This window comes from Paracidovorax konjaci (assembly GCF_900112675.1).
GTDB lineage: Bacteria > Pseudomonadota > Gammaproteobacteria > Burkholderiales > Burkholderiaceae_C > Paracidovorax > Paracidovorax konjaci.
This window is the reverse complement of record NZ_FOMQ01000001.1, coordinates 227,868-456,991: the sequence shown is the minus strand read 5'-3', so window position 1 is coordinate 456,991 and position 229,124 is coordinate 227,868. Positions and strand designations below refer to the sequence as shown.

Here is a 229,124-nt window from a genome sequence, read left to right as displayed (position 1 = left end):
CCGCACCCATTGCATGCTGCGTCACCTTGACTGGAAATGGCCCGCTCCCCTGCGACTCGGCGGTAGCGTTCTCGGGGCGCGCCCGGTCTCATGCAAGGGCCATGGCGTCCCACAACAGCTTGGTGCCCAGCAGGATGGTGAACACCAGGAAGACCGCCTTCATGCGCGGAGGCGGCAGGGTCTTCGCCGTCCATGCACCCATCACGCCACCCACGGCACAGCCCAGCATGAGCGGAATGCCCAGCTTGAAATCGATGACCCCGCTGCTCGCGAACGTGCTGACGGAAGCGCCCACCACCAGCAGGTTGATGCGCGTCATCACCGAGGCACTCTGCGCGAAATTGAGGCCGAAGAAGTGCATCAGCGCAAAGATCAGGAAGGTGCCGAAGCCCGCGCCGAAGAAGCCGGAATAGACGCACAGCGCGAACACCGTGGCCACGCCCGTCCACGAGATGCGTGGCCGGGCCTGCGCCGGCATGACCGGCGCGGCGGACAGGTCGGTGCGGTAGGTGATCCACAGCACCACGGCCATCAGCGCCACCACCATGATCTTCAGGAGCCGCTCGTCCATGCCGGTGACCATCAGCGATCCCGAGACGGAGCCCACCACGCACAGCGGCCACAGGATCCAGGGCACCTCGACATGCGATCGCTGTCCCTGGCGGTGGGCCAGCGCGCCCGTGACGAAGGAGCCGATGAGCGCGAACTTGACGGTCGCGATCGCCGTGGCTGCCGGCTGCCCCATGAGCAGCAGCAAAGGCACACCCAGCGTGACGCCGCCGCCCACCGTGACGGCGACGATGCCGACGATGCCCCCCAATCCCGCCAGCGCGGCGCTCCAGAGCATCACCATGCGAGCGACGGCTTGGCCGGTTGCGTCGGTGCGATGTCCACGCACAGGCTCTGCCCCATGAGGGCGGCCGTGGACAGGCGGGAGCGGCCCAGGTAGCGCTGCAGGACCGCCATGCGCACGGCCACCCCGTTGGCGGCCTGGCGGAAGTAGTGATTGAACGGGGTCTCGTCGACCTCCTCCGGCAGTTCTTCCCCGCGCGGCAGGCAGTGCAGCACCGCCATGTCGCGCCGGCCGCCGCGCAGCAGGTCGCGGGTCACGCGGCAGCGGCGCAGCTGCTGTTCATACGTCGATGGTTCGCGGTACTGCTCGCGCTGGACCCGCACCACGTACAGCACATCCACCTGCCCCAGCATGTCGGCCACGCAGGCGTGTTCCTGCACGTCGGCACCGGCCAGTTGGGAGAGCGCAGGCATCGGTGCCGCGGCGGCGTCGGCGTCGGCATCGCCCACGGCATCGACCACATGGAGGCGGACATCGCGGAATGCGCGCAATCCCGCGAACAGCGACTTGGCTGCACGCGAGTAGCGCACCCCGCCGGCGATGCCCACGCGCAGGCCGTCGAGGCCGCCGAAATGCTTGCGCATGGTGAACAGGTCGATGAGCGTCTGCGTGGGGTGGCTGCCCTGGCCCTCGCCCGCGTTGATCAGCGGCACGTCCACGGCGGCGGCCATGCGCTCCATCATGCCGTCCTCGGCGTGGCGGGCCACCACGAGGTCCGCGTAGTAGCCGGCCATCCGAAGGGTGTCGGTGACGCTCTCGCCGAGGCCCACGCGCGTGGTCTGGATGTCGCCCACGCTCAGCACGCGGGCTCCAAGGCGGTGCGCCGCCGCCTCGAAGCTCAGGCGGGTGCGGGTGCTGGGCTCGAAGAACACGGTGCACACCAGCGTGCCGGCCAGGCTGTAGGCGAACTCGCCGGGATACCGGCGGATGTCCTCGGCCATGCCGAGCAGGCTCTCGATGTCGGTGCGGGGCCAGCCGTCGATGGACAGCAGATTCTGGGTAGCCGTGCGGAAGGACGGGGCGCGTGGAAGCCCGTCAACGGGCGAGGATCGATGGCACTGCAACACTGGAAACAAACTTGTTGTGCGGACGGACTGACTTTCTACTTCAATCTTCCCGCCGGCTCTTCCATAAGAGAAGGTTTTATTTCTTATACGAACCATAAAAAATATCTTGGATACAACCATCGATCTAGAGCAGCTCCGCACCTTCTCGCTGGTGCTCGAGCTGGGGAGTTTTTCAGCGGCGGCCGAGCGATTGGGATTGACACAGCCGGCCGTCAGTGTGCAAGTCAAGAAGCTGGAACGCTCGCTGTCCGTGCGGCTGGTGGAACGGGTGGGCCGGCGCGTGAGCGCCACGCCTGCGGGGGCCGATCTGCTGGCACAGGTGCCGCACGTGGCGACGGCCGTGGCCAACGCGGTCAGCGCTGCGACCTTCCATGCGGCAGGCGTGTCGGGCACGGTGCGCCTCGGCACGGGGCTCACGCCCTGCCTCTACTTCCTGCCGGCGGTGTTGCGCGATCTGCGCAAGCGCTATCCCTCGCTGCAGATCGTGGTGAGCACCGGCAACACGGAAGACTACGTGCGGCAGATCGAAGGCAACATCGTCGATGTGGCCCTCGTCACGCTGCCGGTCACGTCCCGCGCGCTGGCCGCCACGCCGGTGCTGGAGGACGATTTCGTCGCCATCTGCCGCAAGGGCACCTGCGACTGGCCCGCGACGGTGACCGCCGAGATGCTGAGCGAGCAGCCGCTGGTGAAACTGGGCACCGGCACCACCACGCGCACGCTGGTGGACGACTGGCTGCGCCAGGGCGGCGGCCCGCTGGGCACTCCCGCGATGGAATTCGACAGCGTCGAGGCCATCAAGGCGATGGTGGCTGCGGGCCTGGGCTGCGCGGTGCTGCCCCGCATGGCCGTGACCGGGGCGGGCAAGCACAAGGATCTGGACATGCGGCCCCTGCGCCCGCGCCTCAAGCGCACGCTGGCCATCATCCTGCGCCAGGACAAGCCCGTGAACCGCGGGCTGAAGAAGGTGCTCGAAGCCATCGTCGACGGCGCCAAGGTCCTCAAGGCCAAGGACTGACCGGCGGGCCCGGCCCCGAAGCCAGGCCCGCGGACGGCGGATTCCGGACGGCGGCGCCTGCCCGCACGGGGCGCCGGGTATCCTGCGTCCGTGAACTACGCCCAGCTGCTCTTTCCCGATTTCTCGCTCATCCTCTTCGGCTACCTGGTGTGCCGATACACCCCGCTCAACCGGTCGATCTGGCAGCCGGTCGAGAGCCTCGTGTACTACCTGCTGTTCCCGGTGCTGCTGTTCCAGTCCATCGTGAAGAGCCCCATCCAGGTGGGCGAGGCTTCGGGGCTGATCGCGGCGGGCGTGCTCACGGGCCTGTGCGGCATCGCGCTGGCCTATCTGCTGCCCCGCATCCCGGGCCTGGCGGGGCGGCTCGACGAGCGTGACCATGCGGCCAGCGCGCAGGTGGCGTTCCGCTTCAATTCGTTCATCGGGCTGGCGCTGGCAGAGCGGCTGGCGGGTGCGCAGGGGCTGCTGCTGATCGCGGTGCTGATCGGCGTGTGCGTGCCGCTCTTCAACATCGCGGCCGTGTGGCCGATGGCGCGCGCGGGCAGCCACGGCTTCCTGAAAGAACTCGCGCGCAACCCGCTGATCATCGCCACGGCCTCGGGCCTGGTCGCCAACCTGCTGGGTTTCCGCATCCCCGCTTGGATGGAGCCTTCGGTGAACCGGGTCGGCGCCGCATCGATCGCGCTGGGGCTCATGTCGGCGGGCGCGGGCATGCAGCTGGGGCTGCTCACGCGCAGCAAGCTGCTGTCGGTCTCGGTGCTGGCGATCCGCCACCTGGTGCAGCCGCTGGTGGCCTTCCTGATGGCGCGCTGGTTCGGGCTCGACACCGTGCAGACCACGGTGCTGATGGCGTTCTCGGCGCTGCCCACGGCGTCTACCTGCTACGTGCTGGCCGCGCGCATGGGCTACAACGGCCCCTATGTCGCGGGTCTGGTGACGCTCTCCACCGTGCTCGGCGTGCTGAGCCTGCCCTTCGCGCTCGGCGTGCTGCGGCCCTGAGGCACGAACTCCGATTGCTATATTTTTAATAGCAAACTATTCAATGGATCCGGCGGCATGGAGCGGTTCCTGCATCAAGGCCCATGCCACGTGTTCGCGCACCAGCGCGCTGGGGTCTTCGGCACGCGCGGCCAGCGCGGCGCGCAGGGCGGGATCGCCCGTGGCGCGCAGCGCGTTGCCCAGGGCCACGGCCACGTTGCGCAGCCAGCGCTCGTGGCCGATCCGGCGGATCGGGCCGCCCTCGGTGCGGCGCAGGAAGGTGGCCTCGTCCCAGGCGAACCACTCGGCCAGCGGCCGGCCCGACAGCGCGGGCCGCTCGTCGAAATCGGGCACCGTGCTCGCCTGCGCGAACTTGTTCCAGGGGCAGGCGAGCTGGCAGTCGTCGCAGCCGTAGACCCGGTTGCCCATCAGCGGCCGCAGTGCCTCGGGGATGGCGCCCGCATGCTCGATGGTGAGGTAGGAGATGCAGCGCCGCGCATCCACGCGCTGCGGGGCGACGATGGCCTGCGTCGGGCAGACGTCGATGCAGGCCTGGCAGGAGCCGCAGTGCGCGGTGACGGGCCCGCTGGGCGCGAGCGGCAGATCGACGTAGATCTCGCCCAGGAAGAACATGGAGCCGGCTTCGCGGTTGAGCACCAGCGTGTGCTTGCCGCGCCAGCCCTGTCCGCTGCGGCGCGCCAGCTCGGCCTCCAGCACGGGCGCGGAGTCGGTGAACACGCGGTGGCCGAACGGCCCCACGGCGGCGGCGATGCGGTCCGCGAGCTTCTGCAGCCGCGCGCGCAGCACCTTGTGATAGTCCCGCCCCCGGGCATAGACGGAGACGATGCCTTCGCCGGGCCGGTCCAGCCGCGCGAACTCGACGGCCTGCCAGCCGCCGCGTTCCATTCCAAGGCCGGTGCCGGTGCCGCCCGACTCCAGCGAGCGGCCCAGGGTCGCCTGCGGCAGGTAGTCCATGCGCGCGGTGATCACGCTCACCGTGCCGGGCACCAGTTCGGCCGGGCGCGCACGCTTGAGCCCATGGGCCTGCATGTATTGCATGTCGCCATGGAACCCCTGGGCCAGCCACTGCATCAATCCCGGCTCCGCGGACGACAAATCCACGCCCGCGACGCCGATTTGGGAAAATCCCAGTTCGCGGGCCCAGCCTTGCATTTGAGGAACGAGTTGACTGCTGCACGACATCACCCCGGGATTGTAGAAAGCCCTCCCCCGCCCGACGGCCTGGCCCTGGTCTGGCGGACCGAGGACGACACCGCCGCCTTCGCCGGCCGGCTCGCCGGCCAGCCCGCGCTCGCGGACGCCTTCATCACCCTGCACGGCGACCTCGGCGCGGGCAAGACCACCTTCGTGCGGCACCTGCTGCGCGCGCTGGGCGTGCAGGGCCGCATCAAGAGCCCCACCTACGCCGTGGTCGAACCGCACGAGGCGGGGGGCCGGGCGGCATGGCACTTCGACTTCTACCGTTTCAGCGATCCGCGCGAGTGGGAGGACGCGGGGTTCCGCGACATCTTCGCGGGCCCGGGCCTGAAGATCGCGGAGTGGCCCGAAAAGGCGGCGGGGCTGATCCCCCCGGCCGATCTCGCCATACACATTGAAGCCTCGGGCGACGCCGGCGATGCGTACGATGGCGGAGACGTGGCGCGGCAGGTGCTCCTGCGCGCCGGCACGCCCCTCGGCCGCACCCTGGTGCAAGGACTCACGACAGCATGAGCGACGACGCCACTTCCACCACTCCCCCTCCCGAGGCGCCCCGCCCGGGCCTGCCCGGCCCGTCGCGGCGCGAACTGCTGCGCGCGGGCACCCTGGTGCTCCTGCTCGGCACGCAGCAGATCGCACGCGGCGCGGGCATCCTCGCCGTGCGCGTCTGGCCCGCGCAGGACTATTCACGGGTCACCATCGAGTCCGACCGGCAGCTCTCCGCCAAGCAGTTCTTCGTGGCCACGCCCCCGCGCCTGGCCGTGGACATCGAAGGCATCGACCTGAACCCCGAACTGCGCGAGCTGGTGGCCAAGGTCAAGCCCGACGACCCCAACATCGCGGGCATCCGCGTCGGCCAGAACGCGCCGGGCGTGGTGCGGCTGGTGGTGGACCTCAAACGCGCGGCCCTGCCCCAGGTCTTCACCCTGCCGCCCATCGCGGCCTACCAGCACCGGCTGGTGTTCGACCTCTACCCGGCCGATCCCGAAGATCCGCTGGAAACCCTGATCGCCGAGCGCCTGCGCGACGCCGCGCCGGGCGCCGCCGCCGTGGGCCTGCCGCCGCCCACGCCCGCCCCCCTGCCCAACATCGCCGCCGCGCGGCCGGGCTCGGCGGGCGACCCGCTGGGCGACCTGATCGCACAGCACAGCCAGCGCCCCGGCACGGCGGCGGCCCCCGCCCCTGCCGGCGGGCTGCCCACCCCCGTCCCGGGCACCACCGCGCCCGTGGCCACGCCCTCGGGCGCGCCGGCGGCCGCACCGCCCGCGGTGGCGGCGGCGCCGTCGCCTCCCCACTCGGGCGCGGCCGGAGCACCCGCCGCGCCGGCCATCGCGCGCGCCACCGACCGGCTGATCATCGTGGCGCTCGATCCCGGGCACGGCGGCGAAGACCCGGGGGCCACCGGGCCCGGCGGCACGCGCGAGAAGGACGTGGTGCTGAAGGTCGCCTTCCTGCTGCGCGACCGCATCAACGCCACCACCATCGGCGGCAACCCGATGCGGGCCTTCCTCACGCGGGACGCCGATTTCTTCGTGCCGCTGGGCGTGCGCGTGGAGAAGGCACGCCGCGTGCAGGCCGACCTGTTCGTGAGCATCCACGCCGATGCCTTCACCACGCCGGCCGCGCGGGGCGCCAGCGTGTTCGCGCTGAGCCAGAGCGGCGCGTCCAGCACCGCGGCGCGCTGGCTGGCCAACAAGGAAAACCAGTCCGACCTGGTGGGCGGGCTCAACGTGCGGTCGCAGGACCGCCACGTGCAAAGCGCGCTGCTCGACATGAGCACCACCGCGCAGATCAACGACAGCCTGAAGCTCGGCAGCGTGCTGCTCGGCGAGATCGGCAACATGGCGAAGCTCCACAAGCCGCGCGTGGAGCAGGCCGGCTTCGCGGTCCTGAAGGCCCCGGACATCCCCAGCGTGCTGGTGGAAACGGCCTTCATCAGCAACCCCGAGGAAGAGGCCAAGCTGCGCACCGCGGCCTACCAGCAGCAACTGGCCGACGCGCTCATGCGCGGCATCACGCGGTACTTCGCCAAGAACCCGCCGCTGGCGCGCAGCCGTTCGGTGTGAGGCACCGGCCGGAGCCGCGCGCGCTCCGGCCCCCGCCGCCCGCTGCGGGTCTTCTGGGTTGCCACGCGCGTGGCCTTGCGCCACAGTGGCTCCATCCCCACGAAACGCCCCGCCCACGGGGCAGCAGGAGGCCCCATGGCTTTGCAGCACGCCCGTTCCGCCGAAATCGTCAGCATCCGCCCCCTGGGGCCCGACCTCGCCCGCACGGCGACCTCGGCCATCATCAAGGCCGCGCAACTGGAAGTCATCCGCGCGGTGCTGCCCGCAGGCAAGGAATTGCGCCAGCACGACACGCCCGGCGAGGTCACCATCCAGTGCCTGGAGGGCGAAGTGGAGTTCCACGCCGCCTCGGGCGCCAGCCTGCTGCGCGCGGGCGACTTCATCCACCTGGAGGCGCGCGCGCCGCACTCGCTGCGGGCGCTGAGCGACGCCTCGCTGCTGCTCACGCTCTGCCTCGCGCCCGGATAGCCTCCTGCGCGGTGCCTGCGCAGGGCCCGGCCCGGCCGGGCGCGTGCAACGGGATGCGGCGCGCGCAGCGGGACAGTAACGTCCTACAACCGGCGGCTTGACCTGCTTACACGCGCCGGGCCCGCCCGGGGAGATAGTGCGGACATGGGCGACGGGGCCACCCCCAGCCTCCACCTCTACACAAGGAGCACACCATGAACTACCGCCACTTCCTCACCGCCGCCGCCTGTGTCGCCGCCCTGGGCCTGGCCGGCTGCTCTTCCAACCCCACGAATGCACAGCTCGGTACCGGCGTAGGCGCCGTGGCCGGTGGCGTGCTGGGTAGCGCTGTGGGCGGCACCGCCGCCACTGTGGGCGGGGCCGCTGCCGGTGCCCTCATCGGCCACGAACTGGGCGAAGACCGCGACCAACGCCGCCGTTGATCGCTCTTCCGGAAGGCACGCCTTCCCGGCATGAGAACCTTTTCCGGAAAGCCCGCACGGCTCTGCGCCGTGCGGGCTTTTTGTTTTCTTGCCCCTTCGGTTAATGGGCCTCACTCACCGTCAACCAAAATTTAATTTATACGGCAATGCAGGCTTGTGCATGCCCAGAGCGCGCTCGCGCAGCCTAGCAGCCGCTAGCATCCGCCTTCTCTTTTTTTTGTGGAAGCGCGCCCATGCCCTCATGCCCACGGGTCCTGCGAATCGGGAATCCGCCCCATCCTCCCAAAATGAACCGCCGCCGCGCGGCGCTGCGGCTGCTGGCCCTGCCCTCGGCCATGGCCTCGGGCCATGCGGTACCCGGCAACGATTTCAGCGCTTTCGCCGCTTCGCAGACCTTCCACCTCACCACGCCCGAAGGCTGCCATCTGCGCTACCAGGACCGCGGCAGGGGACCCGTCGTGCTGCTGGGCCACAGCTATCTCTGGGATTCGTCGATGTGGGAGCCGCAGATCCAGGCGCTGTCGCGCCACTACCGGGTGATCGCCCCCGACCTGTGGGGCCACGGCTCCTCGGGCGCCCTGCCCGCGGACACACGGGATCTGAAGGGCCTGGCCGCGCAGATGCTGACGTTGCTGGACGCGCTGGACATCGAGGAATGCGCGGTGGTGGGCCTGTCGGTCGGCGGCATGTGGGGTGCGGAGCTGGCCCTGCTGGCGCCCGAGCGGGTGCGCAGCCTCGTGATGATGGACACCTACCTCGGGGCCGAGCCGGACACCACGCGGCTGCGCTACTTCGGCATGCTCGACGCGATCGAGGCCGCAGGGCAGATCACGCCGGCTTTGGTGAATGCCATCGTCCCGATCTTCTTCCGGCCCGGCACGGACCCTGCCGCACCGCGCCCGGCGGCCTTCGCGCGCAGCCTGGCCGCGATGCCCGCCGATCGGCTGCGCGCCTCGGTGGTGCCGCTCGGGCGCATCATCTTCGGCCGCGCCGATGCGCTCGAATCGCTGGCGGGGCTCGATCCCGAGGCCACGCTGCTGATGTGCGGCGACGAAGACATCCCGCGCCCGCCGCGCGAGATGGATCACATGGCCGAGGTGATCGGCTGCGACGCGGTGCTGGTGCCCGGGGCGGGCCACATCTCCAACCTGGACAACCCGGAGTTCGTCAACCGCCAGCTGCTGCAGTGGCTGCGCCGCACGATGCGCTGACGGAAAGCGCCCGGCGGCGGGAATGCCGCGCCGGGGCCGCGTTCAGACCGTTCGGGCCGCCTGCTGGCGGCCGGCGCGCCATGCGCCGAACACGGCGATCAGGCCGGGCACGAGGATCAGCGCCCAGATGATCTTGTCCAGGTTGGCCTGCACCCACGGGAAGTTGCCGAAGAAATAGCCCGCCGTGCAGATGCCCAGCACCCACAGCAGCGCACCGCCCACGTTGTAGGCCGTGAACTTCGCGCGGTTCATCTCGGCCACGCCTGCCACGAACGGCGCGAAGGTGCGGATGAAGGGCATGAAGCGCGCGATCACGATGGTCACGCCGCCATAGCGCTCGTAGAACGCATGGGCCTGGTCGAACGCACGGCGGTTGAACCAGCGCGAATCGGGCCACTGGAAGACCTTGGGGCCGAAGTAGCGGCCGATGGTGTAGTTGCACTGGTCGCCCAGGATGGCGGCCACCAGCAGCACGGTGCAGGCGATGGGGAAGCTCATGAGCCCCGCGCCGCAAAGTGCCCCCACGATGAAGAGCAGCGAATCACCGGGCAGGAAGGGCATGACGACGACGCCGGTTTCCACGAAAACGATGATGAACAGCAGCGCGTACACCCACGGACCGTAGGCGGCCACGAAGGCCGCGAGGTGCTTGTCGACGTGCAGGATGAAATCGATGAGGAACTGGATGATTTCCAAGGCGGGACCTTCGGGAGGGATGCGGAAAGAAGCGGATGGGCGGCGTACCGGCGCCCCGGCCCCGGCGGGCGGCAGGGCACCCGCCGGCGCGGCGCATCACTCTAACCGCACTGCCTACAATGCCGCCCAATGACCACAGAGCCCGCCGCGCCACGCCGCCCCATCCGCGATCTGCCCGATGAACTGATCAGCCAGATCGCCGCGGGCGAAGTGGTGGAACGGCCCGCGTCGGCCGTGCGCGAACTGGTGGACAACGCGCTCGATGCGGGCGCCACGCAGGTCACCGTGCGGCTGCTGGCCGGCGGCGTGCGCCTCATCGCTGTGGAGGACGACGGCAGCGGCATTCCGCCCGAGGAACTGCCGGTCGCCCTGCGCCGGCACGCCACCAGCAAGATCACCAATCTGCACGACCTGGAATCGGTCGCGACCATGGGGTTCCGGGGCGAGGCGCTGGCCGCCATCGCGTCGGTGTCGGAGATGGCGCTGCTCTCGCGCACGGAAGACCGGCCCACGGCCTTCCTGCTCGATGCCCGCAGTGGCGAACTCCGCCCCGCCGCGCGCAGCCGCGGCACCACGGTGGAGGTGAAGGAGCTGTTCTTCTCCACGCCCGCGCGGCGCAAGTTCCTGAAGACGGATGCCACCGAACTCGCCCACTGCATCGAGGCGGTGCGCCGCCATGCGCTGGCCCGTCCGGACGTGGGCTTCGCGATCTGGCACGAAGGCAAGCTGGTCGAGCAGTGGCGCGCCACGCTGGCGCGCGAGCCCGGCCCGGCCCTGGACGCCCACGGCGGCGGCATCGGCGATGGGCAGGCGGCCGCAGACCCCGCAGCGCTGGAAGCGGCGCTCGCGCGGCGCCTCGCCGATGTGCTGGGCGAGGACTTCCTGCGCGATTCCGTGCCCGTGCAGCACCGCTCGGGAGCGGTCACCGTGTCCGGCCGCGCGGGCCTGCCGGACGCGGCCCGCTCGCGCGCCGACCAGCAGTTCTGCTACGTGAACGGCCGCTTCGTGCGTGACAAGGTGCTCACCCACGCGGCCCGCAGCGCCTACGAAGACGTGCTGCACGGCCAGAAGCAGCCCGTGTACGCGCTCTACGTGTCCATCGACCCGATGCGGGTGGACGTGAACGTGCACCCCACCAAGATCGAAGTGCGCTTTCGCGACAGCCGCGAAGTGCACCAGGCCGTGCGGCATGCGGTGGAAAACGCCCTGGCCGTGCCGCGGGCCCAGGCGCTGGCGGCGCAGCCGGCGGCGGCGACCGATGGCACGCCCATCGGCAACCCGGTGGCATCTTCGGAGCCAAAACCGCTCCATGCCGCCGGATTCATTAGACAGTCTGCTATACCTTTTGAAGCAAGGCCCGGGCACCGCGTGAGCGACCTCGAAGCCCTCTGGGGACGCCGCGATCCGGCACCCGGGGCCGCCCTGGCGACGGGAGCGGGCACAGCCGCCGCCTTCGATGCGCCCGGCGCGGCCCCGGCGCGCGATGGGTGGCCGCAGGCAGGCCTGGCCGGTGCAGCAGGGGTCGCCGGCGCACCGCAGTCCGCGGAGCCGGCCGATGGTGATCCCGCCCCGGCCGCCGGCGCGCAGGCCTTCCCGCCACCGGCCGCCGCGGTGTCCGGCAGCGCCCCCACCGCCTCGGAGGAGGCGTGGCCGCTGGGCCGGGCGGTGGCGCAGATCCAGGGGGTGTATATCCTGGCCGAGAACGCCCAGGGCCTGGTGATCGTGGACATGCATGCCGCGCACGAACGCATCGTGTACGAGCGCCTCAAGTCGCAGGTGGATGCCAGCGAGCGCATCGCCAGCCAGCCGCTGCTGATCCCGGCCACCTTCGCCGCGACGCCCGAAGAGGTGGCCACCGCGGAGGCCCATGCCGACACGCTCTCGGTGCTGGGCATGGAGGTCTCGCCTTTCTCGCCGCGCACGCTGGCGGTGCGCGCGGTGCCCACCACGCTCGCGCAGGGCGATGCGGTGGAACTGGCGCGCAGCGTGCTGGCCGAACTGGCGGCGCACGACGCCAGCACCGTGGTGCAGCGCGCCCGCAACGAGATCCTCGGCACCATGGCCTGCCACGGCGCGGTGCGTGCCCACCGGCGCCTCACGATCGACGAAATGAACGCGCTGCTGCGCCAGATGGAGGTCACCGAGCGCTCGGACCAGTGCAACCACGGCCGGCCGACGTGGCGGCAGCTGTCGATGCGCGAACTCGACGCCCTGTTCCTGCGGGGGCGCTGAGGCACCCGCCCCAGTCACAGCCCCACCCTCCGGGAGACTCCGCCATGTCCGCACGCCACCCTCCCCTTCGCCTGCGGGCAGCCTGCGCGGCCCACGGGATCGCAGCCCTGGCCACGCTGGCCGCCAGCGCCTCGCACGTGCATGCGGGCCGCCCGCTCACGGTGGACGATGCCGGCGTGAACGCCCCCGGCGAAGGCCATGTGGAGGTGTGGTGGGAGGGCGTGCACCAGGAGCGCGGCGCGGTCTTCGCTGCGCCGGCCTACGCCCCGCAGTCGCTGCCGGGGCTGGAGCTCGGCGCGCTGCTGGCCCGCGACCTGCATGGCCACACCACGCTGAGCGGCGTGCAGGCCAAATGGCAGTGGACCCCGCCGCCCGAGCGCGGCTGCCATGCCGCGTCCAGCGCCGGGCTGGTCCATGCCTACCGCGAGAACGGCAGTACCCTGGCGCTCACGGCGCTCGGCACCTGCGTGGCCTCCTGGGGCGCGGTGCATGCCAACCTCGGCGCGATGCACACGCCCGACCGGAACTGGCGCCCCACCTGGGGCGTGGCCCTGGAGTCGGCCTGGGGCGCCGTCACGGCGCACGTGGAGGCCTTCGGCGAGCGCGACGGCCCGCCCACCTACCAGACCGGCGCGCTCTGGGAATGGGCGCCGGGCTGGCAGCTCGACGGCCTCGTGGGCCGCCGCAAGGGCCGGACGCTGCTGAGCCTGGGCGTCAAGCGCAGCTTCTGACAGGGGCGAACGCCGCCGCGGGGCGGGCGGCGGCCGACGCCGGTCAGTTGTCGCGCGCGGCCTTGGCCTGGTCGGGGAAGTCCGAGAACACGCCGTCCACGCCCAGGCGGTAGAACAGGCGGTATTCGGCCTTCGGGTCGCCCTTGTAGTCCGAGGCCAGGCGCTTGGCTTCGCTGCGGAAGGTGTAGGGGTGCACGAACAGCCCCGCCGCATGGGCATCGGCCACCACGCGGGTGGGGGCCATCGTCACGCGGTCGCGTTCGTCGATCACGCCGTCGCCGTTGAGGTCGTCGGGCTTGCCGTCGTTGTTGTCGTCCTTCAGGCGCGTCGGGATCAGGTAGGGCTTCCAGGGGCCGATGCCGTCGGCATAGGTCTTGACCTCGCGCAGGCCCTCAGGCGTGAGCAGCGTGGCGAAGGTGCGCCGGTCGCCCGCCACCGCGAAGTCGTACGGCTTGTCGTAGGGCGCGGTGAGGTCGATGCTGCCGTCGGCCTTCACGTCGTTGCCGTCCACGAGCTGCACGAGCCGCACCTGCGTCCTGGTGCGCAGGTACTTGAGGTTGGACACCTCGAACGACTGCACCATCACGGGCGAGGCTGCGGTGGTGTAGCCGTACTGCGACAGCGTGGCGAGCAGCCGGTCTTCGAGCTGGAGGTTCAGGTTGGCGTGGTAGGTGGGGTGCTTGGTCTCGATGTAGACGCCCACGGTGCGGCCGGCGCGCGTGCCCTCGGTGCGGGCGAGGTCCAGCACCTCGGTCAGCGTGGGGATCTGGAAGCGGCCGTTGAAGGACTGGTCGCGGTCCGGCAGCGGCTGGATGGCGCGCAGCGTCTTGATCTCGGCCAGCGTGAAGTCGGAGGCGAACCAGCCCTCTTCCTGCACGCCGTCCACCGTCTTGCGGGTCTTGCGGCCGGCGAATTCGGGGCGCTGGGCCACGTCGGTGGTGGTGGTGATGTTGGGCTCGTGCCGGGCGATGAGCACGCCGTCCTTGGTGGCGACGAGGTCCGGCTCGATGAAGTCCGCGCCCAGCTCGATGCCGCGCCGGTAGCCCTCCAGCGTGTGGTCGGGCAGGTAACCGGCCGCGCCGCGGTGGCCGATCACCAGGGCCTTGCCGCCGTTCAGCGTGGGCTGCGCACCGTCGTCGTTGCCGCCGCAGGCCGACAGGGCGGCTCCGGCCGCCAGGGCGGCCAGCGCCACGCGGGCGGCGGCTGCGGGGCGGCGGCGTGCGGATGCGGTGGCGCCGGCCGGGCGGCGCGCGGATGTCGGGGTCGTCATATGTCTCTTCTCCTCGGGATGGTCCATGGCAAAGGCGCCACTCTGGCGGCGCCGCATGACAGCCCGGTGACGGCAGGCGCGGCGAAGGCGCGCACCCGATCGGTGCCCCAGCCCCCGCCGCGCGCCCCATCCCGGGCCGCCACCGATGATGGCACGCACGGCCGGCGGCGGGCGGGGCCCGCCCCCAGGGCGGCCCGGGCGCCGGAGGGCCCGAAGAGCGGGTCTTCCCGGGGGCATTTCGGGGGTTTGGCCCGTCAACCCGGTGCGCCATGGTGCGTTTTTTGCTGCATGGACCCCGGGGCCCGCACGCCGCACGGCCCCGGGGCGCTATCCAAACCATAGCAGCCCCCGGCCCTCCGGCCGCGTCCCGGCCCGCCGGGGCCTGCCGAACTTTCTCCACCCGAGCCGACTCTGTCCTTCCGATGAAACGCTGGCCCCTCTTTTCCTCCCTTGCGCTCGCCCTCGCAGTGACGGCGGGCTGTGCCACCCTCGATGCGAAGCAGCGCGAATGGATCTTCCAGCCCAGCGACCGGGCCTGGGGCGGCGCGCAGTCCACCGACGACATGGAAGACGTCTGGATCGCCTTCGATTCACGCGCCTCCGGGAAGGCGGAAAAGCTGCACGGCCTGTGGCTGCCCTCCGAGCGCGCCGACGCGCCGGTGCTGCTCTACCTGCACGGCGCGCGCTGGAACGTCTCCGGATCGGCCGGGCGCATGCGGCGCATGAAGGAGATGGGGTTTTCGGTGCTGGCCGTGGACTACCGCGGGTTCGGGCGCAGCAGCCCCGCGCTGCCCTCCGAGAGCACCGCGCTGGAAGACGCGCGGGCCGCCTGGGACTGGCTCGCGGCGCGCGCGCCCGCCAGCCCGCGCTACATCTTCGGCCACTCGCTGGGCGGGGCCATCGCCATCGATCTGGCCGCCATGGTGCCCGACGAGCGCGGCACCATCGTGGAGGGCACTTTCACCAACATCCCCGAAGTGGTGGCCACCTTCAAATGGGGCTGGCTGCCGATCTCCGGCCTCATCACGCAGCGCTTCGAGTCCGTGCGCAAGGTGGCCCACATCGGCTCCCCGCTGCTCGTGGTGCACGGCAGCGAGGACAGCCTGATCCCGCCGTCGCTCGGCCGCCGCCTCTACGACGCCGCGCAGGGCCCCAAGCGCTTCGTACTCGTGGAAGGCGGCACCCACCACAGCACCAACAGCGTGGGCGAATCCCAGTACCGCGAGGCGCTGGCCGACCTGTTCCGCATCCCCGTCGCGCCGGTGCCGGTCAAGGCCCCGGCACCCGGCGCCCCGGCGGGCACCGCGCCCTCCGCCTGACACGCACGCCGGGCCGCCTTCCGGCGCCGGCGCCGCCCCACCTGCCTCTCAGCCGCGGGCGCGCGCCACGGCGTCCGAGCGCGCCTGCGCCTCCAGGATCTCGGGCAGATGTCCGCCGATCCAGTCCGCCAGCGCCTGCACGTGCAGCCCCACTTCGCGCCCCATCGGCGTGAGGCTGTATTCGACGTGCGGCGGCACGACCGGGTAGGCCTTGCGCGCCACGAAACCGTCCCGCTCCAGCCACTGCAGCGTCTGCGCGAGCATGCGCTCGCTCACGCCGGCCACCTTGCGGCGCAGCTCGCTGAAGCGCAGCGTGCCGTCGTGCAGCGCCACCAGCACCAGCACGCCCCAGCGGCTGGTGACGTGCTGAAGGATCTCCCGCGACGGGCAGGTGGGGGCGAGGACATCGCCGCGCCGCATGAGCGCGGCGAGGGAGGTGGGTTCGGCGCCGGCGGTTGGGGTTTCGGCACCGTCGGCCACGGCGCGGGCGGCATCGGTCCGGGAATCGGGAGGGGAAGCGTGGCGCATTCACTAACCTTTTTGTAGGTACTTACGAAAAGTTTGCTTGGTGGTTATTGTCGCGGTCCCGACCACTCTCCACAAGGAATTCCCATGATCGTCGTCACCGGCGCCTCCGGCCAGCTCGGCCGCCTTGCCATCGAAGCCCTGCTGCGCAGCGTGCCCGCCAGCGGCATCGTCGCCGCCGTGCGCAACCCCGCCAAGGTGGCCGACCTGGCCGCGCGCGGCGTGGTGGTGCGGCAGGCCGACTACGCCGACGCCGCGGCGTGGGACGCCGCGCTGCAGGGCGCGCGCAAGGTGCTGCTGGTGTCCAGCAGCGAAGTCGGCCAGCGCACCGCCCAGCACCGCACCGTCATCGACGCGGCCCAGCGCGCGGGCGTGGAACTGCTGGCCTACACCAGCGTGCTGCATGCGGACACCTCGGCGCTGGCGCTGGCCCGCGAGCACGTCGAGACCGAGGCGCTGCTCAAGGCCTCCGGCGTGCCCCACGTGCTGCTGCGCAACGGCTGGTACACCGAGAACTACCTGGCGGGCGTGGGCCCGGCCCTGCAGCACGGAGCGCTGTTCGGCGCCGCGGGCGAAGGCCGCATCGCCTCGGCCGCGCGCGCGGACTATGCCACAGCGGCCGCCGCCGTGCTTACGCAGGACGGCCATGCCGGCCGCGTGTACGAACTGGCGGGAGACAGCGCCTACACGCTGGCCGAGCTGGCCGCCGAGATCTCGCGCGTGGCGGGCAAGGCCGTCCCCTACCGCGACCTGCCCGAGGCCGACTACGCCAAAACCCTCGAAGGCGCGGGCCTGCCCCCGCCCCTCGCGGCCATCGTGGCGCAGTCCGACGTGGCCGCCGCGCAGGGCGCGCTGTTCGACGAGGGCCGGCAGCTGAGCCAGCTCATCGGCCGCCCGACCACGCCCTGGGCCTCCCAGGTGGCCGAGGCCGTGCGCGCAGCTTCTTGAGCCCTGACCCCCTGAGAGGGGGTAGATGCCAAGAGAGAAACGACAAGCGAGTACCTCGCAGGGCCAGCGCGGGCGCGGCGAATGCCCTGCGCTGCGGCAGGATCATCACTGCCAGATGCTGCGCTCCATGCCATGGAGCCGCCGCGCCTCACGCTGGATGCCGTTGCCAAAGAGGGGGGAAAGACGCACAGGCATGCCCGTGTCCGGGGGCACCGTGCGCAAGGCCGATCGACGCCCACGCGGAGCTTGCAGCCGAAGCAGCTCTTGCCGTACTTGGCCGTGTGCGTGGCATCCACCCCCTGGAACCATGCCGCGGCCCCGGATAGAGGGCCGGGCCGTTGTGTGTTCACGGGATGAGCCAGTGGGTTGTCAGAAGCGAGAAGCGCCCCATCAACGGCTTCGCAGAAAACGACGGACCTTCGCATCACTGGACATGGGCAGAGTCCTTCCTGTCGATCATGTGCGCTCTTTTACTACCTGAAATCGACAAGATCATGAAACCTGTTGCCCATATCAAAGTACCCAATCGCGCCGTGCCGCCGAAAAATCAAGACTCCCAGCCGGAGCTGCAGAACGCGCAAGCTGGGGGCCGTTCGAAAGCGGCTCAGACGCTCTCGACAAACGTACATGCCATCAGTATTCCAACCAACCGAAGCGGAGCCTCTGGCAAAAGTTCACAGGTTCTTTCGCCCCGGAACGCGAAGATCCAAAAACTATCACCTGCCAGCCAGGCCAATAAAGAGCGCGTCGGAGAAACCGTTCAGAAGATCAGAACCATTCACGCCAGGATGAAACCTCGACTCGATGCGCACAAGGAGCATGTGAGGAATGACCCCCATCGTACGCAGGCCTACATTCCCAATGGGCTGGAACCTTGCGACGAGGTCAATGAATGCCTGAATTCGCTTGTGATGACCTGCAACGAAGATTATTCTGCCGAAGAGGCCCGGGCAGTACAGAGAGAATTGAAAGACATATCCTCTGATCTGCGGGAAATCTCCAATCTCTCCGAAGGGGAAATGGAGAGAGTGGCCCTGGACTACATCTTCGCCGTTTACAAAGACCAAGGCATTCCTGCGCTGGATGTCAGTGCGAACAACAAAGAAGACAAAACGGCACACCTGAAAAGAATTGTGTTCGACATTCCGAACAGCAACAAGATCGACGGCATGCAGGAAAGCCATCAGTTCGCTTTCCCATACCTCGACAATTATGACAAGATGGCAGAGAATGAATTGCGCCTGCTGACAAAAGACAGCTCCATTCCGGATCTGAAAAACAAGACTATTTCATTCGTCGGCGCCGGCTTCCCGCTGTCCGCCATCATGTACCATATTCATTCGGGGGCCCAAATCCACCTGGTGGATATCGACAAGGGCGCTTGCGAAAGAGCCAAGGCTTTCCTGGACATCTGCGCCGAAGCCAACATCATCCACCGGGATGATTTCTCTGTCACCCAAGGTGACGCCAGCAAGATCAAATACACCCGGAAATCAACCTCCGATATTGCAGCGCAAGCTTCCAAAGAAATGGCAGATGCCTCGGAATTGCAGAGCGATGTCCTGGTCTTTGCCGCAGCATTGCCCAGCGAAATCAAGGCAGCCGCCCTGAAAAATGTTTCTTCCCTAGGGCTGGACGTCATCAATCGATGCACCTCCGAGGCAAACAACCTGCTTTATCCGTCCACCAAATTGTCCTCTTTGCAGAAAAATTATGGCCTGGAGAATGGCGACCGTGTTTTCACGCCAGAAAAGGTCATGTACCCGGAATACGCATACAGGAACAAAACCTTCAAAAATGCGGCGGGCATTCCAGTGAACAAGAATGGAGTGCCGGCCATTGAAACCGACAAGATCAACCAGAATACGGCCCAGAAAATCAACGTCGCCGTCAATACCGAATCCAGGGATACGGTCATGCATTGAACCATCCACGCCAATCACGCGCGCGTTGTCCGGCGGGTTCAGGTAACAGAATCGCCCTGAGAACGTGTTCACGATCTCCTGAGCAGCAGAGCGAGGAAGGCCAGATGGACGAACTGCAGGCTGGTATTGAGCAGCCGCTCGCAGTTCTTCCACAGCCGCCTGTTCTTCTCCAGCCAGGCAAAGCTGCGTTCGACGATCCAGCGCTTGGGCATCACTTTGAACGTGTGCAGTTCGCTTCGCTTGGCAATCTGCACTGTCACATGCCCGCCCAGGATTTCCTGCACACCTTGCGCGAAGGGCTGGCCAACATAGCCGCTATCGTCGAGCAGGCTTTGCACCCGGCTCAGGTTGGGTGTGCAGCGCGTGAGCGCCAGCAGCGCCCCCTTGCGATCCGTCACCTCGGCCGTCGTCACCGCCACCGCGTGCGGCAGCCCCTGCGTATCCACCGCGATTTGGCGCTTGATGCCCGAGACCTTCTTGCCTGCGTCATAGCCCTTCAAGGCCGCCGGGTCAGTGTTCTTCACACTCTGCGCGTCGATGATCAAGAACGCGCTTGAGGCGTTGCGCCCCAGTCTCCCACGGGCCGCGCCAACCTGATTTTTTTAAAGCCTGCTCAAGCAGGCTGACGCCCTGCTCATCGGGCAAGCTCCACTTGGCGAAGTACGAATGTACGGTACGCCAGTTGGGCAGGTCGCTGGGCAGTGCCCTCCATTGGCAGCCCGTGCGCAGCAGATACAGCACTGCGCACCACACCTCGTACAAGTCAACGGTGCGCGGCTTGGTCTTCTTGCGCGCACTCTCCAGCATCGGCTTGATGATCTCGAATTGCTCGCGGCTCGTATCGCTTGGATATTTCTTGGTTCGCACCACGTCATTGTCAGCGGTCAGACAAAGATCGTGAACAGGCTCTGAGAGGTCGATTCTGTTCACCCCCCGCTTACGCCCCTGATCGGACGGAACGGGCCGCGCTGGTACGCTCAGGGCATGCCCACTTCCCCGTCCCTGCCGGTGGCGGATGCTGCCCCGCCGCCCGTGGCGCCCGGCCTCGCCGTGCTCGTGCTCGTGCTCGTGCTGGCGCTGGCGCTGGCGCTGCTGCTGCTGCTCAGCATCCAGCCCGTCACCACCGATCTCTACCTGCCCGCGCTGCCGGCGCTCACCCAGGATCTGCGGGCCCCGGTGGCCTCCGCACAGCTCACGCTGAGCGCGCTGCTGCCGGCCTTCGGCGGATCGCAGCTCGTCTGGGGGCCCCTGTCGGACCGCATCGGACGGCGGCCGGTGCTGCTCGCGGGCCTGGGCATCTACGTGGCCGCATCGCTGGGCAGCGTGGCCGCGCCGTCGATGGACCTGCTGATTCTCTGGCGCGTGGCGCAGGGCACGGCCATGGGCGCGGTGGTGATGGCGGGGCGGGCCATCGTGCGCGACCTGTATGCGCCGCCGGCCGGCGCGCGCGCCATGTCGCGGGCGCTGACCGGGCTGGGCCTCATCGCCTGCCTGTGCGCGCCGCTGGGAGGCTGGCTCACCGAATGGCTGGGCTGGCGGGCCGCACTCTCGGTGCTGGCCGCCTACGGGGCGGCCACGCTGGCGCTGGTGGCACTGCGCCTGCCGGAAACCCTCGCGCGGCGCAACCCGTTCGCGCTGCGGCCCGCCACGCTGTGGCGCACCTGGCGCACCGTGCTCGGCCACCCCACGTTCTGGGCCTTCTCGCTGCTCACCACGGCCTCGTACGGCGGGCTGTTCACCTTCCTCGCGTCGTCGCCGTTCATTTTCATCGAGGTGCTGGGCGCCTCGCGCACGCAGTACGGGCTGGCGCTGCTGTCCACGGCGTTCGCCTACCTGCTCGGCACCCTGCTGTGCCGCCGCCTGCTGGAGCGCCTGGGCCTGCGCCGCACGGTCGCGGCCGGCGCCGCGCTCACAGGCACGGGCGGCGTGCTGCTGGCGGCGCTGGCCCTGGCCGGCTGGCGCAGCCCGTGGGCGCTGCTGCTGCCCTTCCACGCCTACATGCTGGGCCACGGCATCCACCAGCCCTGCGGACAGACGGGCGCAGTGGGCCCGTTCCCGCAGGCGGCGGGCGTGGCCTCGGCGATGAACGGTTTCATGATGATGCTGGCGGCCTTCGCCATCGGCCGCTGGGTGGGCTGGCGGCTGGACGGCAGCGTCTGGCCGCTGGTGCAGGGCGTGGCCTTCTGGGCCGGCGCGCTGGCCCTCGTGGCCTGGACGCTGGTGCAGCGCTTCGGCGAGGAGCGCCAGCCATGAGCCCCTGCACCACCTATATCGCCCTGGCCGGCCCCACGGCCTCGGGCAAGACGGCCGGCGCGCTGGCGCTGGCGCGCGCGCTGGCGCCCCGGCAGCCGGTGGAGATCGTCAGCGTGGATTCGGCCCTGGTGTACCGGGGCATGGACATCGGCACGGCCAAGCCCTCGGCGCAGGAGCTGGCCGCGGCGCCGCACCACCTGATCGACATCCGCGATCCGCTGCAGGCCTACAGCGCGGCGGAGTTCGTGGCCGATGCGCAGCGGCTGCTGCGGGAGATCCGCGCGCGCGGCGCGCTGCCGCTGCTGGTGGGCGGCACCATGCTGTACTTCAAGGCGCTGTGGGACGGCATCGACGACATGCCCCCCGCCGACGCGGCCGTGCGCGCCCGCCTCGAAGCGCAAGCCGCCGCCGAGGGCTGGCCCGCGCTGCACGCCGAACTGGCGCGCGTGGACCCGGCCACGGCGGCACGCCTGGCGCCCGGCGACAGCCAGCGCATCCAGCGCGCGCTGGAGGTGTGGCAGGTGTCGGGCCAGTCGCTGTCGAGCTTTCACACTATCAAAAAGAGAGCAGACAATGCAGCAGGTCCGCCGGGGTGCCTGCTTTTTTCCCTGGAACCGGCCGACCGGGCCTGGCTGCACGGGCGCATCGCGCAGCGTTTCGACGCCATGCTGGACGGCGGCTTCGTCGAGGAGGTGCGGCGCCTGCGCGCGCGCGGCGACCTGCACCCGGACCTGCCCGCCATGCGCTGCGTGGGCTACCGGCAGGCCTGGGAGGCGCTGGACGAGGAAGCCGCCACCGGCACCCTGCCCCTCGCGGCCCTGCGGGAGCGCGGCATCGCCGCCACGCGCCAGCTCGCCAAGCGGCAGATCACCTGGCTGCGCGGCATGCCCTGGCGCCACGCGATCGCCTGCGATGCGCCCGACGCCCCGCTGCAATGGGTGGAGGCCGCGCTGGCGGCGCTCCGCGCCGGGCCATGACGGCGCCCGCGGCCCCCGCCGCGCCCCTGCTGCAGGCGCAGGGGCTCACCAAGCGCTACGGCCCCGACGCGCCGGTGTTCCAGGGCGTCGACCTCGCGGTGCAGGCCGGCGAGTTCGTCGCCATCGTGGGCGAATCGGGCGTGGGCAAATCCACCCTGCTCAATTGCCTCGCGGGGCTGGACTCCTGGCAGGCCGGCCGCGTGCTGCACGAGGGCACCGACCTCGGCACGCTCGGCGAGGCCGCGCGCGCCCGCTGGCGGCGCGCGCACGTGGGCTTCGTGTTCCAGGCCTTCCACGTGCTGCCGCACCTGGACGTGGCGCAGAACGTGGCCCTGCCGCTGATGCTGCTGGGCCGGCACGAACCCGGCCGCGTGGAGCACATGCTGCGCGCCGCGGGCCTGGAGGGCCTGGGCGCGCGCCTGCCGCAGCAGCTGAGCGGTGGCCAGCTCCAGCGCGTGGCCATCGCGCGGGCGCTGGTGCACCGCCCGGGCCTGCTGCTGGCCGACGAGCCCACCGGCAACCTGGACCCGGCCACGGCCGGGCGCGTGATGGACCTGCTGGTGGCGCAGACCCGCGAGCACGGCGCGGCCCTGGTGCTGGTCACGCATTCGCCCACGGCGGCGGCACGCGCCGACCGCGTGCTGCGCCTCACCGCCCGGGGCATCGCCGCCGCCGGGGCACCGGCGGACTGAGCCCTCTCCATGATCGCCCTGCTGCGCGCCTTCTCCTGGCAGGAACTGCGCCACCACCCCTGGCGCGCGGTGGCGGCCGTGGTGTCGGTGATGCTGGGCGTGGCGCTCGCGTTCGCGGTGCACGTGATCCACGCGTCGGCGCTGTCCGAATTCACCCAGGCCGTGCGTGCCGTCAGCGGCCAGCCCGACCTGCAGTTGCGCGCCGTGCAGGGCGACCTCCCAGAGGCGCTCTATGGCCGCGTGGCCCTGCACCCGCAGGTGGCCCGCGCGGCGCCGGTGCTGGAGATCGCGGCGCAGGCGCTGCCGGAGGGTGCCGTGGCGGCGCCGGTGGCGCTGCGCGTGGTGGGCGCCGACACGCTGCGGCTCGCGGCCATGGCCCCCGAGCTGGTGCCGCGCGCCTTCCCGGACGCCGGCCGGCTCGCCTTGTTCTCGCCCGCCACGGTGTTCCTCAACGCCGCGGCGATGCAGGCCCTGGGCCTGGCCGATGGCCGCAGCGGCGCGGTGCGCCTGCAGAGCGGGCTGGCCGTGCGCAGCGCCGTGGTGGCCGGCACGGTGGCGGCCGCGGGCGGCCCGCTGGCCGTGATGGACATCGGCGCCGCGCAGGATTTCTTCGGCCGCATCGGCCGGCTGGGCCGCATCGACGTGCAACTGCGCCCCGGCCACGGCGCCGAGGATTTCCGCGCCGCCCTGCCGGAGCTGCTGCAGGGCCTGGGGCTGGGCGCCGCCGACGCCGCGCGGATCGCCGTCGTGCGCCCGCAGGACACGGCGCAGCGCACCGGCGACCTCTCGCGCGCCTACCGCGTGAACCTCACCGTGCTGGCGCTGGTGGCGCTCTTCACCGGCGCCTACCTGGTCTTCTCGGTGCTGGCGCTGAGCGTGGCGCAGCGTGCGCCGCAGTTCGCGCTGCTGGCGGTGCTGGGCGCCACGCCGCGCGCGCGCCGGGCGCTGGTGCTGGCCGAATCGGCGGCGCTGGGCGTGGCGGGCAGCGCGGCGGGCATCGCCCTGGGCACGCTGCTCGCGGCCCTGGCGCTGCGCTGGATGGGCGGCGACCTGGGCGGCGGCTATTTCGACGGCGTGCAGCCTTCGCTGCAGTGGAGCACGGGCGCCGCGCTGCTCTACGGCGGGCTCGGCACCGCGGCCGCGCTGGCCGGCGGCTGGTGGCCGGCGCGCGATGCCGAACGGCTCCCGCCGGCCCAGACCCTCAAGGGCCTGGGCGCCGCACAGGGCTCGCAGCCCCGCCTGCGCCTGCCGGCGCTGGCCGTGGCCGCGGGCGTGGCGCTCGCCTTCGCGCCGCCGGTGGCGGGCATTCCGCTGGGGGCGTATGCCTCGGTCGGCCTGCTGCTCGTGGGCGGCATCGGGCTGCTGCCGGTGCTGGTCCATGGCCTGCTGGGCGCGCTGGTGCCGGCGGCGGCCCGCAGGCCGCTGGCGCTGCTGGCGCTGGAGCGCGCGCGCCGCATGCGCGGCATGGCGGCGGTGGCCGTGGGGGGCGTGGTCGCCAGCCTGGGCCTGGCGGTGGCGCTCACGGTGATGGTGGCGAGCTTCCGCGGCTCGGTCATGCAGTGGCTGGACGCGGCCCTGCCCGCGCCGCTCTACGTGCGCGCGGCAGGCGCTGCGGCGGGGGACGACGGCGCGGCCTTTCCGCCGGGCTGGGATGCGGCGGTGGCGCGCCTGCCCGGCGTGGAGCGCGCCGAGGCGCTGCGCGTGAGCAGCTTGCTGCTGGATCCGGCCCGCCCTCCCGTGGCCCTGCTGGCCCGCCCGCTCGCGCGGGGCCCGGCGCAATCGCTGCCGCTGCGCGAAGGCCCGCTGCCGGTGCCCGCCGGCCGCATCGGTGTCTACGTGAGCGAGGCGGTGGTCGATCTGTACGGCGTGCGGCCTGGCGCCGACTGGCCCGCGCTTTCAGCATCTTTGGGCCTCCATGCCGCCGGATCCATTGAATCTTCTGCTACTTTTTTCATAGCAGGCGTGTGGCGCGACTACGTGCGCCAGTTCGGCGCCGTCGCGATGGACCGCGCGGATTTCATCCGCCTCACCGGCGATGCGCGCATCAACGACCTGGCCGTCTGGCCCGCACCCGGGGCGGACGAAGCCGCGCTGCGCGCCGCCATCGCGGCGGCGGTTCCCCCCCAGGGGCAGGGAGCGCAGGGGACATCCGCCGCGGGCCCCGCGCTGGAGTTCAGCACCTCGGCCGCGATCCGGGAGCGCTCTCTGGCGCTCTTCGACCGCAGCTTCGCCGTGACCTACTGGCTGCAGGCGGTGGCCATCGGCATCGGCCTGTTCGGCGTGGCGGCGAGCTTCTCGGCCCAGGTGCTGGCGCGGCGCAAGGAATTCGGCCTGCTCGCCCACCTGGGGCTCACGCGGGCCCAGGTGCTGGCGGTGGTGGCCGGGGAAGGCGCTGCCTGGACCGCCGTGGGCGCGGTGGCCGGCACGGGGCTGGGGCTGGCCGTCTCGGCCGTGCTGGTGCATGTGGTGAACCCGCAGAGCTTCCACTGGAGCATGGACCTGCGTATTCCGGGCCTGCGGCTCGGTCTGCTGGGGGTGGCCGTCGTGGTCACCGGCACCCTCGCGGCGTGGCTTTCCGGCCACTCGTCCGCAAAAAGAGGGGCTGTTCTTACGGTGAAAGACGATTGGTAAGTGGAAAACCGTAACAAAAAATCATAGTTTTGATTTATGTTCTAGCAAAATAGAACAATTGCAAATGAACTTGTCGGACTTGCATGAGGGGGTCCGTCCTGCAGACAGGTTTTTTCCCTGAACGCCTGTCGCTGCAATCCATTCAACACATCGCCGGACCGGGCCCTTCCAGAGGCCGTGGACGGAAGAGGAGGTTTCCCATGGTTCGACATTCCCTGCGCTGGCTGGCCGGCGCAACGCTGGCCCTGACTCTCTGCGCGCCGGCGGCCGCGCAATGGGTCGTGCCTCCGGGCGGCTCGCTCGACGTTCCTCCCGGCGGCGCCGTGGACATCGCCTGCACGGCACTCGACATGCAGGGCACCTTGAACCTCACCGGGGGCACGCTGTCGGTGGACTCCACCGCCACCTTCGGTTCCGGCTCCAACGTGACCGGCTCGGGCGGCACGATCTCCGTGGGCGGCGATGTCGTCGCCGCAGGCACGCTGAACACGGGCAACAACACGCTGGTGCTGCGCGACGGCTGCGATCCCGGCAATACCTCCCAGCTGAGCGGCACCATCGTCGTGCAGAACCTCGTGCTGCAAAGCACCACCGGGCGCACCTTCGTGCTGCCGCAAGGCGCGAACATCACCGTGCTGGGCACGCTCACCTTGCAGGGCACGGCCGGCCAGCCGGTGCAACTGGTGTCCGCCAGCGGCACCGCCGTGATCAACCTCGGCCCCGCGGCCACCGTCGTGCGCAACTTCGCCTCGGTTCCGCCCACGGTGCAGATCGGCGCGGCAGCACCTGCGCTGACCTCGATCCCCACGCTGAGCGAGTACGGCCTCATGCTGCTGTCGCTGCTGATGGCCGGAACGATGTTCTGGAAGCGGCGCGAACTGGCGGCCCACACCCGCCGCCGCGGCTGATCCAACCCGGGCCGCACCCAGCGGCCTGCAACATTCATCACACCGACCAGAAAAGAGAGAGGGTTTGCCATGTCCAAGATCCGTCTGAGCCGCCACTGGGCCATCCCCGCGCTGAGTTCCGTTCTCGCCCTGCACGCCGCCGGCGTGCTGGCCGCGGACATCACCGTCACGCCGCCGGCGGGCGGGGGTTTCGTCATCAAGGGATCCGGAGGCCAGGAGCGCATGCGTGTGCAAGGCACCGGCGAGGTCTACATTCCGGGCCTGCCCTCCACGGCCAACAGCAACAACCTGGCCTGCTATGACAGCGCCACCGGCCAGCTGACGAAGTGCGCTCCGGGCCTGGGCAACGGTGCCACCGGCGCGACGGAAGCGACCGGCGCCACGGGTGCGACCGGGCCGACCGGCGTCACCGGCGCGACGGGCGCCATCGGGGTGACGGGCGCCACGGGTGCCACAGGCGCCACGGGCGCGACCGGTCCCACGGGGGCCAGCGGAACCGGCGCCACGGGCGCGACGGGTGTGACCGGCCTGACCGGCGTCACGGGTGCGACCGGCGCCACGGGCCCGACGGGGCCGACCGGCGCCACGGGCACGACCGGAGCGACGGGCGCCACCGGCCCGACCGGCTCCACCGGAGTGACGGGCGCCACCGGCCCCACGGGCACCCAGGGTGTGCAGGGCATCCAGGGCGTGACCGGCGCGACGGGCGCCACCGGAGTGACCGGCGCGACGGGCCCGACCGGAGCCACCGGCCCGACCGGCTCCACGGGCGCCACCGGTGCGACGGGCAGCGTGGGATCGCTGACGGTCAATACCTCCGCCACGACGAACTGCAACGGCGGCAGCGGCGAAGAAAACCTGACGGCGACCTGCAGCTCCGGCAGCCTGGTCTCCGGCGGGTGCTTCTCGAACAGCTTCCTGAACTTCGTGGCGTCGTCGCACCGCGCGTCCGCGACCCAATGGTCGTGCAAATACAACTGCAACACGACAGACAGCGTCAGGGCAGAAGCCTACTGCCAGTGACAGCCTGCAGCGCCGGGGCGTACCCTGCCCTGGCGCGATGATGATCCGGCACCTGCACTCCTGACCGCCGTGAGCCGCCCCCGCATCTGCCTCAACATGATCGTGAAGAACGAGGCACCGGTCATCGCCCGGTGCCTCGCTTCCGTGCGGTCCCTCATCGACCACTGGGTGATCGTGGACACGGGCTCCACGGACGGCACGCAGCAGGTGGTCCGCGACTTCCTGCAGGACGTGCCGGGCAGCCTGCACGAGCGGCCCTGGAAGAATTTCGCGCACAACCGCAACGAGGCGCTGGAACTGGCCCGCCCGCAGGCGGATTACCTGCTTTTCATCGATGCCGACGAGCAGCTGCGCGTGCCGCAGGGCTTCGCCTGGCCCGAACTCGCAGCGGACGGGTATCTGTTCTCCTGCCGCATGAACGACTGCGAGTACCAGCGCAACAGCATGGTGGCCACGCGCGTCGCCTGGCGCTGGGCAGGCGTGCTGCATGAATACCTCACCGCCCCCGCGCACGGGCCCTGGGCATCGCTGCCCCAGGTGCTCATCGACGTATCGCACGACGGTGCACGCGCGCGCGACCCGCTGACCTACCAGCGCGACATCGCGCTGCTCGAACAGGCCCTGCGGGACGAACCCGGCAACACGCGCTACGCGTTCTACCTGGCACAGAGCCTGCGCGACGCCGGCCGCCTGGAAGAGTCGCGCGAAGCCTATCGGCGCCGCGCGGCGATGGGCGGCTGGGACGAGGAATGCTGGTACGCCGTGTTCCAGGTCGCCGCCCTCACCGAGCGCCTGGGCAGCTCCGCACCGGAAGTGCGCGAAGCCTACCTGGCGGCCTATACGCAGCGCCCCTCGCGCGCGGAGCCGCTCTGCGAACTCGCGCGCTACCACCGGCTGCGGTCGGAGTTCGCCCTGGCACACCTCTACGCCCAACAGGCGGTGCGCATTCCGCGGCCCGCCGACATCCTGTTCGTGGATGCCGCCGTGTATGCATGGCGCGCGCTCGACGAGCTGACGGTGAGCGCCTTCTACGCCAACGCGCTGGACCAGGGCCGCGAGGCGCTGCGCACGCTGCTGAAGGAGCGCCACTACCCGGCCTCCGAGGCCGCGCGCATCGAGACCAACGGGCCGTTCTTCGGCCTGTAGCCATCGCACTGCCGGGCCACGCCCGTGCCAGCTCCCCCTGGCCCTGAACTCCGGGCCCCCGCTGCGGGCCTTCGACCGGCCTGCAACCGCACCGGCGCTGCGATACTCGCCGGATGACCGCATCTCCTTCCCACGGCCTGGGCGCGACCGGCGGCGGCTGGCTGCACAACGCCATCGCCCGCATCGAAGCCGACTACCAGCGCAGCGCCGATACGCACCTGATCCCCCTCAACCTGCCCGCCTATGCGGCGCACGGCATCGACCTCTACCTCAAGGACGAATCCACCCACCCGACCGGCAGCCTCAAGCACCGCCTGGCCCGGTCGCTGTTCCTCTATGCGCTGTGCAACGGGTGGGTGCAGGAAGGCGCCACCATCGTCGAGGCGTCCAGCGGCTCCACGGCCGTGAGCGAAGCGTATTTCGCGCGGCTGCTGGGCCTGCCGTTCGTGGCCGTGATGCCGCGCAGCACCTCGGCGGAGAAGGTGGCACTGATCGAGTTCCACGGCGGGCGCTGCCATTTCGTGGACAGCGCGGCCCTGGTCTACGACGCGGCACGCACCATCGCCGCGGAGACGGGCGGCCACTACATGGACCAGTTCACCTACGCGGAGCGCGCGACCGACTGGCGCGGCAACAACAACATCGCCGAGAGCATGTACCTGCAGATGCAGCGCGAGCGCCATCCGGTGCCGCGCTGGATCGTGGTGGGCGCCGGGACGGGGGGCACCAGCGCCACCGTCGGCCGCTATATCCGCTACCAGCAGCACGCCACGCAGATCTGCGTGGCCGACCCGGCGGGCTCGGTGTTCAGCGCCTACCACCGCACGGGCAACGCGGCCCTCACGGCGCCGGGCTCGCGCATCGAAGGCATCGGCCGCCCCCGCGTGGAGCCGAGCTTCATCCGCACGCTGGTGGACCGCATGGAGGAAGTGGCCGACACCGAATCCGTGGCGGCGATGCAGGTGCTGTCGCAGTTGCTCGGGCGGCGCGTGGGCCCGTCCACGGGCACCAACTTCGTGGCGATGCTGCGCCTGGCGAGCGCCATGCGGCAGCGCGGAGAACAGGGCTCCCTGCTGTCGCTGCTGTGCGATTCCGGCGAACGCTACCTGCCCACGTACTTCGACGACGCCTGGGTGGCCGGCACCATCGGCGACTGCGGCGCGGCCCGGGCCGGCATCCATGCCAGCATGAACGGCTGACCGGCCGTGCCGCACGGGCCCGCTCCATGCCATCGCCGCCGCCCCTGCCGACCCATGCCACGCGGCGCGCATGGCTGGCCGCCGCGCTCGGAAGCGCGGCCGCGGCCTCCGGCGGGGCATGGCCGCAGCCTGCCAGCGCATTGCCCGCGCGGGCCCTGCGCTTTCCGCGCGACCACGGCAGCCACCCGGAGCAGCGCACCGAGTGGTGGTACATCACCGGCCATGCGCATGCGAACGGGCAGGACTGGGGGTTCCAGGTCACCTTCTTCCGCTCGCGCGTGGACGAGACCCGCACGCTGCGCTCGGCGTTCGCGGTCCGGCAGCTGCTGTTCGCGCATGCGGCCGTGACCGACGTACGGGGCCGCGCGCTGCTGCACGACCAGCGCATCGCCCGCGCGGGCTTCGGCATCGCGCAGGCGGAAGAAGCCGACACGGCCGTCCACATCAGTGACTGGTCGCTGGTGCGGGAAGCCACGGCGCATGCGGGCGGCGGCCGCTACACAGCCCGCATTCCGGCCGGTCCGTTCAGCCTCGACCTGCAGTTCGATACCACCCAGCCTCCCATCCTGCAGGGCCGGCAAGGCCTGTCGCGCAAGGGCCCGCAGCCGGAGCAGGCGAGCTACTACTACAGCCAGCCCCAGCTGGAGGTGCGCGGCACCATCACCCTGCCGGGCCGCCGCATCGCCATCGCGCCGCCCGGCGCCACCGGCGGCCCCGCGGCGCGCGCCTGGCTCGACCACGAATGGAGCGAGGCCCTGATGCACCCCGAGGCCGTGGGCTGGGACTGGATCGGCATGAACCTCGATGGCGGCGGCGCCCTCACCGCCTTCCGGCTGCGCCGCCAGGACGGCAGCACGCTCTGGGCCAGCGGTTCGTTCCGCGCGGGCGCGAACGCCGCGCTGCAGGTCTTCGAGCAGGCCGAAGCCATGGCCTTCACGCCCCTGCGCCACTGGACCAGCCCGCGCACCGGCACGCGCTACCCCGTCGCCTGGCGCATCGACACACCCGCCGGCCGATTCGAGGTCGATGCCCTGGTCGACGACCAGGAACTGGACAGCCGCGGCTCCACCGGCGCGATCTACTGGGAAGGCCTCAGCACGCTGCGCGACGCCTCCGGAGGCGAAGTGGGACGCGGCTATCTGGAACTCACCGGCTACGCGGGCGCGCTGCGCCTGTGATGCGGCCTGTGAAAAACCCGGACCTCTTGGGCCATCAGATGCAAGCCCTGTTCACGGCCTTTGAATAATCAGAGCCGCACCAATCAGATGGCCGCGGAGCAGGCCACGCCAGCAGACGCCGTGGAACCGGCTTTGCCGGGCCACCGGCGTCGTCCCCCTTGGGGGAAGGCGCAGAAGGCGACTCAGGGGGTTTTCCTAATTCTCGCCAGGATCTCGCCCATGATCCCGCGGCGGAAGGCCAGCACGCACACCACGAAGATCAGGCCGGTGACGATGGTCACCGACTCGCCCAGCGTGCGGAACCAGTCCACGCCCGTGAGCGAGGCCAGCAGGTTGCCGAATTCGCCGATCTTGTTCTCCAGCAGTACGACGACCGCCGATCCCACGAGCGGCCCCGAGAGCGTGCCCAGCCCGCCCACGAGGGTCATCAGGATCACCTGCCCCGACGCCGTCCAGTGCACGTCCGACAGCGTGGCGAAGCCGAGCACCAGCGTCTTGAGCGAGCCTGCCAGCCCGGCGATGGCCGCCGAGATGACGAAGGCCAGCAGCTTGAAGCGCTGCGTGTCGTAGCCCAGCGAAATGGCGCGCGGCTCGTTTTCCTTGATGCCCTTGAGCACCTGGCCGAAGGGCGAATGGATGGTGCGCACGATGACCAGGAAGGCCACCACCACCACGGCGAGCGCCACGTAATACATCGCCAGATCGCTGGAGAGGTCGAGCACGCCGAACAGCTTGCCGCGCGGCACGCCCTGCAGGCCGTCCTCGCCGCCCGTGAAGGGCGCCTGCAGGCAGGCGAAGAACAGCATCTGCGCGAGCGCCAGCGTGATCATCGAGAAGTAGATGCCCTGCCGCCGGATGGCGAGCCAGCCGAACAGCAGGCCCAGCAGCGCGCCGCCGGCCGTGCCCAGCAGCAGGCCGACTTCGGGCGTGAGCCCCCAGACCTTGATCGCATGGCCCGTGACATACGCCGCGCCGCCGAGGAAGGCCGCATGCCCGAAGGACAGCAGCCCGGTATAGCCCAGGAGCAGGTTGAACGCCGAGGCGAACAGGGCGAAGCACAGCAGCTTCATCACGAAGACGGGATAGGCGCCGAGGAACGGCGCGGCCAGCAGGCCCAGCAGCAGCAGGCCATAGCCGAAGGTGGCGAGGGTTTTGTGGTTCATGTGCGCAGCCGCTTCCTGTCGTTGTTATTTTTCCTTGCCGAACAGGCCGGCAGGGCGGATCAGCAGCACGATCACCATGATGACGAACACCACGGTGGAGGAAGCCTCGGGGTAGAACACCTTCGTGAAACCTTCGACGACCCCCAGGCCCAGGCCCGTGAGGATGGAGCCCATGATGGAGCCCATGCCGCCGATCACCACCACCGCGAAGACCACGATGATGAGGTTCTGGCCCATGAGCGGCGTCACCTGGTAGACCGGCGCCGCCAGCACGCCCGCGAAGGCCGCGAGCGCCGCGCCGAACGCATAGGTGAGCGTGATCATCACCGGCACGTTGATGCCGAAGGCCTCCACCAGACGGGGGTTCTCGGTGCCGGCGCGCAGGTAGGCGCCCAGCTTGGTCTTCTCGATGACGAACCAGGTGCTCAGGCACACGACGATGGAAGCCACCACCACCCAGGCCCGGTAGTTGGGCATGATCATGAAGCCCAGGCTGGTCGCGCCCTCCAGCAGCTCGGGCGTGTCGTAGCCCAGTCCGGAGACGCCGTAGATCGAGCGGAACACGCCCTCGATCAGCAGCGTGAGCCCCAGCGTGAGCAGCAGCCCGTAGAGGTGGTCGAGCTTGTAGATCCAGCGCAGCAGCAGCCGCTCGATGAGCACGCCGAACGCGCCCACCACGAGCGGCGCCGCGACGAGCATCACCCAGTAGTTGATGCCGAAGTAGGACCCGGCCATCCACGTGAGCAGCGCCCCCAGCATGAACAGCGCGCCGTGCGCGAAGTTGATGACGTTGAGCAGGCCGAAGATCACCGCCAGCCCCAGGCTGAGGATGGCGTAGAACGAGCCGTTGACCAGCCCCAGCAGGAGCTGGCTCAGCAGGGCCGGCAGGGAGACACCGAAGATTTCCATGGGATGGTGGCGTGGATGGCGGGGTTTGGAGAAGGCTCAGGCGGCCCGGATCACTTCCAGAGCGCGCACTTGCTCTCGGCCTTGGTCGCGAACACCTGGTCGCCGGGCAGCTTCTTCACGAGCTTGTAGTAGTCCCAGGTGCCCTTGGATTCGGCGGGCGTCTTGACCTGCATGAGGTACATGTCGTGGACGTAGCGGCCGTCGGGGCGCAGCGTGCCGCTGTTGAAGAAGTCGTCCATCTTCATGCCGCGCCAGGTCTCCATCACCTTGTCGGCCTCGATGCTCTTGGCGGCTTCCACGGCCTTGAGGTAGTTCATGGTGGCGGAGTAGTCGGCCGCCTGGATCTCGGTGGGGCGCCGCTTGGTCTTTTCCATGAAGCGGTCGGCGAACTTGCGCGTCTCGTCGTTCAGGTCCCAGTACCAGCTGGTGGTGAACTGCAGGCCTTCGGTGGTCTTGAGGCCCAGGCTGTGGATGTCGCTGAAGAAGATGAGCAGGCCGGCGAGCTTCATGTTCTTGCCGATGCCGAATTCCTTGGCGGCCTTGATCGAGTTGATCGTGTCGCCGCCCGCGTTCGCGAGGCCCAGCACCTGCGCCTTGGAGTTCTGCGCCTGCAGCAGGAACGAGGAGAAGTCCGAGGCGTTGAGCGGATGGCGCACCGCGCCCACCACCGTGCCGCCCTTGGCCTTGACCACGGCGCTCGTGTCGGCTTCCAGCGCGTGGCCGAAGGCATAGTCGGCCGTCAGGAAGAACCAGCTCTTGCCGCCGCCGTCCACCACGGCCGCGCCCGTGCCCTTGGCGAGCGCCACGGTGTCGTAGGCGTAGTGCACCGTGTAGGGGCTGCACTGCTCGTTGGTGAGCGCCGAGGTGGCCGCGCCGTTGTTGATGAACACGCGCTTCTTTTCCTGTGCCACCTTGGCCATGGCGAGCGCCGTGCCGGAGTTGGTGCCGCCGAAGACCATGGTCAGGCCCTGCGTGTCGATCCATTCGCGCGCCTTGGAGGCCGCGATGTCGGCCTTGTTCTGGTGGTCGGCCGTGAGCAGCTCGATCGGGCGGCCCAGCACCTTGCCGCCGAAGTCGTCGATCGCCATCTGGATCGCCACCACGCCGTTCTTGCCTTCCACGTCGGCATAGAGGCTCGACATGTCGGTGATGAAGCCGATCTTCACGGGGGCGTCCTGCTGCGCGTGCACGGCCGAGGCCGCGCAGAGTCCTGCAGCGCCGAGGGCGAGCGCGAGTTTCGTGATTCCTGGTGCCATGGTGCTTGTCTCCTGGTGTTGTCGTTCGTCCATCGCGGGGGAAGGAAAGCGGGAGGGGCCGGTTCAGCCCCCGCCCACTTCCGGAGCGCTCACTTCCAGAGCGCGCACTTGCTTTCGGCCTTGGTGGTCCAGACCTGGTCGGCGGGCAGCTTGGCGACCACCTTGTAGTAGTCCCAGGGCTCCTTCGACTCGGCGGGCGCCTTGACCTGCACGAGGTACATGTCGTGCGCGAACCGGCCGTCCGGGCGGATGCTGCCCTTGGCGTAGAAATCGTCGATGGGCGTGGACTTGAGCTTCTCCATCACCTTGTCGGCATCCGTGCTCTTGGCGGCCTCCACGGCCTTGAGGTAAGTCATGGTGGCCGAGTAGTCGGCCGCCTGGATGTCGGTGGGCATGCGCTTGGTCTTGGCGAAGAACTTGCGGCCGAAGGCGCGCGTCTTGTCGTCGAGGTTCCAGTCCCAGCTCGTGGTGAGCAGCAGGCCTTCGGTGTTCTTCAGGCCCAGGCTGTGGATGTCGGTGAGGAACACCAGCAGGCCGGCCATCTTCATGCTCTTGTTGATGCCGAATTCCCGCGCGGCCTTGATCGCGTTGATGGTGTCGCCACCCGCATTGGCCAGGCCCAGGATCTGCGCCTTGGAGTTCTGCGCCTGCAGCAGGAACGAGGAGAAGTCGGAGGCGTTGAGCGGGTGCTTCACGCTGCCCACCACCTTGCCGCCCTTTTCTTTCACGACCTTGGCGGTGTCGGCCTCCAGCGCGGCCCCGAACGCGTAGTCGGCCGTGAGGAAGAACCAGTCCTTGCCGCCCTGCTGCACCACGGCGCCGCCCGTGCCCTTGGCCAGCGCCACGGTGTCGTAGGCGTAGTGCACGGTGTAGGGGCTGCACTGCTCATTGGTCAGTGCCGAGGTGCCGGCACCGTTCACCACGAAGACGCGCTTCTTCTCTTGCGCCACCTTGGCCATGGCGAGGCCCGTGCCCGAGTTGGTGCCGCCGAACAGCATCGTCAGGCCCTGCGTATCGATCCACTCGCGCGCCTTCGAGGCGGCGATGTCCGCCTTGTTCTGGTGGTCGGCCGTCACCAGTTCGATCGGCATGCCGAGCACCTTGCCGCCGAAGTCGTCGATCGCCATCTGGATCGCCACCGCGCCGTTCTTGCCTTCCACGTCGGCATAGAGGCTCGACATGTCGGTGATGAAGCCGATCTTCACCTTGCCGTCCTGCGCCTGCACCGCCGCCGAGGCGCAGAGCCCCGCCAGGCCGAGCGCCACCGCGAGGGTCTTGAGGGGGGCCGTCCGTTGTTGTTTCTTCATGTCGTCGTCTCCTTGGCTGGGATGTCGGGGGGAACACAGGGCCGCGGCATGCGGGCCGCAGCGGGCGGGCGCCCGCTGCGGCGGCTCACACGCCCAGCAATTCGTTCAGCACGGGCATGCGGGCTTCCAGCTCCGCGGCACCGAACTGCAGCGCGATGCGGCCGTGCTCCATCACGTAGAAGCGGTCGGCCAGCGGCGCGGCGAAGCGGAAGTTCTGCTCCACCATGACCACGGTGTAGCCCTTCTGGCGCAGCGTGGTGATCATGCGCGCGAGGGCCTGCACGATGACGGGCGCGAGCCCTTCCGAGATCTCGTCGAGCAGGAGCAGCTGCGCGCCCGTTCGCAGGATGCGGGCCACGGCCAGCATCTGCTGCTCGCCGCCCGACAGGCGCGTGCCCTGGCTGTGGCGGCGCTCGGCGAGGTTGGGGAACATCGCGTAGATCTCTTCCACCGGCATGCCGGCGCGGCCGGTCTTGAGCACGGGCGGCAGCAGCAGGTTCTCTTCGCACGACAGGCTGGAGAAGATGCCGCGCTCTTCCGGGCAGTAGCCCAGGCCCAGGTGGGCGATGCGGTGCGTGGGCATCTGGATGGTTTCCTGCCCGTTGATCTTCACCGAGCCCTTGCGGGCGCCGGTCAGACCCATCACGGCGCGCAGCGTGGACGTGCGGCCCGCGCCGTTGCGGCCCAGCAGCGTAACCACCTCGCCGGGCTGCACGACCATGTCCACGCCGTGCAGGACGTGCGATTCGCCGTACCAGGCCTCCAGGCCGCGGATTTCGAGTGCGGGGGCGGATGCCATGTCAGTGCCCCCCCTGCAGTTGGCCGTCGGTAGTGCCCATGTAGGCTTCCATGACCTGCGGGTTGCGCGAGACCTCCTCGTAGGGCCCCTCGGCCAGCACGGCGCCGCGCTGCAGCACCGTGATGCGGTCGGCGATGGTGGAGATGACCTTCATGTTGTGTTCGACCATGAGGATGGTGCGGCCGGCAGATACTTTCTTGATGAGCTGGGTGACGCGGTCCACGTCCTCATGGCCCATGCCCTGCGTGGGCTCGTCCAGCAGCATCAGTTCGGGGTCCATGGCCAGCGTGGTGGCGATCTCCAGCGCGCGCTTGCGGCCGTAGGGCAGGTTCACCGTGACCTCGTCGGCCAGGTCGCCCAGGCCCACCTCGGCCAGCAGTTCGCGCGCCCGGCCATCGAGCTGGCGCAAGGTGCTCTCGCTGCGCCAGAAGTGGAACGAAGTGCCCAGCCGGCGCTGCAGCCCGAGCCGCACGTTCTCCAGCAGCGTGAGGTGCGGGAACACGGCCGAGATCTGGAACGAACGGATCACGCCGCGCCGTGCGATCTGCGCAGGCGCTTCGCGGGTGATGTCCGCGCCGTTGAAGGTGATCGTGCCCGAGGTGGGCACGAGGAATTTCGTGAGCAGGTTGAAGCAGGTGGTCTTGCCTGCGCCGTTGGGGCCGATCAGCGCGTGGATGGAGCCACGGCGCACGGCCAGGTTCACATCGCTCACCGCGGTGAAGCCCTTGAATTCCTTGGTGAGGTGGCGGGTCTCGAGAATGACGTCGTCGCTCATGGGGCAGGCAGCCGCTCCGTGATGGGCCGCGGCGCACCGCCCCGGGAAGGGGCGGCAGGCGCCTGGGGCCTGGGGTTGCGACGCATCGTATGCCGCCCCCCCTGCGCCCAGTAACTGGGACAAATGCCTATGTATAAACGCCTAAGGAGACACCCCCGAGGGGCCTCCCGCGGTCCCGCGCCACCGCGCAGCGCCGCGTTGCCGGCGCCGCGGTGCGCCCGGAACCAAATTGGAGCCGGAACACCTCCATGCCGCCGTATCCATTGGGTTTTTTGCTATTAAAACAATAGCATATTGCCTGGCAATTCCCCCTGCCATGGCGCGCAGGCCGGGCCGCTCCTACACTGGCCCGAACCATGCCCGATTCCACCCCCTCTCCCCGCCCGCCGTCCCTCCCCCCGGGAAATCCCTCCCGCCCGCCACCACGCGCCCTGGCCGGGCTGCTGCCGTTCCTGCGGCCCTACGCGGGGCGCATCGCCATCGCGCTGGTCTTTCTCGTGCTGGCGGCGGCCGCCACGCTCGCGTTTCCGATGGCGCTGCGCGGCCTCATCGACGGCGGCCTGGTTCCCGGAGACCGCGGCGCCCAGGCGCTGGCGCTGCGGGAGCACTTCGGGCTGCTGTTCGCCGTGGCGGTGGCGCTGGGCGTCTTCTCGGCGGCGCGGTTCTACCTCGTCAGCTGGCTGGGCGAACGCGTGACGGCCGACCTGCGCAACGCCGTGTATGCGCACGTGCTGCGCCAGAGCCCCGAATTCTTCGAGACCACGCAGACCGGTGAGGTGCTCTCGCGCCTGACCACCGACACCACCCTCGTGCAGACCGTGGTCGGCTCGTCCCTCTCGATGGGGCTGCGCAATGCGGTGATGGGCATCGGTGCTCTGGGCATGCTGGTCTGGAGCCACCCGCGCCTGATGGCCGTGGTGCTGCTGGGCATCGTGCTCGTGGTGGCGCCCACGGCCTGGATCGGCCGGCGCGTGCGCCGCCTCTCGCGCGACAGCCAAGACCGCGTGGCCGACGCGAGCGCGCTCGCAGGCGAGGTGCTGAACGCCGTGCCCGTGGTCCAGAGCCACACGGCCGAGACGCGCGAGAGCCGCCGCTTCGAGTCCGCCACGGCCCACGCCTTCGATGCGGCGGTGCGGCGCAGCCGGGCGCGCGCGGCGCTGGTGGCCTTCGTGATCGTCGCCAATGCCGCGCTGCTGCTCTGGGGCCTGTACCGCGGCACGCAGGCCGTGCTGGCCGGGGACATGTCGGCCGGCCAACTGGGCGAGACCGTCATCTACGTCATGCTGCTGGCCGGGGCCGTCGCCGTGCTGGGCGAGGTGTACGGCGACCTGCTGCGCGCCGCGGGCGCCACCGAGCGGCTCATGGAGCTGCTGGCGGCGCATTCGCCGATCCAGTCACCTGCGGTACCGGCGGTGCTGCCGCCCGACGCCGAGGGGCTGGGGGTGGATTTCGAGCAGGTGCATTTCCATTACCCGTCCCGCCCCACGCAACCCGCGCTGCGCGACTTCGACCTGCACATCGCCGCGGGCGAAACGGTGGCGCTGGTCGGCGCGAGCGGCGCTGGAAAGACCACCGTCTTCCAACTGCTGCAGCGCTTCTACGACGTGGATGGCAGCGGCGGGCGCCATGCGGACGGGCCCACGCCGCACGCAGGCAGCATCCGGCTGGGCGGCGTGGACCTGCGAGATCTGGCGCTGGAGGATTTCCGTGCCCGCATCGCTGTCGTGCCGCAGGACGCGGTGATCTTCTCCGCCTCGGCGCGCGAGAACATCCGCTATGGCCGCCCGGACGCGAGCGACGCGCAGGTGGAGGCGGCAGCGCGATCGGCCTTCGCCCACGATTTCATCGCCGCGCTGCCGGAGGGCTATGGCACCTTCCTCGGGGAGCGCGGGGTGCGGCTGTCGGGGGGCCAGCGGCAGCGCATCGCCATCGCCCGCGCGCTGCTGAAGGACGCTCCGCTGCTGCTGCTCGACGAAGCCACCAGCGCGCTGGATGCGGAAAGCGAACGCATGGTGCAGGCCGCGCTCGACGCCGCACTGCAGTCGCACGGCCGGCGCCGCACCACCCTGGTCATCGCGCACCGGCTGGCCACGGTCCAGAACGCGGACCGCATCGTCGTGCTGGAACACGGCCGCGTGGTGGAACAGGGCCGGCATGCCGACCTGCTGCTGCAGAACGGCCCTTACGCGCGGCTGGCAGCCCTGCAGTTCACGGCCTGAAAGCGGGCGTACGCGCTCCCCGGGAGGGCGCTGCCGGTGCTACTGCAGCGTTTCCTTGGCGGCGACCGGCAGGGGCAGCGGCAGGACGGCGATGCCCTCGTCCAGCAGCTGAGCGGTCTCCTTCGGGCTGGCCTGCCCGCGGATGGGGCGCTCCTCGGCCTCGCCGTGGTGGATGCGCCGCGCCTCCTGCGCGAAGCCGCGGCCCACGTCCTCGGTATGGGCCATCACGTGGCGGGCCATCTGCAGCCAGGCCGCCTGCAGCGCCCTCGAAGACGGGGCCATTCCGGACCCGGCGGGCGCGGGACTTGCCGATGCCGATGCCGATGCCGATGCCGACCCGCCACTGGAAGATGGCGCCGCTTCCGAAGCTGCTGTGGCGGGCGGCGGCGCGGAGCCGGCGCGCAGATTGAGGCGGGGAGCGCTCAGGGCCTTGCGCACCGTGCGGCTGCCGCACAGGGGGCATTCGACGAGCCCACGCGCGAGCTGGTCCTGGAAATCGGACTCGGAACCGAACCATCCCTCGAAGGTATGGTCGTGCGCGCAGTGCAGGTCCAGCACTTTCATGGGGAGTGGCCTTGTTGCCCGGGCGCCGTCTGCCGTGCGAAGTCGCGTGGCGTGCCGCGGATCAGCCGCGGCGGCGCAGCAGATAGCGGTACACGAAGCCGGGGAACGCCAGGGTGGCGAACAGCGCGGCCGTGACGGCGTAGAACTCCCAGCCCTGGGGCGCCACCTGCCCTGCCCGCTTCTCCAGCAGGAGCGCCAGGCCGCCCACCAGGAAGTAGCACAGCACCAGCTCACCCAGCCGCGCCGCCAGCGGCTTGGCGCCGGCCGCGCGGGGGCCCAGCACCAGCCAGCGCTGGTTGCAGAACGGCAAATTGGCGGCCACCAGGGCCGCCACGATCACCAACCAGATGGATGCGGAAGAAGACACGGGGAATTCGCAATCCGGCGAAACCGATGGACCGCCGCGCCGCCCGCCGGGCCCTGCGCTGCGGCACGGCATGGCGGCGCAGGCACGGCGCGGCGCATCAGGTGGCGAGGGCGCGCACCACGGCGTCCGCGCAGAGCGCCATCAGGCCGCCCGGCACCAGGCCCAGGACCAGCACGAGCGCGCCGTTGAGCGTGAGCACCATCCGCACGTCGAGCGGAGCGGACACGCTGGTGGCCGTCAACGGTGCATCGAAATACATGACCTTCACGACGCGCAGGTAGTAGAAGGCGCCGATCAGCGACATCACCACCGCGAACACCGCCAGGCCGATGTAGAGCGCCTGGCCCGAGGCGACGAGTGCCTGCAGCACGGCCAGCTTGGCGTAGAAGCCCACCATCGGGGGAATGCCGGCCAGCGAGAACAGGCACACCGCCATCACGCCGGCGTAGAGCGGGCTGCGCTGGTTCAGGCCGGCGAGGTCGGAGATCTCCTCGCTCTCGAAGCCTTCGCGCGCCAGCAGCAGGATGATCCCGAAGCTGGCCAGCGTGGTGAGCACGTAGGTCAGGATGTAGAACATCGCCGAGCTGTAGGCGTTCTCGACCGCGTTGGCGTCCACGTTGCCGTTGACCACGCCCGACAGCAGGCCCAGCAGCACGAAGCCCATCTGCGCGATGGTCGAATAGGCCAGCATGCGCTTGAGGTTGGTCTGCGCGATGGCGGCCAGGTTGCCCACCAGCAGCGAGCCGATCGCCAGCACGGCCAGCATCTGCTGCCAGTCGATGGCGAGCGGCAGCAGGCCATCGACCAGCAGGCGGATCATGATCGCGAAGGCGGCCAGCTTGGGTGCGCTGCCGATGATGATGGTCACGGCCGTGGGGGCGCCCTGGTAGACGTCGGGGATCCACATGTGGAACGGCACGGCGCCGATCTTGAACGCGAGGCCGGCGACCACGAAGACGAGGCCGAACACCAGCACCTGGTGGCGGATCTGGCCGGAATTCACGGCCTTGAACACCTGGCCGATGTCGAGCGAGCCGGTGGCGCCGTACAGCATGGACAGGCCATAGAGCAGGAAGCCGCTGGCCATCGCGCCGAGCACGAAATACTTCATCGCGGCTTCGGTGGCGATCGTGTGGTCCCGGCGCAGCGCCACGAGCGCGTAGCTGGAGAGCGTGAGCAGTTCCAGGCCCAGGTAGATCACGAGGAAGTTGTTGCCCGAGATCATGACGAACACGCCCAGCAGCATGAACATCGAGAGCGTGAACAGTTCGCCGCCGCGCAGCATGCCGCGGTCCGCGGCATAGGGGCGGCCGTAGACCAGCGTCACCATCACGGCGATCGTGGCGAAGCACTTGAGCCAGTTGCCCATCGCATCGCTGACCACCATGTTGCCGAAGCCGTAGAACGTGTTGCCGCTGCTCGCGTACATGGCCTGCAACGCCGCCACGACGGCCAGCGTGAGCATGGTCAGCACGTAGGTTCCGGTGCGCCGGGGACTCGTCACGCCCAGGTCCACCAGGGCGATCACGCAGGCCATCACCAGGAGAACGATCTCCGGGTACACCGCCAGCCAGCTGATGTTGTCAATCATCTCGGTCTCTCGTTGTCAGTCGGTTCAGTGGAGCTTGGTCTGCGCCACGTGCTTGAGCAGCTCGGCCACCGACACATCCATCACATCGGTGAAGGGGCGCGGATACAGGCCCATGTAGAGCACCGACGCGGCCAGCACGGCCATCACCAGGAATTCGCGGCTGTCGATGTCCGACAGTCCGCGCACGTTGTCGTTGCCCACCGGGCCGAGGTACACGCGCTTGAACATCCACAGCGTGTAGGCGGCACCGAAGATCAGCGCCGTGGCGGCGGCGAGGCCGACCCAGAAGTTGGCCTTCACGGCGCCGAGGATCACCATCCACTCGCCCACGAACCCGGCGGTGCCCGGCAGGCCGCAGTTGGCCATGGCGAACAGCAGTGCGAAGGCGGCGAACTTGGGCATCGTGTTGACCACGCCGCCATAGGCCGCGATCTCGCGGGAGTGCACGCGGTCGTACAGCACGCCGATCGAGAGGAACATCGCGCCCGACACGAAGCCGTGGGCGATCATCTGCACGAGGCCGCCCGACACGCCCAGGTCGTTGAAGATGAAGAAGCCCAGCGTGACGAAGCCCATGTGCGCCACGGACGAATACGCCACCAGCTTCTTCATGTCCTTCTGCACCATGGCCACGAGGCCCACGTAGATCACGGCCACCAGCGACAGCGCGATCATGAGCCACGCCCACTCGCGCGCCGCATCGGGAGCGATGGGCATCGAGAAGCGCAGGAAACCGTAGGCGCCGAGCTTCAGCATGATGGCCGCCAGCACGGCGGAGCCGCCGGTGGGCGCCTCCACGTGCACGTCGGGCAGCCAGGTGTGCACCGGCCACATCGGCACCTTGACCGCGAAGGCCGCGAAGAACGCGAAGAACAGCAGGGTCTGGGCGCGCGCCGACAGGGGCAGCTGGTGCCAGGAGGCGATATCGAAGCTGCCGCCGGACTGGTTGTACAGGTAGATGAGCGCGATCAGCATCAGCAGCGAGCCGAGCAGCGTGTACAGGAAGAACTTGAACGCCGCGTAGATCTTGTTCGGGCCGCCCCAGATGCCGATGATGAGGTACATCGGGATCAGCGTGGCTTCGAAGAACACGTAGAACAGCAGGCCGTCCCGCGCGCTGAACACGCCGATCATCAGGCCCGACAGGATCAGGAACGCGCCCATGTACTGGTTCACGCGCTCGGTGATCGACTCCCACGACGCGATCACCACGATTACCGTGATGAAGGCCGTGAGCGGCACGAACCAGAACGAGATGCCGTCCACGCCCAAGTGGTAGTGCACGTTGAAGCGCTCGATCCAGAGCAGCTTCTCGACGAACTGCGCGGCGGCGGTGCCGTTGTCGAAGCCGCTGTAGAGCGGCACCGTCACGGCGAACCCGATCAGCGCGCCGACCAGCGCGATCCAGCGGACGGCACGCGCATGTTCATCGCGGCCGAAGGCCAGCAGCAGGGCGCCGAATGCGATCGGCGTCCAGATGGCAAGACTCAACAAACCCATTTTTATTGTTCCCCTACTTGTTGAGCCACACGAAGTACGTCATGAGCGCGAACACTCCGAGGATCATGACGAGTGCGTAGTGGTAGATGTAGCCCGACTGCATCCAGCGCACGATGCCCGCGATCCAGCCGACCAGCTTCCACGAGCCATTGACCAGCGTACCGTCGATCACCGCCTGGTCGCCGCCCTTCCAGAGGCCGGTACCCAGCGCGCGGGCGCCACGCGCCACGATGTTCTCGTTGATCCAGTCGAGGTAGTACTTGTTCTCGAGCAGGCGGTAGATGGGACCGCAGCCGCGCTTGATGGCCGCCGGCAGCGCCGGATTCACCATGTACATGTAATAGGACACCGCCACGCCGGCCAGGGCCAGCCAGAAGGGTGCGGTCTGCAGGCCATGGACGGCCATCGCCAGCGGGCCGTGGAAGATCTCGGCCAGTTCCGCCATCGCGGGGTGCTTGGCCGCGTCCACGAAGATCACGTCCTTGAAGAAGTCGCCGAACAGCATCGGCTGGATCGCCAGGAAGCCGATCACCACCGAAGGGATCGCCAGCAGGACCAGCGGCACGGTGACGACCCACGGAGACTCGTGCGGCTTGGCGTCGTGGCCGTGGCCATGGTGGTCGTCGTGCGCGTGGTGGTCGTCGTGGTGCGTATCCGGATTCTGGTCGTAGCGCTCCTTGCCGTGGAAGACGAGGAAGTACATCCGGAACGAATAGAACGCCGTGATGAACACGCCGGCCAGCACAGCGAAGTGTGCGAAGCCCGCGGCAGGCAGCGTGCTGGCGTGCACGGCCTCGATGATGCTGTCCTTGGAATAGAAGCCCGAGAACAGCGGCGTGCCGATCAGTGCCAGCGAGCCCAGCAGCGAGGTGATCCAGGTGATAGGCATGTACTTGCGCACGCCGCCCATCCAGCGGATGTCCTGGTTGTGGTGCATGCCCATGATGACCGAGCCCGCGCCCAGGAACAGCAGGGCCTTGAAGAACGCGTGGGTCATCAGGTGGAACACCGCCACCGAGTAGGCCGACGCACCCAGAGCCACCGTCATGTAGCCGAGCTGCGAGAGCGTGGAATAGGCCACCACGCGCTTGATGTCGTTCTGGATGATGCCCAGGAAACCCATGAACAGCGCCGTGATCGCACCGATGACCAAGATGAAGTTCAGCGCGGTGTCGGACAGTTCGAACAGCGGGGACATGCGCGACACCATGAAGATGCCGGCCGTCACCATGGTGGCGGCGTGGATCAGCGCCGAAATGGGCGTGGGGCCTTCCATGGAGTCCGGCAGCCAGACGTGCAGCGGGAACTGCGCGCTCTTGCCCATGGCACCGATGAACAGGCAGATGCAGATCACGGTGATGAGCATCCAGTCGGTGCCCGGGAAGGCCAGCGCACCCAGCTCATTCGCCTTGCCGAAGATCTCGCTGTAGTTCAGCGAGCCCGTGTAGGCAGCGATCAGGCCGATGCCGAGAATGAAGCCGAAGTCACCGACCCGGTTCACGAGGAACGCCTTCATGTTCGCGAAGATCGCCGTGGGCTTGTTGAACCAGAAGCCGATCAGCAGGTACGACACGAGGCCCACCGCCTCCCAGCCGAAGAACAGCTGGAGCAGGTTGTTGCTCATGACCAGCATGAGCATCGAGAACGTGAAGAGCGAGATGTAGGAGAAGAAGCGGTTGTAGCCCTCGTCCTCCTCCATGTAGCCGATGGTGTAGAGGTGGACCATGAGCGACACGAACGTCACCACGCACATCATCATGGCGGTGAGCGTGTCCACGAGGAAACCCACCTCCATCTTGAGGCCGCCCACCACCATCCAGGTGTAGAGCGTCTCGTTGAAGCGGGCGCCTTCGAGCGCCACGCTCTTGAAGGTCAGGGCCGAGAGCACGAACGCGACGAAAACGCCGAGGATCGTGAGCGTGTGGCTCGCACGGCGTCCGATCCGGTTGCCACCGAAGGCCGTGCCGAAGATGCCGGCGAGCGCAGAGCCCACCAGCGGCGCCAGCGGCACGGCGAGGAGCGTCGAAGCTGAAAGGGTTTGACTCATTCTTGAGAACCTTGCAAGTACCGGCGATCAACCCTTGAGGGCGTTGAGATCTTCCGCGTCGATGCTGGACTTGTTGCGGAACAGCAGCACCAGGATCGCGAGGCCGATGGCGGATTCGGCCGCAGCCACCGTCAGGATGAAGAACACGAACACCTGTCCGTGCATGTCGCCCAGGTAATGGGAGAACGCGACGAAATTCATGTTCACGGCCAGGAGCATCAGTTCGATGGCCATGAGCAGGACGATCAGGTTCTTGCGGTTCAGGAAGATGCCGATCACCGCCAGGGCGAAAAGCATCGCGCCGAGCGAAAGGAAATGGCCCAGGGTCAACGTCATGGCTTCTTCTCCTCGGCGGCTGCGGGCGCCACCTCTTCCGCGGGCTTCTGCGTCGCGGCGACCTTCACCAGCTGCACGCGGTCGGCCGCACGCACGCGGACCTGCTCCGACACGGTGGTGACCTTGGTGTCCTTGCGCTGGCGCAGCGTCAGAGCGATGGCGGCGATCATGGCCACCAGCAGGATCACGGCGGCGATCTCGACCGGGTACAGGTACTCGGTGTAGAGCAGCTTGCCGAGGGCCTTGGTATTGGAGTACTGCACGGCGTTGCCTGCCGCATCCACCATGGCGGCCACGGCCTTGGGTTCGTCCATGCCGCGGAAGCCGCCCATCAGCACGGCGGCCATTTCCAGCGCGATCAGCGCGCCGATGAACGCCGCGAGCGGGAAATGCCGCCAGAACCCCTGCCTCACCGTATCGATGTGGATGTCCAGCATCATCACGACAAAGAGGAACAGCACCATCACGGCGCCGAGGTACACGAGCACCAGGGCGATCGCGAGGAACTCCGCCTTCAAAAGCAGCCAGATGGCGGCAGCCTGGGAGAACGCGAGGATCAGGTGGAGCACCGCATGCACGGGGTTGCGTGCGGTGATGACCCGGAAGGCCGCATAGAGCAGCACGACCGAGAACAGATAGAAGAAACCAGTCTTGGCGTCCATGAATCGGTTCTTGTAAAAATGTTCAGGAGCCGCGATCAGCGGTACTTGGCGTCGGCCGCCTTCGCGGCAGCGATCTCGGTCTCGTAGCGGTCGCCGACCGCCAGCAGCATGTCCTTCGTGAAGTACAGGTCGCCGCGCTTCTCGCCGTGGTACTCGAGGATCTGGGTTTCGACGATGGAATCGACCGGGCAGCTCTCTTCGCAGAAACCGCAGAAGATGCACTTGGTCAGATCGATGTCGTACCGCGTGGTGCGGCGCGAGCCGTCGGCCCGCACATCGGATTCGATCGTGATCGCCAGCGCCGGGCACACCGCTTCGCAGAGCTTGCAGGCGATGCAGCGCTCTTCGCCGTTCTCATAGCGGCGCAACGCGTGCAGGCCCCGGAAGCGCGGCGACAGCGGCGTCTTCTCTTCGGGGAACTGCACCGTCACCTTGCGGCGGAATGCATAGCGACCGGTCAGGGCCATGCCCTTGACCAATTCCACGAGCATGAAGCTCTTGAAAAAGTCCTTGAGGGAAAAAGATGTCGTAGCAGCAGCAACAGCAGCCATGGTGTCGTGTCCCGCTTTATTTCCAGATGTTCCAGGGCGACAGCAACCAGGCGCCCACGATCAGCAGCCACACCAGCGTGACCGGAATGAAGATCTTCCAGCCCAGGCGCATGATCTGGTCGTACCGGAAGCGCGGGAAGGTCGCGCGGATCCAGATGAACATGGACACCACGAGGAAGGTCTTGAGGCCCAGCCAGATCCAGCCCGGAATGAAGTCCAGCGCCGCCACCGGCGAGAGCCAGCCACCCAGGAACATGGTCACGCCCAGGATGGACACGAGCCACATGCTGGCGTATTCGGCCAGGAAGAAGATCGCGAAGCCCATGCCCGAGTATTCGACCATGTGGCCGGCCACGATTTCGGCTTCGCCTTCCACCACGTCGAACGGATGGCGGTTGGTTTCGGCCACGCCCGAGATCAGGTAGACGACGAAGATGGGCAGCAACGGCAGCCAGTTCCACGACAGGAAGGACAGGCCCGCATTCGCCATCGTGCCCTGCCCCTGGCTCAGGACGATCTGCGTGAGGTTCATGCTGCCCGAGACCATGATGACCACGAGGAAGCAAAAGCCCATCGCGATCTCATAGCTGACCATCTGGGCCGATGCGCGGAGCGCACCCAGGAAGGCGTACTTGGAGTTGGATGCCCAGCCCGCGATGATCACGCCGTACACCTCGATGGAGGTGATCGCCATGATCAGCAGCAGACCGGCGTTGACGTTGGCCAGCGCCACGTCGGGACCGAAGGGAATCGCCACCCACGCCGCCAGCGCGGGCATGATGGCCATCACCGGACCCAGGATGAAGAGGCCCTTGCTGGCCGCCGTGGGCTGGATGATTTCCTTGGTGAGCAGCTTCAGGCCGTCGGCCAGCGGCTGCAGCAGGCCGAACGGGCCCACGCGGTTGGGACCGTGGCGCACCTGCATGAAGCCCAGCAGCTTGCGCTCCCAGAGCGTGAGGTAGGCCACCGCGCCCATGAGCGGCGCCACGATGGCAACGATCTTGAGCAGGTTCCAGATCACGGGCCAGACGGCACCCGTCCACCAGGTTTGCGCGACGAGGTTCAACCCGCCGTTGTAGAGCGCGTCGATCATGCTGCGGCTCCTTCCGCGACCATCGAAGCCGATGCGGCCTGGCGCGCGTCGGCAGTCAGTTGCAGGGAAGGCGCGCGGCGCACGAGGCCGTCGAGCTGGTAGATGGAGGCCACTACGGGTTCCGCAGCCGCACCCGCGGGCACGCTGGGAGCAGCGCCTGTGGCGTTGCCCAGGCGTTCGGCAGGCAGGTGCGACGGCAGCGCGCTGCCGGCGGCAATCCCCATGGCATGGGACAGCACTTCCTGGGACGTCTCGAACGCGATGCCCGGTACGCCCAGCAGATTGCCCAGCACGCGCAGGACTTTCCACGCGGGACGCGCATCGCCCAGCGGCTTGACCACCGCGTGGAAGCCCTGAAGGCGGCCTTCGGCATTGACGAAGCTGCCGGAGGTTTCAGTGAACGGAGCGATGGGCAGCAGCACGTCGCTGAATTCCAGATTGGTCTTGAAGGGGCTGAGCGTGACGACCATGCCGGCCTGGGCCAACGCGGCAGCTGCCTGCGGTCCGGCCGCGGAGTCCAGCACGGGCTCGGTGTTGAGCAGCAGCACCGCCTTCAATCCACCGGCCAACATGCGCCCCGCATCGAGACCGCCCTGCTGCGGCTGCGCGCCGACGAACTGGGCGCCGACGGTATTGGCCGCCTCGGTAAGGTAGCCCACCACGGCGCCCGTCTGGGCACCGATCCACTGTGCCAGCGCCAGCAGCGAGGAGGCATGCGGATGGTGCGCGGCGGCATTGCCCAGCAGCACGGCCCGGCCTTCGCCGGACGCGAGCGAACGGGCCACGGCCACCGCGGCATCGGTCGCCTTGCCGGAAGCCACCGGGGCTCCCACGCCGCGCTCCTGTGCTACCGCAGCGGCGATGTCGGCCAGGGCGGCAGCCCAGTCGGACGCCGGAGCCACGATCGACTGCGCCATGGGCATGGCCCAGTCATGGGCCACGGCGTTGATGGCGGTCACGGCACAGCCCTTGCGGGCCGCCTGACGGATGCGCTGGGCAAACAGCGGATGGTCCTTGCGCAGGTCGGAGCCCACGACCAGCACGGACTGCAGCGACGACAGGGCCGCGATGGGCATGCCCAGCCAGCGGATGCCTTGCGGTGCAGCGAACTCGGCATTGCGCAGGCGGTAGTCGATGTTGTCGCTGCCCAGGCCGCGCACGAGCGCGGTGGCGAGGTGCAGCTCCTCCAGGGTGCTGTGCGGGCTGACCAGGGCACCGATGCTCTGTGCACCGTGCTCCGAGCGAATGCCCTGCAGGCCGTTGGCCACGTATTCGAGGGCCGTCTGCCAGTCCACTTCCTTCCACTCGCCGCCCTGCTTGAGCATGGGCTTCGTGAGGCGGTCCGGACCGTTCAAGGCTTCGTAGGAGAACCGGTCGCGGTCGGCGATCCAGCATTCATTGACGTCTTCGTTCTCGAACGGAACGACGCGCATGACCCGGTGGTTCTTGACCTGCACGATGAGGTTGGCACCCGTCGAATCGTGCGGGCTCACCGACTTGCGGCGCGACAGTTCCCAGGTGCGGGCGCTGTAGCGGAAAGGCTTGCTCGTGAGCGCACCCACCGGGCAGATGTCGATCATGTTGCCCGACAGCTCGGAATCCACCGTATCGCCCAGCACCGTGGTGATCTCGGAGTGCTCGCCGCGATGGATCATTCCCAGCTCCATCACGCCCGCGACCTCCTGGCCGAAACGAACGCAACGCGTGCAGTGGATGCAGCGCGTCATCTCTTCCATGGAGATGAGCGGACCGACATCCTTGTGGAACACCACGCGCTTTTCCTCTTCGTAGCGCGACGAGGAGCCGCCGTAGCCCACCGCCAGATCCTGCAGCTGGCACTCGCCACCCTGGTCGCAGATCGGGCAATCCAGCGGGTGGTTGATGAGCAGGAATTCCATGACCGACTGCTGGGCCTTGATCGCCTTGTCGCTCTTGGTGCGCACGATCATGCCCTGCGTCACGGGCGTGGCGCAGGCCGGCATGGGCTTGGGAGCCTTCTCCACGTCCACCAGGCACATGCGGCAGTTGGCAGCGATGGAGAGCTTCTTGTGATAGCAGAAATGGGGAATGTAGGTGCCCGCCTTCTCGGCTGCATGCATCACCATGCAGCCTTCGGCGACTTCCACCTTCTTCCCGTCGAGTTCGATTTCAACCATATGCGTTTCTCTCGATCAGGCGGAGGCCGGAGTCTGTGGGCTTGTCTTGTTGCGGATCAGCGCTTCGAATTCAGGACGGAAGTGCTTGATCATCGCGCGCACCGGCATGGCCGCCGCGTCGCCCAGGGCGCAGATGGTGCGTCCCTGGATGTTGTCCGCCACCGAATTGAGCAGGTCCAGATCGCCCTCGCGGCCCTGGCCGTGCTGGATGCGGTCGATCACGCGCCACATCCAGCCCGTGCCTTCGCGGCAGGGCGTGCACTGGCCGCAGGATTCGTGCGAATAGAAATAGGACAGCCGCAGAAGGCTTTCCACCATGCTGCGGGAATCGTCCATGACGATCACCGCGCCGGAGCCCAGCATCGATCCGGCCTTCGCGATGGAGTCGTAATCCATCGTGCATTCCATGATGACGGAGGCCGGCAGCACCGGGGCGGAAGAGCCGCCGGGAATCACGGCCTTGAGCTGGCGGCCCTTGCGCACGCCACCGGCCAGTTCGAGCAACTTGGCGAAGGGCGTGCCCATGGGCACTTCGTAGTTGCCGGGCTTTTCCACGTCGCCGGACACCGAGAAGATCTTGGTGCCGCCGTTGTTGGGCTTGCCGCAGGCCAGATAGGCTGCGCCTCCGTTGCGGATGATCCAGGGCACCGCCGCGAAGGTCTCGGTGTTGTTGATCGTCGTCGGCTTGCCATACAGGCCAAAGCTCGCCGGGAACGGCGGCTTGAAGCGGGGCTGGCCCTTCTTGCCTTCCAGCGATTCCAGCAATGCCGTTTCTTCGCCGCAGATGTAGGCACCGAAGCCATGGGCCGCATGGAGCTGGAAGCTGAAGCTGCTGCCCAGGATGCCGTTGCCGAGATAGCCGGCAGCGCGCGCTTCTTCCAGCGCGGCTTCGAATCGGTCGTAGGTCTGGAAGATCTCGCCGTGGATGTAGTTGTAGCCGACCGAGATGCCCATCGCGAAGGCCGCGATGATCATGCCTTCGATGACGATGTGCGGGTTGAACTGCAGGATGTCGCGGTCCTTGCAGGTGCCCGGCTCGCCCTCGTCGGAATTGCAGACGAGGTACTTCTGCCCGGGGAACGAGCGGGGCATGAAGCTCCACTTCAGGCCGGTGGGGAAGCCAGCGCCGCCCCGTCCACGCAGTCCGGACTCCTTGACCGTGGCGATGACCTGGTCCTGCGTCAGCGGCTCGCCGCCGTCGGCGCCAAGGATCTTGCGCAGGGCCTGGTAACCGCCGCGCGCCTCGTAGTCCTTGATGCTCCAGTTCGTGCCGTCGAGGCCGGCATAGATCTGCGGCTCGATGTGGCGGTCGTGGAAACAGGTCTGGACACCCGTGGCCTGGAACTGCGAAAGAATCTGCGCTGCGGTGGTCATGCCTGTCCCTCCACGCGCGGAGCGGCAGCGCCCTCGGCCTGGCGCAACCCGTCCACGAGCTGGTCGAGCTTTTCGTTGTCCATGAAGCTGCACATGGTGCGGTCGTTGACCAGCATCACCGGCGAATCGGCACAGGCGCCCAGGCACTCGCACTGCTGCAGGGTGAACAGGCCGTCGGGCGTGGTTTCACCCATGGAAATGCCAAGCTTTTTCTCGAGGTGGTGCAGGGCCTTCTGACCATCGCGCAGCTGGCACGGCAGGTTGGTGCACACGTTCAGCTTGTACTTGCCCAGCGGCTGCTGGTTGTACATGTTGTAGAAGGTCGTGACTTCATGCACGGCGATCTGCGGCATGCCAAGGACCTCGGCAATCACGGCTTCGCTCTGCGTGCTGACCCAGCCCTGCTCCTGCTGGACGATGGCCAGGCAGGCCATCACCGCAGACTGCTTCTGCTCCGGCGGGTACTTGGCCACTTCGCGTGCAAAGCGAGCCAGGGTCGCTTCGGTCACCGGCGCAACGCCGGTGGTTTGGTTCGCTTCGGTACTCATCGGTCAATCTCTCCGAACACGATGTCCATCGTGCCAATGATGGCCACGGCATCGGCGATCATGTGCCCGCGCGCCATTTCGTCGAGGGTCGCCAGATGGGCGAATCCCGGTGCGCGGATCTTGAGGCGGTACGGCTTGTTGGCGCCGTCGCTCACGAGGTAGATGCCGAACTCGCCCTTGGGGTGTTCCACGGCCGCATAGGCCTCTCCCGCAGGAACGCGGAAGCCTTCGGTGAAGAGCTTGAAATGGTGGATCAGCTCCTCCATGTTCGACTTCATGGACTCGCGGGACGGTGGTGCCACCTTGTGGTTGTCGGTGATCACCGGACCGGGGTTGGCCTTGAGCCAGTCCACGCACTGTTTGATGATGCGATTGGACTGGCGCATTTCCTGCACGCGCACCAGGTAGCGGTCGTAGCAGTCGCCGGTCTTGCCGACCGGGATGTCGAACTCCATGCGGTCATAGACATCGTAGGGCTGCGTCTTGCGCAGGTCCCACGCGATGCCGGATCCGCGCAGCATGGGCCCTGTCATGCCCAGATTCAGGGCGCGCTCGGACGTGACCACGCCAATGTCGACGGTCCGCTGCTTCCAGATGCGGTTCTCGGTGAGCAGCGTCTCGTACTCGTCCACGCACTTGGGGAAGCGCTGCGTGAAATCGTCGATGAAGTCCAGCAGCGAACCTTGCCGGTTCTGGTTCAAGACCTCGATCGCCTTGCCGTTGCGGACCTTGCTCGCCTTGTACTGGGGCATCGCATCGGGCAGGTCGCGGTACACGCCACCGGGGCGGAAGTACGCGGCGTGCATGCGCGCGCCAGAGACGGCCTCGTACATGTCGAAGAGGTCTTCGCGCTCCCGGAACGTGTAGATGAGGATGGTGGAGCTGCCGCAATCGTTTCCGTGCGAACCCAGCCACATGAGGTGGTTCAGCAAACGGGTGATTTCGGAGAACATCACGCGGATGTACTGCGCACGCAGCGGCACGTCCAGGCCGAGCAGCTTCTCGATGGCCAGGCAGTACGCGTGCTCGTTGCACATCATCGACACATAGTCCAGCCGGTCCATGTAGGGCAGCGACTGGATGAAGGTCTTGTGCTCCGCGAGCTTCTCGGTAGCGCGGTGCAGCAGCCCAATGTGGGGATCGGCGCGCTGCACGACTTCACCGTCGAGCTCCAGCACCAGCCGCAGCACCCCGTGCGCGGCCGGATGCTGCGGACCAAAGTTCAGGGAATAGTTCTTGATTTCAGCCATCGTGGGTCACCAGAAAGCGCAGGGCGCGCTTCAGTGCAGGCCTCCGTACTTGTCTTCGCGGATGATGCGGGGCGTGATCTCGCGCGGCTCGATAGAGACCGGCTCGTACACCACGCGGCGCTGTTCGGCGTCGTACCGCATCTCGACATGGCCGGAGAGCGGGAAATCCTTGCGGAACGGATAACCGATGAAACCGTAATCCGTGAGAATGCGGCGCAGATCGGGATGCCCATCGAAAACGATGCCATACAGATCGAAGGCCTCGCGCTCGTACCAACTGGCCGAGTTCCAGATGTCGGACACCGAAGGCACGACCGGAAAGTCGTCGTCAGGGCAGAACACGCGCACGCGCACGCGCTGGTTGAGGCTCACCGACAGCAGATGGGACACCACGGCGTAGCGCGGACCCTCCGTGCCCACGTCGCCATAGGTGGAGTAATCGAGACCGCAAAGATCGACCAGTTGCTCGAACTGGCAACCCGGCGCATCGCGGAGCAACTGCATCGCGGCAAGGTAATCGCCCACGGCAACGGAAACCGTCAATTCGTCGAGCGCGAGCGTGATGCTGCGCGCCTTGTCGCCGAGCACAGCGGCAACCGCATCCCGCAACGCCTCGGGTCGAATGGCAATGGCTGTCATGCTGAACCCTTCAGACGCGGGCGATGGTGTTGGTACGGCGGATCTTCTGCTGGAGCTGGATGATCCCGTAGATGAGTGCCTCGGCAGTGGGCGGGCAGCCCGGCACATACACATCCACCGGAACGATCCGATCGCAGCCGCGCACGACGGAATAGCTGTAGTGGTAGTAACCGCCGCCATTGGCACAGGAACCCATGGAAATGACCCACCGCGGCTCCGACATCTGGTCGTACACCTTGCGCAGGGCCGGTGCCATCTTGTTGCACAGCGTGCCGGCAACGATCATCAGATCGGACTGCCGCGGGCTCGCGCGGAAGACTTCGGCGCCGAAACGCCCGATGTCATAGCGTGCGGCGGCGGCATGCATCATCTCGACCGCACAGCAGGCCAGACCGAAGGTCATGGGCCACAGCGATCCGGTCTTGGCCCAATTCACCACGGAGTCATAGCTCGTGGTGATGAACCCTTCCTTCATCACGCCTTCAATCATCGTGTCGTTCCTTATGAGGCCAGGTCATTCCCAATCCAGGGCACCCTTTTTCCACTCGTAGGCGAAGCCCACGACCAGGATGGCCAGGAAGACGATGACGGCAACGAAACCGGTCACCCCCACTTCGTGCAGCGAGACCGCCCACGGAAACAGGAATGCGATTTCCAGATCGAAAAGAATGAAAAGGATGGCGACGAGGTAATAGCGCACATCGAACTTCATGCGCGCGTCCTCGAACGCCTCGAACCCGCATTCGTAGGGGGAATTCTTTGCCGCGTCCGGGCGATTGGGACCCAGGACGTAGCCCAGGACCAGCGGCACCACCCCCACTCCGATGCCGACCAGGATGAACAGAAGAACGGGGAGGTATTGATCGAGGTTCATCTGGAGGAGTACTCACCGCTGGGGCCGCACCCGTGCTCCTGGATCGAGGAGCGCCCGGGCGGGCTTGCTTGTGTGTTGGTGCCGTCGGCGAGACTCGAACTCGCACAGCTTTCGCCACTACCCCCTCAAGATAGCGTGTCTACCAATTTCACCACGACGGCTGATGTCTACATCTGGATGGCATGAGGAACCCGAAGGGTTATTTGGCTTTCCAGACAATCCCGGATTCTACTCCGTAAAAACCCGACTCCTTGAAATCGGTTGGTTTTCGTAAAAATTATTTCGTCGGGATCTGTGCGGCGCCCGATGCAGGCACGGCAGGCGCCGGTGCCGGCACAGCCGAGGCAGAGGCCGGCGCGACCGGTTGCACCGCAGGTGCCGCAGCAGGGGTTTCCAGCACGCTTCCCACACCTGCAGGGCGTGCATTGCCGAAATAGGCCAGCGCCAGCGTGGCCACGAAGAAGATCGCGGCCAGGACCGCAGTGGTGCGCGACAGGAAGTTGGCACTGCCACTGGCACCGAACAGGCTGCCCGAACTGCCGCTGCCGAAGGCGGCTCCCATGTCGGCCCCCTTGCCATGCTGGATCAGGATGAGACCGATCATCACCAGCGCGGCCAGCATCTGCACAGCCAGGATCACATTCACAAGCACATTCATTCTTCGTTACTCCGGTTGAATTGCGCGGCGGCCCTGTCAGGCCGCTGCAGCGATGATCTTCAAAAAGTCCTGGGCCTTGAGCGAGGCACCGCCCACCAGCCCGCCATCGATGTCGGGTTGCGACAGCAAGGCCGCAGCATTGCCGGCGTTCATGCTGCCGCCATACAGCAGGCGGATCCGATCGGCATGTTCGGTCGCGGCGAGCAACTGCGCGCGCAGGACGGCATGCACCTGCTGCGCCTGCTCGGGGGTGGCCGTATGGCCGGTACCGATGGCCCATACGGGCTCGTAGGCGACGACGATCTCGCTGATGCAATGGCCATTCACATGGATCACCGCCGCCAGCTGGCGCTTCACTACGGCCTCGGTCTGGCCGGCCTCGCGCTCCGCCAGCGTTTCGCCGACACAGACCACGGGGGTCAGGCCGGCCGACAGCGCGCGCTGCGCCTTGGCGGCGACAGCCGCATCGGTCTCGCCATGGTATTGACGGCGCTCGGAGTGCCCCACCAGGGCATACCGCACACCGAATTCCTGCAGCATCGCTGCGGAAATCTCCCCTGTGTAAGCCCCCGCTTCATGCTGGGAGACGTCCTGCGCGCCCAGTGCGATGGCCGATCCTTCCAGCAGGGCCTGGACCTGCGCCAGATACAGCGCCGGAACGGCCACGGCCACTTCGCAGGACAGGCCCTCGCCCATGCCGCTGCGCAGCGCCTCCACGAGCGACGCGTTGGCGGCCAGGCCGCCATTCATCTTCCAATTACCCGCGATGAGTTTCTTTTTCATGCTGTCCACGTCAAAACGATCTTCCCGGCGTGCTGGCTCGATTCCATCAGCGCATGGGCGCGGGCAGCCTCCGCCGCCGGAAAGGTGCTGTGCACCACCGGCCGCACCGTGCGCGCCGCCAACAGCGGCCAGACCTGCTCGCGCAGGGCCAGGGCAATAGCGCCCTTGAACTCGACCGAACGCGGACGCAGCGTCGAGCCCGTCACCGTGAGCCGGCGGCGCAGCACCAGACCTGCATTGAAGGACGACTGGATGCCGCCCTGCACCGCGATGATCACGAGCCTGCCATCTTCCGCCAGGCACTCTACTTCGCGCGCCACATAGTCGCCCGCCACCATGTCGAGCACCACATCGACCCCCTTGCCCGCCGTGATGCGTTGCACCTCCGCGGCGAAATCGTGGGTCTTGTAGTTGATGGCGTGGTGCGCGCCCAGATCGAGACAGGTCCGGCACTTGTCCTCGGACCCGGCGGTCACGATCACCGTGGCTCCGAAAGCACGGCCGAGCTGGATGGCCGTGACACCGATGCCGCTGCTGCCGCCCTGCACCAGCAGGGTCTCTCCCGCTTTGAGGCGCCCGCGGTCGAAGACATTGCTCCACACCGTGAAAAACGTCTCGGGAAGCGAGGCCGCCTCCACATCGGTCCATCCCTCCGGCACGGGAAGGCACTGCGCCACCGGAGCAACGCACCACTGCGCATAGCCGCCTCCGGCCACCAGGGCACACACGCGATCGCCGCGCTGCAACCCAGCCGCCGCCAGCGCCTGCGCATCACCGTCCTCGATGACGCCGGCAACCTCCAGCCCGGGCAGGTCCGACGTGCCCGCCGGGGCGGCGTAGTGCCCCTTGCGCTGCAGCACATCGGGCCGATTGATGCCGCTGGCCGCCACGCGGATCAGCAACTCTCCCGCGCCATGCCGGGGCATGGGGCGTTCGGCAAGGCGCAGCACTTCGGGACCGCCGAAGCCGGCGATTTCCACGGCACGCATGGTGGTCGCCATACAGGACTCCATGGGGATAAGAGATTTCAAAATGCCAGCCCGCGCATGCCGGGCCGGCTGCCATCACAGGGGCGACGGAGAGCCGTCAGGCATCCATCTGGCCCGGCTGGTCGCCGGAGGCCACGGATTGCTGCTGCTGTTGCTGCGAGTCGGAGCCGCTGTAGTCGCGGCGTTCACGGCGCTCGCCGCGCTCCGAACGCTCGCCGCGCTCGGCAGGCGCAGGACGTCCGCTGTCGCCTGCGGGGCGGTCCAGCAAAGCCTTCAAGGACAGCTTGACGCGGCCCTTTTCGTCCGTCTCGAGCACCTTGACCTTCACGATCTGGCCTTCGCTCAGGTAATCGGTCACGCGCTCGACACGCTCGTGGGCGATCTGGCTGATGTGCAGCAGGCCGTCCTTGCCGGGCAGCAGGTTGATCAGCGCGCCGAAGTCCAGGATCTTGACCACGGGGCCTTCGTACACCTTGCCGATTTCGACCTCGGCCGTGATCTGCTCGATGCGGCGCTTGGCCTCGTCGGCCTTCGCACTGTCGGTGGAGGCGATGGTGATCGTGCCGTCTTCGTCGATGTTGATCTGCGTGCCGGTTTCTTCCGTCAGCGCGCGGATCACCGCGCCGCCCTTGCCGATCACGTCGCGGATCTTCTCGGGGTTGATCTTCATCGTGTAGAGCTTGGGCGCGAAGCTGGAGACCTCGGTCTTGGCCTCGCCCATCGCTTCCTGCATCTTGCCGAGGATGTGCAGGCGCGCTTCTTTGGCCTGGGCCAGGGCGACCTGCATGATTTCCTTGGTGATGCCCTGGATCTTGATGTCCATCTGCAGCGCCGTGATGCCGGCCGTGGTGCCGGCCACCTTGAAGTCCATGTCGCCCAGGTGGTCCTCATCGCCCAGGATGTCGGTCAGCACGGCGAAGCGGTTGTCTTCCTTGATCAGGCCCATGGCGATGCCGGCCACGTGGGCCTTCATCGGCACGCCGGCGTCCATCATCGACAGGCAGCCGCCGCAGACGGACGCCATCGAGGACGAGCCGTTGGATTCGGTGATCTCGGACACCACGCGGATCGTGTAGGGGAACTCTTCCTTGGTCGGCAGCACGGCGACCAGCGCGCGCTTGGCCAGGCGGCCGTGGCCCACTTCACGGCGCTTGGTGGAGCCCATGCGGCCCACTTCGCCGGTGGCGAAGGGAGGCATGTTGTAGTGGAACATGAAGCGGTCTTCGAACTCGCCGGCCAGCGCGTCGATGCGCTGCGCGTCGCGCTCGGTGCCCAGCGTGGAGACCACCAGCGCCTGGGTCTCGCCACGCGTGAACAGCGCGGAGCCGTGCGTGCGGGGCAGCACGGAGTTGCGGATCTCGATGGGGCGGACGGTGCGCGTGTCACGGCCGTCGATGCGGGGCTCGCCAGCCAGGATCTGGCTGCGCACGATCTTGGCTTCGATGTCGAACAGCAGGCCTTCGACCTTCACGGCATCGAATTCGACGCCTTCGGCCTTCAGCGATGCGAGCACGGAAGCGGTGGCTTCGCGCAGGGCGTGCGTGCGGGCCTGCTTGCTGCGGATCTGGTAGGCGGCGCGCAGCTTCTCTTCGGCCAGTTGCGAGACCTTGGCGATGAAGGGTTCGTCCTTGGCCGGCGCTTGCCAGTCCCACACGGGCTTGCCCGCGTCGCGCACCAGTTCATGGATGGCGTTGATGGCGATCTTGCCCTGCTCGTGGCCGAACACCACGGCGCCCAGCATCACGTCTTCGGGCAGTTGCTGCGCTTCGGATTCGACCATCAGCACGGCGGCTTCGGTGCCGGCGACGACCAGGTCCATCTGCGAATTCTTGCGCAGGGTCTGGCCCGGGTTCAGCACATATTCACCGTTGATGTAGCCCACGCGCGCGGCGCCGATGGGGCCGTTGAACGGGATGCCGGAGATCGACAGTGCGGCGCTCACGGCGATCATGGCGGCGATGTCGGCATCCACTTCGGGGTTCAGCGACACGGTGTGGATGACCACATGGACGTCGTTGTAGAAACCTTCCGGGAACAGCGGACGGATCGGGCGGTCGATCAGGCGGCTGGTCAGCGTTTCGAGTTCGCTGGGCTTGGCTTCGCGCTTGAAGAAGCTGCCGGGGATCTTGCCTGCGGCATACGTCTTCTCGATGTAGTCGACGGTCAGCGGGAAGAAATCCTGGCCGGCCTTGGCGACCTTGGAGCCCACGACGGTGGCCAGCACCACCGTGTCGTCGATGTTGACCAGTACGGCGCCGGACGCCTGGCGGGCGATTTCGCCGGTTTCCATGACGACGGTCTTGTCGCCCCATTGGAAGGACTTGGTCACTTTGTTGAAGATGGTCATGTTGACTCCGTTGCTTCGGTGGATGGGGCTGGCCACGCAGGCCAGCGGGGGGCGGAGGCAAGTCAGAACACGATGCCATTCCAGTGGCCCTGCGCCCTGTGCGATGCCCAGGGCCATTGGAATGACACAGCTTCGATCTGCTATGCGTCTCCGAAGTAGAAACGCCTGAGCTAGCCGTTTGCTAACCCAGGCGTTTCAGCATGCGAATGCGATTACTTGCGCAGGCCGAGCTTGGCGATCAGGGCCGTGTAGCGGTCGGCGTCCTTGGCCTTCAGGTAGTCCAGCAGCTTGCGGCGGCGGCTCACCATGCGCAGCAGGCCGCGGCGACCGTGGTGGTCCTTGGCGTGCTGCTTGAAGTGGGGGGTCAGTTCGTTGATGCGGGCGGTGAGCAGGGCCACCTGGACTTCCGGGCTGCCGGTGTCGTTGGCGGCGCGGGCGTTGTCTTTGATGACTTCGGCCTTGATGGAGGATGCGATCATTGGTTTTTCCTTGAGTGTCGGGGCCGGCAGGACCGGCGCGTTGCGCGGAAGGCAGCCCCTGGTTTTACTTGCGCCGCAGGCTGGAACGGCCGGCGGCGTGCGTCTTGCACCGTGCAAAACCCGAGGATTATAACCCGCCGGCCCTTTCGAGCCATTTCCGCAGCCGCCGCGCGCCTTCCGCGAGCCGCTCGGGGTCCTTCGAGGCGAAGCACCAGCGCAGCCAGCCCTGTCCCTGCGGCCCGAAAGCGTCGCCCGGCGCGAGCCCCAGGCCGGCCTCGGCCACCAGCCGCTTGGCGGTGGCCAGCGCATCCCCATGCCCATCCAGCCGGAAAAAGGCATACATGCCGCCCTTCGCGGGATGGGCCAGCACCCCCGGTAAGGCCTGCAGCAGCGGCAGCAGCGTGTCGCGGCAGGTGCGCAGATGGCGGGTGACGTGCGGGGTAATCTCGCCTTCGTGCTGCAGCGCCGCGATGCCGGCGCGCTGCGTGAACACGCTGATGCAGGAGGTGTTGAACTCGATCAGCTTGCCCATGTGGGACGTCAGCGAGGGCGGCAGCACGAGCCAGCCCAGCCGCCAGCCGGTCATCAGGAAGCTCTTGGAGAAGCTCTGCACCACCACGAGGCGGTCTTCAGGCTCCGCCAGGTCGAGAAAGCTCGGCGCGCAGCCGAGGGGCGTGGGTTCGTAGTAGAGCCGCTCGTACACCTCGTCGGCCAGGATCCAGGTGCCCGTGGCGCGGCAGTGGTCGAGGATCTCCCGCTGCTCCTCGGCCGACAGAGTCCAGCCGGTGGGGTTGTTGGGGGCATTCACCACCAGCAGGCGCGTGGCGGGGGTCACGGCGGTCTTGAGCGCGCCCATGTCGAGCGTCTAGGCCCCATCGTCACCCGGGGCCAGCGGCACGGTGCGCAGGCGCGCGCTCAGGATCTGCGGCTGCGCGGTGAGGTTGGGCCATACCGGCGCGACCGCCACCACTTCGTCCCCGGGGTCCACCAGTGCCTGCACGGCCAGCATCAGGGCATTCACCCCTCCGGAGGTGACGGCGATGCGCCCGGCATCGACCGCTCCCCCGTGCAGCCGCGCCGTGTAGGCCGCGATTTCCTCGCGCAGCGCCGGCAGGCCGAGGTTGTGCGAGTAGAACGTTTCACCCGCACGCAGGGAGGCGATGGCCGCCTCGCTCACCACCTGCGGGGTGGTCTCGTCGCTTTCGCCGAACCAGAAAGGCAGGACATCGGCACGGCCCATGCCGGCATTGGCGACTTCACGGATCTTGGACTCTTCGAGGGTGGCGAGGGTGTGGCGCATGGCGGTGGAAGGTTGCGGGCAATCGGTGAGGGCAAAGGGATGGACGGATGCAGTCGCGGATTCTCGGGCGCGGGCGGGTACATTGCGCAGCGGGAGGACACCTGCATGCAAAGAACGAACCACGCCCGTACCGCCGCGGCCATCCTGGCCGTCGCCCTGCTGGGGGCCGCAGCGGCGGCCACGGCGGCCACGCCAGCCAATACGGCCCCGGCCGACGAGAAGAGCGCCAAGGCCCCGCCGAAACCCAAACGGGCTTCGACCAAGGTCCGCAACGGCCCGCCCAACCACTCGGGCGAAACCACGGCCGAGCGCGACCGCCGACTGTACCGGGAATGCCAGGGCCTTCCCAATGCCGGCGCCTGCCTGGGCTATACCCGGCGCTGACGACTTCCCGCCCTCCGCTCGGAGCCGCCAGCACCCGCTTCGGGTGGGCGGGTGCCTTTCGGCTTCGCCACCGGCGCGTTGTCCGACAACTCGGCCGCAGGCGCTGCGATATATCTCAGGCACCCCGCATTCCTCGCACCGCTAACCCATGCCCGACGGCCTCGCTCCCCTCTTCCGTTCCCCTGCCGCTGTCGGACGCTGGTGCGCCGCACTGGCCATCGTGCTCTCGACGGTCGCGTGTTCGGGGCTTCCGCAGAATGTGGAGCGGCCGGAGTCGCATGCCCTGCCCGCATCGGCGGACACCACGCTCTCCCGCATGGCGCAGGAGCAGCGGCAGGCCGCCAGCGGCCGCCACGCCTCGGGCTTCGTTCTGCTGAGCGGGCCGCAGGACGCCTACGGCAGCCGGCTGGCGCTGGTGGAAGCCGCCCAGAAGACGCTGGACCTGCAGTACTACGCCATCCACGCGGATGCGAGCACCGAGCGGTTGCTGCGCGGCGTGGTGGGCGCGGCGCAGCGGGGTGTGCGGGTGCGCGTGCTGCTGGACGATTTCCACAGCACCGGGCGCAACGCGCTGGTCATGGGCCTCGCGTTCCAGCCGAACATCGAGATGCGCATGTTCAACCCCGTGGCGGGCCCGCGGGGCTCGATGGTGGGGCGGCTCTGGGGATCGCTCACCGATTTCTCGCGCGTGCAGCAGCGGATGCACAACAAGCTGTTCATCGCGGACAACGCGATGGGCGTGACGGGCGGGCGCAATCTCGGCGATGCCTATTTCGGCCAGGCCGATTCCGGCAATTTCGTGGACCTCGATGTCCTGGCGGCCGGCCCGATCGTGGCGGAAATGTCGCGCAGCTTCGATGCCTACTGGAACAACCCGCGTGCCTACCCGGTGCAGTCGCTCATCACGCGCGAGGAACTCTCACGCCTGCGGGACCAGACACGGGGCCGCTACGACGCGCAGCGCGCCGAAGGCGACCGCGACGCGCCGCCGGCATCCGCCGCGCGCGGCGAACGCCCGGCAGCGGGCACGGGCGGCAGCGGCGGCCCCAGGCCCCCGGACGGCGAGCCCCGCCCCGGCCCCGACCAGCCCACGGCCGAGCAGCGCGCGCGGGTCTGGAACGAGCGGCCGATGGACCTGCGCGCCGCACGCTTCGTGTGGGCGCCGGCCGTCATGCTGGTGGACCGGCCCGCCAAGATCCCGGCCGAGGGCGAGCCGTCCAGCCCCCGCACTTCCACGCCCGGCGCCGGGCTGCAGGTGCACGGGCCGCAGGGCCCGGTGGCCCCGGCACAGGCCCCGGCGGCCGACGGTGCCGGCACAGCCTCGCTGCAGGCATCCGCCGCGCACGCGGCCGAGGGCGAGACCGTCGTGGACGGCGTGCTGCAACTGCTCGGCCAGGCACGCCAGAACCTGCTCATCATCTCGCCCTACTTCGTGCCCGGCGACGACATGAAGCGCGCTTTCGCCGATGCGCGCGCGCGCGGCGTGCGGGTGCGGGTGCTGACCAATTCGCTGGCCTCCAACGATGCGCCGGTGGCGCACGTGGGCTACGCCCGCCACCGCGAGGAACTGCTGGCGATGGGGATCGAACTGTATGAAATGCGCAGCGAGCAGGCGGGCGTGAAATCCGCCTTCGGCAGCTCGGGCGCAGGCGCCACGGGGCCTTCGCGCGCGATGCTGCACTCCAAGGTGGTCGTGGTGGACGGGCGGCTGATCGCCATCGGCTCGATGAACCTGGACCTGCGCTCGCAATTGCAGAACACCGAGATCGCCTTGCTGATCCAGAGCCGCACGCTGTCCCGCACCGCCTCGGAGCAGATCGAGGCCGCCATGCGCGACGTGTCCTGGCGCGTGGAGCGGGCGCAGGACGGCACGCTCGTGTGGCGCGCGCCCGAAGGCAGCGGGCTCGAGGACGCCACCACCGAGCCCGATGCAGGCCTGGGCCTGCGCATGCTGCTCAAGCTGCTGGGCCCGCTGGCGCCGGACCACCTGCTGTAGCCACCGCGGCGGCCGGCGCGCCGGCCTGCTGCGCGGCGATCCAGGCGGTGATGGCGCGCTGGTCGGTCATCGTGCGCACGTGCTGGTACGCGGCCTCGGCCTCCGCAAACCGCCGGCGCAGCAGATTCAGCCATTGCTTGAGCCGCCCGGCGCGCTGGCGCGGCTCCAGGTCGTCGCACACGGTGCGCCAGAAGACGGCCAGTTGCGGCAACAGCGCCTCCCAGGCCAGGGCCGGCGCTTGCGGCCGGCCCGCATCGGCCGCACGGATCGCCAGCGCGAGCCCGGGGTCGGCCACGATGCCGCGGCCCAGCATGAGCGCATCGCCGCCCGACTGCGCGCGGCAGCGCTGGGCATCGGCCACCGTCCAGATCTCTCCGTTGGCGACGATGGGGATGCGCACGGCCGAACGCAGCGGCGCGATCAGCTCCCAGTAGGCCGGCGGGCGGTAGCCATCGGCTTTGGTGCGGGCGTGCACGACCAGCTCGCAGGCGCCGCCGGCCTCCGCCGCCTGCGCGCATTCGCGGGCCAGGGAGGTGTCGGCATACCCCAGCCGCATCTTGGCGGACACGGGCACCCGGGGCGGCACGGCGCGGCGCACGGCAGCGACCACCTGGGCGATGCGCTCGGGCTCGCGCAGCAAGGCCGCGCCGCCGCCGTGGCGGTTCACCACCTTGGCCGGGCAGCCGAAATTCAGGTCGATGCCCTCGGGGCCCAGGGCCGCCAGCCGCGCCGCGTTCTCGGCCATGCTCACGGGGTCGGAGCCCAGCAGCTGCGCGCGCACCGGCACGCCCGCCAGGGTGCGACCGCCGTTGCGCAGCTCGGGGATGTACCGCAGGAAGACTTTGTCGAGCAGCAGCGTGTCGGTGATGCGGATGAACTCGGACACGCAGCGGTCCACGCCGCCCACGCGCGTGAGCACATCGCGCAGGACGAAATCCAGCAACCCCTCCATCGGGGCGAGCAACAGCAGCGGCGCAGGGGTCAAGGGGGATGGCGGAATCATCGGCAGAGCGGGCTGGGGCACGGGGACACTCCGGCAGACATCAGGCACAAAAACACCTTCATGCCGCCGTATTCATTGAATAGTTTGCTATTAAATATATAGCAATTGATAGCCTTGCAAGGGGGTTGCGGGCGGAGACCGCACCGCCCCGTCATCGGGGCGTCATCGGAGGGCGCTGCAATCGGGGCTTCGATTGTCGCCAAACGCCTGCATTTTTCTGTCGTCCCATGCTGCTCTTGAAAACCGACAAGGCCCGCCTGGAACTCTCACCGGGCGTGCGCACCCTCAGCCTGCGCGAACGCTCGCTGCTGCTGCTGGCCGACGGCCGGCCCGCCGCCGAACTGGAGGCGCTCTACCACGGCGCCGGCAAAGACATCGTGTCCAAGCTGCTGGCCGAGGGATACCTGGCCCATGCCGGCGCCACCGCCCCCGCACCGGAAGCGCCGAAGGCCCACGCAGCCGCCGCGGCGACGCACGCTCACCCGGCCAGCGGGGCGGCGGCGCTGCCTCCCGCGCCATCGCATGCGCTGCGGTCGCTCGCCGGCACCCGCATGTACCTCTTCGACATCTGCGAGCGCATGTTCGCGCGGCGCAATCCCGCGCTGGCCCACAACTTCCTGGAAGCCCTGCGCGGCGCGCGCGACCGCGACAGCATGCTGGACGTGAGCGAGGCGCTGCTGGAAGAGATCGAGCTGCTGGCCGGCCCCGAGCGCGCCGCGACCGTGCGGGAGCGCATGGAACAGTTGCTGCCGACACCGGCGTGAACCCCTCCTGCCCGGCCGCCGCGGCAGACCGCCGTGCAGACCGCCGCTCAGCCGGCGGCCGCGAGCCGCCAGAGCGACGTCGTCTCGGCCGCGCGGGCGGCGTGCAGCGGGTCGGTCGCATCGGCCGCCTTCGCGTGGCGCGGGCGGGTGTCCTGGCGGCCCAGCACGCGCAGGCCGGCGCCTTCGATCCATTCGAGCAACTGGGCACGCGAGCGCAACCCCAGGTGCTCGGCCAGATCGGACAGGATCAGCCAGCCTTCGCCGCCGGCCTCCAGGTGCGCGGCCAATCCCGCGAGGAAGCCGCGCAGCATGCGGCTGTCCTCGTCGTAGACGGCCCGCTCGATGGGCGATGCCGCCCGCGCCGGCACCCAGGGCGGGTTGCACAGCACGAGGGGCGCGCGCCCTTCGGGGAACAGATCGGCCTGCACCACCTCCACGCGGGGCTGCGCGCCCAGGCGCTGCAGGTTTTCGCGCGCGCAGGCCAGGGCCCGCGGGTCCTGGTCGGTGGCGACCACGCGCCGCACGCCGCGCCGCGCCAGCACGGCCGCGAGCACGCCCGTGCCCGTGCCGATGTCGAACGCCAGGGCCTGCGCGCCCGCAGGCAGCGGCGCCTGCGCGACGAGGTCCACGTATTCGCCGCGCACCGGCGAGAAGACGCCGTAGTGCGGATGGATGCGGTTGCCCGGCGGCGCGCCGAGCGCCGGCACCTCCACGCCCTTCTTGCGCCACTCGTGCGCGCCCACGATGCCTAGCAGTTCGCGCAGCGACACGGCGCTGGCCGTGCCGTCCGGCACGCCCCAGGCCTCGGCCAGCGCTGCGCGCCAGTCGGGCGCACGGCGCAGCGCGATGGTGTGGTCGCCCTCCACGGGGATGAGCAGCGCGCCGAGCACGCGGGCCCGCTGGGCCTGGGCCTGGCGGTGCAGGTGGAAGGCCTGGGCGGGCTCGGGCGCCGGCTGCGCGGCCGCGGCCTTCCCCTTGCCGCGGGCGCCACCGCGCGGGCGGCCCCGGCCATCGGCTCGGCGCATCAGCGCCTGCAGCAGGTGGCGCGCGTTCTGGAAGTCTCCGCGCCACAGCAGCGCGGTGCCTTCGCAGGCCAAGCGGTAGGCCGCATCGGCGGCCAGCGTGTCATCGGCCGTCACCACGCGGCGCGGCACGGCAGCACCGGCTTCGGAACGCCAGTGCGCGCTGCGGGTCTCGCCGTCGTGGCTCCAGTGGATCATGTGCCGGGGTGCGGGAAGGGTGGCGTGGGAAGGAACGAAGGAAAAAGAAAAAGCCAGGGGATGCGCGGCGTTCAGTTGATCGGGCGCTGCAGCCGCACTTCCTCGATCTTCACGCCGCCGATCACGGCGGTCTTGGCGGTGGACATCTCGCGCTTGAAGCCCGCGAGTTCATGGAAGCGCAGCGCGCGCTCGTTGCGCATCGGCACCCAGGCCGTGACATTGGTGCAGCCTTCCTGCTGCAGGCCTTCGCGCGCGGCGTCCCAGAGGGCCACGCCGACGCCCTGGTCCCAGTGGGTGGGGGCCGCGTAGATGGCCCAGATTTCGCCGGTGGTGGGGCGCGACTTGGCATCGCGCGAACGGTCGAAGCCGACGAAACCGACGATCTTGTCGCCTTCCAGGGCGACTTGCACCTGGGGCTCGCAGTACTCGATGGCTTCGCGCCAGTAGGCCTGGCGCTTGTCGACCGAAGACATGGCTTTCAATTGGTCATCGGGGACCAGGCCGCGGTAGGCCTCCATTGCGGATTGCGTGTGGATCTGGGCAATGGCTTTGGCATCGCGGAGCGTGGCGGGACGAACCTGAATACTGGCCTGGATACTGGACATTGGAAACGAACGAACTGAAAAAATTGGGGGAAGGGAGCGGAACGCAAAACCCGCGATTGTCGCGCAATTGCTTTTTGACCTCCAGACCGCGTGCCGGGAACCCCGCGCGCGCAGGGTGCTTGACAGGCCTTTGACAGAGGCAAACGGTGCATCAACCCGCAGCGGCACAGGGCATGGCGAAACGTCGCAAGGCGGTGCTTTCCCGGGGGCCGGAGCGGATCAGAGCCAGCGCCGCAGCAGGCCCATGACGCGGTCGAAACGCGCGCCGTAGGGCGGATGCAGCAGGTGGCCGAGCGACCAGCGCGATTGCACGAACACCGGCTTCTGGTGGCAGAACCGCAGGAACCCGTGCTCCCCGTGGTACGCCCCCCAGCCGCTGTCGCCCACGCCGCCGAACGGCAGGTTGTCGTGCGCGACGTGCAGCAGCGTGTCGTTGACGGTGACGCCGCCGCTCACGGTGCGGCGCAGCACATCGTCGCGCGCGGCCTCGCTGCGGCCGAACCAGTAGAGCGCGAGCGGGCGCGGGCCGGAGTTGATGTGGTCGATGGCGTCCTGCAGGCGCTCGTAGCCGAGCACCGGCAGCACCGGGCCGAAGATCTCCTCCTGCATGAGCTGCATGTGCATGGTGGCGTTGAACACCAGCACCGGCGGCATCTGCCGCGCCACGCCGTCGCCGATGCCCTGCGGAGGCGGTGGCGGCGAGCCCGGCACGGGGTCGAGCACGTGCACGTCGGCGCCCTGCGTCTGGGCCTGCTGCAGCATGGTGCGCAGCCGCGCGAGGTGGCGCGAATGGATGATCGAGGCGTAGTCGGGGTTGCCCTCGAAGTACGGGAACAGCTTCGCCACGGCCGCGCGGTAGGCCTCGGCGAACGCGACCTCGCTGCCGCGCGGCAGCAGCACGTAGTCGGGCGCCACGCAGGTCTGCCCGGCATTGAAGAGCTTGCCGTGCGCGATGCGCAGCGCGGCCTCCTGCAGGTCGCAGTCCGCATCGATGATGCAGGGCGACTTACCGCCCAGCTCCAGCGTGGTGGGCGTGAGGTTGGCCGCGGCCGCCTGCGCCACCTTGCGGCCCACCGCGGTGGAGCCCGTGAAGACGAGGTGATCGAAGGGCAGCGACGCCACGAGCGCCGCCGTGGCGGCATCGCCGGTCACCACGCAGAACTCGTCGGGCGAGAAGAACTGCGACACCAGCGCCGCAAGCTGGGCCGCGGTGTGCGGGGTCAGTTCGCTGGGCTTGAGCATCACGCGGTTGCCGGCGGCCAGCGCGCAGATGGCGGGCCCGAGGGCGAGCTGCACGGGGTAGTTCCAGGGTGCGATCACGCCCACCACGCCCAGCGGCTGGCGCTGCACCCAGGCATGCGCGGGCTGCAGGTGCAGCGGCGTCATCGCGCGGCGCGGCTTCGCCCAGCGCGCGAGGTGCCGCAGCGTGTGCGCCACCTGGGTGCGCAGCAGGAGCAGGTCGGCCACCTCGGTGAGGCGCGGGGAGCGGATGCCGAAATCGGCCTGCACGGCGGCCGCGAGGGCGGGGCCATGCTCGTCGAGCAGCTTGCGCATGCGCAGCAGGCGTTCCCGCCGGACCAGCAGGGGCGTCTCGGGTTGTTCCCGGCTGGCCTGCCGCTGGATTTCGAAATGGCGGCGGATGTCGTCTGGCGTCATGCGGCAATCATAGGGAGGGGTCTCGAAACGCCATGTAAACCGGTGTCTCCAAAGGCCCGGGGCCGGGCACGGCCTGCGGGGGGCGATGCGGGCCGGCGACCGGCCTGCCGCGCGGTGCCTTCCGCCCGGGAAAGCCGGTCTGCCAGAGGCCGCGAAGCGCCGCCGTGCGGGCCCGACCGGGCAGCCGCGCAGGGGCGACACCGGGGCGGCGCGGATGCGGATCGGTAGCGGATGTTGCACGCGGGAGCCCCGAGGCCCCCACGTTTCACACCTTGCCGGGCAGATCGCGCGGCTGCACGTCCACGACTTCGCCGCGTGCGCCGGGCAGCTCGGCCGAGCGCCGGATGCCGTGCTCGGCTGGCTGGCCCCGCGATGCCGCGGCCGACCAGCGCGCCGTGCTACGGTACACCGTGCTCCAGCCGTTGCGCGGGTCCATGCGCATCGCCCAGGGAGTGACGGGCTGGCCCGTGAGCCGCGCCCAGACCGAACGCACGCCCCAGACCGTGGCCAGCAGGGCCACCGCCACCAGCAGGCACAGGAAAAACACCGCGCCCACGGCCACCACGGCGAGGCGCACGATCCACCGGATCACACCGGCCAGGAAATCATTCAAAGCACATCCTTTGCGTCAGTGGCAGGGGCGCCGCATGCGCGGCGCCCCTGCCGGGATTGCCAAAGTTACCCCACCGGGGCCGCCTCGCCAAAGTGGAAGACCCCAGGGTCCTGTACGGGATCCACGTTGACCGGGATCACGCTCTTGGGCGGAAAGCGGCCTTCCAGCAGCAGTTTCGAGAGCGGGTTCTCGATGCGCTGCTGGATCGCGCGCTTGAGCGGCCGCGCGCCGAAGACGGGATCGAACCCCACTTTCGCCAGCTCGGAAAGCGCCGTGGGCGAGACCTGCAGGTGCAGGTCCATCTTCGCCAGCCGCGCTTCCAGCAGTTGCAACTGGATACGTGCGATCGCCTCGATGTTCTGCGCGTCGAGCGCGTGGAACACCACCGTCTCGTCGATGCGGTTCAGGAATTCGGGTCGGAAATGGTTCTTGAGTTCCCCCCAGACCGCTTCCTTGATGTCGTCCGCGTCCTGGCCGACCATCGCCTGGATGAGGTGCGAGCCGATGTTGCTGGTCATCACGATCACCGTGTTCTTGAAGTCCACGGTACGCCCCTGGCCATCGGTGAGCCGGCCATCATCGAGCACCTGCAGCAGCACGTTGAACACGTCCGGGTGCGCCTTCTCGACCTCGTCGAGCAGCAGCACGCTGTAGGGCTTGCGGCGCACGGCCTCGGTCAGGTAGCCGCCCTCCTCGTAGCCCACGTAGCCGGGCGGCGCGCCGATCAGGCGGGCCACGGAGTGCTTCTCCATGAACTCGCTCATGTCGATGCGCACGAGGTGGTCCTCGCTGTCGAACAGGAAGCCCGCCAGCGCCTTGCACAGCTCGGTCTTGCCCACGCCCGTGGGGCCGAGGAACAGGAACGAGCCCATGGGCCGGTTCGGATCGGACAGGCCCGAGCGCGAGCGGCGGATGGCGTTGGCCACGGCCGCGATGGCCTCTTCCTGGCCCACCACGCGTTCGTGCAGCTTGCCTTCCATCTGCAGGAGCTTGTCCTTCTCGCCCTGCATCATCTTGGCGACGGGAATGCCCGTGGCGCGGCTCACCACTTCGGCGATTTCCTCCGCGCCCACCTGCGTGCGCAGCAGGCGGTTGGGCGTGGCGGCGCCGTCGGTGCCCTCTTCCTTGGCCTGCGCTTCCTTCAACTGGCGCTCCAGCTCGGGCAGGCGGCCGTACTGCAGCTCGGCCACCTTGTTGAAGTCGCCCTTGCGCTTCAGGTCCTCGATCTGCAGCTTCACTTTCTCGACCTGCTCGCGCACCTGCTGGCTGCCCTGGGCCTGCGCCTTCTCGGCGGTCCAGATGTCTTCCAGGTCGGCGATTTCCTTGCGCAGTCGCTCGATCTCCTCTTCGAGCAGCGACAGCCGCTTCTGCGAGGCCTCGTCCTTTTCCTTCCTGACCGCCTCGCGCTCGATCTGCAGCTGGATCAGCCGGCGGTCGAGCTTGTCGATGGCCTCGGGCTTGGAGTCGATCTCGATCTTGATCTTGGCCGCAGCCTCGTCGATGAGGTCGATCGCCTTGTCGGGCAGGAAGCGGTCGGTGATGTAGCGGTTGGACAGCTCGGCCGCGGCCACGATCGCCGGGTCGGTGATCTCCACGCCGTGGTGCAGCTCGTAGCGCTCCTGCAGGCCGCGCAGGATGGCGATGGTGGCCTCCACGCTGGGCTCGCCCACGAGGATCTTCTGGAAGCGCCGCTCCAGCGCCGCGTCCTTCTCGATGTACTTGCGGTACTCGTCGAGCGTGGTGGCGCCCACGCAGTGCAGCTCGCCGCGCGCGAGCGCCGGCTTGAGCATGTTGCCCGCATCCATCGCGCCCTCGGCCTTGCCCGCGCCCACCATGGTGTGCAGCTCGTCGATGAAGACGATGGTCTGGCCCTCGTCCTTGGCCAGCTCATTCAGCACGGCCTTGAGGCGCTCTTCGAACTCGCCGCGGTATTTGGCGCCCGCGAGCAGCGCGGCCATGTCGAGCGACAGCACGCGCTTGCCCTTCAGGCTCTCGGGCACCTCGCCGGCCACGATGCGCTGGGCCAGGCCTTCCACGATGGCGGTCTTGCCCACGCCGGGCTCGCCGATCAGCACCGGGTTGTTCTTGCTGCGGCGCTGCAGCACCTGGATCGCGCGGCGGATCTCGTCGTCGCGGCCGATCACCGGGTCGAGCTTGCCGGCGCGGGCGCGCTCGGTGAGGTCGAGCGTGTACTTCTTGAGCGCCTCGCGCTGGCCCTCGGCCTCCGGGCTGTCGACCGAGGCGCCGCCGCGCACCGCATCGATGGCGGCTTCGAGGCTCTTGCGCGTGAAGCCGTGCTCGCGCGCCAGCTGGGCGGTATCGCCCTTGCCGTCGACGAGCGCGAGCAGGAACAGCTCGCCCGCGATGAACTGGTCGCCGCGCTTGATCGCTTCCTTCTCGGTCGCCTGCAGCAGCCGGCCCAGCTCGGGGCCGACCTGCACCTGGTCCTGGCCCTGCACCTGGGGCAGGCGCTTGATGGCGTTCTCGGCCGCGGTCTGCAGGCCGGACACGTTGGCGCCGGCGCGCTGCAGCAGCGCGCGCGGGCCGCCTTCCTGGCGCAGCATGGCCGCGAGCAGGTGCACGGGCTCGATGTAGGCGTTGTCGTTGCCCAGCGCGAGCGATTGCGCATCGCCGAGGGCTTCCTGGAACTTGGTGGTGAGTTTGTCGAGACGCATGGTCTGTGGTCCTCCGAATTGACGCGTAGTTGAGGCGCGACGGCGGAGATTTCAAGCCACCCGCGCCACGGATGCGCAGGGCCACAGCACCGATGCCGACGCGAGCCGCACCGGCATTTGCTCCTAAAAATATAGCAAACTATCGAATGGATCCGGCGGCATGGAGGCGAAATGCCCGAGATCCGCGCCGGCACGATCGGAGACGTGCCCCGCGGCGCCCTCCTCCACCTCCCGCGGTTGCCGCCTCCCGGCGCCGGGGCCGATCTCAGAACTTCCGGAAGGAGAAGTTCTTGTGGACTTCCGTTTCCACGCGGTCCACCGGCTTCCTGCGCAAGGTGTTGATCTGGATGTGCGGCCAGCGGGTGGTCTTGCCGTCGGAGCCGAACATGAACTCGAAGAAGATGATCTGGCGGTACTGGAGCTGCTGGATTTCCTGCCCGTCCTCGACCACCGTTTCGATCCACAGGCTGAAGTTGACTTCCGCGACATTCACGAAATGCTTCACGAAGGGGGTGTTCAGAATGCCGCCCTGCGGGCCTCCGTCGTGCCGGGTGGACAGCTCGATCAGCGTGTAGCCCGTGACGTTCTGGCCTTGGAGGGCGTCGCGCAGGCGCAGGTCGGGCCGCACCGAATAGGGGTAGTGTTCGTCGGCCAGGATCCGCTGGGTATAGGTGAGGTTGCTGTCGGGTTCGGTCACGGGAAGCGACTTGTCGTGCACCCAGGCCGGCGCCGGCGCGTCGAGGTCGATCGGGTTGCCGGGAGTGGCGCCCGCCGACCCCATGCTGGGCGAGATCGCGAGGAACGGGGGCTGCCATGCGGCGGTGCCGCGGGGAAACGCGGGCGCCCCCTGGCCGACCACGAAATCGCCGGTCAGCAGGATGGCGCTGCCGTGGGGGATGGTGCCGCTGCGCGCGATGGAGTACGGCGGCACGAAATTGGGGCCGCTCGCACCGATGCCGATCCCTGGAAATCCGTTGTCTTCCAGCACCGACTGCTCGTCGGCCGGATGGTTGTACATCTGGTTGGACCAGAGGTACATCCCGTCTTCCCGGTGGATGCCTGCTCCGTCGCTCACGCGCTGGATGCTCTGGTTGTAGACCACCGCTCCGACGAATTGCTCGTTGGTCCCGCCGCGGTTGCGGACACCGCCATCCACCAGACTGAAGGTCAACTCTTCCGTGTAGTCCTCGCACAGGAAATGGAAGATGCCGAAGATCGTTTCCGAATTGGTGCCGGGGGACGGCATGCACGTGGTGTGCAACCCCCAGCCGGTGCGGTTGTTGTCCGGGTTGTGGTTGACCCAGGTGCCTTCGAGCTGCTTCAACACACCGTAATCGGCAGGTTGTGCCAGCACCGCCTCGGTGTAGGGAGGATAGGGTGGCTGGGGTGTCGTGGGGATCGTCATTTTTGAATCTCCTTGGGAAGGGAATTGCACGGGTTGCACAGGAACCGGGATAGGGGCGTCGCTGGTGGCCGGGAGACGGAGGTCCTTGCCCTGGGACGCACTCAGGCGGCGGGGACCAGGACGCCGCTGCGCCGCAGCCAGGCCAGCACCGCGCCGGCCGCGTCCGGGCGCATCGCCAGCGCCAGCGCGGCATGCAGCTCGGCCACGGTCTGGTCGCGGCGCAGCAAGGGCCAGAGCGGGGCCAGAGGCTGATCGGCCACGAAGGCCACGGCCCGTGGCAAGCGGGGGTGGCTGAGGGCCGGGGCGTTACGGACGAGGTCGTCCACGACGCAAAGCTGCGGTGCCAGCCGGCAGGCCTCGTCCAGCCGCACGCGGGCGGCGGCCGGCCAGCGGTCCGGGCCCGCAGGCAGCGGTTCGGGGGACGCGGCCTCGGCCAGGGCGGCGAAGAAGTCGTCCGCGGGCCCAGCGGATGCCGGGGCCACCGACGGCGCCATCGACGGCGCCCGTGGCCGGGGTGGCGTCGATCTGGCGCGCCAGAAGTCGTCGCCGCCGGCGCTCCAGGCCCGTGCGTAGTGGCCCGCGCACCAGCCGACATGGCGGGCGCAGGTCTGGTTCAGTTGCTGGGAAAAGTACTGCCGGGCGAGGCTTCGCCCGGCGTCGTCGGCCGCGCTCGACCAGGTGTGCCACGACACCACGGCCTGCAGGGAAAACCGCATGGCTTTCTCGACACCGGATCCCGAGAGGGGGTCGAGCGCGAACGCCGCGTCGCCGATCTTGACCCGCCCCTCCCTCCAGGCGGCCGTGTCCAGGTAGGGCGCGGCGGAACAGATGCGCAAGGGCTGCGCGGGTGCCAGCCCGGCCAGGGCCTGCAGGCCGTGGGTCGAGGACAGGGCATGGCGCCACAGGGCCTGCGGCTGGCCGCCGACGGCGTGGGGATCGGCAAACACCATGGCGCGCAACCGGCCGCTCGGCAACGGGGCGGCCCACAGCCAGGCATTCGGCAGGGCTTCCACGCGGGTGGCGGCCAGGCCGGCGGGATCGACCTGTGCGGCATCGAACTCGGCCCACAACGCGGCCAGGGGGGGCGCGCAGGCCCACCGGGTGGCCGACGCGCCGTGGCGCCCGCTGGCCTCGAACAGCCACCGGGCGGCCACGCGGCTCACGGTGCCCGTGGCGGGTTCCACGATCTGCACGCGCCACGCTCCGGCCCCGCCTTCGATGGCCGGCACGTGCGCGGGCTGCCACACCCTCGCACCGCGCGCTGCGGCCAGTGCCAGCAACCGTGCGTCGAAGTCCGCCCGCTCCACCAGCGCCGTGCCGGCCTGCGGCATCGGCAGCAGGGTGTCCTGCTCCCAGCGCAGCCAACCGGGCCGGCCCTCGATGTGGGGCAGCCCGGCCAGGGCTTCATCGGCCTGCAGCAGGCCCAGGATGTTGCGGATGCCCGGGGTGAGCGCTTCCCCGATCTGGGCGCGCGGAAAGGCCGCGCGCTCCACCACCCCCACCCGGTACCCCAGCTGGAGCAGCCGCAAGGCGGCGCAGTTGCCCGCCGGGCCCGCACCGATGACCAGGCAGTCCAGCTCAGTCATGCGGCCCCGCATACCACTGGGGCGCGGCTTGCGACAGGCGCCGGTGGGCGCCCAGGGTGTAGTGCAGCCAGCCGCGGATGTAGTCGCACGCCCCGCGTCCGCGCGCGATCACCTCGTGGTGGCAGCCGCCGCCGCACAGGTAGCGGGCCCAGCAGTCGCCGCAGGGCGACTGTCGGTGCACGTGGCGCTCGGACAGCCACCGGACCTGGCGCTCGCGGGCCACGCCGTTCGCAAGGTCGCCCATGGCGCCTGCCTCGTCGCCCACGAACCGGTGGCAGGCACTCAACTGCCCCTCGGCCGACACGCCGAAGTAGCCGGCCCCTGCGCCGCAGGGATACGGTCGGTGGCTGCCGCGCTGCAACTCCTTGAGCGCGTTCACCATGTTCATGAAGGGGTAGCGGCGGCCTTCGATGACGGCCTGCTCGAACGCCATGCCGCAGGCGACCATGGCTTCCAGCATTTCGGCCAAGTCCTCCTCGCCCATCTCGGCGCGGCCGTTGGCCGCCCGCAGCAGCGGCGAGAAGCCGACGCTGTGGAAACCCATCGCGATGAACCGGTCCAGGATGCGCGGCAGGTCGAGGTTGAAGGGCGTCACCGTGACGCGGCAGGACACCTGCATGCGGCGTTGCTGCAGCAGCAGCGGTTGCAGGCGCAGGGCGATCTGCTCGAACGACCCCTTGCCGCCCTTGAACGCGCGCAGCCGGTCGTGCTGCTCGGGCGCACCGTCCAGGCTGACGGTGACCGCGAAGCCGTGGGCCTCGAAGAAATCGGCATCCGCCTCGGTGAGCAGGGTGCCGTTGGTGGTCACCGAGAAGCGGCAGTCCACGCCGCGCTCCGCCGCGCGTTCGGCGGCGTAGCGCGTGGTGCTCTGCAATACCGCGCGGTTGGCCAGGGGCTCGCCGCCCATGAAGGCCAGATTCACCTTGCCGCCCGGCGCCGCCTGGCCGAGCAGCCAGTCCACCGACTGCCGGGCCACGTGCTCCTCCATGTTCCGGGCCTTGCCGCCGAACTCGCCCTGCCCGGCATAGCAATAGGTGCAGCCCAGATTGCATTTCTGCGCCACGGCGAGCGACAGCGCGTGCGCCGGCGGTGCGGCCAGCGGCACGTCGTCGATGTAGGGCTCGGCCTGCAAGCCGTGGGCACTCAGCAACCGCGCCAGGCCGTCCGGATCGGAGGACTCGAACGCGGCTCGGAAGTCGTCGGCCAGGGGCGGCGGCACCTGGTAGAGGCGGCTTCCGTTGACCACCAGCAACTGGGCGCCCCACCCGCCTTCGATCCAGTGGGCATCGCGCAGCCGGGGCCGGGACGACAGGGCCGCCGTGCGCGCAGCGTCCGCCGCCCGCACGGCGTGGGGCTCACGATTCATCGGCGTCCTTGCCCTGGATGATGAAGCGCAGGTGCTGCTGCCAGGCGATGAACAGGTCGTCGTAGGACCACAGGCGCGAATCGGTGCGGTTGTCGGGGATGTAGGTGCCCGTGCGCTTTTTGGTGAACCACATGTCGCCATGGCTCAGCCCGTCGGTGCCGGCTTCGACGTTGACGTAGTCCGGCCGGCTGGCCGCCCAGTAGTAGCAGGCGCACTCGCGGTAGTCGTTCTGCCACGGAGCGCACAGGCCCTGGGTGAGTTCGCCCGGCTGCAGCACGCCGGGTGCGATTTCGGCCGTGCCCGGCTTGAAGAACTGGCGCAGGCGCAGGGAGCGGGTGATGGTCTTGATCGGCTCCCCGCTGTAGAGGTCCTGGGTGTCCGCAAACACTTCGGTGTTGTCCAGGGGCGGGGTACTGGTCGAGTAGGCCGAGAACACGCACTCGATGAGCTGCCCCTGGCAGGCCATGATGCGTGCGAAGGAGTTGGACCACTCCATGAACGACACGCCGTTCGGGTTAGCCGCGGTCTTCAGCGGCTGCGACGGGGACTGCTGGGCGGTCGAGTCCGAACTGGGATAGATCGGCCCGCGGGTCGGCACGCCGGTCGGCAGGACTTCGCCGGTCACGGGGTCCTTGACGGTGAGCAGGCGCCGCCCCGCCAGGTCGGCGCAGTCGTCGGACTCGATGCCCACCACGAGGTTGTTGTTCTCCACCAGGACGATGCCTTCGAAGGCACGCCGCCAGAGGTTCCGGAAGTCGAACTCCAGCCCGGGGAAGCAGTTGGAAATCGCGCTGCGCGGCAGCACCGAAGCCGGGTTGCCGGCCCCGCGGTAGTGCAGTTGCGCGGTCAGGTTGTCGGCAGCGATGGTGACTGTGGGTGGTGTGCTCATGATTTCCCCTGGCTGGCCCCGTCCGGCCCGTTCAAGACGCGCTGCGCGGCCTTGGTGACCATGTCGATGTGGCGCCGTGTCAGGGTCAGGCTGCGTCCGTCGGCGCCCCGCATCAGGGCGGGCATCTTGCGCAGCGTGGCCGAACTCAGGTCGCCGATTTCCTCGGGCTGGCGCATGGCCTGCGCGAACCACGGCAGGCCGCGTGCCGCCAGGCCGGCGAACACCCGCTCGTGCAGGGCGCGCAGGGCGAGGTTGTCGACCAGCGAGGACGCCGCGATGGGTTCGTAGAACCGCTCGAAGTCGCTGCTGTTCTGGCGCACCATGGTGGAGGCCACGTTCAGGCGGCCATTGACCGGATTGCCGTTCATCACGGCGGTGTTCATCAGGCGCACGGTTTCGAGGGCGCGGAAGACCAGCTCGGCAGCGTCGTCGAGCGAGATCGAATCCTCGTCCGCCGTGGCGCCGAACAGGATCTGCTCGACCTCGTCCGACACCACGCGCACCGGCAGGGTGTCGGGCGCGTAGGCGGGCGGCCCGGCGCCGATCACCGCCTGGGCGCTCAGCACCTGGTCGCCGCAGCGCAGTTTCACGGTGACGGTGCCGTCGCACTCGTCGTCGAGATAGCCCCAGCTCACGTGGTAGCTGTTGCCCTGCGCGTCGGTGGGCGTGTCCCAGCCCGCGTAGATGCTGCCGGGGTTGGTTTCCCCGGCGACTCCGGTGTCGAAGTAACCCCGCCAGTCGCCGCGCGCCGCGTCGTACAGGACCTGTTCGGCCGTCGTGATGACCGGGTCGGTCTCGAACTGGTCGGGCCCGGTCTGGCGCGTCAGGGCCGAGCCGTAGACATGCCCGCCCGCGGGCGTGAAGCGCAGGCGGATCTGCGGGAATGCAGCCGTGGGCCGGATGAACTGGATCTGCCCCAGCGGCAGCACCCTGCCGGGCAGAAAATAGTCGCAGCGGCCTTCCAGGGCGTGCGCTGCGTGGTCGTCCAGATCGTTGACAGCGGCTTCGATCTTGTCGTGGGCATTGCCGGTGCGGCGGAACACCTTGATGTTGCCCACGGCCACGTCCCAGCGGAGGTCCGCGACCGAGAGCCCTTCGGCGGCGAGCAGATCGAGCGTGAGGGGCACCAGTTCGTCCGGCGCACCGGCCAGCCGGGCGAACACTTCGAGAAACGGGGCCACGGGGCGCACGAGGCGGTCCGCATCGCGGAAGCGGATCTTCTCGGGCGTGTACACCTCGGCGATTTCTCCGCTGCCCGGATCGACCCTGAACGACGGACAGGGGACGATGCGGCGATAGTCGAGCGGCCGGTCGGGGTCGCGCACGAGGTCGAAGGCTTCCAGCGGTTCGGCCGCTGCGCCCAGTCGGCCGATGGCCACGGGCGGGAGGATTCGCAGTTCCAGAATGGGCATGGAAGTCTCCTAGATCAGCGCGGGATCGACCGATCCGGCCAGGATCGTCCTGGCGAGCTGGCCCAGCTTCTCGTCGGCCTCGCGCAGCGCGTACAGGTAGGTCCTGCGCGACTCGGCGCAGATCGCCAGCAGGTGGTCCATCAGGACGCGGGAGGCCTCCAGCCGGTCCAGGTGGCCGCGCCAGCGATCCCGCTCGGAGATCGGGATGTTCAGGGTGTAGGGCGTCTGGAAAGGCGGGCCGGCGAAGCCGTCCCCGGGGTTGTCCGACACCGGCGAACCCATCAGCACCTCGGCCAGGGCACGCAGGTTGTACATCTCGCCGAAGGCCGCATTGATGACGGTGCCGCGCGGGGTCATGCGGCCCGCCGAACGCAGCCCGCCGTGCAGGGCGAAGCTGTGGCTCAGGAAGTCGAGCAACATGCGGTAGCGCACGTTCTGCAGATGCGCCCAGAGCCTGGACTCCGGATGGGTGATCGGCGTGGTGGGAGTGCCGCCTTGCTCCGGAAGCGCGGCGGTATCCAGCGCCACGTAGGGGTTGACCGCGACCGCCCGCGCCGGGGCCCAGCCGGCGCGGTGGGTGCAGCGCTTCAGGCGCTCTTCCCGGTACGCCTGGCGCCAGATCGCGGCACCCATGTCGGCAGGCCGGGCCGCGTCCCATTGCTCGGGCGTGATGGTGCGGCCTTCGAGCGCGGCGACCATCTCCACATAGATCGACAGGAAGCGCACGAAGTGCGAGGGTTGATCGCCCGAGGTCGCCTCGCCCTGGGTCGCGACCTGTTGGAGCGCCGAGACCGCGTCGTCCCGCGAGGCCAGCGGCACCACCAGCACGTCGGGGGTTTGGGGGATGCCGCTGCGCGTGAGGTTGCCGCGCTGGCCGCCGTGGTAGCCACGCCCCCACTCCGCCCAATCGGCCTGGAAGGGCCAGGTGTCGGGATCGAAGGTTTCGTCGGGAATGGTCTGCGGGTTCTGGATCAGCGGGATCAGCACGCCGAACAGTTCGGCCACCTTGTGCGGGTTGTCGGCCTGCGCATCCACCCGGGCCCGGATCTCATCGCCCAGCGCGCCGCCGCTCCAGTGCTCGGGCGACTCGGTGAACACGTACTTGGCGAGCGAGTCGAGCGTGAGGGGCTCGAGCATGAAGGGGAAGGGATAGAACGGTGTATCCCAGGGGTAGTCGTCCCGCTCCAGATGCAGCGGCGCGCCGATGAGACGCAGCACGTTCTGCACCGACATCAGATGGCCCATTTCCTCCTTGGCGATGCCGAGGATGACCTCCTGCCATTCGCGCACCAGTTCGCGGTATTCGGGGGGCACCTGCGGCCCGCCCATGGAATAGGCGCCATACAGGTACTGCACCATCAGGCAGTGCTCGATTTCGGCATCGACGCTGAGCAGGTAGGCCGCGTAGTCCCGGGGGGAGAACTCGGGCGGGATCGAAATCACCTTGGAGGCGACGGCGTTGCCAGCGACCTCGTCGGTGGCGACATCGGTGGTGGCAAAGGCGGCGGCAGCGGGGACGACGGCGGCGGGCAGGCCCGCATCGCGCAGCCTTCCCTCGCCCAGGTAACGCAAGAGACTTGTTGACGGCGCATGGCTTCTCCTGGCGGTGGGGAGTGGCTCTCAGGCGGGACAGATGAAGGGGTACTCGCGGTCGTCGATCAGCGGCCGGATGCCGAAGAAGTCGTTCAGCACGCTCTCTGCCACGCAATAGGCGCCTTCGACCCAGGCCTGATCGTTGGAATAGGCCTCGCCCACGATGAAGATGTCGGCGTCCTGCCCGGCGATCAGCTGCGAGGGCTTGCGGATCTTGCGTTGCACGTCGGCGATGTCGTAGTGCGGCGCCCATTCGTGGTAGCCGGCATGGAAGGGCGGCAGCGACCAGTCCATGTACGTGGCTTCGAGGGGCTCCGGTACGCTGGAGTAATCGGCACTGGGGCCGAAGTGCACCGTTGCCAGGAGCTTGCGCAGCATCTTGACCATGGCGGGCGGCACTTGGCGCGGGCCCTCCAGCGGCTGCGTGTCCCGGGATGCCGGAACCTTGCGGTCGGTGTTCGGCTGCAGTTCCAGCTGCCGCCAGAAGCCCGCGTTGTCCTCGTCGTCGTAGCTGGCCAGGATGCCGTAGACGGGCTTGCCTTTGCCGTTGGTGGCGTTATTGCCGAAGTACACCACCATGCGGATGGGCGAATCGGTGACGCTGGGCCCGATGGTGTTGTTGGCGGCGACGGCCTGCAGGTCCTGCATCTGCCGGATCGTCAAGGCGGTGCCGGTCTTCGCCTCGATGGCGGCCACCAGATCGCCGATGGCCGCATAGGGCGTGAACGCCAGGGTCTCCAGCACCTTGAGGGCCGGGGCCGGGAACTTGCGCTTCGCCAGCTCCGCGATCTCGGCCTGCGTGACGCAGTAGCCCTCGATCCTGGCGGGATAGGCAGGCGGGTTGGAGGAAAGGTCCGAGTACCAGTCGGAGTCGAAGAACATGCCCACCTTGTAGGAGGGCTGCATGATGGTGGCCTCCCGGTACAGGGTGACCTGCTCGTGGTTCAGCACGTCCAGCCCGGGCTGCTCCTGGTAGCGGGTCGCCTGGGCCACCTCGTCGATGGGCCCGCGCCCCATGGCCAGCCATGCCGCATCGGCTTGGCCCCGCGCGCTGGGCTTGTCCGGGTTGGCACGCGTGGCCAGCGTGAAGGCGGCCTTTCCATCCTTCCAGAGGATGGAGTGCAGGCGCGTGTCGGGCCGGTAGTTGAAAACCACCCCCTTGGCCTTGGCGAGCTTCACGATCCGGTCGAACAGAGCATTGAACATGCCCGAGAAGCCCGTCGTGAGCGTCCGGTACTGCGTCCCCGGGGTGAATTCGTTGTTGATGTTCATCGACACGCCGGCGTGGGTGTTGATGACGTTCGAGCTGTAGCCGTTGCCGTCGGACGCGTAGTCGAAGCCCTCGGAGCCCAGTTGGTCGTACAGCAGGTTCCAGTAGCCGATGTCGCGCAGGCGGTCGCCCTGCTGGAAGACGGAGCCATCGGACTGCCGGCGCTCGATGACGCCCGTGGTGTAGAAGTGGCACCAGTCCTTGCGCGACCAGTGGCTGCCCAGCGTCTGGGGCACCAGGTTCTGCAGCACCGCGAACCCGTTGTCCGGGCTCACGCCGGCCGCGTAGTTGGCCGCGGCGTACGGCGCCGGGTTGTTGCTGGTGATGTCGTTCAGGTAGAAGTTGCGGGTGCGCAGGCTGTAGAGCTGGTTGACCGTCACGTTGAAGGGCACGCTGAACGGGTCCAGCCCCAGTTCGTGGATCACGGTGGTGACCAGCCGGTGGCCGGGCGTGGTGCCGCCGTTGGGATCGGGAAACGCCTTCGTGGGCGTGGATTCCCAGTGGGAGTAGCGCATGCCGCCCAGTTCCACGAAGGAGTTCTCGGGGTTGTTTTGATAGTGCCAGGTGCAGATGCGCGCCCCCGCGGCGCGCGTGCCGGGGTGCGCCGCGTTGAAGTCGTATCGGCCCCAGTCGTACAGTTCGAGCACGTCGCCGCGCTTGAGCTGGCGGCTGGCCGACTTGGCGTTCTTCTGCTGGCCTTCGAGCAGGCGCCAGGCGGTGTACAGGCCGGCGGCACCGGCGCCGAAGATGGAGTAGGTCTTCTTGGTCATCGTGCGGATCTCGTGGGGGGGTGAAGGAGGTGCCCGGCCGGCGTCACTCGCTGCCCAGGCGCTTCATTTGTCCGGCCAGGTCGGTCGCGGGGATGACGACCTCCACCAGCACCGGGCGGTCCTTGACCTTCCAGATCTGCGGCAGCGCCGCCTTCAGGTCGGACACGGTCTCCAGGCGGAATCCTTCGGCGCCGTAGGCCTGGGCCAATGCCAGGTAGTTCCAGTGGGGCAGGATGTCGAAGGTGTCGAATTGGCCCGTCTGGAAGGCATCCATGTCCACGTACACCTGCTCGATGGCATAGACCTGGTTGCTCATCACGAAGATGACGCCGTTGAGCTTGTACTTGGCGAGGGTGCTGATGGCCTGACAGACCATCATCACGCCGCCGTCGCCCGCCACCGCCCATGCGCGTTTGCGGCTGCCCAGTTGGGCGCCGCTGGCGGCGCCGGTCTCGAAGCCCACGCACTGCCAGGCGGCCGAGGCCATGAAGCTGCCCTGGCGCATGCCGTAGGCGTTCGTGGCCACGTACATGGAGCTGCTGACGCCGAGCGGCATGACGATCTCGTCCAGGTGGCCGGCTTCGGCCAGGAAGTGCATCGAATGCTGGAAGAAGCGGTTGAAGGTGATGACCTCGGGCTGCGCGTCGAACTTGGGGTCCGAGTTGCTCTTCCACGGCTCGGGATAGGCCGGCTGCGGCGGTGCGACGGCCTTGGCGGGATAGGCCTTGCTGCCCTTGAACTTCGCGAGCAGCGCCTGCATGAACTCCTTCATCACCACGTCCGGGTACTTGAAGTAGCCTGCGCGCGCGCCCTGCGCCGTGGCCAGGACCATGTTGGCGTATTGCTTCTGGATGAAGATCAGGTAGTCGTCGGTGATGAAGGTGCCCAGGCACAGCACGCAGTCGGCATCCAGGACCGCCTCGATCACGCTGGGGATGGCCGCTTCGTCCGAATAGGTGCCCAGGAACTTGGGACCGCCTTCGTCCAGCACCGTCTTGCCCAGGGAAGTGGTGGTGTAGAGGAAGCCGCTGGCGTCGATGATCTGCTGCAGCAGGCCGCAGAGGCCGAAGCGCAGCACTTCCTCACCCGCCAGGATGACGGGCTTGCGGGCCGCGGCGATCATGGCCCACGCCTGCTCGACTGCGTTCTGCAGCGCGTCGGGCGGGCCCTTGAGTTCACGCGCCTTCAGCGGCGTCCGGGGCGGGCGCGGGCAGGGCTGGCCCCACACCTCCTTGTAGCAGGCGATGTAGACCGGCCGGCTGTGGGTCAGCGCCTCGACGATCAGGTGGTCGATGGCCTCGGCCGCGCCGACATTCGTGCTCAAGGTGCGGGCGGCCACCGTCACGTTCTCGAACACGTTCTGGTCGGCGTGCAGATCCCCCGTGGAGTGGTGGTACGTGACGCCGTACATGTCGGTGATGTTGCGGGCGTCTGCGCCGGGCGAGGCGCTGATGACGATCACCGGGCTGCGCTCCACGTAAGCCCCGGCGATGGCGTTCAGCGCGCTGAAGGTGCTGACGCCGTACTGGAGCGATACGGCCCCCAGCCCGCGTGTGCGGCCATAGGCGTCGGCGGCATAGGCCGCGTCCAGCTCGTTGGCGGCGCCGATGGTGGCGATGCCGGGGAAACGCTCGAGCGCCTGCGTGAAATGCTTGACGTAGTCGCCGGGGATCTGGAAGACCTCGGTCACGTCCAACTGTTTCAGCCGCGCGAGCAAATAGTCCGCTACCGTAAAAACGACAGCCTGCATGCTGCTCCCTCCCTGACCCTCTGAGTACACGTTTTGTGGCTTTTCGCCTTGTGACTCAACGGTACCGGGGAACCTCCGATTCCGCTCCGCGGGATTTCCCCTAGCTGGAGCCGAAACCTCTCATCGCAGCGATCCTGGACGCGCTCTCAAGCATTGCGGGAGTCGATGCCCCAGCGCGCCAGCGCCGTGTCGTCGCTCACGCGGGCATCCACCCAGCGCGCGCCCTGCGGCGTGGCTTCCTTCTTCCAGAACGGCGCCTGGGTCTTGAGCCAGTCCATGAGGAACTCGCAGGCCTGGAAACTCTGGCCGCGGTGCGCCGAGGTGACGGCCACCAGCACGATCTGGTCCTGCGGTGCCAGCAGGCCCACGCGGTGCACCACGCGCGCCGCGAAGATGTCGAAGCGCCGCAGCGCCTCGGCCACCATCGCCTCGATCGACTTCTCGGTCATGCCGGGGTAGTGCTCCAGCTCCATCGACGCGACGGCATCGCCATCGCTGCGGTCGCGCACGGTGCCCACGAAACAGCACACGGCGCCCACGCGCGCGTCCTGCGCGCGCAGGGCGGCCAGCTCGGTGGACACGTCGAAATCCTGCGCCTGGATGGAGACACGGGCGATGGAAGAAGAAGCGAGCGGATCGGCCATGGTGTCGTGCAAGGCAAGGGGGGATCGGGCGCCGGTCAGGGCGCGCGGTGCAGGCGGGGCGCGGCGAGCAGCGCGCGCTCTTCCTCGATGAAGGCATCGAGCTGGCGGCGGGCGGGCGTCGTGGCCGGCACGGCCGCCAGCAGCGCCTGCAGCCGGGCCACATCGCCGGCCGTGGGCGCCACCTTGATCTGGGCCATGGCGGCCTGTGCCTGCCCGCCCTGGATGAGGGCGAACACCTTTGCGGCCCATGCGTTCTTGTCCTGGCGTGCCATGCGGAAGGTCCTCGTGCGCCGTGCTGCGGCGCGGTGTGCGGTAGTGGGGGGATGGGCCTGGATTGTCCACGGGAACGGAGGGGGCCCGCGCCTCGGCGCGGCACCGCGCCGCCGGCTCCGGTGGCGCCCTTGGTCCGTGGACCGGTTTGCTACAGTGGCCGGCCGCGCCCCGCTGCCCCGTGCGCCCTTCTCTCCCGCTCTTCCTTTTCTCTCTCCCACGCCATGGCCACGCAGACCATCACCACCGATCTTTACGTGCTGTTTCCCTCGCCGCGCAACCAGCACCGGACCGTCTTCCCGCACCAGGTGTTCGTGGCCCATCCGTACGCGCTGATCCATTTGCCCGATTACCAACTGAAGGGCCCGGCCACGCTGTTCGCCGCGTGCCGCAGCGCGGACAACAAGATGGGCCAGCTGGTCACCTGCGAGCTGGCCGCCGACGCCGAGCGCTTCGAGCGGCTCTTCACCCCCGATTGACGGCGCACTGCCGCTGCGCCCACCGCCCTGCCGCCCACCTACGGGCCTCCGCACGCCAACGCCTCCCCACGATGAACGACGACAACCAGATCCACGTGCCGCCCTCCTTCATCGCGGTCCACAGCGATGCGCGCTCCCGCCTCACGCGGCCCGCCGCCGATGTGCGCGAGCGCTACGAACTGTGCGAAGACCTCGCCAACCACCTCGTCGAGCAGGCGCAGACGCTCTACCACGTGCAGGCGCCCTCGGAGTCCGACATCCTGCTGCGCATCCATGCCGGCCTGTGCGCACCGGGCTCGGGCGTGGAGCCGCCCGAGGCGCGCTGGACCGTGCTGCGCCTGGCCGAGCTGCTGAACTGGCGCAGCCCCGAGCTGCCCGCCGCGCCCGGGCCGCACGACGCGCCCGCCGCGGGCTGAGCCACCCTGCCCCGCCCCGTCCCCCGGCCGGGCGTGGCGCTGCAACGGCGCGCAACGCCATGCAACGGTGCCGATATTGATGCCTTGTTTACGCCAGCGTCGATACACTGGCCCGCAGGTTTTCAACCCCTGGCCGTTGGGGTGCACAGGCGGCGTCGCTCCGATAGCAGCCCTCCTGCGTTGCGCATGCCCCGGCCAGCATCCACGCAAGGCCGCTTTCCCATGCCCCTCCTCGACCCCGCATCGCCTCCCCTGACCACCCCGCCGCAGGCACGCGCCCACGGCGATTTCTCGGGGCTGTGGGTGCCGCTCGTCACGCCCTTCACCGCCGCGGGCGAGGCCGTGGACCATGCGGCACTGGCTGCGCTGGTGCGGCGGCTGGGCGGCCAGGGCATCGCCGGCTTCGTGGCCTGCGGCTCCACGGGCGAGGCCGCGGCGCTGGACGAAGGCGAGCAGGATGCCGTGCTGGAAACCATCCTCGGATCGGCCGGCGGGCTGCCGGTGGTGATGGGGCTCTCGGGCCACCACCTGGGCCATGCCGTGCACCGCGCCCGGCAGCTCGGCGCCCTGCCCCTGGCCGGCCTGCTCGTGCCGGCACCGCATTACATCCGGCCATCGCAGCCGGGGTTGCTGCAGTGGTTCCACGCCATCGCCGACGCGAGCGCCGTGCCGCTCGTGCTCTACGACATTCCCTACCGCACCGGCGCCACGCTGGAGCTGGGCACCCTGCGCACGCTGGCCGCGCACGCGAACATCCGCGCCCTCAAGGACTGCGGCGGCAGCGCGGCCAAGACGCAGGCGCTGATCGCCGACGCCGCGCTGCAGGTGCTGGCGGGCGAGGACGCCCAGATCTTCACGACCGCCGCGCTCGGCGGCGCGGGGGCCATCGCGGCCAGCGCGCACTGGCAACCGGCGCGCATCGTGCAGTGCCTGGCCGCGCTCGAAGCGGGCGACCTGGGCCGGGCCCGTGCGCTGTGGCGCGCGCTCCAGCCGCTGATGGAAGCGTTCTTCGCGGAGCCCAATCCCGCACCGGTCAAGGCGCTGCTGGCCGCCGAAGGCTGGATGGAGGGCGCGCTGCGCGCGCCGATGGCGCCGGCCTCGGCCGCGCTCACCCTGCGCCTGCAGGAAGCCGCCCGGGCCCAGGCACGGCAGCTGGACGAACTGGACCGGCCCGCCGCCTGACGCGCTCGCGGGGCGCTGGCGGGCCCATCGCCCGATGGCCCGCTCAGCCGCCCGTCACCGGCGGGAAGAACGCGACCTCGGAGCCCTCCGCCAGCGCGGCCTCTTCGCCGCACAGCACCTGGTCCAGCGCCGTGCGCACGGCCCGCCCGCGCGCCAGGCTCTCGGCCCAGGGGCCGCCGCGCGCGATCAATGCATCGCGCAGCGCACCCAGCGTGGCGGCCTGCGTGGCCAGCGTTTCGCTGCTTTGCCCCACCGCCTCGCGGATCGAGGCGAAGTAGCGCACCGTGACGGTGATGGCGGCCGCATGCGAAGGCGCGGGCGGGGAAGACGGCACGGTGGAGTTCATGCGAGCAGGTCGGCAAAAGGAATGAAGCGCACCGTGTCCCCGTGCGCGATCGTGTGGCCCGGCGGGTTGTCCACCACGCCATCGCCCCAGACGGTGGACGTGAGCACGCCCGAGCCCTGGTGCGGAAAAAGCACCAGCCCGCCCGCGGCATCCCGGCGCACGCGCAGGAATTCGCGCCGCCGGTCGGCCCGCGGCCAGTCGAAATGCGCAGGCGCGGCGACCACCGGCGGCGCCACGTCCTGCACGCCCTGCAGCCGCAGCAGAAAGGGCCGCACCAGCAGCGCGAAGGTGATGAAGCTCGACACCGGATTGCCCGGCAGTCCCATGAAATGGGTGTGCTCGCCGATGCGGCCGCAGGCGAAGGGCTTGCCGGGCTTGAGCGCCACCTGCCAGAGGTCGATCCGGCCGAGCGCAGCCACGGCGGGTTTGACGTGGTCCTCTTCGCCCACCGACACGCCGCCGCTGGTCAGCACGAGGTCATGCACCGCGGCCGCTTCGCGCAGGGCCTGCTCGGTGGCGTCGCGCCGGTCGGGCACGATGCCGAAATCGGTGGCCTCGCAACCCAGCCGCAGCAGCATGGCGCGCAGGAAAAAACGGTTGCTGTTGTAGATGGCGCCGGGCGGCATGCGTTCGGGCGGCACGTCGCCGGGCATCACCAGCTCGTCGCCCGTGGAGAACAGCGCCACGCGCGGACGCCGCGCCACGCGCAGCCGCGCCAGCCCGATGCTGGCCGCCAGCCCCAGCGCCGCCGGACCGAGCCGCGTGCCCGCGGCCAGCACGGTCTGGCCGTGCTCGATGTCCTCGCCCGCCGCGCGCACCCACTGGCCGGGCTGCGGCACGGCCGGGATGCGCACGCGCGCCCCGCCGTCCAGCGGCTCGCAGTCCTCCTGCATGCAGACGGCATCGGCCCCGGGCGGCACCGGCGCGCCCGTGAAGATGCGCGCGGCCGTGCCGGGTGCGAGCGGTTCGGACGCCGCGCCCGCCGCGATGCGCTGCGACACCGGCAGCCCGGCGGCCCCGGCCGCGGCCACGTCGGCGCGCCGCACGGCATAGCCGTCCATGGCGCTGTTGTCGTGCGGCGGCACCCGCAGCGGCGACACGGCGTCCTGCGCGAGCACGCGGCCGTCGGCACCGAAGGTGTCCACCTCGTCGGTGCCCTCCAGCGGCCGGGCCTGCGCGAGCAATTCCGCCAGCGCGTCGTCCAGCGGCTTGAGCGGGGGGCGGGGCGCGGCCGTCATGCGCGGGCCTCCGAACGGGCATCCGCGCGGCCCTCCGTGCGGCCGTCCCGGCGGTATTCCCAGCGGTCGCCGGTGGCGCGCAGCCAGTCGGCCAGCGCGCGCGGATCGCGCACGTCGAACACCGGCAGCGGGCCTGGCGGCACGGGCAGCCCGGCGGCCGGCGCATCGGCCGCCACCGCCACGATCCAGGGATCGGTGCCGTAGCGCACGGGGTGGGCCGGGTAGTCGGCCGATGGCGCGCGCCAGACCTCGACCTTGGGCAGGTCGCTTTCCTTGAAGCCTTCCACCAGCACCCAGTCCGCGGCCGCATCGAGCCGCGCGATCAGGTCGTGCACCACGGGCTCGGCCGGCTCGGCGTATTCGCGCATGAGCGCCATGCGCTGGCCGGACGAGGCGATGACCTCGAACGCCCCCGCCGTGCGGTGGCGCCAGGTGTCCTTGCCGGGCTGGTCGATGTCGAACTTGTGGTGTGCGTGCTTCACCACCGACACGCGCAGCCCGTGCGCGCGCAGCAGCGGAATGAGCTGCTCCACGAGCGTGGTCTTGCCGCTGTTGGAGAACCCCGCGAAACCGACGACCTTCATGGCACAGCCTTTCTGGCGTTTGCTACATTTTTAATAGCAAACTATTCAATAAATCCGGCGGCATGGATGCGTTTTCACTCTTGAACCGGCGCCTGGGCGGCCCCGCCGCGCTCAGGCAGGCGTGCCGCGCCCGTCGCAGTGCCGCGTGATGTAGGCCTTCACCAGGTCCACGTCGGCGGGCATCACCTGCACGCGCTTGGGCAGATCCTCGATGCCCTCGAACTTCGCGGGGCGCTCGGGCGCATGGCCCAGCGCTTCCTCGATGGTGGCTGCGAACTTGATCGGCAGCGCCGTCTCCAGCACCAGCATGGGCACGCCCGGTTCGGTGTGCTCGCGCGCCACCTTCACGCCGTCGGCCGTGTGGGTGTCGATGGTGATGCCGAAGCGCTGGTAGGTGTCGCGGATCGTGGCGATGCGGTCGGCGTGCGTGCTGCGCCCGCTCACGAAGCCGTAGCGCGCGGCGGCCTCGGCGAAGCGCGCATCGGCGCTCAGGTCGAAGCGGCCCTCGCGCACGATCGCCTCGCCGAAGAATGCGCGCGTCGCATCGGCGTCGCGGCCCAGCAGGTCGAACACGAAGCGCTCGAAATTGCTGGCCTTGCTGATGTCCATCGACGGGCTGGAGGTCTCGTGCGTGTCGGCGCTGCCGCGCACGCGGTAGATGCCGGTGCGGAAGAACTCGTCGAGCACGTCGTTCTCGTTGGTGGCCACCACCAGCTTGTCGATGGGCAGGCCCATCATGCGCGCCACGTGGCCCGCGCAGACGTTGCCGAAGTTGCCCGAAGGCACCGTGAAGCTCACCTTCTGGTCGTTCGACTCCGTGGCTTGCACGTAGCCGGCGAAGTAGTAGACCACCTGCGCCAGGAGCCGCGCCCAGTTGATGGAATTCACCGTGCCGATCTTGAAGCGGCGCTTGAACTCCAGGTCGTTGCTCACGGCCTTGACGATGTCCTGGCAGTCGTCGAACACGCCTTCGACGGCGATGTTGAAGATGTTGTCGTCCTGCAGGCTGAACATCTGGGCCTGCTGGAACGGGCTCATGCGGCCGTTCGGGCTGGTCATGAACACGCGGATGCCGTGCTTGCCCTTCATCGCGTACTCGGCCGCGCTGCCGGTGTCGCCGCTCGTGGCGCCCAGGATGTTCAGCTCCTCGCCGCGCCGGCCCAGTTCGTACTCGAACAGGTTGCCCAGCAACTGCATCGCCATGTCCTTGAAGGCGAGCGTCGGGCCGTTGGAGAGCGCCTCCAGCCAGAGGCTGTTCTCCAGGTGGCGCAGCGGCACGATCTCGCCCGTGCCGAAGACCTCGGCCGTGTACGTCTTCTCGCACAGGCGCTTGAGGTCGGCGGCCGGGATGTCGTCGATGTAGAGCGAGAGGATCTGGAACGCCAGCTCCGCATAGCCCTGCTCGTGGTAGGCCGCGCGCAGCCGCGTGAGCGCGGCGTCATCGATCTGCGGGTAGTGCTCGGGCAGGTAGAGGCCGCCGTCGGGCGCGAGGCCCTCCAGCAGGATCTCGCAGAAGCGCTTGCGGTCCGCGTGGCCGCGGGTGGAGAGGTAGTGCATCAGTTCAGCTCCTCCTTGCGGATGCGCACGATCGGCCCCAGCACCGTCGCCAGGGCCTCCATCTGCGCGATCGCTTCGTTCATGGTGCCCTCGCGCGTGTCGTGCGTGAGGATGATGAGGTCGGTGTGCGTGGCGCCCTCGCCGCCCACTTCGTCGGCCTCGCGCTGCAGCACGGCATCGATGCTGATGCCCGCGCCGGCCAGCAGGCCGGTCACCTTGGCGAGCACGCCGGCTTCGTCGGCCACGCGCAGGCGCAGGTAGTAGCTGGTGACGACCTCGGCCATCGGCAGCACGGGCAGCGCATCGCGCGCCTCGTCGAGCGTGTGGGCCTGGAAGGCCAGGTGGGGCACGCGGTGCTCGGGGTCGGCGGCCGCCAGGCGCGCGATGTCCACCAGGTCGGCGATCACGGCGCTGGCCGTGGGCTCGCTGCCCGCGCCCTTGCCGTAGTAGAGCGTGGTGCCCACGGCATCGGCCTGCACCACGACGGCGTTCATCGCGCCTTCCACATTGGCGATCAGGCGCTTGGCGGGCACGAGGCTCGGGTGCACGCGCAGCTCCACGCCGCCCTCGCGGCGCTTCGCGATGCCCAGCAGCTTGATGCGGTAGCCCAGTTGTTCGGCATAGCGGATGTCGGCGGCCGAGAGCTTGGTGATGCCTTCCACATACGCCTTGTCGAACTGCACCGGGATGCCGAAGGCGATGGCGCTCATGATCGTGGCCTTGTGCGCGGCGTCCACGCCCTCGATGTCGAAGGTCGGGTCGGCCTCGGCGTAGCCCAGGCGCTGCGCCTCCTTGAGCACCACGTCGAAGTCGAGGCCCTTGCCGCGCATCTCGGAGAGGATGAAGTTGGTGGTGCCGTTGATGATGCCGGCGATCCACTGGATGCGGTTGGCCGTGAGGCCCTCGCGCAGCGCCTTGATGATCGGGATGCCGCCCGCCACGGCGGCCTCGAAGGCCACCATCACGCCCTTGGCCGAAGCGGCCGCGAAGATCTCGGTGCCGTGTACGGCCAGCAGCGCCTTGTTGGCCGTGACCACGTGCTTGCCCGCCGCGATGGCTTCGAGCACCAGCGCCTTGGCCACGCCGTAGCCGCCGATGAGTTCCACCACGATGTCGATGTCGGGGTTGGCGATCACGGCGCGCGCGTCGGCCACCACCTGGGCGGCATCGCCCACCACGGCCCGGGCGCGCTCGACGTCGAGGTCGGCCACGCTCGCGATCTCGATGCCGCGGCCGGCGCGGCGGCGGATCTCTTCCTGGTTGCGCTTCAGCACGTTGAACACGCCGCTGCCCACGGTGCCAATGCCCAGCAGGCCCACTTGGATCGGTTTCATGATCGGTATCTCAGTCAGATGTGCCGCAGCGCAGGAAAGGGTGGCGCTGCCGGCGATGGTTGGAACAGGAAGTGCGCCCGCAGTGCCGCGCCTCAGGCCGCCGCGTGTTTCTGGCGGTACTGCGCGAGGAAGCCGGCCAGCCGGCCGATCGCCTCGCGCAGGTCGTCCTCGTGCGGCAGGAAAACGATGCGGAAATGCTGCTGGTCGGGGTAGTTGAAGCCCGAGCCCTGCACGAGCATCACGCGCGTGGCGCGCAGCACCTCCATGAAGAACTGGCGGTCGTCGGCGATGGGATACATCGCGGGGTCGAGGCGGGGGAACATGTAGAGCGCCGCCTTCGGTTTCACGCAGCTCACGCCCGGGATCGCCGAGATGAGTTCGTAGGCCAGGTCGCGCTGGCGCCGCAGGCGCCCGCCTTCGCGGACCAGGTCGTTGATGCTCTGGTAGCCGCCCAGCGCGGTCTGGATCGCCCACTGGCCGGGCACGTTCGAGCCCAGCTTGATGTTGGCGAGCATGTTGATGCCCTCGATGTAGTCGCGGGCCACCGACTTGTTGCCCGAGACCACCATCCAGCCCGCGCGGTAGCCGCAGGACCGGTAGGCCTTGGAGAGCGAATTGAACGTGAGCGTGAGCACGTCGGTCGACAGGCTGGCCATGGCCGTGTGGCGCTCGCCGTCGTAGAGCACCTTGTCGTACACCTCGTCGGCCAGCAGCACCAGGCCGTGCTCGCGCGCGATCTCCACGAGCGCCTTGAGCAATTCGTCGGAGTAGAGCGCGCCGGTGGGGTTGTTCGGGTTGATGACCACCAGGCCCTTGGTGCGCGGCGTGATCTTGGCGCGGATGTCGTCGAGGTTCGGCATCCAGCCGTTGGCCTCGTCGCACAGGTAGTGCACGGGCCGGCCGCCCGACAGGCTCGCCGCCGCCGTCCAGAGCGGGTAATCGGGCGCGGGCACCAGCAGCTCGTCGCCGTCGTCGAGCAGTGCGTTGGTGGCCATCGTGATGAGGTCGCTCGCCCCATTGCCCAGGTAGATGTCGTCGAGCGTCACGCCCTTGACGCCCTGCTGCTGGCTGTAGTGCATCACGGCCTTGCGCGCCGCGAAGATCCCCTTGCTGTCCGAATAGCCCGCCGAATTCGGCAGGTTGCGGATCATGTCCTGCTGGATCTCCTCGGGGGCATCGAAGCCGAACGGCGCCAGGTTGCCGATGTTCAGCTTGATGATTTTCTGGCCCTCGTCCTCCATCTGCTTGGCCGCATCCACGATCGGGCCTCGCACATCGTAGAGAACGTTATTCAGCTTGGCGGATTTGTGGATCGTCTTCATCAGGCGGTGACCCGGGCGAACGGGCGCGGCAGGGGCTCGGAAGAGGGAACGGGGACTGGGCAGGGATACCCCGCCAGCAGGCATTGCCTCTCTGGCGAAACCTATAATTTGACCACAGTTCCACCCACCGCCCGCGCCCCTGTTCAGCGCCCGCGCGGCGGCAGCCACCGCAGGCCCCACACGCTCCCGACCCCATGAAATTCCAGCCCGACCGATCCGACTCGCAGACCATCAGCGCCTATGGCCCGGACTGGATCGCGGTCAACGGCGAAAAGCTCACCGCCAGCGTGGTGATCGGCGCGCGCGGCGTGCGCCAGGAATGGAACTGCGCACGTTTCGAAGACCTCACGGCCGAACACTTCGCCGTGCTGGCGGACCTGGACGCCGAGGTCATCATCTTCGGCAGCGGCCAGCGCAACCGCTTTCCGCCGCCTGCCTGGCTGCGCCCGCTCATGGTGAAGCGCGTGGGGCTGGAGACCATGGACACCCAGGCCGCCTGCCGCACCTACAACATCCTGGCCGGCGAAGGCCGCAACGTGGTTGCGGCCCTTCTGCTCGAACCCGGGGCGTGAAACGGCCGTGTATCTTGGTTACAGACTGCGATTCGCGAAAGAGTCCGTTTCAAGGTAAAATTACGGGTTGCGGTCGGGGGCCCTTTCAAGAGCAATAACACACAACTCCTCCGGCTTTTCAACGACTACATTCAAAGATTGAAGTGCCATGGCGATCGTTGTCAACAAACCCCTTCCCGAATTTGAAGCCAACGCGACCGGTGGCATCAAGGTCTCCAACACATCGCACCTCGGCCAGATCCTGATCCTGTATTTCTACCCCAAAGACAATACACCCGGCTGCACCACCGAAGCGATGCAGTTCCGCGACAAGTACCAGGATTTCGTCAAGGCCGGCGCTGCGGTCTTCGGCGTCTCGCGCGACAACATGAAGTCGCACGACGACTTCAAGGAAAAGCTGGAGCTGCCCTTCGAGCTCATCGCCGATACCGAAGAAAAGATGTGCCACATGTTCGGCGTGGTCAAGAACAAGATCATGTACGGCAAGAAGGTCAAGGGCATCGAGCGCAGCACCTTCCTCGTGGGCCCCGATGGCGTGCTCGTCCAGGAATGGCGTGGCCTGAAGGTGCCGGGCCACGTGGATGAAGTCCTCAAGGCGGTGAAGTCCATCAAGGCCCTCAAGAAGGCGGCCTGAACGCCTACAGGCGCGCATTGCGCGCTGCGCCGGGAGTGCCACGGCGACCGTGCATAATGGTTTCAATGCTGCTGCACGACGCAACGCCCCGCTCCCTCCCTCACAAAGCCGCCTCGGTATCCAGGCGGCTTTTTGCTTTTTGACCCTCTTCCGTTTTCCTGAGGCCCCGCACCATGCCCCTGCCCCCCGCACCGACGAAGCGCGCAGCCCTGCTCTCCCCAGCCGCCTTCCGCGCCACCGCCCCCTCCCGCACGGAAGAAACGCAGGCCGCCGATGACCTGAGCGATTTATCCGCCATCGCGCCGGAGGCCGCGGCAGCCCCCCGCACCGCCGCGAAAAAGGCCGCTCGCACCGCAGAAGGCGCCCAGCGCCAACGCGCCCGCAGCGCGGCCCCCGCCGCAGCGGCTGCCCCGACCGCCCAGCCGGCCTCTGCATTGCCGCCGGCGCCCTCGCCGGCGCCGCAACCCGCAGCCGCGCGGCGCACGGCCGCCAAGCGTCCTGCGGCAGTCCCCGCCCCCGCCGCGGCCAACGCAGGCCTGCGCGCGGAGGCACCCGCCGCGCGCCCGGCGGCAGCGCCCGTGCAGGAGCCCGCACCGCGACCACGCAAGTCCCGGAGCACCGGTCCCACCAAGATGTTCGTGCTCGACACGAACGTGCTGCTGCACGACCCCACCAGCCTCTTCCGCTTCGAAGAACACGACATCTTCCTGCCGATGATCGTGCTGGAGGAGCTCGACGGCCACAAGAAGGGCATGACCGAGGTCGCACGCAATGGGCGCCAGGCCAGCCGCACGCTCGACCAGCTCGCCGCCACGCAGGGCGCCGACATCGCACGCGGCCTGAAGCTGGACGCCACGGGCCAGCGCGCCGCGGGCGGTTGCCTCTATTTCCAGACCGAGGCGCTGGACTACCAGTTGCCCACCAGCCTGCCGCCCGGCAAGGCGGACAACCAGATCCTGGGCGTGGTGGAGGCCTTGCGCAACAAGTACGCGCCGCGCGAGGTGGTGCTGGTGTCCAAGGACATCAACATGCGCGTGAAGGCGCGTGCGCTGGGCCTCGCCGCCGAGGACTACCAGAACGACAAGGCGCTGGAAGACGGCGACCTGCTGTATTCGGGCGTGCTGGCCCTGCCGGCCGATTTCTGGACCAAGAGCGGCAAGAACGTGGAGAGCTGGCAGAGCGGCGCGCACACGTACTACCGCATCGGCGGGCCGATCGTGCCGCAGCTCATGATCAACCAGTTCGTGTATTTCGAGGCGCCCGGCGAGCCCAGCCTGTTCGCGCGCGTGACCGAGATCCGCGACAAGACGGCCGTGCTGCAGACGCTCAAGGACTACGGCTCGGCCAAGAACACCGTCTGGGGCGTGAACACGCGCAACCGCGAGCAGAACTTCGCGATGAACCTGCTCATGGATCCGGAAGTGGACTTCGTCACGCTCACGGGCACGGCCGGCACCGGCAAGACCCTCATGGCGCTGGCTGCGGGGCTCACGCAGGTGCTCGACGAGCGGCGCTACACCGAGATCATCATGACCCGCGCCACCGTGAGCGTGGGCGAGGACATCGGTTTCCTGCCCGGCACCGAGGAAGAGAAGATGGGCCCCTGGATGGGCGCGCTCGACGACAACCTCGAATTCCTCGCCAAGGGCGATGGCGGCAACGCCGGCGAATGGGGCCGCGCGGCCACCAACGAGCTGATCCGCAGCCGCATCAAGATCAAGAGCATGAACTTCATGCGCGGCCGCACCTTCCTGAACAAGTACGTGATCATCGACGAGGCGCAGAACCTCACGCCCAAGCAGATGAAGACGCTGATCACCCGGGCGGGCCCGGGCACGAAGATCGTCTGCATGGGCAACCTGGCCCAGATCGACACGCCCTACCTCACCGAAGGCTCCTCGGGCCTCACCTATGCGGTGGACCGCTTCAAGGGCTGGCCGCACAGCGGGCACATCACGCTGGCACGCGGCGAGCGCTCGCGCCTCGCGGACTTCGCCAGCGAAGTGCTCTGAGCACCGGGAGCCGAGCCGCCATGCCCGTCGGATGGATGACCGCCCTGAAACTCGTGCCTTGGGGCGACGTGATCGAAGCCACACCCCAGATCGTGCAGGCGGCCCGCCGCTTGCTGGGAGCCTCCCGCCGGTCGGCCGAAGCCGCGGCCCAGGCGCCCGAGGCAGGCCCTGCCGCGCCGTCGCCCGAGGAAACCATGGCGATGCTGCTGGAACGCGTGCAGCGCCTCGAAGCCGAACAGCAGGCATCGGCCCAGTTGATCCAGTCCCTGGCGGAGCAGAACGCCCAGCTGGTGCGCACCGTGGATGGCCTGCGCGTGCTCGGCCAGCGGCTGGCCTGGGGCGTCGGCGCGCTGGGGGTGGGTTTGGCGGGGCTGGCCGCCTGGGCGGTCGCGGGCGCCTGAAAAGCGCCCCGCCGGGGTCGGCGGCAACGCCGCCAAATTGCTATTGAAAATATAGCAAACTATTCAATGGATACGGCGGCATGGAGCATGAAAGGCTTCAGAAATCGTCGCCCGAGCCCATGGCCAGGTTCTCGAACCGCGTCTGGTTCTTCTGGAAGAAGAGCTTGACCGTGCCGGTCGGGCCGTTCCGCTGTTTGCCGATGATGACCTCGGCCACGTTCGGCTCCTTGCTGTCCTTGTTGTAGTAGTCGTCGCGGTAGATGAACATGATGATGTCCGCATCCTGTTCGATGGCGCCCGATTCGCGCAGGTCGGACATCATCGGGCGCTTGTCGGTGCGCTGCTCGACCGAGCGGTTCAGCTGCGACAGCGCGATCACCGGGCATTGCAGTTCCTTGGCCAGCATCTTGAGACCCCGGGAAATCTCGCCCAGCTCGGTGGCCCGGTTGTCCGACCCCGAGGAGCCGGATCCACTCATGAGCTGCAGGTAGTCGACCACGATCAGGCCGAGCTTGCCGCACTGGCGTGCCAGCCGGCGCGCATTGGCACGCAGCTCGCTGGGGGTGAGGCCGGGGGTCTCGTCGATGTGCAGCGACACGGTGCGCAGCCGTTCGATCGCCTCGGTGAGGCGCGGCCATTCTTCGTCGGTGAGCTTGCCCGTGCGCAGGTTGCCCTGGTTCACGCGGCCGATAGAACCCACGATACGCACGGCAAGCTGGGCGGCACCCATTTCCATCGAGAAGATCGCGACCGGCAACCCTTCGTTGAGCGCGACGTGTTCGGCGATGTTCACCGCGAACGAGGTCTTGCCCATGGACGGACGGGCCGCGAGCACCACCATGTCGCCGGCCTGCAGCCCCGAGGTCATGCGGTCGAGGTCGGCGAATCCCGTGGGCACGCCGGTCACGTCCATGGGGTTGTCGGCCATCTCCTGGACGCGGTCGAGCAGGTCCACCACGAGCGTGTCGAGCGACTGGAAGCCCTGTTTCATGCGCGAGCCCTCTTCACCGATGGCGAAGATCTTCTGCTCGGCCTCGTCCAGGATGCGCTCGACGGGCTTGCCCTTCGGATTGAACGCGTTGGTGGCGATCTCGTCGCTGGCCGTGACCAGCTTGCGCAGGATGGCGCGCTCGCGCACGAGTTCCGCATACCGGCGGATGTTGCTGGCGCTCGGCACGTACTGCGCCAGGCTGTTGAGGTAGGCCAGGCCACCCACCTCCTCGGCCTTGCCCAGGCTCTGGAGGTGCTCGTAGACCGTGATCACGTCCGCGGGCTTGCTGACGTTGACCATCGCGCCGATGGCCGCGTAGATCAGCTGGTGCTCATGCCGGTAGAAGTCACCGTCCACCAGCAGATCGCCCACGCGGTCCCAGGCCATGTTGTCGAGCAGCAGGCCGCCCAGCACGCTGGACTCGGCCTCCAGCGAATGCGGGGGCACGCGCAGCTTGGCGACTTCCTGATCGGGCAGCGAGGCAGGAGCGAAATCGGACTCGAGGATGGGAGGGAAGTCGGTACTCATGGCAATCGGTCCTTCGAAGCCCCGTGCCAGACGCCCGGGGCCCATCGATCAGGGGACAAGTCTGTGGACAACCCGTTCACAGCCAGTGGGCGAGCGGTGCATGGATCGCCGCGCCGAAAACGCAAAAGCCGCCTCGGGAGGCGGCTTTTGCCGGATGAAGAAGGCTGCGCTTCTTCGCGTGGTCAGGCGGTTTCGCCGTACACGGAAACGTTGACTTCCACCACCACGTCGGTGTGCAGAGCCACGCTGACCGTGGAATCGCCCACGGTCTTGATGGGGCCGTTGGGCAGGCGGATCTGGGCCTTGGCGACCTTGTAGCCTTGCTTGTTCAGCTCATCGGCGATGTCGTGGTTGGTCACGGAACCGAACAGGCGGCCGTCGACGCCGGCCTTCTGCGTCAGCTTGATGGTCGTGCCACCGAGCTTCTCGCCCTGGCCCTGTGCTTCCACCAGCTTGGCGGCAGCAGCCTTTTCCAGTTCGGCGCGCTTGGCTTCGAACTCGGCCTTGGCCGTTTCCGTGGCGCGGCGGGCGCGGCCGGAAGGAATCAGGAAGTTGCGTGCGTAGCCGTCCTTGACCTTGACGATTTCGCCCAGGTTGCCGAGGTTCACGACCTTGTCGAGCAGGATGATTTGCATGGTCTTGCTCCTTAGATCTTGTGCTGGTCGCTGTACGGCACCATGGCCAGGAAGCGGGCACGCTTGATGGCGGTGTTCAGCTGGCGCTGGTAGATGGCGCGCGTGCCGGTCAGGCGTGCGGGGATGATCTTGCCGTTTTCGGCGATGAAGTCACGCAGCGTGTCGACATCCTTGTAGTCGATTTCTTCGACGCCGGCGACGGTGAAGCGGCAGAAGCGCTTGCGCTTGAACAGCAGCGACTGGGTGTTGCGCTTCGGACGCTTGTCCTTGTTGAACTTCTTGAACGTGGCCATTTTCGGACCTCTTGAAAATTAATCTTGTTGAATATCCTGGATGTGGAACACCAGACCCTTGGCATTGCGCGGCGTGGCCAGGAAGCCCCGGAAAGTCCAGAGACTTCCCAGCGCCTGGCGGGCCAGCCGTTCGGCGAGTGCGCCGAAGGCCACTGCCTTCACCAGGGCGCCGACCTCGCGTTGCACACCGGCTTCCATCTGCCGCGACGTGTGCTCCAGCCGCAAATCCAGCGCGGGCAGACCTGCCGGGGTGTATCGCAACGGTTTCGTCTCGGCGATACAGGCGGTCAGCGCCACGCAGTTATGGGGTTCCACTGCTCCAGGGAGCTTTCGGATCAGCGCTCGTTGGCTGCAGCGAACTCGGCCTGGCTGGCCTTGCGGGCCTCTTCGCGCTCGACCGTCTTCATCATGGAGGAAGCGCCGGTGTCGGCCTTCTTCTTCTGCACGGTCAGGTGGCGCAGCACGGCGTCGTTGAACTTGAAGGCGTGCTCCAGCTCGGCCATCACCGCCTGGTCGGCTTCGATGTTCACGCAGAGATAGTGGGCCTTGGCAAGCTTGTTGATCATGTAGGCCAGCTGACGGCGGCCCCAGTCTTCCACGCGGTGGATCTTGCCGCCGCCGGCGGTGATCATGCCCTTGTAGCGCTCCAGCATGGCTGGAACCTGTTCGCTTTGATCCGGATGGATCAGCAAGACGATTTCGTAGTGACGCATGCAAACTCCCTTTGGTTGAGGCCACCTGCCGCGTCGTGTGAAGCAGTGTGGCAAGGCAAAGCCGGCGATTATAGCCTTCGGCCCGGCCGCTTGTACACTCCCGCAGTCCGGCGCCTGCCGCCTGCCGCTGCGGCACGGGGAAGATGCCGGAATTTGGCGGGGTTTCGCTTGAAATCCACGCCCTTGCACCCAGGTGCCGTGCGTCATCGTTCATCCTCTTACATCAGTAGAACAACCGACATGTCCGATCAACAGCATTCAGCCACCCAGCCCGCAGGCCACCCCGCCGCTCCGTCCGCCGCACCCGAAGAGGTCGAGGCGTCCATGGCCGCACACGCCGCGGACGAGTTGGGCCGCCTGCAGAACGAGTTGGCGGAGCTCAAGGCCAAGAGCGCGGATCTGGCCGACCAGTTCCTGCGCGCCAAGGCGGAAGCCGAGAACGCGCGCCGCCGCGCCGACGACGAGGTCTCCAAGGCCCGCAAGTTCGGTATCGAGAGCTTTGCCGAAAGCCTGCTGCCCGTGGCCGACAGCCTGACGGCGGCACTCGCCATCAAGGACGCCACGGCAGACCAGCTGCGCGAGGGCTCCGACGCCACGCTGCGCCAGCTGACCTCCGCCCTGGAGCGCAACAAGGTGCTGGCCATCCAGCCCGCAGCCGGCGAGAAGTTCGATCCGCACCAGCACCAGGCCATCAGCGTGGTGCCTGCCGACCAGGAGCCCAACACGGTCGTGGCCGTGCTGCAGAAGGGCTATGTCATCGCCGACCGCGTGCTGCGGCCGGCCCTGGTGACCGTGGCGGCCCCCAAGTAATCCCTGGCCGGCCCCGCCGCCGCGCAGACCGAAGAAATTCCCTGCGCCGACGGCTTGAAGCCGGACAAGTTATCCACAAGTTATTGGCTATCCAAACCCTTCAAGAATCGCGGAGAAAAACATGGGAAGAATCATCGGTATCGACCTGGGCACCACCAACAGCTGCGTGGCCATCATGGAAGGCAACACCACGCGCGTCATCGAGAACAGCGAAGGTGCCCGCACCACCCCGTCCATCATTGCCTACCAGGAAGACGGTGAGATCCTCGTCGGCGCCTCGGCCAAGCGCCAGGCCGTGACGAACCCGCGCAACACGATCTATGCCGCCAAGCGCCTGATCGGCCGCAAGTTCGAGGAAAAGGAAGTCCAGAAGGACATCGACCTCATGCCCTACACCATCGCCCGCGCCGACAACGGCGACGCCTGGGTGGAAGTGCGCGGCAACAAGCTGGCCCCGCCGCAGATCAGCGCCGAGGTGCTGCGCAAGATGAAGAAGACCGCCGAGGACTACCTGGGCGAGCCGGTCACCGAGGCCGTGATCACCGTGCCGGCGTACTTCAACGACGCCCAGCGCCAAGCCACCAAGGATGCCGGCCGCATCGCCGGCCTGGACGTGAAGCGCATCATCAACGAGCCCACGGCAGCCGCGCTGGCCTTCGGCCTCGACAAGCAGGAAAAGGGCGACCGCAAGATCGCCGTGTATGACCTGGGCGGCGGCACGTTCGACGTGTCCATCATCGAGATCGCCGACGTCGACGGCGAAAAGCAGTTCGAAGTGCTCTCCACCAACGGCGACACGTTCCTGGGCGGCGAAGACTTCGACCAGCGCATCATCGACTACATCATTGCCGAGTTCAAGAAAGAGCAAGGCGTGGACCTGTCCAAGGACGTGCTGGCCCTGCAGCGCCTGAAGGAAGCCGCCGAGAAGGCCAAGATCGAGCTGTCGTCCTCAGCCGCGACCGACATCAATCTGCCCTACATCACGGCGGATGCCTCGGGCCCGAAGCACCTGAACATCAAGCTCACGCGCGCCAAGCTGGAAAGCCTGGTCGAAGAACTGATCGAGCGCACCATTGCTCCCTGCCGCACGGCCATCAAGGACGCCGGCATCAGCGTGTCCGACATCCATGACGTGATCCTCGTGGGCGGCATGTCCCGCATGCCCAAGGTGCAGGAGAAGGTCAAGGAGTTCTTCGCCAAGGAACCCCGCAAGGACGTGAACCCCGACGAGGCCGTGGCCGTCGGCGCCGCCATCCAGGGCCAGGTGCTCTCCGGCGACCGCAAGGACGTGCTGCTGCTCGACGTCACCCCGCTGTCGCTGGGCATCGAAACCCTGGGCGGCGTGATGACCAAGATGATCACGAAGAACACCACGATCCCGACGAAGTTCGCACAGACCTTCTCCACCGCCGACGACAACCAGCCGGCCGTGACCATCAAGGTGTTCCAGGGTGAGCGCGAGATCGCCAGCGCCAACAAGCTGCTGGGCGAATTCAACCTGGAAGGCATTCCGCCGGCCGGCCGCGGCGTGCCGCAGATCGAGGTGAGCTTCGACATCGACGCCAACGGCATCCTGCACGTGGGCGCCAAGGACAAGGGCACGGGCAAGGAAAACAAGATCACCATCAAGGCGAATTCCGGCCTCTCCGAGGACGAGATCCAGAAGATGGTGAAGGACGCCGAACTGAACGCCGCCGACGACAAGAAGAAGCTGGAACTCGTGCAGGCCCGCAACCAGGGCGAGGCCGCCGTCCACAGCGTGGGCAAGAGCCTTTCGGAGCACGGCGACAAGCTCGACGCCGCCGAGAAGGAAGCCATCGAGACTGCCGTGAAGGATCTCGAAGCCGTGCTGAAGGGCGAAGACAAGGCCGCGATCGAAGAGAAGACCAATGCGCTGATGGCCGCCAGCCAGAAGCTCGGCGAGAAGATGTACGCCGACGCGCAGGCGGCCCAGGCCGCGGCAGCAGCCGGTGCGGGTGCGGGCGCTGACGCCGGCGGCCACTCCGCAGGCAACACGGGCGCCTCGTCTTCGGGCGGCGCGTCCTCCGCGGCACACGACGACAACGTGGTGGACGCCGAAGTCAAGGAAGTCAAGAAGAACTGACGCCCTCGCGCGCGGACCCGCGGGGCGCGCGCGTCTTCCCTGGCCGCCGCGCCAGGCCCCTCCCCAAGGGCCTGCGCGGCGTTCCTGTTCCCAACGGACCCGGAAACACCATGTCCAAACGAGACTTTTACGAAATCCTGGGCGTTCCGAAGAACGCCTCGGACGAAGAGATCAAGAAGGCCTATCGCAAGCTGGCGATGAAGTACCACCCCGACCGCAATCAGGGTGATGCCGCCAAGCCGGCCGAAGAGAAATTCAAGGAGGCCAAGGAGGCCTACGAGATGATCTCCGACCCGCAGAAGCGGGCAGCGTACGACCAGTTCGGGCACGCCGGCGTGGATCCCAACATGCGCGGCCCGGGCGGCCCCGGCGCGGAGGGCTTCGGCGGCTTCGCAGAGGCCTTCGGCGACATCTTCGGCGACATGTTCGGCGGGCGCCGGGCGGGTGGTGCCGGAGGCCGCCAGGTCTACCGCGGCAACGACCTCAGCTATGCGATGGACATCACGCTGGAAGAGGCCGCCAAGGGCAAGGAGGCGCAGATCCGCATTCCCTCCTGGGAGAACTGCGAGACCTGCCACGGTAGCGGCGCCAAGCCCGGCACCAGCGCGAAGACCTGCACGACCTGCTCGGGCTCGGGCTCCGTGCAGATGCGCCAGGGCTTCTTCAGCGTGCAGCAGACCTGCCCGCACTGCCGCGGCACGGGCAAGATCATTCCCGAGCCCTGCACGACCTGCCATGGCCAGGGCCGCGTGAAGAAGCAGAAGACGCTGGAGGTGAAGATCCCCGCGGGCATCGACGACGGCATGCGCATCCGCAGCGTGGGCAACGGCGAACCCGGCACCAACGGCGGCCCTCCGGGCGACCTCTACATCGAGATCCGCCTCAAGAAGCACGACATCTTCGAGCGCGACGGCGACGACCTGCATTGCCAGGTGCCGGTGAGTTTCATCACCGCGGCGTTGGGTGGCGAGATCGAGGTGCCCACGCTGCAGGGCAAGGCCGCGATCGACATCCCCGAAGGCACGCAGGCCGGCAAGCAGTTCCGCCTGCGCGGCAAGGGCATCAAGGGCGTGCGCGCCAGCTACCCCGGCGACCTGTACTGCCACATCGTGGTCGAGACGCCGGTGAAGCTCACCGAGCACCAGCGCAAGCTGCTCAAGGAACTGGACGAGTCGCTCAAGAAGGGCGGCGGCAAGCATTCGCCCAGCGGCGAGAGCTGGACCGACCGGCTGAAGAACCTCTTCACCTGAGCCATCGCGCTCCGCCACCAGCCGCCCCGCATCCTGCCGGGCGGCTTTTTTGTGCCGGCATCCTCCGCCATCGCGATGGACGACGTCGCGTTTCGCGATGGCTGACTCTGCCATCCTCATGGAAAATGGAAACCAGGTCTTCTCCAGGCGAGAAACCTCCAACGCCCCCATGAAGAACACCGAACGCAGTTTCGCCCGCCGCATCGACCTGACGTCGCTGCAGCTGTTCGTGGCCGTCTGCGAACTGGGCAGCATCGGTCGCGCCGCCGAGCGGGAATTCATCGCCGCCTCCGCGGTGAGCAAGCGCCTGTCCGATCTGGAGACGGCCGTGGGGTCCGCCCTGCTCTACCGCCACAGCCGCGGCGTGGCCCTGACCCCGGCGGGCGAGAGCCTGCTGCACCATGCGCGCACGGTGCTCTTCGGGCTCGAACGCATGCAGGGCGAACTGAGCGAATACGCCGACGGCGTGCGCGGCCACGTGCGGGTGCACGCCAATATCTCGGCCATCGTGCAGTTCCTGCCGGAGGATCTGGGCGCGTTCTCGCGGGAGCATGCGCAGGTCAAGATCGACCTGCAGGAACACCTGAGCACCGACGTGCTCCACGCCGTGCGCGAAGGCGCGGCCGACCTGGGCCTGTGCCACACCGGCGACGGCACCGAACCGCAGGAACTGCAGAGCCGCCCCTACCGCAGCGACCGGCTGGTGCTGGTCGTGCCTTCGGGCCATGCGCTGGCCGCGTCCCCTGCGGTGCGGTTCGAGGACGTGCTCGACTGGGACATCGTCGGGCTGCAGGCCAACAGCAGCATCAGCCTGGCGATGCGGCGCGGCGCGGCGCGGGCCGGACGGCCGCTGCGTCAGCGCATCCAGGTGACCGGGCTCGACGCCATGTGCCGCATGATCGACAACGGCCTGGGCATCGGCCTGCTGCCCGACCGCGCCTTCTCGCTCATGCGCGGCGTCGGCAAGCTGCAGTCCGTCGCGCTGGACGAGCCCTGGGCCGAGCGCTCGCTCAAGCTCGTCGCGCGCGACTTCGGCAGCCTGCCCGTCACGGCCCGGCTGCTCGCCGACCACCTCGCCCGGCCCGCGCAGGGCCGGCCTTCCTAGAATCGACTCCCCCACCCTTGAACCAGCCCACGAGAGAACACACCATGGGACGCACCCTCTACGACAAGATCTGGGACGAACACGTCGTCCATACCGAAGAGGACGGCACGTCCATCCTCTACATCGACCGCCATCTGGTGCACGAAGTGACCAGCCCCCAGGCCTTCGAGGGCCTGCGGCAGGCGGGCCGCAAGGTCTGGCGCGTGAGTTCCATCGTCGCCACGGCCGACCACAACACGCCCACCACGGGCTGGGAGCGGGGCTACGACGGCATCGCCGACCCGATCAGCAAGGAGCAGATCACCACGCTCGACAAGAACATCGCCGAAGTGGGCGCTGCCGCGTTCTTCCCCTTCATGAGCCGCCGCCAGGGCATCGTGCACGTGATCGGCCCCGAGAACGGTGCCACGCTGCCGGGCATGACGGTGGTGTGCGGCGACAGCCACACCTCCACGCATGGCGCCTTCGGCGCGCTGGCGCACGGCATCGGCACGAGCGAGGTCGAGCACGTGATGGCCACGCAGACCCTGCTGGCCAAGAAGGCGAAGAACCTGCTGATCCGCGTCGAAGGCCAGGTGGCCCGCGGCGTCACGGCCAAGGACATCGTGCTGGCCATCATCGGCAAGATCGGCACGGCCGGCGGCACGGGCTACACCATCGAGTTCGCCGGCTCCGCCATCCGCGCGCTCAGCATGGAAGGCCGCATGACGGTCTGCAACATGGCCATCGAGGCCGGTGCCCGTGCGGGCCTCGTCGCGGTGGACGAAAAAACCATCGATTACGTCAGGAACCGCCCGCTCTCGCCGCAGGGCGTGGAATGGGACCAGGCCGTGGCTTACTGGAAGACGCTGCACTCCGATCCGGATGCGCAGTTCGACACGGTGGTCGAACTCGACGCCACGGCCATCGTGCCGCAGGTCACCTGGGGCACCTCGCCCGAAATGGTGCTGGGCATCGACGCCCGCGTGCCCGATCCCGACCGGGAAAAGGACCCCAACAAGCGCGGCGCCATGGAGCGCGCGCTGACCTACATGAACCTGGAGCCCGGCAAGCCGCTGGCGGACATCTTCGTGGACAAGATCTTCATCGGCAGTTGCACCAACAGCCGCATCGAGGACATGCGCGAGGCCGCCGCCGTGGTGAAAAAGCTCGGCCAGAAGGTGGCACGCAACGTCAAGGTGGCGATGGTGGTGCCCGGCTCCGGCCTCGTGAAGGAGCAGGCCGAGCGCGAGGGCCTGCACGAGATCTTCAAGGCCGCAGGCTTCGAATGGCGCGAGCCCGGCTGCTCGATGTGCCTCGCGATGAACGCGGACCGGCTCGAGCCGGGCGAGCGCTGCGCCTCCACCAGCAACCGCAATTTCGAAGGCCGCCAGGGCGCGGGCGGGCGCACCCACCTGGTCAGCCCCGCCATGGCAGCAGCCGCTGCCGTGCATGGGCATTTCGTGGACGTGCGGCAGTTCGCCTGACCGGGGCTGCGCATCCGGAAAAGAGAAAGACCACCGCCATGAAAAAGACCGCTCCGCTCATCACCCTCGTGCTGGCCTGCCTGCTGGCCGGCTGCAATACCGTCAAGGGCATGGGCCAGGACGTGCAGCGCGCCGGCAGTGCCATCGAGCGTGCCGCCCGGTAAGCCCAACCAAAGACACACACCATGCAGAAATTCACCGTGCACCAGGGCCTCGTGGCCCCCATGGACCGCGAGAACGTCGACACCGACGCCATCATCCCGAAGCAGTTCCTGAAGTCGATCAAGAAGACGGGCTTCGGCCCCAACCTGTTCGACGAATGGCGCTACCTCGATAAGGGCGAGCCGGGCATTCCCGAATCGCAGCGCAAGCCCAACCCGGACTTCGTGCTCAATCTGCCGCGCTACGCCGGCGCCTCGGTGCTGCTCGCGCGCAAGAACTTCGGGTGCGGCTCCAGCCGCGAGCATGCGCCCTGGGCGCTCGACCAGTACGGCTTCCGGGCCGTGATCGCGCCGAGCTTCGCCGACATTTTCTTCAACAACTGCTTCAAGAACGGCCTGCTGCCCATCGTGCTGCCCGAGGCCACCGTGGCGCAACTCTTCGACGAAGTGGCCGCGTTCCCGGGCTACCGGCTCACCATCGACCTGGAACGCCAAGCCATCGTGCGCCCGCAGGGCGAGGAGATCCCGTTCGACGTGCAGCCCTTCCGCAAGTACTGCCTGATCAACGGCTTCGACGACATCGGGCTCACGCTGCGCAAGGCCGACAAGATCCGGGCCTACGAAGCCGAGCGGCTGGCCACCAAGCCCTGGCTGGCGCACACCATGCCGGGTTGAGGCGCCGCGGCCGCCCCGGCGGCCCGCCCGCACACACCCAGGCATCAAAACACCCTGATGCCGCCGTATCCATTCAAAAGTTCGCTATCAAAAGAGAAGCAAAATGAAAATCGCAGTTCTGCCGGGTGACGGCATCGGTCCGGAAATCGTGGCCGAGGCCGTGAAGGTGCTCGACGTGATCGGCCTCCCGTTCGAGATGGAATCGGCCCTGGTGGGCGGCGCGGCCTACGAGGCGCACGGCCACCCGCTGCCCGAATCGACCCTGAAGCTCGCGCAGCAGGCCGATGCCGTGCTGTTCGGCGCCGTGGGCGACTGGAAGTACGACAAGCTCGAACGCCCGCTGCGCCCCGAACAGGCCATCCTGGGGCTGCGCAAGAACCTGGGGCTGTTCGCCAACTTCCGCCCGGCGATCTGCTACGAGCAACTGGTGGGCGCGTCGAGCCTCAAGCCCGAGCTGATCGCCGGCCTGGACATCCTCATCATCCGCGAGCTGACGGGCGACATCTACTTCGGCCAGCCGCGCGGGCGCCGCGTCGCCACCGACGGCCACTTCCCCGGTGCCGAGGAAGCCTTCGACACCATGCGCTACTCGAAACCTGAGATCGAGCGCATCGCCCATGTCGCCTTCCAGGCCGCGCGCAAGCGCAGCAAGAAGGTGACCAGCGTGGACAAGGCCAACGTGCTGGAAACCTTCCAGTTCTGGAAGGACGTGGTGACCGAGGTGGGCCAGCAGTACCCGGACGTGGAACTGCAGCACATGTACGTGGACAACGCGGCCATGCAGCTCGTGAAGGCACCCAAGGCGTTCGACGTGGTGGTCACCGGCAACATGTTCGGCGACGTCCTCTCGGACGAGGCCTCCATGCTCACGGGCTCGATCGGCATGCTGCCCTCGGCCAGCCTCAACAGCAAGAACCAGGGCCTGTACGAGCCCAGCCACGGCAGCGCGCCCGACATCGCCGGCAAGGGCGTTGCCAATCCCCTGGCCACGATCCTCAGCGCCGCGATGATGCTGCGCTTCAGCCTGGACCAGGAAGCCGCGGCCCAGCGCATCGAATCGGCCGTGCAGAAGGTGCTGGCCCAGGGCTTGCGCACGCCGGACATCTGGAGCGACGGCATGGAGAAGGTTGGCACCGCGCAGATGGGCGATGCCGTGGTGAAGGCCCTGGGCTGACCGCAGCGGCCCGGCGGGCGCCGCAAGCCCTGCCCGTTCCCCCGGAAAGCGGCCCTGCAAGGGCCGCTTTTTTTGCTTGGGCCCGCATGCCTCTGCGGCCAAGGCCGGACGAGTGCGCATGCCCGGTCCTGCGCGACGCGGAACGATGCGCATGGGTGCTGCCCCACGCCCACCGCGATGGAAATACACCACAGCATCTTGCGGACATCCGCCGAGCTTTCCGAAAAGGACAGCGCCCGCAAAAGACCTTCCGCTACAATCCGCGCCTATGTTTGCCGCCCGCCCGTTCGCCCTGAACATCGCTGCTGCCGCCCTGGCAGCCGTGGCCGTGCGCGCAATCACCACCAAAACCACGACCATTACGGGCTGATCCAGCTCCGGTTTCGTCGTGCGCCCCTCCTGGCCTAGACGAGCCGGGCAGGAACAGTCCCGGTCGGGCATTGTTTCTTCTTAACTTGAGTAGGGGTGCTGAAAATGAGCAAGTTGGTAGGTCTGGTCGGCTGGCGCGGCATGGTCGGCTCTGTTCTCATGGATCGCATGCAGGCCGAAGGCGACTTCGCACTGATCGAGCCCGTGTTCTTCTCGACATCGAACGCCGGCGGCAAGGCCCCCGCGCAGGCGAAGAACGAAACCACGCTGCAGGACGCATTCGACATCAATGCCCTCAAGCGCTGCGAGATCATCATCACCGCGCAGGGCGGCGACTACACCACCGAAATCTTTCCCAAGCTGCGCGAGGCGGGCTGGAAGGGCCACTGGATCGATGCCGCATCCACCCTGCGCATGAAGGAAGACGCGGTCATCGTGCTCGACCCCGTGAACATGCCCGTCATCAAGGACGCCCTGGCGCAGGGCGGCAGGAACTGGGTCGGCGGCAACTGCACCGTGAGCTGCATGCTGATGGGCGTGGGCGCGCTGTACAAGGCCGGCCTCGTCGAATGGATGAGCACCCAGACCTACCAGGCCGCCAGCGGCGGCGGCGCGCAGCACATGCGCGAACTGCTCACGCAATACGGCACGCTCAACGCCGAAGTGCGCGCACTGCTCGACGATCCCAAGAGCGCGATCCTGGAAATCGACCGCAAGGTCATCGCCAAGCAGCGCAGCCTCTCCGGCGCCGAGACCGCCAACTTCGGCGTACCCCTGGGCGGCAGCCTGATCCCCTGGATCGACAAGGACCTGGGCAACGGCATGTCCAAGGAAGAGTGGAAGGGCATGGCCGAGACCAACAAGATCATGGGCCAGGGCGAAGGCTTCGGCACGCCCGCAGTGCCGGTGGACGGCTTCTGCGTGCGCGTGGGCGCCATGCGCTGCCACAGCCAGGCGCTCACCTTCAAGCTGAAGAAGCACGTGCCCGTGGCCGACATCGAAGCCATGATCGCCGCCGACAACGAATGGGTGAAGGTCGTGCCCAACACGCGCGAGGCCACGCTCAAGGACCTGACGCCGGTGGCGGTCACCGGCACCATGACCATCCCGGTCGGCCGCATCCGCCAGATGGCGATGGGCCCGGAGTACATCGGCGCCTTCACCATCGGCGACCAGCTCCTCTGGGGCGCGGCCGAGCCGCTGCGCCGCATGCTGCGCATCCTGCTGGACGCCTGAACCGCCGCGTGCCAGGCGCCGGCCGCGTAACCGGCGGCCGGTGAATTCATGCACGCTTTGTTACGAGTCGTTGTCCTACGACAACATGCAAAAACAGCCGTCTGCAAGGCGCTCCCGGAGGCCTTGCGGATAGTCCGGCGCCTCGGCTTGTCACTGCAAAACATTGATGCTATGGTGCTTTTTACATATTTTCACGCGTTGGCGCGGAACCGGGTCCTGCCCCGCTTCCGCGCTTTTCGCGAAGGCTCAACCTGATTGGCTGTTGGCACACATGCATCGTTGGAAACTTTCTGTTCTGGCCGCGGCGGCCTTCGTCTCGACCAGCTTCTATGCCGCCGATGCCAGTGCCCTCGCCCTGGGCCGCCTTTCGGTCCAGTCCGCCCTGGGAGAGCCTCTGCGCGCCGAGATCGATCTGCCGCAGATCACCGCCGCCGAAGCGGAATCCCTGCGTGCCGCATCGGCTTCCCCGCAGGCCTACCGCGCCCAGGGGATGGAAGTCTCCCCCACGCTGAATGACCTGCAGGTGCGCCTGCAGCGCCGGGCGGATGGCACGATGGTGCTGCGCCTGACCACCAGCCGCCCCGTCAACGACCCCTTCGTGGATCTCGTGCTCGATGCGAGCTGGAGCGCCGGCCAGCTCGTGCGCAGCTACACGCTGCTGCTCGATCCGCCAGCGCTGCGCCGCGAGGCCCCTGCGCCCACGGTTTCCGCCCAGGCCGGCGCTGCCGCTTCGCCCGCGCCACAGCCTGCACGCCCCGCTCCGGCCGCTGCACCCCGCGCCGCCGAGGCACCGGCAGCCGCTGCACCGCGCCCGGCCCCCGCAGCGCCCCCTGCACCCGCAGTGGCCGGCAACACGCCGCGCACGGCCAGCGCACCCGCGTCCCCCGCAGCGTCGGGCGGGGCGGACAGCGTCGTGATCCGCCCCGGCGACACGGCAGGCCGTCTGGCGGGCGTGCACCGCCCCGCGGGCGTGTCGCTCGATCAGATGCTGGTGGCGATGATGCGCGCCAACCCGGATGCCTTCATCCGCGGCAACGTGAACCGCATGAAGTCCGGCGCCGTGCTCCAGATTCCCGACGAAGCCCAGGCACGGGCCACGCCGCCCGCCGAAGCCCGCCAGATCATCGCCGCCCAAAGCCGCGATTTCAACGAATTCCGCCGCCGCCTGGCGGGCGCAGCCCCCGCTGCCGAAGTGGCGGCCGCCGAGCGTTCGGCCAGCGGCCGGGTGCAGGCGCAGGTCGAAGACCGCAAGCCCGCCACTGCAGCGCCCGACAAGCTCACGCTCTCCAAGGGCGCGGTGCAGGGCCAGCGCGCTACCGAAGAGCAGTTGGCCCGCGACAAGCAGGCCAGCGAGGCATCGACCCGCATGGCCGAGCTGTCCAAGAACATCTCCGACCTGAACAAGCTCGGTGCCGCTTCTTCGCCTGCGGGCACGGCAGCGCCGGCGCCCGCCCCCGCGCCGGCGGCTTCCGCCGCGGAAGCAGGCCGTGTGGCCGTTCCGGTGGGCGCTCCGCCCGTCGCTCCGGCGGTGGCAGCGTCCGCGCCCGCCCCTGCGCCCGTGGTAGCGCCGGCCGCCAGCGCACCACCGGCCGTTGCCGCACCCGCATCCGCCGCTTCGGCTGCCGCACCTGCGGCGCCAGCCTCCGAACCGGCCCCGGCCGCCAGCGCTCCGGTGGCGGATGCGTCCGCCGCCGCGCCCGCCGCTGCTGCTGCCGCATCGCGTGCGGCACCCGCACCGATCGCAGCGCCGGCCGACGAGCCCGGCTTCCTGGACTCGCTGCTCGAGAACCCGATGGTCCCGCTGGCAGGCGGCGGCCTGCTGGCCCTCCTGCTGGCCTTCGGCGTCTACCGCACGGTGCAGAACCGCCGCAACCGCGGCGCCGTGGACAGCTCGTTCATGGAAAGCAAGCTGCAGCCCGACTCGTTCTTCGGTGCCAGCGGTGGCCAGCGCGTGGACACCGCCAGCAGCCAGCTGAGCACCGGCTCTTCCTCGATGAACTACTCGCCGAGCCAGCTGGATGCCGGCGGCGACGTGGATCCCGTGGCCGAAGCCGATGTGTACCTGGCCTACGGCCGCGATCTTCAGGCCGAGGAAATCCTCAAGGAAGCCCTGCGCCACAGCCCAGACCGCACCGCCGTCCATGTGAAGCTGGCCGAGATCTACGCCAAGCGCCAGGACCGCAGGGCACTGGAAGCCGTCGCCCAGGACGTATTCCGCCTCACCGACGGCCAGGGCCCCGATTGGCACCGCGTGGCGGACATCGGCCGCGGCATCGACCCGGACAACGCGCTCTACCAACCCGGCGGTCGCCCGCCCGTGCTCGACAGCGATGACAGCCGCAGCTACCCCAGCGAAGGTTTTGCGAGCACGCTGACCGATGGCCGCACGGCCGGTACCGCCGCGGCGGCAGGCGCAGTAGGTGCTGCGGCCGGCGTGGCGGCATCGGCGGCCCTGCCGCCCGACCTCGACCTGGACCTGGATCTCGACCTGCCGGACGACGCGCTGACCGAAGCGCCGCCCGCACCGCCTGCGGCACCCGGCGCGTTTGCCGCGGCCACCGCCGCGGCGGCCACGGCGCCCGCACCGTCCGATGACCTCGGATCGCTGGACTTCGAGCCCGTCAGCACGACGCCCCCGCCGGCGATCGCCGATGCGCCACAGGCGCCAGCACTCGATTTCCCCACCGACCTTTCTCTGGCGGATTCGGCCAACGCGCCGCTGTCGGCCGAGGCCGGCCCGGCCTCGGCCCCGGTGCCGCTCGAATTCGACCTGGGCGGCCTGTCACTGGACCTGGACGGCCCCAACACGGCACGCTCCGGCCTGGAATCGGCAGCGTCCGATGCCACCGAACCCGCCGCGCCCAGCCTGGAGGCAGCCGACGAGCCCCTGGTGCTGCCGGACGACCCGCTGGCCACCAAGCTCGCCCTGGCCGAAGAGTTCAACGCGATCGGGGACAGCGAAGGCGCCCGCACGCTGGTCGAGGAAGTGATCGCGGAATCCTCCGGCCCGCTCAAGGCCCGGGCACAGCGCCTGCTGGCCGAACTGGGTTGATGGGCGGGGAGCCGCGCCCGCCGCGGGCCGGCCATCGGAGCGTGCAGCCATGAGGGTGGCCCTGGGTGTCAGCTACAACGGCGCAGGCTACCAGGGCTGGCAGAGCCAGTCCGACGGACTCACTGTGCAGGACCGCCTCGAGGCCGCCCTGGCCCGCTTCGCCACGCACAAGGTGTCCACCCTGTGCGCGGGCCGCACGGATGCGGGCGTCCATGGGCTCATGCAGGTGGTGCATTTCGACACCCCCCTGGAGCGGACCCCTTTCTCCTGGGTGCGCGGCACCAACACTTTCCTTCCGCCGGACATCGCCGTGCAGTGGGCTCGGCCCGTGCCCGAGACCTTCCATTCGCGGGCCTGCGCCACGGCGCGGCGCTATGCGTATGTGCTGCTGCAGTCGCCAGTGCGCCCGAGCGTGGATGCCGGGCGGGTGGGTTGGGTCTTCCATGCCCTGGACGAAGGCGCCATGCGGACCGCCGCGCAGCACCTGCTGGGCGAGCACGATTTCACGTCGTTCCGCGCCTCGGCCTGCCAGGCCAAGTCGCCCGTCAAGACACTGCACCGCATCGAGATTTCCCGGCGCGGGCTGGGCGGAGCGACCCCGGCGCACGCACCGACCGACCGGCACGACATCCCCACCTGCTACTGGCGCTTCGAGTTCGAGGGCAATGCCTTCCTGCACCACATGGTCCGCAACATCATGGGATGCCTCGTGGCCGTCGGGCAGGGGAAGTACCCGGCCGACTGGATGCGCGCGGTGCTGGCGGCACGCTCGCGCGACGCTGCCGCGCCCACCTTCTCCCCGGACGGGCTGTATTTCCTCGGGCCGGTCTACGACGCGGCCTGGGGATTGCCCGAGCGCACGGCTGCCTATGATTGGCTGCCCTGACGGGCCGCGCCGCGGCGGATCCTGCCCCGCCCTTCTGGCCCCCGGCCCGCAGGGTCAATAGGCCCCTCCGGGGACCTGCCAGCGTCCTGCGATATACCGTTCCTTATGCCCACACCCGCCTCCTCTCCATTCTCCAGCGCGTCCATGGCCCCGGGCGCCGCAGTGCGCACCCGCATCAAGATCTGCGGATTGACGCGCGAGCAGGATGTGGACGCCGCCGTGGCGGCGGGCACCGATGCGGTGGGCTTCGTGCTCTATGCCAAAAGCCCCCGGGCCGTGACCCCGCAACGCGCGGCCGCACTGGCGCGGCGGTTGCCCCCTTTCGTCACGCCGGTGCTCCTTTTCGTGAATGCCGGTGCTGCGGAGGTGGTGTCGGCCTGCGAAGAGATTCCGGCCGCCACCGTGCAATTCCACGGCGATGAAAGCCCGGAGGAATGCTGGGAGGCCGCCAGCCGCGGCCGGCGGCCGTTCCTGCGGGCCGCCCGCATTCCCCTCGGGGCGCAGGCCCCCTCGTTCGACCTCGTACAATTCGCCCACCAATATTCACGCGCCCAGGCCATCCTGCTCGACGCCCACGTCGACGGCTATGGCGGCGGCGGCAAGGCATTCAATTGGTCACTCCTTCCTCCAAGCGTCGACTCTCACCTCGTTTTGTCTGGTGGACTCACGCCTGCAAACGTGACCGATGGCATCTTGCAGGTGCGGCCGCGCGGCCTGTCGCTCGCGGTTGACGTCAGTTCCGGCGTGGAAGCCGAAGGCCCCGACGGCCAGCCGTTGCGGGGCACCAAGGACGCCGGCAAGATCCAACGCTTCATCGCCGCCGTGCGCGCGGCCGATGGGCATTTTGTGAAGAACGATTGATGCTTTCCTACCAGCAGCCCGACGCTTCGGGCCACTTCGGCCGCTATGGCGGCAGCTTCGCGAGCGAGACGCTCACCCATGCCCTCACCGAACTCCGCGAGGCCTACGCGCGCTACCAGCACGACCCGGACTTCCTGAAGGAATTCCACAGCGAGCTGGCCCATTTCGTGGGCCGTCCCTCGCCCGTCTACCATGCCGCGCGCATGAGCAGCGAGATGGGCGGCGCGCAGATCTACCTCAAGCGCGAAGACCTGAACCACACCGGCGCGCACAAGATCAACAACGTGATCGGCCAGGCGATGCTGGCCCGCCGGATGGGCAAGCCCCGCGTGATCGCCGAGACGGGCGCGGGCCAGCACGGCGTGGCCACTGCCACCATCTGCGCGCGCTATGGCCTCGAATGCGTGGTGTACATGGGCTCCGAGGACGTGAAGCGCCAGAGCCCCAACGTGTACCGCATGAAACTGCTGGGCGCCACCGTGGTGCCGGTGGATTCGGGTAGCCGCACGCTCAAGGACGCGCTCAACGAGGCCATGCGCGACTGGGTGGCCAACGTGGACAACACGTTCTACATCATCGGCACCGTGGCGGGCCCGCACCCCTACCCGATGATGGTGCGCGACTTCCAGAGCGTGATCGGCACCGAGTGCCTCGCGCAGATGCCTGAAATGCTGGCAGCGCAGCGCATCGTGGCCGAGCAGCCCGACGCGGTGATCGCCTGCGTGGGCGGCGGCAGCAACGCGATGGGCATCTTCCACCCCTACATCCCGCATGCGAAGACGCGCCTCATCGGCGTGGAAGCCGCCGGCGAGGGCCTGGACAGCGGCAAGCATTCCGCGTCCCTGCAGCGCGGCAGCAGCGGCGTGCTGCACGGCAACCGCACCTTCATCCTGCAGGACGAGAACGGCCAGATCACCGAGACGCACAGCATCAGCGCCGGCCTGGACTACCCCGGCGTGGGCCCCGAACACGCCTGGCTGCAGGAGATCGGCCGGGCCGAGTACGTGGGCATCACCGACCAGGAGGCGCTGGAGGCCTTCCACTATCTCTGCCGCACCGAAGGCATCATTCCCGCGCTGGAGTCCAGCCATGCCGTGGCCTATGCGATGAAGCTCGCCAAGACCCTACGCACCGACCAGTCCATCCTCGTGAACCTGTCGGGCCGCGGCGACAAGGACATCGGCACGGTTGCCGACCTCTCGGGCGCCGACTTCTACGACCGTCCCTCGATGCGCGGCCATGCCGTCAAGGGAGGGCCCGCCGCATGACATCCGCCCTTCCTGTTCCTTCTTCCGCGATGGATTCCTCCACCCCGCCAGAGGCGCCCGCTTCCGCGGCGCCGGCCAGCGGCGGGCGCATCGGCGCCACGTTCGCCGAGCTGCAGGCCCGTGGCCGCAAGGCCCTCATTCCCTACGTCACGGCCGGCTTCCCCTTCGCCGACATCACGCCGGCGCTCATGCACGGCATGGTCGAGGCGGGGGCCGATGTGATCGAACTCGGCGTGCCCTTCTCCGACCCCATGGCCGACGGCCCGGTGATCCAGAAGGCGGGCGAGAAGGCCCTGTCGCTGGGCGTGGGCACCGCGCAGGTGCTGGGCTATGTGCGCGAGTTCCGCCAGCGCAACGCGAAGACGCCGGTGGTGCTCATGGGTTACGCCAACCCGGTGGAGCGCTACGACCAGGTGCACGGCGAGCACGCCTTCGTGCGCGATGCCGCTCAGGCCGGCGTGGACGGCGTGCTGATCGTCGACTACCCGCCCGAGGAATGCGAAGCCTTCGCCGCCCGGCTGCGCGAGCACGGGATGGACCTGATCTTCCTGCTCGCCCCGACCAGCACCGAAGCGCGCATGCAGCAGGTGGCGCGCGTGGCCAGCGGCTACGTGTACTACGTGTCGCTCAAGGGCGTGACGGGCTCGGGCGCGCTCGACACCTCGGCCGTGGAAGCGATGCTGCCCGTGATCCGCCGGCATGTGCACATCCCCGTGGGCGTGGGCTTCGGCATCCGCGACGCGGCCACCGCCCAGGCCATCGGCCGCGTGGCCGATGCCGTGGTGATCGGCAGCCGCATCATCCAGTTGCTGGACGACCAGCCGCACGAGAAGGTGGTGCCGCTCGCCATCGACTTCCTGCGCGGGGTGCGCAAGGCGCTCGACACGTAGAATCAGGGACCATCCCCCTGAGCGGCTTTGCCGCTTCCCCCTTCTCTCGGCTTCGCCGGGAAGGGGGACGACGCCAGTGGGCCGGCGGAGCCGGACCCACGGCGTCTGCTGGGCTGGGCCGCGCCGGTTTTGAAGTTTGTGGCGCTGCGGTCTGCCATTCATTTTGAGGAATACACCCATGTCCTGGCTCGAAAAACTCCTGCCGTCCAAGATCCAGCAGTCCGACCCGACGGAGCGCCGCCAGGTGCCCGAGGGGCTGTGGATCAAGTGCCCGAGCTGCGAGACCGTGCTCTACAAGACCGATCTGGAACACAACCAGAACGTGTGTCCGCATTGCAGCCACCACCACCGCATCAACGCCCGGCCGCGCCTGGATGCCTTCCTCGATCCGGAAGGCCGCTACGAGATCGGCCAGGAAGTGCTGCCGGTGGACGCGCTCAAGTTCAAGGACAGCCGCAAGTACACCGAGCGCCTGAAAGAGGCGCTGGAGAACACGGGCGAGACCGACGCGCTGATCGTCATGGGCGGCTCGGTCAAGAGCATCAATGTCGTCGTCGCCTGCTTCGAGTTCGACTTCATGGGCGGCTCGATGGGCAGCGTGGTGGGCGAGCGCTTCGTGCGCGGGGTGGAGACCGCCATCGAGCAGAAGGTGCCGTTCATCTGCTTCACGGCCACAGGTGGCGCCCGCATGCAGGAAGGGTTGCTCTCGCTGATGCAGATGGCCAAGACCAATGCGGCGCTCACGCGCCTGGCCAAAAAGGGCCTGCCCTACATCAGCGTGCTGACCGACCCGACCATGGGAGGCGTCTCCGCCGGCTTCGCGTTCGTGGGCGACATCGTGATCGCCGAGCCCAAGGCGCTGATCGGCTTCGCCGGCCCGCGCGTGATCGAATCCACCGTGCGCGTGACGCTGCCGGAAGGTTTCCAGCGCGCCGAGTTCCTGCAGACCAAGGGTGCCGTCGATTTCATCTGCGATCGCCGCGAACTGCGCAACACGGTGGCCAAGAGCCTGGCCATGCTGCAGCGCCTGCCGGCCGACTCCGTCTCCTGAATGCCGAAATTGCTATCGAAAATATAGCAATAAATCCAATGAATCCGCCGGCATGAAGGCGATTTCATAGGCAAACCGGGTGCCGACCCGGTTTGCCGGCCCTGTCAGAGCACCGCGGCCTGCAGGTGGCCCAGCACGATCATGACCACCTGCAGCGCCACGATGGCCACCAGCGGCGACAGATCCACGCCGCCGAGCAGCGGGATCACCCGCCGCAGCGGCCGCAGCACCGGATCGCAGAGCCGCGCGATCACGTCGGCGATCGGCGACCGCGTCTGCACCCACGACAGCACCGCGGCCACGATGAGCAGCCCCATCATCCCCGTGACCGCGACACGCGCCATACCGAACACCGCCAGCCAGGGCAGCCACGCCAGCCCCATCGCGCCGCCCAGCAAAGCCCAGAGCAGCAGGTACTGCAGCAGTTGGATCAGCAGGGCCGCCACGAGGCTCGACCAGTCCCAGCGGCCCGTGGGCGGAATGATCCGGCGCAGCGGCATGACCAGCCAGTCGCTGAGCGCGAACACCAGCCGCCCGATGGGGTTGCCGAAGGGGACGCGCTGCGCCTGCATGTAGAGGCGCAGGAGGCAGGCGCCGGTGAGCAGGCCACCGACCACGTCGAGCAGGAAAGAGGCGATCTGGAAAAGCATGAAACCTCGTCATGTGAAGGCCCGTTGCAGGCCTGTTTCGGCGTGGGATGATAGCGGGCCATACTGGCAGCCCATGACATTCGCCCCTCCTCCCTACGAGCCATCCGCTGGCGCGCCGCTCACGCTGACCTCCCTGCCGCTGTTCCCGCTCGGCACGGTGCTGTTCCCGGGCGGCCAGCTGGCGCTGCGGGTCTTCGAGGTGCGCTACCTGGACATGGTGCGCAAATGCCGCCTGGCCGGCGCCCCCTTCGGCGTGGTGGCCCTCACGGACGGCCATGAGGTGCGGCAGGCAGGCGCCGCGCCCGAGAAATTCCACGATGTCGGCACGCTGGCCGCCATCTCCGACCTGGACACCTCCCACCCGGGCCTGATCGCGCTGCGTGCGGAAGGATCGGAACGATTCCGCATCGTGCGCCGCCAGCTCCTGCCCCACGGCCTGTGGATCGCCGACGTCGAGCAACTGCCGCCCGATGTGGCCGTGCCCGTTCCGCAGGACCTGCGCAAGGCGGCACAGGCACTGGAGCAGGTACTGGCCCGCCTGCACGACCGCAGCCCCGGCGACACCAGCGTGCCGGTGCCCACCGCCGCGCAGCTGGACGACTGCGGCTGGGTGGCCAACCGCTGGTGCGAGCTGCTGCCGGTGCCCATCGAACTGAAGCAGCAGCTCATGCAGCTCGACAGCCCGCTGCTGCGGCTGGAACTGGTGGGCGACGTGCTCGAACGCACGGGCATCGCGGGCTGAGTGGCCTCGGACGCCCCGTGCGGCCCACCGGCCTCGGGCGGCATGCCCAACGCATGCCCGACCCGGCAAGCGGATCGCTGGATCCCGGCGCGTGTCCGCGGCCTCGGTGCGCACTGCAACCTCTACAAGCTCGCCACAGACCATGCCGACTGAACCGAAGGTGATGCAAGTCATCACCAAGGGAGAACGGGGTGGCGCGCAGACCCATGTGCGCACCCTGTGCCGCGCACTCGCTGCCCCGGTCCGGTTCAGTGCCGTCATCGGCGGCGCCGATCCCACCCCGCTCGAGATCGAGCTGCGTGCAGCGGGGATTCCGGTGCACCGCGTACCGGCCCTGCGCAACTCGCTGGCGCCCTGGCACCTGTACCGCGCCGTCGTGGCGCTGCGTGCGCTGATCCGCCAGCACGACCCCGACGTGCTGCACGCCCACAGTGCCGTGGCGGGCGTGGTGGCGCGCTTGGCGGGCCGGCTGTGCCGCAAACCCGTGGTCTACACTGTGCACGGGTTTGCCTTCAAGCCCGAAGTGCCGTGGCTGCGCCGCACCGTGGCGTGGTGCTGCGAATGGCTGCTGGCGCGCTGGACGCGGCACATGGTGTGCGTTTCCGCGCACGAACTCGCGCTGGCGCGCGGCCTGCCGCTGCCCGCCGGCCGGCAGAGCGTGGTGCCCAACGCGATGGAAGACGACGGCCACCGGGCGCAGCCCGCGCTGGAGCCCGTGCGCATCGCCATGGTGGCGCGGCTGGCGGCGCCCAAGCGGCCCGACCTGCTGCTGCATGCGCTGGCCCGGCTGCGCGATGCGCTGGGGCACGAGGTGGCGGCGAGCCTGATCGGCGGCGGGCCGGACCGCGAGGCCCTGCAGGCGCTGGCGCACCAGCTGGGGCTGCGGCAGGTCCGCTTCGAGGGCGACGTGGACGACGTGGCGGAACGCCTCGCGCACCACGGCATCTTCGTGCTGCTGTCGGACCACGAGGGCCTGCCGATCTCGGTGATCGAGGCCATGCGCGCGGGCCTGCCCGTGGTGGCCAGCCGGCTGCCCGGCATGGCAGAACTGCTGCCGGACGGGCACGAGGCGGACCTCGTGCCCAACGAGGCGACGTCCGTGGCGCTGGCCCTGGAACGCCTGGTCCGCGACCCCGCGCTGCGCGACAGCCGGGGCCGCGCAGCCCGCGCGCGCTACGAAGAGCGCCATACGAAAGAACGCATGGCGTCGGCCATACTCGCCATCTACCTCCGATCCCTCGAATGACCTCCTCCGGTACGCCCCGCCCCGCCACGGCCTCCGTCCCCACGCGGCGCGGCAACGTCCTGCTCTGGTGGAGCCTGCTGGGCCTGCTGACGCAGGCGGTGGCTTATGCCGTGGCGGACAGGATGCAGGACGCCGGCTGGGTGACCCCCCTGTTTCCCTCCACCGTGCTGTGGTGCACCGTGCCGTACCTGCTGGCGGCGCGCTGGTTGTACCAGGGGTCCTACCTGCCTCCGCTGGAGCAGGGCGGGTTCCTGCTGGTGGTGACCACGGTGGCCTTCCTGCTGGCGCCGCTGGGCTTCGCGCTGCTGCAAGAGCCCTATTCGCGCGGCGCGGTGCTGCTGGCCTACGTGCTGGCATTGGCCTGGCTGCTCTGCGGGCACGGGCTCTGGGGGCGCCGCCGGACGATGCACCTGGCCTATCTGGATGCGGGCACGCCGCTGGCGCTGCGCCAGATGCTGCGCCCGCAGGAGCAGCGCGACGGCCAGCTCGACCTGGTCTGCTGGACGGATGGCCTGCCCCCGCCCGCACAGCGTGTGGCCGTGGACGGCGTGGTGATCGATCGGCTGGCCGACGAGGACATGCAGCGCCTGCAATGGATCAGCGAACTCAAGCTCCAGCGCGTACCGCTCTACAGCACCGAAGCGGCGGCGGAAATGCTGTCGGGCCGCAAGATCACCGGGTCCCTGGGCGAGCAGAACCTGTGGCAACTCGCCAGCCACCCCGCCTACGACATCGCCAAGCGCATGCTGGACGTGGGCCTGGCCCTCGCCACCGTGCCGCTGTGGGTGCCGCTGTGTCTGGGCACGGGTCTGGCGGTGAAGCTCGATTCGCCCGGGCCGATGCTGTATTCGCAGGCCCGCATGGGCCGCCATGGGCGCACCTTCCGCATCTGGAAATTGCGCAGCATGCGCCACCAGCCCGCCGACCGCGCCGCACAGTTCGCGCGGCAGCAGGACGACCGCGTCACGCGCGTGGGACGCTTCATCCGCCGCACGCGGCTCGATGAGCTGCCCCAGCTCTGGAACGTGCTGCTCGGCGACATGAGCCTGATCGGCCCCCGGCCCGAGCAGGTGCAGTTCGCGCAGGACTTCGCGGCCGCCATGCCCGCCTATCCCTACCGCCATCTGGTGCGCCCCGGCCTCACGGGCTGGGCACAGGTGCAGCAGGGCTATGCCGACAGCGCGGAGCAGACGGCCATCAAGCTGAGCTACGACCTGTACTACGTGGCGCACTACTCCATGGCGCTGGATCTGCTGATCGGCTACAAGACCGTGCGCACCGTGCTGACGGGGTTCGGTGCGCGGTGAGAAACGCCCCCTTGCCAGAAGCGCTCGCCCCGGGCACTGCCGTCAGCCGCCATGTCGCTTGAGCGCAACATCCTGGCGAACTACGTCGGCTCGGGGGCCGTCGCCCTCGCGCCGATCCTTGCCCTGCCGTGGTACCTGGCCGCGCTCGGGCCCCAGCAGTTCGGGTTCGTGGGCTTCGTCACCACGCTGCAGGCGGTGCTCAACCTGCTCGACGCCGGCATGGGCCAGGCCCTGGTGCGGGAGGTGTCGCTGCGCGCGGCCGGCGAAGGCCAGACCAAGCCCCGCACCGCGACCCTGCTCTATGGGTTCGAGCGCTTCTACTGGGCGCTGGCGCTGCTGGCAGGCCTCGGGCTGGCGCTGCTCGCGGGGCCCATCGCGCGCCACTGGCTGCACCTGGACGGCGACTCCCTGTCCAGCGGGCACATGGCGGTCTTCGGCGCGGCCGCGATCTTCGCCGCGATGTTCCCGGGCTCGCTCTACCGCAGCCTGCTGGTGGGCACGGAGCACCAGGTCGCGCTGAACAAGATCCTGTTCGCGGCCACGCTGCTGCGCCATGGCGGCGCCGTGCTGGCCGTGACCTGGTGGCCCTCGCTCTCCACCTACCTGGCCTGGCACGTGGCGGCCGGCCTGATCGAGACGGCGCTGCGCGGGCGCGCCGCCTGGGCCGCGACCGGCACGCGCCGCCGCGACGCGCGCTGGCAGGGCGACGTGATCCGCCGGGCATGGCCCGCGATCGCCGGCCTGGCGATCGCGTCGGGCCTGGGCGCGCTCACGATGCAGCTGGACAAGGTGCTTCTCAGCAGCCTGGTCCCGATCGCGGACTTCGGCTACTACGTGATCGCCTCTTCGGCGGCGGGCGGCATGCTGCTGCTCACCTATCCCCTGATGCAGGCCGCGCTGCCGCGCGCGCTGCGCCTCCAGGACGACCCCGGGGCGCTGCGGCGCCTGTACCTGCGGCTGGCCGTGGCCATCGCGTTGATCGCCGGCTCGGGCATGGCGGCCTACGCCGCCATCGGCCCCCATTTGCTGCGCTGGTGGCTCAAGGATGCCCATGCCGCGGCGGTCGTCTATCCCCTGCTGGGCTGGCTGCTGGCCGGAGCGATCCTCAACGCGTTCTACAACATCGGCTACACCCACTGGCTGGTGCGCGGCAAGGTGCACCGCATCTTCCAGATCAACCTGCTGACCGGGGCGCTGTGCCTGCTGGTCATTCCCTTCATGGTGGCGCGTTTCGGGGCCGTGGGCGCCACCTCGGGCTGGCTGCTCATCAATCTGGTCGGCCTGGCGGCCAGCCTGCCCGGCCTCTTCAGGATCCACATGGCCCGTGACGGGAGCACAGCATGACCACCACGCGCGTCTTCCTGCGCGGCGGGCTCGGCAACCAGTTCTTCGAATGGCTGCATGCGCTGACGCTGGCCGACTCGGGTGCCGATGTCGCGCTCGACACCAGCTTTCTGCGCAAAGTGCGCAGCAACCAGACACTGGGCCGGCTCGAACTCGCCGGCGTGTTCGCCGATCTGAAGCTGCCGCTTCGCCACACCGACGCCCTGTGGCGCATCGAGCCGGCTTTCGTGCGGGCGGCCCGGCTGCTGGGCGCCTTGCGCACCGATGCCCGCGCGGCGGACGGCAGCAGGCCAGCACGCTACCACTACGGCTACTACCAGCATCCGTGCCATTTCAGCGCCCAGGCGCTGCAGCAGGCGCGCGAACAGCTGCGCCCGGCGCTGCGGATGCCGCCGGCGGGCCTGCAGCGCTATGCCGCGCTGCACGTGCGGGGCGGCGACTACGCGGCGCTGCCGTACAACCGCGAGCAGATCGGCCAGCTGGGCGCCGGCTACTACCGCAGCGTGGTGGAGGCGCTGGAGCGCGAATGGCCCGGCCTGCCATGGCTGATCGTCTCCGACGACTACGCCCATGCGCGGGCGATGCTCGCGCCGCTGCTGCCCGCAGGCCGCGGCGTGTTCCTCGGCGACCACCTCGGCGGCAGCGAGACGGCCGAACAGGCGCTGCAGGCCCTTGCCAACGCCGATGTCCTGGCCTGCGCCAACAGTTCGTTCAGCGCGCTGGCCGGCTACGTCGGCCGCGCCCACACCGTGTTCGCGCCGGAGCCGTGGTTCCGGGGCCCCGCGCTCGCCGCGACCGATCCCTCGCTGCCGCCGTGGCGCCGCCTGGGCGCCGACTTCGCCGCCACGCCATGAACCTGCCGCGCGTATCCGTCGTCATTCCCGCCTACAACGCCGAGGCCACGCTGGCGCGCGCGCTGGACTCGGTGCGTGCCCAGACCCTGCCCCCGTTCGAGGTGATCTGCGTGGACGACGGCTCCCGCGACGGCTCGGCCGCGTTGGCCCGGCGCTACGACCCGGCGGGCGCCTTCCGGCTGCGCGTCGTGGAGCAGCCGCGCAATGCCGGCACCGCCGCCGCACGCAACCGCGGCATGGAACTGGCGGAGGGCGATGTCATCGCCTTCCTCGATGCCGACGACGTCTGGTCGCCGGGCAAGCTGGAGCACCAGTTGACGGCGATGCACCGGCACGGCCTGGACCTTTTCGGAGGGTACTCGGGGCTGCTCGCGCAGGAACAGCAAGTGCCGCAGGCGCAGGCCGCGGACGCGCGCCCTGCCGCACCGCCGACCGACATCCGCACGGTCACGCTGCTGCCGGCGATGCTGTCCAACCCTTATCACACGTCGTCGGTGCTGGTGCGGCGCGATGCGCGCGTGCGTTTCCCCGACAACGGGCAGCTCAGCGAGGACTATGCGCTCTGGCTCCAGCTGATCGCCTCCGGCTGGCGCTGCGCGCGCCACACGCAACGCCTGTCGTTCATGTACAAGCCGTCTTTCGGTGCCTCCGGCCTGAGCGCGCAGCTGTGGCGCATGCAGCGCGGCGAACTGGGCGCGCTGCATGCCGCCGGCTGGCCAGCGCACCCGGGCGCGCTGGCGCTCGCGCTGCCCGTGTCGTGCCTGAAGTTCGGCGTGCGGCTGCTGCGCACCTGGCTGCGCTGACGCCGCGCGGGGCGTTGCCTCGTAAAATGCCCGGTTCGGCCGCGCGACGTCCGCCCCCTTGGCCCTCCATTTCAATCCTATGTCCGACACTGCCACGCCCGCCATCGACACCAACCAGCTCATCGCCGAACGCCGCGAAAAACTCAAGGCGCTGCGGGAGGCCCAGGCCCAGGGCAAGGGTGTGGCCTTCCCCAACGACTTCCAGCCCGCGCACCACGCTGCGGACCTGCAGGCGCAGTACGCGGAAACCGATGCCGCGACCCTCGAAGCCAACCCCGTGCCGGTGAGCGTCGCGGGCCGCATGATGCTCAAGCGCGTGATGGGCAAGGCCAGTTTCGCCACGGTGCAGGACGGCTCGCTCGGCACCACGGGCGGCAGGATCCAGATCTACGTGACGCGCGACGCGATCGGCGAAGAGCCCTACGCCGCCTTCAAGCACTGGGACCTGGGCGACATCGTCGGGGCCGAGGGCGTACTCATGAAGACCAAGACCGGCGAGCTGTCGGTCAAGGTGACGAACCTGCGCCTGCTCACCAAGAGCCTGCGCCCCATGCCCGACAAGTTCCACGGGGTGGCCGACCAGGAGGTCAAGTACCGCCAGCGCTACGTGGACCTGATGACCGACGAAGCCGCGCGCAAGCGCTTCATCGCACGCAGCAAGGCCGTGAGCGGCATCCGCGAATTCATGGTGGGACATGGCTTCCTGGAGGTGGAGACGCCCATGCTCCACCCCATCCCGGGCGGCGCCAACGCCAAGCCGTTCGTGACGCACCACAACGCGCTGGAGCAGGAGATGTACCTGCGCATCGCGCCCGAGCTGTACCTCAAGCGCCTGCTCGTCGGCGGCTTCGAGCGCGTGTTCGAGATCAACCGCAACTTCCGCAACGAAGGCATCTCGGTGCGACACAACCCCGAGTTCACGATGATGGAGTTCTATGCGGCGTACTGGAACTATCGCGATCTGATGGACTTCACCGAGCAACTGGTGCGCGACGCGGCCCAGAAAGCAGCCGGCAGCCTGAAGCCCAGCTACCAGGGCCGCGAGGTCGATCTCTCGCAGCCGTTCCAGCGCCTCACGATCCGCGAGGCGATCTGCCAGTACACGGAGGCCGGCCCGCACGTGGACGATGCCGCCTGGCTCACGGGCGCGCTCAGGAAGCTGGGGCTCAGCGAGGAAAAGAACCGCCTGTCCACCCGCACGCTGGCGGGCCTGCAGGTCCTCTACTTCGAGGAGACGGTCGAAGACAAGCTCTGGCAGCCCACCTTCATCATGGAGCACCCCACCGAGATCAGCCCCCTGGCGCGCGCCAACGACACGCGCCCCGAGGTCACCGAGCGCTTCGAGCTCTATATCACCGGGCGCGAATTCGGCAACGGCTTCTCCGAGCTGAACGACGCGGAAGACCAGACCGCGCGCTTCCAGTCCCAGGTGGCTGCCAAGGACAGCGGCGACGACGAGGCGATGTATTTCGACCACGATTTCGTGCGTGCTCTCGAATACGGCATGCCGCCGGCAGGGGGTTGCGGCATCGGCATCGATCGGCTCATGATGCTGCTGACCGACAGCCCGAGCATCCGTGACGTGATCCTCTTCCCTGCGCTGCGCCGCGAGCACTGATCGTCCATCAGCCCTCGAAGCGGTAGCAGGCAGGCCAGCCGAAGCAAGGCACGCAACGCAGAACCGGTTCGATGGCGCGTCGGCCCACCGAGATCACCCCCGCCATGGCCGGCCTGGTGCAGGCAGTGCCCGGCGGGCCCTGCAGTGCACAGCGTCCAGCCCAGAGAGAGGACGGCTTATGACCACCATGCCCCCTGCCGACCCCGAGCCCTCCGGCCGACACGGCGACACCCCGCCCCCCTCGGCGGGCCCCTTCTCCGTGATGGTGGTGGAAGACCAACCGTCGGTGCGTGCCGCCCTGGTGGCCGAACTGCGCCACGCGGGGGTGTCCGACGTGCTGGAAGCCGCGTCCGGCGACGTGGCCCTGCAGCTTTTCAGGCTGCGCCGCCCGGACCTGGTGCTGCTGGACATCCGGCTCTCCGACGAGAACGACGGCTACTGGGTGGCGCAGCAGATGCGCGAGGCCGAACCCGGGGGCTGGACCCCCATCATCTTCCTCTCGGGGCTGCACAGCGACCTGGACGTGTGGCGCGGCATCGAGGCCGGCGGCGACGACTACCTCGTCAAGCCCGTCAAGCCCATCGTGCTGGTGGCCAAGCTGCGCGCGATGCGGCGCCTGCTGGACATGCGCCGCCGGCTCGTGACCATGTCGCAGGAGCTGCACCTGGCCAACCAGCGCCTGAACGAGATGGTCGAGGTGGACACCCTCACGGGCCTGGTCAACCGGCGCGGCTTCGACCGCATCCTGCACAGCGAGATCCTGGCCGCCCGCCGCGACGGCATCCCGCTCACGCTGATGCTCTGCGACCTGGACCACTTCAAGCGCTTCAACGACGCCGTCGGGCATGTGCAGGGCGACGCCTGCCTGCGCGAGGTGGGCCGGCTGCTGAAGGAAGTCTGCGTGCGTCCGCGCGACGTGGCGGCCCGCTACGGCGGCGAGGAATTCGCGCTGATCCTGCCGAACACGCCCCGTTCCGGCGCGATGACCTTCGCGCGCGCGCTCGGCAAACTCGTGAACCTGCGCGCCATCGCGCACCCCGATTCCCCGCTGGGCGCCCAGCTCACTCTCTCCGGCGGCATCACCACCTGCGTTCCCGACGAGGGCACCAGCGCCGAGGCCATGCTGATGCGCGCCGACGAGGCGCTCTACGCCGCCAAGGCGCAGGGCCGCGCGCGGTTCTTCAGCTTCGAGATGCAGATGGACACCATCGAGCAGATGCGTGGCTGACCGGCGGCGCCGGAACCCGGCGGCCGGATCGCCGGCTGCCGCCGGGGAACACCCGCGCGGCGCGCGGCTCCCACCCCGGTGACCTTTCCTTCATCATTGCCCTTTTCCACGTCCAGCCTGTCGCTGTCCTTCTCCCCCTCCTCCATGCTGCGCCTTCGCCCCTACTTCCCCGACTGGATGCAGGAATGGTTCGACATCATCGTTCCGGGCCTGCAGATCGTGCTCATCGTGGTGCTGGCGGTCCTGCTGCAGCGCACGCTGCGCCGCCTCCTGGAACGCGCGGGGCGCCACTACCACTGGCCCATCGAACTCATGGTGCCGGTCAACGGGCTGGTGCGCTGGATCATCATGGGCAGCGCCGCGCTGCTGGTGCTGGAGCGGCTGGGCGTCTCGGCCACCGTGCTCTGGACGGCTTTCACGGGTTTCGCCGCGGTCGGTGCGGTGGCCTTCTTCGCCGCTTGGAGCGTGCTCTCCAACCTGTTCTGCGCGCTGCTCATCTTCACCGTGGGGCCCTTCCGGCTCGGCGACTACATCGAGGTGCTGGACACCGCCGAGAAGCCCGGCGCCAAGGGGCGCGTCGTGGACATCAACCTGCTCTACACCACGCTGGAGGATTTCCACGGCACGGCGGATGCCCGCGTCCTGCTGCAGATCCCGAACGCGCTGATCTTCCAGCGCGTGGTGCGGCGCTGGACCAGCCCGCCGCCGCCCGACGTGCCGGCAGCCCCGGCGTCCCCCGCTGGCATGGAGCCGGCGGCTCCTCCCCCGATTTCTCCCGTGCCCTGAGCCGCCGGCCGCAGCCAGCGCAGCGGGCCGGCGGGCGCTCATCGCGCGGACCCAGTCGGCCCGCTCATCCGCCGCCTTCGCCGTGCGGGCGGTGGCGGTTGTTCTCACCCCCGTGCTGCGGTGGGTGCTGCGGCTGCGGATGGTGCGCGGGAGCTTGCTCGCGCACCTCCGGCCTCGGCGCAGGGCGCGGTGCGGCGTGGACAGCGGCGACCATGGGTGCTTCGCGTGGAGCTTCCCGCGAGACTTCCCGCGGCGCTGCATGGATCACCGCCACAGGCGCCGGCGGTGCATGCGGAGCCATGCGGACAGGCTGCGGCTGCATGGCCGGCGCTGGCGCCTGCACGGCCCGTGCCGTGGGCGCCTCCACGGCCGCGGGCGCGCGGTGGGGGGGTGGCACGGGCATGCCCGGAGCCCGCATGCCGGGGCCCTCCCCCGCGCTCCCGCCGAAACGCGCCGGGAACTGCAGGCCTTGCGGCCCCTGCGGGCCGGGCGATGGGGCATGCGCGGCCTTCTGCGGTGTACCGCCCAGGGCAGCCACGGCCGCCGCGGCGGGCGCGCCGGCGTTGCGGGGATCGGACGCATTGCCCGCAGCCGCCTGCCCGGCCGGCGCATGGATGGCCGCCTGGAACCCCGCCGGCACCGGATGGTCCGGGGCCGGCCCGCGCGCGGCCAGCGCCGGTGCGGCGGTGGGGTGCGCGGCCGGGGTGGGCGCGGGCGGCCATGCCAGGGGCCGGCCTCCGGCCCCCTGGGCACCGCCGCCGGGCCCGTGCAACGCCGCCATGGCGGCGGCCGGCGCCGGCATCGCCGAACGCCCGGCGGTCCCCGGGCCGCCCGCCTGCACCGCCCCCGGCAGCTCGGGCCGGCCGGCCATCGGCGCCGGCATTCCAGGCCGCCCCGGAGCGGCCCCCTGCGGAGGCGCCAGAGCAGCGTGCATGGGGCCCATGCCACCGGGCAGCGCCACGGGCATGGCCGGGCCCTGGCTTCCCGGCCCTGCAGGCGGCTGGGCAGGCGCCGCCACAATCACATTGCGGTTGTTCACGGTGATGCGGTTGTGGATGTTCTCGATCACCGTGGGCGAATTCGACACATAGGTCGTGCCCCGGTACAGCACCGCCGGGCGCCAGGCCGGCGGCGGCGGGGCGGGCCCCCAGGCCACGGACGGAGGCGGCGGGGGCGGAGCGCCCCAGTGCATGTCCCACGCGTTCCAGCCCCAGTCGCGGTGGTGGCTGGCCAGGGCGGCGACCACCACGCCCGCGCCGAAGGCCAGCGCCCCCACGGCCAACGGATCGGGGCCCGCAGACACGGCCACCGGCGGCGCGGCGGGCACGGCCCAGCGGTAGCTGGGATAGACGGCAACCGGCGTGCCGTAGACCACCGCCGGGTCGTACCGCGGCACGTAGACGGTCTGCACCTCGGTGGGTTCGATGGTGATCACCGTGGGCGGCTGGGCCACCACGGCCGGGCCCTGGTAGACCGCCACCGGCAGGCCGGCGGGCGGCGGAGGCGGTGCGACGCTCCGCCCCTCCACCGTCGCCACCCGCAGCCGCGGCGAGCTCTTGAGCGTCCCGGCGTGGGCCGCGCGGGCGCGCAGGGCCTGGATGGCGTTCATCACATCGGCCGGATCGTGGTAGTAGGCCTTGCCGAGCGCCGTCGTCCAGGGCAGGTTGGAGGCCATCTGCTCCAGCACGTTCGGGAAAGCGGTGAGCGACTTCACGGACGGGTCCCAGGGCTGGGACTCCACCGCGCCAGCCAGGGCGTCGCCCTTCAGCCCCGGGTTCTGCCCCAGCCAGCCTTCGGCCGCGGTGACTTGATCGGGATAGGTGGCGCCCGCCAGCACCTGCGCCACAAGCTTGTCGGGATAGAGCGCGATGGGTGCGACCATCTGGTAGAGCGCATCGGCCGAGGGCGGCGTGTAGGCGACGGGCACCGCGGCCGGAGCGGACGCCGCGGCGTCCGGCGCAGCGGCCATCTGCGGCGCCGGAGGCGTCACGCGCTGGCAGGCGGTGAGCGCACAGGCCGCCAGCAGGGTGAGGGCGGCTCCGTGCCAGAGGCGGGCCGGGCCGGGGCGGACGGCGGAGCACCGGGGGATGGACAGCGGGGTTGAAGGGGAAACGGGCACCATGGAAGACCTCCGGCGAAGGCCGCGCCGCCATGATCGGCGGCGGGCATCGTGACTCCGCCAACGCCATGCTTCCCGCCGCGTTGACCCGAAGTGTGTGCCGATGTGTCGGCCGTGAGCATTTGCCACACGGCGCCGCAAGCGTTCCGCAGCCTCTCCCGTGGGCCGCGCCCCTGGACCTGTAGCGAGGCCGCACCCCTGGTTACAAGTGGCCTACCCTGCACGGGCCGACTGCCCGGCCGGCTCTGCCGCCGCTCAGGGCAGGGTATCGAGCGCGCGCAGGTAGGCCGGCTCGAGCATGAGTTCGTCCCAGGGATGGGGGACCGTCTGCGGCAGCAGCGCCAGGCGTCGGGCCTCGCTCTCGACGCTGGGGCGCCAGCGGCCGGCCGCACGGGCCTGCTCCAGGCCTTCCAGCAGTTCGTCAAGCCCCCGCCCCTGCGCGGCGCCCTCGCCCATCAGGCTCTGGTTGCACACCAGCACCAGGTCGCAGCCGGCGTCCAGCGCGGCCAGGGAGGCCGCCGCATAGTCCACCACCGTGCCGTCGATGCGGCGGGCCGCTTCCATGCTCAGGTCGTCGCTGAAGATGGCGCCGCCGAAGCGCAGGCGCTGGCGCAGGATCTCCTGCAGCCAGCGGCGCGAGAAACCCGCAGGCCGGGCGTCCACGCGCGGGTAGATGACGTGCGCGGGCATCACGCCGGCCAGCGTGTTCGACAGCCACGCGTAGGGCGCGGCATCGTCCGCGAGGATGGCGCGCAAGCCGCGCCGGTCCACGGGGATGTCGGTGTGCGAATCGGCCGCCACGAATCCGTGCCCCGGGAAATGCTTGCCGCAATGCGCCATGCCCGCCTGCAGCATGCCGTGGGCCACGCTCTTGGCCAGCAGCGCCACCACGCGCGGATCGCGGTGGAAAGCGCGGTCGCCGATCACGCGGCTCACCGAGGCCTCGCCCTCGCCCTGCCAGTCGAGGTCCAGCACCGGCGCGAACGAAAAATCGACACCGCAAGAACGCAGTTCGCTGGCCAGCACGTAGCCCACGGCGGTCGCGGCATCGGTGGCGCGCATCGCGCCGCTGCCCGGGCCCTGTCTGGCATCGTCCTGCATCCAGAGCCGGCCCAGCGCGCGCATGGGCGGCAGCGGCGTGAAGCCGTCGGTGCGAAAGCGCTGCACGCGGCCGCCCTCGTGGTCCACGCAGATGAGCAGATCGTCGCGCACGGCCTTGATCGACGCCGTGAGTTCCAGCAACTGCGCGCGGTCCTGCCAGTTGCGCGCGAAGAGGATCACGCCGCCCGTCAGCGGGTGGGCGAGCCGGCGGCGGTCGGCGGCGGTGAGGGTGGTGCCCGCGACGTCGAGGATGACGGGGGCATGGTCGATATCGGCAGTCATGGGACAGGGAGGATTCGTTGGAACAGAATGGATTGCTATTAAATATATAGCAAACTATTCAATGGATACAGCGGCATGGAGGCCTTTTCTCTTCAACCGGCACCGCTGCCGGGGCCATCGTGCTCCACGACGCAGAAGCTCGCGGCGTAGTCGCTTTCGTCGGTCACGCTGAGGTGGCAGCGCAGCCCGCGCGCCTCGAACCACGCCTTGAGCCCGCCATGCAGCACGATGACGGGCTGGCCGCTCGGCAGCTTGGCCACTTCGCAGTCGCGCCAGGTCATGGGCATGCGCATGCCCATGCCGATGGCCTTGCTGAACGCCTCCTTGGCGGAGAACCGGGTGGCCAGGTAGCGCACGCCGCGCTCGGGCCAGCGCGCGCTGCGCTCGCGCCAGGTGGCCAGTTCGCCGGCGGCCAGCACCTTCTCGGCGAAGCGGTCGCCATGGCGCTCCAGGCTGGCGCGGATGCGGCGCACGTCGCAGATGTCGGTGCCGATGCCATAGATCATGCGCGCTCCCTGCCGGCTTGCAGGCCCTGGGGGCCCCATGCCGCCGTATCCATTGAATTGTTAGCTATGTTTTTCATAGCAATGACGAGGCCGCTCAGCCGCGGGCCGCCAGGCCGTCGTCGATGCAGCGCTGGTAGGCGCGCACCGTGGCGGCGTAACCCAGCTCCAGCGCATCGGCGATCAATGCATGGCCGATCGAGACCTCGAGCACGCCCGGCACCTGCGCGACGAAGGCGGCCAGGTTGTCGCGGCTCAGGTCGTGCCCGGCGTTCACGCCCAGGCCGGCATCCAGCGCCGCGCGGGCGGCCTCGGCGTAGCGCGCGAGCTGCGCGCCCTGCTCCGGCGTGCCCCAGGCGGCGGCATAGGGCTCGGTGTAGAGCTCCACCCGGTCGGCGCCCACGGCGCGGGCGGCCGCCATCTGCCCGGGCACCGGGTCCATGAAGAGGCTCACGCGCACGCCCAGGTCCCGGCATTCCAGAACGAGCGGCCGCAGCCGGTCGGCATCCTGGGGGAAGCTCCAGCCGTGGTCGCTGGTGAACTGGTCTTCGCTGTCGGGCACGAAGGTGGCCTGGTGCGGCCGCACCTCGCGGATGAAATCCATGAGGTTCTGCGAGGGGTTGCCCTCGATGTTGAACTCGCGATCCGGCCACTGGCGCATCAGCGCGGCCAGGGTGTGCACGTCGTCCGCGCGGATGTGCCGGCCATCGGGGCGCGGGTGGATGGTGATGCCCTGCGCCCCCGCCTCCAGGCACAGCAGCGCCGCGCGCTCGACGCTCGGAATGCCCAGGTGGCGCGTGTTGCGCACGAGGGCGACCTTGTTCACGTTCACCGACAGCGCGGTGCGGGGGGAATGCTGCTGCGTCATAGGGATTGGAGATCGATCATGAGCTGCCGCGTGCGCAGCAGGGGGCTGCCGCAATGGTATTGCAGCAGGGTGCGGAGCTGGGGCTTGAGCTCGGCGGCCAGCGATGTGCCGCCTGCGACGCCCGTCACGATGGCGCGCAGCGTCGCCGTATAGGGCTGGGGCTCGCCCAGTGCGCGTTCGAGCAGCCGCCACTGCGCACCGCCCAGCGTGCTGCGGTCGGCGGGCACCGAGGCGCGCAGCCCCGCCTCCGGCACCAGCGCATAGCGCGACCGGGGCGCGAGCGGCGCGAGCGTGGCGGTCTCGGCATCCAGCGCCGGCAGCAGGCCGATCTCGCGCAGCAGCAGCAGCTCGAAGCTGCGCAGCACGGGCTCCAGCGCCTCGCCATGCTCGCTCGCCAGCACCCGCACCACACCGGCATAGGCATCGAAAAGCGGCGCATGCGTATCCTCGCGCGCCAGCAGCCGCATCAGCAATTCATTGAGGTACAGGCCCGACAGCAGCGCATCGCCCGTGGGCATCACATGCCCGCCCACCCACTCGGCCCCCTTGAGCGCATGCACCTCGCCATGCCCCTCTCCGCCCACCGTGTAGCCGATGCGCAGCGGCTGCAGCGGCAACAGCACGGGCCGGAAGTTGGATGTGGGCTTCTTCGCCCCCTTGGCCACCAGCGCCACCCGCCCATGGTGCCGCGTGAACACGTCCAGGATCAGGCTGGACTCGCTCCAGTCATAGCGGTGCAGCACATAGGCGGGCTCTTCGGAGATGCGGCGTGCGGCCATGGACGACTATTTCTGCCAAGAAACCCAGCGCCTGCCGGCCTGGGGGCGGCACGGATACGAAAGGCCAGGGCGCGGAGGGTATCCGCTCCACTGCACGAAGGCACAGCCCACGGCACCCGAAACCGGCACGGCCCCAGTCATTCAGAAGGCCGCGGAGCAGGCCAAGCCAGCAGACGCCACGGAACGGGCTTCGCCCGGCCGCCGGCGTCGTCCCCCTCGGGGGGAAGGCGCCGCAGGCGACTCAGGGGGGGTTCACTCATACCCGAACGAACGCACCCGGGCCTCGTCGTCGGCCCAGCCGGAGCGCACCTTCACCCAGACTTCGAGGAACACCTTGGCGTCCAGCAGCCGCTCCAGCTCCATGCGGGCATCGGTGCTGATGCGCTTGAGGCGTTCGCCCTTCTCGCCGATCATCATGGCCTTGTGCCCGTCGCGCTCGACCACGATGGTGGCAGCCACGCGCACGAAGCGCTTGTGCGTCTTGCTGGCTTCTTCCTCGAACTTGTCGATGACCACCGTGGAGGTGTAGGGCAGCTCGTCGCCGGTGAAGCGGAACAGCTTCTCGCGCACGGTTTCGCTGGCGAGGAACTTCTCGCTGCGGTCGGTCAGCTCGTCCTCGGCATACCACCAGGCCTGCTCGGGCAGGTATTTCTCGCAGATGCCGTAGAGCCGCTCGATGTCGCCCTTGTTCTTGGCCGACATGGGCACGAACTCCGCGAACGGGTGGCGCTCCTGCATGCCCTTGAGCCAGGGCGCGATCTCGGCGCGGCGGTGCACCATGTCGAGCTTGTTGGCAACGAGCAGCGTGGGTATGCCGGGCTTGAAAAGCGACAGCACCTTGGCATCGGCCAGCGTGAAATTGCCCGCCTCCACCACGAACAGGATCAGGTCCACGTCGCCGATCGCGCCCATCACCGTCTTGTTGAGCGACTTGTTGAGTGCCGTGCTGTGCTTGGTCTGGAAACCCGGCGTATCGACGAACACGAACTGCGCGTCCCCGCGCGTGCGGATGCCGGTGATGCGGTGGCGCGTGGTCTGCGCCTTGCGCGAGGTGATGCTGATCTTCTGCCCCACCAGCGCGTTCATCAGCGTGGACTTGCCCACGTTCGGCTTGCCCACGATGGCGATGAGGCCGCAGCGCTGCGGGCCTGCGGGGGCAGCGGACTCCTCTGCGGCCTGTGGCTGCGCCGCGGTGGCGGGCAGCGCGCTGCCCGGGCGGGCGGCGGCCAGCATGGCCTCCAGGTCGTCCTGGCCTGCGCCGGGGGATGGGGGAGGAACGGGGGAGTTCATGGGTGTTTCGCTTTCAGGGTGGCCAGCATGGCGGCGGCGGCGGCCTGCTCGCCCGCCCTCCGCGATCCGCCGATGCCGCGCTCGGTCAGGCCCAGTTCGGGGATGTCGCACTCCACGTCGAAGGTCTGCCGGTGGGCAGCACCCACGGTGGCGACCACGCGGTACTGCGGCAGTTTCATTTTGCGGCCCTGCAGCCACTCCTGCAACGCGGTCTTGGGGTCCTTTTCGGCCGCCTGCATCTGGGGGTTGATCTCCACGCCCCGGTAGAGCCGGTGCACCAGCGCTTCGGCAGGCCCATAGCCCGCGTCCAGGTACACGGCGCCGATCAGGGCTTCCAGCGCATCGGCCAGGATCGAGGGCCGCAGCTTGCCGCCCGACTTGGTTTCACCCTCGCCGAGCCGCAGCACCTGCGGCAGCTGCAGGCCGAGCGCCAGTCCGTGCAGGGTTTCCTGCCGGACGAGGTTGGCGCGCACGCGGGACAGGTCGCCTTCGGGCAGGTCGGTCAGGCGGCGGTAGAGCAGGCTGGAGACAGCCAGGTTCAGGACCGAATCGCCGAGAAACTCCAGCCGCTCGTTGTGGTCGGCCGAAAAGCTGCGGTGCGTGGTGGCGCGCTGCAGCAGCGATGGATCGGAGAAGGCATGCTGCAGGCGGTCCTGCAAGGCGGAGAGACTGGGTTGCACCGAGGACAAGAAAAGGAGCGTGGGTGAAAAATCAGTTGGACTGGTCGCGGAAGCGATACACCAGGAACGCGGGACCGGCGAGCGCGATCTCGCGCGAGTAGCTGAACGACACGACGATCTTCTCGTTGCGCTTGGTCACTTCGAGATCGGAGCCTTTGATCGAGCTGATGTTGTCGATCGAGGCGGCCCGGTCGAACACCGCCCGCACATCCGCCACCGTGGACGCTTCGCGGGCCGCCTTGTCGACCGCCTTGCGGATCGCCTGGTACTCCAGGAAGATCGGCACCGACTGCCCGCCGATGGCGAACACCGCGACCGCGAACACCGCGAGGAACACCAGCCCGATGAAGGACAGGCCGCGCTGGCGGGAGCGCCGGACGGAAGGCGCCGGGCGTTGCTGATTGTGTTGGTGCAGACCCATGGCCAAGACCCTCTTTCTTTGTTCGATCACCGTATTGCCACGACCCGAATCGCCCGCGGCGGCACGCCCTCGCATGCCGCCGCCCGGCCGGTTCACTGGAACGGCCCGATGCGTTTCAGATTGCCGAAATTCATCCACACGAAGAAGGCCTTGCCGACGATATTGGCGTCGGGCACGAAGCCCCAATAGCGTGAATCGAGCGAATTATCGCGGTTGTCGCCCATCATGAAATAGTGGCCCTCGGGCACTTTGCAGACCACGCCTTCCACGCTGTAGCGGCAGTTTTCGCGGAACGCATAGTCGCTCGCGCCCTGGATGAAGGCCGGCACGTCGGGGTTGTTGATCATGCGGTGGCGCTTCTCGCCCAGTTGCTCGTCGAACTGCTTGAAGTAGCGCATGGTGTCCTCGTCGAGGAAATCGGGCAGCGCCGTGGTTTCCACCGGCTTGCCGTTCACCGTGAGCCGCTTGTTCAGGTAGGCGATCTCGTCGCCCGGCACGCCGATCACCCGCTTGATGTAGTCCATGCTCGGTTGCGGCGGGTAGCGGAACACCATCACGTCGCCGCGCTGCGGCGCGTTGCCCTGCGTGATCTTCTTGTTGATCACGGGCAGCCGGATGCCGTAGGTGAACTTGTTCACGAGGATCAGGTCGCCCACCAGCAGCGTCGGGATCATCGAGCCGGAGGGAATCTTGAATGGCTCGAACAGGAACGAGCGCAGCACGAAGACGATGGCGATCACGGGGAACAGCCCGGCCGTCCAGTCGAGCCACCACGGCTGCATGAGGATCCGGTCCTTCGCCTCCTGCACGTCCCCGTCCACCTTGGCGATGCCCATGCGGTCGAGTTCCAGCCGGCGCTGGGCCGCGGCATCCTCGATGGCCTGGGCCGCCCGCCGGCGGCGCGGCAGGAACACGAAGCGTTCGGCCAGCCAGTAGGCGCCGGTCACGACGGTCGCCAGGAACAGCAGCAGCGCGAAGTTGCCCTCGATGGCGCCCACGTACCAGGCGCCCACATAGCCCACGAATGCCGCCAGGATGGCGGCGGTCAGATACTGCATGGCTTGCATCGGATCACTCCTCCACTTGCAGGATCGCCAGGAAGGCCTCCTGCGGCACCTCGACGGAGCCGATCTGTTTCATGCGCTTCTTGCCCGCCTTCTGCTTTTCCAGCAGCTTGCGCTTGCGGGTGATGTCGCCGCCGTAGCACTTGGCCAGCACGTTCTTGCGCAGCGCCTTGATGGTCTCGCGCGCGATGATGTTGGCGCCGATGGCGGCCTGGATCGCCACGTCGAACATCTGGCGGCTGATGATCTCGCGCATCTTCGCGGCCACGGCCCGGCCGCGGTACTGCGCCTGCGTGCGGTGCACGATGATGGACAGCGCATCGACCTTCTCGCCGTTGAGCAGGATGTCGACCTTCACCACATCGGACGCCCGGTATTCCTTGAATTCGTAGTCCATCGACGCATAACCGCGCGAGACGGACTTCAGCTTGTCGAAGAAGTCCAGCACGATCTCGCCCAGGGGCAGCTCGTAGGTGAGCATCACCTGCCGGCCGTGGTAGGCCATGTTGAGTTGCACGCCGCGCTTCTGGTTGGCCAGCGTCATGACCGGACCGACGTACTCCTGCGGCATGTACAGGTGCACCGTGACGATCGGCTCGCGGATCTCCTCGATGCGGCCCTGCTCGGGCATCTTGGAGGGGTTCTCCACCATGATGACCTCGCCGTCGCCGCGGACCACCTCGTACACCACGCTGGGCGCAGTGGTGATGAGGTCCTGGTCGAACTCGCGTTCCAGGCGCTCCTGCACGATCTCCATGTGCAGCAGGCCCAGGAAGCCGCAGCGGAAGCCGAAGCCCAGCGCCTGCGACACCTCGGGCTCGAAATGCAGCGAGGCGTCGTTGAGCTGGAGCTTTTCCAGCGCGTCGCGCAGTTGGTCGTACTCGCTGGCCTCGGTCGGGTAGAGGCCAGCGAACACCTGCGGCTGGATTTCCTTGAAGCCGGGCAGCGCCTGCTCCGCGGGGCCCAGGTTGTTGGGCAGCTTTTTCTCGAGCGTGATGGTGTCGCCCACCTTCGCGGCCTTGAGCTCCTTGATCCCCGCGATGATGTATCCCACCTCGCCCGCGTTCAGCGCGTTGCGCGCCTCGTTCGCGGGTGTGAACACGCCCAGGTTGTCGGCGTTGTAGGCCGCGCCCGAGGCCATCATCTTGAAGCGCTCGCCCTTCAGCAGCCGGCCATCGACCACGCGCACCAGCATGACCACGCCGACGTAGGGATCGAACCAGCTGTCGATGATCATCGCGCGCAGGGGCGCGTCCGCGTTGCCGCGCGGCGCGGGCACACGGGCGACGATCAGCTCCAGGATCTCGTCGATGCCCATGCCCGTCTTGGCGGAGCACGGGATCGCGTCGGTCGCGTCGATGCCGATCACGTCCTCGATCTCGGCCTTCGCAGTGTCCGGATCGGCCTGCGGCAGATCCATCTTGTTCAGCACGGGCAGCACTTCCACGCCCAGGTCCAGCGCGGTGTAGCAGTTGGCCACCGTCTGGGCCTCGACCCCCTGCGACGCATCCACCACCAGCAACGCTCCCTCGCATGCGGAGAGGGAACGCGAGACTTCGTACGAGAAGTCCACGTGGCCCGGCGTGTCGATGAGGTTGAGGTTGTAGACCTTGCCGTCGAGTGCTTTGTACTGCAGCGCGGCGGTCTGGGCCTTGATGGTTATCCCACGTTCCTTCTCGATGTCCATCGAGTCGAGCACCTGGGCCTCCATGTCGCGATCGGCAAGGCCCCCGCACCGCTGGATCAGCCGGTCAGCCAGCGTCGATTTGCCATGATCGATGTGCGCAATGATCGAGAAATTTCTGATGTGATTCATCAACGAGAAGCGACAAGTAATTGAATTAGAACGGCGCGCACAAGAAAAAAGGGCGCGTCAAGTGGTGACGCGCCCTGAACCAACAATCTTTGGCAACTGCGATGGTTGGAACTTCATTGTAGGCAAAAAGGCCGTCAGGGAAAGTCCGGGACATGGCACCCATAGTGCGTTGCCGCCCTGCAACGGGCTATTTATGCACAGCTTATTCACAAACCCGTCGATCTTCATGCGAACAACTTGTGGGTGATCTGTGGAACACCTGTGCATGAAAACATCCGATCCCATATCGTGATGTTGCGAGGCCCCCATATATTCCCAGAACTCAGAAAACGGCTCACATTCTATCCAAACGGATAGATAGACTTTTTTTGCAGCTCACAAGGGATTCAAAGGGCTCTCCAGAGGAAGCGTTCGGACGCAAAAGCCCCATTTCCTACTCGGGATGGGGCTTTTGCGGCGCAACACCTGCGCTTCAGCGGCCCGGGCGGATCAGGGCGTACTGCGCCCACTCGCCGCGGCGGAAGAGCACGTTGATCGGCTTGCTCTTGTCGGCTTTGGCGAGCACGGCTTCGAAATCCTTCAAACCGGTGATTTCGGTATTGGCGATACCCAGGATCACATCGCCTTCCCGCAGCCCGGCACGCGCCGCCGCATCGGCAGCAGAACTGACGCGCACGCCGCCCTTCACCTTCAGCTCCTTCTTCTGGGCGTCGGTGAGTTCAGCCACGGCAAGGCCCAGCTGCTGTGCCGCAGGCGAGGCCTTGGGCTTGGGGGTGCCACGGTCGCCCGCGACCGCTGCCGGCTTGTCGTCGGGCTCGATCTCGGCCACCGTGATGGACAAATCCCGCGAGGCGCCTCGCCGGAACACGGTCACGGAGCTCTTGTTGCCCGGCTTCGTGTTGCCCACCAGACGGGGCAGGTCGGAAATCTTGTCGATGCTCTTGCCATCGAAGCGGGTGATGATGTCCCCGGCCTCCACGCCCGCCTTCTCGGCAGGAGATCCCGCTTCCACGCCCGTCACCAGGGCGCCCTGCGCCTTGCCGAGGCCGATGGACTCCGCCACGTCCTTCGTGACCTGGCCGATCTGCACCCCGATGCGTCCCCGGGTCACACGCCCCGTGGCGCGGAGTTGTTCGCTGACGCGTATCGCTTCATCGATGGGAATGGCGAATGAAATCCCCATGAACCCACCGGAGCGCGAGTAGATCTGGCTGTTGATACCCACCACCTCGCCCCGCATGTTGATCAACGGCCCGCCGGAATTGCCGGGATTGATCGCCACGTCCGTCTGGATGAACGGCAGGTAGTCCCCCGTGTCGCGCTGCTTGGCGCTCACGATGCCCGCAGTCACGGTGTTCTCCAGACCGAAAGGCGAACCGATGGCCATCACCCATTCACCGACGCGCAGCCGGTTCATATCGCCCACCTTCACCGCCGGCAAGCCCGTGGCTTCAATCTTCACCACGGCAACGTCGGTGCGCTTGTCCGAACCCACGATCTTGGCCTTGAACTCGCGCTTGTCGGTCAGCGTGACCAGCACTTCCTGTGCGCCTTCGACCACGTGGGCGTTCGTCATCACGTAGCCATCGGATGTGAGAATGAAGCCTGACCCGACGCCCCGCGGCTGCTCCTCATCGGGGCGCTGGGGGCGCTGCTGGCGCGGCACGTTCGGCATCGGCAGACCGAAGCGCTTGAAGAACTCCAGCATCTCCTCGTCCATTCCGTTCGCACCGGAACGGTCGGGGGCCTTCTCGAGCGTACGAATGTTCACCACAGCCGGCCCGACCTGATCCACCAGGTCCGTGAAATCCGGCAACCCCTGCACCAGCGATGGGGAACTCGGCGCAGCCGCCTGCGCATGCAAAGCCCCCGCGGGAACCAGTGCGACAGCGCCTGCAACAGCCAGCGAGCGCACGAGCACCTGGAAGGGGGAGGATTTATGCGGCATCGTGAACATGAATGGCCTTTCTTTCTCTTCGGGCAAATCGAACATCCTGAACAAAAAACGGAGCAACGGCATGAAGGACAGCGCCGTGTCTTATCGGGCCCATGCGGGGCGCGACGTCGAAGGCGCGGTCTCTATCGAGCGGGCTCGATCTGGTCCACCAGCAACTTGAGCGTTTCTTGGGGAACCTCTCCCACAGCCGTCAACCAGGTCTCACCGCTGGCCATCCGCAGAGCAAGGGCCTGCGTGGCTCCCATGTCCATGCGCTTGGGCTGCTGTGCATGCCGGGCAGCATCGTAGGGCTCGAAGAACACCGACACCGTCGCCAGGCCATCCGAGAAAATGCACTGCAGCGGAGGCATGCGCACGGTGTCAGGCACTGCCGCGGCTTTGCGCTTGTAGCAATCCCCAGGAAGGAAACCTGCCGCAGCCTGCCGCATTTGCCAACCCGCTTCGCGCACCGTGGTCTTCGCCAGGGGAACCGTCAGCAGGCGAAAGCCGCGCGTATCGTCCATCTGCGCCATCAACTGCGCCACCGTGGGTGGCGCATCGAAGTCGATCTGGGAAAACGCAGCCTGCTCCAGAACCTGCCCCTGCATCCCCAGAGTCTGGAGCTTGACCACCAGTCCGCTCGCCTGTGCGGTCCATATGCGGTAGCCAAAGCGCAGCGCGTCCTTGGGCTTGAGCCAGATCATCGCGGCTTCCTGCCCTGCCACCCGGTCGCGACCCACGAATTGGGCGCGGTAATGGCGAAGCACCGCATCGCTCTCCGCCTGCGGCAGATGGGGGAAGAGCCCGGGCATTTCCCGGCGCTCCTCTTTCACGATCTGCACATGCGGCAGGAAGGTCCGGACCAGATCATCCCGCCGGTACACCGTGCGTGGAGTGCCGTCGAGGGCTTCGATGCGCTCGATCTGCACCTTGCCATCGGTGGCATGCCAGATACGCGAACTGGCCATGGCCCCGGAAGAGGACGAAACCACGAAAGTGCCGCTATAGCTGTGCTCCCGGGATGCACGATGGATGCTCTGGATCCAATTGCCGATCTCGTTGCCGCCCGGCGCAGGGAAACGCGCAGCATCCGAGGCCGGCGACTCCGAGCCGGGCGGGCCGGCCCAGACCAACGGGCTCGACAGCATGCCTGCCAGCAAAGCTGCCGCCGCAAGCCTGCCCATGGCGCAAGGCAGCTTCTTCGACAGGTTCATCCAACCATCAGCGTTCCGCTTGCCGGTCAATCCGCTCTCCGGTTCTGGAAAATTTATCGCGCAGGGGTTTCGAAGGTGGCATTCCGCAGGAAGCCTGCAGGCATCTGCAACGCAGAAGCCCCGCCATATTGCCGGTGGGCCGCCAACAACTCATCCAGCCGCGAATCCCTCAACATGACTTGCGTGCTGCCGGCCGGATCGGAGGTCGACACCAGCGTGGTGGTCTGGGCTGCCGAAGGCACCGGCACGGCCGAAGCCAGTTGCGAGCCACCACCTCCCGCCTGCATCGCTGCCATCCCGTTCCATCCCAGCACCCCGACTGCGGCGAGAGACGCGATCCCCGCCACCACCTTCCAGCGGAACACCGCCGCATTGGCAGCTTCCTTATCGGCCCTGGCAGCCTGGACGAGTGGCTGATCCGGCTGCAGCGACACCGCCGATGCCGTGGAAACGCGCTCCTCTTCCAGTCGGGCCATCACCCGCGCCGCAAATGCAGCATCTGGCCGCTTGGCCAGATCGGCAGAGCGCAGCACATCGCCGATCAGATGGTAGGTGGCCCAGGTATCCCGGCCGGATTCGGTCTGCGCATACGCTACGGTCTCGCCCCAAGCCGGATTCTCCAACTCGCCATCGGCCAGGGCGGAAAGCTGTTCACGCATTTTCAGATCGTCTTTCATGCTACTCACCTGCTAATCGTCTTGAGCCTGGCCACAGTCCAGAGTCTCCACCAACACATCAGTCACCACCGCTTGCCGGTTTGCTTTTCAAGCAACGGCTTGACGCGCGCGGAGATCGCTTCGCGAGCCCGGAAAATCCTCGACCGCACGGTACCGATGGGGCAACGCATGGCTTCGGCAATTTCTTCATAACTCAGGCCTTCGATTTCGCGCAGCGTCACGGCCTGGCGCAAATCCTCCGGCAGGGCTTCCATGGCCGCGTTGACCGCCGCGGCGATCTCCTGGGCAGCCAACACGGTTTCCGGCGTCTCGTCGCTGATTAGTTCGTGTCCGATACGGGAAGTTTCATCGTCGTCGTCACTGCCGCGCAATGCGTTTTCGGAGATCACCGGGTTGCGCTTGATGTCCATCAAGGCCTTCTTGGCCGTATTGACAGCGATGCGGTAGAGCCAGGTGTAGAACTGCGCCTCACCCCTGAATTGATGCAATGCCCGGTAAGCCCTCAGAAAGGTTTCCTGGGCAATGTCCTGCACGAGATCCGAATCTCGCACCATGCGCCCGATCAGGCGCTCGATGCGGCGTTGGTACTTGATCACCAGCAGTTCGTAGGCCCGCTGATCGCCGGAAACTGTTCGCTCCACGAGTTGGAGGTCACTATCTGCAGAAGAAGGCGGAGGCAGGGATGCGTTCATGTATTCATTCGCTCACGCATCGGAGCGATGAGCAGGAGGGGTCGTCGGACCCTCGACAGCGGGCTCCCGTTTGGGCCGCGAATATACCGCACGGCGCAGAGCGCTCCACTCGGCAGAACCATGCCCTGACTCCAGGCTCAGCCATATCCGTCGGCCCTGCATAGATGTGAGGCGCACGAGCATGAAACGCTGGATATCCAGAAGGACTTCCAACCGGCAGTTCACCCAGGGGCGTGCCTCTCCGCATTCCAGGGACCACTGGAGGCCATCCCATGCCAGCATGCCTGACGGCCCTTTCACTACCGCGAACCAGGCAGCCCCGGAGCTGACGGCCCACAGAGCAAAGGCCCACAGGGATCGCCAGTCGGACGACTCCCCCACCGACAGCAGCCAGAGCCAAAGCATGGCAAAACTGGCTACCCCGACTCCCAGCACCCACTGCCGCAGAATGCGACCGGCACCAAAAGGGTACTGCACAGCAGGCGCATGCTGCTCCCTGATGAAAGACGCCATGGAGCCCGGCAGGGTTCGATAAGGTTCCGTGAACCTACAACAACCAGGGCGTCAGACCCGTCGGAACACCAACGTGCCGTTCGTTCCGCCAAAGCCGAAGTTGTTCTTCACGGCAATATCCATCTTCATGTCGCGGGCCGTGTTGGCGCAGTAATCCAGATCGCACTCGGGATCCTGCTCGAAGATGTTGATCGTCGGAGGAGCCTTCTGATCACGCAGCGCGAGGACGGTGAAAACGCTTTCGATGCCGCCAGCGCCTCCGAGCAAATGCCCGGTCATCGACTTGGTCGAACTCACCACCATGTGTTTGGCATGGTCGCCCAGCGCCGCCTTGATGGCGTTGGTTTCATTCAAATCACCCAGCGGGGTCGACGTACCATGGGCATTCAGGTAATCGACCTCGTCGGCATTGATGCCTGCATTGCGAAGCGCCGCCAACATCGAACGGCGTGGGCCGTCCATGCTGGGAGCGGTCATGTGTCCCGCATCGGCACTCATGCCATAGCCGCACAGCTCCGCATAGATCTTGGCACCACGGGCTTTTGCATGCTCGTATTCTTCCAGCACCAAGACACCCGCCCCTTCGCCGAGCACGAAACCATCGCGGTCCTTGTCCCATGGGCGCGACGCCGTCTTCGGATCGTCGTTGCGCGTGGAAAGAGCCCGCATGGCTGCGAAGCCTCCAACTCCCAGAGGAGAGACGGTGGATTCCGTCCCGCCAGCGACGATGACATCCGCATCGCCATATTCGATCTTGCGAGCGCCCTCACCGATGCAATGGAGACCCGTGGTGCAAGCCGTGACCACCGACAGGTTGGGGCCCTTGAACCCGAACCGCATCGACACATGCCCCGCCACCATGTTGATGATGGAAGCCGGCACGAAAAAGGGCGTGATCCGGCGGGGGCCGCGGTTCTCGAGTTCCGCGTGCGTGTTCTCGATCAGCGGCAACCCACCGATACCCGAGCCGATGATGCAACCGATACGACTGGCCATATCTTCATCCAGGGCATCGCCCGTCGGCAAGCCTGCATCGCGCACAGCCTCGTCTGCTGCAGCGATGCCATAGTGGATGAAGCTGTCCATCGTGCGCGCATCTTTGGCACTGATATAGGCATTCAGGTCGAAACCCTTGACCTCGCCAGCGATCCTGCAGGCAAAGTTCGAAGCATCGAACTTGGTGATGAGGTCGATGCCGGACTGACCGGCAAGGATGTGTGCCCAGGCTTCCGCCACCGTGTTACCGACGGGGGTAATGCAACCCAGGCCGGTCACGACAACGCGACGACGGCTCATGCGCTAAGACTCTTTCGTGCTGATTTCGGATCGAACATTCGACCCGAGAGAAACGAAGACCGGAATCAGGCCTTCTGATGGGTGTTCGCGTAGTCGATGGCGTTCTGCACCGTCGTGATCTTCTCTGCGTCTTCGTCAGGGATCTCGATGCCGAATTCATCTTCCAGCGCCATCACCAGCTCCACCGTGTCGAGAGAGTCGGCGCCCAGATCAGCCACGAAGGCCTTTTCGTTGGTGACTTGCGACTCTTCCACGCCGAGTTGTTCGGCGATGATTTTTTTGACACGTGCTTCGATATCGCTCATGGTTTCCCTTTGGGGGTTGTAAATGAATCCGCGATTCTAGCCGTATCGAGATACACCCCGAAATGGCCTGCCGCGCGGAAGAATCGGCGTTAACTTGCTTCAATTACATGTACATGCCGCCATTGACGTGCAACTCCTGGCCCGTCACATAGCCCGCACCAGCAGAAGCCAAGTAGGCGACAGCCTGTGCGATGTCCGAAGGCTGCCCCATGTGCCCCAGCGGAATCTGGGCCTGCAGCGCCTTGTGCTGCTCATCGGAGAGTTCCGCGGTCATGTCGGTGCGAATGAAACCGGGGGCCACGCAATTGACGGTGATGCCACGGCTTCCCAGTTCTCTGGCCAATGATCGGGTCATTCCAGCCACCCCTGCCTTGGCCGCCGCATAGTTGGCCTGCCCTGGATTTCCCGAAGCACCCACCACACTCGTGATGTTGATGATGCGGCCGAACCGCTGCTTCATCATCGGACGCATGACGGCACGACTGGCGCGGAAAACCGCTTTCAGGTTCGTGTCCAGTACGGCATCCCAATCGTCGTCCTTCATGCGCATGGCGATCTGGTCGCGCGTGATGCCCGCATTGTTGACGAGCACGTGCAATGCACCTTGTTCCTTCACGATGCCATCCACCAATGCATCCAGCGATGCGGCGTCATTGACATCGAGCGCCGCACCCCGGCAGCCTTCGTGGCCCGCCAGGGCTTGCGTGATGCGCTGCGCGCCGTCTTCGGTCGTCGCAGTGCCGATCACGCGGTAACCGCGGGCAGCCAGTTCCGCGGCGATCGCGGCGCCAATGCCGCGGGATGCACCCGTCACCAGGGCAATCTGAGGCACGGAGGTGGTTGTGTTTTGGGTAGACATGGTGCTCATTGCTTATGCCAGCAGTTCAAGGGTTTCCCGAAGCGAGGCCGGGTCGGACACGGAAGCCGCGACCAGCGCTGCGTCGATCCGCTTGGTCAAGCCTGACAACACTTTGCCAGGACCGCACTCCACCACATGCGTGACGCCGCGGGCCTGCAGTGCACCGATGCACTCCACCCACCGCACCGGGCCGAAAGCCTGCCGATAAAGCGCGTCGCGGATTGCCGCGGCCTCCTGGACGACCGCCACATCGATGTTGTTGACCACCGGGATACGGGGCGCCTCGAACGCCAGTTCCGCCAGGGCCGCACGCAGCTTTTCCGCAGCGGGCTTCATCAGGCTGGAATGGAAAGGCGCAGAAACAGGCAGCGGCAAAGCGCGCTTGGCTCCTGCCGCCTTGAGCATCTCGCAGGCTTTCTCGACGCCCGCCTTGGTGCCGGCGATCACCGTCTGAACGGGATCGTTGAAGTTCACCGCTTCCACCACGTCCCCGGAACCGGCGCCGAACGTATCGCACGCCTCCAAGCAACCGGCAACGACTTTCGAGGCCGGCAGGCCCAGGATCGCAGCCATTGCTCCAGCCCCCACGGGCACGGCCTCCTGCATGGCAGCCGCGCGCAGTCGCACCAGCGGAGCCGCCTGGGCCAAGGTGAGAACGCCTGCCGCCACCAGTGCCGAGTACTCTCCGAGGGAGTGGCCCGCGACCGCCGCAGGCATAGGACCCCCTTCCGCCAGCCAGACCCTCCAGGCAGCCACACCCGCCACCAGCATGACAGGCTGGGTGTTGGTCGTGAGCGCCAGTGCTTCCTTGGGCCCGTCATGGATCAGGCGGCCGATGTCCTCGCTCAACGCCTCGGAAGCTTCCTCAAGGGAAGCGACCACTGCGGGATGATTCTCCCAGGCATCGAGCATGCCCACGGACTGGGAGCCCTGACCGGGAAACACAAATGCAAAGTTTTTTGTTGTCATGAATTCAAACCGATGAATGGCCCCGACCTCCGCACGAAGGATGCCAGGCGGACCATTCTCACAATGTCAAGAGCACCGCGCCCCAGGTAAAACCGCCGCCGACCCCTTCGAGCAGGAGGTTCTGCCCCGGCTGCACCTGGCCGGAGCGCACGGCGTGGTCCAGCGCAAGCGGGATGGAAGCCGCCGATGTATTGCCGTGCTGGTCCACCGTCACCACGACCTTCTCCATGGACAGGCCCAGCTTCTTGGCCGTGCCTTGCATGATGCGGATGTTGGCTTGGTGGGGAATCAGCCAGTCGATGTCCGATTCCTTCAGGTTCGCCTTCTCCAGCACGGCGCGCGCAGCCTTGTCGAGTACACCGATCGCGAGCTTGAACACGGCCTGGCCATCCATCTTGAGCAAGGGGTCGCCCAGCACCTGCCCACCATAGACGTTGCCCGGCACGCACAGAATGCCCACGTGCCGCCCGTCCGCATGAAGATCGCTGGCCAGAATTCCCGGCACGTCGGAAGCCTCCAGCACCACGGCGCCGGCCCCGTCTCCGAAAAGGACACAGGTTGTACGGTCTCCGAAATCCAGCAGGCGACTGAAAACTTCCGCACCGACCACCAAAGCGCGGCGCGCCACCCCGGTGCGTATCATCGAATCGGCCACCGTCAGGGCATAAACGAAACCGCTGCACACTGCCTGCACGTCGAAAGCGGGGCAGCCGTTGGCCCCCAGCTTGTTCTGGAGGATGCAGGCCGTGGACGGGAAGACCATGTCCGGCGTCGATGTCGCCACGATGATGAGATCGATGTCCTGGGCCTCGAGACCCGCAGCGGCAAGTGCCTTGCGCGCGGCCTCCAGGCCCAGATCGCTGCTGCACACGTCGCGTTCGGCGAAATGCCGGGCGCGGATTCCCGTGCGCTCCACGATCCACTGGTCCGATGTCTCCACTCCGCGCTCGGCCAGTTCAGCCACGAGATCGGCATTGCTCAGACGGCGCGGCGGCAGACTGCTACCAGTGCCTGTAATACGGGAATAGCGGCTCATTCAATGGGGCTCGAAACATTCACTCAAGGCGCTGGCTGCGCAGCGGTGGGCCCCAACAGGGGTGCGGCGTGCGCAACCCGCGAGCGGACCCGGTCGAGCAGGTTGTTGCGGGCCGCATCATACGCGCGGTTCAAAGCCTGCTCGAAAGCCAATGTGTCAGCCGATCCATGGCTTTTGAAGACCAGTCCGCGCAGCCCCAGGAGGGCAGCACCGTTGTAACGCCGATGATCCATGCGCTGCATAAGCGCAGATAGCACCGGATACGCCACAACTGCCGCCAATTTGGTGAAGATGTTGCGTTTGAACTCCTGCTTGAGTGCGCCCACGATCATCGAGGCAACGCCTTCGCTCGCCTTCAGTGCCACATTGCCCACGAACCCGTCACACACGACGATGTCCACGGTGCCTTTGAATATGTCATTGCCTTCGACATTGCCAAAGAAATTCAAATCACCGGAATTCGCAGCGGAACGCAGAAGTTCACCAGTTCTCTTGATGACTTCGCTGCCTTTGATGGCTTCTTCGCCGATGTTCAGAAGCCCCACCGATGGCTCGGTGCCGCCATCCCCGAGCGCCGACACCAACGCAGCGCCCATGACCGCGAATTGCAGCAGGTGCTCCGCCGTGCAATCCACGTTGGCGCCCAGATCCAGCACGGTGGTTGCGCCGCCCTGGGCGTTCGGCATCTGCGTGGCGATGGCTGGACGGTCGATGCCCTCCAAAGTCTTCAGGAGATAGCGGGCAATCGCCATCAATGCGCCGGTATTGCCTGCCGAGACTGCCACCTGGGCCGCACCATCCTTCACCTGCTGGATGGCAATCCGCATGGAGGAGTCTTTTTTGCGGCGCAGTGCCACCTCCACAGGATCATCCATGGACACGACTTCGCTGGCCGGCACGATGACGGCCCGCTCGTGCGCGAATCCAGCCAGGCTGTCGGGTTGCCCCACCAGCATGAGGCGCGCTTGCGCGTGGTTTTCGAGGAATTGGCGGCACGCCGCCAGCGTGACGCGGGGGCCGTGGTCGCCCCCCATGCAGTCAACAGCCAGTGTGATCATGGGCGACTAGGCGAGCCGCAAGGAATGCGGCCCGGGAAAAAAGATACGGCAGACAAAACAAAGGCCCGCGCTACTGTTTGCGTAGCAGCGGGCCTGGGCGCGCAAGCAAAGGTCAGGCTTCGGACTTGTTCTTCAGCACCTGGCGGCCACGGTAGAAACCGTTGGGGCTGATGTGGTGGCGCAGATGGGTTTCACCGGTGGTGGGTTCCACGGCGATTCCCGGCACATTCAGTGCATTGTGCGAACGGTGCATGCCGCGCTTGGAGGGAGACTTTTTGTTTTGCTGAACAGCCATGGTGGCTCCTGGTCTTGAAGGGTGGGTTGGTAAAAACGCGATCAGCCCATAGAAGACACGAGGGGATTCGCGCGAAGCCCTCGATTATATCCCAAACGGTTTTTCAGTCCTTGGGCTTGTCTGACTTCAACGACGCGAGCGCAGCGAAGGGGTTGGGCTTGTCGGCATTGGCCTCTTCGAAGTCGTCATCGCTGGACTCCATCGGAACGGGCGCAGGGCACTCGTCATGCCTGGGAACGAGGGGCAGGGCCATGAGCAGCTCGTCTTCGATCAACTCGCGCAGATTGAATTCTCGGCTCAGGGCAAGCAGGTCTTCTTCGCTCTCGTCATCGAGGGCTTCTGCCGTGGCCTCGTCGGCGACGAAGCGGAACTCGCGCTCGACTTCCAGCGGAACATCCACCGGGCCCAGGCAGCGCTGGCAGGTCATGGGAAAGGCGGCCTTGACGGTGAGCCGCAACCAGATCTGGCCGCCGATGCCATGCGTGGTTCGCACTTCGCCGTGCGCTTGCCAGTCCACCAGCAGATCCGGGTGCAGTCCCTTGGCCTCTTGCGCCAGACGCTCGTATTTGAGAAGCGAATCATGGCCGGCCAGATGACCGCCCGCCTGCGCGAATGCCTTGACGTCCAGGCGCTGAGGGGAGAATTCCTTGGTCATGGCGGCAGTGTAAGAGAATCGCCGCCATGCCCGATTCCGCCCCCCTGATCCGCCCACTGGTACTGGGCTCGACTTCCCGCTATCGGCGCGAACTGCTGAGCCGGCTCGCCCTCCCCTTCGACGTCGCGGCGCCCGAGGTCGATGAAACCCCACGCGCCGGCGAATCGCCGCGCGACCTCGCACTGCGGCTTGCGCAGGCCAAGGCGCAGGCCGTGGCGCACCACCACCCCGAGGCCGTCGTCATCGGCTCCGACCAGGTGGCGGACCTCGCCGGTGCACCGCTCGGCAAGCCGGGAACCCATGAGCGGGCGGTGGAACAGCTGCGCCGCATGCGCGGCCAGACGGTGATTTTCCAGACGGCCGTGACGGTCGCCTGCAAGGCCACCGGCTTCGAGGCCACCGACATCGCACCCGTGGAGGTGCGCTTCCGCGACCTGTCCGATGCGGAGATCGAACGCTATCTGCGGGCCGAGCAACCGTACGACTGTGCGGGCAGCGCCAAGAGCGAAGGCCTGGGCATCAGCTTGCTGGATGCCATCGTGAGCGACGACCCCACCGCGCTGGTGGGTCTGCCGCTGATCCGCACCTGCCGCATGCTGCGCGCCGCAGGGCTGGTGCTGCCATGACGCAGGCCGCACGCCCCCAGGACGCCGCCGCCGGCGCAGAAACCGCCGCCCCATCGCAGCACGGGACGCTCTTCCTCGTGCCGGCACCGCTGGATTTCGGCTGCGACGCGCAGTCTCCCGTGGAACATGTCCTGCCTGCCGGCACGTTGCAGACGGCTTCACGGCTGACGCACTGGATCTGCGAAAACGCCAAGAGCACACGCGCCTACCTCAAGCGCATCGACGCGCTCCATCCGCTGCGCGCGCCGATGCAGGAGCAGCAGATCACCGAGCTGCCCCGAGAAGTCCACAAGAAAGGCGACCACCACGGCAGCGGCGCGTCCACCCCATTCGATGCCCGCGGCCTTCTGGCGGCAGCGCTCGGCGGGCAGGACATGGGGCTGGTGAGCGAGGCAGGCATGCCGGCCGTGGCAGACCCGGGCAGTTCCGTGGTGCGCGCGGCCCATGACCTGGGGTTGCGCGTGGTGCCGCTGGTAGGGCCCGTTTCGCTGTTGCTGACCCTTGCGGCGAGCGGCCTCAACGGGCAGAACTTTGCATTCAATGGCTATCTGCCGCAGGACGCGGCGCAGCGCGCCCAGCGCATCCGCGACCTGGAGGCGCTGGCACTCAAACAGGGCCAGACCCAGCTCTTCATCGAAACCCCCTACCGCAATCCCGCGCTCTGGCAGGCCCTCCTGCAGACGCTGCAGGCCAATACGCGCCTCGCCATCGCCAGCGGACTCACGCTGGACCATGCCCGCACGGCAAGCCGCCTGGTCCGCCAATGGCGCCAGCAGCCGGAGCCGCCGGACAACCGCACACCGGCCGTCTTCGCCATCGGACGCTGAGCGCCTCCGTTGCCTGCCGAAATGCACCGGCAAGCCCATAATTGCTATTGTTTTATAGCAATATTTTCAATGAATCCGGCGGCATGGTGCAAATTTCCCTTGAACTGGAGGGATGGGCAGTGCTCCCGGAGCGGAACTGGCCGGCTCAATGAAAAAGAGGCGCCGCGGCGCCTCTTTCTTGTGCAGCGATCGCGGATCGCCACGCGGTGGAACGCTTTTCAGCGCACCGCCGGCATGCTGCGGCCGATGGCCTTCATGGCCGTCTCGCCGACGGACGCGCCAAACTTCTTGACGAGGCGTTCCGCCACGTTGTCGCGGCGGGTGTAGTCGATGATTTCCTCGGCCTTCACCACTTCGCGCGCCACGTAGTCGAGGTTGCCCAGGTGGTCGGCCAGCCCCATCTCCACCGCTTGCTGGCCTGTCCAGAACAGGCCGCTGAAGGTGTCGGCCGAGGTCTTGAGGCGATCGCCCCGCCCTTCCTGGACCACATGGATGAACTGCTGGTGGATCTGGTCGAGCATGGCCTGCGCATAGGCACGCTGCTTCTCCGTCTGGGGGCTGAAGGGATCGAGGAAGCCCTTGTTTTCGCCGGCCGTGAGCAGGCGGCGCTCCACGCCGAGCTTCTCCATGGTGCCGGTGAAGCCGAAGCCATCCATCAGCACGCCGATGCTCCCGACGATGCTGGCCTTGTCCACGAAGATCTGGTCGGCCCCGGCCGCGATGTAGTAGGCCGCGGATGCGCAGGTCTCCTCGACCACCGCATACACCGGCTTGTTGTACTTGGCCTTGAGGCGGATGATCTCGTCGTTGATGATGCCTGCCTGCACGGGGCTGCCGCCCGGCGAATTGATCAGCAGCACCACGGCCTGCGAACCCGAATCCTCGAAGGCGCTGCGCATGGCCGCGACGACGAACTCCGCGCTGGCTTCCGCACCGGCGGCGATTTCGCCCTTCACATCGACCACGGCGGTGTGTGGAGTGCTCTTGCTGGGGGCCGCGGCGTCGCGTGCCAGCAACACCCAGGCGATGCCGATCAGGAATACCAGCCATGCCAGGCGGGTGAAAACCCTCCAGCGGCGGGCGGATCGCTGCTCCGCCAGGGTCGAGAAGACGAGCTTTTCCAGCACGTCACGCTCCCAGCCGGGCGCCTTCGCCGCGCTGGCATTCGTTTCATTCACTCCTTTTTCAGGAGCAGGCTTTGCCCACAGATCAGGGGTTGGCGACGGATGGTTTCCCAGGCCGGAGGGTTCGTTCCGGTTCGGATCGGTCATGTGATTACTCAGAATTCCACGGGTTGCAACTGGCGGTCAGTATGCCAGCGCACCACTCCCAGCTCTTCCGAAATTGCGATCTTCACCAGCCCGCCGCGGCAGGGGCCGCCCGCGCAGGCGCCCGTCGCGGGCTGGTAGGCGGCGCCGTGCGTGGCGCACAGCAGCCAGTGACCGGTGTCGTCGAAGAACCGGTTGGGCTGGTAGTCCATCTCCATGGCCACGTGGGTGCAGCGGTTCAGATAGGCGTGGGGCACGCCCTGGTAGCGCACGGCGAAGGCGCGGCAGGTCTGGCCGGCATGGACCACGTCGAAGGGCACGGCCAGCCCGCCTTCGACCAGCTCGGCGCTGGCGCAGAGTGCGATCGGCTCGCCGGGAGGGAAGGACATGGCGGATATGGTGGATATGGCGATGTCAGCGAGGCGGTCGCCGCTCAGCCGTTGCGGGCCAGCCATTCATGCAGGTCGCTCACGGAATGCGCCACATGCAGCGGCGCCAGGGCGTCGAACCCCGAGGGCTCATGGGCGCCATAGCTCACGCCCACGCTGGCGCACCCGGCGGACAAGGCCATCTGCAGGTCGTGCGTGGTGTCTCCGATCATGAGGAGCCGCTCAGGCGCCACACCGAATTCGGCCATGAGCTCCTGCAGCATGAGCGGATGGGGCTTGCTGGCGGTTTCGTCCGCCGTGCGCGAGCCGTCGAACATGCCGCGCAACGCCACCGTGTGCAGCACCTCGTCCAGGCCGCGCCGGCTCTTGCCCGTGGCAACGGCCAGCAGGTGGCCGCGCGCGCGCAGATCCTCCAGCAGCGGCAGCACGCCTTCGAACAGGCTCAGATCGCCCTGGTGGCGAGCGTAGTGGTAGCCGTATCGGCTGCGCAGTTCGGCGTGCTTCTCGGGCGGCACGTGCGGCGCGGCGTGCGCAAGCGCTTCCATCAGGCCCATGCCGATCACCCAGGCCGCGTCCCGGTCGCTCGGCACGGTGCCGCCGACATCGCGCACGGCCTCCTGGATGCAGCGCACGATGATGGCGGTGGAGTCGAACAGCGTTCCATCCCAGTCGAAGGCGATCAGGTCGAAGCGGCGGGGGCGGGATGCGGACATGGCGGCGGCAGGTTCAAGGGTGGGAGGCGGAGACGAACCCGGCCAGCTCGGGCGGCAGCTCGGCGTGCAGTTCGATGCGTTCGCCACTGGCGGGGTGATTGAACTGTAACCGCCATGCGTGAAGGAACATCCGCCGCAGGGCGTGCTTCTGTACGCGGCGGTTCAGATCGAAATCACCGTATTTGTCGTCGCCCACGATGGGATGGCCCTGGCTGGCCAGATGCACGCGGATCTGGTGGGTGCGGCCCGTCTTGATGGTGACTTCGAGCAGCGTCATGGCGGGCAGCCCCTCTGCCGAACGGGCCGCAAGGCGGGTGCGCACCCGCACCAGGGTGATGGACCGCATGCCGTCGGGGTCATCCGCAGTGGTCACGCGCACTCGGCGTTCCCCGTCTGCCTGCAGATACTTGTGCAGAGGGGCGTCGATCACCTTCAGGCGGTCGGGCCAGTCGCCCGTGACGAGCGCCAGGTAGGTCTTGCCGGTCTCCCTCTCCCGGAACTGGTCCTGCAGGTGGGTGAGCGCTGAGCGCTTCTTCGCCACGAGCAGCACGCCGGAGGTTTCGCGGTCCAGCCGGTGCACGAGTTCCAGGAAGCGCGCCTGCGGGCGGGCCTGCCGGAGTTGCTCGATGACGCCGAAACTCACGCCGCTTCCGCCGTGCACGGCCACGCCGGCCGGCTTGTCGAGCGCGATCACATGCTCGTCTTCCAGCAGCAGCGGAAATTCCCGCGCGGGCGCGGGCCGTTCGGCCTTTTCAGCCACCCGGTCGGAAATGCGCACGGGCGGCACGCGCACCACGTCGCCCGCCGCGACCCGGGTGTCGGCGCTCGCGCGGCCCTTGTTGATGCGCACCTCGCCGCTGCGGATGATGCGGTAGACAAGGGTCTTGGGAACACCCTTGAGTTCACGTATCAGGAAGTTATCCAGCCGCTGGCCGGCGGATTCGGCATCGACTTCCATCCAGCGCACGGCGGCGGCGCCAGCGGAGTCGGCACCCGGGGAACGGGCGGGCGCCGATTTGGCCCCTATAATGTGTTTCACCTGTGCGACGTTGTGTAAGTGGTTGATTTGTCTGGAGTTTAGTCCACCCAACCCAGCAAGCCGCGCAGGCAAGGTCGATGCCAACGGGCGTCGTGCGCGCAGATTGCAGGCCGATTGCCTGCAGAGCCCGCATGCCGCACGGCCCGGCTGACGAATTGAAACACCCAAACGGAATCCCCAGCCGGCAGGCCAGCTCCCCTTCGAGACTGCCCTGCCGCGGATCAAAGCGAAAAACATGTTGGCGCTGATGGCTTGGATCATGGCTCTCTGGCAGAGGCAACAGCCTCTGGCATGGGCGATCCGCATGCCCGAATCGCCCGCATGGCGCGCGCTGCCAGCGACATTCTTCGTGGCAAAAAAGCACGCTTCCTGCATCGCCCCCATCCACGCCCCACCTCCCCGGCTGCCAAGCTAGTCGCTTCGCGGCCGCCTGGCTTTCAGCGGCAATTCCTTCGTTTCAATCCGTCGGCCCTGGCATCCATGGCTCCTGAAGGGCCTGTGTCATCGGTTGAACCCCCACGGCACGCGTGCAGCCACCGGCAGCGCAGCGTTCCGTATGCAACGAAAAAAGGAATCGCATCATGAAGCGGATGCTCATCAACGCCACGCAGCCGGAAGAACGGCGCCTTGCCATCGTGGACGGCCAGAAGCTGCTGGACTACGAGATCGAGATCGAGGGACGTGAACAGCGCAAGGGCAACATCTACAAGGCCGTCGTCACCCGCGTCGAACCCAGCCTGGAAGCCTGCTTCGTCGATTACGGCGAAGACCGCCACGGTTTCCTGCCCTTCAAGGAAATTTCCCGCCAGTATTTCGCCGAAGGCGTCTCCCCCAGCCAGGCCCGCATCAACGAGGTGATCCGCGAAGGCCAGGAACTGCTGGTCCAGGTCGAGAAGGAAGAACGCGGCAACAAGGGCGCGGCCCTGACCACCTTCGTCAGCCTGGCCGGCCGCTATGTGGTGCTGATGCCCAACAACCCGCGCGGCGGCGGTGTTTCCCGCCGGATCGAAGGCGAGGACCGGGCCGAACTCAAGGAAGCGATGGACCAGCTCGAATACCCCAAGGGGATGAGCATCATCGCGCGCACCGCCGGCATCGGCCGCACGGCGCCCGAGCTGCAATGGGACCTGAACTACCTGCTCAAGCTCTGGACCGCGATCGACGGCGCGGCCAAGGGCGGCAAGGGTGCCTTCCTGATCTACCAGGAGTCGTCGCTGGTGATCCGCGCGATCCGCGATTACTTCAACAACGACATCGGCGACATCCTCATCGACACCGATGACATCTACGAGCAGGCGCACCAGTTCATGGCGCACGTCATGCCCGAGCATGCCGCCAAGGTGAAGCGCTACCGCGACGACGCGGCCCTGTTCAGCCGCTTCCAGATCGAGCACCAGATCGAGTCCGCCTATGCGCGCACGGTGCAGCTGCCCAGCGGCGGCGCCATCGTGATCGACCACACCGAAGCACTGGTGTCGGTGGACGTGAACTCCGCACGCGCCATCAAGGGCGGCGACATCGAGGAAACCGCCACGCGCACCAACCTCGAGGCCGCCGACGAGGTCGCACGCCAGATGCGCCTGCGCGACCTGGGCGGCCTGCTCGTGATCGACTTCATCGACATGGAAGAGTCGAAGAACCGCCGCGAAGTCGAGAACCGCCTGCGCGACGCGCTGCGCCAGGACCGCGCACGCGTGCAGTTCGGCACCATCAGCAAGTTCGGCCTCATGGAAATGAGCCGCCAGCGCCTCAAGCCCTCGCTGAGCGAAGGCGCGCACATCCGCTGCCCGCGCTGCGACGGCACGGGCCACGTGCGCGACACGGAAGGCTTCTCGCTGCAGATCCTGCGCATGATCCAGGAAGAGTCCATGAAGGACAACACCGCCGCCGTGCACTGCCAGGTGCCGGTGGAAGTGGCGTCGTTCCTGCTCAACGAGAAGCGCACCGAGATCGCCAAGATCGAACTCAAGCAGCGCGTGAGCGTGCTCATGGTTCCCAACAAGACCATGGAAACGCCGAAGTACAAGCTGGAGCGCCTCAAGCACGACGATCCGCGCCTGGACCACATCGCGGCCAGCTACAAGCTGGCCGAGGAACTGGAAGACCCCACGACCGTCACCCGCCGCTCGCAGGAACCCACCAACAAGCAGACCCCGGTGATCAAGGGCGTGCTGCCCGACGCGCCCGCGCCCGTGGCCGAGCCGCGGCCCGAGTCGCCCCGTACTGCAGCAGGCTCCCGTGCAGGCGCCGCAGCCAGCGCCGCGCCCGCCGCGGCGCCGGCACCCGCGCCGGCACCCGCCCCCGCAGCACCCGTGGAGCAGGGCTTCTTCGCCTGGCTCAAGAGCCTGTTCGGCTTCGGACCGCAGCCCGCGCCCGCACCCGTGGCCGCACCCGCTCCGCCCCCCGCCGCCGATGCACCGCGCGAAGGCCGGCGTGATGGCCGCGACGGCCGTGGCGGCCGCCGTGGCGAACGCAACGGCAGCGGCGGCGGTGGCCGCGATGGACAGCGCGAGAACGGCACCGGCGAAGGCCGTGGCGGCCGCCGCGGCGAGCGCGGAGACCGTGGCGAGCGCGCCGAGCGCCCGGACGGCGAAGCCGCCCGCAACGCCCGGGGCCCGCGCGAGGGTGAAGGCCGCGAGGGCCGTGAGGGCCGCCCGGGCCGGGACCGCGATCGCGAGAGCGGCCGCGAGCACGGCCGCGACACCCCGCGCGACGGCGGACGCGACTTCGCTCCCCGCGGCGAGGGCGAGCCGGCGCAGCGCAATGGCAATGGCCGTGGCGAAGGCCGCGGTGAGGGCCGCGAAGGCCGTGAAAACGGACGGGGCCGCGAACGCCGTGACGCCCTGGATCCGCAGCGCCAGCAGCCCCTGGGCGTCGATGCAGGTGCAGCACCCGGCGCTGCCGAGGTGTCGCTGGCCGGCGATGCCGCGAATGCCCCGCAGGAGCGTGGCGACCGCGGCCCGCGCAACGGCGAACGCCGTGACCGGGGCGGCGAGCGCCGCGAACGGGGTGGTGAACGCCGCGAGCGCGGTGAGCGCGCTCCGCGGGGCGAAGAGGCGCAGGCCGAATTCGTCGACACCTCTCCGCTGGCGTCGCTGCCCGATCTCGACCTGACCCTGGGCGATGCCCCCGCCCCGGCCGAAGGCGCACCCGGCGAGGAGCCGCGCCAGCGCCGGTCTCGCGACCGCTACGGCCGCGACCGCCGCGAGCGTGGTGGCGACCGTGCTCCGCGCGAAGGCTTCGAGGCCGAAGCCGCGCAGGCCGGCGATGCACCCGCCCGCTCCGTGAATTCCACGGAAGACGGCGATGCCGCGCAGGACTCGCCACGCCGCAGCTACTTCAGCCAGGGCGGCAACGCTCCGGCTGCAGCACCTGCAGCGGCGGAGGTGGCCGCGGTGCCCGAGGTGCCGGCCCCCGTGCTGGATGCGGTCGCCCCTGCGTCGCCCGCTCCAGCCCCGGTCCCGGCCCCAGCGCCTGCCGTCCCGGCTGCCGTGGCACCGGCCGCGCAGGCAGCCATCGAGCCCGCGCCTGCCGCGGTCGCGGTGCCAGCCCCGGCACCGGCACCGGCCGCAGCGGCCGTGCCGGCACCGGGCCTGCCACGCGTCCAGGCGTTCACGCTTCCCGTGGATGACCTGAACCGCATCGCAGAGCACTCCGGCCTGCAGTGGGTGAATTCGGACGCCGGAAAGATCGCCGCCGCGCAGGCAGCGATCGCCGCCGAACCCCGCCCGGTGCACGTGCCGCGCGAACGGCCCCCGGTGGTCGTTCTGGATGAGGGCCCGCTGGTGCTGGTGGAGACGCGGCGCGACCTGCGCGACCTGAAGCTGCCGTTCGAGCAGCAACAGCAGCCGCCTTCGTCCGCCGCCTGACGGACCGCACCGGCTGACGGCGGCACCGCAATCGCGCGGTGCCGCCGTCGCCATTTCCGCCCTGCCTGCGCCGGTTCTTCCGCCCGCTCGCTCCGTACCTTTCCGAGGATCCGCGCCGATGCTGTTCCTGCTGTCTCCCGCCAAGTCCCTCGACTACGACACGCCCCTGCCTGCGGGGCTGCCGCACACGCTCCCGCCGTTCATCCCCGAGTCCACACGCCTCATCGAGGTGCTGCGCGAGAAATCGCCCCAGGACATCGCGTCCTTGATGGACCTCAGCGACACGCTCGCGGGCCTGAACGTGGCGCGCTATGCCGCCTGGTCGCCCCGGTTCACCGCCTCCAACGCCCGCCAGGCGCTCTTCGCCTTCAACGGCGACGTCTACGAGGGCCTGCAGGCGCGCGCGCTGGGCACCGAAGACCTGCAGTGGGCCCAGGACCACGTGGCGATCCTGAGCGGCCTCTACGGCGTGCTGCGCCCGCTGGACCGCATGCAGCCCTACCGCCTGGAAATGGGCACGCGGCTGGCCACCGAGGCTGGCGCCAACCTCTACCGTTTCTGGGGCGCGCGCATCGCCGACCACCTGAACCGGCGCCTCGCGGCCGACGCGACGCCGGTGGTGGTCAACCTCGCCTCGCAGGAATACTTCAAATCGGTGGACACGGGCGTGCTGAAAGCCCGCGTGATCGAATGCGTGTTCGAGGACTGGAAGGGCGACCGCTACAAGATCATCAGCTTCCACGCGAAGCGGGCGCGCGGCCTCATGGCGCGCTATGCCATCCAAAAGCGCGTGCTCACGCCGCGCCAGCTCGAAGGGTTCGACCTCGAAGGCTATGCGTTCGCCGCGGCCGCCTCCGCGCCCGACCGGCTCGTCTTCCGCCGCAAGGCCGCGCCATGACCGCCGCCTGAAAGACCGCACGGGGAAGGCGTGTTTGCCGCGGGCGTTAACGTCCCCGGTCTTCCGCCGGTCCCGCTCCCCGTTTTTTCCATTCCCCGACCGAACACCATGTCCGCTTCCCGCTCCTCGCCCGCGCGCGCCGACACGGGCGCCGCACTCTCCCAGTCCATCACGCCCGATCTCCGGGCGTGGATCATCGCGCAGGCCCAGGCCGGCTTCGAGGCGCCTGCCGTGCTGCAGTCCATGCTCGACGCCGGCTGGAACGAGGACGTGGCCACGCACGCGATGGAGCACGTGCTGCGCGAGCAGCTGGAAACCCTCGCCGTGCAGCAGGGCCAGCCGCCCGCCTCCCGCGTGCCCGAACCCGATCTGGCCGACGCCCCCGGGTTCATCGACGTGGGGGATCGCCAGGTGGAGGTGCTGATGGCCATGGCGCAGCCGCGCGTGGTGCTGTTCGGCAACCTGCTCTCCGACGAGGAATGCGATGCCCTGATCGCCGCCGCAGAGCCGCGCATGGCGCGCTCGCTGACCGTCGCCACGCGCACGGGCGGCGAGGAAGTCAACGATGACCGCACCAGCAACGGCATGTTCTTCCAGCGCGGGGAAGACCCGGTGGTGGCCCGGCTCGAAGAACGCATCGCGCGGCTCGTGAACTGGCCGCTGGAGAACGGCGAGGGCCTGCAGGTGCTGCACTACCGCCCCGGCGCCGAATACAAGCCGCACTACGACTACTTCGATCCCGCCGAGCCGGGCACGCCCACGATCCTGCGCCGCGGCGGCCAGCGCGTGGCCACGCTCGTCGTCTACCTCAACAACCCCGAAAAGGGCGGCGGCACCACTTTCCCCGACGTGCACCTGGAGGTGGCTCCGCGCCGGGGCAATGCGGTGTTCTTCAGCTACGAGCGCCCGCACCCCTCCACCCGCACGCTGCATGGCGGCGCACCGGTCGTCGCAGGCGACAAGTGGATCGCCACGAAATGGCTGCGCGAACGGCGGTTTGAATGAAATCGCCTCCATGCCGCCGTATCCATTCAAAAGATTGCTATCAATAACATAGCAAACAGATCCAGAGCCACGCCATGAACTCCCCCGACCAGTCGCAACTGGGCCGCGCCTCCGCCTATGCGGACCAGTACGACGCCTCCCTGCTCTACCCCCTGCCCCGCCAGCCCAAGCGCGACGAGATCGGCGTCACCGGCGCGCCGCCCTTCTTCGGCGCGGACCTCTGGACCGCCTTCGAGCTGTCGTGGCTGAACCTGCGCGGCAAGCCGCAGGTGGCGATCGCGCACGTCACCGTGCCGTGCGAGACGCCGAACATCGTGGAGAGCAAGTCGTTCAAGCTCTACCTCAACAGCTTCAACAACACCCGTTTCGCCGATGCCGCCGAGGTGCAGGCCCGCATCCGCGCGGACGTGAGCGAAGCCGCGTGGCGCGGCGCGGACCGGCCGTCCACCGTGGGTGTGAAGCTCGTGCTGCCCGAGATGTTCGACCGCGAGCCGGTGCATGAACTCGACGGCCTGCTGCTGGACCGGCTGGACGTGGAATGCGATCGGTACACCCCGGCGCCCGAGCTGCTGCAGGCCAGCCAGGGCGAGGCGCCCGTCACCGAAACGCTCACGAGCCATCTGCTCAAGAGCAACTGTCTCGTGACCGGACAGCCCGATTGGGGCAGCGTGCGCATCCAGTACAGCGGCGCGCAGATCGACCAGGCGGGGCTGCTGCAGTACCTCGTGAGCTTTCGCAATCACAACGAATTCCACGAGCAATGCGTGGAGCGCATCTTCATGGACGTGTGGACGCGCTGCCGGCCGATCAAGCTGTCCGTCTACGCGCGCTACACGCGCCGCGGCGGCCTGGACATCAACCCGCTGCGCACCAGCCATCCGCAGGCGCTGCCGCCGAACACCCGCACGGCGCGGCAGTAGGAAGCACGTCGGGCCGCTCCTTTACGGCGCTGCGGCCGCATCCGGGGCCGTGGGAACTGGCGGCGGTGCGCGATGGGGCGCGCGTCAGTGGTTGGCGCGGCGCAACTGGTCCAGGCGGGCGGAGATGGCCTCGACGTCGAGCGCATCCTCGGCGTGGGCCAGGTAGGTTTCGAGGTCCGCCACCGCGCCGTCGGCATGGCCCAGCTCGGCCCGCGCGAGGCCGCGGTCCCGCCATTCGCCCCAGGCATCGGGCAGCAGCAGCACGAGGCGTTCCTGCACGGCCGCCAGCCGCACCCAATCCTGCTGGGAACGGTGGATCTCCTTCAAGTTGCGCAGCATGCGGGCGATCACCTCGCGCGCGGGCGCGGCCTGCAGGTACAGCCCCAGCGGCACCTCGAAATCGTCCACCAGCCCGCTGCGCCGCTTGAAGGGCTCCAGCCGCTCGGCCAGCTCCTCGCGGGAAAGCGATTGGCCCGTGGTCGGGTCCAGCACCACCTGCCCGCGCGGCAGCAGCACCTTGACCATGAAATGGCCGGGAAACGAAATCCCGCGCACATGCAGCCCGAGGCCCTGGGCCAGCTCCATCCAGAGGATGGCCAGCGAGATCGGAATGCCGCGGCGCGTGCGCAGCACCGCGTTCAGGTAGCTGTTGTCGGGGTCGTAGTAGTTGTTGACGTTGCCGCCGAAACCCAGGTCGTGGAAGAAGAACTGGTTGAGCGACCGCAGCCGCTGCAGCGAAGACGCATCCTCCGGCAACCGCCGGCGCACGCGGGCCAGCAGCTGGTCGATGTCGCCCAGCAGTTGCTGGACATCGAAATCGGGGTATTCGTCGTGGGCGATGCAGGCGGCCGCCTCCAGGAGCGGAAACTGCTCGTCGCTCTGCACGAGGGCGGCGAAGTATTCGAGCGGCGTGGGGAGGGAATAGCTCAGAACCATGCTTGGGGTTGTACGGGCGGGCGCCGGGGGGCGTCAAGCGCGCGGCATTCCGCGCAAGGGGAAAAGGTGCAAACGGCGGGCCGGGCCGTGAGCCCTCGGCCCGGCGGCCTCAGCGGCGCAGCAACTGGCGCAGTTTCAGGCCCGCCGCCCAGAGCGCGCCGAAATACAACGCCACGCCGCCCAGCAGCAGCAGCGCGAGCCAGCCCGCACGCTGCGCCTCATGGGCGCGCAGCGCGATCCAGTCGAAATGCCGGGAGCCCCAGATCAGGAAGATCGCCAGCAGCGCGCTGGCGGCCACCACCTGCAGCAGCAGCCGTCCCCACCCGGGCTGCGGCCGGAAACTGCCGCGCCGCAGGAGCCCCAGCAGCAACCAGAGTGCATTCACCAGCGCCCCGAGGCCGATCGACAGCGCCAGGCCGGCGTGGTCCAGCAGCGGCACGAGCACGGCGTTGAGCCCCTGCGTGATGACCAGCACCACGACGGCGATGCGCACGGGCGTGCGGATGTCCTGGCTGGCGTAGTAGCCGGGGGCCAGCACCTTGATCGCCACCAGCCCGACCAAGCCCACGCCGTAGCCCGCCAGGGCCAGCGCGATCTGCCCCACATCGCCATCGTGCAGTGCACCATGGTGGAACAGCGTGGCCACGAGCGGCTGCGCGAACGTGAGCAGGCCCACCGCGCAGGGCACCGACAGCAGCACCACGATGCGCAGGCCCCAGTCCAGCATGGCCGAATAGCGCTCGGCATCGGCGGCCGCACGGGCCGCGGCCAGTTGCGGTGTGAGCACCACGCCCAGCGCCACGCCCAGCAGCGAGGTCGGAAACTCCATGAGCCGGTCGGCGTAGAAGAGCCACGTGACGCTGCCCGGCGCGAGGTACGAGGCGATCTGCGTATTGATCATCAGCGAGATCTGCGCCACCCCCACGCCCAGCAGCGCCGGGCCCATGAGCGTGAGGATGCGGCGCACGCCAGGGTCGCGCCAGGCATCCGCCACGGCCGAGGGCGTGATGCCGATGCGCGGCAGCAGCCGCAGGCGGTAGAGGGCGGGCAGTTGCACGGCGAGCTGCGCGATGCCGCCGAGCATCACGCCACCGGCCATCGCATAGATCGGCTCGATGCCGCGCGCGGCGAACTGCGGCGCACCGAGCCATGCGGCCAGGATCATGCAGAGGTTCAGCAGCACGGGCGTGGCGGCCGGCACGGCGAAGCGCTTCCAGGTGTTGAGCACCCCGGCGGAGAGCGCCACCAGCGACATGAAACCGATGTAGGGGAACATCCAGCGCGTCATCAGCACGGCGGCGTCATAGCCGTCGGCGCTCTGCCGCAGGCCGCTTGCCAGCAGCCACACCAGTGCGGGCGCCCCGAGCACACCGGCGAGGCAGGTCGCCAGCAGCACCCAGAAGAGCGCCGTGGCCACGTTCGCGATCAGGGCCCGCGTGGCCTCTTCGCCCTGCTGGGCCTTGTGCCCGGCCAGCACGGGCACGAACGCCTGGCTGAAAGCGCCCTCCGCGAAAAGACGGCGGAACAGGTTGGGGATGCGGAACGCGATGTTGAACGCATCGGTCAGCGCCGAGGCCCCGAACATCGACGCCATCAGCAGATCGCGCGCGAGGCCCGTCACGCGGGAAGCCAGGGTCAGCAGGGAGACGGTGGAGGCGGCTTTGAACAGTGACACGGCGGGAGTGTATGCGCTGCGCATGCGCGCCCGCGCGGGCGACGCCCGGGGTAGAGAGCCGCCCGCAAGCCTGGGCTATAATCGCCGGCTTTGCTGACATCATCCTCAGACACCTAAGGAAATTACCATGGCATCTGCCAAGCCCAAGAAAAAGAACCCCCGCCTCGCCTCCGGCCGCAAGCGCGCGCGCCAGGACGTGAAGCTGAACGCAGCCAACACCTCGCTGCGTTCCAAGTACCGTACCGCCGTCAAGAACGTCGAGAAGGCCGTTGTGGCCGGCGACAAGACGAAGGCCACCGAACTGTTCGCGAAGATGCAATCCGTTGTCGACACCATCGCCGACAAGGGCATCTTCCACAAGAACAAGGCTGCTCGCGACAAGAGCCGCCTGTCCGCCAAGGTGAAAGCCCTGGCACTGGCCGCCTGACCCTCTTCAGGCAACAGCCCGGACGGCCCCGCCGTCCGCCGTTTGCAACGGGTGCGCTGTCAGCAAAAAACGAGAAACCGCCTTCGGGCGGTTTTTTCGTTTCTGCGCCCGTTCTCTGGCATCCGCAGCCTTGCCTGGGCCGCTTTTTCGGATGCGCTCAACCTGAGCCCCCCCGGCTACCACAGCCTGGGAAAGCGAACCTTGATCTGCAGGAAGGTTTTCGCTTTGGTGGGACAATCCCGCTTTCGCACATCCTAGTTTTTTGATAAGCGCATCAAGCCTGCAGCACAGCCTGCGGGCTTTTTTCCGCGCGCAGTTGTCGAGATCCATGAAAAAGTCGCTCAAAGCCTTGTTCGGCGCCGTCCTGGCGCTGGTTCTGGCGGCCGTACTGTTCCTGTACTGGCCCCTCTTTCCCCGATCCGTGCCCCCCGCCGAGAACGAACAGCCCATCGACGTGGTGATGGTCGGTGCCGGCGTCATGAGCACCACGCTCGCCACCTACCTGCAGGAATTGCAGCCCGACTGGAAGATCCAGGTGTTCGAGCGCCTGGACGGCGTGGCCCTGGAAAGCTCCAACGGCTGGAACAACGCAGGCACGGGCCATTCGGGGTTCGCCGAACTGAACTACACGCCGCAACTGCCCGATGGCTCCATCGAGACCGTGCGGGCCGTGGGAATCGCCGAGCAGTTCGAGGTGTCACGCCAGTTCTGGGCGCACCAGATCGGCCGCGGCAACATGCAGGCCCCCGGGACCTTCATCAACCCGACTCCGCACATGAGCTTCGTTTGGGGCGACGACAACATCGCCTACCTGCGCAAGCGCCACGCGGCGCTCGTGCAGAACCCGCTCTTCTACGGCATGCAGTATTCGGAGGACCAGGCGCAGATCCGCCAATGGGCCCCAGTGATGATCGAAGGCCGCGACCCGGGCCAGAAGGTGGCCGCCACCTACATGCCCCTGGGAACCGACGTGAACTACGGCGCGGTGACCAACCAGCTGATGGCAGGCCTGCGCAAGAACCCCCACTTCACGCTGAGCCTGCAGCACGAGGTGCGCGCGCTGCGCCAGAACGCCGACAAGACCTGGAACGTCACCGTGGCCCAGCTGGCCGATGGCGGCAAGGAAAAGACCGTCAAGGCCAGGTTCGTCTTCGTGGGTGCTGGCGGCGCGGCGCTCAAGCTGCTGCAGGCATCGGGCATCCCGGAGTCGAAGGACTATGCGGGCTTTCCGGTCGGCGGGCAGTTCCTCGCCATCGAAGATCCGGCCATCACCGCACGCCACGACGTGAAGGCGTACGGCATCGCCTCGACCGGCTCGCCGCCGATGTCCGTGCCCCACCTGGACGCGCGCAACATGGACGGCAAGCCCGTGGTGCTCTTCGGCCCCTTCGCGCTGGCCACCACGAAGTTCCTCAAGCACGGCTCGTGGTTCGACCTGTTCGCGTCCGTGACGCACGACAACCTGGCCGGCATGCTGCGCGTGGGCATCCACAACCTCGACTTGGTGAAGTACCTGGTGCAGCAGGCCGAGCTGACCGACGAAGACCGCCACAAGGTGCTGCTGGAGTATTTCCCCAACGCCCGGCGCGAGGATTGGAAGCTCGTGACGGCCGGCCAGCGCGTGCAGGTCATCAAGCGCGACCCCCAGAAGGGGGCCGTGCTGCAGTTCGGCACCGAAATCGTGACCGACCGCGACGGCACGATCGCGGCGCTCATGGGCGCCTCGCCGGGCGCGTCGACCGCACCCCACATCATGCTGAACCTGATGGCGAAGGCCTTCCCGCAGCAAATGACCGATGCCGGCTGGAAGCCGCGCCTCCAGCAGATCGTTCCATCGTATGGCCGCAAGATCAACGCGAGCCCCGCGCTCACGAACGAGATCCGCCGCGCGACCAGCACGGCCCTGCACCTGCCTTATCTGGAGGTTCCGGCGGACCTGGCCCAGCCTGCCCTGCCGCAGGCCGGCGCAGCAAGCACGGCGCCGCTGGCACCTGCCGCGCCGCGCCAGTTGAACAAGGAAATGCAGGCGCTCTGACCACGCAGGAACCGGGCTTTCCGCACGGCGCGGAACCCGGTGCCACGGCCTCTCCCGGCGCAGGAGACCGGCCAGCGCAGGGCCGGCATGACACCCGGCCTCAAGGCGGCGTGCTGCGCCGAGCCTTACGGTCTGGCGCCTGCCGCATGGCGGTCATGGAGTGAGAAAAGCCGATGCGGCGCACCCACGCGCGGTACCGCACCGCAAGAGCGCCGCAGTGGCGCTTCAGGGCTTGCCGGGGGGCGGATTGCCGTCGGGCAGCAGGCAGGCTTCCGCGACCTGCAGGCCGTTGTCGCGCGCGAAGTTCATGGCGAAATCCCAGGCCATCGGTTCATGGCCCTGCAGGTCCCGGTGGATCACCACGCACTTGATGCCGTTCAGCGTGGTCGGGACGCACCAGGGGGAGTAGCTCAGGTGGCTGCCCGGACGGGCCCCGCCGGGACGGAACTGGCTCATGACCCCCGCCAGGCGCTCGGCCCAGTCGCTCGGGCGGAAGGTTTTCCCGTCGTGGGTGACGCCTTGGATGAAGACTTCTTTCGAGTTGGGGGAAACCATCGGGGATCGGGGGGTCGTGGATGAAATTCGCCGCAGGATCGCCGCCAGGCGCTACCGCCCGGCATTCTAACTCTTATATAAGAGCTACCCCGCGCCAAAGACCCCTGCGCCGCCTCCGGCACGCATGGCTGTGATGCGCAATCGGCAATAGCCCAGCCATGGCGTGCACCTAGAATCGGGCTTCCGCGCGCCGGCCGGTTTTCCGGGCCGGCGCACTTTTTTCCGTCTTTGCACAGACCGCCTGGAGACCCCGCATGAGCGCTTCCGCCCAGCCCGCCTCGCCCCACGTGATGAACACCTACGGCCGCCTGCCGATCGCGCTCGAACGCGGCCAGGGCAACCGAGTCTGGGACGTGAACGGCAAGCAGTACCTCGACGCGCTGGGCGGCATTGCCGTGAACACGCTGGGCCACAACCACCCCCAGCTGGTGCCTGCGCTGCAGGAGCAGATCGCCAAGATGATCCACAGCTCCAACTACTACCACGTGCCGCTGCAGGAACAATTGGCGGCCAAGCTGGTGGAGCGCTCGGGACTGACGAACGCGTTCTTCTGCAATTCGGGGCTGGAGGCCAACGAGGCGGCCATCAAGCTGGCACGCAAATTCGGGCATGACAAGGGCATCGAGAAACCGCAGATCGTGGTGTACGAAAAAGCCTTCCACGGGCGCTCGATCGCCACGCTGTCGGCCACCGGCAACCCCAAGGTGCAGGCCGGCTTCGGTCCGCTGGTGGAAGGCTTCATCCGCGTGCCGATGAACGACATCGACGCCATCCGCAAGGCCACCGAAGGCAACCCCGATGTAGTGGCCGTGTTCTTCGAAACCATCCAGGGCGAAGGTGGCGTGAACCCCATGCGCATCGAATACCTGCAGCAGTTGCGCCAGCTCTGCGACGAGCGTGACTGGCTCATGATGATCGACGAGGTGCAATGCGGCATGGGTCGCACGGGCAAGTGGTTCGCGCACCAGTGGGCAGGCATCGTTCCCGACGTGATGCCGCTCGCCAAGGGCCTGGGCTCCGGCGTGCCGATCGGCGCCGTCGTGGCCGGCCCCAAGGCAGCGCACATCTTCGGCCCCGGCAACCACGGCACCACCTTCGGCGGCAACCCGCTCGCGATGCGTGCCGGCAACGAGACGATCCGCATCATGGAAGAAGACGGCCTGCTGCAGAACGCGGCCGATGTGGGCGCCTACCTGAAGGCGGCCCTGGAGCGCGAGCTGGGCAGCCTGCCGGGCGTGAAGGACATCCGCGGCCAGGGGCTGATGCTGGGCATCGAACTCGACCGCCCCTGCGGCGTGCTCGTGGGCCGCGCGGCCGAGGCCGGCCTGCTGCTTTCGGTCACGGCCGACAGCGTGATCCGCATGGTGCCCGCGCTCATCCTCACGCGGGAAGAGGCCGACGAGATCGTGTCCCTGCTCGCCCCCCTGGTCAAGGCATTCCTCGCCGAATGAACCCCCTGCAGCCCATGAAGCACTACCTGCAATTCAAGGACCTCACCGCGGACGAATACGCCTACCTGTTCGAGCGCGCCGCGGTCATCAAGGCCAAGTTCAAGAACTACGAGAAGCACCACCCGCTCAGCGACCGCACGCTGGCGATGATCTTCGAGAAGGCCAGCACGCGCACCCGCGTGAGCTTCGAGGCCGGCATGTACCAGCTGGGCGGCAGCGTGGTGCACCTCACCACGGGCGACAGCCAGCTCGGGCGCGCCGAGCCGATCGAGGACAGCGCCAAGGTCATCAGCCGCATGGTGGACCTGGTGATGATCCGCACCTACGAGCAGACCAAGATCGAGCGCTTCGCGGCGCACTCGCGGGTGCCGGTCATCAACGGCCTCACCAACGAATTCCACCCCTGCCAGATCCTGGCCGATATCTTCACGTTCATCGAGCACCGGGGTTCCATCCAGGGCAAGACCGTGGCGTGGGTCGGCGACGGCAACAACATGGCCCACACCTGGCTGCAGGCGGCGGAACTGCTCGGCTTCACCGTGCACGTGAGCACGCCGTCCGGTTACGAGGTCGACAGCCGGATCGCCGGTGTCGCACCCGGATCGCACTACAAGGTGTTCCAGGATCCGATCGAGGCCTGCCGCGGTGCCGACCTCATCACCACCGACGTGTGGACGAGCATGGGCTACGAAGCCGAGAACGACGCGCGCAAGAAGGCCTTTGCCGACTGGTGCGTGGACGCCGAGATGATGGCCGCGGCCCGGCCGGAGGCCCTTTTTATGCATTGCCTGCCCGCCCACCGCGGCGAGGAGGTCGAAGCCGAAGTGATCGACGGCCCCCAATCGGTGGTGTGGGACGAGGCCGAGAACCGCATGCACGTGCAGAAGGCGCTCATGGAGTTCCTGCTGCTCGGCCGGCCTGCCTGAAGAGGCCTCCGCAGGCAACCGGGCCGCGCAGGAAAGCCCCATGGCACCGGATCCGGCCGTTCTCCTGGCCCGCTGGAGCGCGCTGGGGCAGTCGCTCTCGCGGGAGGGCCCGGACTGGCAGGCCGAGGGGCGCCGCCTGCTGCGCCACTGGTCCCGCTGGCTACGCGCATACCACGACACACGCCACCTGGACGCCTGCCTCCGCCACTGGGAGGCCGCATGCGGTGCCAGCGGACCCGGGGCCATGGCCGACCCTGCGGCGGTCGGCATGGCGCTGTGGTTCCACGACGCCGTCTACTGGCCCTGGTCCGGCCGCAACGAGGAGCGCAGCGCCAGGTGGGCACGGCGCTTCATGGAGGCGCAGCGCCTGGCTCCCGCCACGGTGGACCGGGTCGAACATCACATCCTGGCCACGCGCCACGTTCCGGCATGCACCATCGACGGCGACACCCGCTGGATGGTGGACATCGACCTCGCCATCCTGGGCCAGCCACCAGAGGTGTATGCCGAATTCGAGCGCAATGTGCGCCGCGAATACCGCTTCGTGCGCTGGCCGCGCTACCAGGCGGGCCGCTGCGCGATCCTGCGGTCCTTCCTGGACCGCCCCACGGTCTATGCCACCCCCTGGTTCAACGAGCGCTTCGGGGCGCAAGCCTGCCAGAACCTGCGCAATGCACTGGAGAGGCTGAGCCAGGGGCAGACGTTATAGAAATCATGGAATAAAAGCAATTCATCCATCTGCCCCGTGTCGTGCCGATGGCGCCAGTAGCATCGCCTACCTATAACGCGGGAGGGTGAATGCTATTTTTCGATGCCCAAGGCATGGTGGTTCACAACGCGAGGATCAAGCCCCGAAGATTCACCGCAATCGAGCGCACGCACATGAAAACGATTTCGGGAATCGTCGTTCACCAAACCGGCGCTCCCACAGAGGCATCGACGTTCAATAGCTACCGCTCGGCCAACGCCAACGGTGCTCATTTCCTCATCTTGAAGGATGGCGGTATTTACCAGACCGCTTCGGTTTTCAAGCGCACCAATCACATCGGGCCACTGAAAGCGAGGTGCCTTGCCGAGCACCGTTGCACACCTGCGGAAATCAAAACGTACCGTTCTGCCAGCCCGACCGTGATGCATCAAGCCGAGATGCAGAAGGTGGTTCCAGGACGCTACCCTTCCAACGGCGACAGCCTTGGCATCGAGGTGGTGGGGGCCTCCTATCTACCGCCGGGAGTGCGCATGCCATCCGGGCTGAACGCTCAGCAACAAAGGGCTTTCATGGGAAACCACTCTGTCTACGAACCGCTCACTGGCCTGCAGCAGGCGGCATTGCGCTATCTGGTCGGAGCGCTGAACGAGGCGTTGGATATTCCGCCATCGGAAACCCATCGGCACCCCGAGGTGAGCCGCAAAAACGTGACGGAAGCCGCCACGGCATCCTGGCAATGACAGCTCTTCGCCTTGCGTGCATCGCGGCATGGATGCTGGCAATCCCGCCGCTGCAGGCCGGCCCGCGCGACCCTGCAACGTTCTGGCACCCTCGCCACGTGCAGCGGTTTGTCATCGAAACCCCTTCGGCAAGGAGTTTCGGACAAGGGCAATGCGGGCATCTGCTCGTGGACGAGAAAAGGCTCCGCTTTTTCCTGGCCCACGCCAAGCCGGGTTCGTCCACCGAATATGACCATCAGATGCAGACGGACGACTGCAACGCCGAGGGCCGCATCGTGCTGAAGGATGGCCGCCGCTTCAAGGTAAGCCTGGACAATTGGACCGGCTGGGGCGCGGTCAGCAATCAGCGCACAACGCAGTTCCTGTTCTGCCGTCCCTGCAAGGACATCCTGGAGCCGGGCTTCGCATTCCAGGATCCCCCCGGGCAGCGTGGCCGCTGACCACAGCCGGCAACCTGTTCAACGCTGCTGCGGATCCTCAGGCTTCCCACCCGCTGCCGAACCCCTCGGCACAGGGCCGTGCACCACCACGGACTGCACGGAATGGCCCGCCGCTGCGCCGCCTTCCTGCGTCGAGCAGCCTCCGCCACCGCCCGGGCCGCAACTGCTGCACCCTCCGCAACCGGAGGATTCGGCCAGTGCCGGGTGAACGGCGCCCAGGCGTCCGCGCCAGCGCGCAGGCATCCATTTCCATGCGAGATAGGCCAGGGCCACCACGACGATAGCTGCGACGATCCATTGCTGGGCCATGTGGGTTCAACCTCCGGAAGTCAGGGCCAGGGCCACGCGGTAGGTGACGAAGCTCGCGGCATAGGCCAGTACGAACAGGTAGGCCGTCATGAGCAGCGGATACCGCCAGCCGTTGGTTTCGCGCCGCACCGCAGCGATGGTGGAAATGCACTGGGGCGCGAACACGAACCACACCAGCAGCGACAGCGCCGTGGCCAGGGACCAGGTGCCGGCGATCAGCGTGCCGAGCTGCGTGGCGGCCTCTTCGCCGGTGGCCGACAGCGCATAGACGGTGCCGAGCGCGCTCACCGCCACTTCGCGCGCGGCCATGCCGGGCACCAGCGCGATGGCGATCTGCCAGTTGAAGCCGATGGGGGCCACCAGGGGTTCGAGGAATGCGCCGATCCGCCCGGCGAAGCTGTAGGTGATGGCGGCACCCGTGGCCCCGTCCGGCGGTGCGGGGTAGCTGGAGAGGAACCACAGCAGGATGGTGACGGCCAGAATGATCCCGCCCACGCGCTTCAGGAAGATCATGGCGCGCTCGTACAGGCCCTGCGCGAGGCTGCGCAGGCCGGGCCACCGGTAGGCCGGCAGTTCCATGAGCAGCGGCGTGGCACCTTCCTGCCGGCGCGCCAGCTTCGCCACCGCGGCCACGGCCATGGCGCTCGCGATGCCGCCGACATAGAGCGCGAACAGAACCAGGCCCTGCAAGTTGAACACGCCGGCCACGGTGCGCTCGGGGATGAAGGCGCCGATGAGCAGTGCGTAGACCGGCAGGCGCGCCGAACAGGTCATGAGCGGCGCGATCATGATGGTCACGATGCGGTCGCGCCAGTGGGTGATGGAGCGGGTGGCCATAACGCCCGGCACCGCGCACGCGAAGCTGGAAAGCAGCGGGATGAAAGAGCGCCCCGACAGACCTACCGTGCCCATGGCGCGGTCCAGCAGGAAGGCGGCGCGCGGCAGGTAGCCCGAGTCTTCCAGCGCCAGGATGAAGAAGAACAGGATCAGGATCTGCGGCAGGAAAACCAGCACGCCCCCCGTTCCGGCCAGGATGCCGTCGGTGAGCAGGCTGCGCAGCGGGCCCTCGGCCATGTGCGCATTGACCGCGCCCGACAGCGCGGCCACGCCGTCCTCGATCAGGCCCTTGGGCGCCTCGGCCCAACTGAAGACGGCCTGGAACATCAGGAACAGCGTGGCGGCCAGCAGCAGCAGGCCCCAGAACGGGTGCAGCACGACGGCATCGATGCGGTCGTCGGTGCGCAGGCTGGCGGCCGCGGGTTCGCGCACGGCCACGGACATGATGCGCCGCACCTCCTCGTGCAGGCGCATGGCGCGCTCGGCGGAAGGGGCCGCACCGTGCGCGTCGGGCGCGCCGGGCGGCGCCGGCAGGGACCCCGCAGCGTCCAGCCAGCCCAGCAGTTCGCGGGCACCATCGCCGCGCACACCGACGGTGGAGATCACCGGCATGCCGAGTTCGCGGGACAGCGCTTCGCGGTCGATGGCAATGCCCTGGCGCTCGGCCATGTCGCTCATGTTGAGCACCAGCAGCATGGGCCGGCCCAGCGCCCGGGCCTCCAGCACGAGGCGCAGGTTGAGCCGCAAATGCGTGGCGTCGGTCACGCACACCAGCAGATCCGGCACGGCCTCGCCGGGGCGGCGGCCGGTGACGATATCGCGCGTGACGGCCTCGTCGAGGCTGTGCGCATTCAGGCTGTAGGCGCCCGGCAGGTCGAGCACGCGCACGCGGCGGCCCCCGGCGGTCTGCAGGTGCCCTTCCTTGCGCTCCACGGTGACGCCCGCGTAGTTGGCGACCTTCTGGCGCGCGCCGGTGATGAGGTTGAAGAGCGCGGTCTTGCCGCAATTGGGATTGCCCAGCAGCGCGACGCGCAGCAGCGAATCGGAAGGGACCTGGGACTGCAAGGTCATGCCGCGCCTCCCACGGCCTGCACACGCACCAGCGCCGCCTCGTGGCGACGCAGCGCGAAGGTGGCCTGGCCGATGCGCACGGCGAGCGGGTCGCCGCCCGGGAAGCCGCTGGCCACCACGCGCACGGGCTCGCCGGGCAGGAAGCCGATTTCCATGAGGCGCTGCACGATGGCCTGTTCGCGTTCGTCGCGCGCGGGCTCCAGGGAAGTCACCCGGGCGGGCGCGCTGCGGGGCAGCCGATCCAGACCGACGGACGGGGTCGTGGCGGAAGGCCGGTCCAACGCGGGCCCGGCCGCGTCTTCAGCGGACATTTTCATGGGAGTTATTGTTAGAAATGATACTAATTCTCATTCTATCGCCCAGGCCCTTGCAGGCCTTGCGATGGATCACAGATCCGGGCCACGGGCAAAGGTTCTGCGGAATGCCTGATTTTCTCGCAGCCGCCCCGCCCGCGGGCGGGAAAGGGGAGCCTTGGTCCGGCCACGGCACGGCACAATCGCGCGGCCCCCGCCCACCCCTGCCCCGCTCCCTTTTCGTTCCAGCACGCCACGCCATGAGCCTTCACCCCTGCCTGACCTGCGGCGCCTGCTGTGCGAGCTTCCGCGTCGATTTCTCGGTGCACGAGTCGGAGGACGAAGGCGGCTGCGTTCCCGCGGGCCTCACCGTGGAGGTCAATGACCGGCTGCGGCGCATGCGCGGCACCGACCACACCGCGCCGCGCTGCGCGGCCCTTACCGGCCGCGTGGGCACGCGGGCGGCCTGCGGCATCTACGAGTGGCGCCCCTCGCCGTGCCGCGAGTTCGAGGCGGGCAGCGAAGCCTGCGGCCGCGCGCGCCGGCGGCACGGGCTGGATGCGCTGGCAGACGGCTTCGTGCTGTAGGGCCGCACGGACCCGGGCAAGGCTCAGGGCACGGGCAGCCCCACGACGCGCCCCTTGAACTCCTGCAGCGAGAAATAGCTGTGCACCCGGCGCACGCCGGGCAGGCGGTGCAGCCGGTTCTGCAGCAGCTCGGAATAGGCGTCCAGGTCGCGCGCCACCACGACGAGCATGAAATCCTCGGGGCCCGAGATGCCGTGGAACATCACCACTTCGGGGATCGCGCAGACCGCATCCTCGAAGGGCCGGGACGAGGCCTCGGTCTGGTGGTCGATGCCCACCATCACGAACACCATCACACCCAGCCCCAGCGCGCGGCGGTTGAGCGCTGCGTGGTAGCCCGCGATCACGCCCTCTTCCTCCAGGCGCTTCACGCGACGCCAGCACGGCGACTGCGAAAGGTGCGCCATCTGGGCCAGTTCGCCCGAGGTGAGGCGCGCATTGTCCTGCAGGGCCGCGGCCAGCTGGCGGTCGGTGCGATCGAGGTCGGTGGGCATAGATTTTTCCTGAATCCGCCCATGGCGGCAGATTTATCCAATTTCAGAGGCTGTAGGGATTAAACGACACCACGCCCGCCCTGCCTGCCTAGGATGCGCCCGTGACGGCCCTCGCGGCCGCCGCGCCCCAAGGAGACGCCTATGACCGCCCCCCGCACGCTGTGGGACATTTCCGCGCCGGTGCATGCCGGCAGCCCGGTGTTTCCGGGCGACACACCTTATTCGCAGCAGTGGTGCGCCACCATCGGCCCGCAGTGCCCGGTGAACGTGAGTGCCCTCACGCTGTCGCCGCACGTGGGCACGCACGCCGATGCGCCGCTGCACTACGACGCGCAGGGCGCCACGATCGGAGACGTGTCGCTGGACGCCTTCCTCGGGCCCTGCCGCGTGATCCACGCCGTCGGCAGGGGGCCCCTGATCGAGTGGGAGCACATCGTCCACGCGGTGGACCGCGCCGGCCCCGCGCTGCCGCCCCGCGTGCTGGTGCGCACGTACGACCGCATGCCCGTGGACCGCTGGGACGGCGCCCTGGCCGCCTATGCCCCCGCCACCATCGAGCGCCTGGCCGACCGCGGCGTGGTGCTGGTGGGCATCGACACCGCCAGCATCGACCCCGCCGAGAGCAAGGCGCTGGAGAGCCACCAGGTGATCCGCCGCCGCGGCCTGCGGGTGCTGGAGAACCTCGTGCTCGACGCCGTGCCCGAGGGCGACTACGAACTGATCGCCCTGCCCCTGAAGCTCACCTCGGCCGACGCCTCGCCCGTGCGGGCCGTGCTGCGCGCGTTGGCCTGACGCGCCGCGCAGCACGGCAGATGTTCGAACTTTTTCGCATCCATGCCGCCGTATCCATTGAATACTTTGCTATCAATTAAGTAGCAACCACATCCACCATGACCACCTTGAACGACTGCCGCGCACTGGATGCGCAAGACCCGCTGCGCCCGCTGCGCGATCATTTCCAGCTCCCCGAGGGCGTGATCTACCTGGACGGCAACTCCCTGGGCGTGCTGCCCAAGGCCGCTCCCGCACGCATTGCCGAAGTGGTGGCGCAGGAATGGGGCACGGACCTGATCCGCTCCTGGAACAACGCGGGCTGGTTCGATCTGCCGCAGCGGCTGGGCAACCAGCTCGCGCCGCTGATCGGCGCGGGCGCCGGCGAAGTGGCCTGCACCGACAGCACGTCGATCAACCTCTACAAGGTGCTGAGCGCGGCGCTCAACATCGCCCGCGAGGACGCGCCGTCCCGCCGCCGCGTGGTGAGCGAGCGCAGCAACTTCCCCACCGACCTCTACATCGCAGAAGGCCTGCGCCGCGAACGCGGGCTGGAGCTGGTGCTGGTCGAGCCCGAGGAGATCGCCTCCGCGCTGACGGCCGACGTGGCGGTGCTGATGCTCACGCACGTCAACTACCGCACGGGCGCGATGCACGACATGGCCGCCGTCACCGCTGCCGCGCACGCGCAAGGGGTGCTCTGCGTCTGGGACCTGGCGCACAGCGCCGGCGCGGTTCCGGTGGACCTGCGCGGTGCGGACGCGGATTTCTCGATCGGCTGCGGCTACAAGTACCTCAACGGCGGCCCCGGCGCACCGGCGTTCGTGTGGGTGCATCCGCGCCATGCGGACCGCTTCTGGCAGCCGCTGTCGGGCTGGTGGGGCCATGCGGCGCCGTTCGCCTTCACGCCCGACTACCGGCCGGCGCCCGGCATCGCGCGCTACCTCTGCGGCACGCAGCCGATCATCAGCCTCTCGGCGCTGCAGTGCGGGCTGGACGTGTTCACCGCCGCGCAGCCGCTGGGCGGCATGGTGGCGCTGCGCGCCAAATCGCTGGCACTCACCGACCTCTTCATCCGGCTGGTCGAGGAGCGCTGCGCGGGCCACGGACTGGGCCTGGCCACGCCGCGCGATCACGCGCGGCGCGGCTCGCAGGTGTGCCTCACGCGGGACGAAGGCCAGGGCGTGGACGGCCAGGGCAGCGGCGCCTACGCCATCGTGCAGGCGCTGATCGCGCGCGGCGTGATCGGCGACTTCCGCAAGGGCGACGGCGGCCAGGGCCCGCACAAGGACATCCTGCGCTTCGGCTTCACGCCGCTGTACCTCGGCCACGAGGACGTCTGGAACGCCGTGGAGCACCTGCGCGCCGTGCTGGAGAGCGGCGAATGGCGCCGCCCCGAATTCAACCAACAACACGCCGTGACCTGAAGGCCGGCCGGAGACAGCCCACCATGTGCCCCCACGCCCCGCAATCCGCTGCCCCGGCAGCCGCCCCCGCGTCCGCAGCCGCAGCCGCGCTGCCCGAAGCCATCGTGCACGAGGAGCGCGCCCAGCTCGATTTCAGCCGCGACATGAGCTATGGCGACTACCTGCAGCTCGACGCGATCCTGAACGCGCAAAAGCCGCTCTCGCCCAACCACAACGAGCTGCTGTTCATCGTGCAGCACCAGACCAGCGAGCTGTGGATGAAGCTCATGCTGCACGAGCTGCGCGGAGCCATCGCGCACGTGGCGAAAGACGATCTGCCGCCAGCCTTCAAGATGCTCGCGCGGGTCTCGAAGATCATGGAGCAGCTCGTGCATGCCTGGGACGTGCTGGCCACGATGACGCCGCCCGAGTACAGCGCTATACGGCCCTACCTGGCGCAGTCCAGCGGCTTCCAGAGCTACCAGTACCGCTGCATCGAGTTCTCGCTGGGCAACAAGAACGCCGCGATGCTCAAACCCCATGCGCACCGGCCCGACCTGCTCGCCCAGGTGGAGGCGGCCTACGCCGCGCCCTCGCTGTACGACGAGGCCCTGCGCCTGCTGGCGCGCCGCGGCCTCGCGGTGCCCGCCAGCCACACCGACCGCGACTGGACCCAGCCCTATGCCGAAAGCGAGGCTGTCGAGAACGCCTGGCTCGCCGCCTACCGCGACCCGCAGACGCACTGGGACCTCTACCAGCTGGGCGAGAAACTCACCGATCTGGAGGACGCCTTCCGCCTCTGGCGCTTCCGCCACGTGACCACGGTCGAGCGCGTGATCGGCTTCAAGCGCGGCACGGGCGGCACCGGTGGCGTGAGCTACCTGCGCCGCATGCTGGACGTGGTGCTGTTCCCCGAGATCTGGAAGCTCAGAACCAGCCTCTGAGGCCGCCCGCCGGCCCGGGCGGCGGCCCACCGCCCTGCGCCTGGGGGACTGCGCGCCCACGGCAGAAGGCCGAGAATTGCCGGTGCCTTCGTTCCGCCGCCATGCCCTGCGCCCACCCGCCCGCCGCCGAAACGCCCGTGCCCCCGGAGCCCTCCGCCCCCTGGGCCATGCTGCTCGCGCTGGTCTCGGGCTTCGCGCTCAGCCAGGCGTTCCGCACCGTCACCGCCATCATCGCCACGGGACTGCAGGCCGAATTCGGGCTCGGGGCGCAGGCGCTGGGCACGTTCGCGGGCACCTTCGCCTTCGCGTTCGGAACCATGCAGCTCTTCATGGGCGTGGGTATCGATCTCTTCGGCGTGCGGCGCACGGTGCTCGCGGTGTTCCCGCTGGCGGTCGCGGGCGCGCTGCTGTCGGCGCTGGCCCCCGGCTACGGCGCGGTGCTGATCGGACAGGTGCTCATCGGCGTGGGCTGCGCGCCGGCCTTCCTCGTGTGCACGGTGTTCATCGCACGGCACTTTCCGGCGCGGCGCTTCGCGTTCGTCTCGGGTGTGGCGCTCGGCGTGGGTGGGCTGGGCATGCTGTTCACCGGCACCCCGCTGGCCTGGCTGGTGGAGCGCTCGTCCTGGCGCGTGGGTTTCGGCGTGCTCGCGGGCCTGGCCGCGGGGGCCTGGCTGCTCATCGCCTGGCGGGTGCACGAACCCACCGTGCGCGCCGATAGCGGCGCGCCGCCGCGCGAATCGGTGGGCGCGGCGATGCGCGGCTTCGGCGCGCTGTTCCTGCTGCCGCACACGCTGGGCATCCTGCTGCTGGGCCTCGTCACCTACGCGGCCTTCCTCGCGCTGCGCGGGCTGTGGCTGGGGCCGCTGCTCATCGGGCGGCACGGCTTTTCGCTCGTGGACAGCGGCAACGTCGCGCTGCTGGTATCGCTGGTGTCGCTGTTCGGACCCGCGGTCTTCGGCCGGCTGGACCCGGGGCCGGCCCGCCGCAGGCGCTGGATCCTGGCCGGAACCCTGCTGATCGCGGCGATCTTCCTGGCCATGGGCGTGCTGCACAGTGCCTCGGCGGACGTGGCCGGCGCGGTGGCGGTGGGCCTGTTCTCCGGGGCGCTGGTGCTGCAGTACGCCGACGTGCGCTCGGCCTATCCGCCCGCCATGACGGGGCGCGCCATGGCCGTTTTCACCATGGCGATGTTCCTCGGCGTGGCGCTGGTGCAATGGGCGACGGGCTGGGCGGCAGCGCTCGCCACGGCGCGCGGCGCCGATCCGTATGCCACGGTGTTGCTCACCATCGCCGGCCTGCTGCTGGCCGGCGCGCTGGCCTACCGGCTGCTGCCTGCGCCCCCGGGCAGCGCGGCACCGCCCGGCGCGCGATAGAGCCAGGGCTGGTCGAGCAACCGCTCGCCCAGCAGGCGCAGCGACAGGTCGCGCGCCCACCGCACCGGCCCCGTCGCATGGAAGATGCGCCCATTGCGCTCCGCCCGCCGCTGCACCTGCGCGCTGCGCCGCCAGCGCCGGTCCGCGTAGCGCTGCAGCCGCTCGGGCACGCCGATGCCGGCCTGCGCCAGCACATCCTGCAGCACGGCGGCATCCTCGATCGCCATGCCCGCGCCCTGGGCCAGATAGGGGCGCATGGGGTGGGCCGCATCGCCCAGCAGCGCCACGCGTTCCCGGGCCATCTCATGCGCGCCTTCCACGGGGTCGCGGTCGCACAGCGGCCAGAGGCGCCAGCCCGCACCGGCCTGCGGCACCGCGCGTACCAGGTCCTGCAGCGCCGAGCAGGTGCCGCGCAGCGCGCCTTCCAGGTCGCCCGCGTTGCCGGCATGGTCCCAGTGCTCCAGATCGTCCGGCGGGCGCCCGTGGCGGATGGCGACGATGTTCATCAGTTCGCCGCGGCGCACCGGGTACTGCACGACATGCAGCCCGGGCCCCAGCCAGGCCGTGACCTGCGCGGTGCGCAGCCGCTGCGGCAGCGACGCCTGCGCAACGACCGTGCGGTAGGCCAGGTGGCCCGACACCCGCGCCGGCGCCTCGCCCAGCAGCCGCGCGCGCGTGGCGCTGCGCAGCCCGTCTGCGCCGATGAACGCATCGCCCTGCAGCTGGCGGCCCGCCGCGGTGCGCAGCACCACGCCTTGGCTGCTCTCGGTGTGGTCGGCGATGGTTTCGCTCTGGTGCAGGCGCACGCCGGGCAGCGGGCGCACCGCCGCCAGCAGCAGCCCGTGCAGGTCGGCGCGGTGGATGGCGAGGTACGGCGCTCCGTAGCGTGCCTCGATGGCCGCGCCCAGCGGCATCCCGGCCAGTACACGGCCGTCCAGGGCGCTGCGCACCTGCAGCCGGTCCGGGCAGGCGGCCACGCCGCGCAGCGCCGCCTCCAGTCCCCAGGCATGCAGGCAGCGCACCGCATTGGGCCCGAGCTGCACGCCAGCACCCACCTCGGTGAACGCCGGTGCGCGCTCGCACAGCTCCACCGCCCAGCCCGCGCGCGCCGCGCCCAGGGCCGCGGCCAGGCCGCCGATGCCGCCGCCGGCGACCAGAAGCACCTGCTGTCGTGTGTCTTGCATGGGCGCGATTGTGCGCGGAGCGCCAGGCGCCCGGTACGAGGCAGGTCAAGGTGCGGCACCGCGGACGGCCATCTTTCCCCGCCGGGGGCAAAGCCTGCCGGCAGGCCTTTTCCCGGTGCGGGCCGCCGGCTCAGAGCGCAGGGCGCAGCGCGCGCTCCAGCACCGCAGCCGGGGCCGGGCGCCCGAAAAGGTGCCCCTGGAAGGCATGGCAGCCGTGGCGCTGCAGGAACTGCAACTGGCCCGTGGTCTCCACGCCTTCCGCCACCACACGCAAGTCCAGGCTCTGCGCCAGCGCGAGGATGGTGCGCACGATGGCGGCATCGTTGGGGTCGGTCAGCACGTCGCGCACGAAGCTCTGGTCGATCTTGAGCTGGTCGAGCGGCAGCCGCTTGAGGTAGGCGAGCGACGAGTAACCGGTGCCGAAGTCGTCGATCGCAAAACCCACGCCGTGCGCGCGCAACTGCTCCATGCGCGCGATGACTTCCTCCACATCCGCCATGAGCAGGCTCTCTGTGAGTTCGATCTTGAGCAGGCGCGGCTGCGCGCCGCTGCGGCGCACGGCCTGCAGGACGTGGTCCACGAAATCGGGCTGGCGGAACTGCCGCACGCTCACGTTCACCGCCAGGGCCAGCTGCGCCGTGGCCGGGCTGCGACTCCAGGCCACCAGTTGCTCGCAGCCGCGCTCCAGCACCCACTGCCCCAGCGGCACGATCAGGCCGCCCTGCTCCGCCACCGGGATGAATTCACCCGGCAGCACCATGCCGCGCTGCGGGTGCCGCCAGCGCACGAGCGCCTCGGCGCCCAGCATGCGGCCGCCGCTGTCCACGATCGGCTGGTAGTGCAGCACGAGTTCGTCGGAGCGCAGCGCATGCCGCAGTTCGGATTCCAGCGCCGCGCGGTCGTTGACGGCCGCCTGCATGGCCGGGTTGAAGAAGCGGACCGTGTTGCGCCCGGCCGCCTTGGCCTGGTACATCGCGAGGTCGGCCTGCTTGAGCAGGTCGTCCACGCCCGCCTCCGTGCCCTGGCGCGCGCCGAACAGCGTGAGCCCGATGCTGGGCGTGCTGTAGTGGTAGCCCATGCGGCCCACCGCATAGGGCTTGCCCAGTGCGGCGACGATGCGGTGCGCCAGCACGGCGGCCTCCGCGCGCGCCGCGTGCACATCGCCCGGCAGGCCTTCGGCCAGCACCACGAACTCGTCCCCGCCGAAGCGGCAGACCGTGTCCTGCGGGCGTGCGCAGGTCAGCAGCCGCTGCGCCGCCTGTTCGAGCAGGCGGTCGCCCATGTCGTGGCCCAGCGTGTCGTTCAGGTCCTTGAAATTGTCCAGATCGAGGAACAGCACCGCGCCGTGGGCCTCTTCGCGCGCCGCCGTGCCGAGCGCGCGCTGCAGGCGGTCAGTGAGCAACCGCCGGTTGGGCAGGCCGGTCAGCACGTCGAAGAACGCCAGCCGCTCGATCTCGGCCTCGACGCGCTTGCGCTCCGAGATGTCGCGCCCCACCCCGCGGTATCCCAGGAACGCGCCATCCGCGCCGAACACCGGCACGCCGCTCACGGCCACCCAGTAGGGATTGCCGTCCGGGCCCGCGCGCTGCAGCTCCAGGTCGCGGAAGGGCTCGCGCGCTTCCAGCAGGCGGCGGTGCGCGGCCCAGTCGGGCTCGCCGAAGTTGAGGGCGCCCAGCTCCCAGCGCGTGCGCCCCACGATCTCGGAGGCGGCCATCCGCAGCCGGTTCGACCCGCCCGTGAAATGCACGAAGCGGTAGTCGGCGTCCTGCTCCCAGTACCAGTCGGAGGACAGGTCGCTCAGGCTCCGGAAGCGGGCCTCGCTCAGGCGCAGCTCGGCCTGCAGGCGCGTGTGCGGCGTCACGTCGGAGAAGGTGCGCAGTAGGCCGCCGCCCGGCAGCGTGGTGGTGTAGACCTCCAGCGTGCGGCCGTCGTGCGTCCTGCGCCAGTAGACGCCGGGCGCCGCCAGGCTGGCGCCGCTCTCCACGTGGGGGCGCCCGCGGTCGTCCACGCGGGCGAAATCCTCGCCGAAGTCGCCGCGCCGGGCCTGCAGCAGCGTGAGTTCGGACAGCGTGGGCGCGCCGTCCAGCAGGCTGCGCGGCAGCTCCAGCATGTCCAGCAGGCGGGCGTTGTAGAGCCGCACGCGGTCGTCCGGCCCGAGCACGAGCAGCCCCAGCGCCATGTGGTCCAGCGCCGTCTGCAGCAGCTCTGCAGGCGCGGCGACGGCGTTGGACCAGGCGGCCGGGCCCTCCTGCCGCGCCGAGGCGTCGCGCGCCCAGTCCATGCCGCTGCCCGGCCGGGACTCCAGCAGGGCCACGAGCCGGAGGGCGAGTTCACGCACCGTGCCATCGCCCTGGCCGGCACTCAGCACATAGTCGCCGGGCCCCGCGCGCAGGGCCCGCGCTGCCAGTGCCTCCTGCGCGGGCTCCTGCCCCAGGCACACCAGCACGGGCATGCGCCGGCCGGGCTGCACGGCCCAGGCAGGCAAGGTGGTGGCATGCCGGTCCGGCGCCAGCACCACGGCCTCGAAGCCGGCGCCCGGCCCGGACAGGCCGTCGGCCGCGCGCGCCCGGGCGCCAGTGGGCGCTACGGTCGCCTGCCAGGGCAGAGGCACCACCTCCCACGCGTGGCCCCACTGCGCGCCCTGCGCAGCCAGGGCGGCGGCCGCCGCGGCACGTTCCGGCGCCGGTGCGGCATCGATCCAGGCGATGCGCGTGCTCATGCGCCGGAAGCCACCACGTCCTGCCCCGCGGGCGGAGACGGCGGAGGCACCGCGGCGCCAGGCAATTGGTGTTCGCGCTCGAACGCGGCCACCGGCACGGGGCGCCCGAACAGGTAGCCCTGGAAGCCTTCGCAGCCGTGCAGCTTCAGGAAGCTGAGCTGCCCGGCGGTTTCGACCCCCTCGGCCACCACCTGCAGATCCAGGCTCTTGGCCAGCGCCAGGATCGTGCGCACGATGGCGGCGTCGTTGGGGTCGGTGAGCACGTCGCGCACGAACCCCTGGTCGATCTTCACTTGGTCGAGCGGCAGGCGCTTGAGGTAGCTGAGCGAGGAATAACCCGTGCCGAAATCATCGAGCGCGAAGCCCACGCCGGCCCGCTTGAGCTGTGCCATGCGGGCGATGGTGTCCTCCACATCGCCCAGCAGCAGGCTTTCGGTGAGTTCGAGCTTGAGCCGCTGCGGATTCGCCCCCGTGCGCACCAGCGTCTCCAGCACCTCGGTGACGAAGTCGGGCTGGCGGAATTGCCGCGCGCTCACGTTCACCGCCACGGTGAGCGCGGAGCTGGCGGGGTGCGCCGCCCAGCGCACGAGCTGCTCGCAGGCGATCTGCAGCACCTGGCGTCCCAGCGGCAGGATGAGGCCCGTCTCTTCGGCCAGCGGGATGAAATCCGCCGGGCTGATGGTGCCCTTTTCGGGATGCCGCCACCGCACCAGCGCCTCGGCGCCGCACAGGCGCGTGCTGCCGTCCACGATGGGCTGGAAATGCACCGTGAGCTCCTGCCGGGCGATGCCCTGGCGCAGGTCGGCTTCGAGCTGCGAGCGCGCCGTCACCTGGGCCTGCATGTCCGGATCGAAGAAACGCTGCGTGTTGCGCCCGGCCGCCTTGGCCTGGTACATGGCGAGGTCGGCGCGCTTGAGCAGTTCGTCCACGCTGCGCCGCTGGTCGCCGAACAGCGTGATGCCGATGCTGGGCGTGCTGTAGTGCTCCTGCGCGCCCATCGGGAACGGCTGGTTGAGCTGCGCGAGCAGTTTCTCGGCCACCTGTTCGGCCTGCAGCGCGGCCTGCGCCACGTCGCCGTCCAGGCTCTCCAGCATGACCACGAACTCGTCGCCGCCGAAGCGCGCCACGGTGTCGGAGCTGCGCACGCACTCCTGCAGGCGCTGGGCCACGAGCACGAGCAGCCGGTCGCCCATGTCGTGGCCCAGCGTGTCGTTCAGGTCCTTGAAGTTGTCCAGATCGATGAAGAGCAGCGCGCCCAGCTGGTGGTTGCGCTGGCAGGCCGCGCTCGCACGCTGCAGGCGGTCCAGCAGCAGGCGCCGGTTGGGCAGGCCCGTGAGCGCATCGAAGAACGCCAGCAGCTCGATCTGCTGTTCGGCCTTCTTGCGGTCCGTGATGTCGCGGCACACGCTGAGCAGCCCGGTCACGTGGCCGTGCAGATCGCGGATGGGCGTCTTGATGGTTTCGAAATAACCCGCGTAGCCGTCTTCCGCGAAGGTGAGCGTTTCTTCGTACACGAGCGGCTGCCAGGCGGCCATGGCGCGCTCATCGAGCTGGCGCACGCGCGCGGCCTCGATCGGCGGCAGCAGTTCTTCATCGCTGAGGCCGATGATCTCGCGCTCGCGGCGGCCTACGAAGCGCTCGAACACCGGGTTGCACGACAGGTAGCGGCCGTTCGCGTCCTTGAGGAACACCACGTCCGGGATGGCGTTCACGAGGCTCGCCAGCCGCGAACGCTGCTGCGCCAATTCGAGGGCCAGGCGCTTTTGCTCGGTGAGGTCGAACGCGAACACCACCACGGCGGCCACCCGGCCGTCGGGGCCCGTCTCGGGCACGATGGTGGTGTGGAAGAAGAGCGGGCCGGACCGGCTGCCCGGCGTGCGGTACTCGAACACCACCGTGTGGCCCTGTAGCGCGCGCAGCACCTGCGGGCGCAGGGAATGGATCAGCTCGGCGGGCAGCACGTCGGTGAGCAACTGGCCTTCGAGTTCCTGCGCCGTGCGGTACAGCCACTGCGCCTGCGAAGGATTGACGTAGAGAATGCGCAGGTCATGGTCGAGCCGCGAGACCCCGCCCGGCATGCGGCCCAGCAGGCTGGCGAGCTGGATCTCGTGCGCCCGGCTCAGGTCCTGCGCTTCGCGCGCCTCGGTGACGTCGGTGAGCACGCCGTCCCAGATCACGCGCCCGCTGCCGTCGCCCAGGGGCCGCGGCGACGAACTCAGGCGCATCCAGCGCTGCTGCCCGTCCGTGCGCCGCATGCGCACCACCGACTCGCTCACGCCCATGGTGCGGTAGGAGGCCTCGTCGGCTGCGGCACTGGCGTCGCGGTCCTCCGGTTCCATCTGCGCGAACAGGCGGCCTGCGTCCTCCATCACCTCGGCGGCGCGCAGCCCGACCAGCCGCTCCAGCGCTTCGCCCATGTGCACGAAGCGGCGCCGGCCGTCGCGCTCGCGCACCACCTGGTAGAGCACGCTGTCGGGCAGGTTGCGCCCCAGCAGCTGGAGCCGCAGCTCGCTCTCCCGCAGCCGCGATTCCGCTTCGCGCACACGCGCGAACGGCAGGCGGATGCCGGCCACGAACACCGCCTGGAACAGCAGCGCATAGCCCAGCACGTGGAAGGCATGCGACAGCGTATCGATCCATGCCGACGGGTCCGGCGGCACGAGCAGGACGAACCGGCCCGCCGCCATGGACGCGGCCGCGGCTGCCATGGTGTGCCGGCGGCCATGGCCGAGCGGCGCCTCGCCCTTGCGGGGCGGCAATCCGTAGAGCAGGGCTGCCGACAGCGCCAGCACGGCACCGGACGCCGCGCCGCTCACCTGGGGCAATGCGCTGCCGAATGCGGCCGACAGGCGCTCGGGCCAGCCTGCGGTGGCCGTCCAGACGATGGCCAGGGACACGCCGCCCGCCGCCACGGCCCACGCCCGCCCGGGGCCGCGCCACGATGCACGCAGCGCGAAGAGCAGCAGCGTGGCGGCCTCGATTCCGCGGGCCCACATCGCGAAATACCCCGAGACATGGATGCGGTCTCTCTCCACCACGCCCATCACCTCGTGCTGCAGCACGCCGTGCAGGAAATTGCACACCGCCGCCGTGGCCAGGCCCAGCACCAGCACATTGGCCCGACCTTGCGCGCTTTCGTCCAGCATGTGCAGCGACACCGAAACGGCCAGCAGCCCGATCAGCACCGCCACCATGTCCAGGAACGGCTCCAGCCCATGGAGGCCCTTGAGCCCGGGCCCCAGCAACTGCACGATGGAAACGAGCAGCAGCGCCATCCCCGCGACCACCAGCATGGCGGTGACGGCCGGGGTTTCAGACAGGAGGGCTCGGCAGAAGGAGCCGAAGGTTGGCAGGCGGGACGGGCGCATGGCGTGGTCGTATGGGCGGGCAGGCTCGTGACGGGCTACGCGGTAAACATATCGTCACAAGTGTATCGACCCTGCCGCACGGGCGGTGGCCCGTCCGTCCGCTCGAACCACCTTTCAGGAAGTCAGCAGTTGGCGCAACACATAGGGAAGAATGCCGCCGGCGCGGTAGTAGTCGACCTCGATGGGGGTGTCGATGCGCAGGGTCACGGTCACTTCCTGGCGGGTGCCGTCGGCGCGGCGGATCACGAGTTGCGCGTCGCTTTGCGGCGCGAGCGCCGGATCGGGCACCACATCGATGGTTTCATCCCCCTTCAGGCCCAGCGATTCCCAGGAGTCGTCGCCGCGGAACTGCAGCGGCAGCACCCCCATGCCCACCAGGTTGGAGCGGTGGATGCGCTCGAAGCTGCGCGCCACCACGGCCTTGATGCCCAGCAACTGCGTGCCCTTGGCCGCCCAGTCGCGGCTGGAACCCGTGCCGTACTCTTCCCCGGCGAAGATCACCGTGGGGGTGCCGTGCGCCAGGTACTGCATGGCCGCATCGAAGATGTACATCTTGGTGCCGTGGTGAGACCCCTCGTTCTGGAAGACCGTCAGGCCGCCCTCCTCGCGCGAACCGTCCTCCTTGGGTGGAATCATCAGGTTCTTGATCCGCACGTTCGCGAAGGTACCGCGCATCATCACGTCGTGGTTGCCGCGGCGGGCGCCATAGCTGTTGAAGTCCTGCTTCATCACACCGTGCTGCAGCAGCCATTGGCCCGCGGGCGAGGTTTCCTTGATCGAACCCGCCGGCGAGATGTGGTCGGTGGTGATGGAATCGCCGAAGAGGGCCATGATGCGTGCCCCCAACACGGATTGCGACCCTTTTTGCCCTGATGCCGCCGATTCCATTGAATTCTCTGCTACAGAATCAATAGCAAATTTCGCAAAGAACGGTGGCTCGGCGATGTAGGTGCTGGCAGGCCAGTTATAGGTGTCGCCAGTCACGCCCTGGATCTTTCCCCACAGCGCGCCCGGATCCGTCTTGACCTTGCCGTAGTTCTCGCGGAACGCCTTGCCGTTCATCGCGTGCTTCATGAGCTGGTGCACTTCTTCGCTGCTGGGCCAGATGTCGCCCAGGTACACCTGCCGGCCTCCGCGGCCCTTGCCCACCGGCTCGCTCATCAGGTCGCGCAGCACCGTGCCGGCGATCGCGTAGGCCACCACCAGGGGCGGGCTCGCAAGGAAGTTGGCCTTGATGTTGGGATGGATGCGCGCCTCGAAGTTGCGGTTGCCCGACAGCACCGCCGCGCACACCAGGTCGTTACCGGTGATGGCGTCGTTGATCTCGGGCGCCAGATCGCCCGCATTGCCGATGCAGGTCGTGCAGCCGTAGCCCGCGACGGCAAAGCCCAGCTTCTCCAGGTACGGCAGCAGGCCCGTTTCGGTCAGGTACTGCGTCACGATGCGCGAACCCGGCGCCAGCGATGTCTTGATGTGGGGCTGCACCTTCAGGCCCGCCTCCACCGCCTTCTTGGCCAGCAGGCCGGCGGCCAGCAGCACGCTGGGGTTGGACGTGTTGGTGCAACTGGTGATCGCGGCGATCAGCACGTCGCCATTGCCGATGGTCGGATCGGAGCCCTTCGCCGGCAGCCGGATCGACGGGTCGGCGTGCTTGACCGCGAGCCGGGGCTTGTTGTGCTCCATCTCCACGAGGAAGCGCGGGCCGCCCGCAGGCGTCGCCTTCTCGTCGGGAACGTCTTCACAGACGCCCTCATCGCCGCGGTGGATGTGGTGCCGCGTGTGCAGCAGTTCGGCCGGGCGGTTGAATCCGTTCTCGCCCGCGGGCTTGGCGAACAGCGCGGTGAACTGCTCCTTGACCTTGCCGAGTTCGATGCGGTCCTGCGGCCGCTTGGGACCGGCGAGGCTCGGCGTCACATCGCCGAGGTCGAGCCGCACCACCTGCGAATAATCGATGTCCCCGGCCTGCGGCACGCCGAACAGCCCCTGGGCCCGGAAATACGCCTCGAACGCCTCGATCTCGGTCCGGGTGCGCCCCGTGCCCTGGAAGTAGTCGATGGTTTTCTCGTCCACGGGAAAGAACCCCATCGTCGCGCCGTACTCGGGCGCCATGTTGCCGATCGTGGCACGGTCCGGCAGGGACAGCGTGCGCGTGCCCTCGCCGAAGAACTCCACGAACTTGCCCACCACCTTGTGGCGGCGCAATATCTCGGTCACGGTCAGCACCAGGTCGGTGGCGGTCACCCCTTCGCGCAACTGGCCTGTCAGCTCGAAGCCCACCACATCCGGCGTGAGGAAATACACCGGCTGCCCCAGCATCGCCGCCTCGGCCTCGATACCGCCCACGCCCCAGGCGACCACACCGATGCCGTTGATCATGGTGGTGTGGCTGTCGGTGCCGACCAGCGTGTCGGGGTAGTAGACGCCATCGGCGCGCTTGTGCACCCCGCGCGCGAGGTACTCCAGGTTCACCTGGTGCACGATGCCGAAGCCCGGAGGCACCACGCCGAACGTGTCGAAGGCCTGCATGCCCCATTTCATGAATTCATAGCGCTCGCGGTTGCGCTGGAATTCGAGCTTCATGTTCAGGTCGAGCGCCTTCTTGCTGCCGTAGTGGTCGACCATGATCGAGTGGTCCACCACCAGATCGACCGGCACCAGCGGTTCGATCTTCTTGGGTTTCTTGCCCAGCCGCTGGGCCACGCTGCGCATCGCGGCCAGATCGGCCAGCAAGGGCACGCCCGTGAAATCCTGCAGCACCACGCGCGAGACGACGAAGGGGATCTCGTCCTTGCGGTCGGCCACCGGCTGCCACCGCGCCAATTGCTCCACATGCTCGGGCGTCACTTTCAGACCATCGCAATTGCGGAGCACCGACTCCAGCACGATGCGGATCGACACAGGCAGGCGCCCGACCTCGGGAAACTGCCGCGCCAATGCAGGCAGCGAATAGAACTGGCCGCTTTTGCCCGATCCGGTGGTGAATGTCTGGAGGGTCGATGCGAAAGCGTGGGTGGAAACCACGGAGGACTTCGAGGCCATGTAGCACTACTCCTTTTAATTGGGGGCGACCTTGCCATTCTGGCAGTCCGGGAATTCGATGCAATCGTGGGGCGATGAATGGAAGACACCCGGCAGGCTTTTCATGCGATGCCGGCGGCAGCGGGAAGTTCGGTACCGCGGCAATTCAATGGTTTTCGGTCACGGGCTGCGAAACCCTGCCCGTTCATCGTGGCCCGCCATGGCGGCATGGCAGATCGTTTGGATATCGGCAGCCCGGCGTTCCGTCCTGCAATAACAGGGGGCAGAACTGTGTTAATCGCGAGGCACGCGCCATTTGCACGCAAGCGATAAATGCCGCCACAGGCACAGTGCCCTTATCCCACGCATCCAAGAATCGGCGCATTCCACGCCACGGCAGCTCGGCCATTAAACGGCTTGCCCATAACCCGGGTGCTGGAAAACCGGACGATTCGAAAGCCTCCCTTCTCGCCCTGCAATCAGCGCCAACCGGCACTGCCCGAGAGGGCCTTGAAAAACGCACCCCGGAAAAGCAGAAACCCGCCATGGGCGGGTTTCAATGATTCGACCACTGTCCACAGGGGACGGCAGGGCCCGTCGGCAGCAGCACTTGGCCGACAACCGGTACAGGCCTGAATATCAGATGGCGAATTGATCGCGATTTTCGTTCTGGATCCATTTGGGCGCCTTGCCGCGGCCCGTCCAGGTCTGGCCAGTGGCCGGATTGCGATATTTGGGCGCCACTTTGGTACCGGCGCTGGCACTGCGGGCACGGCCGGAGGGGAATACATCATCAGCCTTCAGGCCATACTCCGTGACAAGGGAGCGAACCTGGGAGATCGCGTCCGACAGTTCGCGGCGGCGGGCCTCGCTGATTTGCTGCTCGAGTTGGTCGCGCTGTTTCAGCAGATCTTTGTAGCTGGTGGTCATGTCAGTCGAAGTGGAAGTGGAAAACGAGGTCGCATTATAGAAACTATTTTCGATTAAGTGCGCCACTCCGGATTCATCCATTTGGAAAAAGCCTTGCCGGATGGCGGATGCGGAACTTTGAAAACCCACCCTTCTCGAAGCCCGCCTGCCTCCAATAGCAGATCCGGCAAGCCTCCGGCTTTCCCCTTCACAATGGCGCCTTGCACAATTAACCCAACACGACCATGGCCCTCTACTGCATTGGAGATATTCAGGGGTGCGACAGCGCACTGCAGCGCCTGCTCGACACCATAGGGTTTTCTCCAAGCCGGGATACGGTTTATCTCCTCGGCGACCTCGTGAATCGCGGGCCGGAATCCGCACAGGTACTTCGGCGATGCGCTCGGGCCGGCGACAGTGTCCGGAGCCTGCTCGGCAACCATGACCTGCATCTTCTGGCGGCATCGCTAGGTGCCCGCAAGCCCTCCCGGCGCGACACGATCCAGAGCGTGCTGGAAGCAGCCGACCGGGACGCGATGCTGGAATGGCTGAGGCAGCAGCCGCTCGCCCGGGAGCACCGCCACGGCGGAGAACGGCTTCTGATGGTGCATGCAGGCGTTATGCCTTCCTGGACTGCGGAAGACGTGCTTCTCCATGCTGCCGAGGTGCACGCACAGCTGCAAGGGCCGGGGTTGGCGGAGTTCATGCAGGCGATGTACGGAAACCAGCCCGACCGCTGGAGCGGCGATCTTTCGGGAATGGACCGCTGGCGGGCCATCGTGAACGCGTTGACCCGGCTTCGGTTCTGCACGCCCGACGGACGCATGGATTTCGAAAGCAGCGAAAGCGCCGAGACAGCGCCGGAAAACCTCGTACCGTGGTTCGATGCACCGGGCCGCCGCACACAAGGAACGCTGATCGCGTTCGGCCACTGGTCCACGCTGGGATGGATGAACCGGCCCGATCTGCTGGCGCTCGATACGGGGTGCGTTTGGGGTGGCTGCCTCAGTGCCGTGCGCTTCGGCGCCACACTGGCCGAGCGCGAGCATCTCAGCGTGCAGTGCGATCAGGCCCAGGCGCCGGGCTGATCAGGCCGGCACCCCGGGGGACCCAGGGCCCGGCACCACCCCGTCAGTGGGAGGAGGTTTCCGCGTCCGGCGCGGTGGCCTTGAACAGCGCGGCCACCTTGCGCTTCGGCTTGATGTTGGCCGAAATGCCACTGCGGGCAGGCTGCGACCTGGCGGACGCCTCCCAGCTCGGTGCCGCATCCACGGCACCGGCTTCATACGGCTTGTCGAAAAACGGATCGCGCGACACCGAGGCCGGAGCCCGGTAACCACCGCCGGAACGCCCTTCACGGGTTTCCCGGCCTTCGCGTGCGTCGCCTCGTCCGTCACGGCGCGGTGCGCGTGGCTCGCCTCCGCCCGATTCTTCATCGCGCCAGGCACGGCGCCCATCGTTGAAACGGCCCCGCGGACGATCGTCGTCGCTTTCGAGCGCTTCCAGTTCGATCTTCTTCTTGGTCAGCTTCTCGATGTCCGCCACCAGCCGGGCATCGCTGCTGGAGACCAGCGTGACCGCGAGCCCGGAAGCGCCGGCGCGCCCCGTCCGGCCGATACGGTGTACGTAATCTTCGGCATTGAAAGGCACATCGAAGTTGAAGACCGCCGGCACGTCCTTGATGTCCAGCCCGCGGGCCGCGACATCGGTGCACACGAGCAAATCGACCTCGCCCCGCTTGAAGGCATCCAGGGCCTTGAGGCGCTCGTCCTGGCTCTTGTCACCATGCAGCGCAGTGGCTTTGAGCCCTTCGCGCTCCAGGGTGCGGGACAGGCGCGCACACCCCAGCTTGCTGTTGACGAAGATGAAAGCCTGCTTCACCCCGCGCGTGCGAAGGATCTGGTGGACTGCCCGGCGCTTGTCGTCGTCACCCACGCTGTAGAAGCGCTGCTCGACCGTGGAAGCCGTCTCGTTGGGGCGCGCCACCTCGATGGTGATCGGGTCCTGCAGGTAGCTGCCCGCCAGCCGCTTGATCTCCGGAGAGAAGGTGGCCGAGAACAGCAACGTGGTGCGGGTCTTGGGCAGGTAGCTCAGGATGCGTTGCAGGTCGGGCAAGAAACCGATGTCGAGCATGCGGTCGGCCTCGTCGAGCACGACGTACTCGACCTGGTTCAACACCGCATTCTTGGCCTCGATGTGGTCCAGCAACCGGCCCGGCGTGGCCACCAGCACTTCAACGCCCTTCTTGAGCTCCAGGGTCTGGGGCTTCATGTCCATGCCGCCGAACACCACCGTGCTGCGGAGCTTGGTGTATTTGGCATAGAGGGCGATCTGCTGCGCGACCTGGTCGGCCAGTTCGCGCGTGGGCAGCAGCACCAGGGCACGCACGGGATGTCGCGCCGGGGAGGTGGAACTGTTCTCGTGCTTGAGCAGGCGCTGCAGCAAGGGCAACGAGAAAGCAGCCGTCTTGCCGGTGCCGGTCTGCGCGGCACCCATCACATCCTTGCCGGTGAGGACCACCGGAATGGCCTCGGCCTGGATGGGGGTCATCGACGTGTAGCCCATTTCGGCCACTGCGCGCGCCAGCGGCTCGGCCAGCGATAAATTGGAGAAAGAACTTGTCATTTGAGGCCGTTATTGTCGCACCAGCCCTCCCGTGGGGCTATTTTCAGCCCCATGCCGCCGCCGCCAGGTCTTTTTATGCTATTAAAAACATAGCAATTCCAACCGGAAAATCAAAGATTGCGGCTGGAGAAGGTGTCGCAAGCCTTCACGCTGCCCGTCTGCAACCCGGTATGGAACCACCGCTGGCGTTGCGCGCTGGTGCCGTGGGTGAAGCTGTCGGGCACCACGGCGCCACCGGAAGCACGCTGCAAGGCGTCGTCGCCGATCTTCGCCGCCGCGTTCATGGCTTCTTCCACGTCGCCCTGCTCCAGAATCTGCCGCGCGTTCTGGGCATGGTGCGCCCACACGCCGGCGAAGCAATCGGCCTGCAATTCAAGACGGACCGAGAGGTGGTTGGTTTCGACCTGGCTCACCCGGCCCCGCATCTGGTCCACGCGGCCGCTGATGCCCATGAGGTTCTGCACATGGTGGCCCACTTCATGCGCGATGACGTAGGCCTGCGCAAAGTCGCCCGGGGCCCCGAGCCGGGTCTTCAGGGTTTCGTAGAAGCCCAGGTCGATGTAGACCTTGCGGTCGGCCGGGCAGTAGAAGGGGCCCATCGCCGCCTGCCCCGTGCCACAGGCCGTGGGCGTGGAGCCGCGGAACAGCACGAGGCGTGGGTTCTGATAGGTGCCTCCGCCCTGGCGGAACACCTCGGCCCAGACATCTTCGGTATCGGCCAGCACGGTAGAGACGAAACGGGCCATGGTGTCGTCCGCAGGAGGGCGGTGCGCAGGCGCCTGTTGCGTCTGGACATGGGCAGGTGCGCCACCGCCGCTCAGCAGGCCCAGCAGCGTGATCGGATTGATGCCGAACACCCACCCACCGATGAGCGCAATGACGATGGTGCCGATGCCGATGCTGCGCCCGCCGAAGATGGGCATGCCCCCCCCACTGCCTTCATCGCGCCGGTCCTCGACGTTGTCCGATTCGCGATTGCCGTCCCATCTCATCGTGCGTACCTCAGCAGCGGTTCATCCTGAAGGCCGGATGGTAATCCCGGAACGTCCCGCTCAGCGGAGCACTACCAGCGACTGGCCCGGCATGCCGGAATCCGCCTGGACCGTCGGCACTCCGGAGGTGGTCTGCGCGCCGCCCGGCGGCTGCATGCCCCTCGCCACCCAGGAGGCCTGCTGCTGCGCCGCGTGCTGGACGTGGTCCTCCAGCACCCAGGCCATGACAGCCACCTGGAACGCGATCACGACCGCGCCCAGGGCAAGAAAGCCCGGCCGGGCAACGGGGCGCGCGGGCGCATCCTCATGCATCCGGGATGACGAAAAGTCGATGGTGGGGTTGGACATGTATGACGCTCCTGGACAAGACGCTGCCAGGGCCGACGCCCCGAACAGGCATCGCCGGACCCTGGCGCCGCGGTTCAACGGTGGCACCAATGCAGTCCGGCGACTGCAGGCTCGGTATCCTGAAAATATTCGGAAAGCTCCTGGACCAAGGCCCGCAGCGTCTCGCCCTGCAGGCCTCGGGCATGCTCGATCTGCTCCAGGGCGTAGCGGCGATCGCCCAGCATCATGGCGGCGCTGATGCAGTGCCCTCGGGCCGCCATCTGAAGGAGAAAGGCATCCAGGGTCTGCGCGGGCCAGTAGCGTGGTCCACGGGAGCCGGAAAGGCATTGGGAGTAGCGGGCCGAGGCGCCCGGCCGCTCGGAAGTCAGACCCACCGGAGCGCCGGTGGCGATAGCGGAATGTGACAGGGATGGGGCAAGCATGGCGGCGTCCTCGAAGCGGTACTGCGATCAGTCTGCCGGGGCTGTGTGACAAACATCACAGCATGCAACGGCAGTCCATGGCAGGGATGCTAGGCCTGCGCTACCGTGCCCGCATCGGAGAAAAACGCCGCCCGCTTGTAGGACACGCTCCAGTCGCAGCGCGCTCCTGCCCTCCGCTCAGGCCTTGGGCAGCGTTACGCCGACCTGGCCCTGGTATTTACCGCCGCGGTCCTTGTAACTCACGTCGCAGACTTCGTCGCTCTCGAAGAACAGCACCTGGGCACATCCCTCGCCCGCGTAGATCCGCGCCGGCAGGGGCGTGGTGTTGCTGAATTCGAGCGTCACATAGCCCTCCCATTCGGGCTCGAACGGCGTGACGTTCACGATGATGCCGCAGCGTGCATAGGTGCTCTTGCCCAGACAGATGGTGAGCACGTTGCGCGGGATCCGGAAATATTCCACCGTGCGTGCCAGCGCGAAGCTGTTGGGCGGAATGATGCAGCTGTCGCCGTGGAAGTCGACGAAACTTTTCTCATCGAAATGCTTGGGGTCCACCACCGTGCTGTGGATGTTGGTGAACACCTTGAATTCGGGCGCGCAGCGGATGTCGTAGCCATAGCTGCTGGTGCCGTAGCTGATGATCTTGCGGCCATCGCTCTCGCGGATCTGGCCGGGCTCGAACGGCTCGATCATCCCGTGCTGCTCGGCCATGCGGCGGATCCATTTATCGCTCTTGATGCTCATGTGCTTCCTCTCCTCGGGCGCGCCAGGTCGAAGGCGGCGCGCGGACGCGATACTACTCTTTTCATAGCTGAATACTGGCGCTCCACATGCCCTGCAGGCCTATGGCTTCGCTGCGATCACGGCGCGCTCGACCACCCGGTCATCGCCCAGCACGATCATCGCGAACAGCAGCTCGTCCAAGCTGGACGCCTGCTCCGCCTTGCGTGCCAGCATCGGGGTGGCCCGGGGGTTCAGCACCACGAAATCCGCCTCGCAGCCCGGCTGCAGATTGCCGATCACCCCTTCGAGCCCGAGCGCCTGCGCAGCGCCGGCCGTGTGCTGCCACCACAGGTGGCCGGGCGACAGCGAGAGGCCCGGCTTGGTCTGCCCCTCGCGCCCGACATAGTAGGCCGCGAGCATGGTGTGGAACGGGCTGAAGCTGGTGCCGCCGCCCACATCGCTGGCCAGACCGTAGCGGAACCCCACCCGGTCGGCCCCCGCGTAGTCGAAGAAACCGCTGCCCAGAAACAGGTTGCTGGTGGGGCTGACGGCCGCCACGGTGCCGGTGTCGCGCATGAGCGCCCGGTCATCGTCGTCGAAGTGGATGCAATGCGCATACACCGCCCGTTCGCGCAGCAGTCCGAAGCCGCCGTAGATCGAAAGATAGCTGCGGGCCTCGGGAAAGAGTTCGCGTGCCCAGCGGATCTCGTCGCGGTTCTCGGCCACGTGGGACTGGATCCATACGTCCGGGTAATGGGCCGCCAATTCACCCGCGCCGCGCAGTTGCGCCTCGGTGCAGCTCGGCGCGAAACGCGGGGTGATCGCGTACCCCAGGCGGCCGCGGCCGTGCCAGCGGTGGATCAGCGCCTCGGTGTCGAACAGGGACTGCTCCGTGCTGTCGCGCACGCCATCGGGCGAATGCCGGTCCTGCAGCACCTTGCCGGCGATGAGCCGCAATCCGCGCGCGTCGGCCTCCGCCATCAGCGCATCCACCGATGCGGGATGGGAGGTGGCGAAGGTGAGTGCCGTGGTGACACCGTTGCGCAGCAGTTCGTCGATGAAAACGGTGGCCACGCCACGTGCATAGACTGGGTCGGCAAAACGCGATTCGTGCGGGAAGGTGTAGTTCTCCAGCCAGGGCAGCAGCCCTTCGGCGGGCGACCCGATGACATCGGTCTGGGGGAAATGCACGTGCATGTCGACAAAACCGGGGGCGATGATGCGGTCCGGCAAATGCGTGACCGGCAAGCCGGTGAAACGCGGCGCCAGCGAGGACCAGGCGCCTGCGGCGACCACGCGCGGCACGCCGGCAGCGTCCGGGCCGACGGCCAGCAAGCCGTGTTCGTCATAGATGGGCAGGCCGCCGGCATCGAATCGCAGCAGCGCTGCGCGGTAGAGGTGGGCAGGGGATTCAGGGGGTGGCAACGGCATCGCGGGCATGGGCCCATGATGACACGGTCCCATGCCCGTGCCCGGGCCGCTCGGCGGGCAGTCGCAGGCCGATTTCCACGCCCGCACCGTCCGACACGGCATACACATCGCCGCCGTGCATGCGTGCAATCGCCGCCACGATGGACAAGCCCAGGCCATGGTGGCGGCCGGCCTGCGGCCGTGCGCTGTCGGCACGGTAGAAGCGGTCGAAGATGCGCGGCAGGTGCTCTGCCGCGATGCCCTCGCCCTCGTTGCGCACCGACAACCGGACGGCAACTGCAGGAGCGGGCTCCGGCACTATGCGCACCTGCAGTACGGAGCCCGGCACTGCGTAGCGAGTGGCATTGCCCACGAGGTTCGACAACGCACGACGCAGCAGCCGGGCATCCACCGCCATGCTCGCGTCGCCGTCGATGGCGATCCGCAGGCCGGACTCCTGGAGGGCCGCCTCGTGGAACTCGAGCACCTCGCCGGCCAGCGCCGCCAGGCTCGCCACACTCTCGCAGCGCAGCGCCGTGCCGCGATCGGCCCGCGAGAGGAACAGCATATCGGCCACGATACCGGCCAACCGGCGCAGATCCTCCAGGTTGGACGCCAGCGTCTCACGCAGCTCCTCCTCCCCGCGCGAGCGGCGCAAAGCCAGTTCGCAACTGCTGATGAGGGTAGCCAGGGGCGTATTCAGCTCGTGCGCCGCATCGGCGTTGAACGCCTCCAACTGGTCATGGGCGCCGGCAACGCGGTCCAGCAGCGCATTGAACTGTCCGATCAGCGGCTGCAGTTCGGTCGGCTGGGCGGAGCCGTCCAGGCGCCGGCCGCCGCTCCTGGCCGCGATGCCGGCGGTCTGTGCGACCAGTTGCCGCAGCGGCGAAAGGCCGCGCCGGACCCGCCAGAAAGCCCCGAGCGACACGGCTGCCGCTCCGGCCAGCGCGGCGATCAGCAGCGTCCAGCCCAGCCGGCGCAGCAACGCGTCGTCGGCGCGGGTGTCGAGCACCAGCGTGGCGAAGAAGGCATGCGGGCGCTCCGGCGGGCCGTTGACCTCGATCGAGCGGCGGACCTGGTCTTGCGACGACAGGAGTGCCGGATTGCGGACATAGACGACCTCGCCCCGGGCATCGGTCACGCGCAACGCCAGTTCGCCGTGCCCTGCCAGCATGTCGTCGAGCATGTGGCCTGCCTGCGCATCGTGCCCCGGCCGGTGCCCTGCCAGCACCTCGGCCACCGCCCGCTCCTTGCTGGCGATGGATTCCTCCTGCCGCTGCGCGAGCGTCAGCGCGATGACGAGGTACACCGCCGCGCACACGACGCCCAGGCCCAGCACCGTCTGCACGGCCAGCCAGCGCGACAGCGCCCCCCCGAGCGAAGCCGTCATGGCTGCATTTCCGCGGGCCGTGGCTCCAGCACATAGCCCATGCCGCGCACCGTGTGCAGCAGGGGCCGCTCGAAAGGCTGATCGAGCTTGCCGCGCAAGCGCCGCACGGCCACCTCGACGACGTTGGTTTCGCTGTCGAAATTCATATCCCACACCTGCTCCGCCAGTTCGGTGCGCGAAAGGACCTCGCCCTGGCGCCTCAACAGCAGGCTCAGCAGGTTGAACTCCTTGGCAGTCAGGTCCAGCCGCTGCCCGGCGCGCACCGCCTTGCGGCGGATCAGGTCCAGTTCCAGATCGGCCATGCGCAGCACCGTGGCTTCTGCAGGCGCTGCGATGCCCCGCGCACGCCGCAGCAGCCCATGCAGCCGTGCCACCAACTCGGAGAATGCAAAGGGTTTGACGAGGTAGTCGTCCGCGCCTGCCTGCAGGCCCTGCACACGGTCTTCCACCCGGCCCTGGGCCGTGAGCATGAGCACTGGCGTCTGCCGGCCGGTGCGCAGGGCAGCCAGTACGGCGATACCGTCGATGCCGGGCAGCATGCGGTCCAGCACGATGGCGTCGTACGTGTATTCGGTGGCACGGTGCAGCCCGTCCACGCCGTCGTGCGCCACATCGACCACGAACCCCTCCTCCCCCAGGCCCTTGCGCAGGTATTCCGCCAACTTGGGCTCGTCTTCGATCAACAGCAGTTTCATGCGCCGGATTGTGCCCAGGGCGCACTGCCGCGGAGATGACGAATTTGTCATCTCCGCGGCGGCGGCCTGTCGGGGACACCTTTCTAGAGTCGGTGCTGTCCCAAGGCCATCGCCGCAAGACATGGCTTCCGTTTCATCCACATCCACTTCAGGAGATCGACATCCATGAAAAGCATCCGCCACTCCCTGTCTGCCGCCCTGGCTTGCGCCGCCCTGCTGCCGGCGGCCGGCTTTGCCAGCGGCATCATCCACAGCGTCCCCACCGAGTCGGGCTACACCTCTCACCCCGACCACGCAGGTACCGCCCCGGCCGCCGCCTCCCGTTCTGGGGGCGCGGTCGAAGGCACGGCTTACGCCAGCGGCCAGTCCACCCTGGGCCGGCCCGCGAGCGCAACGGATGCAGCGCGCACAGTCGATGCCTCGCAGACGCGGACGCTCAACGTGAAATGCGGCCAGACCATCGCATTCCGCAATGGAGACAAGACCTTCGCGTGGAAATTCGATGTGGCGGCCCACCGCCCGGTGAGCCTGGCCGCAATCAGTCCGCCGGACTTCGGCGCGGGCACGCTGCAGGTGTATGTCGCGCCGAACGAAGGCGAACGCAACTGACGCCCCAGGGCCTCCGCCGCGGGCCGCGGGCAGCGCCTATCGCTGCACGCCCTCGGCGAACCAGTCCATGCGCAGGATCTGCTCGTCGGTCAGCGTGCGGCCGGGGGCGATCACCTCGCGGCCGGTGTTGTCGCGCACGGGCGACGCTCCGGCCCGGAACGGGTGCAGGCGGCCGCGCGCGATGTCCTCCTGCCGGGCCAGCACTTCCTTCCGCACGGCGGGGGGCACCTTGCTGCCGAAGCCTTCCACACGCACCATGCCCTCGCGCACGCCTCCCCAGACGTTGCCGCTCTTCCAGCGGCCCTCGCGCACGGCGCGCACACGCTCCGTGTAGTAGGCACCCCATTGGTGGGTGACGGCCAGGATCTGCGCGTCCGGGCCGACCTGCCGCATGTCGGAGTGGTAACCGATGGCGAAGCGGCCCCGCTCCTGCGCTGCCGCCATCACGGCGGTGGAGCCGGTGTGAAAGGCCACGACGTCCACGCCGTCGTTGAAGAGCGCCATGGCGGCGTCGCGCTCCTTCGGAGGATCGAACCAGGCGTTGAGCCACACCACCTTCACCGTGGCCTTGGGGTCCACCGAGCGCATGCCCAGCGTGAACGCATTGATGCCCTGCAGCACCTCGGGAATCGGGAAGCCCGCCACGAAGCCCGCCACGTGCGACCGCGTCATGCGGCCGGCGGCCACCCCGGCGAGGTACCGGCCTTCGTAGTAGCGCGCGTTGGCCGTGGCCACATTGGCCGCGGTCTTGTAGCCCGTGATGGACTCGAACTTCACATCGGGGAAGTCGCGCGCCACCTTCAGGGTGGGCTCCATGTAGCCGAAGCTGGGTGTGAAGATGATCTGGTGCCCCGTGGCCGCCAGATCGCGGATCACGCGCTCCGCATCGGCGCCCTCGGCCACGTTCTCCACGAAGGTGGTGCGCACCTGCGGCCCCAGCGCGGCCTCCACGGCGCGGCGGCCTTCCTCGTGCTGCCGCGTCCAGCCGGCCTCGGTGATCGGCGACACATAGACGAAGCCGGCCTTCACCGGCCCGGGCTGCTGAGAAGCCCCGGATGCGGCTGGCTGCGAGAACGCGGCGGGGGAAAGGAAAAGACAGGCGGCCGCGAGCGCGGCAGCGAGGTTTTTGTACATGGTGGTCCTCTACATGGTCCCGGGCTCTGAAAAACGAAAAGGCTGCCGGGACAGCAGCCTTTTGGCGGAAAAACCGCTTGCGAAAGCCGGCGGATTCTACCCGCCGGCCCCGCGCAGCGCAGGCGCTTCAGACCGGGGATACCACGCCGGTCCCGGCGAAATGCCCCGCAGCGTTCGCGAGGAAGCGGTCCACGCTGGACTGCACGGCCTCGGGCGACCAGCCGGCCACGTGGGGTGTCAGCACCAGGTTGTCGAGCCCGATGAGGGCCTCGGGCGGATGCGGTTCGCTTTCGTAGACATCCAGTCCCGCGCCGGCGATGCGGTGCTCGCGCAGCGCGGCCGCCAGCGCCTCGGTATCGACCACGCTGCCGCGTGCAATATTCACCAGGTAGCCCAGCGGGCCGATGGCGTCGAGCACCTCCGTGTTCACCGCATGCCGCGTGGCGGGACCGCCGGGCGTGGCGCACACGAGGATGTCGCACCATTCGGCGAGTTCGCGCAGGCTGGCGAAATACGTGTGGGGCACGCCCTCGCGGGGGCTGCGGTTGTGGTAGCCGATCTGCATGTCGAAGCCGGCCGCGCGGCGTGCGATCTTCTGGCCGATGGTGCCCAGGCCGAAGATGCCCAGGCGCTTGCCCGAAACGTTCGGCGGCAGGCCGATGGCATCGCGCCACACGCCTTCGCGGCAAAGCCGGTCCAGCGGGCGCAAACCGCGCACGATGGAGATCAGCAGCCCGAAGGCATGGTCTGCCACGCAGTCGTCGTTGGTGCCCGCACCGTTGGCCACCGCGATGCCCCGCGCCCGGGCGGCATCGAGCGCGATGTTCTCGTAGCCCGCGCCCAATGCGCAGATGAGCTCGAGCGACGGCATGGCCTCGATCTCCTGGGCGGTCAGCCCGACCGAGCCGATGGTCAGCACCGCGCGGAACAGCCCGCCCTGCGCGGCGATGGCCTGGGTGCGGTCGTTGGGCTGGGGCGCGTAGTGCAGGTCGTAGACCGCGGCGATCTGCGCCTGGTGCTGCGGCGACAGGGTATTGAGGACGAGAAGGGGAATGCGGGGTGTGGACACGGTGTTGCTTCCATTCGGTGGCGCGGAACGCCCGGGAAACGGGCGCTGGGACGGCCGGTCTCCCGATTGTGCGCCAGCCCAACCGGCCCCTGCGCTACGGGCGCACGGTGATCGTGCGGTAGCCCGCGTCTGCGGTGATTTCGTCCTCCGTGAAAGGCACGCGCAGCCATTGCCGCTCGCCGTAGGCCCGGGTGGAGTCGCCCTGGTGCGGCGAGGCCGGGTCGTCCGAGAGCGAGTGGGCCAGCAGCGTGTGGGCCTGCACGCGCCCTGCCGGAAAACCCACCACCTGAAGATAGCTGTTGCCGTGCGGCTGGCCGTCCATGCTGTAGCCGCCCCGATCGATGGAATTCTCGGAGCAGGTGATGATGAAGTAGCCCCATCCGCAGCCGCCGTAGAGCGGGATCTTCTGCCCCCCGCGCGTGGCATAGAGCACCTCTCCCCGGGGTGCGTCCATCGCGAACCCGCTGGCACGCACCTTCGCGACCGCCTCGGCGAAGGCTTGCCGCAGAGGTCCCGCCGCCGCAGGCCGCAGCCCCCGGGGCGTGTCGATGGGGCGCGCGGGGTCGAAGGCCTCGGCATACAGCTGCGTGGCCGGCAGCGCCTGCACGCGCCTCCAGAACTCGTCCCAGACGTGCGAGCCGCGCGCGGTGGCGCTGCCTGTATTGTCCCAGGCGCGCAGCGCGGCGCATGCGGAAGCCACCTCCACGTCGCTGCCGTTCAGGGCGATTTGCGGCGCCGCACACACGATGCCGAGGGCGTCGTCCTTGAACCGCTCTGCCGAGAAGACGCGGCTGCCCAGCACCATCTGCCGCACCGCTGCGCTGTTGGCCAGCCGCCCCGCGTACCCGTCGGTACCGGCGAAACGGTCGAGCACCATGGCGTGGCCCAGGCGCGTGCGCAGGGTCTGCGCCTGGGTGCCCGCCGGCCCGAAGATGGCGGGAAACCCCGTGAGCGGCGCGTGGACGTTGGTCAGCCAGTAGCTGTCATTCATGTTCGCGACGTAATCGGGCCGCAACTGGCTCGGCATGCGCTGGGGCCCCAACGCACCGGCCTGTACCGAATCGGGATCGCTCTGCCAATCGCAGTCGCTGCGCGATCCATCCAGGAAGGGCACGTTGGGAAGCGCCGCCGCGACGGCCTTGGCGGCCGCCGTGGCGCAGGCGGCCATCTGCCCGGCGCTGACATTGGGCACCGCACCGATATCGGCATACCAGGCGTCGGGCTGGCCGCGGCCCACCGCCACGGTGTTGACCCACGGCGTCGCCGCCTCCTGGCGCTGGATGCCGATGAATTCGTCGAGCGATTTCGCCTGGCTCCAGCGCATCCACATGCGGAAACTGCGAAAGTTCCCGGCATTGATGTCGCGGATGGCAAATGCCGTGGTGTCGCTCCAGGCCAGCGCCGGATTGAGGCGGTCCAGGTTCACCACGGGCCCGACTTCCGTCTGGTAGAGCGTGCGCGTCACGTCGACCAGCTCTCCGGACGGACCGCGGTTCTGCACGGTGATCGTGTGGGGCTCCATCGCCACCCGCCGGCCGTCGCGCAGATAGCTGGTGCGGTCGCCCTCGGCGAGCTGAAGCTGGTAGAGACCGAACCTGCGTGCGGTGGACACCGTGTGGCTCCAGGCGATGTCGGCATTGAAGCCGATCAGCACCACCGGAATGCCGAGGAACGACACGCCGCTCACGTCCAGCTCGCCCGGGATCGTGATCTGGGCCTGGTAGAAGCGGTCGGCCCCCTTCCAGTACCAATGCGGATTGCCGAACAGCAGCGCGGTACCTTCACCGGTGGCGGCCGACCCGAAACCCATCATGTTGCTGCCGATGCCGAGCGTGCCGCCCACCTGCAGTGCGGGTGCGCGCGTGAGGCGGGGGTCGATGGCGGCCGTGCGCGCGGTCGCATGCGCTGCGGCAGCCTGCGACGGGGCCTGCTGCGGCAGCGTGGCATTGGCGATCGCCGCCGCGAAATTGCTGTACCCGCCGGCGAGGTTGGCGGCGAACATGCGGCGCCACAGATCCTGCGCGTCGATCGGCCGCACCCAGGGTTCGGTGCGGCAGGCCGCGTGGGCCGTTTCGGACGTGCGGGCCTCCTGCACATAGCGGTTGTAGCCGGCGGCAAAGCCTTCCACCATCTGGCGCAGCTTCTCGGGCTGCGCGGCCGCCATGCGCTGGATCACATCGGCCGTGAGCACGTGGCGGTGGAAGAAGTCGGACTCGATGTTGAGCGGGCGGCCGAGCGTGCTGTCGTAGGCCACCCGCGCGTCGCCGCCGAAATGGCGCGAGCGCTCGCCCCGGTAGGTCAGGAAGGAGTCCGCCATGGTGCACAGGTTGTCCTGCGCCTGCGCGTAGCCGTACCCGAAGCCGGCGCTGCCCCAGCTGTCGGCCTTGATGTGGGGAATGCCCATCGCGGTGCGGCGGATCTCGGCCTGGTAGGTGGAGGCCGGTCGGCCGGAGGCGGCGTCGCCGATGGCATTGCCGGTGCTGCCTCCGCAAGCCGTCAGTGCGGCCAGGCACAGCGCGGACAGCGGACGCAAACCGCAACAAGATGATTCATGCATGCAGACAGATCTCCTGGAGGTGGCACGCTCTCGGGCCACGGAATCCGGTTCCCCCCGACGTGGGTGCGGGCGGGTTCGGTGCGAGCCGGTGGGGCTCCAGGGAAATGACGCAGAACGGCCCCGGACTGTTCAAAACCTTCGGGCATGCGGGCGATAACGCGCACGGAGGACAGCGGGGGCAGAGGGCCCCACCCACCGCCTCCGCCCGCGACTCACTCCCCGGACAGCGCGGCCCGTTCGAAGTGCTGCCGGAGCCGCTGCATCCACTCGCGCCGCTGCGCCTCGGGAGCGAAGCTGGCCTCGAAGCTGTTGAAGGCCAACTGGTACGCGTGGCGCGCCGTCAGTCCCGGATCGGCGGCAAAGAGCTGCAGGAAGTTGTCGTTGACGTACCCGCCGAAGTACGCGGGATCGTCGGAGTTGACCGTGGCGGCCAGGCCCGCATCCAGCAACTGGCGCAGGTTGTGGCGCGCCAGATCGGGGAACACGCAGAGCTTGAGATTGGAGAGCGGGCACACGGTGAGCGGAATGCGCTCGCGCGCGAGCCGTTCCATCAACCCGGCATCGTGCACGGCCTGCACGCCATGGTCGATGCGCTCCACGTGCAGGACATCCAGTGCACTGCGGATGTAGGCCGGAGGCCCCTCCTCGCCCGCATGGGCGACCAGCCGCAGGCCCAGCCCGCGGCAGCGCGCGAACACGCGCGCGAACTTCTCGGGGGGATGGCCCACTTCGCTGGAATCGAGCCCCACACCGATGAACTTCTCGCGCAACGGCAGCGCCTGCTCCAACGTCGCGAAGGCGTCTTCCTCGCTCAAGTGCCGCAGGAAGCACAGGATCAGCGATGCGCTCACCCCCAGCCGCTCGCGGGCATCCACGCATGCGCGGTGCAGGCCGCCGATCACCACGTCCATGCCGACACCGCGCGCGGTGTGCGTCTGGGGATCGAAGAACATTTCGGTGTGCACCACGTGGTCGGCCGCCGCACGCTCCAGGTAGGCCCAGGCCATGTCGTAGAAGTCCTGCTCGTTGAGCAGCACGCTCGCGCCCGCGTAGTAGATGTCGAGGAAGCTCTGCAGGTCGGTGAAGGCGTAGGCCCTGCGCAGCTCTTCCACGCTGGCATACGGAATGCGTACGCCGTTGCGCTGCGCCAACGCGAAGATCAGCTCCGGCTCCAGCGAGCCCTCGATGTGCATGTGCAGTTCGGCCTTGGGCATGGTGCGCAGCAACTCGGGCAGGCGCGCTGCGCCGAGGGCAGCAAGGTGTTCGATGTGCGCGTCGATGGCGGGGTGGTGATCGGTCATAGGGAGATCCGTGGGAGTTTCAGGCGGGCGCCCCGGGCGCGGGCGGATGGAGCATAAGGCGCGACGGCCCCGGCCTGCCGCGCCGTCACCAGGCAGCGCATTCGCCCTGCAGCGCACGCCGCGCCAGCAGGAAGGTCGCCGCATTCCAGCTCTGGCCGGCCATGCCCATCGGGGCCAGCGTGCGGCCGTGGAACCACTCGGTGAAGCGCCAGTCGTCGCGCGCATTCGCGCGCGCCAGCTTTTCCAGTTCGGTCCAGCCTGCCGAGTGCAGCCCCAGCTTCGCGAGCGCCATCACCCAGAAACCGCCCACGAAGGGCCAGATGCCGCCGTTGTGGTACTGGTGCATCAGGTTCTGCCGGTGCCGGCCCATGTAGGCACGCCAGAGACTGTGCTGCTGCGAGAGCGGGTGCAGCACCACGCGCACGGGGTGGGCATCGCCCGCGTGGGTGGCCTCGATGGCGTTCGTGATGCTGTGCGCCATGGCCTCGTCGGCCAGGCCGCCCTGGATGGCGAGCAGGTTGCCGAACACGTCGCCCTCGTCGCCCACCACCGCCAGGTTCACGAAGCTCAGATAGAGGCCGGGATCGCGCCGGCCGCGGCGCGCGTAATGCTGCAGGAGCCGCGCGCGGTGGTAGTGGGGAAGATCGCGCTGGAAAGGATTGAAGAGATGGTTGAAATGGTGGTGCGTCTCTTCCGCATGGCACAGCGCGAAGCGGCGCTTCACCTCGAACCACAGCGCGTTCGTGTAGAGCACGTAGCCCGACCGCGGCATGATGTCCGCCCAGTCGCTGGCCTCGTTCTGCTGCAGTAGCCGGAAGTGCTGGTGCTCCTGCGCCAGCAGCCAGCCGATCGCCCGATCGACGCTGTCCGACCAGTGCGATCCGCCCACCTCGCCGTGCCGGCGCACATGGTCCACCGCGATCAGCCACCACAGCGTGGCGTCGATGCAGCCCAGGTACCAGAAATCCGCATCCTGCCCCTCGGGGTCCACGTATTTCGGGATCTGCCCATTGGGCGCCTGCTGCGCCGCGAGTGCGTCCAGGCTGGCCACCGCACCCGCTTCGAGGGCCGGCACGCCGCTGCCGCACATCGCCATCACGCAGATGGCCGCGTCGCGTCCGAAGATGCGCGTGTAGCGCCGTGCCACGGCCGCCGCGGTGCGGCTTGCGGCAAGGATGCCGTGGGGTGTGAGATTGCTTTCGAGCAGTGCAAGCGAGGCCTCGGAGCACGCATCGATCAGCGCGAGCGAAGGGGCGTCGAGTGGATGGTCGGTCATGGGCATGCGGGGGCAGCGGGGATCGTTTCCTTGTTGGAGTCCGCGGCGGGCTTGGCAGCGCCGGACCGCGGGCGTGTGACTCATGGAGCCCCAGGGGCGGGCCCGGTTCCATTGTGCAGTCGGGTCCGTGCCCCTGAAAACCCCCTGGCCCCGTCCCTGCGGCAGCGCGCCCCAAAAAACAAGGGCCGCCCCGGGGCGGCCCTTGCCTGACCGTTCCGCTGCCGCAGCGGGCAGCAGCGCCTGCCGGTTACTTCTTGTCGCCGCCCGGCACGGTGCCTTCCACGCCCTTGACGTAGAAGCTGATGCCCGAGAGGAATTTATCGTCGGCCACCACGTCCTTGGCCAGCAGCTCCTTGCCGTCCTGGCCCACGATGGGGCCCTTCCAGATCGAGAACGAACCATCCTTCAGGCCGGCCTTGACCTGCTCCACCTTCGCCCGGGTCTCGGCGGGCACGTCTTCGGCGATCGAGACGAGATCGATCGCGCCTTCCTTCACGCCCCACCAGTGCTGGCCCGTGGTCCACTTGCCTTCGAGCACTTCGCGCGTGGACTGGATGTAGTACGGGCCCCAGTTGATGACGGCCGAAGCCAGGTGGGCCTTGGGTCCATAGGCGGTCATGTCGGAATCCCAGCCGAAGGCGCGCTTGCCCTTCTCCTGCGCGGTTTTCAGCACGGCCGGCGAATCGGTGTTCTGGAACAGCACGTCGGCGCCGCCGTTGATGAGGGACGTGGCGGCTTCGGTTTCCTTCGGCGGGCTGAACCACTCGTTCACCCACACCACCTTGGTCTTGACCTTCGGGTTGACCGACTGCGCACCCAGCGTGAAGCTGTTGATGTTGCGGATCACCTCGGGAATCGGCACCGAACCCACCACGCCGAGCGTGTCGGTCTTGGTCATGGCGCCCGCGATCACGCCGGCCATGTAGGCGCCCTCATAGGTGCGGCTGTCGTAGGTGCGGACGTTCTCGGCGGTCTTGTAGCCCGTGGCATGCTCGAACTTCACGTCCTTGAATTCGGGCGCCAGCTTCTGGATGGTTTCCATGTAGCCGAAGGTGGTGCCGAAGATGAGCTTGTTGCCCTGGCCCGCCATGTCGCGCAGCACGCGCTCGGCATCGGCCGACTCGGGCACGCTCTCGACGAAGCTGGTCTGCACCTTGTCGCCAAACTCCTTCTCGATGGCCTTGCGGCCGTTGTCGTGCGCGAACGACCAGCCGCCGTCGCCCACCGGGCCGACATACGCGAACGCGATCTTGAGCGGCTCGGCCTTGGGCGCCGGCGCCTGGGCGGCGGGCGCAGCCGGTGCCGCAGGCGCCGGCTCGTCCTTCTTGCCGCAGCCCGCCATCGCGGCGGCCGCCAGGGCGGAGAGCGCGGCCACCTTGAGCAGCGAACGCTTGTGCAGATCGGTCATGTCGAAAGTCCTTCAGGGAAAAGGTTGAGAAGGGTTCTGGAACCCGGAAACGGAAATGATGGCACGCGGCGGCTCAGCCCGGCTCACGCGCCGGGATGGAACGGCTTGCCCAGCGAGGCCGGCATGTTCGCGCGGATCCACGCAGGGTTGCGCGAGATGAGCGCCAGCACCACGATCGTCGCCACGTAGGGCAGCATGCTGAGCAACTGGCTGGCCACCTGCACGCCCGTGGCCTGCAGGTGGAACTGCAGCATCGTCACGCCGCCGAACAGGTAGGCACCAAGCAACACCCGTGCCGGGCGCCAGGTGGCGAAGGTGGTGAGGGCCAGCGCGATCCAGCCGCGCCCGGCCACCATGCCCTCGACCCAGAGCGGCGTGTAGACCGTGGAGATGTAGGCGCCCGACAGCCCGCAGAGCGCTCCGCCCGCCACCACGGCCGCCAGGCGGATGCGCCGCACCGGGGTGCCCAGCGCGTGCGCCGACTCGGGCGACTCGCCTACCGAGCGCAGCACCAGGCCGGCACGCGAGCGGTACAGGAACCACGCCAGCCCCGCCGTCAGAGCGATCGCCCCGTACACGAGCGGGTGCTGGCGGAAGAGCGCGGGCCCCACGAGCGGCAGGTCGGACAGCACCGGCACCGCGTACTGCGGCAGCGCGGGCAGCTTGGCCTGCACGTACCGGATGCCGGCGAAGGCCGAAAACCCCACGCCGAAGAGGCTCAGCGCCAGGCCCGTGGCGTATTGGTTGGTGCCCAGCCAGATCACCAGCACCCCGAACACGGCGGCGAGCAGCGCGCCCGCCCCCATGCCGGCCGCGAAGCCGAGCCACGTGCTGCCGGTGTGGACCACGGTGGCGAAGCCCGCGATGGCCGCGCAGAGCATCATGCCCTCGGCCCCCAGATTCACCACGCCCGCCTTCTCGTTGATCAGCAGCCCCAGCGCGGCCAGCGCCAGCACGGTGCCGGCGCTCAGCGTGGAGCCCAGGAGCAGTGCGTAGGCTTCCATCACGCGGCCCCCCCGCGCGCCGCCGTGCCCGTCCAGCGGACACGGTAGGCGATGAGCGTATCGCAGGCCAGCAGCGTGAACAGCAGCAGCCCCTGGAACACGCCCGTGAGCGACTTGGGCAGCCCGAGGCGCGACTGCGCCAGTTCGCCGCCGATGTAGAACATGCTCATGAGCACGGCGGAGAACACCATGCCCACCGGGTGCAGCCGGCCCACGAAGGCCACGATGATCGCCGCGAAGCCGTAGCCGGCCGGCACGTAGGGCGTGAGCTGGCCCAGCGGGCCGGCCACCTCCAGCGCGCCGGCGAGGCCCGCGGCCCCGCCGGAGACCAGCAGCGCCGTCCAGAGCGCGCGCCGCGATGAGAAGCCCGCATAGCGCGCCGCGGCCGGTGCGAGACCGCCCACTTGCTGCGCGAAGCCCGCCCGCGTGCGGAACAGGAACACCCAGAGCGCCGCCGCCGCCGCGAGCGCGATGGGCAGGCCGATGGTCATGCGCGACCCCTGCAGGAGGCGCGGGATCTGCGTCACGCGTTCGAAGGTCTTGGTCTGCGGGAAGTTGTAGCCCATCGGGTCCTTCCAGGGGCCGTAGACGAGGTAGCCCAGCACCAGCGTGGCCACGTACACCAGCATCAGGCTCACGAGGATCTCGTTGGCGTTGAACCGGTCGCGCAGCAGCGCCGTGATGCCGGCCCAGAACATGCCGCCCAGCACGCCGGCCACGAGGATGGCCGGCACGATCCAGGGGCCGGTGCCCGGCCCGGCCAGCAGCGCGGTGCCGCCGGCCGCCACGGCGCCGATGACGAACTGCCCCTCCGCGCCGATGTTCCACACATTGGACCGGAAGCACACGGCCAGCCCCAATGCGATCAGCAGCAGCGGCGTGGCCTTCACCATCAGTTCGCCCAGCGCATATTGCGACTTGACCGGCTCCCAGAAGAAAACCTGCAGGCCGCGCACGGGGTCCTTTCCCATGGCGCCGAACAGCACCATGCCGATCAATACGGTGATGGCCAGCGCGAGCAGCGGCGAGCCATAGGTCCACAGGCGCGAGGCCTGCGGGCGCGGTTCAAGCTTGAGCATGCGAGCCCTCCGCGGTATCGCGGCCGCCCAGGTGGGCCTGCACTTCGGCATGCCAGAGGCCGCTCATCCATTCGCCGATGCGCTCCACCGTGGCGTCCGCCCGGTCGATGGATGGCGAGAGGTGGCCCTTGGCGATCACGTGCAGGCGGTCGGAGATCTCGAACAATTCGTCCAGTTCCTCGCTCAGCACCAGCACGGCGCAGCCGGCATCGCGCAGCGCGAGGATCTCGCCGCGGATCTGCGCGGCAGCCCCCACGTCCACGCCCCAGGTGGGCTGGGAGACGATGAGCAGCCGCGGACGGGCATCGATCTCCCGGCCGACGATGAATTTCTGCAGGTTGCCGCCCGACAGCGAGCGCGCCGGCGAATGCGGGCCGCCCGCCTTCACCTGGAAGCGGTCGATGATGCGCCGCGCCTGGGCGGCGAGTGCACCGGTGCGCACCCACCCGCCGGCGCCCACGCAGTCCGAGCGCGTGAGCAGCAGGTTGTGCGCCAGGCCCATCGTGGGCACCGCCCCGCGGCCCAGGCGCTCCTCGGGCACGAAATGCAGGCCCAGCGCACGGCGCCCGCGCGGCCCCAGGCGCCCGGCCGGACGCCCGGCCACGCGCACCATCGCGGGCGCGGCCCGCGTGTCCTCGCCCGAGAGCGCGTAGAGCAGTTCCTTCTGGCCGTTGCCGGAAACGCCGGCCACGCCCACCACCTCGCCCGCGCGCACGTCGAATGCCACGTCGACCAGGTCCACACCGAACGGATGGGCGCGCGGCAGGTTCAATGCCTCCACCTGCAGCACGGCATCGCCCGTGCGGGCGGGGCGGTGCTGCAGCGCCGGCGGCTCCGCGCCGATCATGAGCCGCGAGAGCGAGGCGTTCGATTCCTCGGCCGGGTTGCACACGCCGGTCACCTGACCGCCGCGCAGCACGGTGCAGGCCGTGCACAGCGCACGGATCTCGTGCAGCTTGTGGCTGATGTAGAGGATGCTGCAGCCCTCGGCGCTGAGCTGGCGCAGCACCACGAAAAGCTTCTCGACCGCCTGCGGCGTGAGCACCGACGTGGGCTCGTCGAGGATGAGCAGCCGCGGCGACGTGAGCAGCGCCCGGATGATCTCCACGCGCTGCATCTCCCCCACCGACAGCGTGTGCACGGGCCGCAGCGGATCGACGCCCAGCCCGTACTGCGCCGCCGTCCCCTCGATGCGGAGCGTGACCTCGGCCAGCGGCAGGCCCTTGTCCAACCCGAGCCAGACGTTCTCGGCCACCGTGAGCGAATCGAACAGGCTGAAATGCTGGAACACCATCGCAATGCCGAGCTGCCGCGCCTCCTGCGGATTGCGGATGTCCACGGGCCGGCCATCGAACCACACCGATCCCTCGTCCGGTTTTACCGACCCGTAAATGATCTTCATCAACGTGGACTTGCCGGCACCGTTCTCGCCGAGCACCGCATGCACCTCGCCGGGCTGCACGGTAAGCGACACGCCGCTGTTGGCCACCACGGCGGGGTAGCGCTTGGTGATGCCCGCGAGCTGCAGGCGCGGCGGAACACCGGCGGGAGCTTGCGGGGGGACAGGAGGATTCATCGGGCGATTGTCTCTTGGTTTGAAAAGCTGAAAGCGGAATCGGCGGGTGCCCGAAAGCTGTCTCTCACGCCTTGTCACAGGCAGGCAGACACAGCCCTCTACATTGTTCACCGTGCTCTTGAGCTGCCTCGGGAGCCAAAGAACACCCATCAAAAGAAAACGGAGGACCCAAAAATGCTCACCATCAACGATCAAGGCATGATCGTGAACGCAGGAATCGTGCCGCGCCGCTTCAGCCAGATAGAAAGACAACCGCTCGAGCAGGTTCGCGGAATCATCGTCCACCAAACAGGATCCGGCACGGCAGCGAGCACATTCAACAGCTACGGATTGGCCAATGCCAATGGTGCCCATTTCCTGATCGACAAGGACGGCACTGTTTATCAAACGGCATCCGTCAGAAAGAGGACGCATCACGTAGGGCCGCTACTGGCCAGGTGCCTGGCCGAACTTCGCTGCAAGCCTGCAGAGTTCGCATTGTCCAAAAGCAATCCGGAAACAGCCGCTCCCCAAAGAATGCACAAGATTGAAATGCAAAAGTCCGTCCCCGTTCGATACCCTTCGAATGTGGACAGCTTAGGTATCGAACTCGTGGGCCGCCCTGCGCTTCCGCCGGGGAAAACGCCGCCCGTGAACGCGACGCCCATCGACAAGGAACGCTATTTCAATCAGCACGCCGTCTACGAACCGGTCACGAATGCACAGAACGCCTCGCTTCAGTGGCTGATCGGCGAACTCGCCATGTCGCTGTCCATTCCTGCCGGAGAAGTGTTCAAGCACCCCACCGTCAGCCGCAAGAACCCGACCGAAGCGGGAACGGCCGTATGGCAATGAACACCGGGATCCGCCCCCTTCAGTCCAGGGGGCTGCGTGCCGCATGCCTCGTTCTGCTGGCGGCCTGCGCCCTTCGGCCTGTGTATTCCGCGACCGCTTCCGCTCCATCCCGAGCCAGCTCCGCGGCCTCGCAGCCAGCGCCCGACGCCCAGGATCAGGAAGACAGGCGCCGCAACGAGGTCCGGCCCTATCCCCACCCCCTGGGCTCCGTGCGCAGCGTGAAGATCCGCAGTGCGCGGTTCTTCGATGCCGACAACCAGCCTTGCGCTTCGCCCCCGCCGCGCTCCCGCGCCATCACTCCGCGGCATGTGCGCACCTACCTGCGCAAGGCTTTTCCCGTTTCGCAGATCGCGGTGATGAACCATTACGGCGCCTTCGGGGAATGTACGAGCGCCCCGGTCGAAGTGACCTTCTCCGATGGCCACCGCATGCGCATGGCGTTCGCCGCGGACAGCGGCGTCGCGTACCTCGCACCCCTGGTGAACGGCAGGGAGGGCGACGCGTATTTCTACGTGTGCGAGGACTGCGAACGCTAGCGGGCAAGCGCTGGAACGCGGGCAGGCGGTCCACTGGCACCGAATTTGCAATGGCGGCCCGTGCCCGGACGGTATACGCTTTGCGTCCAGGTCCACGCCGCCCGGCCCGGCTTCCGCCCAGCGGAGCCGGGGCCGCCCTCTTCAGAAAGCCCCGCGCATGCCCCCGTCCCGTCCGCTCCGATTCATCCGCCGTGGCCAGCCCGTGGAGCTGGGCGGCGTGCCGCCCGACCGCACGCTGCTGGAGCTGCTGCGCGAGGATCTGGGCGATTGCGGAACGAAGGAAGGGTGCGGCGAAGGCGACTGCGGGGCGTGCACGGTGGTGCTGGGCTCGGCGGTGGAGGGCCGGGTGCGGCTGCAGGCCGTGAACAGCTGCATCCGCCTCGCGCATTCGATCGACGGCATGGCGCTCTGGACGGCCGAGGACCTGGCGCAGGACCCGCTCATCCAGCGCGCTGCCGCGCCGGACGCGGCGGCCGATACGCCCACGCCGCCCGCCGCGCGGCCGCTGCACCCCGCGCAGGAGGCGCTGGTGCAGTGCCACGGCTCGCAATGCGGCTTCTGCACGCCGGGCTTCGTCATGAGCCTGTTCGCCATGTACCAGAACCATGTCTGCCAGGGCCGCGCCATCACGCGGGAGCGCGCGGCGGTGGAGCTGTCGGGCAATCTCTGCCGCTGTACGGGCTACCGCCCCATCCTGGAGGCCGCGCAGCGCATGGGCGAGTGGCCCGTCCACCGGCTGGACGACACCGTTTTGCTACAAAAATTAGAGCAAACAAATGAACAGATCCGGCGGCATGGAGCAGATTTGACCCATAACCCGGCCAGCGAGGATGCCTACCTGGCGCCGACCACCCTGGCCGGCGTGCTGGCGGCCCGCGCGGCGCACCCCGACGCCCAGGTGGTGGCCGGCGCGACCGACGTGGGCCTGTGGATCACCAAGCAGCACCGCCAGTTCGGCCGGATGCTGGACGTCACCCGCGCGCAGGAGCTGTGCCGCATCGAGTCCCGGCCCGGCCTGCTCGCCATCGGCGCGGCGGCCACGCTCACCGATGCGTTCGCGGCGCTGGCCGGCCACTGGCCGGTGCTGCAGCGCTTCGCCGAGCGCTTCGCGGGCCTGCCGGTGCGCAACGCGGGCACGCTGGGCGGCAACATCGCCAACGGCTCGCCGATCGGCGACTCGATGCCCGTGCTGATCGCGCTGGGCGCGCGGATCGCGCTGGCCAGCCTGCGCGGCGAGCGGACGGTCGCGCTGGAGGATTTCTACACCGGCTACCGGCGCAACCTGCTGGCGCCCGACGAGATCGTGGCACGCATCGAGGTGCCGCTGCCCGGCCCGCACGACCGGCTGGCCGCGTGGAAGGTGTCCAAGCGGTTCGACGACGACATCTCGGCCGTGTGCCTTGCCGTGCACCTGACGCTGCAGGGCGGCACCGTGCAGGCGGCGCGCATCGGCGCGGGCGGGGTGGCGGCCGTGCCGTCGCGCGCGCGGGCGGCCGAAGCCGCGCTCGCCGGCCGGCCCTGGACCGAGGCCGCCGCGCTGGCGGCGGGCGCGGCGCTGCAGGCGGAGTTCTCGCCCATCTCGGACATGCGCGCGAGCGGCGCCTACCGCCGCGCGGTGCTGGCATCGCTGCTGCAGCGCTGCTGGCTGGAGAGTCCCGAGGCCGCGGAGGCCGGCGCCCCGCCCTTCTCGCTGGATGGCCTCGGCCCGGTGACCTGGGTGGAGGAGCGGGTATGAACCGGCGCGACGGCCCCTCCACCGCGGCACCGGGCGCCGACGCTTTGCTGAGCCGCGATGCGGGCGACGACCCGGTGGCCGCGCGCGCGGACGCCGCAGGGGCCGCCGGCCCCATGGCCGGGGAGGCGCCGCCCCCGGGGCTGGATGCCGAGCCCCGCAGCGCGCGCCGCGCCGTGGGCGCCTCGTCCTTCCACGAGAGCGCCCGTGCCCAGGTCATGGGCGGAGCGCATTACATCGACGATCTGCCCGAGGTGAAGGGCACGCTGCATGCCGCGCCGATCCTCTCGCCCGTGGCGCACGGCCGCCTGCGCGGCGTGGAGGCCGGCGGTGCGCTGGCCCTGCCGGGCGTGCGCGGCGTGGTGCTCGCGCGGGACGTGCCGGGCGATCCGGTGCTGGCGGCCTTCGCGCACGACGAACCCGTGTTCGCGCAGGACACGGTGCAGTTCGCGGGCCAGGTGGTCGGGCTGGTGCTGGCCGACACGGTGATGCAGGCCCGCCGCGCGGCGCGGCAGGTGCGGCTGGACATCGAGGCGTTGCCGCCGGTGCTGTCGGTGCACGAGGCGCTCGCGCAGGAGAGCTACGTGCTCCCCCCGGTGGTCGTGCGCCGCGGCGACGCGCACGCCGCCCTGGCGGCCGCGCCCCACCGGCTGCACGGCACCCTGGAAGTGGGCGGGCAGGAGCATTTCTACCTCGAAGGCCAGATCGCCTACGCGCTGCCGCAGGAACAGGGCCAGTGGCACATCCATTCGAGCACCCAGCACCCTGGCGAGGTGCAGCACTGGGTGGCGCACGCGCTGGGCATCGACAGCCACGCCGTCACCGTCGCCTGCCGGCGCATGGGCGGGGGCTTCGGCGGCAAGGAGACGCAGGCCGGGCACCTGGCCGTGTGGGCGGCCGTGGCCGCGCACAAGACCGGCCGGCCCGTGAAGCTGCGGCTGGACCGCGACGACGACTTCATGGTGACGGGCAAGCGCCACCCCTTCGCCTACGACTGGGATGTGGGCTTCGACGGCACGGGCCGCATCCAGGGGCTGCGGCTGCGCATGGCGGTGAACTGCGGCTTCTCGGCCGATCTCTCGGGGCCGGTGGCCGACCGCGCGGTATTCCACTGCGACAACGCGTATTTCCTCGAAGACGTGGAGATTGCCTCGTACCGCTGCAAGACGAACACGCAGAGCCACACGGCGTTCCGCGGCTTCGGCGGCCCGCAGGGCGTGATCGCGATCGAGACCATCCTGGGCGACATCGCGCGCGCGCTGTGCCGCGACGCGCTGGACGTGCGGCTGGCGAACCTCTACGGCCTGCAGGAGCGCAACGTCACCCACTACCAGATGGCGGTGGAAGACAACGTCCTGCACGATTTGCTACCGAAACTAGAGCAAACTTCTCAATATCGACGGCGGCATGAGGCAGTTTCCGCTTGGAATGCGCAGCACCGCACGCTCAAGCGCGGGCTGGCGCTCACGCCGGTCAAGTTCGGCATCAGCTTCACCGCCACGCTGTTCAACCAGGCCGGCGCGCTGGTGCACGTGTACACCGACGGCAGCGTGCAGGTGAACCACGGGGGCACCGAGATGGGCCAGGGCCTGCACACCAAGGTGGCGCAGATCGTGGCCGACGAGCTGGGCGTGCCGCTGGCGCGCGTGCTCGTGACCGCGAGCGACACGGGCAAGGTGCCCAACGCCAGCGCCACGGCGGCGTCGAGCGGCACCGACCTCAATGGCCGCGCCGCCCAGTACGCGGCCCGGCACGTGCGCGACAACCTGGCGGCCTTCGTCGCCGGCATGGACGGCTGCGGCGCGGGCGCCGTGCGCTTCGAGAGCGGGCGCATCCAGACCCCGAAGGCATCGCACGCCTGGAGCGACGTGGTCAAGGCCGCCTACGCCAACCGCATCCAGCTCTGGAGCGACGGCTTCTACCGCACGCCCAAGATCCACTACGACAAGGCCACGCTCACGGGGCGCCCGTTCTACTACTTCGCCTATGGCGCAGCCTGCACCGAGGTGGCGATCGATACCCTCACGGGCGAGAGCCGGGTGCTGGCCGTGGACATCCTCCACGACGTGGGCCGCAGCATCAATCCGGCGATCGACCTGGGCCAGGTCGAGGGCGGCTTCGTGCAGGGCATGGGCTGGCTGACCACCGAGCAGCTCGTGTGGGACGCCGAAGGCCGCCTGGCCACCCATGCGCCCAGCACGTACAAGATCCCGGCCACGGGCGACATCCCCGCGCATTTCCGCGTGGCCTTCTGGCACGAGGCCAACCGCGAGGACAACGTGGGCGGCAGCAAGGCCGTGGGCGAACCGCCCTTCATGCTGGCCATCAGCGTGTACGAAGCCCTGCGCGAGGCCGTGGCGGCAGCGCGGGGCGACGCGGGTCCGGTGCAGCTGGTGGCGCCGGCCACGGCGGAGAACGTGCTGCGGGCGCTCGGGGGCGTGCAGGACGGGTGAAGGCCGCTGCCGCCATGCGCAGGGACCCGGCGGCATGCCCTGTTGTCGCCAGGGCCGTCGGCAAGGGGTGTCTCAGGGCTTGAGTGCAGCGAGTCTGCGCGCCAGATCGTCCAGATCCTCTTGCCGTACCGGCATGATTTCGCGGACTGTCGTGCCCTGGGGAGGTGGGTTCGCCAACTCCTGAGCGCAGCGCTCCATGTTGGACTCGATCGCAGCCCGGATCCGAGGCGGTACGCGATACCGCTTTTCCTCGGCGGTGCGCAGATAGCGGGCAATGGCAAGGTACGCGCACTGGGTCAACCGGGGAATCTGCGCGCTGGCTTTATCGAGGTCGAAGGCGCCACAGCCGGGGTAGGTGTAGAGCTGCAGCAGGCGCAGATGCGCATCGGGGCTGTTCTCCGCAACGCGCAGCATGATGGATTCGACGGTCCGCGCCTCGAAACCCGGAACACGGTCGCAGTAGGCTTCCATGCTGTCGCGCAGGCCGAGTCCAGTGCGCACGCCATGCATCGCCTTGCGCTGCCAGAACTGGGCCTCTGCCTGCTTGCTTTCGGCTTCAAGATAGTGCCCATAGGCCCACTGCGCGGCGTTGTCGCCCTGCTCGGCACGTTCCTGGACCCGCATGAGGCAAATGCCGCGAAGGTTGTATTCGTCCTGCGTATCGCAGGTGCGTGCGCTGTCGATCCACCACCATGCGGTGTAGGCGGCGATCGCAAGAGAAGAGATCAGAAGCCGTTGAAATCCGCAGCCGATGCGTTTCCACCATCGCAGCATCATGGCTTCCTCCGCAGTTCCTGGGCCAGCGGGCCCTTGACGAGCTCGCCCCCATCGCGCGGCGAGGTGCGCGTGGTGGCGATGGGTTGGCCATCCGGCCCCCAGGTGCGCCATTGCCCCGGGCGCAGGAAATCGGGGATGGGCAGCCGGCCCAGCACGCCCGGCAGCTTCTCGAAGCTGCCCTGTCCAATGGCAGAGCCACCCAGGGGATGGTTCCAGGTGAGCGTGGTGGGCGCCGTGACGTGGGTGCGCAAGGCGCCGGCCAGGGCACTGGCAACGCCATCGGGTGAAGCCCCGGCATTACAGGCATCGATCAGGATCGGTTGCCTTTGCCAGAGACCGCTTCGATGAATGACATCTGTGATCGTTCCAATATTTCTCACCCCCTGAAGGCTGATGGCGGACGCATGGGCGAACAGATACAGATACCCGGGAACGCCCCGTTCCCGCAAACCCGAGACATACAGGGTTTTCTCCCCCGGCTGGATCAGGATGATCTTCTTGCGCACCGGATCGACGGTAGCGATCTTCTGCACAAGCTTCTGCGCGTTGTTCAGCCCCTCGAACACCAGCTTGGGCAACCCCTTCCCCGGTCCGTATTGAATCCGCCCATTCTCGATGGGCTCCGCAGGTCCCTCCCGGAACCAGTAAGCAAGCGACATTGTTCTTTTATTCCTTTGCGTGCCGGCACAGCCCGCCATGTCGGCGGGCCCCAATCGCACCCGGCCGATGAGGCAGGCGCGGCACGCACTATGCCCACAGTGGCCGCTTCGCGGGGGCCCGCCACCGCATCCGTTCCAAAGAACAGAATGTTTCCACGCAGCACTCGACAACGGGCGGATCGGCAGGCATGCGTGCGCGTTCCCGTCCCTTCGGATCCGCCATTGCCCGGCCGCTGGGAATCAGGCCGTGTCCGTGCCGCCCACCGGTAAAGCGGCCGGGCCTTCCGGGTACAGCCACCGCACTTCCACGCGGTTGCGCCCTGCGCGCTTGGCTTCGTAGCAGGCCATGTCGGCCGCGTGCAGCACACCCGAGACGTCGTAGATGCCCCCGCCCAGCGGCACGAGGCCGATGCTCACGCCGAGGGTGTAGGCGCGTCCGTTGTAGGCCGGCTCCCAGGCATGCACGGCCGCGCAGAGCTGGGTGGCGATCGCCAGCCCGCGGGCGAGCGGGCAGCCGGGCAGCACCACGGCGAATTCGTCGCCGCCGAGCCGCGCGGCCCAGCCCACGTGCCGCACCTGGTTCTCGATGAGCCGGCCGACATGGCGCAGCACGTCGTCGCCCGCGTCGTGCCCGGCGATGGCGTTCACCACCGTGAAGTGGTCGAGGTCGAGGAACAGCATCACGCCCGCCCCTTCCTCCGGGGACGGCGGCGGGCTCGCCCCCTCCGCGGAAGCGGTGGCATGGACCGCGGCAACACCCATGGCGCCCAGGGCGGCGGCCGGAGCCTGCGGCGGCGGGACGGCCTCGCCATGTCGCCCGGGCGGCGCAGCGAAGGGCCGGGGTGCGCGATCGGACAGCAGCGCATGCAGCCGCTGCTGGAAGGCCTCGCGGTTGGCCAGTTGCGTGAGCGGATCGTGCCCGGCCGACCAGTCTTCCTGCTTGCGGGCTTCGCGCGCCGCGGTGAGGTCTTCCAGCATCCAGACGGTGCCACCCGGCTCGGGCGCGCCGCCGCCGCGCACCGCACGGCCCAGCACGCGCGCCCACACGGCGCCGCCGTCCTTGCGCACGAAGCACACGTCTCCGTCGAAGGCCCCGTGGGCGGCGAACTCGGCCCGCACGCGCCGGCCGAGATCGGCATACGCGGCATCGCTCATGTAGAGCAACCGTGCGGGCTGGCCCTGCAATTCATGGGGCTCGTAGCCGAGCATGCGGCAGGCTTCCAGCCCCACCACCTCCAGCAGGCCGGCGCGCGTGATGACGATGCCGGCCGGCGCGTGGTCGAGCACGGCCTGGAACTGGTCCTGCAGCACATCGGCCCGCGACTGCAGCGCGGTGTGCCGGTCGCCCAGCGTGCGGCAGGCCCTGGCGATCGCGTCCACTTCGCCGGTGCCGCCCGGCCAGGGCGCATCGTCGTCCGGCAGCCCCTGCCCGCCGGCCCGCTCGGCCCGGCGACGCAGCCGCGCCAGGGGCTGCGCCAGCACGGCGATGGCCAGTGCCGCCAGCAGTGCGATGCCCGCCGTCGCGGCAGCGGCACGCACCGCACCGCGCTGACGCGCACCGGCCAGCGCATCGAGATCGGCCCGCGAATCGCTCACCCGGGCCACGAGCCATTGCGGCAGGGGCAGGCCCGCCACGCTCACCACCTGCCCGGCCACCACTTCGGAGAATCCCCGCCCCACCACGGCCGCCTGCCCGCCCTGCAGGGCACGGTCGTAGACCTGCGCCAGGCCGGCTTCGCTGCGCACCGGCCCGAGCACGCGCGCCGGGTCCGGGTGCGCCAGGATGGTGCCGTCGCGCGCAAAGACCACCAGCCGGGAATCGGCCCGCGCCGGCAGCGCCATCGAGGGCGGCAGGAGGCCCTGCGATTGCAGCCGCAGCGTGCCCGCCAGGGCCCCTTGCACGCCGCCCTCTTCCGCGCCGCGCAGCGGCAGGGTGAACATCACGCGACCGTCGGCGGGTCCGGCGCCGATCACGCCCGACACGAGCGGCTTGCCCTCCAGCAGCGTGCGCCGCAGCTGGTCGCGCTCGGCCGGGTCCAGTTCCGCGCCGTCGTGCGGGCGGCCGTTCTGCCACTGCAGGCTGAGGCTGCCGTCCCGCCGCGCGATCTGCAGCGCGTCGAAGATGCGGGCGGCGGGCAGGCCCTGCCGCAGCAGCGAGTCCAACGCATCGGGCGCGTCGATCATCGACACCGGAATGCTTTCGGCCACGGTGGCCAGCACGCGCTGGTTCTGCTCGATCTTGCTGGAGAGCAGCCGCGCGATGGCCTCGACCTCGTCGGTCTGCCGGTCCATGAGGCGCTGCAGCGCATCCTGCTGTGCCGCGCGCGCCACCAGCCACGCCGAAGCGCCGCCGGCCAGCAGCACCGCCAGGACGGCGGCAGCGATGGTGCGCAGCACCAGCGAGCCGGGCAGCAGCCAGCCGCCGTCGTGCCCGTCGTGCACGGTGGCGAAGGCCCTCAGGCGCCCCCGCCCGATGGCGGCCCGAGGGGCCGACGGCGCACTCAAGCCCCGCCCTCCCGCGGCGCCGCGGCCAGGCCGGCAGGATCGGCGACCGCACCCGGACCGGAGCCCCGGCGGCACGCTCCAGGCGTAGCGCGCGGACGGCCGGCGGCGGGCCGGTGCGGCGGGGGGGTGCGGTGCATGCGGGGGCGGCGGGTGTTCGTTGGCGGAAGGATTCGCTCCCGGCGATGCCGGGCCTTGCAAACGAATATACGCAGCCCCCCCGGGGGTGGCGTTGGGTAGAACCCGCAGGGACCGCCCCGGGAGAACCCCGATGGCGCGGCGCCCGCTCAGGGCATCAACCAGGCACCCGGCCTGCCCCGGCCATGGTCAGCCACCCGCCACCAGGCGCAACTCCGCAGGCTGCGGCAGGGTGAGCACATTGCCCGTGCCCGCGATGAGCCCGTGCTCGCGCAGGTGGCGCAGCACGCGCGAGAGTGTTTCCGGGGCAATGCCCAGTTGCGCGGCGATCAGGCGCTTGCGCTGGCTCAGCATCACCCGCAGCGCACCGGTACCGTCCTGCTCGGCATGGCGCAGCAGCCATTGCGCGCAGCGGGCCTCGGCATCCTGGGCAAGCCGGCTCACGGCCAGTTCGGTCTGCTGCAGATAGCCGGAGGCCATGTCGCGCACGAGCCGCTGCGCCGAGGCCGGCAGCAGGGCCACCTCGTCGCGGAAGGCCATGAGCGGCATGCGGCGCAGTTGCACGCGCGAGTCCGCCACCATGTCGACCGGGCAGGGCTGGCCCAGCAGCGCCGATGCGGCGTCGAGCCAGAACGGCCCTTCCACCACACCGAGCTGGTGCCGGAGCTGCCCGTCCTCGCGCACGCCGAACACCACGCGGCCGCTGTCGAGGTACAGCACCGAAGCGGGCTGCTGGCGGCGCTGGCGCAGCAGCTGGCCGGCGGCAACCACTTCGCACGGCGCGGAGGAATCGGTGGAAGGCATGGGGAACATGGCCTGCACTGTGGCGCGGCACGGCTACGTACGTGTTGAGCAAAGTCAAATGCGGGGCTCGCCCCTGCCCGGTGCCGCCCGGAGACCTGCGCCCCCGGGACGGAGCCCAAGGCGGTGCAGTGTTTCGGCACGTTACTTGCTCATGCCCGTCCCGTTCCCGGCGGAAGGCGTGCACGGACGGCCGTGGCTTTGCGCGGGATGCACGGCGTACCCCTCGCCAATCTTCCTTTTCCTTTCTTCTTTGTTGTTGTGGACGGGATTCCCATGAAAAAAAATCGGATAGCGCTCGGCGCAGCGTTGCTCTTGGCCGCCAGCGCCCACGCGCAAAGCACGGTCCAGCTCACCGGCCTCTCGGACCTCTATGCCGGCTCCATGAAGATGGCCGGCGATGCGGGCCGCCGCTCGGTGGTCAACAGCGGCGGGCTCACCACGTCGTGGTTCGGGTTCAAGGGCACGGAGGACCTGGGCGGCGGCCTCAAGGCCAATTTCCAGCTGACGTCGTTCTTCCAGGCCGACACCGGTACGCCGGGCCGCTTCGCCAACGACACGTTCTTTTCACGCGATGCCAACGTGAGCCTGTCGGGCGACTTCGGCTCGGTGCTGATCGGCCGCTGGATGGCGCCGAACTTCCTGCCCTCGGTGGTCGGCAATCCGCTGGGCGACTCGTTCACGTTCTCGCCGCTGATCCTGCACATGAACGTGCCGCTGTTCAATGGCACCGGCTGGGCCGCCACGACCCCCGCCGACACGGGCTGGAGCAACCAGATCGTCTACAGCACGCCGAAGTTCGGCGGCTTCTCCGCGAACCTGCAGTACCAGTTCGGCGAGCAGCCGAACAGCAACGGCCGCAAGAACGTGGGCGCGAATTTCTTCTACTTCGGCGGGCCGCTCACGGTGACCGGCTTCTATGAGCGTGACCAGATCGGCAACCCCGGCCAGGGCGCGTACCTGGGAACGACGAAGAAGGACTGGATGCTGCTGGGTGCCTACGACTTCGAGGTGGTCAAGCCCTACCTGAGCTACGGCGAGGCCAAGGCCGACAACACGCCCAACAAGGCCAAGACGGTGCAGCTGGGCGCCTCCGTTCCCACGGGGCCCTCCGGCAAGGTGATCGTCGAATGGGTGAAGACCGAGATGACGCAGACCGACATCGACCGCAAGACCTTCACCGTGGGCTACGACTACTTCCTCTCCAAGCGGACCGACGTGTACGCGATGCTGATGAACGACCGCATCACCGCCCAGACCAAGGGCAACAGCTTCGGCGTGGGCATCCGCCACCGTTTCTGAAGCCCGCTGCGGCTGAAAGCATGAAGAGCGCGGGAATCGCTTCCCGCGCTCTTTTTCGTTGCAGCGCCTCGGCGCGTCAGATCTTGCGCGAGAGATCCCACATGGCATCGACCAGCAGGTCGATGTCGCGCGCGTCGTGCCACAGGTGGGTGGACACGCGGATACCGTAGTGGTTGCCCGCCGCGCCGATGACGGGGAAGTCGGCACTGCGGATCACGAAGCCCTGCGGGTAGTCGCTCAGCATGCGCGCCACGAAGGTGCTGGACTTCTGCGCGTTCATCACATCGTCCTTGTTGGGGAACGGATTGAACGAGGTGAGCGCGGACAGCAGCTTCGGGTCGTCCTTGGGCGAATACAGGGCATCGACGCCCCAGCGCTCCGCGATCTTTTCCTTCAGGTAGGACGAGAGCGTGAGGTCGTAGGTCTCGATCTTCTTGCGGCCGATGCCGTCCCACTGCGCGCAGGCCTGCGCGAGCGCCTGGAACATGGGGGTGTGCAGGCTGCCGCAGCTCGTGATGGTGGCGGCGATGTCGTAGGTCTCGGTGCCGTTGGTGGTGCGGTCCTTGGCCGCGTACGAACTCGTGTGGATCGGGTACCACTTGGGCAGGGGCAGCGGATTGGAGGCGCGCATCTTGTTGCGCACGATCAGGATGCCCGTGGAGCCGGGACCGCACTGCCACTTGTGCCCTGCGCCCGACATGAAGTCCATGCCCAGCTCGGCGTAGTTGTACGCCATCATGCCCGGCAGGTGCGCGCCGTCCACGATGCTGATGAGCTCGTGCGCCTTCACGACGGCCATCAGCTCCGCGATCGGCAGCATGGTGCCGGTCTTGTACGTGGGGAGACGACCACATCATGGCGCGCACGCGTTTGCCCTGGGCCTTGAGCGCGCGGATGCGCTCGTCGAACAGGTTCACGTAGGTGGCGGCGGTCTGGTTGTTGCCCACGGGCATGGCGATGCGCGACACCTCGATGCCGTAGCGGTCCGTCGCGATCTTGAGCGGCGTGTCGCCGCCGCCATGCTCGTGGTTGGTGGTCACCACCACGTCGCCGCGCTGCCAGTCGATGCCGAGGATGGCATGGCACATGCCCGAGGAGGTGTTGGCGGAGAAGGCCAGTTCGTCGGCATCCACGCCGAAGCCCGGCGCCACCTGCTTGCGCAGGTCCAGCAGGTTGCCGTATCCGCTGCCGGAGTCGGCCGCCTTCTTGCGGTTCTCGGTGTCGAAGATGTCGAGCACCAGCTTGGGCATCGAGCCGCCGGTGCCGATGTTCATGTAGGTCTTCTCGGGCTTGAGCACGAACATGTCCTGCACGCCCGACCAGAACGCCTCGTCGCGCACGAGCTGCGCACGCAGGGATTCGGCAGCCGTCTGCGCGCCGCTGCTGCCGCATGCGGCCACCAGCGGCCCGAGCGTGGCGGCGCCCGCGCCGTAGCCGAGCATGCGCAGGAAGTCGCGCCGTTTCGCGCTCCAGCGCGGCGCCGCGGCGGACAGCTCGAGGACCGGGGAAGCGTCGGCGGCAGCGGCCGCCATCGGGTGGGTTTCGATCATGGGAATCCTCCTGGGAACAACCGGGCCTTCAGCGGCGGCCGACGACCGCTGCGATTTCGATCTTCACGTCGCGCGGCAGGCGCGCCACTTCCACCGTGGCACGCGCGGGCGCGGCGCTGCGGAAGTACTCACCGTAGACCTTGTTCATGGCGGCGAACTCGCCGAGGTCCTTCATGTAGACGGTGGTGGCCAGCACGTCCTCGTGCGACAGGCCCTGCGACCGCAGCTTGGCGCCGATGAAGTCCAGCACGGCGCGGGTCTGCTCCTCGATGGTGGTGCCCTGCACCGCATTGCCTGCGGCATTGAGCGGCAGCACGCCCGAGAAATAGATCGTGTTGCCATGCGCCACCATCTGCGAATAAGGCCCGATCGCGGGATAGATCTGCGTGGTGGAGAGCACTTCGCGCTTGGCCGGCGCGGCGCACCCCGTGAGCAGGCCGGTCGCCAGCGCAGCGAGGCACAGCCCCATTGCACGGGAAAGGGGATACCGAAACTCCATGACGTTCCTCATTTCAAAAACGCAAGACAGGCATGGCATGGAGATATTGCAGCGCAGCATCGGCATTCGCCGGCCTCCTGCATGGTCCATACCGCTTTTGCGCTCCGCCCGATAATCGACCACCAGGGTTTTCAATATCACGGGTAATCCGGATCCGCGAAAGAATTCTGGCAGCGGATTCCCCCTGAACCAAAGCACATTTTTCCCTTACGCAGCATTACGCAGAAGGCCCTGCGCAGTACTACGCAGCCCCCGGACCATGGCGTCTCCACGTCGCGGCTGGCATGTATCGTGCTGGGCATCGGGCCTCAATTTCCAGAGGCATGAGACATAAGCATCCACTCACTCCATGCACCAGCGGCGGGCGCCATCGGAAACTCGGGCACCATTGTGGAGATTAATCGTCCATCGACCTCTTCAATATCCTGCCATTCGAGAATATCGGGGAATGGCGCCACCGAAATAGATTACATATGGTCACCGATATGCGGAATCGATGGGTTCCCACGGAAATAACCCGGTTGACTTTATCGATCCCGGGCGGATAGTCGCCTGCCTACCCTCGCGAGAAACCATCCATGCAATTGCGGCTGAAGCTCTTGCTGCTGTCCACGCTGCCGATCCTGATGGCGCTCGGCTCCGTGGCGGTGACGGCGCGCCACCAGACCCTGAAGCTGGCCCAGCAGGAGCGCGAACTCGTGGAATCGGCCTACCTGCACAGCAAGGAGACCGAGCTGCGCCACTACGTGCAACTGGCGCAGAGCGCCCTCGAGCGCATCGCGGCCGAGGGCCTGGATGCCGAGGCGCGCAAGCGCCAGGCGCTTGCCCTGCTCGCACGCATGCAGTTCGGCAAGGACGGGTACTTCTTCGTCTACGACCGCGAAGGCACCGTGCTTCTGGACGCGCAGCACATGGGGCTGTCGGGCGTGGACCTGTGCGACCCTGCCGATCCCCACAGCCAGGCCCCTGCCAACCTCATCCTGGCAAAGGCCCGCCAGGGCGGCGGCATGGTGCGCTACCCCTGGCAGAA

At 68.5% G+C, this 229,124-nt stretch carries 205 protein-coding genes, 1 tRNA gene and 2 pseudogenes (1 of these 208 only partly in view); 82 read left to right on the top strand and 126 right to left on the bottom strand.

Annotated features, from left to right (window positions below):
• Positions 1–88 precede the first annotated feature (88 nt).
• Together BM144_RS01985 and pyrB are read right to left on the bottom strand one after the other, a co-directional pair.
• Entirely contained in the window at positions 89–853 is a 765-nt protein-coding gene (locus BM144_RS01985) for a sulfite exporter TauE/SafE family protein (RefSeq protein WP_092949257.1), read from the bottom strand.
• Positions 847–1,920 (bottom strand): aspartate carbamoyltransferase, encoded by a 1,074-nt coding sequence (gene pyrB / locus BM144_RS01980; RefSeq protein WP_245783483.1) that lies wholly within the window; start codon positions 1,918–1,920, stop codon positions 847–849. Before pyrB ends, BM144_RS01985 begins: the two co-directional genes overlap by 7 nt.
• A gap of 106 nt (positions 1,921–2,026) precedes the next feature.
• Here pyrB and BM144_RS01975 point away from each other — a divergent pair, with 106 nt between their 5' ends.
• Both BM144_RS01975 and BM144_RS01970 read left to right on the top strand, forming a co-directional pair.
• Positions 2,027–2,938, top strand: coding sequence for a LysR family transcriptional regulator (locus BM144_RS01975; protein ID WP_092949255.1), 912 nt, complete (start codon positions 2,027–2,029; stop codon positions 2,936–2,938).
• A gap of 90 nt (positions 2,939–3,028) precedes the next feature.
• Positions 3,029–3,937: an AEC family transporter gene (locus BM144_RS01970; protein WP_092949253.1), complete on the top strand. Its 909-nt coding sequence runs from the start codon at positions 3,029–3,031 to the stop codon at positions 3,935–3,937.
• Positions 3,938–3,973: 36 nt separating this feature from the next.
• Here BM144_RS01970 and queG read toward each other — a convergent pair whose 3' ends face one another.
• The gene (queG, locus tag BM144_RS01965; protein ID WP_092949251.1) at positions 3,974–5,089 is read right to left on the bottom strand and encodes a tRNA epoxyqueuosine(34) reductase QueG; all 1,116 of its coding nucleotides are present in this window, start codon (positions 5,087–5,089) and stop codon (positions 3,974–3,976) included.
• A 12-nt stretch (positions 5,090–5,101) separates the two neighbouring features.
• Here queG and tsaE point away from each other — a divergent pair, with 12 nt between their 5' ends.
• The 5 genes from tsaE to BM144_RS01940 all read left to right on the top strand — a co-directional run bounded on the left by tsaE (position 5,102) and on the right by BM144_RS01940 (position 9,301).
• Complete coding sequence (tsaE, locus tag BM144_RS01960; RefSeq protein ID WP_092949249.1) at positions 5,102–5,647, top strand: tRNA (adenosine(37)-N6)-threonylcarbamoyltransferase complex ATPase subunit type 1 TsaE; 546 nt, start codon at positions 5,102–5,104, stop codon at positions 5,645–5,647.
• Positions 5,644–7,200, top strand: a complete 1,557-nt coding sequence (locus BM144_RS01955; RefSeq protein WP_175525913.1) for an N-acetylmuramoyl-L-alanine amidase — start codon at positions 5,644–5,646, stop codon at positions 7,198–7,200. The genes tsaE and BM144_RS01955 overlap by 4 nt, the downstream gene beginning before the upstream one ends.
• Positions 7,201–7,335: 135 nt before the next feature.
• A complete protein-coding gene (locus tag BM144_RS01950; RefSeq protein WP_092949247.1) occupies positions 7,336–7,668 on the top strand; it encodes a cupin domain-containing protein in 333 nt (110 codons plus the stop codon).
• Positions 7,669–7,862: 194 nt separating this feature from the next.
• The gene (locus tag BM144_RS01945) at positions 7,863–8,090 is read left to right on the top strand and encodes a YMGG-like glycine zipper-containing protein (RefSeq protein WP_092949245.1); all 228 of its coding nucleotides are present in this window, start codon (positions 7,863–7,865) and stop codon (positions 8,088–8,090) included.
• A gap of 287 nt (positions 8,091–8,377) precedes the next feature.
• Entirely contained in the window at positions 8,378–9,301 is a 924-nt protein-coding gene (locus BM144_RS01940; RefSeq protein ID WP_245783482.1) for an alpha/beta fold hydrolase, read from the top strand.
• 42 nt (positions 9,302–9,343) lie between these two features.
• Here BM144_RS01940 and BM144_RS01935 read toward each other — a convergent pair whose 3' ends face one another.
• Entirely contained in the window at positions 9,344–9,997 is a 654-nt protein-coding gene (locus BM144_RS01935; protein WP_092949243.1) for a DedA family protein, read from the bottom strand.
• Positions 9,998–10,126: 129 nt separating this feature from the next.
• Between BM144_RS01935 and mutL the strand changes: the two genes are divergently transcribed.
• Entirely contained in the window at positions 10,127–12,229 is a 2,103-nt protein-coding gene (gene mutL / locus BM144_RS01930; RefSeq protein ID WP_092949241.1) for a DNA mismatch repair endonuclease MutL, read from the top strand.
• A 44-nt stretch (positions 12,230–12,273) separates the two neighbouring features.
• Positions 12,274–12,960 carry a PA4824 family protein gene (locus BM144_RS01925; RefSeq protein WP_092949239.1) on the top strand — a complete coding sequence of 229 codons (687 nt, stop codon included), beginning with the start codon at positions 12,274–12,276 and terminating at the stop codon, positions 12,958–12,960.
• 43 nt (positions 12,961–13,003) lie between these two features.
• On the opposite strand, the gene BM144_RS01920 is transcribed toward BM144_RS01925, so the two are convergent.
• Positions 13,004–14,230, bottom strand: a complete 1,227-nt coding sequence (locus BM144_RS01920; RefSeq protein ID WP_245783481.1) for a glycerophosphodiester phosphodiesterase — start codon at positions 14,228–14,230, stop codon at positions 13,004–13,006.
• 422 nt (positions 14,231–14,652) lie between these two features.
• On the opposite strand from BM144_RS01920, the gene BM144_RS01915 reads away from it, so the two are divergent.
• The gene (locus tag BM144_RS01915) at positions 14,653–15,549 is read left to right on the top strand and encodes an alpha/beta hydrolase (protein WP_092949237.1); all 897 of its coding nucleotides are present in this window, start codon (positions 14,653–14,655) and stop codon (positions 15,547–15,549) included.
• Between the two features lie 48 nt (positions 15,550–15,597).
• Here BM144_RS01915 and BM144_RS01910 read toward each other — a convergent pair whose 3' ends face one another.
• Positions 15,598–15,969 (bottom strand): winged helix-turn-helix transcriptional regulator, encoded by a 372-nt coding sequence (locus tag BM144_RS01910; RefSeq protein ID WP_245783495.1) that lies wholly within the window; start codon positions 15,967–15,969, stop codon positions 15,598–15,600.
• Positions 15,970–16,161: 192 nt separating this feature from the next.
• Here BM144_RS01910 and BM144_RS01905 point away from each other — a divergent pair, with 192 nt between their 5' ends.
• Entirely contained in the window at positions 16,162–17,022 is an 861-nt protein-coding gene (locus BM144_RS01905) for an SDR family oxidoreductase (protein ID WP_092949233.1), read from the top strand.
• A gap of 353 nt (positions 17,023–17,375) precedes the next feature.
• Positions 17,376–18,947, top strand: a complete 1,572-nt coding sequence (locus tag BM144_RS22505; protein WP_139225612.1) for a class I SAM-dependent methyltransferase — start codon at positions 17,376–17,378, stop codon at positions 18,945–18,947.
• A 68-nt stretch (positions 18,948–19,015) separates the two neighbouring features.
• On the opposite strand, the gene BM144_RS01895 is transcribed toward BM144_RS22505, so the two are convergent.
• Positions 19,016–19,754 (bottom strand): IS5 family transposase gene (locus BM144_RS01895; protein WP_434802638.1). Its coding sequence is split into 2 segments (ribosomal slippage): positions 19,016–19,540 and positions 19,542–19,754, totalling 738 coding nucleotides; the frame shifts between segments, so codons are not numbered across the junction.
• 177 nt (positions 19,755–19,931) lie between these two features.
• Here BM144_RS01895 and BM144_RS01890 point away from each other — a divergent pair.
• The 9 genes from BM144_RS01890 (at position 19,932) to BM144_RS01850 (ending at position 30,954) form a co-directional block, all read left to right on the top strand.
• On the top strand, positions 19,932–21,200 hold the full coding sequence (locus BM144_RS01890) for a multidrug effflux MFS transporter (RefSeq protein ID WP_092949229.1): 1,269 nt from the start codon (positions 19,932–19,934) through the stop codon (positions 21,198–21,200).
• Positions 21,197–22,177 (top strand): tRNA (adenosine(37)-N6)-dimethylallyltransferase MiaA, encoded by a 981-nt coding sequence (miaA, locus tag BM144_RS01885; protein ID WP_092949227.1) that lies wholly within the window; start codon positions 21,197–21,199, stop codon positions 22,175–22,177. The genes BM144_RS01890 and miaA overlap by 4 nt, the downstream gene beginning before the upstream one ends.
• Positions 22,174–22,869, top strand: coding sequence for an ABC transporter ATP-binding protein (locus BM144_RS01880; protein WP_092949544.1), 696 nt, complete (start codon positions 22,174–22,176; stop codon positions 22,867–22,869). The genes miaA and BM144_RS01880 overlap by 4 nt, the downstream gene beginning before the upstream one ends.
• A gap of 9 nt (positions 22,870–22,878) precedes the next feature.
• On the top strand, positions 22,879–25,500 hold the full coding sequence (locus BM144_RS01875; protein WP_092949225.1) for an ABC transporter permease: 2,622 nt from the start codon (positions 22,879–22,881) through the stop codon (positions 25,498–25,500).
• 200 nt (positions 25,501–25,700) lie between these two features.
• Positions 25,701–26,408 (top strand): IPTL-CTERM sorting domain-containing protein, encoded by a 708-nt coding sequence (locus tag BM144_RS01870; RefSeq protein WP_092949223.1) that lies wholly within the window; start codon positions 25,701–25,703, stop codon positions 26,406–26,408.
• A 69-nt stretch (positions 26,409–26,477) separates the two neighbouring features.
• On the top strand, positions 26,478–27,431 hold the full coding sequence (locus tag BM144_RS01865) for a collagen-like domain-containing protein (protein WP_175525912.1): 954 nt from the start codon (positions 26,478–26,480) through the stop codon (positions 27,429–27,431).
• Between the two features lie 69 nt (positions 27,432–27,500).
• Entirely contained in the window at positions 27,501–28,577 is a 1,077-nt protein-coding gene (locus BM144_RS01860) for a tetratricopeptide repeat-containing glycosyltransferase (RefSeq protein ID WP_434802637.1), read from the top strand.
• 113 nt (positions 28,578–28,690) lie between these two features.
• Positions 28,691–29,776, top strand: coding sequence for a PLP-dependent cysteine synthase family protein (locus tag BM144_RS01855; RefSeq protein WP_092949221.1), 1,086 nt, complete (start codon positions 28,691–28,693; stop codon positions 29,774–29,776).
• Positions 29,777–29,802: 26 nt separating this feature from the next.
• Entirely contained in the window at positions 29,803–30,954 is a 1,152-nt protein-coding gene (locus BM144_RS01850) for a lipocalin-like domain-containing protein (protein WP_175525911.1), read from the top strand.
• 182 nt (positions 30,955–31,136) lie between these two features.
• Here the strand turns inward: BM144_RS01850 and BM144_RS01845 are convergent, their stop codons facing one another.
• The 6 genes from BM144_RS01845 to BM144_RS01820 all read right to left on the bottom strand — a co-directional run bounded on the left by BM144_RS01845 (position 31,137) and on the right by BM144_RS01820 (position 37,163).
• Positions 31,137–32,117: a branched-chain amino acid ABC transporter permease gene (locus BM144_RS01845; protein ID WP_092949219.1), complete on the bottom strand. Its 981-nt coding sequence runs from the start codon at positions 32,115–32,117 to the stop codon at positions 31,137–31,139.
• Between the two features lie 24 nt (positions 32,118–32,141).
• Positions 32,142–33,026 (bottom strand): branched-chain amino acid ABC transporter permease, encoded by an 885-nt coding sequence (locus tag BM144_RS01840; protein ID WP_092949217.1) that lies wholly within the window; start codon positions 33,024–33,026, stop codon positions 32,142–32,144.
• 50 nt (positions 33,027–33,076) lie between these two features.
• Positions 33,077–34,282 (bottom strand): ABC transporter substrate-binding protein, encoded by a 1,206-nt coding sequence (locus BM144_RS01835; protein WP_092949538.1) that lies wholly within the window; start codon positions 34,280–34,282, stop codon positions 33,077–33,079.
• Positions 34,283–34,371: 89 nt separating this feature from the next.
• On the bottom strand, positions 34,372–35,589 hold the full coding sequence (locus BM144_RS01830) for an ABC transporter substrate-binding protein (protein ID WP_092949215.1): 1,218 nt from the start codon (positions 35,587–35,589) through the stop codon (positions 34,372–34,374).
• Between the two features lie 85 nt (positions 35,590–35,674).
• Positions 35,675–36,388, bottom strand: a complete 714-nt coding sequence (locus BM144_RS01825) for an ABC transporter ATP-binding protein (protein ID WP_092949213.1) — start codon at positions 36,386–36,388, stop codon at positions 35,675–35,677.
• Position 36,389: 1 nt separating this feature from the next.
• A complete protein-coding gene (locus BM144_RS01820) occupies positions 36,390–37,163 on the bottom strand; it encodes an ABC transporter ATP-binding protein (RefSeq protein ID WP_092949211.1) in 774 nt (257 codons plus the stop codon).
• Between the two features lie 356 nt (positions 37,164–37,519).
• Between BM144_RS01820 and BM144_RS01815 the strand changes: the two genes are divergently transcribed.
• The gene (locus BM144_RS01815) at positions 37,520–39,382 is read left to right on the top strand and encodes an ABC transporter transmembrane domain-containing protein (RefSeq protein ID WP_092949209.1); all 1,863 of its coding nucleotides are present in this window, start codon (positions 37,520–37,522) and stop codon (positions 39,380–39,382) included.
• A gap of 39 nt (positions 39,383–39,421) precedes the next feature.
• Here the strand turns inward: BM144_RS01815 and BM144_RS01810 are convergent, their stop codons facing one another.
• From BM144_RS01810 to BM144_RS01700, 23 genes and pseudogenes are all read right to left on the bottom strand, one after another.
• Positions 39,422–39,946, bottom strand: coding sequence for a DUF1178 family protein (locus BM144_RS01810; protein WP_092949207.1), 525 nt, complete (start codon positions 39,944–39,946; stop codon positions 39,422–39,424).
• Positions 39,947–40,007: 61 nt separating this feature from the next.
• The gene (locus tag BM144_RS01805) at positions 40,008–40,313 is read right to left on the bottom strand and encodes a DUF2818 family protein (RefSeq protein ID WP_092949205.1); all 306 of its coding nucleotides are present in this window, start codon (positions 40,311–40,313) and stop codon (positions 40,008–40,010) included.
• 97 nt (positions 40,314–40,410) lie between these two features.
• Complete coding sequence (nuoN, locus tag BM144_RS01800) at positions 40,411–41,904, bottom strand: NADH-quinone oxidoreductase subunit NuoN (RefSeq protein ID WP_092949203.1); 1,494 nt, start codon at positions 41,902–41,904, stop codon at positions 40,411–40,413.
• Positions 41,905–41,928: 24 nt separating this feature from the next.
• Entirely contained in the window at positions 41,929–43,404 is a 1,476-nt protein-coding gene (locus BM144_RS01795; RefSeq protein WP_092949201.1) for an NADH-quinone oxidoreductase subunit M, read from the bottom strand.
• Positions 43,405–43,417: 13 nt separating this feature from the next.
• On the bottom strand, positions 43,418–45,451 hold the full coding sequence (gene nuoL / locus BM144_RS01790; RefSeq protein ID WP_092949199.1) for an NADH-quinone oxidoreductase subunit L: 2,034 nt from the start codon (positions 45,449–45,451) through the stop codon (positions 43,418–43,420).
• Between the two features lie 27 nt (positions 45,452–45,478).
• A complete protein-coding gene (gene nuoK, locus BM144_RS01785) occupies positions 45,479–45,787 on the bottom strand; it encodes an NADH-quinone oxidoreductase subunit NuoK (protein ID WP_092949197.1) in 309 nt (102 codons plus the stop codon).
• On the bottom strand, positions 45,784–46,449 hold the full coding sequence (locus BM144_RS01780) for an NADH-quinone oxidoreductase subunit J (protein WP_092949194.1): 666 nt from the start codon (positions 46,447–46,449) through the stop codon (positions 45,784–45,786). The genes nuoK and BM144_RS01780 overlap by 4 nt, the downstream gene beginning before the upstream one ends.
• A gap of 35 nt (positions 46,450–46,484) precedes the next feature.
• Positions 46,485–47,000 (bottom strand): NADH-quinone oxidoreductase subunit NuoI, encoded by a 516-nt coding sequence (gene nuoI / locus BM144_RS01775; protein WP_092949193.1) that lies wholly within the window; start codon positions 46,998–47,000, stop codon positions 46,485–46,487.
• Between the two features lie 16 nt (positions 47,001–47,016).
• Positions 47,017–48,093 carry an NADH-quinone oxidoreductase subunit NuoH gene (gene nuoH / locus BM144_RS01770; protein WP_092949191.1) on the bottom strand — a complete coding sequence of 359 codons (1,077 nt, stop codon included), beginning with the start codon at positions 48,091–48,093 and terminating at the stop codon, positions 47,017–47,019.
• Complete coding sequence (gene nuoG / locus BM144_RS01765) at positions 48,090–50,249, bottom strand: NADH-quinone oxidoreductase subunit NuoG (RefSeq protein ID WP_092949189.1); 2,160 nt, start codon at positions 50,247–50,249, stop codon at positions 48,090–48,092. Before nuoG ends, nuoH begins: the two co-directional genes overlap by 4 nt.
• A gap of 15 nt (positions 50,250–50,264) precedes the next feature.
• Positions 50,265–51,623 carry an NADH-quinone oxidoreductase subunit NuoF gene (gene nuoF / locus BM144_RS01760; protein WP_092949187.1) on the bottom strand — a complete coding sequence of 453 codons (1,359 nt, stop codon included), beginning with the start codon at positions 51,621–51,623 and terminating at the stop codon, positions 50,265–50,267.
• Positions 51,620–52,171, bottom strand: a complete 552-nt coding sequence (gene nuoE / locus BM144_RS01755) for an NADH-quinone oxidoreductase subunit NuoE (RefSeq protein ID WP_092949185.1) — start codon at positions 52,169–52,171, stop codon at positions 51,620–51,622. The genes nuoF and nuoE overlap by 4 nt, the downstream gene beginning before the upstream one ends.
• Positions 52,168–53,421: an NADH-quinone oxidoreductase subunit D gene (locus tag BM144_RS01750; RefSeq protein ID WP_092949183.1), complete on the bottom strand. Its 1,254-nt coding sequence runs from the start codon at positions 53,419–53,421 to the stop codon at positions 52,168–52,170. Before BM144_RS01750 ends, nuoE begins: the two co-directional genes overlap by 4 nt.
• A gap of 30 nt (positions 53,422–53,451) precedes the next feature.
• Positions 53,452–54,060, bottom strand: coding sequence for an NADH-quinone oxidoreductase subunit C (locus BM144_RS01745; protein ID WP_092949181.1), 609 nt, complete (start codon positions 54,058–54,060; stop codon positions 53,452–53,454).
• Between the two features lie 10 nt (positions 54,061–54,070).
• Positions 54,071–54,550: a NuoB/complex I 20 kDa subunit family protein gene (locus BM144_RS01740; protein WP_092949179.1), complete on the bottom strand. Its 480-nt coding sequence runs from the start codon at positions 54,548–54,550 to the stop codon at positions 54,071–54,073.
• 24 nt (positions 54,551–54,574) lie between these two features.
• Positions 54,575–54,934: an NADH-quinone oxidoreductase subunit A gene (locus BM144_RS01735; protein WP_092949177.1), complete on the bottom strand. Its 360-nt coding sequence runs from the start codon at positions 54,932–54,934 to the stop codon at positions 54,575–54,577.
• Between the two features lie 76 nt (positions 54,935–55,010).
• A tRNA-Leu gene (locus tag BM144_RS01730) sits at positions 55,011–55,095 on the bottom strand.
• Between the two features lie 116 nt (positions 55,096–55,211).
• On the bottom strand, positions 55,212–55,592 hold the full coding sequence (gene secG, locus BM144_RS01725; protein ID WP_092949175.1) for a preprotein translocase subunit SecG: 381 nt from the start codon (positions 55,590–55,592) through the stop codon (positions 55,212–55,214).
• A gap of 36 nt (positions 55,593–55,628) precedes the next feature.
• Positions 55,629–56,375, bottom strand: a complete 747-nt coding sequence (gene tpiA / locus BM144_RS01720; protein WP_092949173.1) for a triose-phosphate isomerase — start codon at positions 56,373–56,375, stop codon at positions 55,629–55,631.
• Positions 56,372–57,364 carry an NAD(P)H-quinone oxidoreductase gene (locus BM144_RS01715; RefSeq protein ID WP_092949536.1) on the bottom strand — a complete coding sequence of 331 codons (993 nt, stop codon included), beginning with the start codon at positions 57,362–57,364 and terminating at the stop codon, positions 56,372–56,374. Before BM144_RS01715 ends, tpiA begins: the two co-directional genes overlap by 4 nt.
• Before the next feature lie 97 nt (positions 57,365–57,461).
• The gene (gene pnp / locus BM144_RS01710; RefSeq protein WP_092949534.1) at positions 57,462–59,711 is read right to left on the bottom strand and encodes a polyribonucleotide nucleotidyltransferase; all 2,250 of its coding nucleotides are present in this window, start codon (positions 59,709–59,711) and stop codon (positions 57,462–57,464) included.
• Between the two features lie 212 nt (positions 59,712–59,923).
• Positions 59,924–60,190, bottom strand: a complete 267-nt coding sequence (gene rpsO, locus BM144_RS01705; RefSeq protein ID WP_019703748.1) for a 30S ribosomal protein S15 — start codon at positions 60,188–60,190, stop codon at positions 59,924–59,926.
• Positions 60,191–60,317: 127 nt separating this feature from the next.
• Positions 60,318–61,490, bottom strand: a pseudogene (locus BM144_RS01700) (pyridoxal phosphate-dependent aminotransferase).
• Positions 61,491–61,595: 105 nt separating this feature from the next.
• Between BM144_RS01700 and BM144_RS01695 the strand changes: the two are divergent.
• Both BM144_RS01695 and BM144_RS01690 read left to right on the top strand, forming a co-directional pair.
• On the top strand, positions 61,596–61,874 hold the full coding sequence (locus BM144_RS01695) for a hypothetical protein (protein ID WP_092949171.1): 279 nt from the start codon (positions 61,596–61,598) through the stop codon (positions 61,872–61,874).
• Positions 61,875–62,022: 148 nt separating this feature from the next.
• Entirely contained in the window at positions 62,023–63,870 is a 1,848-nt protein-coding gene (locus BM144_RS01690) for a phospholipase D family protein (RefSeq protein ID WP_092949168.1), read from the top strand.
• On the opposite strand, the gene BM144_RS01685 is transcribed toward BM144_RS01690, so the two are convergent.
• Entirely contained in the window at positions 63,830–64,873 is a 1,044-nt protein-coding gene (locus BM144_RS01685; RefSeq protein ID WP_092949166.1) for a tRNA dihydrouridine synthase, read from the bottom strand. The two genes, BM144_RS01690 and BM144_RS01685, sit on opposite strands and share 41 nt — an antisense overlap.
• Positions 64,874–65,100: 227 nt before the next feature.
• On the opposite strand from BM144_RS01685, the gene BM144_RS01680 reads away from it, so the two are divergent.
• Complete coding sequence (locus tag BM144_RS01680; protein ID WP_092949164.1) at positions 65,101–65,637, top strand: hypothetical protein; 537 nt, start codon at positions 65,101–65,103, stop codon at positions 65,635–65,637.
• A gap of 47 nt (positions 65,638–65,684) precedes the next feature.
• Here the strand turns inward: BM144_RS01680 and BM144_RS01675 are convergent, their stop codons facing one another.
• From BM144_RS01675 to BM144_RS01605, 15 genes are all read right to left on the bottom strand, one after another.
• Entirely contained in the window at positions 65,685–66,857 is a 1,173-nt protein-coding gene (locus tag BM144_RS01675) for a methyltransferase (protein WP_092949162.1), read from the bottom strand.
• Between the two features lie 71 nt (positions 66,858–66,928).
• The gene (locus BM144_RS01670) at positions 66,929–67,462 is read right to left on the bottom strand and encodes a GNAT family N-acetyltransferase (protein ID WP_092949160.1); all 534 of its coding nucleotides are present in this window, start codon (positions 67,460–67,462) and stop codon (positions 66,929–66,931) included.
• A 219-nt stretch (positions 67,463–67,681) separates the two neighbouring features.
• Entirely contained in the window at positions 67,682–69,118 is a 1,437-nt protein-coding gene (locus BM144_RS01665) for a coniferyl aldehyde dehydrogenase (RefSeq protein ID WP_092949158.1), read from the bottom strand.
• Between the two features lie 265 nt (positions 69,119–69,383).
• Positions 69,384–69,731, bottom strand: coding sequence for a hypothetical protein (locus BM144_RS01660; protein ID WP_092949156.1), 348 nt, complete (start codon positions 69,729–69,731; stop codon positions 69,384–69,386).
• 65 nt (positions 69,732–69,796) lie between these two features.
• Positions 69,797–72,406, bottom strand: coding sequence for an ATP-dependent chaperone ClpB (gene clpB, locus BM144_RS01655; protein WP_092949154.1), 2,610 nt, complete (start codon positions 72,404–72,406; stop codon positions 69,797–69,799).
• 265 nt (positions 72,407–72,671) lie between these two features.
• Complete coding sequence (locus BM144_RS01650) at positions 72,672–73,811, bottom strand: peroxidase, FMP-type (RefSeq protein WP_092949152.1); 1,140 nt, start codon at positions 73,809–73,811, stop codon at positions 72,672–72,674.
• A gap of 101 nt (positions 73,812–73,912) precedes the next feature.
• Positions 73,913–75,397, bottom strand: a complete 1,485-nt coding sequence (gene qhpG / locus BM144_RS01645) for a flavin-dependent monooxygenase QhpG (protein ID WP_092949150.1) — start codon at positions 75,395–75,397, stop codon at positions 73,913–73,915.
• Positions 75,390–76,763: a radical SAM/SPASM domain-containing protein gene (locus BM144_RS01640; RefSeq protein ID WP_092949148.1), complete on the bottom strand. Its 1,374-nt coding sequence runs from the start codon at positions 76,761–76,763 to the stop codon at positions 75,390–75,392. Before BM144_RS01640 ends, qhpG begins: the two co-directional genes overlap by 8 nt.
• Entirely contained in the window at positions 76,753–77,652 is a 900-nt protein-coding gene (locus BM144_RS01635; protein ID WP_092949146.1) for a LodA/GoxA family CTQ-dependent oxidase, read from the bottom strand. The genes BM144_RS01640 and BM144_RS01635 overlap by 11 nt, the downstream gene beginning before the upstream one ends.
• Positions 77,649–79,064, bottom strand: a complete 1,416-nt coding sequence (locus tag BM144_RS01630) for a hypothetical protein (RefSeq protein WP_092949144.1) — start codon at positions 79,062–79,064, stop codon at positions 77,649–77,651. Before BM144_RS01630 ends, BM144_RS01635 begins: the two co-directional genes overlap by 4 nt.
• A gap of 9 nt (positions 79,065–79,073) precedes the next feature.
• Positions 79,074–80,636 carry a ferritin-like domain-containing protein gene (locus BM144_RS01625; RefSeq protein ID WP_092949142.1) on the bottom strand — a complete coding sequence of 521 codons (1,563 nt, stop codon included), beginning with the start codon at positions 80,634–80,636 and terminating at the stop codon, positions 79,074–79,076.
• A 48-nt stretch (positions 80,637–80,684) separates the two neighbouring features.
• On the bottom strand, positions 80,685–82,697 hold the full coding sequence (locus BM144_RS01620) for a flavin monoamine oxidase family protein (RefSeq protein WP_092949140.1): 2,013 nt from the start codon (positions 82,695–82,697) through the stop codon (positions 80,685–80,687).
• Between the two features lie 43 nt (positions 82,698–82,740).
• On the bottom strand, positions 82,741–84,447 hold the full coding sequence (locus tag BM144_RS01615; RefSeq protein WP_092949138.1) for an alpha-keto acid decarboxylase family protein: 1,707 nt from the start codon (positions 84,445–84,447) through the stop codon (positions 82,741–82,743).
• Positions 84,448–84,593: 146 nt separating this feature from the next.
• On the bottom strand, positions 84,594–85,091 hold the full coding sequence (locus tag BM144_RS01610; RefSeq protein ID WP_175525910.1) for a molybdenum cofactor biosynthesis protein MoaE: 498 nt from the start codon (positions 85,089–85,091) through the stop codon (positions 84,594–84,596).
• Positions 85,092–85,126: 35 nt separating this feature from the next.
• A complete protein-coding gene (locus tag BM144_RS01605; protein ID WP_092949136.1) occupies positions 85,127–85,363 on the bottom strand; it encodes a hypothetical protein in 237 nt (78 codons plus the stop codon).
• Positions 85,364–85,585: 222 nt separating this feature from the next.
• Here BM144_RS01605 and BM144_RS01600 point away from each other — a divergent pair, with 222 nt between their 5' ends.
• The 3 genes from BM144_RS01600 (at position 85,586) to dapA (ending at position 87,438) form a co-directional block, all read left to right on the top strand.
• Positions 85,586–85,840: a hypothetical protein gene (locus BM144_RS01600; RefSeq protein WP_092949134.1), complete on the top strand. Its 255-nt coding sequence runs from the start codon at positions 85,586–85,588 to the stop codon at positions 85,838–85,840.
• Between the two features lie 71 nt (positions 85,841–85,911).
• The gene (locus BM144_RS01595; protein ID WP_092949132.1) at positions 85,912–86,256 is read left to right on the top strand and encodes a hypothetical protein; all 345 of its coding nucleotides are present in this window, start codon (positions 85,912–85,914) and stop codon (positions 86,254–86,256) included.
• Positions 86,257–86,478: 222 nt separating this feature from the next.
• A complete protein-coding gene (dapA, locus tag BM144_RS01590; protein ID WP_092949130.1) occupies positions 86,479–87,438 on the top strand; it encodes a 4-hydroxy-tetrahydrodipicolinate synthase in 960 nt (319 codons plus the stop codon).
• A 43-nt stretch (positions 87,439–87,481) separates the two neighbouring features.
• Here the strand turns inward: dapA and BM144_RS01585 are convergent, their stop codons facing one another.
• The 6 genes from BM144_RS01585 to BM144_RS01560 form a co-directional block, all read right to left on the bottom strand.
• On the bottom strand, positions 87,482–87,784 hold the full coding sequence (locus BM144_RS01585) for a MoaD/ThiS family protein (protein WP_092949128.1): 303 nt from the start codon (positions 87,782–87,784) through the stop codon (positions 87,482–87,484).
• Positions 87,781–89,022 carry a molybdopterin molybdotransferase MoeA gene (locus BM144_RS01580; RefSeq protein ID WP_092949126.1) on the bottom strand — a complete coding sequence of 414 codons (1,242 nt, stop codon included), beginning with the start codon at positions 89,020–89,022 and terminating at the stop codon, positions 87,781–87,783. Before BM144_RS01580 ends, BM144_RS01585 begins: the two co-directional genes overlap by 4 nt.
• Positions 89,019–89,606: a molybdopterin-guanine dinucleotide biosynthesis protein B gene (gene mobB, locus BM144_RS01575; RefSeq protein WP_092949124.1), complete on the bottom strand. Its 588-nt coding sequence runs from the start codon at positions 89,604–89,606 to the stop codon at positions 89,019–89,021. Before mobB ends, BM144_RS01580 begins: the two co-directional genes overlap by 4 nt.
• A gap of 111 nt (positions 89,607–89,717) precedes the next feature.
• Positions 89,718–91,163, bottom strand: a complete 1,446-nt coding sequence (gene thrC / locus BM144_RS01570) for a threonine synthase (RefSeq protein WP_092949122.1) — start codon at positions 91,161–91,163, stop codon at positions 89,718–89,720.
• Positions 91,163–92,497: a homoserine dehydrogenase gene (locus BM144_RS01565; protein ID WP_092949120.1), complete on the bottom strand. Its 1,335-nt coding sequence runs from the start codon at positions 92,495–92,497 to the stop codon at positions 91,163–91,165. The genes thrC and BM144_RS01565 overlap by 1 nt, the downstream gene beginning before the upstream one ends.
• Before the next feature lie 92 nt (positions 92,498–92,589).
• A complete protein-coding gene (locus tag BM144_RS01560; RefSeq protein ID WP_092949118.1) occupies positions 92,590–93,819 on the bottom strand; it encodes a pyridoxal phosphate-dependent aminotransferase in 1,230 nt (409 codons plus the stop codon).
• Positions 93,820–94,013: 194 nt separating this feature from the next.
• Between BM144_RS01560 and BM144_RS01555 the strand changes: the two genes are divergently transcribed.
• The 4 genes from BM144_RS01555 to BM144_RS01540 all read left to right on the top strand — a co-directional run bounded on the left by BM144_RS01555 (position 94,014) and on the right by BM144_RS01540 (position 97,438).
• Positions 94,014–94,391, top strand: a complete 378-nt coding sequence (locus BM144_RS01555; RefSeq protein ID WP_092949116.1) for an Mth938-like domain-containing protein — start codon at positions 94,014–94,016, stop codon at positions 94,389–94,391.
• 148 nt (positions 94,392–94,539) lie between these two features.
• Positions 94,540–95,025: a peroxiredoxin gene (locus BM144_RS01550; RefSeq protein ID WP_092949114.1), complete on the top strand. Its 486-nt coding sequence runs from the start codon at positions 94,540–94,542 to the stop codon at positions 95,023–95,025.
• Positions 95,026–95,198: 173 nt separating this feature from the next.
• Positions 95,199–97,037, top strand: a complete 1,839-nt coding sequence (locus tag BM144_RS01545) for a PhoH family protein (RefSeq protein WP_092949112.1) — start codon at positions 95,199–95,201, stop codon at positions 97,035–97,037.
• 20 nt (positions 97,038–97,057) lie between these two features.
• Positions 97,058–97,438, top strand: coding sequence for a hypothetical protein (locus tag BM144_RS01540; protein WP_092949110.1), 381 nt, complete (start codon positions 97,058–97,060; stop codon positions 97,436–97,438).
• A gap of 97 nt (positions 97,439–97,535) precedes the next feature.
• Here the strand turns inward: BM144_RS01540 and dnaB are convergent, their stop codons facing one another.
• From dnaB to rpsF, 5 genes are all read right to left on the bottom strand, one after another.
• Positions 97,536–98,957 (bottom strand): replicative DNA helicase, encoded by a 1,422-nt coding sequence (gene dnaB / locus BM144_RS01535; protein WP_092949108.1) that lies wholly within the window; start codon positions 98,955–98,957, stop codon positions 97,536–97,538.
• A gap of 182 nt (positions 98,958–99,139) precedes the next feature.
• A complete protein-coding gene (rplI, locus tag BM144_RS01530) occupies positions 99,140–99,592 on the bottom strand; it encodes a 50S ribosomal protein L9 (protein ID WP_092949106.1) in 453 nt (150 codons plus the stop codon).
• A gap of 11 nt (positions 99,593–99,603) precedes the next feature.
• A complete protein-coding gene (gene rpsR / locus BM144_RS01525) occupies positions 99,604–99,885 on the bottom strand; it encodes a 30S ribosomal protein S18 (RefSeq protein WP_092949104.1) in 282 nt (93 codons plus the stop codon).
• Between the two features lie 18 nt (positions 99,886–99,903).
• Positions 99,904–100,200, bottom strand: coding sequence for a primosomal replication protein N (gene priB, locus BM144_RS01520; RefSeq protein WP_092949102.1), 297 nt, complete (start codon positions 100,198–100,200; stop codon positions 99,904–99,906).
• Positions 100,201–100,220: 20 nt separating this feature from the next.
• Entirely contained in the window at positions 100,221–100,598 is a 378-nt protein-coding gene (gene rpsF, locus BM144_RS01515) for a 30S ribosomal protein S6 (RefSeq protein ID WP_092949100.1), read from the bottom strand.
• A gap of 240 nt (positions 100,599–100,838) precedes the next feature.
• Here rpsF and grpE point away from each other — a divergent pair, with 240 nt between their 5' ends.
• The 15 genes from grpE (at position 100,839) to accD (ending at position 118,956) form a co-directional block, all read left to right on the top strand.
• Positions 100,839–101,408 (top strand): nucleotide exchange factor GrpE, encoded by a 570-nt coding sequence (gene grpE, locus BM144_RS01510; RefSeq protein WP_092949098.1) that lies wholly within the window; start codon positions 100,839–100,841, stop codon positions 101,406–101,408.
• A gap of 121 nt (positions 101,409–101,529) precedes the next feature.
• A complete protein-coding gene (gene dnaK, locus BM144_RS01505; RefSeq protein ID WP_092949096.1) occupies positions 101,530–103,512 on the top strand; it encodes a molecular chaperone DnaK in 1,983 nt (660 codons plus the stop codon).
• A gap of 110 nt (positions 103,513–103,622) precedes the next feature.
• Complete coding sequence (gene dnaJ / locus BM144_RS01500; protein WP_092949094.1) at positions 103,623–104,762, top strand: molecular chaperone DnaJ; 1,140 nt, start codon at positions 103,623–103,625, stop codon at positions 104,760–104,762.
• 169 nt (positions 104,763–104,931) lie between these two features.
• Positions 104,932–105,867, top strand: coding sequence for a LysR family transcriptional regulator (locus BM144_RS01495; protein WP_092949092.1), 936 nt, complete (start codon positions 104,932–104,934; stop codon positions 105,865–105,867).
• Positions 105,868–105,911: 44 nt separating this feature from the next.
• On the top strand, positions 105,912–107,333 hold the full coding sequence (gene leuC, locus BM144_RS01490; protein WP_092949090.1) for a 3-isopropylmalate dehydratase large subunit: 1,422 nt from the start codon (positions 105,912–105,914) through the stop codon (positions 107,331–107,333).
• 38 nt (positions 107,334–107,371) lie between these two features.
• Positions 107,372–107,497: an entericidin A/B family lipoprotein gene (locus BM144_RS01485; protein ID WP_092949088.1), complete on the top strand. Its 126-nt coding sequence runs from the start codon at positions 107,372–107,374 to the stop codon at positions 107,495–107,497.
• Between the two features lie 21 nt (positions 107,498–107,518).
• Positions 107,519–108,169 (top strand): 3-isopropylmalate dehydratase small subunit, encoded by a 651-nt coding sequence (gene leuD, locus BM144_RS01480; RefSeq protein ID WP_092949086.1) that lies wholly within the window; start codon positions 107,519–107,521, stop codon positions 108,167–108,169.
• A gap of 103 nt (positions 108,170–108,272) precedes the next feature.
• Positions 108,273–109,343 carry a 3-isopropylmalate dehydrogenase gene (gene leuB / locus BM144_RS01475; protein ID WP_092949084.1) on the top strand — a complete coding sequence of 357 codons (1,071 nt, stop codon included), beginning with the start codon at positions 108,273–108,275 and terminating at the stop codon, positions 109,341–109,343.
• A 474-nt stretch (positions 109,344–109,817) separates the two neighbouring features.
• On the top strand, positions 109,818–110,948 hold the full coding sequence (gene asd / locus BM144_RS01470; RefSeq protein ID WP_092949082.1) for an aspartate-semialdehyde dehydrogenase: 1,131 nt from the start codon (positions 109,818–109,820) through the stop codon (positions 110,946–110,948).
• A gap of 271 nt (positions 110,949–111,219) precedes the next feature.
• A complete protein-coding gene (locus BM144_RS01465) occupies positions 111,220–114,000 on the top strand; it encodes a motility hub landmark protein FimV (RefSeq protein WP_092949080.1) in 2,781 nt (926 codons plus the stop codon).
• 49 nt (positions 114,001–114,049) lie between these two features.
• Positions 114,050–114,886, top strand: coding sequence for a tRNA pseudouridine(38-40) synthase TruA (gene truA, locus BM144_RS01460; protein WP_092949078.1), 837 nt, complete (start codon positions 114,050–114,052; stop codon positions 114,884–114,886).
• A gap of 105 nt (positions 114,887–114,991) precedes the next feature.
• Positions 114,992–115,747 (top strand): phosphoribosylanthranilate isomerase, encoded by a 756-nt coding sequence (locus tag BM144_RS01455; protein WP_245783480.1) that lies wholly within the window; start codon positions 114,992–114,994, stop codon positions 115,745–115,747.
• Complete coding sequence (gene trpB, locus BM144_RS01450; protein ID WP_092949074.1) at positions 115,747–117,015, top strand: tryptophan synthase subunit beta; 1,269 nt, start codon at positions 115,747–115,749, stop codon at positions 117,013–117,015. The genes BM144_RS01455 and trpB overlap by 1 nt, the downstream gene beginning before the upstream one ends.
• A gap of 29 nt (positions 117,016–117,044) precedes the next feature.
• Positions 117,045–117,905, top strand: coding sequence for a tryptophan synthase subunit alpha (gene trpA / locus BM144_RS01445; RefSeq protein ID WP_092949072.1), 861 nt, complete (start codon positions 117,045–117,047; stop codon positions 117,903–117,905).
• Positions 117,906–118,083: 178 nt separating this feature from the next.
• Positions 118,084–118,956, top strand: coding sequence for an acetyl-CoA carboxylase, carboxyltransferase subunit beta (accD, locus tag BM144_RS01440; RefSeq protein WP_092949070.1), 873 nt, complete (start codon positions 118,084–118,086; stop codon positions 118,954–118,956).
• Between the two features lie 104 nt (positions 118,957–119,060).
• On the opposite strand, the gene BM144_RS01435 is transcribed toward accD, so the two are convergent.
• Positions 119,061–119,606, bottom strand: coding sequence for a YggT family protein (locus BM144_RS01435; RefSeq protein ID WP_092949068.1), 546 nt, complete (start codon positions 119,604–119,606; stop codon positions 119,061–119,063).
• A 73-nt stretch (positions 119,607–119,679) separates the two neighbouring features.
• Here BM144_RS01435 and BM144_RS01430 point away from each other — a divergent pair, with 73 nt between their 5' ends.
• The 9 genes from BM144_RS01430 to BM144_RS01395 all read left to right on the top strand — a co-directional run bounded on the left by BM144_RS01430 (position 119,680) and on the right by BM144_RS01395 (position 129,534).
• The gene (locus tag BM144_RS01430) at positions 119,680–120,348 is read left to right on the top strand and encodes an LON peptidase substrate-binding domain-containing protein (protein ID WP_092949066.1); all 669 of its coding nucleotides are present in this window, start codon (positions 119,680–119,682) and stop codon (positions 120,346–120,348) included.
• Between the two features lie 142 nt (positions 120,349–120,490).
• Positions 120,491–121,594: a glycosyltransferase gene (locus BM144_RS01425; protein ID WP_092949064.1), complete on the top strand. Its 1,104-nt coding sequence runs from the start codon at positions 120,491–120,493 to the stop codon at positions 121,592–121,594.
• Positions 121,591–122,901, top strand: coding sequence for an exopolysaccharide biosynthesis polyprenyl glycosylphosphotransferase (locus tag BM144_RS01420; protein ID WP_092949062.1), 1,311 nt, complete (start codon positions 121,591–121,593; stop codon positions 122,899–122,901). Before BM144_RS01425 ends, BM144_RS01420 begins: the two co-directional genes overlap by 4 nt.
• A gap of 51 nt (positions 122,902–122,952) precedes the next feature.
• On the top strand, positions 122,953–124,245 hold the full coding sequence (locus BM144_RS01415; protein WP_092949060.1) for a lipopolysaccharide biosynthesis protein: 1,293 nt from the start codon (positions 122,953–122,955) through the stop codon (positions 124,243–124,245).
• Positions 124,242–125,099 (top strand): O-fucosyltransferase family protein, encoded by an 858-nt coding sequence (locus tag BM144_RS23065; protein WP_175525909.1) that lies wholly within the window; start codon positions 124,242–124,244, stop codon positions 125,097–125,099. The genes BM144_RS01415 and BM144_RS23065 overlap by 4 nt, the downstream gene beginning before the upstream one ends.
• Entirely contained in the window at positions 125,096–125,902 is an 807-nt protein-coding gene (locus BM144_RS23060) for a glycosyltransferase family 2 protein (RefSeq protein WP_175525908.1), read from the top strand. The genes BM144_RS23065 and BM144_RS23060 overlap by 4 nt, the downstream gene beginning before the upstream one ends.
• Positions 125,903–125,981: 79 nt before the next feature.
• On the top strand, positions 125,982–127,520 hold the full coding sequence (gene lysS / locus BM144_RS01405) for a lysine--tRNA ligase (protein WP_092949058.1): 1,539 nt from the start codon (positions 125,982–125,984) through the stop codon (positions 127,518–127,520).
• A 178-nt stretch (positions 127,521–127,698) separates the two neighbouring features.
• On the top strand, positions 127,699–128,748 hold the full coding sequence (locus BM144_RS01400; protein ID WP_175525907.1) for a GGDEF domain-containing response regulator: 1,050 nt from the start codon (positions 127,699–127,701) through the stop codon (positions 128,746–128,748).
• A 144-nt stretch (positions 128,749–128,892) separates the two neighbouring features.
• A complete protein-coding gene (locus tag BM144_RS01395) occupies positions 128,893–129,534 on the top strand; it encodes a mechanosensitive ion channel family protein (protein WP_092949054.1) in 642 nt (213 codons plus the stop codon).
• A 64-nt stretch (positions 129,535–129,598) separates the two neighbouring features.
• Here BM144_RS01395 and BM144_RS01390 read toward each other — a convergent pair whose 3' ends face one another.
• The 22 genes from BM144_RS01390 to BM144_RS01280 form a co-directional block, all read right to left on the bottom strand.
• Positions 129,599–131,656, bottom strand: a complete 2,058-nt coding sequence (locus tag BM144_RS01390) for a DUF3300 domain-containing protein (protein WP_175525906.1) — start codon at positions 131,654–131,656, stop codon at positions 129,599–129,601.
• A 252-nt stretch (positions 131,657–131,908) separates the two neighbouring features.
• A complete protein-coding gene (gene nagZ / locus BM144_RS01385) occupies positions 131,909–133,036 on the bottom strand; it encodes a beta-N-acetylhexosaminidase (protein WP_092949052.1) in 1,128 nt (375 codons plus the stop codon).
• 92 nt (positions 133,037–133,128) lie between these two features.
• Complete coding sequence (gene acpS, locus BM144_RS01380; RefSeq protein ID WP_092949050.1) at positions 133,129–133,542, bottom strand: holo-ACP synthase; 414 nt, start codon at positions 133,540–133,542, stop codon at positions 133,129–133,131.
• Between the two features lie 94 nt (positions 133,543–133,636).
• Positions 133,637–134,407, bottom strand: coding sequence for a pyridoxine 5'-phosphate synthase (locus BM144_RS01375; protein WP_092949048.1), 771 nt, complete (start codon positions 134,405–134,407; stop codon positions 133,637–133,639).
• Positions 134,404–135,186 carry a DNA repair protein RecO gene (gene recO / locus BM144_RS01370; protein WP_092949046.1) on the bottom strand — a complete coding sequence of 261 codons (783 nt, stop codon included), beginning with the start codon at positions 135,184–135,186 and terminating at the stop codon, positions 134,404–134,406. The genes BM144_RS01375 and recO overlap by 4 nt, the downstream gene beginning before the upstream one ends.
• 252 nt (positions 135,187–135,438) lie before the next feature.
• Positions 135,439–136,476: a GTPase Era gene (era, locus tag BM144_RS01365; RefSeq protein ID WP_092949044.1), complete on the bottom strand. Its 1,038-nt coding sequence runs from the start codon at positions 136,474–136,476 to the stop codon at positions 135,439–135,441.
• Positions 136,473–137,156: a ribonuclease III gene (gene rnc / locus BM144_RS01360; RefSeq protein ID WP_092949526.1), complete on the bottom strand. Its 684-nt coding sequence runs from the start codon at positions 137,154–137,156 to the stop codon at positions 136,473–136,475. The genes era and rnc overlap by 4 nt, the downstream gene beginning before the upstream one ends.
• Before the next feature lie 31 nt (positions 137,157–137,187).
• On the bottom strand, positions 137,188–137,577 hold the full coding sequence (locus BM144_RS01355; protein ID WP_092949042.1) for a DUF4845 domain-containing protein: 390 nt from the start codon (positions 137,575–137,577) through the stop codon (positions 137,188–137,190).
• A 92-nt stretch (positions 137,578–137,669) separates the two neighbouring features.
• On the bottom strand, positions 137,670–138,644 hold the full coding sequence (gene lepB, locus BM144_RS01350; protein WP_092949040.1) for a signal peptidase I: 975 nt from the start codon (positions 138,642–138,644) through the stop codon (positions 137,670–137,672).
• Positions 138,645–138,648: 4 nt separating this feature from the next.
• A complete protein-coding gene (gene lepA, locus BM144_RS01345) occupies positions 138,649–140,457 on the bottom strand; it encodes a translation elongation factor 4 (protein WP_092949038.1) in 1,809 nt (602 codons plus the stop codon).
• 472 nt (positions 140,458–140,929) lie between these two features.
• The gene (locus tag BM144_RS01340; protein WP_092949524.1) at positions 140,930–142,414 is read right to left on the bottom strand and encodes a DegQ family serine endoprotease; all 1,485 of its coding nucleotides are present in this window, start codon (positions 142,412–142,414) and stop codon (positions 140,930–140,932) included.
• 122 nt (positions 142,415–142,536) lie between these two features.
• Entirely contained in the window at positions 142,537–143,607 is a 1,071-nt protein-coding gene (locus BM144_RS01335) for a MucB/RseB C-terminal domain-containing protein (protein WP_245783479.1), read from the bottom strand.
• A gap of 53 nt (positions 143,608–143,660) precedes the next feature.
• The gene (locus BM144_RS01330) at positions 143,661–144,284 is read right to left on the bottom strand and encodes a sigma-E factor negative regulatory protein (RefSeq protein ID WP_092949036.1); all 624 of its coding nucleotides are present in this window, start codon (positions 144,282–144,284) and stop codon (positions 143,661–143,663) included.
• A gap of 62 nt (positions 144,285–144,346) precedes the next feature.
• Positions 144,347–144,976 carry an RNA polymerase sigma factor RpoE gene (rpoE, locus tag BM144_RS01325; protein WP_092949034.1) on the bottom strand — a complete coding sequence of 210 codons (630 nt, stop codon included), beginning with the start codon at positions 144,974–144,976 and terminating at the stop codon, positions 144,347–144,349.
• Positions 144,977–145,540: 564 nt separating this feature from the next.
• Positions 145,541–146,785 (bottom strand): beta-ketoacyl-ACP synthase II, encoded by a 1,245-nt coding sequence (gene fabF / locus BM144_RS01315; protein WP_092949030.1) that lies wholly within the window; start codon positions 146,783–146,785, stop codon positions 145,541–145,543.
• Between the two features lie 65 nt (positions 146,786–146,850).
• Complete coding sequence (gene acpP, locus BM144_RS01310; protein WP_003058049.1) at positions 146,851–147,090, bottom strand: acyl carrier protein; 240 nt, start codon at positions 147,088–147,090, stop codon at positions 146,851–146,853.
• Positions 147,091–147,193: 103 nt separating this feature from the next.
• Positions 147,194–147,949 (bottom strand): 3-oxoacyl-ACP reductase FabG, encoded by a 756-nt coding sequence (fabG, locus tag BM144_RS01305; RefSeq protein WP_092949520.1) that lies wholly within the window; start codon positions 147,947–147,949, stop codon positions 147,194–147,196.
• A gap of 12 nt (positions 147,950–147,961) precedes the next feature.
• Positions 147,962–148,918 (bottom strand): ACP S-malonyltransferase, encoded by a 957-nt coding sequence (gene fabD, locus BM144_RS01300; protein ID WP_092949028.1) that lies wholly within the window; start codon positions 148,916–148,918, stop codon positions 147,962–147,964.
• Between the two features lie 58 nt (positions 148,919–148,976).
• A complete protein-coding gene (locus tag BM144_RS01295) occupies positions 148,977–149,954 on the bottom strand; it encodes a beta-ketoacyl-ACP synthase III (RefSeq protein WP_092949026.1) in 978 nt (325 codons plus the stop codon).
• A gap of 23 nt (positions 149,955–149,977) precedes the next feature.
• Positions 149,978–151,012: a phosphate acyltransferase PlsX gene (gene plsX / locus BM144_RS01290; RefSeq protein ID WP_092949024.1), complete on the bottom strand. Its 1,035-nt coding sequence runs from the start codon at positions 151,010–151,012 to the stop codon at positions 149,978–149,980.
• Positions 151,013–151,124: 112 nt separating this feature from the next.
• Entirely contained in the window at positions 151,125–151,307 is a 183-nt protein-coding gene (gene rpmF / locus BM144_RS01285) for a 50S ribosomal protein L32 (RefSeq protein ID WP_005794249.1), read from the bottom strand.
• 103 nt (positions 151,308–151,410) lie between these two features.
• Entirely contained in the window at positions 151,411–151,962 is a 552-nt protein-coding gene (locus BM144_RS01280) for a YceD family protein (RefSeq protein ID WP_092949022.1), read from the bottom strand.
• A gap of 26 nt (positions 151,963–151,988) precedes the next feature.
• Here BM144_RS01280 and BM144_RS01275 point away from each other — a divergent pair, with 26 nt between their 5' ends.
• Together BM144_RS01275 and BM144_RS01270 are read left to right on the top strand one after the other, a co-directional pair.
• The gene (locus tag BM144_RS01275) at positions 151,989–152,588 is read left to right on the top strand and encodes a Maf family protein (protein ID WP_092949020.1); all 600 of its coding nucleotides are present in this window, start codon (positions 151,989–151,991) and stop codon (positions 152,586–152,588) included.
• Positions 152,585–153,415 carry an SAM-dependent methyltransferase gene (locus tag BM144_RS01270; protein ID WP_245783478.1) on the top strand — a complete coding sequence of 277 codons (831 nt, stop codon included), beginning with the start codon at positions 152,585–152,587 and terminating at the stop codon, positions 153,413–153,415. Before BM144_RS01275 ends, BM144_RS01270 begins: the two co-directional genes overlap by 4 nt.
• 218 nt (positions 153,416–153,633) lie before the next feature.
• Here BM144_RS01270 and BM144_RS01265 read toward each other — a convergent pair whose 3' ends face one another.
• From BM144_RS01265 to BM144_RS01250, 4 genes are read right to left on the bottom strand one after another with little or no spacing between them, the layout of a single operon-like run.
• Complete coding sequence (locus BM144_RS01265) at positions 153,634–154,686, bottom strand: S49 family peptidase (RefSeq protein ID WP_092949018.1); 1,053 nt, start codon at positions 154,684–154,686, stop codon at positions 153,634–153,636.
• 8 nt (positions 154,687–154,694) lie between these two features.
• Positions 154,695–155,072 carry a Rieske (2Fe-2S) protein gene (locus BM144_RS01260; RefSeq protein ID WP_092949516.1) on the bottom strand — a complete coding sequence of 126 codons (378 nt, stop codon included), beginning with the start codon at positions 155,070–155,072 and terminating at the stop codon, positions 154,695–154,697.
• Between the two features lie 44 nt (positions 155,073–155,116).
• A complete protein-coding gene (locus BM144_RS01255; protein ID WP_092949016.1) occupies positions 155,117–155,785 on the bottom strand; it encodes an HAD-IA family hydrolase in 669 nt (222 codons plus the stop codon).
• A 13-nt stretch (positions 155,786–155,798) separates the two neighbouring features.
• Positions 155,799–156,824, bottom strand: coding sequence for an RluA family pseudouridine synthase (locus BM144_RS01250; RefSeq protein ID WP_092949014.1), 1,026 nt, complete (start codon positions 156,822–156,824; stop codon positions 155,799–155,801).
• 581 nt (positions 156,825–157,405) lie between these two features.
• Between BM144_RS01250 and BM144_RS01240 the strand changes: the two genes are divergently transcribed.
• The 4 genes from BM144_RS01240 (at position 157,406) to queF (ending at position 163,516) form a co-directional block, all read left to right on the top strand.
• A complete protein-coding gene (locus BM144_RS01240; protein ID WP_092949010.1) occupies positions 157,406–160,693 on the top strand; it encodes an Rne/Rng family ribonuclease in 3,288 nt (1,095 codons plus the stop codon).
• A gap of 118 nt (positions 160,694–160,811) precedes the next feature.
• Positions 160,812–161,591, top strand: a complete 780-nt coding sequence (gene yaaA, locus BM144_RS01235) for a peroxide stress protein YaaA (RefSeq protein ID WP_092949008.1) — start codon at positions 160,812–160,814, stop codon at positions 161,589–161,591.
• Between the two features lie 108 nt (positions 161,592–161,699).
• Positions 161,700–162,596, top strand: coding sequence for a 2OG-Fe(II) oxygenase (locus BM144_RS01230; RefSeq protein ID WP_092949006.1), 897 nt, complete (start codon positions 161,700–161,702; stop codon positions 162,594–162,596).
• Between the two features lie 74 nt (positions 162,597–162,670).
• Complete coding sequence (gene queF / locus BM144_RS01225) at positions 162,671–163,516, top strand: NADPH-dependent 7-cyano-7-deazaguanine reductase QueF (protein WP_092949004.1); 846 nt, start codon at positions 162,671–162,673, stop codon at positions 163,514–163,516.
• 84 nt (positions 163,517–163,600) lie between these two features.
• On the opposite strand, the gene BM144_RS01220 is transcribed toward queF, so the two are convergent.
• Entirely contained in the window at positions 163,601–164,452 is an 852-nt protein-coding gene (locus BM144_RS01220) for a SirB1 family protein (RefSeq protein ID WP_092949002.1), read from the bottom strand.
• Between the two features lie 109 nt (positions 164,453–164,561).
• Entirely contained in the window at positions 164,562–166,127 is a 1,566-nt protein-coding gene (gene murJ / locus BM144_RS01215; protein ID WP_092949514.1) for a murein biosynthesis integral membrane protein MurJ, read from the bottom strand.
• A 127-nt stretch (positions 166,128–166,254) separates the two neighbouring features.
• On the opposite strand from murJ, the gene rpsT reads away from it, so the two are divergent.
• The gene (gene rpsT, locus BM144_RS01210; RefSeq protein WP_092949000.1) at positions 166,255–166,554 is read left to right on the top strand and encodes a 30S ribosomal protein S20; all 300 of its coding nucleotides are present in this window, start codon (positions 166,255–166,257) and stop codon (positions 166,552–166,554) included.
• Positions 166,555–166,560: 6 nt separating this feature from the next.
• On the opposite strand, the gene BM144_RS22500 is transcribed toward rpsT, so the two are convergent.
• Entirely contained in the window at positions 166,561–166,884 is a 324-nt protein-coding gene (locus BM144_RS22500; protein ID WP_139225610.1) for a hypothetical protein, read from the bottom strand.
• Between BM144_RS22500 and mqo the strand changes: the two genes are divergently transcribed.
• Positions 166,883–168,589 carry a malate dehydrogenase (quinone) gene (gene mqo, locus BM144_RS01205; protein ID WP_092948998.1) on the top strand — a complete coding sequence of 569 codons (1,707 nt, stop codon included), beginning with the start codon at positions 166,883–166,885 and terminating at the stop codon, positions 168,587–168,589. The two genes, BM144_RS22500 and mqo, sit on opposite strands and share 2 nt — an antisense overlap.
• 225 nt (positions 168,590–168,814) lie before the next feature.
• Here mqo and BM144_RS01200 read toward each other — a convergent pair whose 3' ends face one another.
• A complete protein-coding gene (locus BM144_RS01200) occupies positions 168,815–169,144 on the bottom strand; it encodes a DUF3579 domain-containing protein (protein WP_092948996.1) in 330 nt (109 codons plus the stop codon).
• Positions 169,145–169,398: 254 nt separating this feature from the next.
• Here BM144_RS01200 and BM144_RS01195 point away from each other — a divergent pair, with 254 nt between their 5' ends.
• The 5 genes from BM144_RS01195 to BM144_RS22495 all read left to right on the top strand — a co-directional run bounded on the left by BM144_RS01195 (position 169,399) and on the right by BM144_RS22495 (position 173,410).
• Positions 169,399–170,595: an aspartate aminotransferase family protein gene (locus tag BM144_RS01195; RefSeq protein ID WP_092948994.1), complete on the top strand. Its 1,197-nt coding sequence runs from the start codon at positions 169,399–169,401 to the stop codon at positions 170,593–170,595.
• Complete coding sequence (gene argF / locus BM144_RS01190; protein ID WP_092948992.1) at positions 170,592–171,521, top strand: ornithine carbamoyltransferase; 930 nt, start codon at positions 170,592–170,594, stop codon at positions 171,519–171,521. The genes BM144_RS01195 and argF overlap by 4 nt, the downstream gene beginning before the upstream one ends.
• A gap of 40 nt (positions 171,522–171,561) precedes the next feature.
• Positions 171,562–172,230 carry an HD domain-containing protein gene (locus tag BM144_RS01185; protein ID WP_092948990.1) on the top strand — a complete coding sequence of 223 codons (669 nt, stop codon included), beginning with the start codon at positions 171,562–171,564 and terminating at the stop codon, positions 172,228–172,230.
• Between the two features lie 89 nt (positions 172,231–172,319).
• The gene (locus BM144_RS01180) at positions 172,320–172,970 is read left to right on the top strand and encodes a peptidoglycan recognition protein family protein (protein ID WP_092948988.1); all 651 of its coding nucleotides are present in this window, start codon (positions 172,320–172,322) and stop codon (positions 172,968–172,970) included.
• Entirely contained in the window at positions 172,967–173,410 is a 444-nt protein-coding gene (locus BM144_RS22495; protein ID WP_139225609.1) for a hypothetical protein, read from the top strand. Before BM144_RS01180 ends, BM144_RS22495 begins: the two co-directional genes overlap by 4 nt.
• 18 nt (positions 173,411–173,428) lie before the next feature.
• On the opposite strand, the gene BM144_RS01170 is transcribed toward BM144_RS22495, so the two are convergent.
• From BM144_RS01170 to BM144_RS01160, 3 genes are read right to left on the bottom strand one after another with little or no spacing between them, the layout of a single operon-like run.
• Positions 173,429–173,719, bottom strand: coding sequence for a hypothetical protein (locus BM144_RS01170; RefSeq protein ID WP_092948984.1), 291 nt, complete (start codon positions 173,717–173,719; stop codon positions 173,429–173,431).
• A gap of 6 nt (positions 173,720–173,725) precedes the next feature.
• Positions 173,726–175,627, bottom strand: coding sequence for a ferrous iron transporter B (feoB, locus tag BM144_RS01165; protein ID WP_092948982.1), 1,902 nt, complete (start codon positions 175,625–175,627; stop codon positions 173,726–173,728).
• Positions 175,624–175,944: a FeoA family protein gene (locus BM144_RS01160; RefSeq protein ID WP_092948980.1), complete on the bottom strand. Its 321-nt coding sequence runs from the start codon at positions 175,942–175,944 to the stop codon at positions 175,624–175,626. The genes feoB and BM144_RS01160 overlap by 4 nt, the downstream gene beginning before the upstream one ends.
• Positions 175,945–176,180: 236 nt before the next feature.
• Here BM144_RS01160 and BM144_RS01155 point away from each other — a divergent pair, with 236 nt between their 5' ends.
• Positions 176,181–176,507, top strand: a complete 327-nt coding sequence (locus BM144_RS01155) for a YkgJ family cysteine cluster protein (protein ID WP_092948978.1) — start codon at positions 176,181–176,183, stop codon at positions 176,505–176,507.
• 23 nt (positions 176,508–176,530) lie between these two features.
• On the opposite strand, the gene BM144_RS01150 is transcribed toward BM144_RS01155, so the two are convergent.
• Positions 176,531–177,001, bottom strand: a complete 471-nt coding sequence (locus BM144_RS01150; protein WP_092948976.1) for an Lrp/AsnC family transcriptional regulator — start codon at positions 176,999–177,001, stop codon at positions 176,531–176,533.
• 141 nt (positions 177,002–177,142) lie between these two features.
• Here BM144_RS01150 and kynB point away from each other — a divergent pair, with 141 nt between their 5' ends.
• From kynB to BM144_RS01130, 4 genes are all read left to right on the top strand, one after another.
• Positions 177,143–177,793, top strand: a complete 651-nt coding sequence (gene kynB, locus BM144_RS01145; protein ID WP_092948974.1) for an arylformamidase — start codon at positions 177,143–177,145, stop codon at positions 177,791–177,793.
• A gap of 98 nt (positions 177,794–177,891) precedes the next feature.
• Complete coding sequence (kynU, locus tag BM144_RS01140) at positions 177,892–179,199, top strand: kynureninase (RefSeq protein ID WP_092948972.1); 1,308 nt, start codon at positions 177,892–177,894, stop codon at positions 179,197–179,199.
• A 23-nt stretch (positions 179,200–179,222) separates the two neighbouring features.
• Complete coding sequence (gene kynA, locus BM144_RS01135; RefSeq protein WP_092948970.1) at positions 179,223–180,122, top strand: tryptophan 2,3-dioxygenase; 900 nt, start codon at positions 179,223–179,225, stop codon at positions 180,120–180,122.
• Between the two features lie 101 nt (positions 180,123–180,223).
• A complete protein-coding gene (locus tag BM144_RS01130; RefSeq protein ID WP_092948968.1) occupies positions 180,224–181,495 on the top strand; it encodes an MFS transporter in 1,272 nt (423 codons plus the stop codon).
• Here the strand turns inward: BM144_RS01130 and BM144_RS01125 are convergent.
• From BM144_RS01125 to BM144_RS01105, 5 genes are all read right to left on the bottom strand, one after another.
• Positions 181,441–182,679, bottom strand: a complete 1,239-nt coding sequence (locus BM144_RS01125; protein WP_092948966.1) for an FAD-dependent monooxygenase — start codon at positions 182,677–182,679, stop codon at positions 181,441–181,443. The genes BM144_RS01130 and BM144_RS01125 overlap by 55 nt on opposite strands.
• 130 nt (positions 182,680–182,809) lie before the next feature.
• Entirely contained in the window at positions 182,810–185,398 is a 2,589-nt protein-coding gene (locus tag BM144_RS01120) for a putative bifunctional diguanylate cyclase/phosphodiesterase (RefSeq protein WP_092948964.1), read from the bottom strand.
• A complete protein-coding gene (locus tag BM144_RS01115; RefSeq protein WP_092948962.1) occupies positions 185,395–188,766 on the bottom strand; it encodes an EAL domain-containing protein in 3,372 nt (1,123 codons plus the stop codon). The genes BM144_RS01120 and BM144_RS01115 overlap by 4 nt, the downstream gene beginning before the upstream one ends.
• 114 nt (positions 188,767–188,880) lie before the next feature.
• A complete protein-coding gene (locus BM144_RS01110; protein WP_092948960.1) occupies positions 188,881–191,805 on the bottom strand; it encodes an aconitate hydratase in 2,925 nt (974 codons plus the stop codon).
• Positions 191,806–192,423: 618 nt separating this feature from the next.
• Entirely contained in the window at positions 192,424–192,714 is a 291-nt protein-coding gene (locus BM144_RS01105) for an H-NS histone family protein (protein WP_092948958.1), read from the bottom strand.
• A 224-nt stretch (positions 192,715–192,938) separates the two neighbouring features.
• On the opposite strand from BM144_RS01105, the gene BM144_RS01100 reads away from it, so the two are divergent.
• On the top strand, positions 192,939–193,781 hold the full coding sequence (locus BM144_RS01100) for a symmetrical bis(5'-nucleosyl)-tetraphosphatase (RefSeq protein WP_092948956.1): 843 nt from the start codon (positions 192,939–192,941) through the stop codon (positions 193,779–193,781).
• A 43-nt stretch (positions 193,782–193,824) separates the two neighbouring features.
• On the opposite strand, the gene BM144_RS01095 is transcribed toward BM144_RS01100, so the two are convergent.
• From BM144_RS01095 to BM144_RS01060, 8 genes are all read right to left on the bottom strand, one after another.
• Positions 193,825–195,318, bottom strand: a complete 1,494-nt coding sequence (locus tag BM144_RS01095; RefSeq protein WP_092948954.1) for a DEAD/DEAH box helicase — start codon at positions 195,316–195,318, stop codon at positions 193,825–193,827.
• A gap of 110 nt (positions 195,319–195,428) precedes the next feature.
• On the bottom strand, positions 195,429–196,310 hold the full coding sequence (ypfJ, locus tag BM144_RS01090; protein WP_092948952.1) for a KPN_02809 family neutral zinc metallopeptidase: 882 nt from the start codon (positions 196,308–196,310) through the stop codon (positions 195,429–195,431).
• A gap of 60 nt (positions 196,311–196,370) precedes the next feature.
• Positions 196,371–196,658: a hypothetical protein gene (locus tag BM144_RS01085; RefSeq protein WP_139225608.1), complete on the bottom strand. Its 288-nt coding sequence runs from the start codon at positions 196,656–196,658 to the stop codon at positions 196,371–196,373.
• Between the two features lie 74 nt (positions 196,659–196,732).
• Complete coding sequence (locus BM144_RS01080; protein ID WP_245783476.1) at positions 196,733–197,080, bottom strand: hypothetical protein; 348 nt, start codon at positions 197,078–197,080, stop codon at positions 196,733–196,735.
• 177 nt (positions 197,081–197,257) lie between these two features.
• Entirely contained in the window at positions 197,258–197,824 is a 567-nt protein-coding gene (gene dcd, locus BM144_RS01075; protein ID WP_092948948.1) for a dCTP deaminase, read from the bottom strand.
• A 99-nt stretch (positions 197,825–197,923) separates the two neighbouring features.
• Positions 197,924–199,234, bottom strand: a complete 1,311-nt coding sequence (gene guaD, locus BM144_RS01070) for a guanine deaminase (protein ID WP_434802634.1) — start codon at positions 199,232–199,234, stop codon at positions 197,924–197,926.
• The gene (locus BM144_RS01065) at positions 199,215–200,603 is read right to left on the bottom strand and encodes a heavy metal sensor histidine kinase (protein ID WP_092948944.1); all 1,389 of its coding nucleotides are present in this window, start codon (positions 200,601–200,603) and stop codon (positions 199,215–199,217) included. The genes guaD and BM144_RS01065 overlap by 20 nt, the downstream gene beginning before the upstream one ends.
• Positions 200,600–201,298, bottom strand: coding sequence for a heavy metal response regulator transcription factor (locus BM144_RS01060; RefSeq protein ID WP_139225607.1), 699 nt, complete (start codon positions 201,296–201,298; stop codon positions 200,600–200,602). Before BM144_RS01060 ends, BM144_RS01065 begins: the two co-directional genes overlap by 4 nt.
• A 165-nt stretch (positions 201,299–201,463) precedes the next feature.
• Between BM144_RS01060 and BM144_RS01055 the strand changes: the two genes are divergently transcribed.
• A complete protein-coding gene (locus BM144_RS01055; RefSeq protein WP_092948942.1) occupies positions 201,464–201,907 on the top strand; it encodes a CzcE family metal-binding protein in 444 nt (147 codons plus the stop codon).
• A gap of 36 nt (positions 201,908–201,943) precedes the next feature.
• Here the strand turns inward: BM144_RS01055 and BM144_RS01050 are convergent, their stop codons facing one another.
• From BM144_RS01050 to BM144_RS01010, 9 genes are all read right to left on the bottom strand, one after another.
• Positions 201,944–203,041 (bottom strand): BMP family ABC transporter substrate-binding protein, encoded by a 1,098-nt coding sequence (locus BM144_RS01050; protein ID WP_092948940.1) that lies wholly within the window; start codon positions 203,039–203,041, stop codon positions 201,944–201,946.
• Between the two features lie 127 nt (positions 203,042–203,168).
• Positions 203,169–204,110 carry a 2-hydroxyacid dehydrogenase gene (locus tag BM144_RS01045; protein WP_092948938.1) on the bottom strand — a complete coding sequence of 314 codons (942 nt, stop codon included), beginning with the start codon at positions 204,108–204,110 and terminating at the stop codon, positions 203,169–203,171.
• A gap of 94 nt (positions 204,111–204,204) precedes the next feature.
• A complete protein-coding gene (locus tag BM144_RS01040) occupies positions 204,205–206,667 on the bottom strand; it encodes a penicillin acylase family protein (RefSeq protein WP_092948936.1) in 2,463 nt (820 codons plus the stop codon).
• Between the two features lie 212 nt (positions 206,668–206,879).
• Entirely contained in the window at positions 206,880–207,968 is a 1,089-nt protein-coding gene (locus BM144_RS01035; protein WP_092948934.1) for an adenosine deaminase, read from the bottom strand.
• A gap of 85 nt (positions 207,969–208,053) precedes the next feature.
• Positions 208,054–209,244: an amylo-alpha-1,6-glucosidase gene (locus BM144_RS01030; protein WP_092948932.1), complete on the bottom strand. Its 1,191-nt coding sequence runs from the start codon at positions 209,242–209,244 to the stop codon at positions 208,054–208,056.
• Between the two features lie 247 nt (positions 209,245–209,491).
• Entirely contained in the window at positions 209,492–210,652 is a 1,161-nt protein-coding gene (locus BM144_RS01025) for a BMP family ABC transporter substrate-binding protein (protein WP_092948930.1), read from the bottom strand.
• An 83-nt stretch (positions 210,653–210,735) separates the two neighbouring features.
• A complete protein-coding gene (locus tag BM144_RS01020; RefSeq protein WP_092948928.1) occupies positions 210,736–211,656 on the bottom strand; it encodes an ABC transporter permease in 921 nt (306 codons plus the stop codon).
• Positions 211,656–212,735, bottom strand: coding sequence for an ABC transporter permease (locus tag BM144_RS01015; RefSeq protein WP_092948926.1), 1,080 nt, complete (start codon positions 212,733–212,735; stop codon positions 211,656–211,658). Before BM144_RS01015 ends, BM144_RS01020 begins: the two co-directional genes overlap by 1 nt.
• Entirely contained in the window at positions 212,722–214,311 is a 1,590-nt protein-coding gene (locus BM144_RS01010; protein ID WP_092948924.1) for an ABC transporter ATP-binding protein, read from the bottom strand. The genes BM144_RS01015 and BM144_RS01010 overlap by 14 nt, the downstream gene beginning before the upstream one ends.
• A 174-nt stretch (positions 214,312–214,485) precedes the next feature.
• On the opposite strand from BM144_RS01010, the gene BM144_RS01005 reads away from it, so the two are divergent.
• The 4 genes from BM144_RS01005 (at position 214,486) to xdhB (ending at position 219,866) form a co-directional block, all read left to right on the top strand.
• A complete protein-coding gene (locus BM144_RS01005) occupies positions 214,486–215,145 on the top strand; it encodes a peptidoglycan recognition protein family protein (RefSeq protein WP_092948922.1) in 660 nt (219 codons plus the stop codon).
• An 80-nt stretch (positions 215,146–215,225) separates the two neighbouring features.
• Positions 215,226–215,681, top strand: a complete 456-nt coding sequence (locus BM144_RS01000) for a hypothetical protein (protein WP_245783475.1) — start codon at positions 215,226–215,228, stop codon at positions 215,679–215,681.
• A gap of 157 nt (positions 215,682–215,838) precedes the next feature.
• Entirely contained in the window at positions 215,839–217,416 is a 1,578-nt protein-coding gene (xdhA, locus tag BM144_RS00995) for a xanthine dehydrogenase small subunit (protein WP_092948920.1), read from the top strand.
• A complete protein-coding gene (gene xdhB / locus BM144_RS00990) occupies positions 217,413–219,866 on the top strand; it encodes a xanthine dehydrogenase molybdopterin binding subunit (RefSeq protein WP_092948918.1) in 2,454 nt (817 codons plus the stop codon). The genes xdhA and xdhB overlap by 4 nt, the downstream gene beginning before the upstream one ends.
• A 72-nt stretch (positions 219,867–219,938) precedes the next feature.
• On the opposite strand, the gene BM144_RS00985 is transcribed toward xdhB, so the two are convergent.
• The 4 genes from BM144_RS00985 to BM144_RS00970 form a co-directional block, all read right to left on the bottom strand.
• On the bottom strand, positions 219,939–220,643 hold the full coding sequence (locus BM144_RS00985) for a hypothetical protein (RefSeq protein WP_092948916.1): 705 nt from the start codon (positions 220,641–220,643) through the stop codon (positions 219,939–219,941).
• Positions 220,640–221,302, bottom strand: a complete 663-nt coding sequence (locus BM144_RS00980) for a DUF8616 domain-containing protein (RefSeq protein WP_092948914.1) — start codon at positions 221,300–221,302, stop codon at positions 220,640–220,642. The genes BM144_RS00985 and BM144_RS00980 overlap by 4 nt, the downstream gene beginning before the upstream one ends.
• Before the next feature lie 240 nt (positions 221,303–221,542).
• Positions 221,543–223,807, bottom strand: a complete 2,265-nt coding sequence (locus BM144_RS00975; protein WP_092948912.1) for a sensor domain-containing diguanylate cyclase — start codon at positions 223,805–223,807, stop codon at positions 221,543–221,545.
• A 324-nt stretch (positions 223,808–224,131) separates the two neighbouring features.
• Positions 224,132–224,755 carry a Crp/Fnr family transcriptional regulator gene (locus BM144_RS00970; protein WP_092949510.1) on the bottom strand — a complete coding sequence of 208 codons (624 nt, stop codon included), beginning with the start codon at positions 224,753–224,755 and terminating at the stop codon, positions 224,132–224,134.
• A gap of 264 nt (positions 224,756–225,019) precedes the next feature.
• Between BM144_RS00970 and BM144_RS00965 the strand changes: the two genes are divergently transcribed.
• Positions 225,020–226,045 carry a porin gene (locus BM144_RS00965; RefSeq protein ID WP_092948910.1) on the top strand — a complete coding sequence of 342 codons (1,026 nt, stop codon included), beginning with the start codon at positions 225,020–225,022 and terminating at the stop codon, positions 226,043–226,045.
• A 76-nt stretch (positions 226,046–226,121) separates the two neighbouring features.
• Here BM144_RS00965 and BM144_RS00960 read toward each other — a convergent pair.
• Positions 226,122–227,595 (bottom strand): annotated as a pseudogene (locus BM144_RS00960) (aminotransferase class V-fold PLP-dependent enzyme).
• Positions 227,596–227,623: 28 nt separating this feature from the next.
• On the bottom strand, positions 227,624–228,064 hold the full coding sequence (locus tag BM144_RS00955) for a Rid family detoxifying hydrolase (protein ID WP_245783474.1): 441 nt from the start codon (positions 228,062–228,064) through the stop codon (positions 227,624–227,626).
• A 608-nt stretch (positions 228,065–228,672) separates the two neighbouring features.
• Here BM144_RS00955 and BM144_RS00950 point away from each other — a divergent pair.
• Positions 228,673–229,124 carry the 5' portion of a cache domain-containing protein gene (locus tag BM144_RS00950; protein ID WP_092948906.1) on the top strand. It continues 955 nt past the right edge of the window, so 452 of the gene's 1,407 nt are visible here — the first part of the coding sequence; it begins with the start codon at positions 228,673–228,675; its stop codon lies beyond the right edge, outside the window.

Coding starts and splice junctions, on each gene's coding strand:
- acpP (WP_003058049.1), bottom strand. CDS start 147,090: ATGAGCGATATCGAAGCACGTGTCAAAAAAATCATCGCCGAACAACTC.
- BM144_RS01255 (WP_092949016.1), bottom strand. CDS start 155,785: ATGTCCGCATCCCGCCCCCGCCGCTTCGACCTGATCGCCTTCGACTGG.
- BM144_RS01125 (WP_092948966.1), bottom strand. CDS start 182,679: ATGCAAGACACACGACAGCAGGTGCTTCTGGTCGCCGGCGGCGGCATC.
- BM144_RS01910 (WP_245783495.1), bottom strand. CDS start 15,969: ATGCGGCGCGGCGATGTCCTCGCCCCCACCTGCCCGTCGCGGGAGATC.
- BM144_RS01150 (WP_092948976.1), bottom strand. CDS start 177,001: ATGCCCACCGACCTCGATCGCACCGACCGCCAGCTGGCCGCGGCCCTG.
- BM144_RS01600 (WP_092949134.1), top strand. CDS start 85,586: ATGGCCACGCAGACCATCACCACCGATCTTTACGTGCTGTTTCCCTCG.
- BM144_RS01675 (WP_092949162.1), bottom strand. CDS start 66,857: ATGATCCACTGGAGCCACGACGGCGAGACCCGCAGCGCGCACTGGCGT.
- BM144_RS01270 (WP_245783478.1), top strand. CDS start 152,585: ATGACGCAGGCCGCACGCCCCCAGGACGCCGCCGCCGGCGCAGAAACC.
- mutL (WP_092949241.1), top strand. CDS start 10,127: ATGACCACAGAGCCCGCCGCGCCACGCCGCCCCATCCGCGATCTGCCC.
- BM144_RS01715 (WP_092949536.1), bottom strand. CDS start 57,364: ATGCGTGCCGTGGAAATCGCCGGCTTCGGCGGTCCCGAAGTGCTGCGC.
- BM144_RS00985 (WP_092948916.1), bottom strand. CDS start 220,643: ATGATGCTGCGATGGTGGAAACGCATCGGCTGCGGATTTCAACGGCTT.
- BM144_RS01580 (WP_092949126.1), bottom strand. CDS start 89,022: ATGACGGCCGCGCCCCGCCCCCCGCTCAAGCCGCTGGACGACGCGCTG.
- thrC (WP_092949122.1), bottom strand. CDS start 91,163: ATGCACTACCTCTCCACCCGCGGCCACGCGGACCGCAAGCGCTTCTGC.
- BM144_RS22505 (WP_139225612.1), top strand. CDS start 17,376: ATGAGCCAGTGGGTTGTCAGAAGCGAGAAGCGCCCCATCAACGGCTTC.
- nuoH (WP_092949191.1), bottom strand. CDS start 48,093: ATGATCGACGCGCTCTACAACGGCGGGTTGAACCTCGTCGCGCAAACC.
- BM144_RS01055 (WP_092948942.1), top strand. CDS start 201,464: ATGAAAAGCATCCGCCACTCCCTGTCTGCCGCCCTGGCTTGCGCCGCC.
- BM144_RS01610 (WP_175525910.1), bottom strand. CDS start 85,091: ATGGCCGATCCGCTCGCTTCTTCTTCCATCGCCCGTGTCTCCATCCAG.
- BM144_RS22500 (WP_139225610.1), bottom strand. CDS start 166,884: ATGGATCTCGACAACTGCGCGCGGAAAAAAGCCCGCAGGCTGTGCTGC.
- BM144_RS01395 (WP_092949054.1), top strand. CDS start 128,893: ATGCTGCGCCTTCGCCCCTACTTCCCCGACTGGATGCAGGAATGGTTC.
- BM144_RS01595 (WP_092949132.1), top strand. CDS start 85,912: ATGAACGACGACAACCAGATCCACGTGCCGCCCTCCTTCATCGCGGTC.
- BM144_RS01845 (WP_092949219.1), bottom strand. CDS start 32,117: ATGAACCACAAAACCCTCGCCACCTTCGGCTATGGCCTGCTGCTGCTG.
- BM144_RS01635 (WP_092949146.1), bottom strand. CDS start 77,652: ATGAGCACACCACCCACAGTCACCATCGCTGCCGACAACCTGACCGCG.
- BM144_RS01030 (WP_092948932.1), bottom strand. CDS start 209,244: ATGACCGACCATCCACTCGACGCCCCTTCGCTCGCGCTGATCGATGCG.
- BM144_RS01015 (WP_092948926.1), bottom strand. CDS start 212,735: ATGCTCAAGCTTGAACCGCGCCCGCAGGCCTCGCGCCTGTGGACCTAT.
- BM144_RS01375 (WP_092949048.1), bottom strand. CDS start 134,407: ATGACGCAGCAGCATTCCCCCCGCACCGCGCTGTCGGTGAACGTGAAC.
- BM144_RS01780 (WP_092949194.1), bottom strand. CDS start 46,449: ATGGACGCCAAGACTGGTTTCTTCTATCTGTTCTCGGTCGTGCTGCTC.
- argF (WP_092948992.1), top strand. CDS start 170,592: ATGAACCCCCTGCAGCCCATGAAGCACTACCTGCAATTCAAGGACCTC.
- BM144_RS23060 (WP_175525908.1), top strand. CDS start 125,096: ATGAACCTGCCGCGCGTATCCGTCGTCATTCCCGCCTACAACGCCGAG.
- BM144_RS01950 (WP_092949247.1), top strand. CDS start 7,336: ATGGCTTTGCAGCACGCCCGTTCCGCCGAAATCGTCAGCATCCGCCCC.
- BM144_RS01955 (WP_175525913.1), top strand. CDS start 5,644: ATGAGCGACGACGCCACTTCCACCACTCCCCCTCCCGAGGCGCCCCGC.
- BM144_RS01180 (WP_092948988.1), top strand. CDS start 172,320: ATGCTATTTTTCGATGCCCAAGGCATGGTGGTTCACAACGCGAGGATC.
- BM144_RS01945 (WP_092949245.1), top strand. CDS start 7,863: ATGAACTACCGCCACTTCCTCACCGCCGCCGCCTGTGTCGCCGCCCTG.
- BM144_RS01905 (WP_092949233.1), top strand. CDS start 16,162: ATGATCGTCGTCACCGGCGCCTCCGGCCAGCTCGGCCGCCTTGCCATC.
- era (WP_092949044.1), bottom strand. CDS start 136,476: ATGAACTCCCCCGTTCCTCCCCCATCCCCCGGCGCAGGCCAGGACGAC.
- BM144_RS01080 (WP_245783476.1), bottom strand. CDS start 197,080: ATGCTTGCCCCATCCCTGTCACATTCCGCTATCGCCACCGGCGCTCCG.
- yaaA (WP_092949008.1), top strand. CDS start 160,812: ATGCTGTTCCTGCTGTCTCCCGCCAAGTCCCTCGACTACGACACGCCC.
- nuoI (WP_092949193.1), bottom strand. CDS start 47,000: ATGGCTGCTGTTGCTGCTGCTACGACATCTTTTTCCCTCAAGGACTTT.
- BM144_RS01415 (WP_092949060.1), top strand. CDS start 122,953: ATGTCGCTTGAGCGCAACATCCTGGCGAACTACGTCGGCTCGGGGGCC.
- grpE (WP_092949098.1), top strand. CDS start 100,839: ATGTCCGATCAACAGCATTCAGCCACCCAGCCCGCAGGCCACCCCGCC.
- rplI (WP_092949106.1), bottom strand. CDS start 99,592: ATGCAAATCATCCTGCTCGACAAGGTCGTGAACCTCGGCAACCTGGGC.
- lysS (WP_092949058.1), top strand. CDS start 125,982: ATGTCCGACACTGCCACGCCCGCCATCGACACCAACCAGCTCATCGCC.
- BM144_RS01280 (WP_092949022.1), bottom strand. CDS start 151,962: ATGACCAAGGAATTCTCCCCTCAGCGCCTGGACGTCAAGGCATTCGCG.
- kynA (WP_092948970.1), top strand. CDS start 179,223: ATGTGCCCCCACGCCCCGCAATCCGCTGCCCCGGCAGCCGCCCCCGCG.
- dnaJ (WP_092949094.1), top strand. CDS start 103,623: ATGTCCAAACGAGACTTTTACGAAATCCTGGGCGTTCCGAAGAACGCC.
- BM144_RS01240 (WP_092949010.1), top strand. CDS start 157,406: ATGAAGCGGATGCTCATCAACGCCACGCAGCCGGAAGAACGGCGCCTT.
- BM144_RS01160 (WP_092948980.1), bottom strand. CDS start 175,944: ATGAAAATGTCCGCTGAAGACGCGGCCGGGCCCGCGTTGGACCGGCCT.
- BM144_RS01870 (WP_092949223.1), top strand. CDS start 25,701: ATGGTTCGACATTCCCTGCGCTGGCTGGCCGGCGCAACGCTGGCCCTG.
- rpsT (WP_092949000.1), top strand. CDS start 166,255: ATGGCATCTGCCAAGCCCAAGAAAAAGAACCCCCGCCTCGCCTCCGGC.
- rpsR (WP_092949104.1), bottom strand. CDS start 99,885: ATGGCCACGTTCAAGAAGTTCAACAAGGACAAGCGTCCGAAGCGCAAC.
- xdhB (WP_092948918.1), top strand. CDS start 217,413: ATGAACCGGCGCGACGGCCCCTCCACCGCGGCACCGGGCGCCGACGCT.
- BM144_RS01650 (WP_092949152.1), bottom strand. CDS start 73,811: ATGACGATCCCCACGACACCCCAGCCACCCTATCCTCCCTACACCGAG.
- BM144_RS01560 (WP_092949118.1), bottom strand. CDS start 93,819: ATGAAGACGATCCACAAATCCGCCAAGCTGAATAACGTTCTCTACGAT.
- nuoF (WP_092949187.1), bottom strand. CDS start 51,623: ATGACCACCGCAGCGCAGATTCTTTCGCAGTTCCAGGCCACGGGTGTC.
- BM144_RS01920 (WP_245783481.1), bottom strand. CDS start 14,230: ATGACGACCCCGACATCCGCGCGCCGCCCGGCCGGCGCCACCGCATCC.
- BM144_RS00955 (WP_245783474.1), bottom strand. CDS start 228,064: ATGGGGCTGTGCCTCGCTGCGCTGGCGACCGGCCTGCTCACGGGGTGC.
- BM144_RS01615 (WP_092949138.1), bottom strand. CDS start 84,447: ATGCAGGCTGTCGTTTTTACGGTAGCGGACTATTTGCTCGCGCGGCTG.
- nuoN (WP_092949203.1), bottom strand. CDS start 41,904: ATGATTGACAACATCAGCTGGCTGGCGGTGTACCCGGAGATCGTTCTC.
- BM144_RS01400 (WP_175525907.1), top strand. CDS start 127,699: ATGACCACCATGCCCCCTGCCGACCCCGAGCCCTCCGGCCGACACGGC.
- rpmF (WP_005794249.1), bottom strand. CDS start 151,307: ATGGCTGTTCAGCAAAACAAAAAGTCTCCCTCCAAGCGCGGCATGCAC.
- qhpG (WP_092949150.1), bottom strand. CDS start 75,397: ATGACTGAGCTGGACTGCCTGGTCATCGGTGCGGGCCCGGCGGGCAAC.
- nuoL (WP_092949199.1), bottom strand. CDS start 45,451: ATGAGTCAAACCCTTTCAGCTTCGACGCTCCTCGCCGTGCCGCTGGCG.
- BM144_RS23065 (WP_175525909.1), top strand. CDS start 124,242: ATGACCACCACGCGCGTCTTCCTGCGCGGCGGGCTCGGCAACCAGTTC.
- acpS (WP_092949050.1), bottom strand. CDS start 133,542: ATGATCTATGGCATCGGCACCGACATCTGCGACGTGCGCCGCATCCGC.
- mqo (WP_092948998.1), top strand. CDS start 166,883: ATGAAAAAGTCGCTCAAAGCCTTGTTCGGCGCCGTCCTGGCGCTGGTT.
- BM144_RS01550 (WP_092949114.1), top strand. CDS start 94,540: ATGGCGATCGTTGTCAACAAACCCCTTCCCGAATTTGAAGCCAACGCG.
- BM144_RS01100 (WP_092948956.1), top strand. CDS start 192,939: ATGGCCCTCTACTGCATTGGAGATATTCAGGGGTGCGACAGCGCACTG.
- plsX (WP_092949024.1), bottom strand. CDS start 151,012: ATGATCACACTGGCTGTTGACTGCATGGGGGGCGACCACGGCCCCCGC.
- BM144_RS01840 (WP_092949217.1), bottom strand. CDS start 33,026: ATGGAAATCTTCGGTGTCTCCCTGCCGGCCCTGCTGAGCCAGCTCCTG.
- BM144_RS01265 (WP_092949018.1), bottom strand. CDS start 154,686: ATGACCGATCCGAACCGGAACGAACCCTCCGGCCTGGGAAACCATCCG.
- asd (WP_092949082.1), top strand. CDS start 109,818: ATGAGCAAGTTGGTAGGTCTGGTCGGCTGGCGCGGCATGGTCGGCTCT.
- BM144_RS01420 (WP_092949062.1), top strand. CDS start 121,591: ATGACCTCCTCCGGTACGCCCCGCCCCGCCACGGCCTCCGTCCCCACG.
- BM144_RS01695 (WP_092949171.1), top strand. CDS start 61,596: ATGCAAAGAACGAACCACGCCCGTACCGCCGCGGCCATCCTGGCCGTC.
- secG (WP_092949175.1), bottom strand. CDS start 55,592: ATGAATGTGCTTGTGAATGTGATCCTGGCTGTGCAGATGCTGGCCGCG.
- BM144_RS01690 (WP_092949168.1), top strand. CDS start 62,023: ATGCCCGACGGCCTCGCTCCCCTCTTCCGTTCCCCTGCCGCTGTCGGA.
- BM144_RS01110 (WP_092948960.1), bottom strand. CDS start 191,805: ATGGCCTCGAAGTCCTCCGTGGTTTCCACCCACGCTTTCGCATCGACC.
- BM144_RS00980 (WP_092948914.1), bottom strand. CDS start 221,302: ATGTCGCTTGCTTACTGGTTCCGGGAGGGACCTGCGGAGCCCATCGAG.
- BM144_RS01925 (WP_092949239.1), top strand. CDS start 12,274: ATGTCCGCACGCCACCCTCCCCTTCGCCTGCGGGCAGCCTGCGCGGCC.
- dapA (WP_092949130.1), top strand. CDS start 86,479: ATGCCCCTCCTCGACCCCGCATCGCCTCCCCTGACCACCCCGCCGCAG.
- BM144_RS01850 (WP_175525911.1), top strand. CDS start 29,803: ATGCCATCGCCGCCGCCCCTGCCGACCCATGCCACGCGGCGCGCATGG.
- BM144_RS01105 (WP_092948958.1), bottom strand. CDS start 192,714: ATGACCACCAGCTACAAAGATCTGCTGAAACAGCGCGACCAACTCGAG.
- BM144_RS01295 (WP_092949026.1), bottom strand. CDS start 149,954: ATGAGCCGCTATTCCCGTATTACAGGCACTGGTAGCAGTCTGCCGCCG.
- BM144_RS01040 (WP_092948936.1), bottom strand. CDS start 206,667: ATGCATGAATCATCTTGTTGCGGTTTGCGTCCGCTGTCCGCGCTGTGC.
- BM144_RS01095 (WP_092948954.1), bottom strand. CDS start 195,318: ATGACAAGTTCTTTCTCCAATTTATCGCTGGCCGAGCCGCTGGCGCGC.
- rpsO (WP_019703748.1), bottom strand. CDS start 60,190: ATGATCGCATCCTCCATCAAGGCCGAAGTCATCAAAGACAACGCCCGC.
- BM144_RS01020 (WP_092948928.1), bottom strand. CDS start 211,656: ATGGAAGCCTACGCACTGCTCCTGGGCTCCACGCTGAGCGCCGGCACC.
- BM144_RS01555 (WP_092949116.1), top strand. CDS start 94,014: ATGAAATTCCAGCCCGACCGATCCGACTCGCAGACCATCAGCGCCTAT.
- fabD (WP_092949028.1), bottom strand. CDS start 148,918: ATGACAACAAAAAACTTTGCATTTGTGTTTCCCGGTCAGGGCTCCCAG.
- BM144_RS01855 (WP_092949221.1), top strand. CDS start 28,691: ATGACCGCATCTCCTTCCCACGGCCTGGGCGCGACCGGCGGCGGCTGG.
- BM144_RS01750 (WP_092949183.1), bottom strand. CDS start 53,421: ATGGCTGAAATCAAGAACTATTCCCTGAACTTTGGTCCGCAGCATCCG.
- BM144_RS01740 (WP_092949179.1), bottom strand. CDS start 54,550: ATGATTGAAGGCGTGATGAAGGAAGGGTTCATCACCACGAGCTATGAC.
- fabG (WP_092949520.1), bottom strand. CDS start 147,949: ATGTCTACCCAAAACACAACCACCTCCGTGCCTCAGATTGCCCTGGTG.
- BM144_RS01025 (WP_092948930.1), bottom strand. CDS start 210,652: ATGACCGATCTGCACAAGCGTTCGCTGCTCAAGGTGGCCGCGCTCTCC.
- BM144_RS01065 (WP_092948944.1), bottom strand. CDS start 200,603: ATGACGGCTTCGCTCGGGGGGGCGCTGTCGCGCTGGCTGGCCGTGCAG.
- BM144_RS01435 (WP_092949068.1), bottom strand. CDS start 119,606: ATGCTTTTCCAGATCGCCTCTTTCCTGCTCGACGTGGTCGGTGGCCTG.
- BM144_RS01685 (WP_092949166.1), bottom strand. CDS start 64,873: ATGATTCCGCCATCCCCCTTGACCCCTGCGCCGCTGCTGTTGCTCGCC.
- BM144_RS01830 (WP_092949215.1), bottom strand. CDS start 35,589: ATGAAGAAACAACAACGGACGGCCCCCCTCAAGACCCTCGCGGTGGCG.
- dcd (WP_092948948.1), bottom strand. CDS start 197,824: ATGAGCATCAAGAGCGATAAATGGATCCGCCGCATGGCCGAGCAGCAC.
- BM144_RS01585 (WP_092949128.1), bottom strand. CDS start 87,784: ATGAACTCCACCGTGCCGTCTTCCCCGCCCGCGCCTTCGCATGCGGCC.
- BM144_RS01865 (WP_175525912.1), top strand. CDS start 26,478: ATGTCCAAGATCCGTCTGAGCCGCCACTGGGCCATCCCCGCGCTGAGT.
- BM144_RS01815 (WP_092949209.1), top strand. CDS start 37,520: ATGCCCGATTCCACCCCCTCTCCCCGCCCGCCGTCCCTCCCCCCGGGA.
- BM144_RS01335 (WP_245783479.1), bottom strand. CDS start 143,607: ATGAACCTGTCGAAGAAGCTGCCTTGCGCCATGGGCAGGCTTGCGGCG.
- fabF (WP_092949030.1), bottom strand. CDS start 146,785: ATGAGCCGTCGTCGCGTTGTCGTGACCGGCCTGGGTTGCATTACCCCC.
- BM144_RS01565 (WP_092949120.1), bottom strand. CDS start 92,497: ATGAAACCGATCCAAGTGGGCCTGCTGGGCATTGGCACCGTGGGCAGC.
- dnaB (WP_092949108.1), bottom strand. CDS start 98,957: ATGAGTACCGACTTCCCTCCCATCCTCGAGTCCGATTTCGCTCCTGCC.
- trpA (WP_092949072.1), top strand. CDS start 117,045: ATGGATTCCTCCACCCCGCCAGAGGCGCCCGCTTCCGCGGCGCCGGCC.
- BM144_RS01670 (WP_092949160.1), bottom strand. CDS start 67,462: ATGTCCAGTATCCAGGCCAGTATTCAGGTTCGTCCCGCCACGCTCCGC.
- dnaK (WP_092949096.1), top strand. CDS start 101,530: ATGGGAAGAATCATCGGTATCGACCTGGGCACCACCAACAGCTGCGTG.
- BM144_RS01795 (WP_092949201.1), bottom strand. CDS start 43,404: ATGGGTTTGTTGAGTCTTGCCATCTGGACGCCGATCGCATTCGGCGCC.
- BM144_RS01275 (WP_092949020.1), top strand. CDS start 151,989: ATGCCCGATTCCGCCCCCCTGATCCGCCCACTGGTACTGGGCTCGACT.
- BM144_RS01545 (WP_092949112.1), top strand. CDS start 95,199: ATGCCCCTGCCCCCCGCACCGACGAAGCGCGCAGCCCTGCTCTCCCCA.
- kynU (WP_092948972.1), top strand. CDS start 177,892: ATGACCACCTTGAACGACTGCCGCGCACTGGATGCGCAAGACCCGCTG.
- BM144_RS01390 (WP_175525906.1), bottom strand. CDS start 131,656: ATGGTGCCCGTTTCCCCTTCAACCCCGCTGTCCATCCCCCGGTGCTCC.
- BM144_RS01005 (WP_092948922.1), top strand. CDS start 214,486: ATGCTCACCATCAACGATCAAGGCATGATCGTGAACGCAGGAATCGTG.
- rpoE (WP_092949034.1), bottom strand. CDS start 144,976: ATGAACGCATCCCTGCCTCCGCCTTCTTCTGCAGATAGTGACCTCCAA.
- BM144_RS01620 (WP_092949140.1), bottom strand. CDS start 82,697: ATGACCAAGAAGACCTACTCCATCTTCGGCGCCGGTGCCGCCGGCCTG.
- BM144_RS01085 (WP_139225608.1), bottom strand. CDS start 196,658: ATGTCCAACCCCACCATCGACTTTTCGTCATCCCGGATGCATGAGGAT.
- BM144_RS01630 (WP_092949144.1), bottom strand. CDS start 79,064: ATGCCCATTCTGGAACTGCGAATCCTCCCGCCCGTGGCCATCGGCCGA.
- BM144_RS01115 (WP_092948962.1), bottom strand. CDS start 188,766: ATGCGCCCGTCCCGCCTGCCAACCTTCGGCTCCTTCTGCCGAGCCCTC.
- BM144_RS01230 (WP_092949006.1), top strand. CDS start 161,700: ATGTCCGCTTCCCGCTCCTCGCCCGCGCGCGCCGACACGGGCGCCGCA.
- feoB (WP_092948982.1), bottom strand. CDS start 175,627: ATGACCTTGCAGTCCCAGGTCCCTTCCGATTCGCTGCTGCGCGTCGCG.
- BM144_RS01035 (WP_092948934.1), bottom strand. CDS start 207,968: ATGACCGATCACCACCCCGCCATCGACGCGCACATCGAACACCTTGCT.
- BM144_RS01680 (WP_092949164.1), top strand. CDS start 65,101: ATGCTGCTCTTGAAAACCGACAAGGCCCGCCTGGAACTCTCACCGGGC.
- BM144_RS01985 (WP_092949257.1), bottom strand. CDS start 853: ATGGTGATGCTCTGGAGCGCCGCGCTGGCGGGATTGGGGGGCATCGTC.
- BM144_RS01820 (WP_092949211.1), bottom strand. CDS start 37,163: ATGAGCGACGACGTCATTCTCGAGACCCGCCACCTCACCAAGGAATTC.
- mobB (WP_092949124.1), bottom strand. CDS start 89,606: ATGAAGGTCGTCGGTTTCGCGGGGTTCTCCAACAGCGGCAAGACCACG.
- BM144_RS00970 (WP_092949510.1), bottom strand. CDS start 224,755: ATGTTCCCCATGCCTTCCACCGATTCCTCCGCGCCGTGCGAAGTGGTT.
- BM144_RS01200 (WP_092948996.1), bottom strand. CDS start 169,144: ATGGTTTCCCCCAACTCGAAAGAAGTCTTCATCCAAGGCGTCACCCAC.
- tpiA (WP_092949173.1), bottom strand. CDS start 56,375: ATGAAAAAGAAACTCATCGCGGGTAATTGGAAGATGAATGGCGGCCTG.
- BM144_RS01605 (WP_092949136.1), bottom strand. CDS start 85,363: ATGGCACGCCAGGACAAGAACGCATGGGCCGCAAAGGTGTTCGCCCTC.
- BM144_RS01130 (WP_092948968.1), top strand. CDS start 180,224: ATGCCCTGCGCCCACCCGCCCGCCGCCGAAACGCCCGTGCCCCCGGAG.
- truA (WP_092949078.1), top strand. CDS start 114,050: ATGAGGGTGGCCCTGGGTGTCAGCTACAACGGCGCAGGCTACCAGGGC.
- kynB (WP_092948974.1), top strand. CDS start 177,143: ATGACCGCCCCCCGCACGCTGTGGGACATTTCCGCGCCGGTGCATGCC.
- guaD (WP_434802634.1), bottom strand. CDS start 199,234: ATGCCGTTGCCACCCCCTGAATCCCCTGCCCACCTCTACCGCGCAGCG.
- BM144_RS01155 (WP_092948978.1), top strand. CDS start 176,181: ATGAGCCTTCACCCCTGCCTGACCTGCGGCGCCTGCTGTGCGAGCTTC.
- nuoE (WP_092949185.1), bottom strand. CDS start 52,171: ATGAGTACCGAAGCGAACCAAACCACCGGCGTTGCGCCGGTGACCGAA.
- BM144_RS01260 (WP_092949516.1), bottom strand. CDS start 155,072: ATGTCCTTCCCTCCCGGCGAGCCGATCGCACTCTGCGCCAGCGCCGAG.
- clpB (WP_092949154.1), bottom strand. CDS start 72,406: ATGCGTCTCGACAAACTCACCACCAAGTTCCAGGAAGCCCTCGGCGAT.
- leuD (WP_092949086.1), top strand. CDS start 107,519: ATGCAGAAATTCACCGTGCACCAGGGCCTCGTGGCCCCCATGGACCGC.
- nagZ (WP_092949052.1), bottom strand. CDS start 133,036: ATGACTGCCGATATCGACCATGCCCCCGTCATCCTCGACGTCGCGGGC.
- BM144_RS01050 (WP_092948940.1), bottom strand. CDS start 203,041: ATGTACAAAAACCTCGCTGCCGCGCTCGCGGCCGCCTGTCTTTTCCTT.
- BM144_RS01170 (WP_092948984.1), bottom strand. CDS start 173,719: ATGGCCCAGCAATGGATCGTCGCAGCTATCGTCGTGGTGGCCCTGGCC.
- BM144_RS01810 (WP_092949207.1), bottom strand. CDS start 39,946: ATGAAAGTGCTGGACCTGCACTGCGCGCACGACCATACCTTCGAGGGA.
- queF (WP_092949004.1), top strand. CDS start 162,671: ATGAACTCCCCCGACCAGTCGCAACTGGGCCGCGCCTCCGCCTATGCG.
- BM144_RS01340 (WP_092949524.1), bottom strand. CDS start 142,414: ATGTTCACGATGCCGCATAAATCCTCCCCCTTCCAGGTGCTCGTGCGC.
- BM144_RS01355 (WP_092949042.1), bottom strand. CDS start 137,577: ATGGGTCTGCACCAACACAATCAGCAACGCCCGGCGCCTTCCGTCCGG.
- BM144_RS01185 (WP_092948990.1), top strand. CDS start 171,562: ATGGCACCGGATCCGGCCGTTCTCCTGGCCCGCTGGAGCGCGCTGGGG.
- lepA (WP_092949038.1), bottom strand. CDS start 140,457: ATGAATCACATCAGAAATTTCTCGATCATTGCGCACATCGATCATGGC.
- BM144_RS01880 (WP_092949544.1), top strand. CDS start 22,174: ATGACGGCGCCCGCGGCCCCCGCCGCGCCCCTGCTGCAGGCGCAGGGG.
- BM144_RS22495 (WP_139225609.1), top strand. CDS start 172,967: ATGACAGCTCTTCGCCTTGCGTGCATCGCGGCATGGATGCTGGCAATC.
- BM144_RS01220 (WP_092949002.1), bottom strand. CDS start 164,452: ATGGTTCTGAGCTATTCCCTCCCCACGCCGCTCGAATACTTCGCCGCC.
- trpB (WP_092949074.1), top strand. CDS start 115,747: ATGCTTTCCTACCAGCAGCCCGACGCTTCGGGCCACTTCGGCCGCTAT.
- recO (WP_092949046.1), bottom strand. CDS start 135,186: ATGGCCGCACGCCGCATCTCCGAAGAGCCCGCCTATGTGCTGCACCGC.
- BM144_RS01890 (WP_092949229.1), top strand. CDS start 19,932: ATGCCCACTTCCCCGTCCCTGCCGGTGGCGGATGCTGCCCCGCCGCCC.
- queG (WP_092949251.1), bottom strand. CDS start 5,089: ATGCAAGGCTGGGCCCGCGAACTGGGATTTTCCCAAATCGGCGTCGCG.
- BM144_RS01485 (WP_092949088.1), top strand. CDS start 107,372: ATGAAAAAGACCGCTCCGCTCATCACCCTCGTGCTGGCCTGCCTGCTG.
- BM144_RS01060 (WP_139225607.1), bottom strand. CDS start 201,298: ATGAAACTGCTGTTGATCGAAGACGAGCCCAAGTTGGCGGAATACCTG.
- BM144_RS00965 (WP_092948910.1), top strand. CDS start 225,020: ATGAAAAAAAATCGGATAGCGCTCGGCGCAGCGTTGCTCTTGGCCGCC.
- xdhA (WP_092948920.1), top strand. CDS start 215,839: ATGCCCCCGTCCCGTCCGCTCCGATTCATCCGCCGTGGCCAGCCCGTG.
- BM144_RS01455 (WP_245783480.1), top strand. CDS start 114,992: ATGCCCACACCCGCCTCCTCTCCATTCTCCAGCGCGTCCATGGCCCCG.
- BM144_RS01465 (WP_092949080.1), top strand. CDS start 111,220: ATGCATCGTTGGAAACTTTCTGTTCTGGCCGCGGCGGCCTTCGTCTCG.
- BM144_RS01495 (WP_092949092.1), top strand. CDS start 104,932: ATGAAGAACACCGAACGCAGTTTCGCCCGCCGCATCGACCTGACGTCG.
- rpsF (WP_092949100.1), bottom strand. CDS start 100,598: ATGCGTCACTACGAAATCGTCTTGCTGATCCATCCGGATCAAAGCGAA.
- BM144_RS01195 (WP_092948994.1), top strand. CDS start 169,399: ATGAGCGCTTCCGCCCAGCCCGCCTCGCCCCACGTGATGAACACCTAC.
- BM144_RS01745 (WP_092949181.1), bottom strand. CDS start 54,060: ATGACAGCCATTGCCATTCGACCCGAGGCGTTGCGGGATGCGGTTGCC.
- lepB (WP_092949040.1), bottom strand. CDS start 138,644: ATGCAAGCCATGCAGTATCTGACCGCCGCCATCCTGGCGGCATTCGTG.
- BM144_RS01010 (WP_092948924.1), bottom strand. CDS start 214,311: ATGAATCCTCCTGTCCCCCCGCAAGCTCCCGCCGGTGTTCCGCCGCGC.
- nuoK (WP_092949197.1), bottom strand. CDS start 45,787: ATGACGTTGACCCTGGGCCATTTCCTTTCGCTCGGCGCGATGCTTTTC.
- BM144_RS01735 (WP_092949177.1), bottom strand. CDS start 54,934: ATGAACCTCGATCAATACCTCCCCGTTCTTCTGTTCATCCTGGTCGGC.
- BM144_RS01430 (WP_092949066.1), top strand. CDS start 119,680: ATGACATTCGCCCCTCCTCCCTACGAGCCATCCGCTGGCGCGCCGCTC.
- ypfJ (WP_092948952.1), bottom strand. CDS start 196,310: ATGAGATGGGACGGCAATCGCGAATCGGACAACGTCGAGGACCGGCGC.
- BM144_RS01835 (WP_092949538.1), bottom strand. CDS start 34,282: ATGGCACCAGGAATCACGAAACTCGCGCTCGCCCTCGGCGCTGCAGGA.
- BM144_RS01875 (WP_092949225.1), top strand. CDS start 22,879: ATGATCGCCCTGCTGCGCGCCTTCTCCTGGCAGGAACTGCGCCACCAC.
- BM144_RS01330 (WP_092949036.1), bottom strand. CDS start 144,284: ATGAAAGACGATCTGAAAATGCGTGAACAGCTTTCCGCCCTGGCCGAT.
- leuB (WP_092949084.1), top strand. CDS start 108,273: ATGAAAATCGCAGTTCTGCCGGGTGACGGCATCGGTCCGGAAATCGTG.
- BM144_RS01640 (WP_092949148.1), bottom strand. CDS start 76,763: ATGAATCGTGAGCCCCACGCCGTGCGGGCGGCGGACGCTGCGCGCACG.
- BM144_RS01425 (WP_092949064.1), top strand. CDS start 120,491: ATGCCGACTGAACCGAAGGTGATGCAAGTCATCACCAAGGGAGAACGG.
- BM144_RS01665 (WP_092949158.1), bottom strand. CDS start 69,118: ATGACGCCAGACGACATCCGCCGCCATTTCGAAATCCAGCGGCAGGCC.
- leuC (WP_092949090.1), top strand. CDS start 105,912: ATGGGACGCACCCTCTACGACAAGATCTGGGACGAACACGTCGTCCAT.
- BM144_RS01825 (WP_092949213.1), bottom strand. CDS start 36,388: ATGGCATCCGCCCCCGCACTCGAAATCCGCGGCCTGGAGGCCTGGTAC.
- nuoG (WP_092949189.1), bottom strand. CDS start 50,249: ATGGTTGAAATCGAACTCGACGGGAAGAAGGTGGAAGTCGCCGAAGGC.
- BM144_RS01120 (WP_092948964.1), bottom strand. CDS start 185,398: ATGAGCACGCGCATCGCCTGGATCGATGCCGCACCGGCGCCGGAACGT.
- BM144_RS01940 (WP_245783482.1), top strand. CDS start 8,378: ATGAACCGCCGCCGCGCGGCGCTGCGGCTGCTGGCCCTGCCCTCGGCC.
- miaA (WP_092949227.1), top strand. CDS start 21,197: ATGAGCCCCTGCACCACCTATATCGCCCTGGCCGGCCCCACGGCCTCG.
- BM144_RS01915 (WP_092949237.1), top strand. CDS start 14,653: ATGAAACGCTGGCCCCTCTTTTCCTCCCTTGCGCTCGCCCTCGCAGTG.
- BM144_RS01540 (WP_092949110.1), top strand. CDS start 97,058: ATGCCCGTCGGATGGATGACCGCCCTGAAACTCGTGCCTTGGGGCGAC.
- accD (WP_092949070.1), top strand. CDS start 118,084: ATGTCCTGGCTCGAAAAACTCCTGCCGTCCAAGATCCAGCAGTCCGAC.
- pnp (WP_092949534.1), bottom strand. CDS start 59,711: ATGACCATCTTCAACAAAGTGACCAAGTCCTTCCAATGGGGCGACAAG.